199 protein-coding genes, 3 tRNA genes, 6 pseudogenes, 1 riboswitch and 1 other annotated feature (2 of these 210 cut by a window edge) are annotated in these 230,686 nt (G+C 41.0%); of the genes and pseudogenes, 41 read left to right on the forward strand and 167 right to left on the reverse strand.

What is annotated here, in order from left to right; translation table 11 throughout:
* From ACZ47Z_RS10690 to ACZ47Z_RS10700, 3 genes are all read right to left on the reverse strand, one after another.
* On the reverse strand, positions 1-2,523 hold the 5' portion of the coding sequence (locus tag ACZ47Z_RS10690) for an alpha-L-rhamnosidase (RefSeq protein ID WP_426742453.1). The gene continues 210 nt to the left of window position 1, outside the view; 2,523 of the gene's 2,733 nt are visible here — the first part of the coding sequence; its start codon is at positions 2,521-2,523; its stop codon lies off the left edge, out of view.
* Positions 2,524-2,628: 105 nt separating this feature from the next.
* A complete protein-coding gene (locus ACZ47Z_RS10695) occupies positions 2,629-4,017 on the reverse strand; it encodes an MFS transporter (protein WP_054752286.1) in 1,389 nt (462 codons plus the stop codon).
* A 79-nt stretch (positions 4,018-4,096) separates the two neighbouring features.
* The gene (locus ACZ47Z_RS10700; protein WP_412310174.1) at positions 4,097-6,391 is read right to left on the reverse strand and encodes a glycoside hydrolase family 3 C-terminal domain-containing protein; all 2,295 of its coding nucleotides are present in this window, start codon (positions 6,389-6,391) and stop codon (positions 4,097-4,099) included.
* 230 nt (positions 6,392-6,621) lie between these two features.
* On the opposite strand from ACZ47Z_RS10700, the gene ACZ47Z_RS10705 reads away from it, so the two are divergent.
* The gene (locus tag ACZ47Z_RS10705; RefSeq protein WP_054752285.1) at positions 6,622-7,830 is read left to right on the forward strand and encodes a helix-turn-helix domain-containing protein; all 1,209 of its coding nucleotides are present in this window, start codon (positions 6,622-6,624) and stop codon (positions 7,828-7,830) included.
* Between the two features lie 43 nt (positions 7,831-7,873).
* Here the strand turns inward: ACZ47Z_RS10705 and ACZ47Z_RS10710 are convergent, their stop codons facing one another.
* The 5 genes from ACZ47Z_RS10710 to ftsH all read right to left on the reverse strand — a co-directional run bounded on the left by ACZ47Z_RS10710 (position 7,874) and on the right by ftsH (position 16,570).
* Positions 7,874-11,242, reverse strand: a complete 3,369-nt coding sequence (locus ACZ47Z_RS10710) for an SbcC/MukB-like Walker B domain-containing protein (RefSeq protein ID WP_412310173.1) — start codon at positions 11,240-11,242, stop codon at positions 7,874-7,876.
* A complete protein-coding gene (locus ACZ47Z_RS10715; RefSeq protein ID WP_020436894.1) occupies positions 11,208-11,903 on the reverse strand; it encodes a DUF4194 domain-containing protein in 696 nt (231 codons plus the stop codon). Before ACZ47Z_RS10715 ends, ACZ47Z_RS10710 begins: the two co-directional genes overlap by 35 nt.
* Positions 11,896-13,308, reverse strand: coding sequence for a Wadjet anti-phage system protein JetA family protein (locus tag ACZ47Z_RS10720; protein ID WP_015529547.1), 1,413 nt, complete (start codon positions 13,306-13,308; stop codon positions 11,896-11,898). The genes ACZ47Z_RS10715 and ACZ47Z_RS10720 overlap by 8 nt, the downstream gene beginning before the upstream one ends.
* A 60-nt stretch (positions 13,309-13,368) precedes the next feature.
* Positions 13,369-14,082 (reverse strand): HAD family hydrolase, encoded by a 714-nt coding sequence (locus ACZ47Z_RS10725; RefSeq protein ID WP_167549869.1) that lies wholly within the window; start codon positions 14,080-14,082, stop codon positions 13,369-13,371.
* 301 nt (positions 14,083-14,383) lie between these two features.
* Positions 14,384-16,570: an ATP-dependent zinc metalloprotease FtsH gene (ftsH, locus tag ACZ47Z_RS10730; RefSeq protein WP_055166542.1), complete on the reverse strand. Its 2,187-nt coding sequence runs from the start codon at positions 16,568-16,570 to the stop codon at positions 14,384-14,386.
* A 246-nt stretch (positions 16,571-16,816) separates the two neighbouring features.
* On the opposite strand from ftsH, the gene ACZ47Z_RS10735 reads away from it, so the two are divergent.
* Complete coding sequence (locus ACZ47Z_RS10735; protein ID WP_015529544.1) at positions 16,817-18,292, forward strand: DUF1846 domain-containing protein; 1,476 nt, start codon at positions 16,817-16,819, stop codon at positions 18,290-18,292.
* A gap of 271 nt (positions 18,293-18,563) precedes the next feature.
* On the forward strand, positions 18,564-20,180 hold the full coding sequence (locus tag ACZ47Z_RS10740; protein ID WP_054752282.1) for a CTP synthase: 1,617 nt from the start codon (positions 18,564-18,566) through the stop codon (positions 20,178-20,180).
* A gap of 119 nt (positions 20,181-20,299) precedes the next feature.
* Here the strand turns inward: ACZ47Z_RS10740 and ACZ47Z_RS10745 are convergent, their stop codons facing one another.
* Entirely contained in the window at positions 20,300-20,875 is a 576-nt protein-coding gene (locus tag ACZ47Z_RS10745; RefSeq protein ID WP_054752280.1) for a phosphatase PAP2 family protein, read from the reverse strand.
* A 103-nt stretch (positions 20,876-20,978) separates the two neighbouring features.
* Positions 20,979-21,920, reverse strand: a complete 942-nt coding sequence (locus ACZ47Z_RS10750) for a tRNA dihydrouridine synthase (RefSeq protein WP_226900934.1) — start codon at positions 21,918-21,920, stop codon at positions 20,979-20,981.
* Between the two features lie 147 nt (positions 21,921-22,067).
* On the opposite strand from ACZ47Z_RS10750, the gene ACZ47Z_RS10755 reads away from it, so the two are divergent.
* Positions 22,068-23,792: an ABC transporter ATP-binding protein gene (locus ACZ47Z_RS10755; protein ID WP_055166538.1), complete on the forward strand. Its 1,725-nt coding sequence runs from the start codon at positions 22,068-22,070 to the stop codon at positions 23,790-23,792.
* A 235-nt stretch (positions 23,793-24,027) separates the two neighbouring features.
* Here ACZ47Z_RS10755 and thrS read toward each other — a convergent pair whose 3' ends face one another.
* The 7 genes from thrS to ACZ47Z_RS10790 all read right to left on the reverse strand — a co-directional run bounded on the left by thrS (position 24,028) and on the right by ACZ47Z_RS10790 (position 33,683).
* A complete protein-coding gene (gene thrS, locus ACZ47Z_RS10760) occupies positions 24,028-25,980 on the reverse strand; it encodes a threonine--tRNA ligase (protein WP_015529539.1) in 1,953 nt (650 codons plus the stop codon).
* A 442-nt stretch (positions 25,981-26,422) separates the two neighbouring features.
* Entirely contained in the window at positions 26,423-27,334 is a 912-nt protein-coding gene (locus ACZ47Z_RS10765) for a magnesium transporter CorA family protein (protein ID WP_195937209.1), read from the reverse strand.
* A 4-nt stretch (positions 27,335-27,338) separates the two neighbouring features.
* Positions 27,339-29,432: a polyphosphate kinase 1 gene (gene ppk1 / locus ACZ47Z_RS10770; RefSeq protein ID WP_412376812.1), complete on the reverse strand. Its 2,094-nt coding sequence runs from the start codon at positions 29,430-29,432 to the stop codon at positions 27,339-27,341.
* Between the two features lie 18 nt (positions 29,433-29,450).
* Complete coding sequence (locus tag ACZ47Z_RS10775) at positions 29,451-30,155, reverse strand: HD domain-containing protein (RefSeq protein ID WP_054752276.1); 705 nt, start codon at positions 30,153-30,155, stop codon at positions 29,451-29,453.
* Positions 30,110-31,483: a PhoH family protein gene (locus tag ACZ47Z_RS10780; protein WP_464526055.1), complete on the reverse strand. Its 1,374-nt coding sequence runs from the start codon at positions 31,481-31,483 to the stop codon at positions 30,110-30,112. Before ACZ47Z_RS10780 ends, ACZ47Z_RS10775 begins: the two co-directional genes overlap by 46 nt.
* 283 nt (positions 31,484-31,766) lie before the next feature.
* Positions 31,767-32,489 carry an HAD family hydrolase gene (locus tag ACZ47Z_RS10785; protein WP_054752274.1) on the reverse strand — a complete coding sequence of 241 codons (723 nt, stop codon included), beginning with the start codon at positions 32,487-32,489 and terminating at the stop codon, positions 31,767-31,769.
* Between the two features lie 327 nt (positions 32,490-32,816).
* Positions 32,817-33,683 carry a LysR family transcriptional regulator gene (locus ACZ47Z_RS10790; protein ID WP_054752272.1) on the reverse strand — a complete coding sequence of 289 codons (867 nt, stop codon included), beginning with the start codon at positions 33,681-33,683 and terminating at the stop codon, positions 32,817-32,819.
* A gap of 220 nt (positions 33,684-33,903) precedes the next feature.
* On the opposite strand from ACZ47Z_RS10790, the gene proB reads away from it, so the two are divergent.
* Positions 33,904-34,701 carry a glutamate 5-kinase gene (proB, locus tag ACZ47Z_RS10795; RefSeq protein WP_054752269.1) on the forward strand — a complete coding sequence of 266 codons (798 nt, stop codon included), beginning with the start codon at positions 33,904-33,906 and terminating at the stop codon, positions 34,699-34,701.
* A gap of 93 nt (positions 34,702-34,794) precedes the next feature.
* On the opposite strand, the gene ACZ47Z_RS10800 is transcribed toward proB, so the two are convergent.
* The 17 genes from ACZ47Z_RS10800 to ylxM form a co-directional block, all read right to left on the reverse strand.
* Positions 34,795-35,844, reverse strand: a complete 1,050-nt coding sequence (locus tag ACZ47Z_RS10800; protein ID WP_055157250.1) for an aromatic acid exporter family protein — start codon at positions 35,842-35,844, stop codon at positions 34,795-34,797.
* Between the two features lie 227 nt (positions 35,845-36,071).
* A complete protein-coding gene (locus tag ACZ47Z_RS10805; protein ID WP_464525557.1) occupies positions 36,072-36,815 on the reverse strand; it encodes a GntR family transcriptional regulator in 744 nt (247 codons plus the stop codon).
* A 303-nt stretch (positions 36,816-37,118) separates the two neighbouring features.
* Positions 37,119-37,191 (reverse strand) — tRNA-Thr (locus tag ACZ47Z_RS10810).
* A 110-nt stretch (positions 37,192-37,301) separates the two neighbouring features.
* Positions 37,302-38,276, reverse strand: a complete 975-nt coding sequence (locus ACZ47Z_RS10815) for a mechanosensitive ion channel family protein (RefSeq protein WP_464525558.1) — start codon at positions 38,274-38,276, stop codon at positions 37,302-37,304.
* Positions 38,277-38,289: 13 nt separating this feature from the next.
* A complete protein-coding gene (pgeF, locus tag ACZ47Z_RS10820; RefSeq protein WP_464525559.1) occupies positions 38,290-39,138 on the reverse strand; it encodes a peptidoglycan editing factor PgeF in 849 nt (282 codons plus the stop codon).
* Positions 39,139-39,155: 17 nt separating this feature from the next.
* Complete coding sequence (locus ACZ47Z_RS10825; RefSeq protein WP_015529527.1) at positions 39,156-39,521, reverse strand: YraN family protein; 366 nt, start codon at positions 39,519-39,521, stop codon at positions 39,156-39,158.
* A 91-nt stretch (positions 39,522-39,612) separates the two neighbouring features.
* A complete protein-coding gene (locus ACZ47Z_RS10830) occupies positions 39,613-40,371 on the reverse strand; it encodes a ribonuclease HII (protein ID WP_015529526.1) in 759 nt (252 codons plus the stop codon).
* Positions 40,364-40,900 (reverse strand): signal peptidase I, encoded by a 537-nt coding sequence (lepB, locus tag ACZ47Z_RS10835; RefSeq protein ID WP_020436873.1) that lies wholly within the window; start codon positions 40,898-40,900, stop codon positions 40,364-40,366. The genes ACZ47Z_RS10830 and lepB (ACZ47Z_RS10835) overlap by 8 nt, the downstream gene beginning before the upstream one ends.
* 6 nt (positions 40,901-40,906) lie before the next feature.
* Entirely contained in the window at positions 40,907-41,755 is an 849-nt protein-coding gene (ylqF, locus tag ACZ47Z_RS10840; protein WP_020436872.1) for a ribosome biogenesis GTPase YlqF, read from the reverse strand.
* A 31-nt stretch (positions 41,756-41,786) separates the two neighbouring features.
* Positions 41,787-42,446: a signal peptidase I gene (gene lepB / locus ACZ47Z_RS10845; RefSeq protein WP_020436871.1), complete on the reverse strand. Its 660-nt coding sequence runs from the start codon at positions 42,444-42,446 to the stop codon at positions 41,787-41,789.
* Positions 42,447-42,614: 168 nt separating this feature from the next.
* On the reverse strand, positions 42,615-42,962 hold the full coding sequence (gene rplS, locus ACZ47Z_RS10850; protein ID WP_020436870.1) for a 50S ribosomal protein L19: 348 nt from the start codon (positions 42,960-42,962) through the stop codon (positions 42,615-42,617).
* Positions 42,963-43,080: 118 nt separating this feature from the next.
* Positions 43,081-43,941, reverse strand: coding sequence for a tRNA (guanosine(37)-N1)-methyltransferase TrmD (gene trmD / locus ACZ47Z_RS10855; protein ID WP_054752257.1), 861 nt, complete (start codon positions 43,939-43,941; stop codon positions 43,081-43,083).
* The gene (gene rimM, locus ACZ47Z_RS10860) at positions 43,941-44,450 is read right to left on the reverse strand and encodes a ribosome maturation factor RimM (protein ID WP_015529520.1); all 510 of its coding nucleotides are present in this window, start codon (positions 44,448-44,450) and stop codon (positions 43,941-43,943) included. Before rimM ends, trmD begins: the two co-directional genes overlap by 1 nt.
* A gap of 217 nt (positions 44,451-44,667) precedes the next feature.
* Complete coding sequence (locus ACZ47Z_RS10865) at positions 44,668-44,895, reverse strand: KH domain-containing protein (RefSeq protein ID WP_020436868.1); 228 nt, start codon at positions 44,893-44,895, stop codon at positions 44,668-44,670.
* A 79-nt stretch (positions 44,896-44,974) separates the two neighbouring features.
* Entirely contained in the window at positions 44,975-45,220 is a 246-nt protein-coding gene (rpsP, locus tag ACZ47Z_RS10870) for a 30S ribosomal protein S16 (RefSeq protein WP_015529518.1), read from the reverse strand.
* Between the two features lie 52 nt (positions 45,221-45,272).
* Positions 45,273-46,628 carry a signal recognition particle protein gene (gene ffh, locus ACZ47Z_RS10875; protein ID WP_054752255.1) on the reverse strand — a complete coding sequence of 452 codons (1,356 nt, stop codon included), beginning with the start codon at positions 46,626-46,628 and terminating at the stop codon, positions 45,273-45,275.
* Position 46,629: 1 nt separating this feature from the next.
* Positions 46,630-46,980 (reverse strand): YlxM family DNA-binding protein, encoded by a 351-nt coding sequence (gene ylxM, locus ACZ47Z_RS10880; RefSeq protein WP_015529516.1) that lies wholly within the window; start codon positions 46,978-46,980, stop codon positions 46,630-46,632.
* A gap of 430 nt (positions 46,981-47,410) precedes the next feature.
* Here ylxM and ACZ47Z_RS10885 point away from each other — a divergent pair, with 430 nt between their 5' ends.
* Positions 47,411-48,355 carry a S8 family peptidase gene (locus ACZ47Z_RS10885; protein ID WP_020436866.1) on the forward strand — a complete coding sequence of 315 codons (945 nt, stop codon included), beginning with the start codon at positions 47,411-47,413 and terminating at the stop codon, positions 48,353-48,355.
* A gap of 110 nt (positions 48,356-48,465) precedes the next feature.
* Entirely contained in the window at positions 48,466-48,762 is a 297-nt protein-coding gene (locus ACZ47Z_RS10890; protein ID WP_015529512.1) for a hypothetical protein, read from the forward strand.
* A 60-nt stretch (positions 48,763-48,822) separates the two neighbouring features.
* On the opposite strand, the gene ACZ47Z_RS10895 is transcribed toward ACZ47Z_RS10890, so the two are convergent.
* Positions 48,823-48,987 (reverse strand): hypothetical protein, encoded by a 165-nt coding sequence (locus tag ACZ47Z_RS10895; RefSeq protein WP_020436864.1) that lies wholly within the window; start codon positions 48,985-48,987, stop codon positions 48,823-48,825.
* A 177-nt stretch (positions 48,988-49,164) separates the two neighbouring features.
* On the opposite strand from ACZ47Z_RS10895, the gene ACZ47Z_RS10900 reads away from it, so the two are divergent.
* The 3 genes from ACZ47Z_RS10900 to ACZ47Z_RS10910 all read left to right on the forward strand — a co-directional run bounded on the left by ACZ47Z_RS10900 (position 49,165) and on the right by ACZ47Z_RS10910 (position 50,791).
* Entirely contained in the window at positions 49,165-49,695 is a 531-nt protein-coding gene (locus ACZ47Z_RS10900; RefSeq protein WP_270840721.1) for a hypothetical protein, read from the forward strand.
* Positions 49,592-49,876 (forward strand): hypothetical protein, encoded by a 285-nt coding sequence (locus ACZ47Z_RS10905; protein WP_020436863.1) that lies wholly within the window; start codon positions 49,592-49,594, stop codon positions 49,874-49,876. Before ACZ47Z_RS10900 ends, ACZ47Z_RS10905 begins: the two co-directional genes overlap by 104 nt.
* A 132-nt stretch (positions 49,877-50,008) precedes the next feature.
* Positions 50,009-50,791, forward strand: a complete 783-nt coding sequence (locus ACZ47Z_RS10910; protein ID WP_054752246.1) for a tRNA pseudouridine synthase A — start codon at positions 50,009-50,011, stop codon at positions 50,789-50,791.
* A 51-nt stretch (positions 50,792-50,842) separates the two neighbouring features.
* Here the strand turns inward: ACZ47Z_RS10910 and ACZ47Z_RS10915 are convergent, their stop codons facing one another.
* Complete coding sequence (locus ACZ47Z_RS10915; protein WP_464525560.1) at positions 50,843-53,290, reverse strand: glycoside hydrolase family 3 protein; 2,448 nt, start codon at positions 53,288-53,290, stop codon at positions 50,843-50,845.
* Between the two features lie 296 nt (positions 53,291-53,586).
* Here ACZ47Z_RS10915 and ACZ47Z_RS10920 point away from each other — a divergent pair, with 296 nt between their 5' ends.
* Positions 53,587-55,038, forward strand: coding sequence for a sodium:solute symporter family protein (locus ACZ47Z_RS10920; RefSeq protein ID WP_020436860.1), 1,452 nt, complete (start codon positions 53,587-53,589; stop codon positions 55,036-55,038).
* A gap of 204 nt (positions 55,039-55,242) precedes the next feature.
* Here the strand turns inward: ACZ47Z_RS10920 and ACZ47Z_RS10925 are convergent, their stop codons facing one another.
* The 7 genes from ACZ47Z_RS10925 to ACZ47Z_RS10955 form a co-directional block, all read right to left on the reverse strand.
* Positions 55,243-56,595 (reverse strand): MATE family efflux transporter, encoded by a 1,353-nt coding sequence (locus ACZ47Z_RS10925; RefSeq protein WP_117569291.1) that lies wholly within the window; start codon positions 56,593-56,595, stop codon positions 55,243-55,245.
* 201 nt (positions 56,596-56,796) lie between these two features.
* Positions 56,797-58,515 (reverse strand): carbon starvation CstA family protein, encoded by a 1,719-nt coding sequence (locus ACZ47Z_RS10930; RefSeq protein ID WP_054752244.1) that lies wholly within the window; start codon positions 58,513-58,515, stop codon positions 56,797-56,799.
* A gap of 194 nt (positions 58,516-58,709) precedes the next feature.
* Entirely contained in the window at positions 58,710-59,159 is a 450-nt protein-coding gene (locus tag ACZ47Z_RS10935; RefSeq protein ID WP_054752241.1) for a DUF1648 domain-containing protein, read from the reverse strand.
* Between the two features lie 15 nt (positions 59,160-59,174).
* Positions 59,175-59,435, reverse strand: a complete 261-nt coding sequence (locus ACZ47Z_RS10940; RefSeq protein WP_015529502.1) for a hypothetical protein — start codon at positions 59,433-59,435, stop codon at positions 59,175-59,177.
* Between the two features lie 89 nt (positions 59,436-59,524).
* Positions 59,525-60,481 (reverse strand): ketopantoate reductase family protein, encoded by a 957-nt coding sequence (locus ACZ47Z_RS10945; protein ID WP_117498180.1) that lies wholly within the window; start codon positions 60,479-60,481, stop codon positions 59,525-59,527.
* Between the two features lie 173 nt (positions 60,482-60,654).
* Entirely contained in the window at positions 60,655-61,293 is a 639-nt protein-coding gene (locus tag ACZ47Z_RS10950; RefSeq protein WP_054752239.1) for a methylated-DNA--[protein]-cysteine S-methyltransferase, read from the reverse strand.
* Between the two features lie 33 nt (positions 61,294-61,326).
* Positions 61,327-62,223, reverse strand: a complete 897-nt coding sequence (locus ACZ47Z_RS10955) for a helix-turn-helix domain-containing protein (RefSeq protein WP_055147409.1) — start codon at positions 62,221-62,223, stop codon at positions 61,327-61,329.
* A gap of 137 nt (positions 62,224-62,360) precedes the next feature.
* On the opposite strand from ACZ47Z_RS10955, the gene ACZ47Z_RS10960 reads away from it, so the two are divergent.
* Together ACZ47Z_RS10960 and ACZ47Z_RS10965 are read left to right on the forward strand one after the other, a co-directional pair.
* On the forward strand, positions 62,361-63,431 hold the full coding sequence (locus ACZ47Z_RS10960; protein WP_464525561.1) for an ABC transporter substrate-binding protein: 1,071 nt from the start codon (positions 62,361-62,363) through the stop codon (positions 63,429-63,431).
* A 123-nt stretch (positions 63,432-63,554) separates the two neighbouring features.
* Entirely contained in the window at positions 63,555-63,869 is a 315-nt protein-coding gene (locus ACZ47Z_RS10965) for a hypothetical protein (RefSeq protein WP_054752236.1), read from the forward strand.
* Here ACZ47Z_RS10965 and ACZ47Z_RS10970 read toward each other — a convergent pair.
* The 11 genes and pseudogenes from ACZ47Z_RS10970 to ssnA all read right to left on the reverse strand — a co-directional run bounded on the left by ACZ47Z_RS10970 (position 63,857) and on the right by ssnA (position 77,847).
* Complete coding sequence (locus ACZ47Z_RS10970) at positions 63,857-65,224, reverse strand: MATE family efflux transporter (RefSeq protein ID WP_464525562.1); 1,368 nt, start codon at positions 65,222-65,224, stop codon at positions 63,857-63,859. The genes ACZ47Z_RS10965 and ACZ47Z_RS10970 overlap by 13 nt on opposite strands.
* 133 nt (positions 65,225-65,357) lie before the next feature.
* Positions 65,358-66,416: a sulfate/molybdate ABC transporter ATP-binding protein gene (locus ACZ47Z_RS10975; protein WP_464525563.1), complete on the reverse strand. Its 1,059-nt coding sequence runs from the start codon at positions 66,414-66,416 to the stop codon at positions 65,358-65,360.
* A gap of 3 nt (positions 66,417-66,419) precedes the next feature.
* Complete coding sequence (gene modB, locus ACZ47Z_RS10980; protein WP_020436849.1) at positions 66,420-67,124, reverse strand: molybdate ABC transporter permease subunit; 705 nt, start codon at positions 67,122-67,124, stop codon at positions 66,420-66,422.
* Between the two features lie 258 nt (positions 67,125-67,382).
* The gene (gene modA, locus ACZ47Z_RS10985) at positions 67,383-68,273 is read right to left on the reverse strand and encodes a molybdate ABC transporter substrate-binding protein (RefSeq protein WP_054752232.1); all 891 of its coding nucleotides are present in this window, start codon (positions 68,271-68,273) and stop codon (positions 67,383-67,385) included.
* Positions 68,274-68,423: 150 nt separating this feature from the next.
* Positions 68,424-69,365 (reverse strand): NTP transferase domain-containing protein, encoded by a 942-nt coding sequence (locus ACZ47Z_RS10990; protein WP_054752230.1) that lies wholly within the window; start codon positions 69,363-69,365, stop codon positions 68,424-68,426.
* 72 nt (positions 69,366-69,437) lie between these two features.
* Positions 69,438-69,611 carry a hypothetical protein gene (locus tag ACZ47Z_RS10995; protein ID WP_464525564.1) on the reverse strand — a complete coding sequence of 58 codons (174 nt, stop codon included), beginning with the start codon at positions 69,609-69,611 and terminating at the stop codon, positions 69,438-69,440.
* Positions 69,586-70,812, reverse strand: coding sequence for a selenium-dependent molybdenum cofactor biosynthesis protein YqeB (gene yqeB / locus ACZ47Z_RS11000; protein ID WP_464525565.1), 1,227 nt, complete (start codon positions 70,810-70,812; stop codon positions 69,586-69,588). The genes ACZ47Z_RS10995 and yqeB overlap by 26 nt, the downstream gene beginning before the upstream one ends.
* Positions 70,813-70,917: 105 nt before the next feature.
* Positions 70,918-71,691, reverse strand: a complete 774-nt coding sequence (yqeC, locus tag ACZ47Z_RS11005) for a selenium cofactor biosynthesis protein YqeC (protein WP_464525566.1) — start codon at positions 71,689-71,691, stop codon at positions 70,918-70,920.
* A 146-nt stretch (positions 71,692-71,837) separates the two neighbouring features.
* On the reverse strand, positions 71,838-74,831 hold the full coding sequence (gene ygfK / locus ACZ47Z_RS11010) for a putative selenate reductase subunit YgfK (protein WP_020436843.1): 2,994 nt from the start codon (positions 74,829-74,831) through the stop codon (positions 71,838-71,840).
* A 131-nt stretch (positions 74,832-74,962) separates the two neighbouring features.
* Positions 74,963-76,405: pseudogene (locus ACZ47Z_RS11015) on the reverse strand (uracil-xanthine permease family protein).
* A 107-nt stretch (positions 76,406-76,512) separates the two neighbouring features.
* A complete protein-coding gene (gene ssnA / locus ACZ47Z_RS11020; protein WP_020436841.1) occupies positions 76,513-77,847 on the reverse strand; it encodes a putative aminohydrolase SsnA in 1,335 nt (444 codons plus the stop codon).
* Between the two features lie 249 nt (positions 77,848-78,096).
* On the opposite strand from ssnA, the gene ACZ47Z_RS11025 reads away from it, so the two are divergent.
* The 5 genes from ACZ47Z_RS11025 to arcC all read left to right on the forward strand — a co-directional run bounded on the left by ACZ47Z_RS11025 (position 78,097) and on the right by arcC (position 83,756).
* Positions 78,097-78,735, forward strand: a complete 639-nt coding sequence (locus ACZ47Z_RS11025; protein ID WP_055147434.1) for a helix-turn-helix transcriptional regulator — start codon at positions 78,097-78,099, stop codon at positions 78,733-78,735.
* A gap of 28 nt (positions 78,736-78,763) precedes the next feature.
* On the forward strand, positions 78,764-79,969 hold the full coding sequence (dpaL, locus tag ACZ47Z_RS11030; protein ID WP_015529484.1) for a diaminopropionate ammonia-lyase: 1,206 nt from the start codon (positions 78,764-78,766) through the stop codon (positions 79,967-79,969).
* Between the two features lie 71 nt (positions 79,970-80,040).
* A complete protein-coding gene (locus ACZ47Z_RS11035) occupies positions 80,041-81,351 on the forward strand; it encodes a YgeY family selenium metabolism-linked hydrolase (protein WP_015529483.1) in 1,311 nt (436 codons plus the stop codon).
* 146 nt (positions 81,352-81,497) lie between these two features.
* Positions 81,498-82,694 (forward strand): knotted carbamoyltransferase YgeW, encoded by a 1,197-nt coding sequence (ygeW, locus tag ACZ47Z_RS11040; protein WP_054752218.1) that lies wholly within the window; start codon positions 81,498-81,500, stop codon positions 82,692-82,694.
* Between the two features lie 117 nt (positions 82,695-82,811).
* Positions 82,812-83,756: a carbamate kinase gene (gene arcC / locus ACZ47Z_RS11045; protein ID WP_015529481.1), complete on the forward strand. Its 945-nt coding sequence runs from the start codon at positions 82,812-82,814 to the stop codon at positions 83,754-83,756.
* Between the two features lie 111 nt (positions 83,757-83,867).
* On the opposite strand, the gene ACZ47Z_RS11050 is transcribed toward arcC, so the two are convergent.
* The 6 genes and pseudogenes from ACZ47Z_RS11050 to ACZ47Z_RS11075 form a co-directional block, all read right to left on the reverse strand.
* Positions 83,868-85,142 (reverse strand): amidohydrolase family protein, encoded by a 1,275-nt coding sequence (locus ACZ47Z_RS11050; protein ID WP_464525567.1) that lies wholly within the window; start codon positions 85,140-85,142, stop codon positions 83,868-83,870.
* A gap of 55 nt (positions 85,143-85,197) precedes the next feature.
* Positions 85,198-86,172 (reverse strand): XdhC family protein, encoded by a 975-nt coding sequence (locus ACZ47Z_RS11055; RefSeq protein ID WP_464525568.1) that lies wholly within the window; start codon positions 86,170-86,172, stop codon positions 85,198-85,200.
* A 22-nt stretch (positions 86,173-86,194) separates the two neighbouring features.
* Positions 86,195-87,211: a molybdopterin-binding protein gene (locus ACZ47Z_RS11060; protein ID WP_117825162.1), complete on the reverse strand. Its 1,017-nt coding sequence runs from the start codon at positions 87,209-87,211 to the stop codon at positions 86,195-86,197.
* A 72-nt stretch (positions 87,212-87,283) separates the two neighbouring features.
* A complete protein-coding gene (locus tag ACZ47Z_RS11065; RefSeq protein WP_015529477.1) occupies positions 87,284-89,200 on the reverse strand; it encodes an NAD(+) synthase in 1,917 nt (638 codons plus the stop codon).
* 56 nt (positions 89,201-89,256) lie between these two features.
* Positions 89,257-90,133: pseudogene (hslO, locus tag ACZ47Z_RS11070) on the reverse strand (Hsp33 family molecular chaperone HslO).
* 47 nt (positions 90,134-90,180) lie between these two features.
* Positions 90,181-90,939 carry a class I SAM-dependent DNA methyltransferase gene (locus ACZ47Z_RS11075; RefSeq protein WP_020436831.1) on the reverse strand — a complete coding sequence of 253 codons (759 nt, stop codon included), beginning with the start codon at positions 90,937-90,939 and terminating at the stop codon, positions 90,181-90,183.
* A gap of 387 nt (positions 90,940-91,326) precedes the next feature.
* On the opposite strand from ACZ47Z_RS11075, the gene ACZ47Z_RS11080 reads away from it, so the two are divergent.
* The 4 genes from ACZ47Z_RS11080 to mgtE all read left to right on the forward strand — a co-directional run bounded on the left by ACZ47Z_RS11080 (position 91,327) and on the right by mgtE (position 95,799).
* Positions 91,327-93,222 (forward strand): OPT family oligopeptide transporter, encoded by a 1,896-nt coding sequence (locus tag ACZ47Z_RS11080; protein WP_464525569.1) that lies wholly within the window; start codon positions 91,327-91,329, stop codon positions 93,220-93,222.
* 4 nt (positions 93,223-93,226) lie between these two features.
* Entirely contained in the window at positions 93,227-93,580 is a 354-nt protein-coding gene (locus ACZ47Z_RS11085; protein ID WP_015529474.1) for a PqqD family protein, read from the forward strand.
* Positions 93,577-93,939, forward strand: a complete 363-nt coding sequence (locus ACZ47Z_RS11090) for a hypothetical protein (RefSeq protein WP_015529473.1) — start codon at positions 93,577-93,579, stop codon at positions 93,937-93,939. The genes ACZ47Z_RS11085 and ACZ47Z_RS11090 overlap by 4 nt, the downstream gene beginning before the upstream one ends.
* A gap of 177 nt (positions 93,940-94,116) precedes the next feature.
* Positions 94,117-94,310: riboswitch (M-box (ykoK) riboswitch) on the forward strand.
* Between the two features lie 157 nt (positions 94,311-94,467).
* Complete coding sequence (gene mgtE / locus ACZ47Z_RS11095; RefSeq protein ID WP_464525570.1) at positions 94,468-95,799, forward strand: magnesium transporter; 1,332 nt, start codon at positions 94,468-94,470, stop codon at positions 95,797-95,799.
* A gap of 102 nt (positions 95,800-95,901) precedes the next feature.
* Here mgtE and ilvN read toward each other — a convergent pair whose 3' ends face one another.
* The 8 genes from ilvN to ACZ47Z_RS11135 form a co-directional block, all read right to left on the reverse strand.
* Positions 95,902-96,411, reverse strand: coding sequence for an acetolactate synthase small subunit (gene ilvN / locus ACZ47Z_RS11100; protein WP_015529471.1), 510 nt, complete (start codon positions 96,409-96,411; stop codon positions 95,902-95,904).
* A gap of 39 nt (positions 96,412-96,450) precedes the next feature.
* Positions 96,451-98,169, reverse strand: coding sequence for a biosynthetic-type acetolactate synthase large subunit (gene ilvB, locus ACZ47Z_RS11105; RefSeq protein ID WP_020436827.1), 1,719 nt, complete (start codon positions 98,167-98,169; stop codon positions 96,451-96,453).
* Between the two features lie 255 nt (positions 98,170-98,424).
* The gene (locus ACZ47Z_RS11110) at positions 98,425-99,249 is read right to left on the reverse strand and encodes a metal ABC transporter permease (protein ID WP_055147458.1); all 825 of its coding nucleotides are present in this window, start codon (positions 99,247-99,249) and stop codon (positions 98,425-98,427) included.
* Positions 99,242-99,952 carry a metal ABC transporter ATP-binding protein gene (locus ACZ47Z_RS11115; RefSeq protein WP_015529468.1) on the reverse strand — a complete coding sequence of 237 codons (711 nt, stop codon included), beginning with the start codon at positions 99,950-99,952 and terminating at the stop codon, positions 99,242-99,244. The genes ACZ47Z_RS11110 and ACZ47Z_RS11115 overlap by 8 nt, the downstream gene beginning before the upstream one ends.
* Positions 99,952-101,040, reverse strand: coding sequence for a metal ABC transporter substrate-binding protein (locus ACZ47Z_RS11120; RefSeq protein WP_464526056.1), 1,089 nt, complete (start codon positions 101,038-101,040; stop codon positions 99,952-99,954). Before ACZ47Z_RS11120 ends, ACZ47Z_RS11115 begins: the two co-directional genes overlap by 1 nt.
* A 40-nt stretch (positions 101,041-101,080) precedes the next feature.
* The gene (locus tag ACZ47Z_RS11125; RefSeq protein ID WP_195937232.1) at positions 101,081-101,569 is read right to left on the reverse strand and encodes a dihydrofolate reductase; all 489 of its coding nucleotides are present in this window, start codon (positions 101,567-101,569) and stop codon (positions 101,081-101,083) included.
* 12 nt (positions 101,570-101,581) lie between these two features.
* Positions 101,582-102,430, reverse strand: a complete 849-nt coding sequence (thyA, locus tag ACZ47Z_RS11130; RefSeq protein ID WP_020436824.1) for a thymidylate synthase — start codon at positions 102,428-102,430, stop codon at positions 101,582-101,584.
* Positions 102,431-102,677: 247 nt separating this feature from the next.
* The gene (locus ACZ47Z_RS11135; protein ID WP_054752210.1) at positions 102,678-103,955 is read right to left on the reverse strand and encodes a homoserine dehydrogenase; all 1,278 of its coding nucleotides are present in this window, start codon (positions 103,953-103,955) and stop codon (positions 102,678-102,680) included.
* A 248-nt stretch (positions 103,956-104,203) separates the two neighbouring features.
* Here ACZ47Z_RS11135 and ACZ47Z_RS11140 point away from each other — a divergent pair.
* From ACZ47Z_RS11140 to ACZ47Z_RS11150, 3 genes are all read left to right on the forward strand, one after another.
* A tRNA-Gly gene (locus ACZ47Z_RS11140) sits at positions 104,204-104,276 on the forward strand.
* Positions 104,277-104,323: 47 nt separating this feature from the next.
* A tRNA-Gly gene (locus tag ACZ47Z_RS11145) sits at positions 104,324-104,396 on the forward strand.
* Positions 104,397-104,526: 130 nt separating this feature from the next.
* Positions 104,527-104,805 carry a type II toxin-antitoxin system HicB family antitoxin gene (locus ACZ47Z_RS11150; RefSeq protein ID WP_015529464.1) on the forward strand — a complete coding sequence of 93 codons (279 nt, stop codon included), beginning with the start codon at positions 104,527-104,529 and terminating at the stop codon, positions 104,803-104,805.
* A gap of 70 nt (positions 104,806-104,875) precedes the next feature.
* Here ACZ47Z_RS11150 and ACZ47Z_RS11155 read toward each other — a convergent pair whose 3' ends face one another.
* The 6 genes from ACZ47Z_RS11155 to ACZ47Z_RS11180 form a co-directional block, all read right to left on the reverse strand.
* Positions 104,876-105,649, reverse strand: a complete 774-nt coding sequence (locus tag ACZ47Z_RS11155; protein ID WP_020436821.1) for an ABC transporter ATP-binding protein — start codon at positions 105,647-105,649, stop codon at positions 104,876-104,878.
* Entirely contained in the window at positions 105,636-106,523 is an 888-nt protein-coding gene (locus tag ACZ47Z_RS11160; protein ID WP_055147474.1) for an ABC transporter permease, read from the reverse strand. Before ACZ47Z_RS11160 ends, ACZ47Z_RS11155 begins: the two co-directional genes overlap by 14 nt.
* A 26-nt stretch (positions 106,524-106,549) precedes the next feature.
* Positions 106,550-107,569, reverse strand: coding sequence for an ABC transporter substrate-binding protein (locus ACZ47Z_RS11165; protein ID WP_055171864.1), 1,020 nt, complete (start codon positions 107,567-107,569; stop codon positions 106,550-106,552).
* A 135-nt stretch (positions 107,570-107,704) separates the two neighbouring features.
* Positions 107,705-107,947: a binding site (T-box leader), on the reverse strand.
* Between the two features lie 98 nt (positions 107,948-108,045).
* Complete coding sequence (gene aspS / locus ACZ47Z_RS11170) at positions 108,046-109,857, reverse strand: aspartate--tRNA ligase (RefSeq protein ID WP_464525571.1); 1,812 nt, start codon at positions 109,855-109,857, stop codon at positions 108,046-108,048.
* Positions 109,858-109,883: 26 nt separating this feature from the next.
* On the reverse strand, positions 109,884-111,149 hold the full coding sequence (hisS, locus tag ACZ47Z_RS11175) for a histidine--tRNA ligase (RefSeq protein WP_464525572.1): 1,266 nt from the start codon (positions 111,147-111,149) through the stop codon (positions 109,884-109,886).
* Positions 111,150-111,226: 77 nt separating this feature from the next.
* Complete coding sequence (locus ACZ47Z_RS11180; protein WP_020436816.1) at positions 111,227-111,397, reverse strand: hypothetical protein; 171 nt, start codon at positions 111,395-111,397, stop codon at positions 111,227-111,229.
* A 320-nt stretch (positions 111,398-111,717) separates the two neighbouring features.
* Between ACZ47Z_RS11180 and ACZ47Z_RS11185 the strand changes: the two genes are divergently transcribed.
* Positions 111,718-112,830, forward strand: a complete 1,113-nt coding sequence (locus tag ACZ47Z_RS11185) for a hypothetical protein (RefSeq protein WP_464525573.1) — start codon at positions 111,718-111,720, stop codon at positions 112,828-112,830.
* A 197-nt stretch (positions 112,831-113,027) separates the two neighbouring features.
* Here the strand turns inward: ACZ47Z_RS11185 and ACZ47Z_RS11190 are convergent, their stop codons facing one another.
* From ACZ47Z_RS11190 to ACZ47Z_RS11215, 6 genes are all read right to left on the reverse strand, one after another.
* Complete coding sequence (locus ACZ47Z_RS11190) at positions 113,028-113,183, reverse strand: AAA family ATPase (RefSeq protein WP_157050419.1); 156 nt, start codon at positions 113,181-113,183, stop codon at positions 113,028-113,030.
* Positions 113,184-113,574: 391 nt separating this feature from the next.
* The gene (locus ACZ47Z_RS11195; RefSeq protein ID WP_464525574.1) at positions 113,575-115,020 is read right to left on the reverse strand and encodes a hypothetical protein; all 1,446 of its coding nucleotides are present in this window, start codon (positions 115,018-115,020) and stop codon (positions 113,575-113,577) included.
* A 290-nt stretch (positions 115,021-115,310) separates the two neighbouring features.
* Complete coding sequence (locus tag ACZ47Z_RS11200; RefSeq protein ID WP_464525575.1) at positions 115,311-115,610, reverse strand: type II toxin-antitoxin system RelE/ParE family toxin; 300 nt, start codon at positions 115,608-115,610, stop codon at positions 115,311-115,313.
* A 1-nt stretch (position 115,611) separates the two neighbouring features.
* Positions 115,612-115,860 (reverse strand): type II toxin-antitoxin system prevent-host-death family antitoxin, encoded by a 249-nt coding sequence (locus ACZ47Z_RS11205; protein WP_005333597.1) that lies wholly within the window; start codon positions 115,858-115,860, stop codon positions 115,612-115,614.
* 1,109 nt (positions 115,861-116,969) lie between these two features.
* Positions 116,970-117,581 (reverse strand): hypothetical protein, encoded by a 612-nt coding sequence (locus ACZ47Z_RS11210; RefSeq protein WP_464525576.1) that lies wholly within the window; start codon positions 117,579-117,581, stop codon positions 116,970-116,972.
* Complete coding sequence (locus ACZ47Z_RS11215) at positions 117,578-117,805, reverse strand: hypothetical protein (RefSeq protein ID WP_464525577.1); 228 nt, start codon at positions 117,803-117,805, stop codon at positions 117,578-117,580. Before ACZ47Z_RS11215 ends, ACZ47Z_RS11210 begins: the two co-directional genes overlap by 4 nt.
* An 80-nt stretch (positions 117,806-117,885) precedes the next feature.
* Between ACZ47Z_RS11215 and tnpC the strand changes: the two are divergent.
* Positions 117,886-119,197 (forward strand): annotated as a pseudogene (gene tnpC, locus ACZ47Z_RS11220) (IS66 family transposase); the annotation flags it as partial.
* A 213-nt stretch (positions 119,198-119,410) separates the two neighbouring features.
* On the opposite strand, the gene ACZ47Z_RS11225 reads toward tnpC, so the two are convergent.
* Both ACZ47Z_RS11225 and ACZ47Z_RS11230 read right to left on the reverse strand, forming a co-directional pair.
* Positions 119,411-120,196 (reverse strand): hypothetical protein, encoded by a 786-nt coding sequence (locus tag ACZ47Z_RS11225; protein ID WP_464525578.1) that lies wholly within the window; start codon positions 120,194-120,196, stop codon positions 119,411-119,413.
* Positions 120,180-120,743 carry an RNA polymerase sigma factor gene (locus ACZ47Z_RS11230; RefSeq protein ID WP_117861307.1) on the reverse strand — a complete coding sequence of 188 codons (564 nt, stop codon included), beginning with the start codon at positions 120,741-120,743 and terminating at the stop codon, positions 120,180-120,182. Before ACZ47Z_RS11230 ends, ACZ47Z_RS11225 begins: the two co-directional genes overlap by 17 nt.
* 792 nt (positions 120,744-121,535) lie before the next feature.
* Here ACZ47Z_RS11230 and ACZ47Z_RS11235 point away from each other — a divergent pair.
* Entirely contained in the window at positions 121,536-122,816 is a 1,281-nt protein-coding gene (locus ACZ47Z_RS11235; RefSeq protein ID WP_464525579.1) for an IS4 family transposase, read from the forward strand.
* Between the two features lie 261 nt (positions 122,817-123,077).
* On the opposite strand, the gene ACZ47Z_RS11240 is transcribed toward ACZ47Z_RS11235, so the two are convergent.
* From ACZ47Z_RS11240 to ACZ47Z_RS11260, 5 genes are all read right to left on the reverse strand, one after another.
* Positions 123,078-123,695: a hypothetical protein gene (locus ACZ47Z_RS11240; RefSeq protein WP_464525580.1), complete on the reverse strand. Its 618-nt coding sequence runs from the start codon at positions 123,693-123,695 to the stop codon at positions 123,078-123,080.
* Between the two features lie 100 nt (positions 123,696-123,795).
* Positions 123,796-124,914, reverse strand: coding sequence for an RES domain-containing protein (locus tag ACZ47Z_RS11245; protein WP_464525581.1), 1,119 nt, complete (start codon positions 124,912-124,914; stop codon positions 123,796-123,798).
* 203 nt (positions 124,915-125,117) lie between these two features.
* Positions 125,118-125,525 carry a hypothetical protein gene (locus ACZ47Z_RS11250; protein ID WP_054753878.1) on the reverse strand — a complete coding sequence of 136 codons (408 nt, stop codon included), beginning with the start codon at positions 125,523-125,525 and terminating at the stop codon, positions 125,118-125,120.
* Positions 125,515-126,198 carry a hypothetical protein gene (locus tag ACZ47Z_RS11255; RefSeq protein ID WP_054753876.1) on the reverse strand — a complete coding sequence of 228 codons (684 nt, stop codon included), beginning with the start codon at positions 126,196-126,198 and terminating at the stop codon, positions 125,515-125,517. The genes ACZ47Z_RS11250 and ACZ47Z_RS11255 overlap by 11 nt, the downstream gene beginning before the upstream one ends.
* Positions 126,198-126,323 (reverse strand): hypothetical protein, encoded by a 126-nt coding sequence (locus tag ACZ47Z_RS11260; RefSeq protein ID WP_464525582.1) that lies wholly within the window; start codon positions 126,321-126,323, stop codon positions 126,198-126,200. The genes ACZ47Z_RS11255 and ACZ47Z_RS11260 overlap by 1 nt, the downstream gene beginning before the upstream one ends.
* Before the next feature lie 665 nt (positions 126,324-126,988).
* Here ACZ47Z_RS11260 and ACZ47Z_RS11265 point away from each other — a divergent pair.
* Positions 126,989-127,126, forward strand: coding sequence for a hypothetical protein (locus tag ACZ47Z_RS11265; RefSeq protein ID WP_157050561.1), 138 nt, complete (start codon positions 126,989-126,991; stop codon positions 127,124-127,126).
* Positions 127,127-127,849: 723 nt separating this feature from the next.
* On the opposite strand, the gene ACZ47Z_RS11270 is transcribed toward ACZ47Z_RS11265, so the two are convergent.
* Genes ACZ47Z_RS11270 through ACZ47Z_RS11280 form a run of 3 tightly spaced genes read right to left on the reverse strand, consistent with a single transcriptional unit; the run spans position 127,850 to position 131,067 of the window.
* Positions 127,850-129,139 (reverse strand): L-cysteine desulfidase family protein, encoded by a 1,290-nt coding sequence (locus tag ACZ47Z_RS11270; protein WP_054753872.1) that lies wholly within the window; start codon positions 129,137-129,139, stop codon positions 127,850-127,852.
* Positions 129,140-129,183: 44 nt separating this feature from the next.
* On the reverse strand, positions 129,184-130,641 hold the full coding sequence (locus ACZ47Z_RS11275; protein ID WP_054753870.1) for a Na+/H+ antiporter NhaC family protein: 1,458 nt from the start codon (positions 130,639-130,641) through the stop codon (positions 129,184-129,186).
* 51 nt (positions 130,642-130,692) lie between these two features.
* Positions 130,693-131,067: a RidA family protein gene (locus ACZ47Z_RS11280; RefSeq protein WP_055157307.1), complete on the reverse strand. Its 375-nt coding sequence runs from the start codon at positions 131,065-131,067 to the stop codon at positions 130,693-130,695.
* 174 nt (positions 131,068-131,241) lie between these two features.
* Between ACZ47Z_RS11280 and ACZ47Z_RS11285 the strand changes: the two genes are divergently transcribed.
* Positions 131,242-131,913, forward strand: coding sequence for a helix-turn-helix transcriptional regulator (locus ACZ47Z_RS11285; protein ID WP_055157309.1), 672 nt, complete (start codon positions 131,242-131,244; stop codon positions 131,911-131,913).
* Between the two features lie 70 nt (positions 131,914-131,983).
* On the opposite strand, the gene ACZ47Z_RS11290 is transcribed toward ACZ47Z_RS11285, so the two are convergent.
* The 10 genes from ACZ47Z_RS11290 to ACZ47Z_RS11335 all read right to left on the reverse strand — a co-directional run bounded on the left by ACZ47Z_RS11290 (position 131,984) and on the right by ACZ47Z_RS11335 (position 144,563).
* Positions 131,984-132,586 (reverse strand): hypothetical protein, encoded by a 603-nt coding sequence (locus tag ACZ47Z_RS11290; RefSeq protein WP_464526067.1) that lies wholly within the window; start codon positions 132,584-132,586, stop codon positions 131,984-131,986.
* A gap of 245 nt (positions 132,587-132,831) precedes the next feature.
* Complete coding sequence (gene hemZ, locus ACZ47Z_RS11295; RefSeq protein ID WP_464525583.1) at positions 132,832-134,244, reverse strand: coproporphyrinogen dehydrogenase HemZ; 1,413 nt, start codon at positions 134,242-134,244, stop codon at positions 132,832-132,834.
* On the reverse strand, positions 134,241-134,861 hold the full coding sequence (locus ACZ47Z_RS11300) for an MBL fold metallo-hydrolase (protein ID WP_015528086.1): 621 nt from the start codon (positions 134,859-134,861) through the stop codon (positions 134,241-134,243). The genes hemZ and ACZ47Z_RS11300 overlap by 4 nt, the downstream gene beginning before the upstream one ends.
* 13 nt (positions 134,862-134,874) lie before the next feature.
* Positions 134,875-137,178 (reverse strand): RelA/SpoT family protein, encoded by a 2,304-nt coding sequence (locus tag ACZ47Z_RS11305; RefSeq protein ID WP_020436921.1) that lies wholly within the window; start codon positions 137,176-137,178, stop codon positions 134,875-134,877.
* A gap of 218 nt (positions 137,179-137,396) precedes the next feature.
* The gene (gene recJ, locus ACZ47Z_RS11310; protein ID WP_464525584.1) at positions 137,397-139,121 is read right to left on the reverse strand and encodes a single-stranded-DNA-specific exonuclease RecJ; all 1,725 of its coding nucleotides are present in this window, start codon (positions 139,119-139,121) and stop codon (positions 137,397-137,399) included.
* 131 nt (positions 139,122-139,252) lie between these two features.
* The gene (secD, locus tag ACZ47Z_RS11315; RefSeq protein WP_464525585.1) at positions 139,253-141,661 is read right to left on the reverse strand and encodes a protein translocase subunit SecD; all 2,409 of its coding nucleotides are present in this window, start codon (positions 141,659-141,661) and stop codon (positions 139,253-139,255) included.
* Positions 141,662-141,697: 36 nt separating this feature from the next.
* The gene (gene scfB, locus ACZ47Z_RS11320; RefSeq protein ID WP_020436924.1) at positions 141,698-143,098 is read right to left on the reverse strand and encodes a thioether cross-link-forming SCIFF peptide maturase; all 1,401 of its coding nucleotides are present in this window, start codon (positions 143,096-143,098) and stop codon (positions 141,698-141,700) included.
* Between the two features lie 224 nt (positions 143,099-143,322).
* Entirely contained in the window at positions 143,323-143,466 is a 144-nt protein-coding gene (gene scfA / locus ACZ47Z_RS11325) for a six-cysteine ranthipeptide SCIFF (RefSeq protein ID WP_015528090.1), read from the reverse strand.
* Positions 143,467-143,563: 97 nt separating this feature from the next.
* Positions 143,564-143,944 carry a TIGR04086 family membrane protein gene (locus ACZ47Z_RS11330; protein ID WP_155512125.1) on the reverse strand — a complete coding sequence of 127 codons (381 nt, stop codon included), beginning with the start codon at positions 143,942-143,944 and terminating at the stop codon, positions 143,564-143,566.
* Positions 143,945-144,020: 76 nt separating this feature from the next.
* Positions 144,021-144,563, reverse strand: coding sequence for a stage V sporulation T C-terminal domain-containing protein (locus ACZ47Z_RS11335; protein WP_054753857.1), 543 nt, complete (start codon positions 144,561-144,563; stop codon positions 144,021-144,023).
* A gap of 261 nt (positions 144,564-144,824) precedes the next feature.
* Between ACZ47Z_RS11335 and ACZ47Z_RS11340 the strand changes: the two genes are divergently transcribed.
* Positions 144,825-145,757, forward strand: coding sequence for a D-2-hydroxyacid dehydrogenase (locus ACZ47Z_RS11340; protein WP_464525586.1), 933 nt, complete (start codon positions 144,825-144,827; stop codon positions 145,755-145,757).
* Between the two features lie 177 nt (positions 145,758-145,934).
* On the forward strand, positions 145,935-147,824 hold the full coding sequence (locus ACZ47Z_RS11345) for a Na/Pi cotransporter family protein (RefSeq protein WP_055147510.1): 1,890 nt from the start codon (positions 145,935-145,937) through the stop codon (positions 147,822-147,824).
* 69 nt (positions 147,825-147,893) lie between these two features.
* Here ACZ47Z_RS11345 and ACZ47Z_RS11350 read toward each other — a convergent pair whose 3' ends face one another.
* From ACZ47Z_RS11350 to ACZ47Z_RS11360, 3 genes are all read right to left on the reverse strand, one after another.
* Positions 147,894-149,225, reverse strand: a complete 1,332-nt coding sequence (locus tag ACZ47Z_RS11350) for a threonine/serine exporter family protein (protein WP_423248942.1) — start codon at positions 149,223-149,225, stop codon at positions 147,894-147,896.
* A 16-nt stretch (positions 149,226-149,241) separates the two neighbouring features.
* Positions 149,242-150,042 carry a DUF4866 domain-containing protein gene (locus ACZ47Z_RS11355; protein ID WP_020435845.1) on the reverse strand — a complete coding sequence of 267 codons (801 nt, stop codon included), beginning with the start codon at positions 150,040-150,042 and terminating at the stop codon, positions 149,242-149,244.
* Between the two features lie 185 nt (positions 150,043-150,227).
* A complete protein-coding gene (locus ACZ47Z_RS11360) occupies positions 150,228-151,112 on the reverse strand; it encodes a LysR family transcriptional regulator (RefSeq protein ID WP_055147516.1) in 885 nt (294 codons plus the stop codon).
* A gap of 186 nt (positions 151,113-151,298) precedes the next feature.
* On the opposite strand from ACZ47Z_RS11360, the gene ACZ47Z_RS11365 reads away from it, so the two are divergent.
* Complete coding sequence (locus ACZ47Z_RS11365) at positions 151,299-151,538, forward strand: hypothetical protein (RefSeq protein ID WP_054753851.1); 240 nt, start codon at positions 151,299-151,301, stop codon at positions 151,536-151,538.
* 48 nt (positions 151,539-151,586) lie between these two features.
* Here the strand turns inward: ACZ47Z_RS11365 and ACZ47Z_RS11370 are convergent, their stop codons facing one another.
* The 6 genes from ACZ47Z_RS11370 to ACZ47Z_RS11395 all read right to left on the reverse strand — a co-directional run bounded on the left by ACZ47Z_RS11370 (position 151,587) and on the right by ACZ47Z_RS11395 (position 159,740).
* Entirely contained in the window at positions 151,587-152,705 is a 1,119-nt protein-coding gene (locus ACZ47Z_RS11370) for a 5-methyltetrahydropteroyltriglutamate--homocysteine S-methyltransferase (protein ID WP_227155796.1), read from the reverse strand.
* Between the two features lie 146 nt (positions 152,706-152,851).
* Positions 152,852-153,388: a nitroreductase gene (locus ACZ47Z_RS11375; RefSeq protein ID WP_055147522.1), complete on the reverse strand. Its 537-nt coding sequence runs from the start codon at positions 153,386-153,388 to the stop codon at positions 152,852-152,854.
* A 174-nt stretch (positions 153,389-153,562) separates the two neighbouring features.
* The gene (locus ACZ47Z_RS11380; protein WP_054753846.1) at positions 153,563-154,732 is read right to left on the reverse strand and encodes a M24 family metallopeptidase; all 1,170 of its coding nucleotides are present in this window, start codon (positions 154,730-154,732) and stop codon (positions 153,563-153,565) included.
* A 69-nt stretch (positions 154,733-154,801) separates the two neighbouring features.
* Positions 154,802-155,371 (reverse strand): ECF transporter S component, encoded by a 570-nt coding sequence (locus ACZ47Z_RS11385; protein ID WP_020435840.1) that lies wholly within the window; start codon positions 155,369-155,371, stop codon positions 154,802-154,804.
* Positions 155,372-155,652: 281 nt separating this feature from the next.
* Positions 155,653-157,635 (reverse strand): sodium-translocating pyrophosphatase, encoded by a 1,983-nt coding sequence (locus ACZ47Z_RS11390; protein ID WP_015528101.1) that lies wholly within the window; start codon positions 157,633-157,635, stop codon positions 155,653-155,655.
* A gap of 350 nt (positions 157,636-157,985) precedes the next feature.
* The gene (locus ACZ47Z_RS11395; RefSeq protein WP_305067613.1) at positions 157,986-159,740 is read right to left on the reverse strand and encodes an ammonium transporter; all 1,755 of its coding nucleotides are present in this window, start codon (positions 159,738-159,740) and stop codon (positions 157,986-157,988) included.
* A 436-nt stretch (positions 159,741-160,176) separates the two neighbouring features.
* On the opposite strand from ACZ47Z_RS11395, the gene ACZ47Z_RS11400 reads away from it, so the two are divergent.
* Positions 160,177-160,623 (forward strand): GatB/YqeY domain-containing protein, encoded by a 447-nt coding sequence (locus ACZ47Z_RS11400; protein ID WP_015528103.1) that lies wholly within the window; start codon positions 160,177-160,179, stop codon positions 160,621-160,623.
* 97 nt (positions 160,624-160,720) lie between these two features.
* Here the strand turns inward: ACZ47Z_RS11400 and ACZ47Z_RS11405 are convergent, their stop codons facing one another.
* From ACZ47Z_RS11405 to ACZ47Z_RS11525, 25 genes are all read right to left on the reverse strand, one after another.
* The gene (locus tag ACZ47Z_RS11405) at positions 160,721-161,350 is read right to left on the reverse strand and encodes a cytidylate kinase-like family protein (RefSeq protein ID WP_226866134.1); all 630 of its coding nucleotides are present in this window, start codon (positions 161,348-161,350) and stop codon (positions 160,721-160,723) included.
* A gap of 47 nt (positions 161,351-161,397) precedes the next feature.
* Entirely contained in the window at positions 161,398-163,479 is a 2,082-nt protein-coding gene (locus ACZ47Z_RS11410; RefSeq protein WP_464525587.1) for an ABC transporter permease, read from the reverse strand.
* A complete protein-coding gene (locus ACZ47Z_RS11415; RefSeq protein WP_015528106.1) occupies positions 163,476-164,240 on the reverse strand; it encodes an ABC transporter ATP-binding protein in 765 nt (254 codons plus the stop codon). The genes ACZ47Z_RS11410 and ACZ47Z_RS11415 overlap by 4 nt, the downstream gene beginning before the upstream one ends.
* Positions 164,241-164,378: 138 nt before the next feature.
* A complete protein-coding gene (locus ACZ47Z_RS11420; RefSeq protein WP_464525588.1) occupies positions 164,379-165,362 on the reverse strand; it encodes a sensor histidine kinase in 984 nt (327 codons plus the stop codon).
* Positions 165,363-165,364: 2 nt separating this feature from the next.
* Positions 165,365-166,042 carry a response regulator transcription factor gene (locus tag ACZ47Z_RS11425; RefSeq protein ID WP_054753843.1) on the reverse strand — a complete coding sequence of 226 codons (678 nt, stop codon included), beginning with the start codon at positions 166,040-166,042 and terminating at the stop codon, positions 165,365-165,367.
* A gap of 70 nt (positions 166,043-166,112) precedes the next feature.
* Positions 166,113-166,946: a PRD domain-containing protein gene (locus ACZ47Z_RS11430; protein ID WP_054753840.1), complete on the reverse strand. Its 834-nt coding sequence runs from the start codon at positions 166,944-166,946 to the stop codon at positions 166,113-166,115.
* A gap of 26 nt (positions 166,947-166,972) precedes the next feature.
* Positions 166,973-169,177: a PTS sugar transporter subunit IIABC gene (locus ACZ47Z_RS11435; protein ID WP_464525589.1), complete on the reverse strand. Its 2,205-nt coding sequence runs from the start codon at positions 169,175-169,177 to the stop codon at positions 166,973-166,975.
* A gap of 306 nt (positions 169,178-169,483) precedes the next feature.
* On the reverse strand, positions 169,484-170,260 hold the full coding sequence (locus ACZ47Z_RS11440) for an SseB family protein (RefSeq protein WP_464525590.1): 777 nt from the start codon (positions 170,258-170,260) through the stop codon (positions 169,484-169,486).
* Between the two features lie 35 nt (positions 170,261-170,295).
* Positions 170,296-170,664 carry a diacylglycerol kinase family protein gene (locus ACZ47Z_RS11445; RefSeq protein ID WP_117916149.1) on the reverse strand — a complete coding sequence of 123 codons (369 nt, stop codon included), beginning with the start codon at positions 170,662-170,664 and terminating at the stop codon, positions 170,296-170,298.
* 143 nt (positions 170,665-170,807) lie between these two features.
* Complete coding sequence (gene trpA / locus ACZ47Z_RS11450; RefSeq protein ID WP_464525591.1) at positions 170,808-171,578, reverse strand: tryptophan synthase subunit alpha; 771 nt, start codon at positions 171,576-171,578, stop codon at positions 170,808-170,810.
* Complete coding sequence (gene trpB, locus ACZ47Z_RS11455) at positions 171,571-172,755, reverse strand: tryptophan synthase subunit beta (RefSeq protein WP_015528114.1); 1,185 nt, start codon at positions 172,753-172,755, stop codon at positions 171,571-171,573. Before trpB ends, trpA begins: the two co-directional genes overlap by 8 nt.
* Before the next feature lie 50 nt (positions 172,756-172,805).
* Positions 172,806-173,477, reverse strand: coding sequence for a phosphoribosylanthranilate isomerase (locus ACZ47Z_RS11460; protein WP_181968188.1), 672 nt, complete (start codon positions 173,475-173,477; stop codon positions 172,806-172,808).
* A gap of 13 nt (positions 173,478-173,490) precedes the next feature.
* On the reverse strand, positions 173,491-174,300 hold the full coding sequence (gene trpC / locus ACZ47Z_RS11465; protein WP_054753829.1) for an indole-3-glycerol phosphate synthase TrpC: 810 nt from the start codon (positions 174,298-174,300) through the stop codon (positions 173,491-173,493).
* A 70-nt stretch (positions 174,301-174,370) separates the two neighbouring features.
* Positions 174,371-175,381 (reverse strand): anthranilate phosphoribosyltransferase, encoded by a 1,011-nt coding sequence (trpD, locus tag ACZ47Z_RS11470; protein WP_117499132.1) that lies wholly within the window; start codon positions 175,379-175,381, stop codon positions 174,371-174,373.
* Between the two features lie 3 nt (positions 175,382-175,384).
* On the reverse strand, positions 175,385-176,011 hold the full coding sequence (locus ACZ47Z_RS11475) for an anthranilate synthase component II (RefSeq protein ID WP_117499134.1): 627 nt from the start codon (positions 176,009-176,011) through the stop codon (positions 175,385-175,387).
* Positions 176,008-177,537 carry an anthranilate synthase component I gene (gene trpE / locus ACZ47Z_RS11480; protein WP_117499136.1) on the reverse strand — a complete coding sequence of 510 codons (1,530 nt, stop codon included), beginning with the start codon at positions 177,535-177,537 and terminating at the stop codon, positions 176,008-176,010. Before trpE ends, ACZ47Z_RS11475 begins: the two co-directional genes overlap by 4 nt.
* Before the next feature lie 468 nt (positions 177,538-178,005).
* Positions 178,006-181,620 (reverse strand): penicillin-binding Tp47 domain C-containing protein, encoded by a 3,615-nt coding sequence (locus tag ACZ47Z_RS11485; RefSeq protein ID WP_464525592.1) that lies wholly within the window; start codon positions 181,618-181,620, stop codon positions 178,006-178,008.
* Positions 181,621-181,748: 128 nt separating this feature from the next.
* Positions 181,749-182,255: a Gx transporter family protein gene (locus tag ACZ47Z_RS11490; protein ID WP_015528122.1), complete on the reverse strand. Its 507-nt coding sequence runs from the start codon at positions 182,253-182,255 to the stop codon at positions 181,749-181,751.
* 29 nt (positions 182,256-182,284) lie between these two features.
* Positions 182,285-182,707, reverse strand: coding sequence for a NusG domain II-containing protein (locus ACZ47Z_RS11495; protein WP_020435823.1), 423 nt, complete (start codon positions 182,705-182,707; stop codon positions 182,285-182,287).
* 3 nt (positions 182,708-182,710) lie between these two features.
* Positions 182,711-183,583: a 4Fe-4S binding protein gene (locus ACZ47Z_RS11500; protein ID WP_226875895.1), complete on the reverse strand. Its 873-nt coding sequence runs from the start codon at positions 183,581-183,583 to the stop codon at positions 182,711-182,713.
* A gap of 1 nt (position 183,584) precedes the next feature.
* Positions 183,585-184,040 carry an FMN-binding protein gene (locus ACZ47Z_RS11505; protein WP_020435821.1) on the reverse strand — a complete coding sequence of 152 codons (456 nt, stop codon included), beginning with the start codon at positions 184,038-184,040 and terminating at the stop codon, positions 183,585-183,587.
* Between the two features lies 1 nt (position 184,041).
* Entirely contained in the window at positions 184,042-185,820 is a 1,779-nt protein-coding gene (locus ACZ47Z_RS11510) for an FMN-binding protein (RefSeq protein ID WP_464525593.1), read from the reverse strand.
* 34 nt (positions 185,821-185,854) lie between these two features.
* Positions 185,855-186,928 carry an FAD:protein FMN transferase gene (locus tag ACZ47Z_RS11515; protein ID WP_441914015.1) on the reverse strand — a complete coding sequence of 358 codons (1,074 nt, stop codon included), beginning with the start codon at positions 186,926-186,928 and terminating at the stop codon, positions 185,855-185,857.
* 381 nt (positions 186,929-187,309) lie between these two features.
* A complete protein-coding gene (locus ACZ47Z_RS11520; RefSeq protein ID WP_054753819.1) occupies positions 187,310-188,893 on the reverse strand; it encodes an AarF/UbiB family protein in 1,584 nt (527 codons plus the stop codon).
* A gap of 137 nt (positions 188,894-189,030) precedes the next feature.
* Entirely contained in the window at positions 189,031-189,432 is a 402-nt protein-coding gene (locus tag ACZ47Z_RS11525; RefSeq protein ID WP_020436683.1) for a hypothetical protein, read from the reverse strand.
* Between the two features lie 299 nt (positions 189,433-189,731).
* Here ACZ47Z_RS11525 and fucO point away from each other — a divergent pair, with 299 nt between their 5' ends.
* Positions 189,732-190,877: a lactaldehyde reductase gene (gene fucO / locus ACZ47Z_RS11530; RefSeq protein ID WP_020436684.1), complete on the forward strand. Its 1,146-nt coding sequence runs from the start codon at positions 189,732-189,734 to the stop codon at positions 190,875-190,877.
* A 374-nt stretch (positions 190,878-191,251) separates the two neighbouring features.
* On the opposite strand, the gene ACZ47Z_RS11535 is transcribed toward fucO, so the two are convergent.
* From ACZ47Z_RS11535 to ACZ47Z_RS11575, 9 genes and pseudogenes are all read right to left on the reverse strand, one after another.
* The gene (locus ACZ47Z_RS11535; protein WP_020436685.1) at positions 191,252-191,821 is read right to left on the reverse strand and encodes a TetR/AcrR family transcriptional regulator C-terminal domain-containing protein; all 570 of its coding nucleotides are present in this window, start codon (positions 191,819-191,821) and stop codon (positions 191,252-191,254) included.
* The gene (locus tag ACZ47Z_RS11540) at positions 191,788-192,453 is read right to left on the reverse strand and encodes a DUF4317 family protein (RefSeq protein WP_015528131.1); all 666 of its coding nucleotides are present in this window, start codon (positions 192,451-192,453) and stop codon (positions 191,788-191,790) included. Before ACZ47Z_RS11540 ends, ACZ47Z_RS11535 begins: the two co-directional genes overlap by 34 nt.
* Positions 192,454-192,546: 93 nt before the next feature.
* Positions 192,547-193,335, reverse strand: a complete 789-nt coding sequence (locus tag ACZ47Z_RS11545) for a GTP pyrophosphokinase (protein ID WP_015528132.1) — start codon at positions 193,333-193,335, stop codon at positions 192,547-192,549.
* Positions 193,336-193,365: 30 nt separating this feature from the next.
* Positions 193,366-194,124, reverse strand: coding sequence for a YdcF family protein (locus ACZ47Z_RS11550; protein WP_020436686.1), 759 nt, complete (start codon positions 194,122-194,124; stop codon positions 193,366-193,368).
* Entirely contained in the window at positions 194,121-194,552 is a 432-nt protein-coding gene (locus tag ACZ47Z_RS11555) for an SseB family protein (RefSeq protein WP_020436687.1), read from the reverse strand. The genes ACZ47Z_RS11550 and ACZ47Z_RS11555 overlap by 4 nt, the downstream gene beginning before the upstream one ends.
* Before the next feature lie 176 nt (positions 194,553-194,728).
* Positions 194,729-195,793, reverse strand: coding sequence for an NAD(P)H-dependent flavin oxidoreductase (locus ACZ47Z_RS11560; RefSeq protein WP_155205000.1), 1,065 nt, complete (start codon positions 195,791-195,793; stop codon positions 194,729-194,731).
* 551 nt (positions 195,794-196,344) lie between these two features.
* Complete coding sequence (locus ACZ47Z_RS11565; RefSeq protein ID WP_055158548.1) at positions 196,345-197,811, reverse strand: bifunctional metallophosphatase/5'-nucleotidase; 1,467 nt, start codon at positions 197,809-197,811, stop codon at positions 196,345-196,347.
* Between the two features lie 224 nt (positions 197,812-198,035).
* Positions 198,036-198,215, reverse strand: a pseudogene (locus tag ACZ47Z_RS11570) (beta-galactosidase small subunit-related protein); the annotation flags it as partial.
* Positions 198,215-198,628 (reverse strand): annotated as a pseudogene (locus ACZ47Z_RS11575) (glycoside hydrolase family 2 TIM barrel-domain containing protein); the annotation flags it as partial. The pseudogenes ACZ47Z_RS11570 and ACZ47Z_RS11575, both read right to left, overlap by 1 nt.
* Before the next feature lie 13 nt (positions 198,629-198,641).
* Between ACZ47Z_RS11575 and ACZ47Z_RS11580 the strand changes: the two are divergent.
* From ACZ47Z_RS11580 to ACZ47Z_RS11600, 5 genes are all read left to right on the forward strand, one after another.
* Positions 198,642-199,199, forward strand: a complete 558-nt coding sequence (locus ACZ47Z_RS11580) for an AraC family transcriptional regulator (protein ID WP_070103539.1) — start codon at positions 198,642-198,644, stop codon at positions 199,197-199,199.
* Between the two features lie 108 nt (positions 199,200-199,307).
* Positions 199,308-199,994 carry a helix-turn-helix domain-containing protein gene (locus ACZ47Z_RS11585; protein ID WP_054754427.1) on the forward strand — a complete coding sequence of 229 codons (687 nt, stop codon included), beginning with the start codon at positions 199,308-199,310 and terminating at the stop codon, positions 199,992-199,994.
* Entirely contained in the window at positions 199,994-200,887 is an 894-nt protein-coding gene (locus tag ACZ47Z_RS11590) for an IS3 family transposase (protein ID WP_464526057.1), read from the forward strand. Before ACZ47Z_RS11585 ends, ACZ47Z_RS11590 begins: the two co-directional genes overlap by 1 nt.
* A gap of 181 nt (positions 200,888-201,068) precedes the next feature.
* Complete coding sequence (locus ACZ47Z_RS11595; RefSeq protein WP_464525594.1) at positions 201,069-201,806, forward strand: helix-turn-helix domain-containing protein; 738 nt, start codon at positions 201,069-201,071, stop codon at positions 201,804-201,806.
* A gap of 32 nt (positions 201,807-201,838) precedes the next feature.
* Entirely contained in the window at positions 201,839-202,705 is an 867-nt protein-coding gene (locus ACZ47Z_RS11600; protein ID WP_055158557.1) for an IS3 family transposase, read from the forward strand.
* A 444-nt stretch (positions 202,706-203,149) separates the two neighbouring features.
* On the opposite strand, the pseudogene ACZ47Z_RS11605 reads toward ACZ47Z_RS11600, so the two are convergent.
* The 11 genes and pseudogenes from ACZ47Z_RS11605 to ACZ47Z_RS11655 form a co-directional block, all read right to left on the reverse strand.
* Positions 203,150-203,407 (reverse strand): annotated as a pseudogene (locus tag ACZ47Z_RS11605) (group II intron reverse transcriptase/maturase); the annotation flags it as partial.
* A 129-nt stretch (positions 203,408-203,536) separates the two neighbouring features.
* On the reverse strand, positions 203,537-204,445 hold the full coding sequence (locus ACZ47Z_RS11610; RefSeq protein ID WP_196021812.1) for a hypothetical protein: 909 nt from the start codon (positions 204,443-204,445) through the stop codon (positions 203,537-203,539).
* Between the two features lie 142 nt (positions 204,446-204,587).
* Entirely contained in the window at positions 204,588-205,172 is a 585-nt protein-coding gene (locus tag ACZ47Z_RS11615; RefSeq protein WP_055173634.1) for a trypsin-like serine peptidase, read from the reverse strand.
* Positions 205,173-205,200: 28 nt separating this feature from the next.
* A complete protein-coding gene (locus ACZ47Z_RS11620; RefSeq protein ID WP_196021810.1) occupies positions 205,201-205,509 on the reverse strand; it encodes a hypothetical protein in 309 nt (102 codons plus the stop codon).
* 296 nt (positions 205,510-205,805) lie between these two features.
* Positions 205,806-205,982 carry a hypothetical protein gene (locus tag ACZ47Z_RS11625; protein ID WP_233447185.1) on the reverse strand — a complete coding sequence of 59 codons (177 nt, stop codon included), beginning with the start codon at positions 205,980-205,982 and terminating at the stop codon, positions 205,806-205,808.
* Complete coding sequence (locus ACZ47Z_RS11630) at positions 205,979-206,464, reverse strand: hypothetical protein (RefSeq protein ID WP_054751789.1); 486 nt, start codon at positions 206,462-206,464, stop codon at positions 205,979-205,981. The genes ACZ47Z_RS11625 and ACZ47Z_RS11630 overlap by 4 nt, the downstream gene beginning before the upstream one ends.
* 11 nt (positions 206,465-206,475) lie before the next feature.
* Positions 206,476-207,249: a hypothetical protein gene (locus tag ACZ47Z_RS11635; protein WP_196021806.1), complete on the reverse strand. Its 774-nt coding sequence runs from the start codon at positions 207,247-207,249 to the stop codon at positions 206,476-206,478.
* Positions 207,239-208,063 (reverse strand): hypothetical protein, encoded by an 825-nt coding sequence (locus ACZ47Z_RS11640; protein ID WP_198425542.1) that lies wholly within the window; start codon positions 208,061-208,063, stop codon positions 207,239-207,241. Before ACZ47Z_RS11640 ends, ACZ47Z_RS11635 begins: the two co-directional genes overlap by 11 nt.
* A 154-nt stretch (positions 208,064-208,217) precedes the next feature.
* Positions 208,218-208,943, reverse strand: coding sequence for a hypothetical protein (locus ACZ47Z_RS11645; protein ID WP_155204059.1), 726 nt, complete (start codon positions 208,941-208,943; stop codon positions 208,218-208,220).
* Positions 208,944-208,958: 15 nt separating this feature from the next.
* Positions 208,959-210,404, reverse strand: a complete 1,446-nt coding sequence (locus ACZ47Z_RS11650; RefSeq protein ID WP_155204061.1) for a DUF4367 domain-containing protein — start codon at positions 210,402-210,404, stop codon at positions 208,959-208,961.
* The gene (locus ACZ47Z_RS11655; RefSeq protein ID WP_054751776.1) at positions 210,401-210,886 is read right to left on the reverse strand and encodes an RNA polymerase sigma factor; all 486 of its coding nucleotides are present in this window, start codon (positions 210,884-210,886) and stop codon (positions 210,401-210,403) included. Before ACZ47Z_RS11655 ends, ACZ47Z_RS11650 begins: the two co-directional genes overlap by 4 nt.
* Positions 210,887-211,248: 362 nt before the next feature.
* Here ACZ47Z_RS11655 and ACZ47Z_RS11660 point away from each other — a divergent pair, with 362 nt between their 5' ends.
* Positions 211,249-212,253: a LacI family DNA-binding transcriptional regulator gene (locus ACZ47Z_RS11660; protein WP_173021114.1), complete on the forward strand. Its 1,005-nt coding sequence runs from the start codon at positions 211,249-211,251 to the stop codon at positions 212,251-212,253.
* On the opposite strand, the gene ACZ47Z_RS11665 is transcribed toward ACZ47Z_RS11660, so the two are convergent.
* The 13 genes from ACZ47Z_RS11665 to grpE all read right to left on the reverse strand — a co-directional run.
* Positions 212,254-214,593 carry a glycoside hydrolase family 95 protein gene (locus tag ACZ47Z_RS11665; RefSeq protein WP_155204066.1) on the reverse strand — a complete coding sequence of 780 codons (2,340 nt, stop codon included), beginning with the start codon at positions 214,591-214,593 and terminating at the stop codon, positions 212,254-212,256.
* A 19-nt stretch (positions 214,594-214,612) separates the two neighbouring features.
* A complete protein-coding gene (locus ACZ47Z_RS11670) occupies positions 214,613-215,464 on the reverse strand; it encodes a carbohydrate ABC transporter permease (RefSeq protein WP_055161139.1) in 852 nt (283 codons plus the stop codon).
* Between the two features lie 9 nt (positions 215,465-215,473).
* Positions 215,474-216,370 carry a carbohydrate ABC transporter permease gene (locus ACZ47Z_RS11675; RefSeq protein ID WP_055161136.1) on the reverse strand — a complete coding sequence of 299 codons (897 nt, stop codon included), beginning with the start codon at positions 216,368-216,370 and terminating at the stop codon, positions 215,474-215,476.
* Between the two features lie 122 nt (positions 216,371-216,492).
* A complete protein-coding gene (locus tag ACZ47Z_RS11680) occupies positions 216,493-217,806 on the reverse strand; it encodes an ABC transporter substrate-binding protein (protein ID WP_054751764.1) in 1,314 nt (437 codons plus the stop codon).
* A gap of 493 nt (positions 217,807-218,299) precedes the next feature.
* On the reverse strand, positions 218,300-220,930 hold the full coding sequence (gene ppdK / locus ACZ47Z_RS11685; protein ID WP_155204070.1) for a pyruvate, phosphate dikinase: 2,631 nt from the start codon (positions 220,928-220,930) through the stop codon (positions 218,300-218,302).
* 316 nt (positions 220,931-221,246) lie between these two features.
* Complete coding sequence (locus tag ACZ47Z_RS11690) at positions 221,247-222,647, reverse strand: aminopeptidase (RefSeq protein ID WP_054751762.1); 1,401 nt, start codon at positions 222,645-222,647, stop codon at positions 221,247-221,249.
* A 265-nt stretch (positions 222,648-222,912) separates the two neighbouring features.
* The gene (locus ACZ47Z_RS11695) at positions 222,913-224,313 is read right to left on the reverse strand and encodes a glycine--tRNA ligase (RefSeq protein ID WP_020436143.1); all 1,401 of its coding nucleotides are present in this window, start codon (positions 224,311-224,313) and stop codon (positions 222,913-222,915) included.
* Positions 224,314-224,459: 146 nt separating this feature from the next.
* Entirely contained in the window at positions 224,460-225,332 is an 873-nt protein-coding gene (locus ACZ47Z_RS11700) for a sensor domain-containing diguanylate cyclase (RefSeq protein ID WP_418293905.1), read from the reverse strand.
* A 2-nt stretch (positions 225,333-225,334) separates the two neighbouring features.
* Positions 225,335-225,862 carry a V4R domain-containing protein gene (locus ACZ47Z_RS11705; RefSeq protein ID WP_070103538.1) on the reverse strand — a complete coding sequence of 176 codons (528 nt, stop codon included), beginning with the start codon at positions 225,860-225,862 and terminating at the stop codon, positions 225,335-225,337.
* A 190-nt stretch (positions 225,863-226,052) separates the two neighbouring features.
* Positions 226,053-226,769 (reverse strand): DNA repair protein RecO, encoded by a 717-nt coding sequence (gene recO, locus ACZ47Z_RS11710; protein ID WP_055158474.1) that lies wholly within the window; start codon positions 226,767-226,769, stop codon positions 226,053-226,055.
* Positions 226,770-227,178: 409 nt separating this feature from the next.
* The gene (gene dnaJ / locus ACZ47Z_RS11715; RefSeq protein ID WP_055145940.1) at positions 227,179-228,387 is read right to left on the reverse strand and encodes a molecular chaperone DnaJ; all 1,209 of its coding nucleotides are present in this window, start codon (positions 228,385-228,387) and stop codon (positions 227,179-227,181) included.
* A 149-nt stretch (positions 228,388-228,536) separates the two neighbouring features.
* Positions 228,537-230,408 carry a molecular chaperone DnaK gene (dnaK, locus tag ACZ47Z_RS11720; RefSeq protein ID WP_015528714.1) on the reverse strand — a complete coding sequence of 624 codons (1,872 nt, stop codon included), beginning with the start codon at positions 230,406-230,408 and terminating at the stop codon, positions 228,537-228,539.
* Positions 230,409-230,456: 48 nt separating this feature from the next.
* Positions 230,457-230,686, reverse strand: the 3' portion of a protein-coding gene (gene grpE, locus ACZ47Z_RS11725; RefSeq protein WP_054751834.1) for a nucleotide exchange factor GrpE. 424 nt of this gene lie beyond the right edge of the window; 230 of the gene's 654 nt are visible here — the last part of the coding sequence; its start codon lies beyond the right edge, outside the window; its stop codon occupies positions 230,457-230,459.

The following is a 230,686-nucleotide window of genomic DNA, read 5'->3' on the forward strand; positions in this document are numbered from 1 at the left end:
CTCTACAACAAGACTTGTCTCTGTATTATATTCGTAATCATATACACCGGAACCAACTTCGTGTACTTCCTCTTTTTCCGGAAGAACAATCACAGCTGTTGTATTGGCCGGAACTTCTACATGGACATGAATTTTTCCATTCTTGCAGGATGTGTTTGCCACAATCTTTCCGTAAACAGAATCAAACTCTGTGCCCCACTCTTCAATGCCTTTTACAAACATTGGTTTTACCTGGAATTTCTTATATCCCGGCTCTAACTGAGATAATCCGGCAACTTTACGATACATCCAGTCTCCTACAGAACCATACGCATAATGGTTCAGAGAATTCATTCCTGATTCATCAAATGTTCCGTCTGGTTTGATTGAATTCCAACGCTCCCAGATTGTTGTTGCTCCCATGTTTACTGCATAGAGCCATGACGGATAATCTTCTTTCATGAAGAGAGTTGCAGCCATTTCATGAGCTCCATTTTCAGAAAGTGTATGGCAGATATATGGTGTTCCAACGAATCCTGTAGCTAAATGATTTTTGTGATTTGCAATATTGCTAAGCAATGTATTTAAAATGCGTTTTCTGTCTTTTTCTCTTGCAAGATTAAAATACAGGGAAATAATTGCACCTGTCTGTGTCTCGCTTACGATACGTCCTGTCTCTGTGTAGTATTCTCTCTGGAATGCATCCAAAGTTGTTTCATAAAGATCCGCATACTTTTTCGCTTCTTCGTCTTTTCCCAGCACCTCTGCTGTTTTCTTTACAAGCTCTGTCACATACAGATAGTACGCATTTGCGATCATATATTTATCCGTTGCTCCGGTTCTGTCTGCGCTCTCTTCTTTGTCCAGTGCAAGCCAGTCTCCGTACTGGAATCCGCTCTGCCAGAGACCATTCTCTTCACAGTTGTTCTTGATGTAATCTACCCACTCATGCATACATTTCCAGTTTTCTTCCAGAATACCTTTATCGCCATAAATCTGATAAACCACCCACGGAACGATAACTGCTACATCACTCCATGCAGAAGAACTGTAGGAATCCAAAATATCCGGCACTACATGCGGAACACCCTTTTCAAGAGAAGATTCTGCTGCCACATCACGCATCCATTTTTTGTAAAATAATGCTGTATTTCTGTTAAATGCCGCTGTCCAGGAGAATACCTGCGCATCTCCGGTCCATCCAAGACGCTCGTCTCTCTGCGGACAATCTGTCGGGATATCAAGGAAATTATCTCTCTGGCTCCATATAATATTACTTTGCAGCTGATTTACTTTTTTGTTAGAACAATGGAAATCACCTGTCTTTTCCATATCAGAATGTGTCACACAGGCAATAAACTGATCTGCTGTAAATTCTTCCATTCCTTCCACACAGATATAACGGAATCCGTGGAATGTGAAATGCGGACGGAAAATCTGCTCTTCTCCGTTGCAGATAAATGTATCAATTGATTTTGCCTGACGAAGTGTCTCCGGATAGAAGTTTCCATCTTTGTCCAGTACCTCTGCATGACGGAGTACAATCTTCTGGCCCTTTTCACCTTTCACATGAACCTCAACAACACCTGTGACAATCTGTCCAAAATCAACGAGTTTTTCACCTTTTGGTGTCACAATCAACTCTTTACCCACAATTTTCTCTGTGATACGAACAGGTTCATTCTCCTGTGCTGTTAATACTCCTTTGTCAAAATCTTTAACAACAACATTTCCTTCTATGATTTTCGGTGCATCTGTGTCGATTGTCTCACCCATGTAAATTTCACTGTAACGGATCTCTCCTGTTTTTACAGACCATGTTTCATCGGTAGCGATTACATCTTTGTTTCCATCTTCATATTCAACATGAAGCTCTGCAAATACTCCTGCCTGTGTGCCATAACGATTTGGTTCACAGGTGAATCCTAGGATCCCCTTATACCAGCCGTTTCCAACTGTAATCGCAATTTCATTTTCTGCTGTAAGCTGCTCTGTCACATCATAAATCTGATACTGCAGTCTGTTGTGATAGCTTGTCCATCCCGGTGCCATACGGTAATCACCGACTGTCTGTCCATTCAGTGTCACTTCATATACACCATGTGCAGTTGCATACAGACGGGCTTTCTTTACCTTTTTATCAATTGCAAATGTTTTTCCAAATACCGGGCATGCTGTCTCTTCTTCAGGGAAATCACTTGTGATCATCTTTGCGATAAACTCTGTATTGTTAAAAATTCCTGTCTCAAATGTTCCTTCAATTGCTTCTACATTTCCATGGTTATCTGCCACAGATACCTCTACTTTATAAAGCATTTCATCTGCCAGTTTTTCTCCTTCATAAGAAATCAAAACGGACTGATCTGATGCTTTTTTTCCACTGTTCCAGACAACGTTACCCTTCTCATCTGTTACATTAATTTCATATACTGTCTGGATTGTATTCTGCTCTTCGGACTCTATTTTCCATGAAAATCTTGGTGCCTTGTCTGTCAGTCCGATTGGATTTTCTCTGTATTCTGTTCTAAGATCATATAATTTCATCTATAATTCCTCCATCTTTATATCCTCAAAAAGTCCTTTAGCCAAAAAGGGACAGAAACTTGGTGTCAGCTCCGTCCCCTCATACTACTATCTGCTATTTATTATCTATTTTGCTTCTTTTCTCTTCTGCAGTTCAGCTACGATTTCAGGATATCTCTTCTCAAGGTCATTCTTCAAAAGAAGGATAAACATGATTACGAAAAGTGCAAGTGGAATGTAGATACCGAATGTGAAGATTGCTGTATCTACTGATGCCGGCTGAGCTGCAAGTGCTGCATTGTATCCAGCTGCTGCCAGAAGCCATCCGATCAGAGATGCTCCAATACCGGATCCGATCTTCATTCCGAAAGAGTTCGCACTATTTGTCATACCTACGATACGTTTTCCGAACTTATAATCATTGTACTCAACACAGTTATTTACCATTGCTCCAAACAGACACATCAGAGGAATGTTAGCAAATGTTGCTACTGCTCCACCTACAACACATGTCATAAGGCTGTATGGTGTAAATACTCTCACCAGACAGGCTACTGCTCCCATCGCACAGGAAATCATACAAGTTTTTGTCATACCTAACTTAGATGCCATCGGTCCTGTCAGGATGAATCCGAGGAATGTAGGAATCAGTCCGACTGCTCCGAGAAGTGCTACGATGTTATCATTTCCAAGAATATATTTTGCATAATAGGTACCACCAGATGCACTTAAGCTGTAAGAAATATTCATCAAGAACTGAAGTGCAAGCATGATCACCCAGTATTTATTTTTGAAAAGAATTTTGATTCCTTCTACAAATGGTACATTCTCATCTTCACTTTTTTCTGCAATCTGCACATTTTCTTTTGATGTTTTATAAAGAATAAGCAATGACAGCAGGGAAATTAAACTAAAGACAACCGCCACTTTAATCCATGCACTCTGTGTGCCACCAAGCATATTCGTAATAGGAATTAAAAGGATTGCAATTACCATTCCGGCAATGTATCCAAATGCTGCACGAAAGATTCCCATTTTACCACGTTCTTCAGAACTTTCCGTACGGATCGCCATTAAAGCACTGTAAGGAATTGCCACTGCTGTGTATACAATTGCTGTAATCAGTACGTTCGTGATCAGTACATATGCTGCCTGTAATCCACTTCCCATATTTTTAGGTACGGTAAACAATAAAACGATAGATACGAATGCCGGAATTGCCATTCTTGCAAACCAAGGACGACATTTTCCCTTTGGTGATTTGCCATTATCCATGATTTTTCCCATTGCAAGGTCTGAAAATGCATCAAAAATCTTTGCGATCAGAAGCATCGTTGCAACCATTCCTGCTGCCAGTCCAACCTTCTCTGTATAGAAGTAAGTCAACTGTCCAACCAGACAGCTCATAATATTCAGCGGTAACTGTCCGAGACCATCACCAAGATAATCTGTAAGTCTCATTGATTTCTGAACTCCCATTGAGTCCAGGCCAAGTTCTTTTTTTGTTTTAGCCATTTTTGTCCCTCTCTTATTTTTTCCTTATCCCGTTATTCTCAGCTTACTGTGAATAACAACTCTTTGTTACAATCTCATCCTATAATTGATTCAACGCATTTACCATTTGCTCAAGCATCTCTCTCTTAATTCCCGGAACAAAGCTTAGAAGCTGACGAAGCGGCATACCTTCCATCATCGCTGCCATCATTTCCTGATTCACAACTCCTGACTGATCATTTTCATTTGCTTCTGCCATATCCATTGCCGCATCATTCTGTGCCATTCCTTGCATAAATGGTGCCATTACAGTCTGTGCTTTTGGATCACGCATCAGTTCACCAAGGCAAGTATTTAAGGAATATGTTTTTGGAAGTTCTTTTGTAGGATGTACTGTGATTTCTTCCCCTACACACATCTGATCTGCATTTTCACCGATCATCACTTTATAAGTTCCTTCCTCTGCATACCAGTCATGGATCAATGTATTCCAGTAAGCAAATGCTCTCTCATCCAGTGTAAATGTGACTGTCTTCTCTTCTCCTGCTTCTAAGAAAATCTTTTCGAATCCTCTCAGTTCTCTGACTGGACGGACAACTTCTGTCTCAGGTGCTTCTACATAAAGCTGAACGACTGTCTTACCTGCACGATCTCCGGTATTCTTTACTTTAACACTTACTTCTACAGTATCTTTGTCAGACATTTCTTTCTTGTCAACCTGAAGATCACTGTACTCAAATGTCGTATAAGACAAACCATATCCGAATGGGAACGCTGTTTCCATTTTTCTGGATGTGTAATAACGATATCCTACAAACACGCCTTCTCTGTAATCAGAATTATCATATCCCTTTCCATAAGTCAGATAGCAAGGTGTATCTTCCAGACGAAGTGGAAATGTTTCTGCCAGTCGTCCGCAAGGATTTTTTCTTCCTGCAAGCACTTCTGCAACAGCCTTTCCGACTGCTTCTCCTCCAAGATAAGCTTCTAAGATACCTTCCACCTGATCTTTCCACGGCATAATGACTGCGGAACCATTGTGAAGAACAACCACTACGTGTTTCTGTACTTCAAGCACTTTTTCTACAAGCTCATTCTGACAATCCGGAAGATTCATATGCTTTCTGTCATATCCTTCGGATTCAAAGTTATCAGGAAGTCCGAGAAAAAGAACTGCCACATCAGCTTCTGCCGCTGCCTTTACAGCTTTCATCTGGAGCTCTTCGATAACTTCATCTTTCTCATCCTGATATCCTTCTGCAAAAGTCACATTTGCAAGCTCCGGAATCTCCTTTGCCGCTTCCAGTGCTGACTCTACTTTCCAGCTGTTGATGTGAGAGCTTCCGCCGCCCTGATATCTAGGTGTCTTTGCATATTTTCCGATAAATGCAATTTTCTTATCAGAAGTCAGTGGAAGAATTTCATTTTCATTCTTTAATAATACCATGCACTCCGCTTCGATTTCAGCCGCTGCTTTATGATCTTTTTCATAATCGAATACAGCTTTCTCATCACGATTCTCTGTGTAACGGAAAATAATGTTAAGAATTCTTTCACAAGCCTGATCGACTACGCTCTCATCAAGTTTTCCTTCCTGAACTTTCTTCACGATCAGTCGGTCATCCTCATAATCTCCAGGTGGCATCTCAAGGTCAAGCCCTGCTGCAAGTGAAGATACTCTGTCATTTACTGCACCCCAGTCTGAAACAACATATCCGTCAAATCCCCATTCTTCTCTTAAGATCTCTGTCAGATACTCTTTTTTGTCTCCTACAAATTCACCATTAATACGGTTGTAGGAACTCATAACCGTCCATGGTTTTTCTTTCTTAATTGCACCCTCGAAAGATGCAAGATAGATTTCTCTCAGGGTTCTTTCATCCATATCAGATGAGTTTGTCATACGGCGTTTTTCCTGATTGTTTGCAACGAAATGCTTTGCACTTGTTCCAACATTCTTGCTCTGGACTCCTTTGATCAGTGCTGCTGCCATCTCTGTAGATACGAGTGGATCCTCTGAATAATATTCAAAGTTTCTTCCACAAAGTGGAGAACGTTTGATGTTCATTGCAGGTCCGAGGATTGTACTGACATCCATTGCCTGACATTCCTGACCGAGCAGTTCTCCCTGTTTGCGAATCAGCTCACGGTCAAAACTGGATGCTGTCGCACATCCTGCCGGGAAGCAGATTGCCTTCTCACTCTCGTTGATTCCAAGATGGTCAGCTCCCTGTGCCTGCTTTCTCAGTCCATGCGGTCCGTCTGTTACCATAACGGATGGAATTCCAAGACGTTCCACTCCTTTCAGATGCCAGAAGTCTGCTCCGGAACACATTCCGGCTTTTTCTTCCAGTGTCATCTGTGAAATCAGACTCTGAATCTTCTCTTTCTCCATGCTATTACCTCCATTTTTTATGATTTCTTACTTCTTGCTTGTTCTATCGGTTTTTCATCATGGCTTTATAATAACTGGAAAACGGTCGTATTTATTTCATTTTTAAACTTTTATTTATATATTTACACTTTTATTATCTATTTTTCTATTGACTTGGAAAATATTTTCGATTACGCTGATAGAATGTAACGTACATAGCATTTTCACACATAGAACAGAGGCAGAAACTTATGGAAAAAATATATTCCCTGATTAATTTCATAAAAGCTTATTACCCAGACTCGAATATCCCCATGTATCTTTTTTCGGATGAAAAATGTATTTTCTGCATGCCGGAGCAAAACGAACTGACTCATCCTCCATTCCAATATCTTCGGGAACTTTTTTCCGGTTCTGACCGTATCACTTACTGTACGACTGAATATGGAATCATGTTTTGCTCTCTTAGATTAAATCACTGGAAAAACAGTTACATTGTTTTTGGTCCGATCACAACTGTACCTTATTCTGATTCCGACTTGCAACATTTATACAAAGACTACATGGTATCAAACGACAGCCGCCTTGATTTCAATTCCTTTCTTCGTCAGATTCCATGTCTATCCTTGCCTTCTCTGTTGAAAAAATGTATCTTTTTAAATTATTGTCTGCACGAAGAAACCATTTCACTCGACCAGCTTACTTCTGTTGGGCAGACATTTTCTGAAAATGATGTTACGACCGATGCCTCTCTTCTTTTGGAAGAAACTTATCATAAAAAGGAAAATGAGCAACACAACCAGACATATATTCTTGAAGAACAGCTTTTGAAACTTGTCCGCACAGGTAACTGCGAAGGATTTAAGGAATTTATGTATAGCGAAAGTAACTTTCATATCGGTGTCACAGGCTCTACTGCTCTACGTCAGTTAAAAAATAATATTATCATCACAACGACCTTATGTACCCGTGCTGCAATTGAAGGAGGACTGGATTATGACACTGCATATCAGCTCTCTGATTATTTCATCCAATCTTCTGAACGACTGACAAGTGCGGACCGGTTAACTGATCTTCTCGGAAAAGTCAGTTATACTTTTGCAGAAAAGGTGGCACAATCAAAAACGCCCATCTCAACAGACGAGCGCATGCAGAAAGCAATTCGTTATATTCAGCAGAACGTGAATCAGCACCTCACCGTTGGAGATGTTGCTGATTACGTCGGATTCAGCAAATCCTACTTCTCTGCCTATTTTAAAAAAACACTTGGATTCTCTGTCAGTGCATTTATCCTACGTTGCAAACTGGAAGAAGGTAGAGAATTACTGCAGTATACAGATAAATCTATCAGTACGATCAGCGAATTTCTGTGCTTTTCCAGCCAGAGTCATTTTCATACTGCATTCAAAAAACAATTTGGGATAACACCGTCAGAATACAGAAAGCAGCAGAATGATTGATCCTGCTGCTTTCTCTGTATCATACGGTACGATAACCGTTTCCTTATTCATTTCCCTCAACCATATCGAGGTAATCCCCTTTATCAATGTGCATCATAGATACCTGATTCTGATGTCTTCGGAAACCGTATACACAGTCTACATTTCGTATCAGAGACTGTAGACGTTCATCCGGTACACATACGATCAGCTGAAGCTCCAGCTCTCTCGCATAATGAAGACACACTTCGCTTCGCTCCTTATCCATCTTGGAAAATGCTTCATCAAGAAGCACCAGACGGATCTTAGAATCACGGTTTGTCTGCTGCATATAGAGCATCGCAAATCCTGCAAGCAGCGCGACATATTTCGGGTTCTGTCCCTCTCCTCCGGAGTCACGGCCTGCCATATCATCGACTGCATTTTTGCGGATATTTCCATTCTCATCTTCCACCTTTTCATACATACTGAAAGTCAGATAATTACGATAATCCACATACTGTTCCATCTGCTGACGATACTGGCTTAAGGATCTTGCATCTTCCTCCTTCGGAGGCATGAACTTCTCAGTCAGACGCTTGATATCTTCTTCATACTTCTGATAGAACTCATCCTCACCAAGACTTAACTGACCTTCAAATCCGTAGTCATCGAACACTTTGCTGTCTAGTTCAGGTGCTGTAAGCATCTCATAAAACTGTCCATTTTCATTCTGAGCCGGTATGATATCAATCTGGTAGATACTATCTGAGAACTTGATCTTCGCAAGCAGACGGTTGATCTCTTTCTTATGTCTGTAAGCCGCCTTGATTTCACCATGAATGGAAGCAATCACATTTTCACGCAATGTATAGTAAACCAGATTATACTGCTTATCGAATTCTTCCTTGTACTTCGGTTCGAAATCTTTCCTGCACTGATTCAGCACTTTGTCATACACATCATTTTCATGTTCTATTCCTGTAAAACCATAGGCCGGATAAGCATTATTGAACTTATTTCTACTTCTTTGCAGTTCTTCTCTCTCCGTCTCTTCCAACGTTTCCAAAGCATCCTTTTCTTTTGTCTTGTCTCTCTTATAAGCTGCTTCGCTCTGTACTTTTAACGCATCTGCTACTTCATTCTGAAGCTGTTCGTTGACAACAAATCCCTCTGTCAGGAAGTTTATCTTTTCTGAAAATGATTTGATATTACTCTCGATTTGTCCCTGTATCTTCGCATACTGTACTACTTCACTTTGAATGCTATCAAGAATCTCTGCATTTTTCTTAAGCAACTCCAGTAATTCCTGCTTTTTCTTCTTCAGTTCGACGGTCCGGTCGCCTCGTTTCAATTCTTCTACTTCCAGACGTAATTTTTCCTGTTTCTCGTAATAATCCTGAAGCTGTTCCGCTGCTTTTGAAAGATGTAAGATCTGTTCTGTGCTCTGGTTCAGACACTCGAATTTCTGTGCTGCACGCAGTGCCATCTCAACACGGCAGTCCTCTTCCACTTCCTGTTTCAGCTTCGCTGCTTCTTCTTCCAACTCAAGAAGTTTCGCCTTTGACACTTTCGTTCCGATACAGGCATATTTCTCATAATCATTCTTTCTTAAATGTCTGAAAATGTAATTGCTGTAGGAATAACAGTCCTTTGTGACACCATCTCTCGTCTCATGAAGTTCTTCCACCGTCTCACATTTCTTAATGCGGCCTAAGTATCGCTTCAGACAAGTATCTACATAAGCTTCCTCTGCGCGCACACACTCGTACAGTGTATTCTCATCTGCCTTCGGCTTGTCTCTCACGATTGCCGCAGTATCCATGAGTTCGACATCCTCGATCCCCTTCATCTGCTTCATTTTGCGAAATGCTTTCGCAGCATCTAACGTATATTCAGGTGCTGTCACCAGACTGTGTTTCACACGTCCCATACGTCCTTCGATTGCATTTTTCCACTCTTCATCCGTAATATCAAACAAGTCCGCAAAGATATTTACATGGATCGTTCTTCCATACTGAGTACTAAGTATATTCTGTAATTCCTGTCTTGCACGCTTCAATTCCGCACGATATGGTTTTCTGTCATTTTTGAGGTCTTCTACCATCTCCCGCTTCTCTTGAAGTTCTTTCTGATTCTCACGGATTCTTTCGCGGACATCACCTAATTCTGTATTAATATTGTCGAGTGCATCACTTAAATATTGCTTTAGCTTTTCAATCGAATCTTCACTCACAACACCATCTCGGATATCATCAATTCTATGCAGCGCCTGATTGCTCACATAAGCACTGACTTCATCGTCTTCCTCCCAAGCGGAAAGACCTTTTACGATATCTCTCCATTGTTCTGAATTCGTTGCCAGAAGCTGGATCGTATTTTCAATCTCCTTTAGCTCCTTCTCTTTCTGTCCATAATCGCTGGCTTTGAGTTCTGCCTCGACTTCTACCTGTTCTTTCGTATAAGCATCTTTCTCTGCCAAATAAGATTTTCTCTTTTCTTCTTTTTCCTCAATCTTCTTGAGAATATCCTGCAGATCATCCTCTTTCGATTGCAAATGTGCTTTACAATTTTCTATTTCAATATATTTTAAGATCTGTTCCACATAGATCTTATCAGCTCTTGCTTTCTGCAAGGCTAGATTATGCTGACTGATCTCGTCAAGCATTTTAATTCTCTGCTCCAGATCTTCTACGCGTTCCTTGATCTCACGGTAAGCGCCAAGCTGATCACTGATTGTTGCAACTGTATCTTCCTTGCTCTTTGGGAACATATAATCTTTGATAAACTGTCCCGTTCCGTTCGTCATACGAAGTGCAATCGCGCTTTTCTCCATTGTCATCATACGGCCCGGCTCTACATAACCAAAGATTGCATCATAAACCGTTTTCAAATACGCTTCTTTCGATGGATATACACGGTTCACATCTCCGCGACCTCTGTTGTCAGCCGATTCTATCCTTGCTTCTACCAATTTTTTAAGTTTCGCGATTGTATACGGGACACCTTCTTCTGTCAAATATTCATCCTCCGGAATCTTTCCGGAATGACTGAAGAAACAATATTTCCTGATGTCTGTATCTGCCTTTCCAACCTCAAATGAAACACCAATACAAGTATGTGTATTCTTTCCTGTATCCTTAATCTCCAAGACGATCTGAGAACAGAAGTCCTGGTCTTCTCGGTTAAAGGAACCGTCTTTCTGCGCTCCTCTAAGATAACTTAGAACACTACGCCTGTTCTTCGCGTCATCTGCCGCTTTATTCAAGAATGTGGAAGATATACTTCCATATAAAACAACCTGGATCGCATCCATAACAGTAGACTTACCAGATCCACTTTTCCCACTGAAAAGATTCACATACTCATGGAACTCCATCACTTTGTGACTGATACCGCCCCAGTTATTCATTAACATTCTAGTAAATATTTTCTTCGACTGTTTCTCTTTCATCTTCCACACCTCCCTCTGCTTCTTCCTGGATTTCCTGTTCAGAAACTTCTTCTGTAATCTCTTCCTCTGCGTACTGATCTTCCTGATATTCTTTGATCAACGCAGTAATATCCATACTTCCACAATATAGATTGATCGTGCTGTAGATATAAATCGGAGTCTCATCCTCAACATTCTGGATTGCTCCCGGCACTTCAATGATCTGATGCTTACTCATCACATATAAAGCTTCTTTCCACTCACCCATCGTAAGCTTATAATTAATCAGATTCGTATTCTTTCCATATTCACGAATCTCCGCCAGATTCGTCACTGTAGCTTTCAAGCCTTCTCCTAAAATCTTATCTCTGTAAATTAATTTAACAAGTAAGATTACTTTTGTAACGGTGGCATTTATCTTTTCTATTGCGATTCCATCTCCATGTAAACGGTAAATGTGTTCCTGTGGGTCATGCACTAATTCACAGCTTAAAACAGACAGATAGTCTTCAATAAACTTTCTATGTCTTGTACAGATCTCATAATGCAGATTGTCTCTTGGGACAAGTGTTACAGGATCATATTTCATCTGTAAAATACATGTCTGTCTGAATAATGCAGCAATTGTTTTCTTCAGGTTATCAGCTTCTGTCACTGACAATTCTTCCATATAATTAACCATCTGATTCTACTCCCTCTATCGTAAGTTTTGAAAATCGGAAACCAGCCTCATTCTCCATCTCCTGCGCCACTTCAATCTGTGCCTTACTGTCCGCAGATTCTGTTGCATGCTGCCATACCATAAATAACTTCTCCAAATCTTCTATTGATTTTACAGTATCTTTTGTCACTGTGAATTTTCCATTCTGTTCATTTTTCTTTCGGAAATCTCTGATCTCTTTCTGCGTATACAGTGGTTCCAGGACAAATTCTGTCATATTCTCTTCCTGTGATTTCTCAGGTGTTACCGCCTGTGGAGTGAACTTTTCCTTCTGATTTTCACGTCTTTGATACAGACTCTTCTCTGTCATAATCTTATATGGCTCCGAAAACCTAAGTTTTGAAGACAACTTATCCAGAATCTCTTCCGACTTGCCACTTTCATTAATCAGATTAATCAGTGCGACTGTCTGATCTTCTTCCATTACACCTTCCATCATAATGTACCGGATTCTTGCTGCGGCACGGCTTGCAAATACTGTCTTTTGTTCAATCAGCTTATTATATCTGCGCTCAATCGCATCAAACTCTCTCGAAATCTTATAGAGCATATCTGTCGCCTCTTCACAGATCTCGATCATTCTTCGCAGACGATAAGATTTTCTCGTATTTTCTTCTTCACTTAAGAGTTCTGTTTCAAATGAATATTTTCTTGCTTCTGTCTTTTCCAGATTTTCTTCGATCAACTCTTTTACAGCTTCTTTGTATCGATAAAAGCTGTCTGTTGTAGTCAATATCGCATATTTTTTGCTATCACTGTTATTGATCTCTTTCACAAGTACTTCCTGGATTCCTCGGAAACTTCTCTGCTTTGACAGTTCATCGAAATAACCTCGCATTCCCTCCTGCATGTTCGCGAGCATCTGCAGAAGTGCTCTTGATGTATGAAGCGCACTTTTTAAAATCTCATTATTCTTCTCTTTGTCTAAACTATAGGTATAGAGATGACTGTATACCGTAAGCACACTCTCTCGTTCCTTACCGTCATTTTCACTGTATAATTTCTGAAATAATTCTACAAACAGCTGACTGTATTCCGGAAATGAAACGACATAACTATTCAACGTTTCATCATAATCCCTTCTAAGCCATCCCCAGTCTTCAAAATGCTTCAGACTGACTGATGCCATGTTGGCTCTGGTGATCAATTCTCCTTCTTCATCGACTCTTGCCTCACTCCAGTCCAGTGCCATCTTCGCCAGTCGTTCATTCATGATCATCTGACACTCTCGTTCCGTAAGCCCGAGAAGAGAATAAGACTGACTGCTCTCCTCATAAAGCGCTACCAGAAACTGCATATAGAATTCCATATATTTACTTCCAAATATTTTATATAGATCCTTTGGAACTTTTTCGACCAGTTTCATGTTTTTTCTTATGTCTCCTTTTTATTCCTATTAAAGTTTCTTTTACATCTTTTTCATTTCTTATAACATCTTCTCTGCTTCAAAAAACTGAGAAAAATGTGCAATGACCGGACATTTTCCCTTCTTTGTCTGAAGCCACTCGATCTCATTCACATTTTCCTTCGGCCGATACAAGATCACTGGCATTCCTATATTCTGTGCTCCTGTCACATCATGTGCGATGCTGTCTCCGATAAAGATACTTTCTTCCACCATCACTCCTGCTTTTTCAACACAGAGATCAAAAAGTTTTCGATGCGGTTTTTCCTCGCCAGCCTCTTCACTTGTCACAATTCCATCAATATACTTACCTAATCCAAGCTTTAATATCTTCCGATACTGGACGTCTGAAGTCATATTGGATCCTATACCGATATAAATGCCTCGCTGTTTCAATTCTTTCATCAACTCTTCAATTCCAGGAGATGGAATAATCTGATCGATCAATGTATCCCAGTACAGATTATACATCTCATACGCATATGGGAAAACCGGCTTTCCAAGTGTCTCCAGCATACACTGAAATCTCACCAGGCGATTATGGTTCACCGCATAATCTCTTCCGGCTCTGTCATCTGCCTTCACCCTTGCCTCGGCAACATATTTCTCCAAGTCTTCTTTTGCTATGCCTAAATTCTCATATGCCCATTCTTTCATCACCGGCATCGTATTATTATGCGCTCCAATGTAATCATAAATGGTGTCATCTATATCAAAAAATACTGCTTTTGTCATCCCAATGTCTCCTGTTTTTTTGCTACTGTCTTGATTGATGTTTTGCATCTTCTGTGCCTTGCATTCAAGAATGCCTCTGCATTCTTGCTGCGAGATGCGCGTCATGCAATGCATGACATACTTCTTCTGCGCATCTCTGCAATCCTGCCGGAGGCTATATCAGATGGGAGTCATCTCACATCTGATATACCCTGGCACATTTTGCCTCATTTCATTATAACATGTTTTCATCAAAGAAAAAGAGTTTCGCAAATGACTTTTCCTCTCCATCTGCGAAACTCTTAATATTGATAATCAGCTCTTACTCTGACTTTTCTTCTGCCACCGTTTCTTGTGACTGTATTTCTGTTGCCTGTGTTTCCGGCTCTTTTTCTGTTTCCGGTTCTTTCACTGTTTCTGGCTCTGCTGCTTGTGTCTCTGTCGGCTTCATCAGGATTCTTCCGGACTCCTGCTCTTCTTTCTTTTCTCCATCTGCTTCTTCCGGTTCAGGGATTCCCTTCACTTCACGGAAGATCTTCATGAATTCCTTCCCTGTGATCGTCTCTTTCTCGATCAGGAAGGCTGCAATCTTATCAAGAGCATCTCTGTTCGCACTCAAGAGGCGTTTTGCTTCTTCATAGGAAGCTTTGAGCATCTTCATGATCTCTTCATCGATCTCCGCTGCTGTCGCTTCTCCACAGTTACGAACTGCACGACCGTCTAAGTAACGGCTCTGAACAGATTCAAGTCCCATCAGACCAAAGCGCTCTGACATACCATACTGTGTGATCATTGCTCTGGCGATCTTCGTTGCCTGCTCGATATCGTTCGATGCACCTGTCGTAACAGTGTCAAATACAATCTCTTCTGCTGCACGTCCACCGAGTGCAACAACGATCATTGCTTCAAGTTCTTTCTTCGTATTTAAGAACTTCTCTTCCTCCGGTGTCTGCATTACATAACCGAGTGCTCCCATTGTTCTAGGAACGATTGTGATCTTCTGTACCGGTTCTGTATTCTTCTGAAGTGCTGTAACAAGCGCATGTCCAACCTCATGATAAGATACGATTCTTCGCTCTTCTGCACTCATGATACGGTCTTTCTTCTCTTTACCTACAAGTACAACTTCCACTGCCTCAAAGAGGTCTTTCTGGCTGACAACCTGTCTGCCATGCTTAACTGCAGTGATTGCAGCCTCATTGATCATATTGGCAAGATCTGATCCAACTGCTCCTGAAGTTGCAAGCGCGATCTCTTCCAGATTGACTGTCTCATCCATCTTAACATCCTTCGCATGAACCTTAAGAATCTCGACACGACCTTTCAAATCCGGCTTATCTACTATGATACGGCGATCAAAACGTCCCGGTCTCAACAGCGCCGGATCAAGTACCTCCGGACGGTTTGTTGCTGCAAGAACAAGTAGTCCCTTATTCGTATCGAATCCATCCATCTCTGCAAGAAGCTGGTTTAATGTCTGCTCACGCTCGTCATTACCGCCACCGCCAAGTGCGCTGTCACGGCTCTTACCGATTGCATCGATCTCATCGATAAATACGATACATGGAGCCATCTGCTGTGCCTGTTTGAACAGGTCACGCACACGGGAAGCACCTACACCGACATACATCTCTACGAATGCAGATCCTGACAAGGAGAAGAACGGAACCTTCGCCTCTCCTGCAACTGCTTTCGCAAGAAGTGTCTTACCTGTTCCCGGAGGTCCTACAAGAAGTGCTCCCTTCGGAAGCTTCGCTCCGATACCTGTATATTTTCCAGGATTATGCAGGAAATCAACAACTTCCTGCAAAGACTCCTTCGCTTCATCTTCACCTGCAACATCTAAGAATGTCACACCTGTCTGCTTCTCCATATACATCTTGGCATTGCTCTTGCCGATTCCCATCATGCCGCCGCCCTTAGACATCTTCTTCATAAGGAAATTAAACATGAATACAAGAAGTACGATCGGAAGGATCACTGTGATGAAGACATCCATAATCAGTGAACTTGCCGTATCCGGAATCTGGGATTTAAACTCTACCCCTGCCTTATCTAAACGCTTTACAAGTGTGTCATCTGATACATTTCCTGTGTAATAATCCGGTTCCTTGCTCTTGGAGCTACCCTGCATCTGACTGATCTGGCCAAGCAGACTGTCCATAACATTTTCCTGATCTTCGCTTTCCTTAGAATCTGAACTATCACTCTGGTCTGCAGAAGCTTTCTCATTATCCTTTACTTCTGTAAGTTTTCCCTCTGCCTTTTCCTTTCTGGCGTCATCTGTCAAAACGATATTGATCCTTGAATTGGTAAATGTGACAGACTCTACTTTTCCATTATCAACTAATTTCAGAAATTTATCATAGCTGATCTCAGAAGCGCTTCCGCCCTGCATCATAGAATATAGGCCCATAACAACAAAAGTAACCACCAAGGTAGTGAACAAAATAATTCCCCAACCCTGTCGGTTCTTGTTCGGGCCTTTGTTTTTATTGTTATTCTCCATTTTTTTCCTCCAAAACTTAAATAGTGGTTATTTTCCAGCAAATCTTTTACCTTATTTGTAAAAAAACAACTACTTCCTACCATTATAAATAGTGGTTTTCCATAAATCAATAAAAAGATTATGAAAATATTGTAAAAACGTGCCGTTTCATAGTATACTAGAAAAGTAATGCCTGTTTATAACAGATTTATCTGTTAATAATAGTAATAACAGTTCGGCAAAATTTATAGTAAGGAAGATAAAATGATGAAAATTGGATTTGACAATGACAAATATCTGAAAATGCAGTCCGAACATATCCGCGAGCGTATCGGAAAATTCGGTGGCAAACTCTATCTTGAATTCGGTGGAAAGCTTTTTGATGACTATCATGCTTCCCGTGTACTTCCGGGATTTGAACCTGACAGCAAGCTGCGTCTCTTAAAGGAGCTCAGCGACCAGGCTGAGATTGTCTTTGCAATCAGTGCAAAAGACATTGAAAAGAATAAGATTCGTGGGGATCTTGGTATCACTTATGATTCAGACGTGATCCGCCTGATCGGTACTTACCGTGAGCAGGGACTTTTCGTTGGAAGTGTAGTAATCACACAGTTCTCCGGACAGGAAAGTGCACTTCTGTTCAAGAACCGTCTTGAGAACCTTGGAATCTCTGTATACATTCATTACAACATTCCGGGATATCCGTCCAACATTCCACTGATTGTCAGTGAGAATGGTTACGGAAAGAACGATTATATCGAGACTTCACATCCGCTTGTTATTGTAACAGCTCCGGGACCTGGAAGTGGAAAGATGGCTGTCTGCCTGTCTCAGTTATATCAGGAACACCAGCGCGGAATCGAAGCCGGATATGCGAAGTTCGAGACATTCCCTATCTGGAATCTGCCGCTGAAGCACCCGGTAAACCTCGCTTATGAGGCTGCTACAGCTGACCTTAACGATGTAAATATGATCGACCCATATCATCTTGAAGCTTATGGTGTAACAACTGTAAACTACAACCGCGACGTAGAGATTTTTCCTGTTTTAAATACAATCTTCGAGAAGATCTACGGTTCCAGCCCATACAAATCACCTACAGACATGGGGGTAAATATGGCCGGAAATTGTATCTGTGATGATGAAGCCTGCCGTGAAGCTTCCCGCCAGGAGATCATCCGACGCTACTATGCAGCACTCAATGCGCTTCTGAAAGGTGATGCTTCTGAGAAGGAAGCTGAGAAGATCGAGCTTCTTATGAATATGGAAGGAATTACTGTTTCTGACCGAAAAGTTGCTGTCAAAGCACTGGAGCGTGCTCAGCAGACAGGCGGACCTGCTGCCGCACTGGAGCTTGAAGATGGACGCATCATCACCGGAAAAACTTCCAACCTGCTCGGTGCGAGCGCTGCCCTTCTTGTAAACGTACTGAAGGAACTTGCCGGCATCGACCACAATGTCCATATCATCTCTCCGGAAGCAATTGAACCGATTCAGAAATTGAAAGTGGATTACCTGAACAGCAAGAACCCTCGTCTTCACACAGACGAGATCCTGATTGCACTTTCCGCAAGTGCTGCTGTCAATCCGATTGCTGAGCTTGCACTCTCCCAGCTTCCAAAACTGAAAGGATGCCAGGCTCATACTTCCGTAATGCTTTCAAGTGTTGATATCAAGACATTTAAAAAACTTGGTGTACAGCTCACAAGTGAAGCTGTGAACGAACGTCAGATTTTAAGCTAAAGACAAATCCTTACCAATACAGAAAGATATCACAAAAACCTCTCTGCGGTTTCAGGTATAACCACCTGCTGTCTGAGAGGTTTTTTTCTGCATTTCTCCCATTTTACAAAGCTTTTTCGCCTTCCTTCTTTACATTACTTCGTCAAAATCACTTCATCCCATCTTTTTTCTATGTTTTTATCAAAAAAGTATTGTAATTTTTTTCTGAATAGGTGTATACTTGGAAAGTATTTTTTTTGATAACAACTATTCACGAAGGAGGAAAGACACTATGGCAGTAAAATATGTATTTGTTACAGGCGGAGTTGTATCCGGTCTTGGAAAAGGAATTACAGCTGCATCTTTGGGACGACTTTTGAAAGCGCGTGGTTACACTGTAACTATGCAGAAATTCGATCCTTACATCAATATTGACCCAGGTACAATGAACCCGGTACAGCACGGAGAAGTTTTTGTTACAGATGACGGTGCAGAAACTGACCTTGACCTTGGTCATTACGAAAGATTTATCGATGAAAGCCTGACAAAGAATTCCAATGTTACAACAGGAAAGATCTATTGGTCCGTTCTTCAGAAAGAACGCCGCGGAGATTTCGGTGGAGGAACTGTTCAGGTAATCCCTCATATTACAAATGAGATCAAGAGCCGTTTCTACCGTAATCCGGCTGCAACAGATACTGAGATTGCTATCATTGAGGTCGGTGGAACTGTTGGTGATATTGAAAGCCAGCCTTTCCTTGAATCCATCCGTCAGTTTCAGCATGAACGCGGAGCAGAAAATGTTATCCTGATCCATGTTACGCTGATTCCTTATTTAAGAGCATCTCAGGAAATGAAGACAAAACCAACACAGGCAAGTGTAAAAGAACTTCAGGGAATGGGAATCCAGCCGGATATCATTGTCTGCCGTTCCGAATATCCACTGGATGATGCAATGAAAAACAAAATTTCTTTGTTCTGTAATCTCCCGGCTGACCATGTACTTCAGAACCTGGACGTAGAATATCTCTACGAGGCACCACTTGCCATGGAGAAAGAACATCTGGCACAGGTTGTATGCGAGTCTCTGCATCTTGACTGCCCGGAACCGGATCTTACAGACTGGACTGAGATGGTTGAAAACCTTCGTCATCCAACACAGGAAGTGACTGTAGCACTGGTTGGAAAATATATCCAGCTTCATGACGCATACATCAGTGTTGTAGAAGCGTTAAAGCACGGCGGAATTTACACACACACAACAGTAAATATCAAATGGATCGATTCCGAAACTGTAACAGAAGAAAATGCTGAAGAACTCTTCTCTGACGTAAGCGGTATTCTTGTTCCTGGTGGATTTGGCCATCGTGGTGTAGAAGGTAAGATCACAGCGATCAAATACGCCCGTACACACAACGTTCCGTTCCTTGGTCTCTGCCTTGGTATGCAGCTGTCTATCGTTGAATTTGCAAGAAATGTCATCGGTTACAAAGACGCACACAGCATGGAACTCAATCCAGATACAACTCATCCGGTCATCCACATCATGTCCGATCAGATTGGTATTGAAGATATTGGTGGTACTTTAAGACTTGGTTCTTATCCATGTGTACTTAAAGACAACTCCCTTGCTTATAAACTGTATGGAAAGAAAGAGATTGAAGAGCGTCATCGTCATCGTTATGAAGTAAACAATGACTACCGTGAAGTTCTTGAAGAAAACGGAATGTCCCTTTGCGGACTTTCACCGGACAGCCGTATTGTAGAGATGGTTGAGATTCCTTCTCATCCATGGTTTATCGCAACTCAGGCGCATCCGGAGCTGAAATCCAGACCAAACAGACCGCATCCACTGTTCAAGGGATTCGTTGAAGCTGCACTGGAGAATCAGAAAGAGAAAAATAAATAGCAAAATTTTAAAAGTCACACTCTAAAGTGGACTCAAAAAAGGATTTGATCGTATCTGGCAAAACCCAGATGAATCAAATCCTTTTTCTATCTGACGACAGATTCTTAAATTCCTGTCCTTCACTTATTATCAGCAGATTTCTTTTTCTCTGCTCTCTTTTTCATGATCAGCTCTTCAATCTTCCATCCTGCCCAGCCCGAGAATAGTCCGACGATCAATCCGCCGAGAACGTCGGTCGGATAATGTACCCCTACATATAATCTCGATAATGCGATCAAAGTAGCCAATACCATTGCCGCAGTTCTCCATTTCTTCGGAAACACTTCCTTGCACTTGTAGATTGCAAATGCTGATGCAAAAGATGCACATGTATGACCGGAAGGGAAGGAAAAATCCTTCTGTTTCTCAATCATAAGATCTAATTCCTGTATCACTTCATACGGTCTTATTCTGGCAACCACATTCTTTATCGCCACATTTGTGATCAGTGTTCCTATAATAAGTGCAAGCGCTGATGCAAGCCCTGCCTTCCTCGTCTTCTTAGGAATCAGCAGAACGATTGTAAGAAGAATCCAAAAAATTCCAAAGTCTCCAAGATGTGTGATTCCTTTCCAGAACCAGTCCATCCAGTCATGACGGATATATTCCTGAATAAAAAGCAGAATGTTCTGATCTAATTGTAAAATAGCGTCCATTTCTTTTTGTCACCTCTTTCAAATCATTTGTAGCTTCTCAAGTTATCGCGGCAGTCGCCAAGGTCTCGTGCAAGCACGGACTTTGGCTCGTTGCTCGCGTAAATCATTTTTCCAGAATATTCTCTTTCAAAAACAATTCCTTCACTACAGATTCATATACTACACATTTCTCACATTTCTTAATCTTCTTGAAATACTTCCTTCCATCTGTAAAGATGGGATGAAAATAGAACCACATTTCTTTCATCTTATAAAGAATCGTTCGGTCTCCTGACATTTCTTCACAATATGCCGCATAGAGAACATCATGGAATTTCTTTAGCTCTTCTATCGTTGCGGCACTTCCGCCTTTTAGCTTTCTTCCAAGTGCCGGATCGGCCAGCACGCCGCGCCCCATCATCACAGTATCTGTCTGTGGAAATCTTATTTTCAACTGTTCCATGTCCTCCACAGAACAGATATCCCCATTATAGCAAAGCGGATGTTCGCTATGTTCCACTGCCCATGCATATGTATCAAGCTTTGGTGTGTTCTTATAGAACTCCTTCTGCACACGCGGATGAATGATCAGCTCCTTCAGCGGATATTTATTATAGATAGGAAGGATTGTCTCAAACTCCTCCGGATCTTCCATTCCGATTCTTGTTTTGATTGAGATTTCCAGATTACATTTCTCAAAAACCGCATCCAGAAATCGATCCAGCTTCTGTGGCTCATCCAAAAATCCCGCTCCTCTTCCCTTCGTCACAACAGTTCGAGACGGACATCCAAGATTCAGGTTCACTTCTTTATATCCGTAATCTCCAAGTTTCTGAGCTGTGCACAAGAAATCTTCCACGTTATTCGTAAGAATCTGCGGCACTGCATACATTCCCTGATTATGCTCCGGCATCACATCCTTCTTCTCTCTTGTGCTGAAATGTCCTTTCTGATTCGGACTGATAAACGGAATAAAATACTTATCGAATCCGTCAAAGCACTGATGTAATGCATTTCTATAAATATGTCCTGTGATCCCCTCCAATGGGGCAAGATATAAATTCATTGATCGTTCTCCTGACTTTTTCCACTTCTTTGCATTGTTTTTAACAGTAATAACATTTTTATCATACCCCGACTTTCTTGTCAAGAATATTTACTTATGCTAAACTAATGTATATAAGAAAAAATACGAAGGAGGATTTATTTGTTTATGAATACACTAAAAAAATTCATCCACTACTATGGCCCATACAAAACGGTCTTTTTTATTGACCTTCTCTGTGCAGCCATTATCAGTCTTGTGGATCTTGCTTATCCGCAGATTCTACGAAGTGCGACCAAGACACTTTTTACTCAGGATAAAGCAATTATCCTGCAGGCGCTTCCGTGGATTGCGATCGGACTCTTTATGATGTATGTCATCCAAAGCTTCTGCAAATATTATGTCAGCTGTCAGGGACATATCATGGGCGCTAAGATGGAGCGGGATATGCGTCAGGAACTCTTCGAACACTATGAAGAGCTGTCCTTTTCCTATTACAGTCAGAACAACTCCGGTCAGATGATGAGTAAGCTGGTCAGTGACCTGTTCGACATTTCCGAGTTTGCACACCATGGCCCGGAGAACTTATTTATCTCATTAGTTAAGATCGTCGGATCCTTTATTTTCCTTTTCTTAATTAATAAGAAGCTGGCTCTTCCGCTGATCGTACTTGTGATCTTGATGTTCCTCTTCTCTTTCCGACAGAATCAGAAGATGCAGCGCACCTTTATGGAAAACAGAAAAAAAATCGGTGATGTCAATGCGAGCCTTCAAGATACTTTATCCGGGATCCGCGTTGTCCAGTCTTTTACAAATGAAGAGATCGAAAAGGAAAAATTCCAGAAGAGCAATCACGCCTTCCTTGTCTCCAAGAAAGACAATTACAGATGCATGGGCGAATTCATGAGCTCCAATCTCTTTTTCCAGGGAATGATGTATCTAGTCACACTTGTATACGGCGGCTATCTGATTGCCAACAATGAAATGTCAGCTGCTGATCTTGCGATGTATGCTCTTTATATCGGAATCTTTATCAGCCCGATCCAGATTCTCGTAGAGCTGATGGAAATGATGCAGAAAGGGCTTTCCGGTTTCCGCCGTTTCCTTGATGTTATGGAAACCGAACCTGAGATTCAGGATGCACCGGATGCAGTAGAACTCAAAGATGTGAAAGGCCGTGTCTGCTACGAAGATGTCTCCTTCCATTACAGCGACGATGAAACGACTGTTCTCTCTCACGTATCGATCGAGATTCCTGCTGGGAAGTCAGTTGCATTGGTCGGTCCATCCGGCGGTGGAAAGACAACAATCTGTTCCCTGTTGCCTCGCTTCTACGACGTAACTGGCGGACGCGTCACAGTAGACGGACAGGATATCCGCTCTCTTACATTGAAGAGTCTTAGAAGCCAGATTGGTGTCGTTCAGCAGGATGTCTACCTCTTCTCCGGTTCCATCCGCGACAACATTGCCTATGGCAAGCCGGATGCGACAGAAGAAGAAATCATCGAAGCAGCAAAATGTGCAAACATCCATGACTTTATCATGGAACTGCCTGATCAGTACGATACATTCGTCGGCGAGCGCGGCGCAAGACTTTCCGGTGGTCAGAAACAGCGTATCTCGATTGCCCGTGTCTTCTTAAAGAATCCACCGATCCTGATCCTTGATGAAGCAACCAGTGCTCTTGATAACGAGAGTGAACGCTGGATCCAGCACAGTCTGGAAGAACTGTCCAAGAACAGAACGACCATCACAATCGCACACCGTCTGTCCACGATCAAAAATGCAGATGAGATTATTGTTATTACAGAAAATGGTATCGCAGAGCGCGGAACACATGAAACTCTGCTTGAGAAAAATGGTATTTATGCCGGATATTATAATATGACATAACTGTTCAGAGCCAAGCAAAATTTCATAAAACAGGTGTAAAATGCTTGCATTTTTAAGATTGTTTTTGAAATTTTATTTGGCGGATACGCCACACCGACGAAATGCGTAGCATTTTGGAGGTTGGCTCTGAACAGTTACAATATAGCATAAAATAAGAATCTCCCGTAGAAATCAGTATTTTCATACTTGAACTTCTTCGGGAGATTCTTATTTTTGTTGTTTCGGGTAACTATTCTTACTCTTCTACTTCAATCTTACGGATTGTTTTCTTTGCAATCTCATCCTTGATTGCTTCGATGAATTCTCCAAGATCCTTAGAACCTTCATCTCCAAGATATCTGCTTCTTACAGATACTTTCTGCTCTTCCTCTTCCTTCGCTCCAACAATTAAGAGATATGGAACTCTGTTCAGACGAGCCTCACGGATCTTGTATCCCATCTTCTCGGAACGTCCATCTACTGAGCAGCGGATATTAGCTTCTTTAAGCTGTGCTTCCACTTTCGCTGCATAATCATTGTATTTATCAGAAATCGGAATCACACGAACCTGCTCCGGACACAGCCATGTTGGGAACATTCCTGCATATTTCTCGATCAGCCATGCCAGTGTTCTCTCGTAGCATCCCACAGATGTACGGTGGATGATGTACGGACGCTGTTTGTCACCATTCTCATCGATATAGTACATATCAAACTGCTCAGCAAGAAGCGCATCCCACTGGATTGTGATCATTGTGTCTTCCTTACCATATACGTTCTTCGCATTGATATCAACCTTCGGTCCGTAGAATGCTGCTTCTCCGACATCCTCTACGAATGGAATGTTGAGTTCCTGAAGCATTGTACGGATATGACCTTCTGTCTCTTCCCATACTTCCGGTGCTCCAATATATTTCTTAGTATCTGTTGGATCCCATTTAGAAAGGTGATATGTTACATCCTCTTCTACTCCGAGAACCTGCAGACAATACTGTGCAAGTGCGATACAATCTTTGAACTCTTTTACCATCTGATCTGGTCTTACTACTAAATGTCCCTCAGAGATCGTGAACTGACGAACACGTGTCAGACCATGCATCTCTCCGGAATCCTCGTTACGGAACAGTGTAGATGTCTCACCGTAGCGAAGTGGCAGATCACGGTAGCTGTGCTGCTCTGCTTTGTATACATAATACTGGAATGGACATGTCATCGGACGAAGAGCAAATACTTCTTTATCTTTCTCCTCATCTCCTAAAACGAACATTCCTTCTTTATAGTGATCCCAGTGTCCGGAAATTTTATAAAGATCGCTCTTTGCCATAAGTGGTGTCTTTGTACGGATATATCCACGTTTTGCCTCTTCATCTTCAATCCAGCGCTGCAGTTCCTGCATGATAATAACACCGTTTGGCATGATCAGCGGAAGTCCCTGTCCGATTACATCTACCGTTGTGAAAAGCTTCATCTCACGACCAAGTTTATTATGGTCACGTTTCTTTGCTTCCTCTAACTGTGTCAGATGCTCTTTCAGTTCATCCTTTGTTGCATAAGCTGTACCGTAAATACGTGTCAGCATATGCTTGTTCTCATCACCTCTCCAGTAAGCTCCTGAAGATGATAACAGCTTGAATGCTTTGATTCCCTTTGTGCTCATCAGGTGCGGGCCTGCACATAAGTCAACCCAGTCTCCCTGAGAATAGAAGGAAATCTCTTCTCCTTCCGGAAGATCCTCGATCAGTTCAACCTTGTATGGCTCATTTTTCTCTTTGAAAAATGCAATCGCATCCTCTCTTGATTTTGTAAATCTTTCGATCTTTGCGCCTTTTTTGATAATCTTCTTCATTTCTTTTTCGATAGCGTCAAGGTCATCTCTTGAAAATGACTGACATTCGAAATCATAGTAAAATCCTGTATCAATAGAAGGTCCGATTGCAACCTTTGCCTCTGGGAAAAGTGTCTGAACTGCTTCTGCCATTACGTGGGATGCTGTGTGACGAAGTACTGCCAGTCCCTTCTCATCTCTTGCTGTAAGGATGTTCAGTTCACAGTCTTTATCAAGAACTGTACGAAGGTCTACAACCTCTCCATCTACTTCTCCTGCACAGGCTGCGCGTGCAAGTCCTTCACTGATGTCAAATGCAACGTCGATCACTGACTTTGCTTCTGAATATTCTTTTTTTGATCCATCTTTTAATGTAATAATCATTTTCGCTTCCTCCTATTTTCTTCAAGTAACTATGCATGCTTTCATTCGGGGATTCTATGGAAAAAGAAAAGACTCTATCTATCCCCTGCACTCACATGCAAGGGACGGATAAAGTCTGATTATCAATTACTTTACTATCCGCGGTTCCACCCTTTTTGTTTTCAAGATCACAGTAAATGTACTGCTTTAAAACCACTTCATTCATGATTATAACGGAATCACCGGACCGGATTGGGGCCACTCAGAGGTAGTCTTCAAATGATTCCTGCTAAGATACTTCCAGCAAATGTATCTCTCTCTGTAACATTCCACATCCTACTCGTCTCGTCATCGTGTTATCGGCTAAGAACTATGTTGCTTTATAATCCTTAACTTCTTCTGACCATCATTATAGCATTCAATCGAGGATTGTCAACGCTATTTTTACAGTTTTTTCAGTTTTTTAGATGATCTTCTTTTTCTTGAAGATCAAAATACAGATCACGATAATGACAATACTAAGTGCCATTACCGCCGGATATCCATTTTCAAGTCCAGGCATATCTTTAAAGTTCATTCCAAACCATCCCGTGATCAATGTCAGTGGGAAGAAAATCGTAGAAATCACTGTTAAAAACTGCATATTGTTATTCTGTCTATTATCAATCTGAGACTGGTAAGCCTCCTTTACCTGACGGGCATATTCCAACAGATGAGAAGTACGGCTCATCAGACGGTCTGCACGGTCAGTAAGTGTTCCGAAATATTTCAATTGATCATTCAAAAACAATCCATTCTCGTTCTCTTCAAGCTCTTTTGTCAAGTCCATCATCTCATCATAATAGCTTCTCAGATTCAGAAGTTCCCTTCGGATCGGCATCAGTCGGTTCTGGATCGTATCTGTATGATCCTGGGACACATCCTCTTCCATCCGAAGAAGTCTACGCTCATAGGCCACAAGGATCTCCAGATCCCTGCTCATGAATTCTGCTATGTAATTATAGAGGAAACGTTCTTTCGTCTCACCCTGATGCATTCGTTTCCTCTTGATCCTATTAATAAGCCGCTCAGAAAATGTTTCATCATCTACGATAACAACATTATTTTCATTTACAAACATGTACATTCGGTATCTGCTTCCTAATACATCAAGAAGCTTTGGAATGCAGAAAGTTCCTACCATACATTCCTGCTGATTCTCAATCTTACAGAATCCGATCTTCGCAATCTGGATCTCACTTTCATATATGATCCCTACTGTTGCCAATGTCTCCTCCGCATGATTGGAATCTGTGAGGAACACAGCAGGACACTTTTCTTTCTCCCATTCTTCCTGACTGATCTCTGTCAGACGTTCCCCGAATTTATAGATCATTCTATCACCTTATTTTCTGTCTGTTGTACAGCCCCTCCAGCTGATTACTACTGTTCACTGCTGCTTTCGCATAGGCTTCCTGGTAAAGAAGTTCCTGTGAGTTAATTGGCTGTCCCTTACATTCTACCACAGAATAGGCTCCTTTTGCATCCTCCTTTCGCGCTTTTTTGTTATCACTTAACATCAAATCAAAAAGATCCTGCAGACGTTTCTTTAATCGTTCGGAATAAACTGGCGCTGCAACCTCTACACGCTTCACTGTATTTCGTGTCATGAAATCAGCAGATCCGATATAATACTGTGCCTCTTCTCCATTTCCGAAGATATAGATTCTGGAATGTTCCAGGAATCTTCCGACAACACTGATCACATGAATATTCTCTGTCTCACCTTCCACACCTGGGATCAGACAGCAGATACCTCTGACGATCATGTCAATCTTCACACCAGCCTTAGACGCATCGATTAATTTATCAATGATACGCTTATCTGTCAGAGAATTCATTTTCAGGCCGATGTATGCAGTCTCTCCATTTTTCTGTTTCTGGATCTGTTCCTCGATTTTCTCGATCACTTTAGACTGAAGGCATTTTGGTGCAACGAGTAAATGTTCCATATCTTCAACTACTTCACCTTTAGCCAGTGCCTGGAAAACTCTTGCGGCATCCATTCCAATCTGCTCATTCGCTGTCATAAGAGAGAGGTCTGTATAAAGTCTTGCGGTCTTCTCGTTGTAGTTTCCTGTTCCGATCTGTGTGATGTACTGGATTCCATTTTCCCCTCTGCGTGTGATCAGGCACAGCTTGGAGTGTACTTTATAATGCTCCAGTCCGTAGATGATCTGGCATCCGGCCTCTTCGAGCATTCTGGACCAGCGGATATTATTCTCCTCATCAAAACGTGCACGAAGCTCTACGAGAACAACTACTTCTTTTCCATTCTCTGCCGCCTCGCAAAGTGCCTCGATGACCTTACTCTGTTTTGCCAGTCGGTACAATGTCATCTTAATGGAAATGACACTGTCATCCTCTGCTGCTTCTGTCAGCATTTTCAGGAAAGGTCTGATAGAATCATAAGGATAGGATAACAGCTTGTCTTCCTGTGTGATCTGCTGTAAAATGCTCTGTCCATCCTTGAATTCCGGACTCTTCTGCGGCACGCGCTTTTCATAGAAGAGCTCTGTATTTCTGCGCAGAAGATCCTGAAGCTGGAACACGAAAGAAACATCCAGTGGTGCTTCACTACGGAATACTCTATCCGGAGTTACATCCAGGTATCTGCACAATGCGTCTACAACAGTTTCATCCATCTCTCTGGAAAGATCAATACGCACCGGAGAGAGTTTCTTTCTCTGCTTCATCAGATCTTCCATAAACTCACGATAATCAAGATCCTCATCATAAGCCGCATCGGCATCGATATCCGCATTTCTTACGACCTTCAATAAAGATTTCCCCTTTACCTTGTATCCCTTAAAGACTTTGCCAATATAATGAAGAATCAGATCTTCAATGAGCATATATCTTCCTTTTCCACCGGGAAGTTCAACCATTCTTGTCAGCATATTGTTGGAGCATGGAATGATTCCGATTCTTTCCTTCTTATTTCTCGTCTCAAGAACAACGACTGCGTAAATTTCTCCATTTTTTAAGAAAGGAAATGGTTGTCTCTTACCGACGATTGTCGGTGAACTTAAAGGCATGATCTCCTTCATAAAATACTTCTCAAGAAATTTTTTCTCCTCTGATTTTGCAGAAGCATGATTAATCAATGTAATTCCGTACTCTTCAATCTTCTTCATCAGCTTCTCATAAGCCTTATCTTTTCTCTGATTCAGCTTCTTAACTTCTTTAATGATTGCACGGATCTGTTCTGCTGAAGTCATCTTTGTCTTATTCTCTCTGATCTCTGTACTGATCAGCATCTGATCCTGAAGTGATCCGACACGCACACGGAAGAATTCATCCAGATTACTCTGATAGATTGACACAAATGTCATACGCTCGCACAGCGGTACTTCCGGGTTTTCTGCTTCCTCCAATACTCTTTCATTGAACTTCAACCAGGATAATTCACGGTTCATGTATACATTACTCATTTTAATTTTCTCCATCCTTTAACACATTTTGTTGCCATTTGCAATTAGCTTAAATTTACAGTCAAGGCGTTCTGCCGCTCTTCTGCACATGATCATACGCTCCAGAAAGATTTCAAAATAATCCATAACGGTGCAGATTTCATCATCTAGCTCCAGTTCCATCTGAATTACTTTCTTCTCTTTTTGAATTGTCAACTTCGTTGACAGGGCTGCATAATTTACCCTGTCATGTATGTCAAATGTTGCCGGAACCGGATTCTGTACACGGTTTCGTCTTACATCTGTCTTATCTGCCAGTATCAGTGCAGCTGATACCGGATCCACAGCATCTCCGGTTGCCTCGTCATGGTGACCGATTGCTGTCATAATTACCAGAACATCTTTCAATGACATCTCTGTATCCTTTAATATCTGATATGCCAGCAGTGCACCGCTGTGTGCATGATCATGCCTGTTAATACTATTTCCGATGTCATGCATATAACCTGCGATTCTTGCAAGTTCAATCTTATGTTTTCCATATCCGAGCTCTGTCAGAATCTTGCCTGCAGTATCTGATACTTTTGCGGCATGTTTTTTGGAATGTTCTGTATATCCAAGCTCTTTTAAAGTAGCATTTCCCTGTTCGATCAACAGATTTATTTCTTCTATCTCCCGAATCTCTTTATATGTTGTTTTCAAAGTCTTTTTACTGCCTCCATTGCAAGTTCTGAACGTTCGCATTCTTCTGCTGTCATCGTCAGTTGCCAGCACAATGGACTTCCTTTCATATGTTCTGCCGCATAACTCAGACCATTGGTTCTCTCATCCAGGAACGGACGGTCTATCTGATTCGGATCTCCTAAAAGAATGATCTTCGTATCCTTTCCTGCTCTTGTGATAATGCCTTTGATCTGATCCGGCGTTGTATTCTGCGCTTCATCAATGATCAGATACGTCTTGACGATCGACCGGCCACGGATAAAATTCAGTGCCTCTGCCTGAATGAAACCTCTGGAATAAATTTCCTCCACTTTATCCCGCAATACCTCTTCGTCTTTATAACGCTCGTCCTCATTCGAATCAAGCAACTGCTCCAGGTTATCAAGGACCGGGCGCATCAACGGAGAAATCTTTTCCTGTTCATCTCCCGGAAGGAATCCGATTCCTTCGTCAAATTGCGCATTCGGTCTACAGACAAGAATCTTTCTGTATTCGCCTGTCGGATGATTCATCAATTTTTCCAGACCTACTGCAAGAGAATAAAATGTCTTGCTTGTTCCGGCCATTCCTTTGACAATAACAAGCGGTGCTTTCTCTGCTGGCTGCATCAAAGCTTCCTGTAAGAAATACTGTCCTGCATTTCTTGGAGAAATTCCATACGGAGAACTCTTTCTAAATTCCAGTTTCCGAAGGATTCCATGCTCCACTCTTCCAAGATGTGTCTTCTTTCTTGCCTGATCTGATTTAATGATCACAAACTGATTTTCCAAAAGATTAGGACAAAATGCTTTCTCATTCTCATCTAATTGATAAACTTCATCCACCGGTATTCCCTTTTTCTTAAAATCCTTAAACAATTCATCCGGTGCATAAACTTCACATCTTCCGGTATACTGTCTGTCATGAGCTATCACCTGCTCGGAAATAAAATCTTCTGCACACAGATCCAACACCTGTGCTTTAATTCGAAGCAGGATATCTTTCGTCACAAGAACAACCTGTTCTTTTCTTGATTTCTTTAATCCAAGGCAAACCTTTAAGATTCTGTTATCTGCGACCTCCAGAGATAAATCTACCGGAAGTTCAACATCTACAAAATTCTTTTCAACCCAACAGATTTCTCCATTCTCAAGGGATACACCCTCCAGAAGATTCCCCTTCTGACGCAGTTCTTCAAGCAGACGGATACATTTTCTTGCATTGGCTCCTGTCTCGCCATCTGCTTTTTTCAAATGATCAAGTTCTTCCAATACAACCATCGGGAGAACGACCAGATTATCCTCAAAACTAAAAAGCGCATTTGGGGACTGAATCAGAACATTGGTATCCATCACATAAATTTTAATCATATAATAATGCCCTCTCTGAGTCTTTGTTGTCATCTTAAATACAAAGCTGACAACATTCTTTTCCATTTTTCTGTTCTATTTTACAAATGCTGCTTTACATTCTGATATGATTTATGTTAAATCCATGTAAAACAAATTTCTCTATTGCGCCTTTCTTACGCTTGTTTTCAGCTTCCTATAAACACAAAACACCTTGAAGAGATTTTTTACTAATACCTCCTCAAGGTGTTTCGCAATATTAAACGATTATCTTTCATTCTTATTTTACATTCTCACCGCGCTCTTACACTTCCGGCAATTCTTTTACAAATTCCAGTAACTCTTCCATCGAGCCCTGATATTCGGAGTCGATCGGAAGGTTTTTCTTATTCTCCATCGTATCTGTGATAAGAAATACAGGAACTCCAAGCGCACGGATCGCAAGATCTTCCTCCACGTCATTTCCAACCATCAGACACTCTGACGGATCAAGCTCAAACTGTTCCAAAATTTGACGGAAATATTCCGGATTTGGCTTACAATATACATGATCTTCATATGTTGTAATAATCTTAAAATCTTCCGGATCCAGTCCCGCCCAGTCGATACGATTCATTGTTGCACATCTTGGAAAGATCGGGTTCGTTGCAAGATAAACTTCAATGCCTTTCTTCTTCGCCTCTTTTATAACCATATCTGAAAGTGGTGTCGGCTGTGTCGTGCACTTGGCCTGATTGAATTCATCCTCATAAAATGCATCTGCGATTGCCTCTGATTCTTCCACAGAAAGCGGCAGGAATTCATCAATATAACTCCAGAATGCCTCTCGATTTGTTCTGGAACCATCATTTTTCACCATCGCCTCATAGCCTTTCCATACTGCACCAATGAATCCTTTTGGATCCATTTCCACGCCTTTCTTCAAATATGCCTTTGCAAGAAGCGGCATATAAAAACGGACAAATTCGTCCTGTACCATCGGTAAAAGTGTTCCGTCTAAGTCAAATAAAATATGTTTAATCGCCATCTTTTTCTCCTTCTTTCAATCTTTGTGCTCTTCTCTGATTGCTGATGACTCTTATAATGTCGGTCATAGAATAAGCCCTTTTTATCATAATAGTAACATTATACTCTCATATATTTCCTTCTATCAAGCAAATTATCATTCAGAACATACCACTTCATAAAAGTTGTTACTGTTCACAGTACCTGTGACCAGCAACGCATCTCGCCATTTAAAATCGCCTTTGGCGATGGGCGAGATGCCATTCAAGATAAAACGTGCATCCTCCGTGCCAATCAGCGTAGTGATTGACACGGGAGTGAACAGTAACTAAAAGTTTCACATTTCTTATTATCTATACTGCAGATACTCCAGGAACCGCTTCACCGCCGGAGTTGCACCTTTTCTGTTACGCATGGCAAGTCCTATATTACGATACGCCGGGATTTCCAGTTCTCGTGTAACAATTCGATACGGAATCCGTTTCAAAATCAGTTCCGGCAAAACACTGATTCCAAGCCCACTCTCAACCATCGCCATGATCGCGTAGTCATCCCATGTTGTGAAATGTACTTTCGGCTTTAAATTACTTCTTTCAAAGATCTCAGAAACTTCTGCCTTAGCACCTTTCTCCAATAGCATAAACGGTTCCTCACAAAGCGCACTGACCGGAATCTTCTGAAGTTCTGTCAGCGGATGTCCTTCCGGAAGCACGACAAGCAGCCTATCCTGCTCCAGGAAAATTGTATCCATCTCATCCCTTACCGGCAATCTTGTGAATCCACAGTCAATTCGCCCTTCCATGATCCATTCTTCAATATCCGTATAATCACCCAAAAGCATCTCGTAATCAATGTTTGGATAATTTTTCTGAAATTCCTTGATAATATTCGGCAGCCAATGTGTTGCTACGCTGGAAAATGTACCGATACGGATCAATCCTGACTTTAACCCTTGAAGCTCATCAACTTCCAATTGAAGTTTCTCGTATTCTCTGCAGACCCGTTCCGCATAAGGAAGTAACTTCATCCCGCTGCTTGTAAGCTTTACTCCTGACTTGCTTCGTTCAAGCAGAACTACCTTCCATTCCTTTTCCAGATCATTGATCATTCGGCTGATCCCGGACTGGGAATAACTCAACTGTTCCGCTGCCTTTGTAAAACTTCCACACTCTACTGTCTTAACAAATGCCATGTATTTCTGAATACTTCCATCCATGAATTTAACACTCCTTTCGCTTTACATTTTCCCATCTGTTTTCGCTACGAAAAATCTCTTCACTTACTTTATATTTAATTTTGTCATGTAATCCATGAGAAACATTCGCTTTTGTAATTGATAACTGTATGATACTATAAAACAGTCGAGGAGACAAGGCTGGTTGTTAACTGACATCCGGAAATTATTTTAAAAGATATTCAGCAAGGAGTTATGTATTATGGGACTTTATAATAATCGAATCGTAGTAAAAGTTGGAACATCTACACTTACCAATGACGCCGGAAAGAGCGATCTTCGTACAACAGACCGTCTTGCCTGTGTACTTTCTGATATCCAGAACATGGGATATGAAGTTGTACTCGTTTCCTCCGGAGCGATCGCAGTCGGAAGAAATAAACTGAACATGACTGCTAAACCAGACAGTATGCGTATGAAACAGGCTGCTGCTGCAGTTGGACAGTGTAGTCTGATGTATCTGTATGACAAGTTCTTCGGTGACTATGACAAGACAGTTGCCCAGATCCTGCTCAATGCAGATGATATTGAAGAAGAAGAAAAAAAGGAAAATCTGATCAATACATTCAATGCGCTTCTCGAGATGGGTGTAATCCCGATTGTAAACGAAAATGACTCCGTAAGCTATAAAGAAATCGAATCCGAGGATCGTCTCTTCGGTGATAACGACATGCTCTCAGCTGTCGTTGCAGTACTCTGCCGCGCAAAGCATCTGGTCATTTTCTCCGACATTGATGGATTTTATGATCACGATCCAAGATTGTATCCAAATGCACAGCTAATCGATCAGATTGATACAATTGATGACAGCGTCTATGCTTTAGCCGGTGGCGCAGGTTCCCGACGTGGAACAGGCGGAATGCGTACAAAACTTCAGGCCGCATCCCTTGCCACTTCCCAGGGAACAAACACAATTGTTACAAACGGAAAGCATCCGGAAGTCCTTTATGATATTGTAAAAGGCGGAAGAGCCGGCACATTATTCCCGGGAAAAATCTGATTCTTTCAGTAACATATTATAATTAATAAAAACGGATTAAAATCAGAAAATGCTTTGTTTTTGTTTCTTCTGACTTTAATCCGTTTCTTTTCATCATTTCTGCAACTCGTTTGCGCTATCTTTTTGCTCCATCTCCTGTTTCCAGTAGATACGAAGCTTCTTCTCATCCAATCCATTCACAAATCGCTTCTTATATACAAGAAATTCCTCCAGATCCATCAAAATATGATACAGAAGTGCTCGTCCTTCGAACTCTTCGCGCGTCTTTGGAAGTTCTTCTTGCTTCATTTGCTCCGAAATCTCTTCCAACTTCTCAATCTGCTGATCTGGAATATTCATCTCAACAACATAATCTGCCATATACATGATATAATCTGCGATCACAAGTGCCTGCTTCGGCATCTTACGGATCTTCTTGATCTCATAATGCAGGTTATGAAGTACCTGCAGCTGCGCCAGACGCATTTCAAAGTAATCTATATAGTATCCCGGATGCGAATGAAATGTATTATCCTGGTAATCATACGCTGCCTTGATAAATTCATGCATTCTCCCCTCAAAGGCGATGATCTGATCCCAGACATTAATCTCCATATCTTTATTATGAAGATACGCTGCAAGTTCACACAAAAGAATCTGTAGCTGATTCTCTGTCTCCCTCATATAACGAATCAGATCCTGTCTCTGTCCTTCATAATCATAGAACAAATTCAGTACAATCGCGATTGTGATTCCAATCATTACTAAAAACAGCTCATTGCGAATAAACTCCGGACTAAAATCTCTTGTCATAAGAAAATGTGTGCCGATAACGGCATTTACCGAAATTGTTGCCGACCATCCAAGACTATGACTGACCGCAACGATCAGAAATACATAGATTCCATACGCAAGCCAGGAACTCGTCATATGTCCAAATGTCAACGCCGCCAGAACTACCGCCAAAACAAATGTCGCCATACGATAAAAAGATAATTTCACCGTCTCCCATTTTGTTGTTACCAACGTAAGCAGTGTGATACTTCCGGCAGATGCCTCATACTCCAATCCCAGTATATGCGCTAGATAAATTGCTACACTGCTGCCCACCGCAATCTTAATTGCCTGCAGCAGGACTCTTTTTACTTGTCGTGCTTTTTCCATCGTCCTCCCTTTCCAATTTTCTAACCCATCATCTGATTTATATTTTATCATCATATTTGCGATATAATCCAGTGTTTTTTTAACACATCTTGTACGAAATGACGAACATGAGGTGCCTTTGCTACCATAGCAATTGCTCACTAACAAATCTAGATAAAACTTTGTTTATAGAAAAAGGGGTGATTACAACCTACATACGTATGTAATCACCCCTATAACAATTCAACCTATTTTTCTGTTTTTTCTGTTTCTTCTGCCTTCTTCTCCCATCTTTCTACAAAAGCATCAGCATAAGAAAGATAGTATTCTCGAAGTCCCATTCGGATCTTCTGCTCACTATTCTCTGCAATACCTTCTGTGATACGGCGAAGCTGCTCTAACTTCTGCTGCTTATCTCCCATTTTCTCAATTGCATAAGCTACATAACCATCCATCGTCTTCCCCTGAAGCTGTGACAGATATGGATTCTCAAACAAACTGATGAGTCTCTCCTGATAAACCATCTCCCACTCTGCCTTCTTCTCTGGTCTCAACGCATTCTCCATGCCGGAAAGTATCTGGAAAAGCTGCTCGCTTGGAGTTTTCTCAATCTCTTGCTCAAGGAAAAGCTTGCTCTGTCCATCTTCTTCGAATTCTGTCTGACTCGTTTGTTCCACATTTTTCCTTCGAAGCATCTGCTCTTTCTTTGCAACTAAGATCGTATTCTCTGCTGCCATCGCTGCAATCACATGAAATACATCATGAATCTGCTGTGCGCTCAAAACTACTGCCTGGATATGGCGGTTTGGAAGACGTACCGCAAATCCCTCCTGAACAAGATTCTGTAATGCCTCACGGATCGGCATTCTTGAAACACCAAGACGCTCTGCAAGTGCTTCCTGTGCCAGCTCTTCTCCCGGTTTCATAACTCCTGAAAGAATCTCCTCTTTAATTAACTGCACAATGTAATCTTTTGTCTGTACTGATGCCATATTTTCACCCTCTGTATTTTTTCTATTTCTCTGCTTCTGTCTAATCTTGTTTTAAAAGAATTAATTTTATTTCTTTTTACTTTATTAGAGAAAATTTTTCATCTTTTTTTATAAACTCGTAACAATATTGTATCCATTTTCATTTCCTTCGTCAAGATGCTTTTTCGTATCCGTTCTAAGTTCGTTATAAGTGCGCATCCTGAGCGGAGCGTTTTTTATATATTAGGAAAGAACTTTCCTAATATATAAAAAACCGCTGCTGATTCCAGATACAACTGAAATCAACAACGGTCTTTACTCTTCAGCCGAAAATCGGACTCGAACCGACGACCCCTTCATTACGAGTGAAGTGCTCTACCAACTGAGCTATTTCGGCATATGGTCGTCAATTCTGACGACCTTTGTTATTATATCGCGTTTGGATATAAATTTCAACCTCTTTTTTAATCAACTTCTATAGACTTTTATCATTCTAATAAATAATAACTAATGATTTGCCATATGAACTGTCAACTGATTATATGGGATGTCAATGCCTTCCTCATCAAAAGACATTTTAATCTCCTCAAGGATTCTCCAGCGCGTTGCCCAGTAAGCTTCTGTCTTCACCCAGGCTCTAAGTCCGATCACAACACTGCTGTCTGCAAGTTCTGATATGAACACTTTAATCTCTTCATCCTGAATAACATCTTCATCCTTCAGTAGAAGATTCTCTACGATCTCTTTTGCTTTCTTCAGATCAGATTCATAAGAAATTCCTACTTTAAGATCCAGCTGACGTTCCGGTCTTGCTGTTACATTTGTCAGACTATTACTTGTCAGAATACTGTTTGGCACAACGATCGTCTTATTATCGATTGTTGTCATCTTTGTATAGAAGATCTGAATTACCTTTACAGTTCCTTCGATTCCCTCTGAATTCACAATAATATAATCTCCAACTGCAAATGGTCTGAGAAGAAGAATCAAGATACCTCCTGCAAAGTTCGACAGACTCCCTTGTAATGCCAGACCGATTGCCACACCGGCGGAAGCGATGATCGCTGCTACAGAAGAAGATTCCACGCCAAATTTTGTTGCGATCATAAAGATCAGAAGTGCGTATAACCCAAATTTCAACATAGAATCAACAAACTGACGAACTCCAACATCCGCATTGGATCTCTCCATTGATTTGCCTACCACTTTACGTATAACAGATATCACCTTAGATCCGATCAGGTAAAATACTATCGCGAAAATCACCTTCAACCCAAAGGCAATCAGATTCGGAATATTATCATTAAAATATTGTACAAAGCGATTCACTTCATCTGCTGTACTTGCTGTTACTTCCTGTGCAGAATCAAGCACATCATTGACGGAACTGTTATTCGTCTGCGTTGCTGTTTGGGCCAATGCAAAAGCTGTCCCCTTTGTCAGTAATGCTGTTCCAAGTTCTTTCACTGTTGTCAGATACATACTTTTAACCTCCTTATTTTAATGCAAGAAATGCACACAGATTTCCCCTGTTGTTCCCCATCGTCCGGTGAGAATATAGGATCTTACTATTGCAATGTGTACAAACATTTGTGATTGCCATATGCTCCGGCAGAATTCCACTTTCCAGGAAGATCAGCTCATTTGCCTTCCATAAATTCAACTGATATTTTCCGTTCTCTTTCTTATAGAAAAGATCCTCCCAGTATTTCTTTTCAAAAGCTTCCTTAAACTGCTCAATTACATCCTCACTGACCTCATAGCAATCCATACATACCGATGGTCCTACTGCTGCAAGCAGATCTTCCGGTTTGGATCCAAAATTCTCCTGCATCAGCTGAACAGTATTTTTTCCAATCTTTCCAACAGTTCCTCTCCAGCCGGAATGACTCAGCCCGATTGCCTTTTTCACCGGATCCACAAAGTAAAGTGGTACACAATCTGCATAGGAAGTCACAAGACAGATTCCCGGAACATTTGTGATCATCCCATCCACATCTGTATAATTGCGTTCCCGCATAACACCTTTTCCCTTATCTTCCTCTGTAACCACACGGACATTCGTTGTATGTGTCTGCTTTGACAGAACCATATCTTCGACATTAACACCCATTGATGCTCCGATTCTTTTAAAATTCTCTAATACCCTTGCCGGGTCATCTCCACGATCAAAGCTTAGATTCAGAGAAAAATAATAGCCCTCACTGACTCCTCCAAGTCGTGTAGAAAAAGCACTCGTTACAATGCCCGTCTCCTGAAACAATGGATATTCCAGATAAGGAGTTTTCTTTTCTACTTCATCAAAAATATGTGCCGCGTTCTTATAAATCAATCCTAAACTCATATTCTGTCCTTTCTTCTCTATCCGCAAAATGCATTCTTCACCAGCTGGATCCTTGTCCCTTCAATACCGATCACATCAAATCTACATGGGACATCACTAATATGATATTCCGTCAGATAATACATTGCTGCCTGAAATATCTTTCTCTGCTTTCTTGCATCTACAGCTTCCAGCGGACTCCCCTTGCCAGGACCAGTTCTGTACTTCACTTCACAGAATACCAGATTCTCCCCCTCTTTTGCAACAATATCAATCTCTCCTATGCGACAGCGATAATTGTACTGTAGTATCTGATAGCCATGCTGTTCCAGATAAAAACCTGCTGCCTGCTCATAGTTTCCACCTGTCTTGCGGTTATTCTTTTCTTTTTTCGGATCCTTCATCTACCTGATTCCCCTCTTCTAATCCGTCGAACTTTCGGATTTAAGAAGAGCTGCCATTGGCAGCTCTTTCTTTTATACAACCCTGATATCATTAAATAAACTTCTTGATAAATGTCTTTCTATGTATCGGTGTCGGTCCATATTTCTTGATTGCCTCAATATGTTCTTTGGATCCATATCCTTTATGGCCTGCAAATCCATACTCTGGCATCACTTTATCATATTCTACCATCAGCCGATCCCTTGTCACTTTTGCAAGAATACTTGCCGCTGCAATAGACACACTCTTCGCATCTCCTTTAATAATCGGAACCTGCGGAATGATCATCTCCGGAATCGTCACAGCATCATTCAAAAGAATCCCTGGTTCTACTGCCAGCTTTGAAATTGCTTCACGCATTGCCTCATAAGTTGCCTGTAGAATATTAATTTCATCGATTCTCGCCGGACTTGCCATACCTACTGCCGCTGCAACCGCTTTCTCCATAATCTCATCATACAACTCTTCTCTCTTTGCAGCAGACAGTTTTTTTGAATCATTCAGATAGAGAATCTCACAATCCTTTGGGAGAATCACTGCACCGGCTACTACCGGTCCTGCCAGAGGACCTCTTCCTGCCTCGTCAATTCCACAGATAAAACTATAATCCGCATATTTTCTCTCGAATGTTTTCATTACCTCGAGGCGTTCTCTCTCCTGAACAAGTGCCTGCTGCTTCTTCCGATATCTTGCTGTCAGATTTTTTACACCTGTTCTGGAATCCGTCTCGTATTCCTGACAAAGTGCTTCCCACTGTTGTTCTCCTGCCTGTTCAAATTCTATCTTGATCTCACTAATACTTTTACTCATGATGTATCACCCCAATTTGACTCAATGGCCACACGCGAATCCATGCCCTTCCGATCAGATCTTTTCTATGGATTAAACCAACATCGGATGCTCTGCTGTCGCTGCTGTTATTCCGATTATCTCCAAGTACAAAATATTCATCCTCACCCAGTGTTAATGGTTCTTCTGCAATGCCCGGATTCTCCATTACTTCATTCCCATAATGTTCATCCAGACGCATCCCATCAATATAAACCATTCCGGATAAAATCTGTACTGTCTCTCCCGGCAGCCCGATGATCCGCTTAATATAATAGGTATTGTCCTGGTATTGATATGGAAATACTACGATGTCATATCGTTTCGGATCTCTGAAGCGGTAAGTCATTTTATCAACAATCAGCTGATCCTTATCTGACAGTGTAGTTTCCATAGAAGAACCACTGACTTCTGTTCTCTGCCCCACAAAGGTAACCACGGTCCAGGTAAGAGCAATGATCAGTACAATATACAGAAGCCATCCAGCCAGTTCTTTTATAATTTCTTTCATACCGTATTAGTTCTCCTCTGGAAGCTCCAGTGTAAGCCTTCCAAGGCGGCCATTACGAAAATCATCCAAAAGAATTGCCGCTGCTTTTTCCACATCTAATTCGCTTCCTCTGACCAGACAGTGTCTGCTTTCTGCAATTCTTCTTAACACTTCATAATTATCTTCTGAAGATTCTATCGTGTACTTCTCTTCAAGAACTCCCGGATATGACTGATTTAAAAATTTCACAAGCTCACTTGCCAGTTCTTCTGTCTGAAGAATCTCGTCTTTAATCGAACCGATAAACGCAAGACGCAAACCTACTGTCTGGTCTTCAAACTTCGGCCAGAGAATTCCCGGTGTATCCAAAAGTTCTACATTCTTATTCAGACGGATCCACTGTTTTCCCTTTGTCACTCCAGGCTTATTTCCTGTTTTTGCACAGGCTTTTCCTGCCAGCGCATTGATAAAGGTAGATTTTCCTACGTTCGGAATTCCTACCACCATGGCACGTACCGGACGGTTCAGGATTCCACGCTTTCTGTCACGTTCCATCTTCTCCTTACATGCTTCCTGGATCACAGACTGGATCGACTTGATTCCGCCGCCTTTCTTAGAATTCACTTTCACGACAGAATATCCCTGCTTCTTGAAATATTCCATCCACTCATCATTTCTTCTGTCTTCCGCAAGATCTGCCTTATTCAAAAGAATCAGTCTCGCCTTATTCTTTCCAAGCTCATCAATGTCCGGATTACGACTGCTGAGCGGCACTCTTGCGTCAACCAACTCAATAATCAGATCGATCAGCTTAATATTCTCCTGCATCATTCTTCTGGCCTTTGTCATATGGCCAGGATACCACTGAAAATGCATTGCATTCCTCCTGTTATTTTTTCATTCTATTTTATCTTTTTACAAATCCGAAATGTTCCCCGGAGCTTACATTGAACCAGACCTTTCCATAGATCTCATCTGCCTTTACCACTCCGACCGTCTCAGATCTGCTGTCTTCGCCTGACTCCTCGTTATCTCCGAGCACAAAGTACTCGTCTTTGCCAAGCTTTATCTCATCAGAAGCTATCCCCGCATCTTTTATCTCTGATACATGAATATGTTTCTTCTGCTCTTTCCCATTAATATAAACAGTTCCATCCTTGATCTGGATAGTCTCTCCCGGAAGACCGACAATCCTTCTAATTAAAAGATGAACTTCGCGGTTTCCGTCTGGTCGAAATGCCACCACAGTTCCTCTGGAAGGTGTCTTCATATCCACGATCAGACGATCTACAAGAACAACCTCTCCATTTTCAATTGTCGGACTCATGGCATCTCCTGCATTGCTTACACGATGCCCGAAAAATGCAATCAAAAGTACTGCCACCAGACAAACACATAGTATCTCTCCTGCAAGAATCAAAGAATTCTTTGTTATATGATAATTCTTCTTTTCAAACTTTAATTTCTTACTTCGGTTTGTAAATTTCAGATGGTTTTTCTTCTTCATCTGCGGCTTCTTCTTTTTCTTTCTTCTGTTATTCTTTCGAAAACTCAGATTCTGCCCCATAGGTTCCTTATTTTCCTTCCCAACTATGAGAAACACGCTCCGCGAGTTTCTCAAATTATCGCGGCAGTCACCAAGGTCTCGTGCAAGCACGGACTTTGGCTCGTTGCTCGCGTAAGCTATAAGAAAAGGGACAATATACAAGTTCTGTAATTGTCCCTCTCATAGTTACTATTTTACTAATTCTTTTACCTTAGCAGCTTTACCAACACGCTGTCTTAAGTAGTTCAGTTTCGCTCTTCTTACTTTACCTCTGCGAACAACTTCTACTCTCTCAACATGTGGAGAATGTACCGGCCATGTCTTCTCAACACCGATTCCGTTAGATGTCTTTCTTACTGTGAAAGTCTCTCTTGCTCCGCCACCCTGTCTTTTCAGGACTGTTCCTTCGAAAACCTGGATTCTTTCGCGGTTACCCTCTTTGATCTTGGCATATACTTTTACTGTATCACCAACATGAAATTCAGGTGCGTTCTCCTTTAACTGTTCTGCTTCGATTTTTCTAATGATTTCGTTCATTTTGTGTGACCTCCTTAATATTTGACGTTCTTAACACTTCACTTTTGTGCCAGAGGACCATCGCGCTTCTTTTCACAACTTTTGTAGTTTACCATATTTCCGGGCTTTTTTCAAGTCCCTATTTCATTTTTTCTGCTTCTTTGCGTTCCCGTTTCACCTGGCGGATCCATTTCTTCTCTTTATCCGTCAGATTACTCTCCTTGAGAAGATCCGGGCGCCGCTCCATTGTACGAAGGATTGACTGCTCTCTTCTCCATTTTTCAATATTCGCATGATGTCCGGACAGAAGGATGGGCGGAACTTTCTTCCCTCTCCACTCTTCCGGTCTGGAATACTGCGGATACTCCAGAAGATTATCCTGAAATGACTCAAATTCTGCTGAGACATCATTGTGAAGCACTCCCGGAACCAGTCTTGAGATCGTATCTATCATGACCATTGCCGGAAGCTCGCCTCCGGTCAGTACATAATCTCCGATGGAAACATAATCTGTCACGATTTCTTCCAGAACGCGTTCGTCGATTCCTTCATAATGACCGCAAAGCAACACAAGGTCTTCCTCCTGAGCCATCTCCTCTGCCATCTTCTGGTTAAATACATCTCCCTGTGGAGAGAGATAGACTACACGCAGTGGACGCTTCTTCGAATTTTCATCCTGCAAATCAATGTTGCGCACTTCAGAACAATCCGCTGGTTCCGTTGACGTGACTTCTTCCGACTTGATGTTCTCCTGCTTTCTCTTGTCGATCTGCTCTTTCACAGCCTCATAAGCCAGATACACCGGTTCTGCCTGCATCAACATGCCTGCACCGCCGCCATATGGATAATCATCCACACTGTTATGCTTATTAAATGCATAATCACGGATATTTACTGCATTGATCGAAAGAAGTCCATTGTTGATCGCACGGCCTGTAATACTTGTATTCACACCTTGCTCGATCATCTCCGGAAATAAAGTCAATACATGGAAATTCATTACAGTAATCCCTCCATCAGATGCACTTTCATCTTCTTCGCTTCTACATCAATATCCAAAATACACTCGTGAATTGCAGGAAGCAGCACTTCTCCGTGATTCTCAGAAGTAATGATATACACTTCGTTTGCTCCTGTCTCCATCACGTCTTTGAGTACTCCAAAGCGTTCCTCACTGTCATCTGTATAGACCTCCATACCGATCAGATCACCGATATAATACTCGTCCTCTTCCAGTTCGACAGCATTTTCTCTTGTTACAAAGAGACTTTTTCCTTTATATTTCTCAATATCATTGATATTATCAATGCCCTTGAATTTCACAATTACAAATTGCTTGAAAAAACGAACAGACTGAATCTCAAGATCCAACTTTTCCCTTCCTGTATCAAGGACAACATTTTTCAATGTCTGAAAACGCGCAGCATCATCCGTTGTCGGGAATACCTTAACTTCACCACGCAGACCATGTGTGGAAGAAATCACTCCCACCTGAAGAAATTGTTCCATTCCTGATTCCTTTCTTATGAAACTATGAGAAACACACTTCGCGAGTTTCTCAAGTTATCGCGGCAGTCGCCAAGGTCTCGTGCAAGCACGGACTTGGGCTCGTTGCTCGCGTAAAAAGAAAGGGGCAGTCTCTTCTTTATGAAGGCTGTCCCTTTTTTAAGCCCTGCTTTACCAAGCAATGACTCTGTTACTTTTTTCTTTCGTCCTGATACTGTTCTTAAACAATATCGACAACGACTTTCTTGTCTTCCTTTGTTGCTGCTGCCTTAACAACAGAACGGATTGCTTTTGCAATACGACCCTGCTTACCGATCACTTTACCCATGTCGCCATCTGCTACATGAAGTTCCAGTACAGTAGTTCTGCCTTCCTTTTTCTCAGTAACTGAGACTTCATCCGGCTGATCTACCAGTGCCTTTGCAATAACTTCAACTAATTCTTTCATGATACTCGCCCTCCGCGGAGACATCGTTATTTATCTGCAGCTGATCACTCAGCTACAGACATTACTCATACAGATTCGATTATTTCTCGATTCCTGCTGCTTTGAAGATCTTTCCAACAACTTCTGTTGGCTGAGCACCATTGTTGAGCCATTTCTTAGCTGCTTCCTCGTCTACTTTGATTGCGCTTGGCTCAAGGTTCGGATCGTATGTTCCGATTTCCTCGATGAATCTTCCGTCTCTTGGAGATCTAGAATCTGCTACTACGATTCTGTAAAAAGGAGCCTTCTTCTGTCCCATTCTCTTTAATCTGATCTTTACTGCCATTTTTTTCACCTCATAATTTTTCTTAATTTTTTGTTATTGTTTCATTTATATGTCAAAAGGGAAGCTTGAATTTGCCCCTTTTTCCACCTTTGCCACCCATCATTCCAGGAAGTTTCTTCATCATCTTTCTGGATTCGTTGAACTGTTTTACCATACGGTTCACATCTGCGATATCCACACCTGCACCCTTGGCAATTCTGTGCTTTCTGGATGGATTCAGCAGATCCGGGTTTCTTCTCTCTTCCAAAGTCATGGAGTAGATGATTGCTTCCATCTGAGCCATCTTCTTCTCATTCTCTTCGGAATCAAGATCAGGCATCTTACCTCCGAGATTACCCATTCCAGGCAGCATTCCCATGATGCTGGACAAACCGCCCATCTTACGCATCTGTTCCATACTGTCAAGATAATCTTCAAAGTCAAACTGAGCTTTCTTCATCTTATCAGCCATCTTCTTGGCTTTCTCTTCATCAAGCTCAGCGCCTGCCTTCTCAATCAGGGAAAGGACATCTCCCATTCCCAGAATTCGGGATGCCATTCTGTCCGGATAAAACTGCTCCAGATCTGAAAGCTTCTCTCCCATGCCGACATAAAGGATCGGTTTTCCTGTCACTGCCTTGATAGACAATGCAGCACCGCCTCGTGTATCTCCGTCAAGCTTTGTGACGATCACACCGTCGATTCCAATCTTATCGTTAAAGGAACTTGCTACATTCACCGCATCCTGTCCGGTCATCGCATCGACAACCAGGATGGTCTGATGAACTTCCACAGCTTCCTTAATCTCCTGAAGCTCTGCCATCATATCTTCATCTACATGAAGACGTCCTGCAGTATCAAGGATCACAATATTGTTACCATTCTTTGCTGCATGCTCAACTGCTGCCTTCGCAATATCCGCCGGCTTATTCTTGTCTCCCATGGAGAACATCTCTACGCCCTGCTTCTCTGCGTTGATCTCCAACTGCTTAATTGCAGCCGGACGGTAAACATCACATGCTACCAGAAGTGGTTTCTTACCTTTTAACTTAAACTTTCCTGCAAGCTTTGCAGTTGTTGTTGTCTTACCTGCTCCCTGAAGACCTGCCATCATGATCACTGTGATCGCACTGCCCGGTTGAAGCTTGATCTCTGTTGTCTCAGATCCCATAAGCCTAACCAGCTCTTCATTAACGATCTTGATCACCATCTGTCCCGGATTCAGTCCGTTCATCACATCCTGACCAACAGCCCTCTCCTGAACATCCTTTATGAAGCCCTTAACAACCTTGAAGTTTACATCTGCTTCAAGAAGCGCCATCTTAACTTCCTTCAGAGCTGCCTTAACATCATCCTCTGTCAGTCTTCCCTTGCTTCGCAGGTTCTTAAATACATTCTGAAGTTTTTCACTTAAGCTGTCAAATGCCATTCTATAACTCCTCTATGATCGCATCCGCAATCTTACGGATCCGCTTCACCATCTCTTCCGGGTCATTCTTCTCGCGTTCCCACTCAGCAAGTGTATCATCAATCTTACTGACCTTCTCCTTCACGGAAAGGAACTTTTCTACAAGATGAAGCTTCATCTCATATCCTTCCAGTGTCTTCTGACACCGCTTCACAAGATCATGTACACCCTGGCGGCTGATCCCCTTCATCTCAGCAATCTCACTGAGCGAAAGATCTTCCAGCGCGAACTGCTCATAAATCTCCTTTTGATGATCTGTAAGCAATTCCCCGTAGAAATCAAACAATAATGCCTGCTCTAAAAACTTATTCATTATCTTCACCTCTGCTATCATACACGAAACGCAAGATGGTGTCAAGTGTTTTTTCTTTACAGTTTGCCATGCGATAAAAAAGTTGATGGCTCACGTTATAAGCTCGCTTATATAAGAGAGCCGGCAACTTTTTTATCATAGGGCGGACGCCCTTAAGCGAAAGAGCTTGCTCTTGAGCTTATGCTTGGCAAACGGACGCTTTGTTTGTTCCAGTGCAGACATCTTTATCACTAATTTGTAACTGTTCAGAGCCAAGCAAAATTTCATAAAACAGGTGTAAAATGCTTGCATTTTTAAGACTGTTTTTGAAATTTTATTTGGCGGATACGCCACACCGACGAAATGCGTAGCATTTTGGAGGTTGGCTCTGAACAGTTACACCAATTTAATATCAGGCATATAATAAAGAAAAAACAAAGGCTTTTCCTTCATGAAATGGGTAAAACAATCCATTCACTACTGGTGTCCGGACACAAAGGAACACAAATTTCTCGGACAAAATGTCACTGTTGCTATTCTTGATACCGGAATTTCTCCTCATCCTGATTTTAAAGGTCGTATCCTTTCTTTTCGGGATTTTTCCAGTACCACTGGTTCTTCCGAAAAAGTTCTTTTTTCTTTCTCTCATTTCTCCCCTCTCATCGACAATAGTGGACACGGAACCCATGTAGCCGGAATTCTTGCGGGAAGCGGACTTCTCTCTTCCGGAACTTATGCCGGAATCGCTCCCTTCTGCAATCTTATTATTGGGAAAGTATTGGATCAGAATGGAAACGGATCTATCAAAAATGTCATAAATGGAATTCAATGGATCCGTGATATCTACACGCAATTCCATATCCGGATCATTAACATTTCCGTAGGTACACGACCGGATCTTTCCATTCATCAAAAACTTCTTTTATTGAATGCTGTGGAATCCCTCTGGGATCTTGGACTCGTCGTAGTTGTCTCTGCCGGCAACTACGGACCTGCTCCCGGTTCCGTCACAGTTCCCGGAAGCAGCCCAAAAGTTATCACTGTTGGTGTTCCCGACACTTTTCCTCTGATCCACACCCAAAGGCATCCTCTCAATTATTCCGGCCGCGGTCCTACAGATGACTGCATTGTCAAACCTGATGTTTTTGCCCCCGGCACAGGAATTGTAAGCTGCAATGCTTTTTACTCTCAATTTCCAAATGCTCCGCCTTATCTTTCCAAAACAGGAACATCCATGGCTGCTCCTGTTGTTTCCGGTGCAATTGCCTGTCTTCTTTCAAAATACCCGTTTCTCACCAATGCAGAAGTTAAATTAAAACTTCACGCTTCCTGTGTGCAGATTCCGGGAACTGAATCCGGCTGGGGAATTTTAGATTTTTCCCGGCTGCTCGAATAATTTTTGCCACTTCACTTCTTTATCACTACAAATAATTTCTCATCTCACATTTTCTTTTTCTCCGCATACTATAACATTGTAAATCAAAAAATCTTTCGGAGGATTTAACAATGAGTGAATTAACAGCTACAAACTGCGGATGCGGTTGTGACAACGGATGTGCAAACAGCTGCGGCTGTGGCGGAAACGGAAATGGATGCGGACTGAATAACTCCTGCCTTTGGATCATCCTTCTCCTCTGCTGCTGCGGTGGCTGGGGTGGTAATGGTTGTGGCGGATGTGGTAATGGCTGCGGCAATGACAGTTGTCTGTGGATCATCCTTCTTCTTTGCTGCTGCGGCGGATGGGGCAATAATGGATTCGGATGCGGCGGTTGCGGTAATGGCTGCAACTGTGGCGGATGCTGATATCTGTTCCTTCTTCCACTTCAGAAGGGGCATGCGGAAAAACCGCATGCCCCTTCTGGCTTATCTTTTCAAACGATTCGGTTTTCCGGTAACAACACTCTGTTCCGCTCTCTTCTCGTCTGATGTTATCTTCTTTTCTTTCAGTTCTCCAAGCTTTTTCTTTAACATACACTTCTCATCAATTTCATATACTGCATTCCCATCAATAATTAACTTTCTGGACATTTTCGTTTTCCTTTCCTCTTCTTATTATTAAGATATGCCCCTGATTACAAAAGGTCTTTAATTCAGTATACGCATGATCCGATTTTTCACACATCTATATTCATGAACAGGAATATATTTTTTCTGCATTTCATATATATGTATCAGTTCAGCTGAAAGTCAGGAGGGTTTATTTTTTTGAAAACACCGACGCCTATGACCCCCTTTGACGAAGCAACTGCTTCCGGACTTCGCATGCTGAAACTTTTCCTTCCTCTTTTCCCGCCAGCTACACAGAGCATGCTTGCCGTCTTCATTAAATTCATCGAACTGCAAAATGTTCTTCACCATCAGGCTCCTGTCAGTTATGATGCACTTTCTGCCTGTGACTTTTCTTCTGGACGAGGAATAGAAAATCTTTTTCAAGACAACGCAGATTCTATTTTTGACCATCTGTCACCTTATCTCACATCAGAAGAAAAACAGCTCTTTTCTACTTTCAAAAACATAAAAGAGATGATGTCTATGGCAGATATGTTTACACAATTCTTTTCATCTGCTCCACCTTCTGATGAAGAGCCAGAAGACACTATAAACAATAACTCACCGAAAGGAGATCTTAACAATGGAAAACTGGATGAACCATCCTGCAATGAAAACGATCGATCCGCTCAAGCTGGAACTGATCAGGACAGCCGCGAAACAGACGAAAGGAAAATCCGGAAATGAACTTGCCCCGGTCATGCTCGCACTTATCACAAATGCAAACCGACAGGGACTTCGTTTCAATCCGGATGAAGTTTCATTAATTCTTGAAGTATTAAAAGAAGGTAAAAGCAAAGAAGAACAAAATCAAATTGACCGCATGATGGAAATGACCAAAAATATCTTTCGGAAACATTTTAAATAAAATCAGAATCACTCTCTTCGCCTTTGCAGTCTTATTTCTTTTCTTTTCTCTATACATTTCCATCTGCATCAGTTAAAATACAAAGGATGACTTGTCTGGAAACAGACATTATTTATAAATGGAGAACGATATATGCAGAATATTAACTTAACACTCCAATATGACGGTACACGTTATCTTGGTTGGAAACGCCCGGAAAAAGACCACAATGATCGCACAGTATCTTATAAAATTGAAAATGTATTAGAAAAAGTAACAGGAACTCCTGTTACTTTATTTTCCGGATTCCGAACAGAACCAGGAGTTCATGCTCGGAATCTCACAGTCAATTTTCTTACGGAAAGCCAACTGACTCCTGCAGAATTTAAAACTGTTCTGAACCAGTATCTTCCACAGGATATTGCCGTTTTAGATGCAGTATCAACACCCGAACGCTTTCGAGCAGACTTAAATGCACGCGAGATCACTTATGAATATGCCATGGATTTATCACCGATCTATGACCTGTTCCACAAAAACTATCGCGGTCGATTAACTGATCTGTTATCAGATTCATTATTTGATCTGCCACCTGAACAAACAGCAGAACTTCCAAATATTCTTCTTATGGAAACCGCTGCCCACTCATTACTTGGAAAGCATGATTTTAAACATTTCTCTTCGATTCGAAAAAAGAAAGGAACCGAAAAAGAAATAAAAACAATTACTTTTGTTACAGAAGAGTCTACGCTTTATATTCGTATGACAGCCAATGATTTTCTCTATCAGATGGCTCCATTTATTCTAGGAACGCTTTTGGATATCGGCATAGGGAAAAGACCCGTCGAATGTATCAATGCAATCCTGGAAGGAAAGGAAAAGCCTTCTGCATCCTGCGACACAAAAGGCTTGATCTTATACGATATTGTTTATTAATTTTTGAGTAATACGAAAAAAACTCTCATTCCCCACATTACCAAGGTGGTTTTACATTGTCTTAAGTGCAACACTTAAAATATGTTTCGCACAGCGTTGTAAATCTGCCTTGGTAATTTCTTTTCCTTCGTTCACTGCTTCTACGATATCATCCACATTCTGCTGACATCCCGGCATCTGAAGGTCATTTCCTGCTTTAATGCACTGTACACTGCTAGAATGACTATATTTTCCGGATGGTGATACCATTCCCATCTCTGTTGTATCCTGTGAAGTATACCAGTCTGTCATCACAAGACCTTCAAATCCCCACTCATCACGTGCGATGTTCTGCAGCATGTCATAGTTGTTTGCTGAATGAACTCCGTTGATCAGATTATAGGAAGTCATGATTGCATATGGTTGTGCTGTCTTTACAGCTATCTCAAATCCTTTCAGATAGATTTCTCTCAGCGCACGCTCGCTGATATGTGCATTCGTAAACATACGGTTGTCTTCCTGATTATTTCCTGCAAAATGTTTGATTGTTGTTCCCTTTCCTTTTTGAGACTGAACACCTTTCGTCTCTGTAGCAGCACAAAGACCTGTCAATACAGGATCCTCAGAATAGTATTCGAAGTTTCGTCCACAAAGCGGATTACGATGAATATTCATGCCAGGTGCGAGCCATAGATCTACATGTAACTGCTTCATCTCTTCTCCGACAAGCTCTCCCATTCTATGAATCAGATCCATATCCCAGGATTGTGCCAGTGTTGTTGCGATTGGAATGGCAGTACAAGGTGTCTCTAAACGAAGTCCTGCCGGTCCATCTGCCTGAATAAGATTCGGCACTTTTCGTGTTTCAAGTAAACTGGAAGTGGTGTCTCCTGCTGCACCCGGCACACAGGAGGATGCTGAACCAATTACATTTCCGTCGCCATTTCTTCTCTCTGTTCCAACACAAAGTTCTGCCATTTCTTCCACGGTAAGCTGCGCTGTCAGTTCATCCAGAGTCGCGTTGCCTGCTTTTACATCTTCCAGCGTCAGAACTTCATCTTTCCTCTTATCCATAAGTGTCCTGCGCATCACTTCATATTCTACAAGTTCTTTCTTAAAGTTCTCTGCCTGAAGCATAATTCTAAATGGAATCGCCGGCACACCGAAATCAAATTCAATATCGAAAATCGGAATCATATGGTGAAGCTCTCTGACTGCAATTGTATCACGCATCAGACGTTTCAGTTGGAATGTTGTCACCTGCTCATCAAGGTCGATGACTGCCACAGCCTCCGTATTACGTGAACTGTTTCCTACGCGGATCGTGTATTCCCCTTCTTCCATAACCCAGGCCGCATCATATGCATCAAAAGATGCCATGTCTGTCGTTGCAAATGTGATCGTCACGACATCTTTTTCTCCCGGCGCAAGCAATTTAGTCTTAGCAAATCCTGCAAGTTCCTGTGTTGGTTTCTCCATGATTCCATCCGGTGCGGAATAATAAACCTGAACAACTTCTTTTCCAGGATATTTGTCACCAATGTTCGTAACCTCAACTTCAACCTGTACCTGCTTTTCATCTGCTGTTACATTCATTGTTTTTATTTCAAATTCTGTATAGCTTTTTCCATATCCAAAGCAATATAGAGGCATCACACCAAATGTATCAAAATAGCGGTATCCGACATAGATTCCATCACTGTAATATTCGTCGTCAAGATTTCCATCCCTGTGGCTAAATGTTGCAGAGGATGGATAATCCTCATAAGATCTTGCCCATGTATCAGTCAGCTTTCCTGAAGGAATCGTCTTAGCAGTCAGCACATCAGCAACTGCATAACCTCCCATATTTCCTGTCTGTCCCACAAGCATAATTGCCTGTACACCTTCAATTGCCTTCAATGCAGTCAGATCAATGACTCCACCTACATTCAAAAGAACAATACAGTTCTTATAGTGTTCTGTCATAAAACGGATATTCTGAAGTTCTCTGTCGCTGAGATAATAGTCTCCCTTCTCTGCCCTGCGGTCTTTTCCCTCTCCGGAATTTCTAGAAATTACATAAATTGCCGCATCCGCTTCTTTTACATCCGCTTCTGTAATCTCCGGCTGTTCCGGTTCCTCAAAAGGGTTCTCGAAGGCATATAGCATCGATGGTTTTCCTGTTTTCTCTGTAAATTCATTTAACTTTTTCGCATACGCTTCCTGCGCATCCGCATAAAGTCTGTCATACTGATCCAGCCAGCCTTCTGTTACAAATTCAAATCCTGCACGCTCAAGCCCTTGTGCAATCGAAATGTTTTCACGTACATTTACATCACCGGATCCTGTTCCACCTTTGATCGTATGTCTTGCTCCTGTTCCGAATAATGCAATCTTCTTTGTACCAGCCTGAAGTGGAAGGACTCCGTCATTTTCCAAAATTACCATACACTCGCCTGCAAGGCGGCGCACTTCTTCCTGATGTTCTATCTCATAATTCCGTATTTCATCTGTTTTTAACGCATCTATCTGTGTCATATACAATTCCTCTTTTCTGTCGATTATTATAATTGTAATAATAGAAACGTCAAATGTCCACCCCCTAAAAAATGTTCTTTTTCACGCTGTCCTCTCGCCTTTTATTATTTTTGTTAACATCTACCATACCAATCGATTATCTTCCGGAAATATCGATAAATTTTAACAAGTTTTTTCTCTTTTCAGGTTGCGTGTGAAAGTTTTTATGGTATAATTATTCGCATGAACATAGGTGTCAGGTTTCGCTATTTCCTGATACCTTTTTCAAATTTGACTAAAGGAAAGAGGGAGATTTTATGCAGTCAAACATTATTGTAACCGCTGTCGTTGTTATTTATCTTCTTGTTATGTTATTGATCGGTTATCTGTCATCCAAGAAGATTGAATCCAACACAGACTTCGTTGTTGCCGGAAGACGACTCGGACCATTTTTGATGGCCGGAACGCTTGCTGCTACTGAGATCGGAGGAGGAAGTTCTCTCGGTGTTGTTCAGCAGGGTATGGAAAGTCACGGACTCAGTGCCGCATGGTACATTATCACAATGGGATTCGCTTTTGTGATTCTTACATTCCTTGCACCTAAATTCCGTGCAGCAATGGTTAAAACCGTTCCTGAATATTTCCGCCGTCGTTATGGAAAACCTTCAGGAATCATTACATCTTTGATCATGTTTGTTCCATTGATCGGACTAACAGCCGGACAGTTTATCGCATCTTCCGTTATTCTGTCTACTATGCTGAATCTGAATTATAAAACAGCCGTTCTGATCGTAGGTGTCGTTGTAACAATTTATGCGATCATGGGTGGTCTTTGGAGTGTTACACTTACTGACTTTGTTCAGGTATTCCTGATCGTGATCGGAATGATCATCGCACTTCCATTTGGAATGAATCTTGCCGGTGGATGGGACAATGTTGTAGCTAATGTTCCTGCTGAAACATTTGACATGTTTAAAGGTTATAATGTAATGGATGTTATCAGTTTAACAATCATGTATGTTGCTACATTTACTGTAGGACAGGAAGCTGTATCTAGATATTACGCTGCAAGAGACGGAAAAGCAGCAAGACAGGGATCTGTCCTTGCTGCGATCGTAAACTTTATCTACGCTTTTGTTCCGACACTTATGGGAATCATCGTACTTGCACTGATCAACATGGGCAAATTCAATGCTGCGGACTTCCAGGATGTTGGTGCCCGTTATGCACTTCCGGTTCTTGCTATGGAAGCAATGCCGGCAATTATCTGCGGATTGTTATTTGCAGGTATCGTATCTGCCACAATGTCAAGTGCTGACTCAGACCTTCTTGGTGCCGGATCGATCTTTGCAAATGATATTTACAAGATTGTGATTAAGCCTAGCGCATCTGATAAAGAGATCATGATCGTAACTCGTGTTACAATGGCAGCTGTAGGTGTTTTTGCTACTCTGATTGCATTATTTAATACTTCAAGTATTGTTACAATCCTGATGTTTGCCTTCACCCTTCGTGCCGCAGGTTCTTTCTTCCCATATGTTCTCGGACATTACTGGAAAGGAGCTTCCCAGGCAGGAACCATGGCTTCTCTGATCGCCGGAACTATTGTTGTAGTATACCTGGAGCATGTTTCCAAAGGAAATCTGTTCGGTCTGCACTTCAATCAGCCGATCGTACCTGGACTGGTTGCTGCGTTGATCGCATTCCTTATCTTCTCACTGATTATGCCTCCAAAGAAGCAGACAACAGAGCTTGCACCTGAAGAGTAATTTTCAGGAATCATATACCAGACATAAATCTATAAATATACTAAAACTTCTTTTTAAAAAATAGCAGATATAAGAAACAGCAAGGCTACTGCCAAAAGCATTATTATTAAAATGCTTTCCCGACAGTAACCCTGCTGTTTCTATTTTTGTTTGGATTTCTCTTTTTGTTTGGATTTCTCTTTTTGTTCAGATTTCTCTTCTTATTTAAATTACTTTATGCTCCAGCCATTTTCTGCTGTGGAATCGCCAGGTGAAAATAATACTTCTGACCGTCCAGTCCGCAAACATTCCGATCCATACTCCCATCGGGCCAAATCCCATTACACGGATCAGAAATACACACAGGCAGAATCTGCATGCCCACATTGTACAACAGGATGTGATCATAGAAAATTTTGCATCCCCTGCTGCTCTCAATCCATATGCCGGAACAAATGACATAACCCATACAAGCGGTTTTACAATCGTGATCCACATTACCATATGGAAACACATCTTCGCACTCTCCGGTTCCATACCGCCGAGAATCGTAATTGGTTTCGTCAGTGCAAAAACAATCACACAGCTCGCAGCCATAACGATCTCAGCAATCACGCAAAGCTTTTTGATGTAATAAACTGCCTCATCCTTCCGGTCAGCTCCCAGACATTGACCTACAATTGTCATCAATCCGATTCCGACTCCGATACCACCGATTCCGTTCAGATTCTCCAGAATGTTCGTCATTGCCTGCGCAGCGATTGCTGTTGTTCCAAGTGTTGATACTGTGGACTGAATCGCCAGCTTTCCTAACTGGAACATACTGTTCTCCACACCGGATGGAATTCCGATTCCAAGGATCCTGCGGATCATTCTCCAGTCCGGACGGATTTTCAGATAATCTCGTACCACAATTGGCTGACGATCCAGACGAAGCTCTGCCAATACTACGACCGCACAGAAAATACGTGAAATCAAAGTTGCCAGTGCAGCTCCCGCGACTCCCATATGGAAGCCCCAGATCATAATTGCATTTCCGACAATATTCATCACGTTTGATACCATTGAGATGAGCATCGGATCTCTCGTGTTCTCCTGTGCCCTGAAGATCGATGCCGCTGCATCATACGCCGCAATAAACGGAAATGATAATGCAGTGTAGAAGAAATAGATTTCAGATGCTCTCATAACATCTGCTTCAACTGCTCCAAAAATCAGGTGAAGTAACGGTTTCTGAAAAATAAGACAAAATGCGCTGACAGCTACTGATATAAGAGTGATGATAAATAGTACCTGTCGTGCAGACTCATTTGCCCGTTCTTTATTCCCCTGTCCAATGTACTGGGCGCAGACGATCGCACCTCCGGCTGCCAATGCGGAAAATGCCTGAATCACCAATATGTTAATGGAATCCACGAGCGATACCGCTGAGATTGCTGCTGATCCCACATTACTAACCATCATCGTATCCGCGGTACCCATGATGGAATTCAATAACTGTTCCAGTATGATTGGTACTAAAAGAGCACGGATCATCTTATTACTGAACATATGTTTTTGATTTATGTTCGCGTTCATTTATATTCCCCCTGATCTTGTTACTACTTAGATTGTCTTTTCACATTACGACTTAGTATACACCCGACAAATGTAAAATTTCTATACTTTAACCTGTTTCTATTTGAGTACAATTAAATAGAACTAGAAAAAAGATCTTCATGCCAGACATTTTAAGTCTGCATGAAGATCTTGTCTCTTACTCTTTATTAACTATTCTGCTTATTCCAGAATGGTTGTCTCCTCAACTTTATCTGCCTGAGCTTCTTTCTTCTCTGTAAGCTTTTTAATTCCCTGAATTGCTACGATTACTCCAAGGATAAGAAGCAGAACAGCAAAGATCAGCTGTAATGTATTTCCAAGGCTCAGACCTGTTGTCATAAACTGACCTCCCAGTTTACAGATTGTCATTCCAAGTGCTGTAAATGTTACTGCCATCATAAAGACCATTGGAATCCAGAGCATTGCTCCCTGGCGTTTTGTCTTCTTAAGGAATACTGCACATGCAATCAGTGCAAGTACTGACAGAAGCTGGTTTGCTGATCCAAACAGTGGCCAGATTTCTGCATATCCAACCTTTGCAAGTAAGTATGCAAGTACCAGTGTAATAACTGTTGAGAAATATTTATTGGTTGCTACTTTCTTGTACAATGGCAGATTATCCATATCTGTGTCATCATCGATAAAGAATTCCTGGAAAGAAAGTCTTCCGACACGTGCAACGGAATCAAGTGATGTCAATGCAAATGCTGATACTGCAAGGTTGATCAGTGTAAATACAAGTGAATGCGGTAAGCCGATCACTTCAAGGAAGTTTGCGATTGCTCCTGCAAAAATCTGTGGCTGTGTTGTCAGTCCCTGTGCTGCTGCCTCGCCATCAGCGAAGGAAGCAACTGCGATCAGTGCGATTACAGCAAGCATACTTTCCATGATCATTGCTCCGTAAGATACAGGGAGCATGTTCTTCTCACTCTTAATCTGCTTAGAAGCAGTTCCTGAAGATACCAGTGAATGGAATCCTGATACAGCTCCACATGCAATTGTTACAAACAGAATTGGGAACATATAACTTCCATCTACATTGAAGCTTGTAAAAGCTTTCAGGTTACAGGATGGATTTGCTACAAATACTCCGACAATTGCTGCTGCAATCATAAAGATCAGCAAGTAACTGTTCAGATAATCACGTGGCTGAAGCAGCATTGTTACCGGTGCGACACTGGCAATCAGAATGTAAATAAAGATCAGGATATGCCATGTCTCTCTTGTCAGATACATTGGAAAATAAAGTCCAAGTGCTACCGCTGCGACAAGCATAACAATTGCAATTGCTGTATTAACCCATTTATTCAGTTTTGCATATTTCAAAATGCAGCCAAGTGCTACGGCTTCTACAATGAAAAGCATGGATGTTGTTGCTACAGCACCATTTGCTGCTACTTTGCTTACAACTCCGGCATCATCGGCTACGAATCCGTTAAATGTTCCTGCAACTACATCCGCAAATGCAGCAACAACAAGAATACAGAATAACCAGCAGAATAACAGAAATAATTTCTTTCCAAGTTTACCGATATACTCTTCGATAATATAACCGATTGTACGTCCTTTGTTCTTTACAGAAGCATACATGGATGCAAAATCCTGCACTGCTCCGAAGAAAACACCTCCGATCAGAATCCACAAAAGTACCGGAAGCCATCCAAAGATTGCTGCCTGGATTGGTCCGTTGATCGGGCCTGCTCCTGCGATAGATGCGAACTGATGACCAAATACGATATTCGTATCTGCCGGCACATAATCTACGCCGTCTTCCAGTTCATAAGCAGGAGTCTTTGCATTCGGGTCAATTCCCCATTTCTTCTCAAGATATCTTCCATAGAAAAGATATCCTCCACCTAATACAACGATGGCAATGACCATCATTATAACTCCGTTCATTTTCTTTCCTTCTTTCTTAACTATAATCCAGATGCTCTCGTCAATAAATAGATCGCGCTCTGTTTTTTTATGTTAAGAGTTTAGCACTTCATCATGCTAAATTCAAGAAGGATTTTATATAAATTTTATATTTTTTTAAGATTTTGGATAAACATATTGCACAAGAGGGTTTTTATTTATTTTCTTATTCCACACTATTTCGCCCGAACCATCTGCACAGTCGATACGATAATCAATATTATCATCACTCCAAGCATCATATACATCGGCCAGATTGGATATCCTTCCACAAGACTGCTGACTCCAACATCAATCAGCAGGGCAGTAACCAGAACCTTAATCCCGCCCATCATTATCATGGCAATCTTATACAATCTTTCTCTGTTCTCGTCTGTAACAGCCACCGGGAAATTCCAGATTGCCGGAATTCTTTCCATCAATGAGAGGAATAACAACAGAAACGCGGCAAGAACTGGTTCAAATGCAAGGTTTCTTTTGCTTCCATAACTATCTGCCACTCCTGCTGCATTAAAATGTGTCGGTACTGTATCAGTAATCCTGCTCCAGATGCTGATAAGAACAATAATATAAGTAAGTAGCATGATTGCGCTAATTATAGTTGAAACTCTGCTGATTTTCTTCATAACATATTCATCCTTTTATTCCGCATCAAAATCTGTCTCAAACACGCCTTCCGGTGTTCGCATTGTCAAAATCCCCAGGTTGAAATCTTCATCCTGAATCGTGATATGATATTCAAAGATCACATCATCTTCGAACTTGGATAACAATACATAACTTCCATTCTCTTTTCCGTCAATCTGGTCACAGATGTCGTTGTATACATCTTCTCCGGAGATTGCTCTCGGATAACCGCTTGCTTTAATTTTTGCTTCGATTGCTTCGTATAATTCTTTCATCTTAATTTACCTCACCTTTTTATGTTGTTTCAACATCACTGTTTCAATATTTTTTCATAACCTGCCTCTGCCACAAATTGTTCCCTGTTTTATTTTGACCAGGTCGGTTCTTCATCTCCTGTATAATTAAACCGTCCGTCATTTTTCTCTTCTAGTGCTTTAATCATATGATATGTATACTCATTATACGGTGTCGGAATTCCAAGTTCCTTTCCCATACGGATCAGTGTACCTGAAAACATATCAATCTCTGTGTGTCTTCCTGCATCCAAATCCTGCAAAGTAGAATAACGCGCAGATGGCGGTACTGCACTTCCACGCCCGGAAGACGCCTCAGTCTTACTCAGATCGATTCCTTTCGCCTGCGCAATTGCTTCCAGTTCTCCTTTCAGTCCATCACTGATTGCCTTCATATGCACACTGTCACGGTAACATCCAACTCCCGCGCCGAGAATTGCCTGTGGCAGATTGTTACAGACATTCAGCCGAAACTTGCTCCACATCTCTTCTCTTGCATACTCTGTCGCCCGGAAATGGATTCCGGTATCCTTGAACAGTTCTTCAATTGCCCTGATGCGATCACTATCGTAAGGTGCAGTAAGTTCGCCAAAAATAATTCCGATTGTTGTCTCAGGATCAAAGTGATAGCCATCTTCTTCCTTATGTGAAGCGACCTTGATCACTGCCGGAAGAAGATGCTCCACTCCTACTTTTTCTGCAATAATCTCTTCACTGTCTACCCCGTTCATCAGACTCATAATTACAGTATTCTCCGTGGTTGCTTTCTGAATACTTTCCAATGCCGCCGAAAGTGAGCCATACTTCAATGCAACAATCAGTAAATCGACAGCGTCTGTTTCTCCGGGGTTCCATACTTCGGGATGGTATATTTTTCCGTTAATTGTGCATCCATTCTGTTTCAGTCTCTCTGCTCGTTCTCCTTCTGCGATCACTCCAAGCTCTATGTCATTTCTGCTCGATAATCCCCAGATTACATAAGAGCCTACTGCTCCGGCGCCGAGGACTGCCACTTTCTTAATTTTCATTCATTTCTCCATTTCTTATCCGATCAACACTTTTTTCCCTTCAAAAGCAAAACCATAATGATGTATTCTTTCCTGCTCTTTGCACTATACAAAGATGCTGTTCGCAGTACTTTGCGAACAGCAATCACTCGTAAGTATTATACACTATCTTTCCCAAAAGAAACAGTACTATCTTACTCTTCCATCTGATCATCCATCTGATACTTTGTCAGATCAACCTTTCCATCTACTACTTCCACACCGTCTTCTCTCAAAAGCTCTGCCTGTACATCTGCTCCGCCAAATGCAAATGCTCCGGCAAGCTCGCCTTTCGCATTCACAACACGGAAACATGGAATGTGATCCGGATCCGGATTCTTATGAAGCGCATTTCCAACTGCTCTTGACATCTTTTCATTTCCTGCCATTTTCGCAACCTGTCTATAGGTTGCCACATGCCCTTTTGGAATCCGTTTTACAGCTTCATAAATTCTTTTTGTAGGACTGTCTGTCACAAGATCATAGCTCTCACCGATCATCCGTTCAATATCCTTGTCCGGAATAGATCCATCCAGAATAATTGTGTTCCAATGCTCTTTATTCTGATGATATCCAGGAATTACCGATGGATACGCTGCACGCCAGAAATCCCTCCATCTCGGATCCGTCTTTACATTCAAATGGATCAATTCGTCTTTTTCATAGATCCACAAAAATATCTTTTTCCCTGGCTTTACACGGATCACCTGCCATCGTTGGTCTTTAAAAGGCCTGTCTTCATAGCTGTCCGGGAAAGTTAATCCATAGGCAGCAGCTTCTTCTCTTGTTTTCATCTCATCTTACCTCTCATATTTTCATTTACGTAATTATTTTCCAAACCGGAAGGACAGATAATAGACATAATCATTCTTTTCCCTAAAATTTCCCTGCTCCATTTCTTTTACCGGAATTGCTTCCAATCCATCTTCTCCGTAAATCAATGCCATCAGACCCTGTTCTGTATCCCGCTGAATCGGAACTTCACCTTCCACTTGTGTCGCACTTCTTCCATAATATTCTCTGTTTTCTACATTTTCCAGAATCGGAAAATCTGTAGAACATTTAGAATAATCGTCTGCTATGATCAATTTCACTCGAAACAATTCAAAATCCGGTATCACAGCAATCACACCTCTTTTAGCCGATTCGATCCCATCATAGTCCAAATCTGCCACTTTACTTTTATTAATCAATTCTCCCGCCTGATACTCTGACAAATAAATTGTCAATGTCTTATACTCTTCTTTTGCATAAAAATTAAAAAGATATGCCCCATCTGCTCCCGACAATAATTCTGCGGTTTTCATTTCTGCACTTGTCCGGTCAACTGCTGTAATATAATTCTTCGGCTGCATCACCTTATGAACGAAAACTGCTCCTAAAACCAGAACCATGATTACTGCAAATGTCGTTACCACTGCTAAAATGCTCTTTAAATTTTTCTGTTTCTTTTTACTGTCTTTCGTAACTTGTATAATGTTGTCTTCTGACTTTTTTTCTACATTTTCTGCGTCAATATCCTCCCCTGCAAGAAATTCATTTATGCTGATTCCCAATATCTCACATAGTTCCATATAAACCGACACATCAGGTAAGCAAATGCCTCGTTCCCATTTTGATACTGATTTGTCACTCATATTTAATTTTTCTGCAAGCTGTTTCTGCGTCATTCCCAGGGCTTTCCTTTTCCCTGCAATATATTTTCCGATTTTAACAAGATCCATACATTTCACCTACTTTCTGTTTACACTAAGCATAAAGGATATTTTCCAAAATGAACACCCCTTTGGAGTAGAATTTGACACATCTTCTCTTTTCTTGCATATTTTAAACGAGAATCTTATATCACTCTGGAGGATTTATGAAAAAGAAATTGATTTCCGTAATACTCGCTTCTGCTCTGACTGTTGGACTGTTATCAGCCTGCGGTTCTGATTCTTCCAAAGATAATGATGCAAATTCCAAAATCGACACAACAGAAACCGGATCCAACACAACCAAATCAGATATCAGTTCTGCTCCTGTCTCTGTGACATTGAACGAGGTAGCCCATTCTATCTTCTATGCCCCTATGTATGTTGCCATTGAAAATGGATATTTTGAAGATGAGGGAATTGAACTTACTCTCGTAACTGGTTTTGGAGCCGACAAGACAATGACTGCTGTCATCTCCGGTGAAGCTGATATTGGATTCATGGGATCAGAAGCATCCATCTACACATATAACGAAGGTGCTAACGATTCTGTCGTCAACTTTGCCCAACTGACTCAGCGCGCCGGTAATTTTCTTGTTGCCAGAGAAGAGATGAAAGATTTTAAGTGGACTGATTTAAAGGGGAAAGATGTTCTTGGTGGTAGAAAAGGTGGTATGCCGGAAATGGTATTTGAATATATTTTAAAGAAAAATGGAATTGATCCACAAACAGACCTCAACATCAACCAGGGAATTGATTTTGGTTCCACTGCTGCCGCCTTTTCAGAGGGAAGTGGAGACTTTACTGTTGAATTCGAGCCAAGTGCAACCGCTTTGGAAATGGAAGGAAAAGGATATGTTGTAGCCTCACTTGGTACTGACAGCGGCTATGTTCCTTACACTGCCTACAGCGCAAAGAAGAGCTATCTTGACAAACATCCTGAGATTATCCAATCCTTTACAAATGCGCTTCAAAAAGGTATGGATTTTGTTCAGATTCACACGCCAGAGGAGATTGCTTCCGTGATTGCCCCTCAATTTCCTGAAACAGATCTTAAAACCATCACAGCGATTGTAAACCGTTATTATACACAGGATACCTGGAAAGCAGATCTTATATTTGAAAAAGAGAGTTTCGAGCTGCTTCAGGATATTCTGGAAAGTGCCGGAGAACTGGATTCACGCGCTCCTTATGAAAAACTTGTTACAACTGAATTTGCCAAAAAAGCGATGGAATAAATCATTTCTTGCAGAAGAAAACGCATTCCACTATAATAAAAAGGAAGCCAGACTTCTGGCTTCCTTTTTTCAAAAACGCAATAACAAAACAAATTACTTTTTTCGAAAGGACATTGTATTACTATGATTGATAAAAAACTGATTCCTTACGGAGGACTTAAGAAAGAACCATTTTCAGGTACACATCATGGAATGCGCTATTTCTTTCGCGGAGATGACGGAAAAAGCAGCACAACCTTCACCGTATTCATTTATCCAGAACCGTGGTGCTTTGAAGATACACCGGAAGAAAAGAAAGAACAGAAGACATTTCCGCTCTCCGATGAAGGAATGGATGAAGCCATTGCCTGGCTTTTCGAACGCTTTGAAACTGAGAAATCCAAATGGTTGAATGCGAGCCGCGATGCAATGCACATTGTAAATAATCAGACCTTCTGATTATAATCCCCAAATATCTTCTTCATATGAACATTCATAATATAATAATACATCGCGATCAGGAGGCCTCCTGCCAGCACCCATGCTGCCGGGCTTGCCAGACATACTCCAAGGTAACTTCTTTCCTTCGCTGCGATCAATGCTACCACACCTCTTCCGATCAGTTCAGCAACACCGGCCATCATCGGCAGCAGGCCGTAACCGAGTCCCTGAATTCCATTTCTGTAGATATTCACAATTGCAAGCGGAATAAAGAAAAGTCCGATACATTTCAGATAGATATCCACAGAACTCATGATAATATCCACATCCTCTGAGACAAACAGATAGGTCATGTATTTTCCTACTGTCATGATAAATGTTGCTGCTACAAGAGAGTAACCGATACCAAGAATTGTACACGCCTTGAAACCTTGACGGATTCTCGGTACATTTCCGGCTCCGATATTCTGGGCTCCGTAAGTTGCCATTGTTGTTCCCATCGCTACATATGCCTGTGTCACAACCTGCTCAATCTTACTTGCCGCAGTAAATGCCGCCACAAGCGTAGATCCCAAAATATTCAGGGCAGACTGAACCATCATAGTTCCAATTGCCGTGATAGAATATTGCAATGCCATCGGAAGTCCGATCTTTAACTGGATCGCATAAATCTGTCCGCCAACATGCCAGTCTTCCTTTTTCAGATGAAGAATCGGAATCTTCCACATAATATAAATAAGACAGAGTACACCTGATATGCCCTGTGCTACTACCGTCGCGATTGCCGCACCCGGTGCGCCCATCTGAAACACAATGATTAAAAACAGATCCAACACGATATTCAGCAACGCACTGATAATCAGAAAGTACAATGGAATCTTACTGTTTCCCAGTGCTCTTAAAATACTGGATAACAAGTTATAAAGCATCTGCGCCAGGATTCCTCCGCTGACGATCATAATATACTTATATGCATCTGCAAAGATATCAGACGGCGTATGCATCAGATGTAACAGCGGTTTCATAAATAACATAAAGGTAACCGTAAGAAACAGTCCGATCAAGAATGAGAGGATTCCTGCCCCCGCAACGGTGCGCCGCATCCCCTGCATGTCTCCTGCGCCAAACTTCTGCGCTGTGAGAACAGTAAATCCGGCTGTCATTCCAACTACAAATCCATAGATCAGAAACATGATTGTTCCTGTGCTTCCAACTGCTGCAAGCGCTTTCGTTCCAACGAACTTACCTACGATCACAGCATCCGCCATATTATAAAACTGCTGGAAAACATTTCCCAGAAAGATTGGAAATGTAAAACTTAAGATCATCTTCATTGGGCTTCCAACAGTCATATCATTCTGTACTGATTTCATGATGTCCTCCTTTTTTCGAAAAACGTGCTTATTATATACTAGTTTTTCCCTGATGTAAATATCCTGAAAAGGAGTTTTTACATTTCTTTCAAAACGTAACGGTTCACTCAAAAATCGTCTATATGGGAAGATGCTATTCCAGGAACAACACATCTTCTTCCACCAGCTCCAGCGCATCCGGCATTCCTTTTTCCCGGATTTTCTCCTGATTCTCTCTCTGCACAAACCAGGAGATCACAGGCGGATCTGCCTCTTCATTTGCAGGCTTCAGATAATAGTTATCTTCGAACGGAAGCACTGCTTTACTCTCCAATCTAAATGGAATTTGATTCTTTCCACCTTCTCCCCAGATCGGGACAAAATCATGCGCACGATAACCGATATAGTTGATATTTTCTGGGATATTTCTTTGCTCTGTACACAACGTAATCCCCCAGTCTGTCAGTTCTGCGGTATGCTCATCCACATAAACTGCTCTTGTGAAATTCTTGCATCCAGTCAGCCGTGCCGCTTCTTTTCTCTGCGGATTCTGGAACAATTCTTTCGTCTTCCCTGCTGCCACAATCTGCCCCTGGTCGATGATCAGCAGTTCTTCACTGAACCGGTACACTTCATCTCTGCTGTGAGACACCATGATCACAGTACCCTCATAATCTTCGAGAAGTTCCTGTAATTCCTGCTGCAGACGGTCCTTCAGATACATATCAAGTGCTGAAAATGGTTCATCTAAGAGAATCACATCTGGTTTATAAGCCATGATTCTCGCAAGGGCTACCCTCTGCTGCTGACCTCCGGAAAGCTCTGCCGGGAATCGTTTTTCCAGTCCTGTTAGCTGAAATTTCTCAATCATCTCACGCACACGCTTTGCATTCTCCTGCTTTTTCCCTTTTAATCCGGCGGCGATATTCTTTTCCACCGTCATTGTAGGGAAAAGTGCATAATTCTGAAACAGATAGCCAATGTTACGCTTCTGCGGTTTTAAATTCACTTTATTTTCGCTGTCGTAAACTGTCTTTCCTTCAATTTTGATCAATCCGCTCTCCGGCGGCTCGATTCCTGCAATACTCTTTAGTGTCATGCTCTTTCCACATCCGGATGCGCCGAGGATTCCGATTCGTTTAGAATCACTTTTAAAATCTATGTTCAGCTCAAATGTATTCAGTTTTCTCTGAATCTTTACTTCTATCGCCATCTCTTACCACCTCTTGACATTCTTCATTTTCTTGCCCGAGATCAGATTCATCAGGAAGATCACCAGGAATGCAATCACCATGACAATCGCAACCCACACGCCCGCTGTCATATAGTCTCCGTCCTGAATGACCATTGCAATCTTCTGCGAGATTGTTCCTGTCTTTCCCGGAATATTTCCGGCAAGCATAGATGTCGCTCCATATTCTCCGAGTGCTCTGGCAAATGTAAGAATCGTTCCGGATGCGATTCCAGGTCCTGCGGTCGGGATCACTACTTTCCAGAAGATTTCTGTATCTGACATGCCGAGTGTCCTTCCTGCATAGATCAGATTCACATCGATCTGTTCCATCGCTGCACGGGCATTTCTGTACATCAGTGGAAATGAAATTACTGTGGCAGCAATGATACATCCAAGCCATGTCTGTACTACTTTGATTCCAAAATTTTCAAATAAAAAGATTCCAAACGGTCTTCTCCTGCTGAAGATCAGTAACAGAAAGAAGCCGGCCACTGTCGGCGGAAGTACCATTGGCAAGGTCAGTATTCCATCTATAATAGCCTTTTTCCCCGGAGTTGTCTTCACAACCTTACGTGCCGCATAGATTCCCAGAAAAAAGGAAAATATCGTAGCTACGATTCCTGTTTTTATTGAAATAAATAATGGGCTCCAATCCAGATTCTTCAGGATTTCCATCATTTCATCCATTCTATCATTCACTCTCCTTTACAACTATAAGAAAAGGGCTGTCCGAAACTTTTCATTTCTGGCAGCCTCTACTGTTACTGTTCACACGATGTGCGACCAGCAACGCATCTCGCCATTTTAAATCGCCTTTGGCGATGGGGCGAGATGCATTCAAGTCAAAACACGCATCCTCCGTGTCAATCAGCAAAGTGATTGACACGGGAGTGAACAGTAACCCTCTGCTTCTATAGTAACACATCCGTTACTATCACACTATCTTTATTCTACATTTGTATCGAAGTAATAAGACTCAAATACTTTCTTTGCATTGTCTGACAGAACAAACTTGATGAAATCATCTGCTGCTGCGTTCTGTGCATCATCAGCCTCATCATTTACTACACGTGCGATCGGATAGATTACATTTCCTGTCAGATCATACCCTACTGTCTGAAGAATATCGAGTTCGTCCTCGAATCCATATGTATCAGAGTAGTAAGTTGTTCCAACTTCACAAGATCCTTCCACTACTGCGGAAAGAACCTTGCTTACGTTGTCCTGCTCGCTGATCTCAAGTCCGCCAAGTGCTTCTGATACTTCTTCTGTTGTGATTGCTGAAGGATCATCCACCTTCGGAAGAACACCCATATTCATAAGTGCGGTTCTTGTATACTTACCTACCGGTACGCTTCCACCGGCAAGTGCAAAGCTTTCTGCTTCGCTTAAGTTATCAAGTCCTGTTACCTTTGTTCCGCTGTCTTTTCTTGTCACAACTACTACCTGGTTATTTACAACATTCGCTCTTGTTCCGTCTACTACAAGACCGTCGGACTCAAGCTGGTCCATCTGCTTCTGTGCTGCTGAGAAGAAGATATCACACTCATATCCTTCTTCAATCTGTGTCAGAAGTGTACCTGAACTGTCTGCATTGTATGTGATCTTTACGTTCGGATGCTCTTCGTTATACTGTGTTACGAGCTCATCCATTACATTCTTTAAGCTGGCTGCAATAAATACCTGGATCTCTGTTTCTTCTTCATCACTGACTTTGTTGTCAGTTGCTTCTGTTTTTGCTGTGTCGTCTGTCTTTTCGTCGGCTTTGGATCCACATCCAGCCATAGAAAACACCATTACGGCTGCCATCACTACTGCTAAAATTCTCTTTTTCATCCTACCTCCTCCTGACAGGCGCCTTGTTCATAAGATTGTTCCTGTCTTTTCTTTCTAAATGATGTTCTAATTATAACCGATTTGTTTTATTTCAACAATCGCTTTTCTAAAAAAAGTTGTGATTTACACAACTTTTTTTCATTGACTGAATTATGATTCAAAGATATCCTTATATCTCTTCTCTGCATATTTCACCACATCTTTTTCCAGCAGTTCATATTTTCTGAGTATGTCTTTCCCTGCTTCGCTTACACTGGCTACACCGCCATGCTTGCCTCCCGGACTTCGCTCTACGACGGTATATCCGAGTTCTTTCTCTGCACTTCTGATCAGGCTCCAGCCCTTGCTGTAAGACATTCCTGTCTTTGCACAGGCGTCTCTTACCGAACCAAGTGTATCAATCTGACGCAGAAGGAATACAATTCCCGGACCGAAGAAGTTCTCATTCTTCTCCAACTGAAGCTTCACTCTCGGACGGATTCTTCTCTCCTTTTCCTTCTCTTTGAAAATCTCACGGAAAGGTTCTCCCTGTCCGGAGTAAATCGCTACACCGTTGTCTTCCACCGGAACGAAAATGCGTTCTACATTCAGCACATCCATAGCGCCTTTAAGTCCACCTTCACCTTCATAAGAAGCAAACTGATCGATCATACTGCGATCCATCAGGATCGGATGTCCTTTTCGTTCTTCCCAGACAGGTACATAGACTTTCTCATGATCGTTTTCATTTTCTTTCGCTTTTTGCATCAACACACGTACGGTATCTTCTGTGAAAAGAGAAACTCCTGCCGGACAGAAGAAGAATTTCTCACAGCGCGGTTTCAGGTAGTTCATCCCTCGAACTGCTGACGTGATCATCTCTTCCTTCTCATAATCTTCACTGCGAAGGAATACTGCACCAAGCTTCGCCAGTTTCTTCTCCACCTGCTCCGCCTGGTATCCTGTGATCAGCACGATCTCATCCACGTCTGCTCTCTTGAAATTTAAAATCATCTGACGCAGAACCTGGATTCCATCCACCGACTTCATCTTATCATAACTCTTATATCCACCAGATTTTCCTGCTGCCGCAATCACTGCTCCTACCCGCATTTGCATTCTCCTTTCAGCTCACGCTGCTATTTTTATTACTGTTCACACTATATGCAACCAGCAATTCTATCATTATGCCGTTCCGAGATCTTCTTTGCGATCAATATCCTGAAGTTCTCCTGCCTGTACCGGCACAATTTTCAGCGAATCTAAGTTTTCTTTCAATATCTTCTTTCCACCGATATCTCCATCTAACTCCAAAAGTTTATCAAAGAATCTCTTATCCCACAAGAACCGGATTGCCATTTCTTGTTCCTTCTCCTGCACAAACGATCTTTCCCGGATTATGAAATGCTGTATTTATGATTCTCTGAATCGTGGATTTTTTTAATCTTGGCTGATCGCAGACACTGAACAGGACTCCTCGAAGCGGTGTTCCATTTTCTTCCGCATCCTCGATTGCCTTTGTCAGACCGAGCTTTACAGAAAGAGAGATTCCCTTCTCCGGTTCTTTGTTGCATACCACCGTGCAGCCTGCTGACTCTGCTGAAAGTGTAATCTCTTCTTTTCCTGTCACTACATAAGACTTGAATCCCTGAAATGCTTCAAACCGGCTGATCGCACTTTCATACATTGCTTCACCTTCTACAACAGCTTTGAGTTTATCTGAACCGAACCGAACACTCTGACCTGCCGCCAGCAAGATCAATGCGTATTTTCCTCTGCTCTTTTCATAACTGCAGACTGCATCGAGCACACCTCCGCCGATCGCCCTTGCTTTGTCTGAGATTGTCCGGCAATGCTCCTGCTTTGCACGAGCATCAATATCTCCAATCTTCAGTCCCTTCGTCACCTGAACACCTGGCTGAAGCATTCCGCGAACGATACCGTCCATCAACGCATAAACCGGCTCTCCGCCTGTAATTGCAACAATCTGTCCTTTTCGTACCAGATCGCCGATCACAGCCTTCGGTTCGATCACTCCATCTGCGGATGCTTTAATCAGACGCTCAATGGAATATCCTCCGACATTTCCCGGAACTCCGGTATTCGGGATTGCACTTCCATCCCAGATCACATTGCCCAGTGTATGTCCTCTCTTTGTCTCTACAACGCAGTTGCAGTCTTCTCCGGCAGTAAATCCAGGTCCGACTCCGACCACAAATGGTGCATCTGTGATCTTTGTTCCGAGATTTCTCTTTGCAAGGATGGCATCCACGATTACATCCGGCTGAAACCACTGTATGCATTCTGCCTTTGGATCAACGATCACAGGGATATCTCCCTGTTCCATGATCTTCTCTGCTTCTTCCTGATTCTTTGCCAGGCGTGCTGTCATATCTTCTACAACTGCCTCGCCTTCATAAACTGCTCTGGAAAATGCAACCAGTCTGCGGACCGTCAATGGCACAGCAATATCTGTCATCATAATCTGATGCCCTGCGCCATATAATCTGGATGCGATTCCTGTTGCCAGATCTCCCGCACCTTTAATCAATATCTTCATCTCAATACTTCCCATCTATTTTCCTGAGAATCTTCTATGATTCTCCGTTATTTTCTAATTTATTTACGTTCAAGAATAATCTCTGCACTTTTTCTACAATATTTATTACAGCTTATAAGATGTCACAAATATATTTTTAATTCCATTTTCATGTAAACACTTTGCAATCTTACATGCTCTTTCCTGCAGTTCTTTTGTATCTGCCTTATTCAACACAACAATATACTCTGCCTGCTTTGGACAGCCTTTTCGACCGCCCTGTTCATGACAGGCAATCTTTATTATGTCCTCTTCTGTCACCTGATCTTCCGGCTGTTTTCCAAGAAGCTCTGCCGCCTTTTCACTTCGAAAGCAGATTTCTTCCAGCTTTTGATCCAAAGCGTCCATTCCATAAACAGAAAATACATGTGTTGTCTGTGGCAGGAGCACAGGTTCTTGTTCTCCCGGTACTTTTAACGGCAGCACCCTTGCTCCGTCCGCTTCAACAAGTAATGGCACATTCCAGCTTTCTATCTCTGCCAGAATCAACTCCGGAACGCAACTCATTTTCCCTTTTTTCGCTCTTGCCCCAATCCAGACCTGTCCATATTGTTCAAGGCATTCCTTCACTCGTTCAAGCAGCTCGTTCCCTTTACAAATCCACTCTTCCTCTTCAGCCACACAACTCCATGGAGTCGTCTCTTCTCTCATATGAGTTGTTGTAAGAACAATTGCCTTTTTCCCCATCAGCGCATACTCTTCTGCAAGCCTTCTCAATGTAGAGGTCTTTCCTCCCGCACCGACAGCAGCTATCATCGGACATTCTGTATCGTCAGGCTTTACTACCGATAAGAAAGAGTCTGCTTCACAAAGTCTGTCATCTCTGAAATAGCTTATCATTTTACAGATCCCTTCTTTCTATATTTCTGCGTCTTTTGAAAAGAAGATAGCCCACAGGCAGATGCCTGTGAGCTATCTATCTCACATATTATCACTCTGGTCTCACTCAATTTCCACCGGAGCAATCTCACATAAACCTTCTGCTATTATCTTAACAGATATGTGTAGTCCTTGCAAACAGTCTCCATTACTTTCTGAAGTGCTTCCGGAATCTTTGTCTCTTCTCCAAGTGTCCAGTCGAGGATCTCTCCACAGAAACGAACCTTGCAGTGTACTGCATCTTTATCCAGTACTGTGAATCCCTGATTCTTGCTGTCTGCCATATCGTTCTCGTCCATGAATAATGTGAATTTATCCAGGTACGGAGCACTGTCGTATGGACAGAAGCTCTTACAGTTACCACACTCATTACACATGTAATCTACGTGTATGATCTGATGTTTCTCCAGTCCCGGAACCTTGATTGCTACATTTGCTCTGTTCGGGCAAACTTCCTTACAATTCTCACAGATTCCTGCACAGTTAAGACATCTCTTAGCCTCTGTGCTGTCTTCGCGTACGTCTTCGAGGTTACCCTTTCTCTCGTATACAACAGCTTCATCTGTCTCTGCATCGAAATCTCTTACAAGAGTCTCTCCGATCACTGCCTGAGCAGCTTTGAGACCATCACGGATACCTTCTACTACTGTAGCCGGTCCGCCAAGTCCGTCACCAACAACGTAAACGTTCTCTACGTTTGTCTCTAATGTCTCTTCATTTACAAGAGCACGTCCTCTGTCATTTACGTTGATTCCATTTGCCTCGTAAAGAGCAGTCGGAACTTTTTCACCAACAGCTGCGATCACTGTATCAGCCGGGATCTCTTTGAGTTCTCCTGTCTTAACAACGCCTCTTCTTCCAGAAGCATCCATATCGCCAAGAACCATAACTTCGCAGATCAGTTTTCCATTCTCAAGTTTAACAGGAGAAAGGAGTTCCATGAATTCTACGCCGTCCTCTACTGCCATTACCAGCTCTTCTTCGTCTGCCGGCATATAGCGTTTTGTTCTTCTGTATACAAGATATACATGTTCAACGCCTGTTGTACGTTTTGCTGCTCTTGCTGTATCCATTGCTGTGTTACCACCACCGATAACTACAACGTTCTTACCGATATCAAGTTTTCCGTCATTTGCCTTGAAGTCAGCCAGGAACTCGAGTGCATTCTTAGCTTCACCCTGCTCAAGTCTTAATACTCCAGGCTCAGAAGCTCCTACTGCAAGGATCACTGTTGTAAATCCTTCTGCTTTCAGTGCTGCTGTATCTTTTACTTCTGTGTTCAGACGAACTTCAACGCCCATCTTCTCAAGAAGTGCTGCATCTTTATCAATAGATGTTCCCGGAATTCTGAATTCTGGGATCACGTGGCGAACAACACCGCCGAGAGCGTCGTTCTTCTCAAATACTGTAACTGCCATTCCGGCTCTGCGCAGGAAGTAAGCAGCTGCCATACCAGCCGGTCCTCCACCGATCACTGCTGCCTTACCTTCTTTTGTGATTGCAGGTGCTGTCAGCTTGTTCATCAGTGCTTCGTATCCGTTCTGAGCTGCCTCAAGCTTCATCTCACGGATATGTACCGGTGACTCATAGAAGTTACGTGTACATTTGCCCATACAAGCATGTGCACAGATTGTTCCTGTAATGAATGGAAGTGGATTCTTCTCTGTGATAACATCCATAGCTTCTTCATATTTACCAGCTTCTACAAGCTGCAGATATGTTGTGATATCCTGGTGGATCGGGCATCCTTCTTTACAAGGAGCGATGAAGCAGTCGATCAGCGGAACCTGTTTGTTGATCTTTCTGGACGGAAGCGGTTTTACAGCCTTTACATGATATGGGCTTGTCTTTGCTTCTTCAACCAGTTTCTCTGTCTTGGCAGCGTCGATACCTGTGAATACAACGCCTTCTTTCTCAAGAAGTCCTGCAATCTGGCAAAGTCTGTCATATCCGCCTGGTTTCAGGATTGTTGTAGCCATTGTTACCGGCCAGATTCCTGCATCGATGATTCCTTCGATGTTATGGAAATCAGCACCACCTGAATAGGAGATTCTCAGTTTTCCACCGAAATCTCTTGCCAGCATATTTGCTACGGAGATGGAAAGTGGATACAGAGATTTTCCTGACATATACATCTCTTCACTTGGAAGTTCGTTCTGTTTTACATCAACCGGGAATGTGTTAGTGATCTTCACACCAAACTCCAGGTTTCTTTCCTGACAGACAGCGATCAGTCTGTTCAGCATCGGAACAGCATCCTCGTACTGCAGGTCGTCTTTGAAGTGGAAGTCACCGAATGCGATATAATCGTATCCCATGTCATCCATTGTCTTTCTTGCATACTCGTATCCAAGAAGTGTCGGGTTACATTTGATAAATGTATGGAATCCCTTTTCTGTGATCAGATACATTGCGATCTTCTCAATTTCTTCCGGAGGGCATCCGTGAAGTGTAGAGATTGTAACAGAATTACAGATATCACCGGAAATGCTTTCGATATCTTCTGCTGTCACTTTCTCGAACAGGTCAACATGCTCAAGAAGATAAGCCTTGCAGTGCTTGAAAATCTCTGAATCCTGTGCATGCTGCATTGTGTTCAGGAATGTGTCAACCTTCTCTGATTTAATTCCGGCAAGATCATATCCAACACTGATGTTGAACTGGAATCCGTCCATGCTTCCAAGTCCGAATTCTTTTGATATCACTTTCAGAAGGAACCATGCTTTGATGTACTCCTCCATTGCCTGTGGAACAAACAGCTCTGTAGACCACTCACAGTTGTAGCACTCGTCATCAGCCTTGATACATGGTCTGTTGATGCATGCTGCAAGCTCGTCTCCGTCCATTACCTGAACTGTCTTCAGCTCAAAGAAACGGCTTCCTGTGTAGTAAGCTGCGATAATATTCTGTGTCAGCTGAGTGTTTGGACCTGCTGCCGGTCCGATTGGTGTCTCAAGATCGCGTCCGAAGATTGTGCGGTTGAACTTGCTGTCCGCATGATATGGATGACGCTCTCCAAATACTGTTCCATTCTCTTTGTACTCTGTCAATGTCCAGTTTAAAAGCTGTTCAAATGACATAGGTCTCATAATTTCACTCATACTTTTTACCTCTCTTTTTTTTTATCACGGAAAACCTGCCATCGGCAGGTTCTTCCGTAATGATTAAATCTTTGAAATCACTGACAGATTATTCCCCAAGAACCTGTCTTTTCTCAAAGATCTGTTTCCTTTTATTTTGCCTCCGGCTTTGGATCTTTCGGAAGAACCAGATTCAAAATAACTGCAAAAATTGTCGCCAGTACAACCGGTGATGATGCAAATGTGTTATTGATGATGGACTGGAAGTTCTCAAGTCCCATTGTCATTCCTAATCCATCGTAAATTGTTGATGTCATCTGATTTAAGCATCCGTTACTTAAGGATACACCCATACCGATTGCAATAGATAATCCTGCAACTGTTGTATTTCTTGTAGACATACCTTCACTTACAAGAAGCTTGATACCTGTCATTGCGATACCTGCGAATACAGATGCTACTGCTCCACCAAGTACACACTGAGGAATTGTTCTCAGAAGTGCTGAGAATTTCGGAATCAGTCCTGCAATCAGAAGGATAAATGCTGAAAGTGAAAATACCTTTCTTGCTACAACTTTTGTAGAACCAACAATACCTACGTTCTGGCTGTAAGTTGCTGTCGGAGGACATCCGAAACATGCACTTACGATATTACTGATACCATAACCGATGATACCACCGTTGAGCTCCTGGTCAGTAGGAAGACGATCCATACCACCACTTGTTGTAGCGGAGAAATCTCCCATTGCCTGAATGGAATTGACAAGGAACAAAATCGCCAGCGGGATAATCGCTGAGATATCGAATTTTACACCGAAAGCGAACGGTTGTGGAAGCTGGAACCAACCTGCGTTTGAAAGTGCTGAAAAATCAACCATTCCAAAGCACAATGCAAGTACATATCCACAGATCAGACCGATCAGGATAGATGCAAGTTTGAAAAGTCCTTTTCCGTAATGGTTCAGACCGATTACGATTGCCAGTGTTACAAGAGATACAAGCCAGTTCTGCCAGGAACCATAAACAAGTGCTGCTGTCTAACCTCTCTGCTCTACGATCACTTCATATGTGTTCGCGGAGTTTCCTGCCATGTAGTTAATAGCTGTCTTATAAAGAGACAGACCGATTGCAAAGATAACAGTTCCGATTACCAGTGGTGGGAACACCTTTCTGATCTGCTTAATAGTAAGTCCAACGATAATTGCTACAATACCACCTACGATCATCGCGCCAAAAATCGTGTTAACGTCCTGAGCCTGTGCTGCAATTGCTGTCATTGTCGGAACATAAGCAAAACTTACACCGATGATGACCGGAAGTCCGGATCCAAGATGGATCTTATTTCCATACAGCTGAAGGAATGTTGATAATGCTGCAAATACAAGTGACATCTGGATCAAGAGACCCATGTTTACATTTCCGCCTGCATTATTCGCTGCATTTGCAACCAGAATTGCCGGTGTAACACATCCTACAACTGCTGCAAGTACATGCTGGGCAGCAAGCGGAAGTATCTGACCAAATGTCGGGTTACCATCCCACTTAAACAGTTCTTCGTTTCCTCTGCGAGGTGCTTCTGATTTCTTTTCTTTCATTATTTTATTGTCCTTTCCGGTTAGTTTTGACGAAATGTGCGATCAAAGATACTGTCCACATCTGTTATATATGTTAACATTAATGAACAGTATCCGTCAATCTAAGCCTAACGACTATTGATACGTTTTCCAAGTTCGGCTGCTGCCTGTCTGCAGTCTGCCATAACTTTCGCTTCGTCAATCTCTGTCAGTCTTCTGTCTTTCATCAATACTTTACCGTTTGCAACAGTTGTCACAACATCGTGTCCAGTTACTCCGAATACAAGGTGACCATTGATGTTATTCTCATTCATTGGTGTCAGCGGATTGTAATTAACAATGATCACATCTGCTGCTGCACCTTCTTCAAGAACTCCGAGCTTCTGGTCGAAATAACGTCCTGCAATCTTTGCATTGTTCTCAAACAGCATTTTCGGAACTTCTCCCCATGCTGCATTTGGATCGCAAAGGTGATGTTTATGAAGAATATTTGCCACTTTGAAGGATTCCATCATATCATGTGTATATCCATCTGTTCCAAGTCCTGTAAGGATTCCTCTGTGTACAAGTTCCATTGTCGGAGGGCATCCGCAGGCATTTCCCATATTGGATTCCGGATTATGAACAACCATTGTGTTTGTATCTTTGATCAGATCCATCTCATGTGGGTTGATGTAGATACAATGTCCAAGCAGTGTCTTCTCCCCAAGAATATTGAAGTCCATCAGACGGTCAACAATTCTCTTTCCATAATGTTTCAGGCAGTGATGCAGATCTTCAATTCCTTCTGCAACATGAATATGATAACCAACTTCATCCGGTTTGTTTGCTGCTGCAAGTTCCATTGTCTCATCTGAGATTGTGAACTGTGCATGCATACCCATCATTCCGGCGATCATTCCGCTGTCATCCTTCAGTGCATGACGAATAAATTCTGCATTCTCCATTACAGACTCTCTGGCCTTGTCTTTTCCATCTCTGTCGGAAACTTCATAACAGAGACAGGAACGAATTCCTGTTTCCTTCGCTGCTCTCTCAATTTCAAATAAGGAACCTTTGATAGCTCCAAAGCTTGCATGATGGTCAAATACTGTTGTTACACCGTTCTTGATAGAATCAATATAAGTAGCCATAGCACTTAAATAAGTATCATTCAGTGTCAGGTTTCTATCCAGTGTCCACCACATTCCTTCAAGAATGCTGAGCAATCCTGTTGGATTGTATCCATTAATAGCAAGTCCTCTTGCAAAAGAACTATAGATATGTTCATGAGTATTAATGAATGCCGGCATAATCACTCCGCCTTTTGCATCAATAAACTCTGCATCTGGATAAGCCTTCTTCAACTCATCTGTTGGTCCAACCTTACAGATTACTTTACCATCAATTGCTACTGCGCCCTCTTCCATATAAGGACATTCAGGGTTTCTTGTCACAACTCTACCATTACCTAAGATCAACATAATTGTAACCTCTCCTTTTTATGAATTTCTACACTTTGATGTTAAAATGCCATCTGCCTGTTATGTGCATTTCGTACATCAACGTCTCTGATACACATAGAATAACATCTAAATTGTCTAAATGCAACAAGAAATCTAAAAAAGTTTTTTGTTACCTAAAAAATTTTTAGGAAAGGTATTGACTATCGTGATTTTTATGATATTATGGGATTATGAAGACAGAAAGCATGTAGAAAGGCAGGTGGACATATGCGCCATACCTTAGATTTTCTTAAGCAGCTTGCACACGGACTTGCAATTCAATTTGGAAGTTCCTGTGAGATTGCAATTCATGATTTGAAGACAAAAGATCTAGAGAAATCGATCGTGTACATCGAGAACGGACATGTATCGAACCGACAGACCGGAGATGGTCCTTCAGGAATTGTTCTTGAGACACTTCAGTCGGATCCGTCAACGATTCATGATAAGCTTTCCTATCTTACTAAAACAGAAGATGGACGGATCCTGAAATCGAGTACCTTCTATATAAGAGACGATGACGGATCAATCTCATACATCTTCTCATTAAACTATGACATCACAGCTTTTACAGCTGCGAGTACAGCAATTCAGTCTTTGATCGCTACGAAAGACAATCTTCCGGATCTTACAGGTGATTCGCCACGGCAGATCACACATAATGTAAATGAACTTCTGGATTTGTTAATCGAGCAGGCCGTTGCAAAGGTCGGAAAGCCAGTTGCAATGATGAACAAAGATGACAAAGTTGCTGTTGTCCAGTATCTGGATCATGCCGGTGCTTTCCTTATTACAAAGTCCGGCGATAAAGTTTCTTCGTATTTGGGGATATCGAAATTCACACTTTACAGTTACATGGGCAAATGACACGTATTAATTTAAGGAGGTCACTATAATGGAAACTATCAAATGGGCAGTAAACGAAATGCCAAAAACAGATGACTCTCAGCTTCAGGTAATGTCACTTGAGAATGTAGCGAAAGCTCGCGCATTCCATGAGAGCTTCCCGCAGTACAGTGTTACACCACTTGTAAAACTGGATCACATGGCTGCATACCTTGGACTGAAAGAGGTCTATGTAAAAGATGAGTCTTATCGTTTCGGACTGAACGCATTTAAAGTACTCGGCGGATCTTTCGCAATGGCTCGCTACATTGCAAAGCAGACAGGAAAGGATGTTTCAGAACTTCCTTACAACGTTCTTACATCTGACGAACTGCGTAAAGAATTCGGACAGGCTACTTTCTTCACTGCAACAGATGGTAACCACGGACGTGGTGTTGCATGGGCAGCGAACAAGCTTGGACAGAAAGCTGTAGTACTTATGCCGAAGGGATCAACTCAGACAAGACTGAACAACATCCTGAAAGAAGGAGCGAAAGCTACAATCGAAGAGGAAAACTACGACGAATGTGTTCGTATGGCTAACGCTATGGCAGAGAAGACAGAGAACGGCGTAATGGTTCAGGATACAGCCTGGGACGGATATGAAGAGATTCCGGCATGGATCATGCAGGGATACGGAACAATGGCTAACGAGGCTGATGATCAGCTTCATGAAGCTGGATGTGAGCGTCCGACACATGTATTTATTCAGGCTGGTGTTGGTTCACTTGCCGGAGCAGTTCAGGGATTCTTCGCTAACCGCTATCCGGAAAATCCACCGAAAGTTGTTGTTGTTGAAGCTGCGCCTGCTGCATGCCTTTACAAAGGAGCATGTGCTAAGGACGGAGCTATCCGCATCGTAGACGGAGACATGGTTACAATCATGGCTGGTCTTGCCTGTGGAGAGCCGAACACAATTTCATGGGATATCCTGAAAAACCACGTTGATACATTTATCGCAACACCTGACTGGGTTGCTGCCAAAGGTATGCGTATGCTTGCTGCACCTTTCAAAGGTGATCAGCCTGTTACTTCCGGAGAATCCGGAGCCGCACCGTTTGGAACACTTGCGTGCATCATGACAATGGATGAGTACAAACCGCTCAGAGAGCACCTCGGATTGGATGAGAACTCAAAAGTACTTCTCTTCTCTACTGAGGGAGACACTGATCCGGATAGATACAAATCAATTGTCTGGGACGGAAATGAGAGATAATCATTTCTCGCAATACAATAAGAAGAAACTGTAACACCAAAACAAGATTTTATTTCAAAAGGAGAAGAACAATGGATCTTAACAAAATCAAAGAGTATGCAAAAGGCTATGAGAAAGACATGACTGCTTTCCTTCGTGCTATCGTAAAAAATCCGGGAGAAAGCTGTGATGAGAAAGCTCACGTAGAGACAATCGCTGCTGAGATGAAGAAAGTTGGATTTGACGAAGTTGTCATCGACCCACAGGGAAATGTTATGGGATTCATGGGAACTGGCGACAAGATCATCGCATTTGACGCACATATCGATACAGTAGGTATCGGTAACATCGATAACTGGAAATTCGATCCATACGATGGATACGAGACAGAGACAGAGATCGGTGGACGTGGAGTATCTGACCAGTGTGGCGGTATCGTATCTGGTGTATACGGAGCAAAGATCATGAAAGATCTCGGACTCATTCCAGAAGGATACAAAGTAATGGTTGTTGGTACAGTTCAGGAAGAAGACTGTGACGGACTTTGCTGGCAGTACATCATCAACGAAGACAAGATTCGTCCGGAGTTCGTAGTTTCTACAGAGCCTACAGACGGTGGTATCTACCGTGGACAGAGAGGACGTATGGAAATCCGTATCGATGTTAAGGGAGTTTCCTGTCACGGTTCTGCTCCGGAGCGTGGAGACAACGCGATCTACAAGATGGCTGACATTCTTCAGGATGTTCGTGCTCTTAACGAGAACGATGACGCTGACGAGACAGAGATCAAAGGTCTTGTTAAAATGCTTAACCCGAAATTCAACCCTGACTACGAAGAGGCTCGTTTCCTTGGACGTGGAACAGTTACAACATCTCAGATCTTCTACACATCACCAAGCCGTTGTGCAGTAGCAGATTCCTGTGCTGTATCTCTTGACCGTCGTATGACATTCGGAGAGACATGGGAGAGCTGCTTAGATGAGATCCGTAACCTGCCAAGCGTTAAGAAATACGGTGATGACGTTGTTGTTTCTATGTACAACTATGATCGTCCGTCCTACACAGGATGTGTATACGAGATCGAGTGCTACTTCCCAACATGGGCTATTCCGAAGGATCACAAAGTAACTAAGGCTCTTGAGAAAGCTTACACAGGACTTTACGGAGATCAGAGAATCGGTGCTGCTGACACACTTGAGATGCGTCAGGCTCGTCCTCTGACAGATAAGTGGACATTCTCTACAAACGGTGTTTCTATCATGGGTAGAAACGGAATCCCATGTATCGGATTCGGACCTGGAGCTGAGGCTCAGGCTCACGCACCAAACGAGATGACATGGAAACAGGATCTCGTAACATGTGCTGCAGTATACGCTGCACTTCCACTGTCTTACGCTGAGTAATTCAGTATTTGCTAACGCACTTGCGTGTGATCACGCAACCAATTCATTGAACCTATGGCGTTCTGACCGGATAATTTCCGGCCGGAACCGCCTTGGCTAATAAACCTAAAAACAAATAATTCATTTTAATCAGGAGGATTTTAAAGATGGACGCAAAATTACAGGGATATATTGACAAACTGAACGCACTCAACTTCAAAGAGATGTACAATGGTAACTTCTTCCTTACATGGGAGAAAACAGACGACGAGATCGAAGCTGTATTTACAGTAGCTGATGCTCTTCGTTACATGAGAGAGAACAACATTTCCACAAAGGTATTCGAGAGCGGACTTGGAATTTCTCTGTTCCGTGACAATTCCACACGTACACGTTTCTCTTTCGCTTCTGCTTGTAACCTTCTTGGTCTTGAGGTTCAGGATCTTGACGAAGGAAAATCTCAGGTTGCTCATGGTGAGACAGTTCGTGAGACAGCTAACATGATCTCCTTCATGGCTGATGTTATCGGTATCCGTGATGATATGTACATCGGAAAAGGTAACAAATACATGCACGAAGTTGTTGACGCTGTAACAGAAGGAAACAAGGACGGAATTCTTGAGCAGAAACCTACACTTGTAAACCTTCAGTGTGACATTGACCACCCAACACAGTGTATGGCTGATATGCTTCACATCATCCATGAGTTCGGCGGAGTTGAGAACCTGAAAGGCAAAAAACTTGCTATGACATGGGCTTACTCACCATCTTACGGAAAACCACTTTCTGTTCCACAGGGAGTCATCGGTCTGATGACACGTTTCGGAATGGACGTTGTTCTTGCTCATCCAGAAGGATACGAAGTATTCGAGGATGTTGAGAAAATTGCTGAAGAGAACGCTAAGAAATCAGGCGGATCCTTCAAGAAGACTAACAACATGGCTGAAGCATTCAAAGATGCTGATATCGTATATCCAAAGAGCTGGGCTCCATTTGCAGCTATGGAAAAACGTACAGAGCTTTATGGAAACGGAGATACAGAAGGTATCAAAGCTCTTGAGAAAGAACTTCTTGCTCAGAATGCAGAGCACAAAGACTGGGCTTGTACAGAAGAGCTCATGGCTACAACAAAAGACGGAAAAGCTCTTTACATGCACTGTCTGCCAGCTGACATCTCAGGCGTAAGCTGTGAAGAAGGTGAAGTTGACGCTTCCGTATTCGATCGTTACAGAGATCCACTTTACAAAGAAGCTAGCTTCAAACCATACATCATCGCAGCTATGATCTTCCTTGCTAAATTCGAGAACCCACAGGAAATCCTGAAGAAGCTCGAAGAAAGAGGAATGTCCAGAATTTTTGAGTAAATTTAAATTTCTCAGACAAAAATAGTTTCACAGTTACCTTAATTAGTAACTTATTGTACAGGCCTGAATCTTTCAGACCTGTACAATACCTTTACAGTAAATACGGAGGATCCTAAAATGGAAAAGAAAAAACGTATTGTCATTGCCCTCGGCGGAAATGCCCTTGGCAATACTCTTCCTGAGCAGATGGCTGCTGTTAAGATTACAGCACGCGCGATCGTAGACCTGATTCAGGAAGGCTGCGAAGTAGTCGTAGCACACGGCAATGGTCCTCAGGTTGGTATGATCAACAACGCTATGATCGCATTAACACATGAGGATGAGAAACAGCCAAACACACCACTTTCTGTATGTGTTGCAATGAGCCAGGCTTACATCGGATATGACCTGCAGAATGCTCTGAGAGAAGAATTGTTCAACAGAGGAATCCATGATATCCCGGTTGCTACAATGATCACTCAGGTTCGCGTGGATGCTGATGATCCGGCTTTCGAGACACCATCCAAGCCAATCGGTAAATTCCTTTCTAAGGAAGAAGCTGATGTCATGGCTGAAAAATATGATTATATCATGAAAGAAGATGCAGGACGCGGATACCGTCGTGTTGTAGCTTCTCCAAAGCCGCAGGAGATCGTTGAGATCGGTACAATCCGTACAATGGTTGACTCCGGTGACCTTGTAATTGCCTGTGGCGGCGGTGGAATCCCGGTTATGCGCCAGGGCAACCACCTGAAAGGTGCAAGTGCAGTTATTGATAAAGACTTTGCCAGTGCTCTCCTTGCCAAAGAGCTCGACGCAGACTTCCTTATCATTCTGACTGCTGTAGAGAAAGTTGCACTGAACTACGGAAAGCCGGATGAGAAATGGCTTGACGATGTGACAGTTGATGAAGCGAAACAGTATGTAGAAGAAGGACATTTCGCTCCTGGTTCTATGCTTCCTAAGGTACAGGCAGCTCTTGACTTTGCTGAATCCAAACCTGGAAGACAGTCACTGATCACACTGCTTGAGAAAGCAAAAGACGGAATTCTTGGTGAGACTGGAACAAGAATCCACCTTTAATATTGAAAAATCGATTGAATAAGTCAATTACTTAAAACTCCTAAAATAGAAAATGAAAAAACCTCAGAGAACGGTGCTGCAACACCCGGACCTGAGGTTTTTTCATGTGTTTTATATGATTTTATTTCCTCTGACGTATTTTGCCTTTACTTCTCTCTCATCAGCAAGATAAATCATTCTTTCCAAACGATCTTTCACACTCATCTGACGGGAGGATTCAAGTCTGCTGTCATCTAATACAACAGCATCGAATTCATATCCTTCTTCAAAACTTCCGACTTTTCCGAAGAAGGATCCGCCACCCTTAGTTGCCATATAGAATACTTCTTCTGACTTCAATGCCGGATATTTCTGATCGACAAGTCTCCAGCGCATCTTTGACATCTGAATTGCATGTGCCATTGCCCGGAAAAGATTCTCTGTCGATCCCCCTGCGACATCACTTCCAAGTCCTACAGAAAGTCCCTCTTCCAGATAACGTTTTACCGGTGCAATTCCGGAAGAAAGATTCTCATTTGATTCCGGACAATGTGCTACATACACACCGTTCTCTTTCATTCTCTGGATCTCTTCTTCCGTACTGTATACGCAATGCGCCATAACCGTCGGTGCATCTGCTCCAAACAGACCAAAATGATCATATGCATCTCCATAAAACTCTGCATACGGACAAAGTTCTTTTACCCATTCGATCTCTGATAAATTCTCTGATAAATGTGACTGCACCGGAATCTGGTAACGCATCTGAACCATCTTCAGCATATCTAGAAGCTCATCCGTACAGCTCGGAATAAAACGAGGTGTCAGGATCGGCAGCGTATTTTTATACTTTTTATGCTGCACATCCTTCATCCATTCCAATGTCTCTTCCGCAGACTCTTGTGTACCTTCACGAAGTTCATCCGGTGAATTTCTGTCCATATTCACTTTTCCGACCATCGTGACCAAACCGCTTCTTTCCAGATGATCCATCAGAACAAGTGTCGATCTTCTATGAATTGTCCCAAAGACGCATGCTCTTGTTGTTGAACTATGTTTCAAGTTCTTGGCAAACTTCGCATACGCCTCATTCGCATATAATACATCCTTGTATTTTGCTTCCTCTGGAAATGTATTCGTCTCCAGCCACTCCAGAAGTTCCAGATCCATCCCTGTACCGCGGAATGTATACTGCGGTGCATGTATATGCAGATCTGTCATTCCCGGAATAATCAGACAATCTCCATGATCCTCAATTGGTTCCCCTCCAAGTCGGAACGGAAGTGTCTGATAGATTCCTTCTACTTTTCCATCTTTACACACAAGATAACCGTGTTCGCATATCTCAAATTCATCTTTCGTCTTTGTATAGATAATATTTCCTTTTAAAATTTTGATATCATCCATCTTTCTTATTCTCCAATCTCAATTACTACTATCATTCTTACTTTTTCCAGAGCGCTTATTTTACCCTTTCGAGCATAACCTCAACAACGCCGCCACAGACCATACCTTCATCCTCGGCTGCCTCTGCTGTCATGTCTACCTTGCATACCTGGAATCCTTCCTGTTCCGTACGGATCATGAGGAGTGCTTTCTGAATAATCTCACTTTCCACACATCCTCCACCAATTGTATCGATGATCCTTCCATCTCCGCATACAAGCATCTTTGTTCCTACGCCACGTGGTGCAGAACCTTTTCTGGAAATAATTGTCGCAAGCACTTTTCCACACTCATCTTCTTTCAGAATTTCTTCAAGAAGTTCACTGGAATATCCGCCGCTCTTTGCACGGCTGTTTTTAATCTGAATGATTTCTGCCATAATAGACACCGCGATCTCTTCCGGCGTCTCAGCAGCGATCTTCAACCCAATCGGCGTATGGACTGCTTCAAGCACATCTCTCTCAAACCCTTCTGCCTCCAGCTGATCTTTTACGATCGCAGTTCTTCTCTTACTTCCCATCATTCCAACATAAGCTCTTTGCTTTCCAAGGATTGTTCTGAGACAATCTGTGTCATATCTGTGACCTCTTGTAACAATAACAAACCATGTATCTGTATCTCCTTTGATCTTTGCAAGACCATCTTCAAATGGTTCGCAATAGACCTGGTCAGCCTCTGCTCTTCTCGCATCATCTGCAAATTTCGGACGATCTTCTACCACCGTAACATGGAATCCAAGCATCTTTCCCATGCGAATGATTGGCATAGATACATGACCTGCCCCACAGATCACCAGCTTCGCCGGACGGCTGATACGCTCCTGAAAAATACGTTCACCTTTTTCATCTACAAAAACACTGTCTGTATCCTTCGGTTCACCTTTCAGCAGAGTTTTCTTTCCAGCTTCTGCACCGTCAATCTGCGTCTGTGCCCAAAGCTCTTCTTTTGCTTCTGCAAGCTCAGCCTTCAGATTTACATAAAATGAATTCATTCCCCAATTCTCCTTCATCTTATTATTTTCCAAATCCACAGTTTGGATAAGTACATACTTCACAGTTCAGGCAAAGTCCGCCTTCTCCAAGCACTGTGAAATCTTCCACACTTAATCTCTCGCCTGCTGCAATTCTCGGAAGCACCAGATCAAAGATTGTTCTTCTTGCATACATTACGCATCCCGGAAGACCTGCAACCGGAATCTCTCCTTTATAAGCCAGCATGAACATTGCACCCGGAAGTACCGGCGCACCGTAAGTGATCACCTCATCCGTTGCATTTCTGATAGATAACGGTGTTCTGTCATCTGGATCAACGCTCATCCCGCCTGTACAGACTACAAATTCCGCGCCCTTAGCGATCCATTCATTGATCGCATCTGTTACCATCTGAGAGTCATCGTCACAGAGTACATTTCCAAGTACTTCCATGCCTGCCTCTTCTAATTTTGCTTTTACGACCGGAGTAAATTTATCTGTGATCCTTCCATGATAAACTTCACTTCCTGTTGTCACAATTCCGACTTTCATCTGATGGAACGGAAGAATTGTGAAAATCGGCTCTTCCCCACAGAGCTCTTTCACATGATTCATCTTCTCTTCCTCGATCACTAGCGGAACAACACGCATGCCTACGATCTTATCTCCCTTTTTCACCGGGAAATTGCCATGTCTGGATGCAAGCACGATCTGACCGAGCGCATTTACTTCATTCAATTTCTCGCGATTGATCTTCAGAAGGCCGTCGCACTGTGCAGTCAGTTCGATCTTTCCTTCTTTCGCCTCAGATGCATTCATATGCTCTCCCTGGCAGACCTGGCGCAGCACCTCTGCCGCATCATTTTCATGAAGCATGCCTTCCTGCTTCTCCCATACATAAAGATGTTCTTTTCCTACAGAAAGCAGTACCGGAACGTCCTCTTCTGTCACTACATGTCCTTTACGGAAAACCGCATCCTTCACAACTCCCGGAATAATCTGGGTAATGTCGTGGCAAAGCACACTGCCGACCGCATCCTCTGTTCTGATTAGTTGCATCTTATCCTCTCCTTTTCTTTCCCCAAGTTTGTGCGGAATGCATGTTTCCTGCATCCCGCAATTTTTATTTTCTTATACTCTGCAAGCCTCAAGATCTTTCATCCATACTGCCACGCAGGCATCACTTGGCATTCTCCAGTCCCCTCTAGGAGAAAGTGCCACAGTACCAACCTTCGGTCCATCCGGCAGACAGGAACGCTTGAACTGCTGAGAGAAAAATCTTCTACAGAATGTTTCCAGCCATTTAAAAATGGTCTCTTTGTCATATTCACCATCAAATGTCATACATGCAATACGGAAGATCTTGCTCGGCTCATATCCAAAACGAAGCATAAAGTACAGGAAGAAATCATGCAGTTCGTAAGGTCCTACAAGATCTTCTGTCTTCTGCGCGATATCTCCGTCCTTCGGCGGTAGAAGCTCAGGACTTACCGGTGTATCAAGTACATCGTAAAGTACATTCTTAAGAGCTTCGTCTTTTGTATCATCCGCAGCATATTTTACAAGATGGCGAACCAGTGTCTTCGGTACAGAAGCATTCACTCCGTACATAGACATATGATCTCCATTGTAAGTTGCCCATCCAAGCGCAAGCTCTGACAGATCGCCTGTTCCAATAACCATTCCCCAAGTCTTGTTTGCGATATCCATCAGCACCTGTGTACGCTCTCTCGCCTGGCAGTTTTCATAAGTTACACTGTGATCTTCCGGATCATGTCCGATGTCACGGAAATGAACATTCACGGCATCTGCAATCGGAACCTCGATCAAAGTTGCTCCGACTTTCTTCGACATCTCACAGGCATTCTGATAAGTTCTGTCTGTTGTACCAAAGCAAGGCATTGTCACAGCAATGATATCCTTCTTATCTCTTCCAAGCATGTCAAATGCGCGTGCCGTTACAAGCAGTGCAAGTGTGGAATCCAGACCTCCGGAAATGCCGACAACAGCAGTTCTTGCATTCGTATGAGCCAGACGTTTCTTCAGTCCCATTGCCTGGATCGTCAGGATCTCCTCACAGCGCTGTGCACGGGTCTGTTCATCAGAAGGAACGAACGGCTTCTTCGGAAATGTTCTTGTCAAAAATGTCTTTGTCTCTTCCACGGTAAATGGAACACGTACCAGAGTCTCTTCATCCAATGGCTGGAATGTCGTATTCTTTCTTCTCTCACCTGTAATTCTCTGAAGATCCAGCTCTGAGTAAATAATTTCATTTACATATCTACTGCTTTCTTTCAGAACGGTTCCGTTTTCAGCAATAATATTGTGTCCGCCAAAAACAAGATCCGTAGTTGACTCCCCTTCTCCGGCATTTGCATAAATGTATCCAGAGATCAGTCTTGCAGACTGTCCGGAGATCAGTGCACGACGGTAAGTATCTTTTCCGATCGTCTCATCACTTGCGGAACAGTTGACGATCACTGTTGCACCTTCAAGTGCCGCCTGAATACTCGGCGGAACCGGTGACCAGACATCCTCGCAGATCTCGGCTGCCACTACCAGTTCTTCCATTCCTTCTGCCTGGAAGAGAATCTGCGGACCGAATGGAATTTTCTTTCCTTCAAATGTAATCTCTCTCACTGTCTGTGGTCCCGGAGTAAACTGGCGCATCTCATAAAATTCACCATAGTTTGGCAGGAACGTCTTTGTCGTAAATCCGATGATCTCGCCCTGATTCATTGCCGCAGCTACATTATAAAGCTTTCCATTCACTTCAAGCGGTGCTCCGACAAATACAAGCATATCTTTGTCATTTGTATTTTCTGCAATCTCAAGCAATGCTTTTCTGGAAGCTTTCAGAAGTACGCTGTGGTCGAACAGATCACTACAGGTGTATCCTGTCACACAAAGCTCCGGAAATACAAGAATCTTCGCGCCATTTTTCTGTGCTTCTTCCATAGCATTGATGATATTCTGTGTATTAAATTCCACATCCGCAACGCGGATATCCGGTGTCGCTGCCGCAACCTTCACAAATCCATTTTTCATCTCATCTTCACCCCATCTTCTATTATATGATGTCAGGGCAAAAGCCCCGGCAATACTTATCGAGCCTGTTTTAACAATTCTTTCAATTCATCTACTGTATACTTATATGCTGTATTACAGAAATGACACTTCACTTCAATCTCTTTACCTTCATCGATCATTTCCTGAATCTCTTTCTTTCCGATACTGATGATTGCTTTCTCGATTCTCTTCTTAGAACAGTTGCAATAGAACTGTGCCGGCATTGTATCTGTAATTTCCAGATCAAGTTCTTCAAGAACCTGCTCAAGCATCTGCTCCGGTGTATGTCCGTTATCCAGCATGGATGTTACAGACTGGATCTTCTGAATGTTTGCCTCCAGCTTATTAAGCACTTCATCCTCGATAAAAGGCATTACCTGAACGATAAATCCACCTGCACATTTCACTGTATTATCTTTGTTCATCAGAACTCCAAGTCCGACAGAAGACGGTACCTGTTCAGATGTTGCAAAATAATAAGTAAGATCCTCTGCGATCTCTCCTGTCTGCAGAATTGTTCTGGCCTGAATATGGCTCCTTGAGTCCCATATCTTTGATGATCGTCATGACACCCTGTCCAAGTGCTCCACCGACATCAAGCTTTCCGTTCTTCGCCGGAAGCATCACATCCGGATTAAATGCATATCCTTTTACATTTCCCTTGCTGTCCGCTGTCACAGTCAGACCTTCGATCTGACCGGAACACTGAATCTGGATTGTCAGCATGTCTGTATCATTCTTCATCATGCTTCCCATCATCACTCCACCTGTAAGGAGTCTTCCCAGCGCTGCTGTCGCAACCGGACTTGTTCCGTGATGCTCTCTTGCCTCCTCAACCAGGTTTGTTGTCACTGCCGCAAATGCACGGATCTGTGCATTTCCTGCTGTTGCTCTTACAATATAATCATTCATGTCTTATTCTCCTCGTCTTTCTTATCTATTCAAGAATTGTATCCAATTCATTTCCCGGATTCTCTGGCAACGATATAGATTCTCTCGCTCTTCTCTGTCGGTTCCTCGTGTGTAACTGCGTCATATGCCGCCTCAAAAACAAGCCCCGAACGTTCTACCAACTCTTTCATCTCTTCTAAGGTATACCCTCTCTGGTAATGTGTCTCCTGATATCTCCGATACAAATCTTCACTTGCGTCTTCCTGAATGAACAGAGTCAGATCATACTCATTGATCCGCTCTTCTTCATAATAGAAATTATCCCAGATAAAACTACATTCCCCTCTGTCTTCCGCGATCACAGTATCTCCCATGACCTCTTTATACTTATATACAGTATTAAAATCAAACAAAAAGACTCCCTTTGGATCCAGGTAGTTGTTCACCAGACGGAATACTTCTTCTAGTTCCTCCGGTTCTGTAATATAGTTGACCGAATCACAGACACTGACAATCGCCCTTACTGTTCCATATAATTCGAACTCACGCATATCCTGAAGCAGATAAAGAATGTCCTTCCCTGACTCCATACGTTTCTCCATCGCAAGCTCCAACATATCTTCTGAATTATCCACACCGATCATGTCATATCCATAATCCGCAAGCTTCTCTGTCATTGTTCCTGTGCCACAGCCCAGATCCAAAAGAATGCCATCCTCTATTCCACGGTCTTTTAAAAGACTGTGAATGTATTCGCCCCACTCTTCGTAAGGTACATTATCCATGAAAATGTCGTAGACCGCCGCAAACCCTGTATAAGCTTCCAACTGTTGACCTCCGTTCTTTTCTGTTTCTACATAATCCATTATATTTTACCACATTTTTTTCTTCTTGGCATCATACATTTCTATATTCGTGTGTGTTTCTCCATTTCTTGTTATTATTAGTAAAACCCTTTTTTATATCAAGAATTCTGAAATTTCTTCTCATTTTTCAGTTTTATTATGTCCTAAAATCTACCATTTTTTATGAAAATTTTATATTTGTAACATATTTCCATAACATTTTTACGTTTTATTCTTTCTTTTAGCACTTTAATATGCTATAATCATAAAGCTATGTTAATAAAAAATTTTTTATATTAACAAAAGGCGTTGCTATCTGTTGTGGGGACAGCAGGATAGTAGAAAAACAAAAGAAAGGACATTGAAAAAATGGACAACAACAAGAAAGAATTCAAGCCGTATATTCCAGCAGACAAAGTCGTTCCTGAGTTTACGGTGACAGCACTCTTGATTGGTATCCTTCTGGCAATCGTATTTGGAGCTGCTAACGCATACCTCGGACTTCTCGTTGGTATGACAGTTTCCGCTTCCATCCCGGCAGCCGTAATTTCTATGGGAATCATTCGTGTGATTCTCCGTAAGGATTCTATTCTCGAGAACAACATGGTACAGACAATCGGTTCTGCCGGAGAGTCTGTTGCTGCAGGAGCTATCTTCACACTTCCTGCATTATTCCTTTGGGCTGAAGAGGGAAAGATCGCTTTCCCAAGCATCCTTTCCATCGCTCTGATCGCCCTGTTCGGAGGAACACTCGGAGTATGCTTCATGGTACCGCTTCGTCAGGCTCTTATCGTTGAAGAGCACGGAACACTTCCTTTCCCAGAGGGAACTGCTTGTGCAGAAGTTCTTCTGGCCGGAGAAGAAGGTGGATCTAAGGCTGGTACAGTATTCGCAGGACTTGGTATCGCAGCCGTTTACAAATTCCTTGCAGACGGAATGCAGCTTTTCCCAAGTGAGATCGGACACGCATTCAAGAATTACAGTGGAGCACAGGTTGGTATGCAGGTTCTTCCGGCACTTGGCGGTGTAGGATATATCTGTGGACCGAAGATCTCCAGCTACATGTTCGCCGGTGGTACACTCAGCTGGTTCGTACTTATGCCAATGATCGCACTGTTCGGTGGAGATGCTACAATCTTCCCTGCTTCAGTTACTGTAAATGAATTACTTGTGGATGGTCCTTCTGCTCTTTGGGCTAATTACATCAAATACATCGGAGCCGGAGCTGTTGCAACTGGTGGTATCATCAGTCTGATTAAGAGCCTTCCTCTGATCGTAAGAACATTTAAGCAGGCCATTGGAAGTATGAAAAAGAATGCCGGATCCAGCAAACAGCTTCGTACAGAGCAGGATCTCCCATTCCCATTACTGATCGGAGTTAGCCTTGTGATCGCTGTTCTGATCTGGATTCTTCCAATCTTCCCGGTTAACCTGATTGGTGCCCTGATCATCGTTGTATTCGGATTCTTCTTTGCAACTGTATCTTCTCGTATGGTTGGACTGATCGGATCTTCTAACAACCCGGTATCAGGTATGACAATCGCTACACTGCTCTTTGCTACAGTAATCCTGAAAGTTACAGGTACTACAGGACTTACAGGTATGGTTGGAGCCATCTCTATCGGTGGTATCATCTGTATCGTTGCAGCAATCGCAGGAGATGCTTCTCAGGACTTAAAGACAGGATTCATCGTAGGTGCTACACCTTCCAAACAGCAGATTGGAGAGATCATCGGTGTTGTTGCTTCTTCTGCAGCAATCGGATTCGTTCTTTACCTTCTGAATGAGGCTTGGGGATACGGAACAGAAAAGATTCCGGCAGCTCAGGCTACAATGATGAAGATGCTCGTTGAAGGTATCATGAATGAGGAACTTCCATGGGCTATGATCCTGATCGGTGTATTTGTTGCAATCGTTGTTGAGATCCTTAAGATGCCGGTTATGCCATTCGCAGTTGGTATGTACCTTCCATTCTCTCTGAGCGCAGGTATCATGGCTGGTGGTATTGTACGTATCTTCGTTGAGAAGAAAAAAGGTACAGAGGCAGAGAAAAAAGCACGTACAGACAGAGGTCTTCTCTTTACATCCGGTATGATCGCCGGAGAAGGTATCATCGGTATCCTTCTTGCTGTATTTGCAGTAGTTAAGATTGATTCTAAGATCATTCTGCCATTCCACTTACCACAGGTTGGCAGTCTGGTGCTTTACATTGCATTACTCGTACTTCTGTACGTTGTATGTATGAAAGCTGATAAGGAAAAATAATTCAATGAAAAAGAAAGACAGTAAAAACTATCTTGACTTTATCCCGGAGAAGAATCCGGAAATTGAATATGAAACAGGTGAGGACGGTATTATTACCGTCCTTATCGAATGGAAGGGATTTTATCACAAGTTGGCTCAGCGCTTCTTCCGTCGTCCCCGTGTAAGTGAAATCAAGTTAGACAAGCTTGGAACTTTTGTGTGGAACTCCATCGATGATAAAAAGGATGTACATGCAATCTCCAAAGAGCTTGAAGCAGAGTTTCCTTCTATGGAACAGCCGCTGACAAGACTGATCAAATACCTTGAGATCCTTCATGATAATCACCTGATCTACTGGAAAGGAGAGAAACGGAAATGATGCATACGATTCTGAAATATCTTCCTTATGTACTTCTCTTTGCAGTTGCTACAATGATCGTCTACGGATGGGGATTGTGGCGTACGATGAGACAGGGAAGCGATCTTGCTAATATGCTCAGTTCCAAAGGAATCTCCAAAGTCAAAAAGACATTGAAGAAAAATGGTCCTATGACCCGCACAGCTCTTGAACCATATGTGAAAGATCTGACGGCAAAACAACCATTTATGCAGGAACAAATCAATGTGACTAATCCAAGACAATTTCTTGATTCAATTCTTCCCTATATGGTAAAGCAAAAAATGATCACTGAGGAAAAAGTGAATGGGAAAATTGTATATCAGATCCGCAAGGATTGAAAACAAAAAGGATATCTGCCAGAAGTAATGATTACTCTGACAGATATCCTTTTTGTCTTTTCATCTTTTTCCACTTTTTTCTTTCTTTTTACACCAATTTACACAGATTTATCGCATTTTTCCTTGACACGCCCCGCTGCGTGGGATACAATAATCTATGGTAAAAACAACACAACTACATCATTTCGGTAGGTGAGGTTACCACAGGGATTGGGATATTTGACATGCTTCAAGCATTCGATAGGACCCGGAGATTGCTGCCGCGAGATTGTGGAGACACGATTAGTTGGTCAGCAGGCTGTGTCGAGAAGGCACAACCTAATGCAATTGATATGCCCTGTGATACTAAAGCTTGAACGATGCATTTTATAAGAAGTCAATACGACTCCGTCATTGTTCAGGCAATGATGGAGTTTTTTGTTTCTCATAAAAATACGAACAAGGGAGGTGAGGTTATGGACTCTGGTGCCAGTAGTTACCACATATGTGGCTCAATAGACAAAAATAAAATAATGCGAGGTAATTATCATGGACAAAGATATTTTTATAAAGCTTCTGGCGCAGCGCGAATTCAAAGCTGTCAGAAGTATTCTCGATGTAATGAACGAAGTGGACATAGCCTCTCTTCTCTCAACTTTAAGTGATAAAGAACTGGCTCTTGCTTTTCGTCTTATTCCAAAAGATAAAGCTGCTGAAGTATTTTCCAATATGGACACTTCCATGCAGACTTATCTGGTAACAATGTTTACTGAGAAAGAGCTGAAAGAGCTCTTAGACGACCTCTATATGGACGATACGGTCGATATGCTGGAAGAACTCCCGGCAAACCTTGTAAAGCGAATTCTGGCTACCGTCAGCGCGTCAGACCGTAGCATGATCAACCAGCTGCTGAACTATCCGGAAGACAGTGCCGGAAGTATCATGACAACGGAATATGTAGACCTGCGTGAGGAAATGACTGTCGGACAGGCGATGGCACATATCAAGAAGACCGGAATCCATAAAGAGACCATTTACACCTGCTATATCACAGAACGCAGAAAACTGGTCGGTATCGTAAGTGCAAAAGATTTGATGACAACAGATGACGATGTTCCGATCAAAGACCTGATGGAGACAGAGATCATCTCCGTGTATACACACTCTGATCAGGAACAGGTTGCACAGCTGTTCACAAAGTATAACCTGCTTGCGCTCCCTGTTATTGACCAGGACGGCCGCATGGTTGGTATTGTTACATTCGACGATGCTATGGATGTTATGGTAGATGAGGCCACAGAGGATATCACAAAGATGGCTGCCATCAACCCTAGTGAGAAGACATATTTTGAAACATCCGTTCTTCAGCATGCAAAGAACCGTATCCCATGGCTTTTGATCTTGATGTTCACTTCCATCATCACAGGAACGATCATTACAAGATATGAAAATGCATTCGCAGCCATCCCTCTTCTCGTATCCTTCATCCCAATGCTGATGGATACCGGTGGAAACTGTGGTTCCCAGAGTGCAACACTGATCATCCGTGGAATCGCACTGGATGAGATTCGTTTTACAGATCTTTTCAAAGTCATGTTCAAAGAATTCCGTATCTCTTTGATCGTCGGTGCTTTTCTTGCTGTTGCCAACGGTGTACGTATCTTTATACAGTATCACAATCCAGGACTTGCAGTTGTGATTGCCTGCTCCCTGATGGGAACCGTGATCATGGCAAAGCTGGTTGGATGTACCCTCCCACTTCTTGCCAAGAAAGTAAATCTCGACCCTGCGATCATGGCTTCTCCACTGATCACAACACTGGTGGATACCTTCTCAATCCTGATCTACTTTAATATTGCAACAGTATTATTCCGTTTGTAATAGCAAATCACAAATGGATACAAAATCAAAAAAACATATAAATAAAAAAGTATCAGAAACTTTTAAATTTGCTTCTGATACTTTTTTATTTCTTTTTATTAATTATCTTTCCATCATACTGATCGACTCGATTCCAACGCTTCCGCCTCGGACAACTTCAATGCTCTTAAATTCTTCCTTCATCAACTTCACAACTGCATCATTCTTTGTCGCAGTCTGTACAAACTCAACCAGAAGACTGTCTTTTCCGTAATCGATTACTTTCGCCTTAAATGTCTCTGCGATCTGAAAGATCTCAACCTTATCTTCCGGTGTACATTTTAAGACTTTTACATAAAGGATCTCTTTCATTCTTACAAATACGTCTGTAAAATCAATTACTTTAATTACTTCAATCATACGGTTAAGCTGCTTCTTGATCTGCTCAAATGTCTCATCATCGCTGACTGTTGCAATTGTCATTCTGGAAACGGTCGGGTCTTCTGTTGTTCCAACTGTCAGACTGTCCAGGTTATAACATTTCCCGGAAAATAAACCGGAAATCTTCGAAAGTACACCAACCTGGTTTTCTACATAGAGAGAAATCCATCTCTTTTTCATATTATTATCCATATCTCTTCCTCGCTAACCTATATTTTCTGTTCTAATCGATTAACAATCCATGATCAAATCTTCAAGTGTTCCGCCCGGCTGAACCATCGGATATACAAGTTCTTCCGGATTGATAACGAACTCGATCAGTGTCGGTGTCTTTGTATTCTTCTTCGCCTCTTCAAATGCAGCTGCGATATCTTCTTTCTTCATAACACGGATTCCTTTGGCTCCGTAGCTCTCTGCAAGCTTCACAAAATCCGGTGTGTACTCCGGCATCTCCTGCCCGTTTGTTCTGCGGAAAAGTGCTCCTGATTTCAGGTTCGTCATACTGTAACGTTTTCCATAGAACAGCTTCTGCCACTGACGTACCATACCAAGATATTCATTGTTAAATACACAGAGAATCAATGGAAGTTCTTCCAATACTGCTGTAGCAAATTCCTGAATGTTCATCTGCATACCACCGTCTCCGGAGATTGCAATAACATCCTTATCCGGATTACCAAGCTTCGCTCCGATCGCAGCCGGGAAACCATATCCCATCGTTCCAAGTCCACCGGAAGTGATCAGCTGCTTGTTCTTTGTAATCTCAATATACTGTGTTGTGAACATCTGATGCTGGCCTACATCTGTTGCAATGATCGCATTGTCAAACTGACGGTTGATCTCTTCAATAATATCCTGCGGTCCCATATCCACGCGGTTCTTCATCGTCAAAGGATGTTCTTCCTTCCACTCGGCAATCTGTTTTCTCCACTTCTTTGTCTCACAATGCTCTACATATTCATTCATCTTCGTAACTGCCTCAAGCGCATCCGCAACGATCGGCACGTCAACATGAATATTTCTTGAAATAGATGCTGTATCGATATCAATATGAACGATCTGTGCATTCGGTGCAAATTCATGCAGCTTACCTGTAATACGGTCATTAAAACGTGTTCCGATCGAGAATAAAAGATCGCATTCGCTGACTGCCATGTTCGAAGCATATGCTCCGTGCATTCCAAGGTTTCCTATATAAAGTGGATGATCTGTCGGAACTGCTCCACGTCCCATGATCGTTGTGACAACCGGAACTTCTGTCTTCTCTACAACTTCTGTAAACACCTCATTCGCACGTGCAATATTCACACCGCCTCCTGCAAGGAATAACGGCTTCTTTGCCTTTTTCAGCATCTTAAGCGCACGTTTTAACTGTCCCATATGCACATTCGTATTTGGCTTATAGCCACGGATATTGACTGTATCCGGATAATCCGCACTTCCAAGTTCTGCCATCACATCTTTTGGAAGATCGATCAGTACCGGTCCCGGTCTTCCTGTTCTTGCAATATAAAAGGCTTCTTTAATAATTCTTCCAAGATCCTCTCTGTTTCGTACAATAACACCGTATTTCGTAATACTGCGTGTAATTCCTACAATATCAACCTCCTGGAATGCATCATTTCCGATCAATGGTCTTGCTACCTGACCTGTAAAACATACGAGAGGTACACTGTCATAATTCGCTGTTGCAAGACCTGTAACAAGGTTTGTAGCTCCCGGTCCGCTTGTAACAAGACAGACACCTACCTTCCCCGTTGTTCTGGCATAAGCATCTGCCTCATGAACCAGTGCCTGCTCATGTCTTGGCAGAATGATCCGAATATCATCCTGCTTGTACAATTCATCACTGATATCAATCGTACATGCTCCCGGATAGCCGAAAATGGTATCCACGCCTTCTTCCTTCAGCGCTCTTACAAGTAATTTGTTTCCTGAAATCTGTTTCAATCTATATACCTCCCTTTTCAAAAAAGAAAGCCCCAAGCATGACCTTCATGCCCAGGGCGAATATCCAGTATTTACCGTTCACAGTACCTGTGTCAACAGCCAGATCTATCCATGTCATCACCTGAATTCAGAGATAAGCCTCTGTACATCCACAAGCTGTGTACTACTCCCTGTCTTCGTATTTGCGTAAAGCGTAAATTAATTATAAGTGTTAAAAAATATCTTGTCAACGTCGAGTTCTTGATCTTATTTAATCTATCGCATATGATTTTTCACAGCTCCAACTACTGTATACAGAACCATCATTACAAGATTGGCAAGAACAACACTGGCTCCCGCCGGGGTTGCCGCAACATATGAAAGAGTTACTCCTGCAATCAGACACACCACAGAGATTACTGCTGCGTTTATTATAACACTTTTAAATGTCCTGCACACTCTCATTGATGTCAATGCCGGGAAAATGATCAGGCTCGAGATCAATAATGCTCCCATCATACGCATTCCAAGCACGATCGTCACTGCTGTAAGTACAGCGATCAATGTATTGTAAACTCCTGCTTTTACACCTGTTGCACGGGCAAATGTCTCATCAAATGTAATCGCAAATATCTTGTGATAAAAAACAATAAACAGGATGAGTACAAAAACGGAAAGTACAAGACTTAATTTCACATCCTCCGCACTCATCGCAAGAATGCTTCCAAACATATAATTATATACATCCGTATTCATTCCTGTTGTCAATGAGATCACCATAACGCCAACTGCTAGTGACGTTGTAGAAATCAGTGCAATTGCCGCATCTCCTTTGATCTTTGCATTCCCGCTGATTCGAAGAAGCAGAATTGCTGCTACAATAACAACCGGGATTGCTACTGTAAGCGGAGCGGCATTCATCGCAGCCGCAATCGCCATGGCACCAAATCCCACATGAGAAAGTCCATCCCCAATCATCGAATACCGTTTCAATACAAGGCTGACACCCAGTAATGCAGAACATAATGCAACCAGTGATCCAACAAGGAACGCTCTTGTCATAAAAGGATAAGACAACATCTCAATCACTGCATCAAACATGTGTCTCACCTCCTAAGAATGTTTTGCCGGCACGACTCTTCTCGTATCCATCTGCTTTTCCAAAGTACAGCACTGTTTCCTGTAAATGAAGGATATGACTTGCATATTCTACAGCACTCTCGATATCGTGTGAAACCATAACAACTGCAATCCCGGATTCCTTATTGATTCGACTGATCAATTGATAGAATTCTGCTGTCACAATTGGATCCAATCCTGTGACCGGTTCATCAAGAAGCAAGAGTTTCTTGGTCGCACACAATGCTCTTGCAAGCAGAACACGCTGTCTTTGTCCACCTGACAGATCTCGGAAACATTGTTTTGCGAGGTCACGGATTCCAAGCATGTCCATCTTCTCCCACGCCTGCTTCTTATCTTCTGCTGTATAAAACGGTTTCATCCCTCTGCTGTTCAACCGGCCGGAAAGAACCACTTCATAAACACTGGCCGGAAAATCTTTCTTCACATCTGTCTGCTGTGGAAGATATCCGATCTCTGTCTGTTTTAATCCATCATCAAAAACAATCTTGCCTTTGTCCACATTCTTCAGCCCCAAAAGACTCTTTACAAGTGTACTTTTTCCGGAACCATTTTCTCCGACAATACAGAGGTAGTCTCCCTGATTAATCTCAAAATTCAAGTCATGTACGACCATCTGTCCTTCGTATCCAATGGATACATTTTCACATTTGATCAACGCCATCAGTTCAGCACCTCCCTTAATGTTTCAACATTTTTCTCCATAAGACTCAGATATGTCTCTCCATCTGCAAACTGCTTTGCTGTCAGATTATGACAGCTATAAAATTCTTTTACATCAGCATTTGTTGCTTCTGCAATAGCTTTCGCAATATTTTCGTTGCTAAGTTCCATTTTTAATACTGTTTTAATATTCTCATCCTGTACTTTATTGATTAAAAACGCCATTGTAGCTGCGCTTGGCTCTGTGTCCGAAGCACATCCTGAAAATGCTGCATAATAATCCAGACCATACGCTTCTGCAAAATAACGGAACGGAAATCTGTCTCCGAAAATCATCAGCTTTCGTTTTGAATGATCCACCACATCCTGAAATTCCTGATCCAATTCTTTCAATTGTGCTACATAAGCTTCTGCATTTTCTTCATAATCAGATGCATTTTCCGAATCAATCTCGCAGAGCTCTTCTTTGATCTGCTCGACGATCTTCACCGCATTTAACGGAGATGTCCACACATGTTCATCAATTTCATGTACAGAATGTGTTTCTTCCTGTCCATGCTCTTCATGATCTGCTTCATCCTCTTCATGCTCCACTTCGTGCTCTTCATGCTCCGCATCATCCTCGTCATGATCATGACCACGCTCTTCTTTCATTCCTTCCACATGTTCCTCTTCCACTGTGTCAACACAATCCACCAGCTTCAGAGTCTTTCTTCCGTTGTCCGGCATTGATTCAAGAATGTCTTCTACCCAGGCATCATTCTCGCCGCCCACATAGATAAACAGATCACTATTCTGGATCGCAATAATATCCTGTGGCGTCGGCTCATAAGAATGTGTCTCCTCACCCGGTTTTAAAAGCATCTTAAGTTCCACATTCTCTCCCGCGATCTGACGCACAAAATCATACTGCGGAAAGATTGTCGCTACAACACTAATCTTTTCATTTTCTACTTTATTCTGTTCTTTTCCCCCGTTTTGCTCTGTCTGCTGCCCGGACATTCCACACCCGGTCAGCATCATTCCAAGAATAAGACTTCCTGCAAGCAGAAAGTCTCTTACTCTTCTCTTCTTCATCTTCAAATTCATCTTCTCACTTTTACGCTTTTCCACTTTCACAGCATCTGCTTTAGCAGCGCTCATATTTTGTAAAAGCAAATTCCAGATCAAAACAAGTCTGTTCTTCTCCTTCTTCCGTCATCTTCCAATCTTCCATCTGATCCAGATTCGGGAAATAAGTGTCTGCCTGGAATGCACGGTCTATCTTTGTTACATATACAATATCACAATATGGAAGCATCATCTTGTAAATGCTCTCGCCACCGATCACATAAATCTTCTCACTCGGATACTTCTTCAATTCTTCTAAAAGTTCTTCCTCTGAGTGAACGATCACTGCATCTTTCACCTGATAATTTTTATTCTTCGTAAGAACAATATTCACTCTATTCTTCAAAGGAAGTCCGTTCGGGAAACTTTCCAGTGTCTTTCGTCCCATAACTACAACATTTCCTGTTGTTTTCTGACGAAAGAACTTCATATCTGATGGAATGCTCACCAGCAGTCTGTTCTGGTAACCGATTCCCCAATTATTATCTGCTGCTACGATTGCCTGCATACTTCTTCTCCTTTACACAGCGATTGGTATATTCTTAATCTGCGGATGTGTCTCATATCCTTCCAGTTTCACATCATCCGGTGTGAAATCATAGAAGTCTTTCACTTCCGGGTTCAGCCAGAACTTCGGTGCCGGAAGCGGTTCTCTTGAGATCAGTTCCTCAATCATCGGAACATGTCGGTCATAAATATGTGCATCTGCGATCACATGAACAAACTCTCCGACCTTCATGTCACATACCTGCGCCAACATATGAAGCAATACTGCATACTGACACACATTCCAGTTATTTGCCGCAAGGACATCCTGAGAACGCTGGTTAAGAATTCCATTTAGTGTAAGCTTGTCACTATCTTTTTCCTTTGTCACATTAAATGTCATACTATATGCACATGGATACAGATTCATCTCATGAAGATCCTGATGCACGTAAATATTTGTCATAATACGACGGCTATACGGATTATTCTTCAAATCATAAATCACGCGGTCTACCTGATCCATCATGCCTTCTTTATACTGATGCTTCACCTGCATCTGATAACCATAAGCTTTTCCGATCGAACCATCCTCATCAGCCCAACTGTCCCAGATATGACTGTTCAGATCATTAATATTATTCGACTTCTTCTGCCAGATCCAGAGCATCTCATCCACACAGCTCTTGATCCCGGTTCTTCTAAGAGTCAGTGCCGGAAATTCCTTAGACAAGTCATAGCGGTTGACCACTCCAAATTTCTTAATGGTATATGCCGGTGTTCCGTCCTCCCATCTTGGGCGTACCTTCTCACCCTCTGTGCTTGTTCCATTCTCTATAATGTCTCTGCACATATCAATAAATACTTTATCTGCGTAACTCAACTATTTTTCTCCTTCTTGACCAATGATTCTTCTTTCATATAGAAACATCACATCGTTACTGTTCACTCCCGTGTCAATCACTCCGCTGATTGACACGGAGGATGCGTGTTTTGACTTGAATGCATCTCGCCCCATCGCCAAAGGCGATTTAAAATGGCGAGATGCGTTGCTGGTCGCACATCGTGTGAACAGTAAACATCACATCTGATAAACCTGTAAGCTTCTGTCTGATTTCTACTTCTTCTGATTAATACTCGCGGATAATGCTGCTCACTTCCAGAATGCTAGGCAGTGCCAGAAGCTCCTCTAACGCCTGCTTCATGTATTTCTCTTTCACACTCTCAGTTACAATAACAAGCTCCGCCTGATGTGGCTGTGTATGTTCCTGAACAACTCTTGTGATACTAACCTTATGATTACCAAATACTTCTGCAACTGCAGCAAGAACACCTGGTTCATTCGTTACCTGCATACGGATAAAGAACTTATTCTTCACATCCCCAATGTCTTTTACCGGAAGGTTCTTATAACATGTACAGCTGATTCTTCCATTGCAGCCATATGCCATATTTCTCGCAACATCGATCACATCTCCCATAACTGCACTGGCTGTTGGGAACTCTCCTGCACCGCGTCCATAGAACATTGCATCATCTGCTGCATCTCCATGAACAAAAACTGCATTAAAGGAATCTCTTACAGATGCAAGCGGGTGTTCCTTATGGATCATCATTGGGTAAACACCTACTTCAATTCCACTCTCTGTGTTATGTGCTACGCCAAGCAGCTTGATCACACTGTCAAATTCTTTCGCATACTCGATATCTTTCGCTGTGATCTTTGTGATTCCTTCTGTAAATACGTTAGGAAATACGACTCTGGAATGGAACGCGATAGAAGCCATGATCGCCACCTTACGTCCTGCATCAAGACCTTCTACATCCGATGTCGGGTCAGCCTCAGCAAATCCAAGCTCCTGTGCTTTCTCAAGTGCGTCTGAGAAATCCATTCCTTCTTCTGTCATCTTTGTCAAGATGTAGTTTGTAGTACCATTCACGATACCGACAACTTCAGAGATGTCATTTACTGCCAGGCACTGCTTCATCGGACGAATGATCGGAATTGCTCCGGCAACTGCTGCCTCAAACAGGAAATCCACATGATTCTCTTCAGCTGTTGCAAGAAGTACATGTCCCTCCTCTGCGATCAGGTCCTTATTCGCAGAAACTACGTTCTTACCGGCTCTGAGCGCCTCAAGGATCATCGTCTTCGCCGGCTCTATACCGCCCATAACTTCAATTACGATCTGAATCTCCTCATCTTCAATAATATCGTTCCAATTATCTGTTAAAAGAGAAGCGTCTACACCCTCTCTCTTCTTATTCATATTACGAACAAGGATCCTCTTCACTTCCATCTGAGCGCCGATTGTCTTCTCCATCACATCTGCACGCTTCTGAATCAGTTTATAGACACCGGATCCTACTGTTCCAAGTCCGAGAATTGCTACCTTTACTGTTTTCATTATGGACACCTCTTTCATCTTTTATTTCTGTGTAATTTGTTCTTTTATTATAGAACAAAGATTTACAACATCCTTCTTTTCACATCTGTTGTGTTAAGTCACAGTAACCACAGTATAGCATGATTTTCTTTCACTAGGAAGTCTTAGACTTAATTTTTTTCATTTCCTCTAATTTTTTTTATTTTTTCTGTTGACATTTTAACGATCTTGTAGTAACATATTTATTGTTCGTCGGAACAATAAGTTATGCGACAGTGGCTCAGTTGGTAGAGTACAACCTTGCCAAGGTTGGGGTCGCGGGTTCGAGCCCCGTCTGTCGCTCTCAACATCTTAATTTCATATTGATTGTTCATTGGGAACAATCCTATGCGACAGTGGCTCAGTTGGTAGAGTACAACCTTGCCAAGGTTGGGGTCGCGGGTTCGAACCCCGTCTGTCGCTCTGAAGCACTTAGATCTTTAAAGATTTAAGTGCTTTTTTCATATCTAAAACGTTCCCCTCTTGCCATTTTATTTTTTATCAACTATACTAAGTAACAGATTATGTTTTAGAAACCAGGAGGAATTATGAAATGAAATTTATATATCCAGCCGTATTCCGTAAGAAGGAAGATGGAGGCTATGACGCACATTTCCCGGATCTCGAATGCTGCGAGGCATCCGGAGAAACTTTGGACGACGCGATTGACAATGCAAACGAAGCTGCAAGAACATGGATCACTGTTGAATTAGAAGAAGAGGATCCAATCTTCCCACATGTATCTGATCTGGAAGATATTGAACTTGCTGAAGATGAGATTGTAAGAAATATTTCCGTAAATATCCGATTCTACGAAGGATGGGACGAATAAAAAGCTTTAAAAAAGGATTGACAGTTGTCTGAGTGACAGCTATCAATCCTTTCTTTGTATTTTTGAGTATTTAATTTCCACACTCTATACTGATCTCATTGAACTTGCTCAAGATATCTTCTACCTGAAGTTCTTCTTTTTCTTTTCCTTTGAGATCCATCACAACTCCACCCTGGTGCATCATCAGCAGGCGGTTTCCGTATTCCACTGCATAACGAAGATTATGTGTGACCATGATCGTTGTAAGCTTTTTCTCTTCTACGATCTTTCCTGTCAATTCCATGATCAGCTCTGCTGTTTTCGGATCCAGAGCCGCTGTATGCTCATCAAGGATCAGGAAATCAATCGGCGTCATCGTAGACATTAGAAGGGCGATTGCCTGACGCTGTCCGCCGGAAAGAGATCCTACTTTCACATCCATTTTATTCTCAAGTCCAAGTCCAAGCTGGCTTAAAATCTCACGATAATATTCTTTACGCGCCTTATTGATTCCGGAACTGAGGCCAAAGAATTTTCCTTTATTGTCTGCAAGAGACATATTTTCAAGAATCGTCATTGTCGGGCATGTTCCCATTGCCGGATTCTGATAAACACGTCCAATCTTCTGATTTCTCTTGAATTCTTTCTTGGTTGTAATATCTTCCCCGTTCATCAGGATCTGTCCACCGTCTACCGGAATACTTCCACAGAGTATGTTCAGCATAGAAGTCTTACCCGAACCATTACTTCCGACTACGGAGACGAATTCTCCTTTGTCTACGGTCAAATTGAATTTGTCAAACAGGCACATCTCATTGATGGTCCCCGGATTGTAGTATTTTTCAATATTTCTAAGCTCGAGCATTCTTCTTCACCTTCTTTCTGCGTTCTCCACCGATCACCAGGATCACAAGGAATAATACTGCTGTGATCAGTTTCATGTCCTGTGGTTCAAAGAACTTCAACGCTGCTGCAACACAGGCTTTATAGATCACAGATCCGATCAGCACTGCTGTTGTTGCTTTCATAAAGGATACATTTTTAAATAAGCTTGTTCCTATAATAACACTTGCAAGACCGATTACGATTGCACCTGTTCCACTCGAAATTTCAAATACGCGCTGTTCCTGACAGAAAATACTTCCCGAAAGAGCAACAAGTCCGTTTGCAATTGCAAGTCCTAAGATTTTCACATTGCCCTGATCTTTTGCAAGAGATGTGACCAATACGTCATTATCTCCTACTGCGCGGAGCAGAAAACCTGATTTTGTCTTCATGTAAAGGTCTAATAATACTTTACTGATCACTGCGATCACAAGCACGATCACAAGTACTTTGTAATTTGAAAGGCCATCATGGAAGATTCCATTTACGGATGCATTATCAAAGATACTGTCATCTCCAAAGATTGGAACATTTGCTGTTCCTGCCAGTCTTAAGTTGATCGTCCACAGTGCTGTCATCATGATAATTCCGGATAAGAGATCTCTTACCTTGAATTTTACATGAATCAGACCTGTGCAGACTCCGGCAAGCACACCGATCAGGAATGATGCCGGCAGTGTCAGGATTGGATGAACGCCTCTTGTGATCATCGTCGCTGTCAGTGCGGCTCCAAGTGGAAAGCTTCCATCTACTGTCAGATCCGGGAAATCCAGGATCTTATAAGTGATGTATACCCCAAGCGCCAGGATTCCATAGATCAGTCCCTGTTCTAAAATCGTAATATAAATCCCCATAATGTGTTAACCTCTCTGTTTCAATACTATTTTGTAATCTCTGTAAAGCTCTCTACCGCTTCATCTGCAAGATCCTGCGGAACTGTAACCCCAAGGTTTTCAGCAACTTTTTCATTTACATAGAAACCTGGTTCTGTAATCGTCTCAAAGTTCATCTCAGATGCTTTCTTCTCACCTTTCAGAATCTCTGCTGCCATCTTACCTGTCTGTTTTCCAAGTGCTACATAGTCAAGTCCTTCTGCTGCCAGACATCCGATTTTCACCTGCTCGATCTCACTTCCGAACACCGGAATGTTCTGTTTGTTTGCTTTATCAAGGATTGTTGCAAGGGAAGCAACTACTGTGTTATCTGTAAGATTTGTCAGGCAGTCAACCTCTGTCAGAAGTTCATCTGTTGCAAGAGAGATATCGGCTGTCTGTGCGATTCCTTTGTCAACGATCGTGAATCCATAGTCTCCGGCAAGCTCTTTATATTTTGCAAGAGCGGATACAGAGTTTGCTTCGCTTGTTGTGTAAAGGATTCCGATATTCTTTGCATCCGGAAGCATCTCACGGATCATCTCAAGCTGCGCTTTGATCGGAAGTTCATCACTTGTTCCTGTTACATTTCCTGCAGGTGTTCCATCCTCTTTCGCAAGCTTTGCTGCAACCGGGTCTGTAACTGCTGTGTATACAACCGGAATGTCGGAGTTCATTGCTGAATTGTAAGCTGCCTGTGCACTTGGTGTTGCGATTGCACATACAAGATCCACTTTGTCTGAAACAAATCCATCACTGATCTGTTTTGCTGTTCCCTGATCTGCTGCTGCATTCTTCACTTCTACTGTCAGGTTCTTGCCTTCCTCGATTCCTTCTTCTTTCAGTCCTTCTAAAAATCCCTCACGGCAATTATCAAGAGAACCATGCTCTGCAAACTGTGAAATACCGATTGTGTAACTCTTCTCTCCATCATCAGAAGATGTCTTTCCTGCATCAGATGATCCACATGCTGCAAGGCTCATTGTCATTACTGCTCCTAAAATAACTGCTAATACTCTCTTTTTCATAATTGTTGTCTCCTTTTTTCTTTTTAATATTTCTGCAAAAGCAAAGGAGCCGATTTGGGATTCTTGTCAATAAACTGTGGATTTCTTTTTATAAATCAACTTTCCTGATATACAAAAAACCGCCTCAAGCTTATTGCTTGAGACGGTAATAAAATTCATTATTATCGCGGTACCACTCAAATTGACGTTCGTCCACTTTCTCACGTACTAACATACGCTCCTGATTGATAACGGGTTCGGTTCCCGGCGGTTCCTACTCTTTTCATTTCAGGCCGCCCTCGAAAGTCCATTCAGAATCAGAATCCATACAGCAATCCCACCACCTGCTGCTCTCTGTGATCTCTTCTAAAACCTACTTCTCTTTCTCATCGGTTTTTGCTTTTGATGTGTTTTATTGTAGTCGTTCACTTTCTATTTGTCAAGAGAAATTTTATTATATTTTAAATTTCTTTTGATATTGTCAGAAAAATCACCATTTATTCTTCTGTTGTCTCTTCCTCATTCTCCTCTACAGCAACAGCAAGGCTAAGCTCTTCCAGCTGCTTCTCGGAAGCCGGTGTCGGTGCTTCTGTCATCAGACAGGATGCATCTTTGATCTTCGGGAATGCGATTACGTCACGGATGCTGTCCTGTTTTGCCATAAGCATAACAAGACGGTCAAGACCGTAAGCAAGTCCTGCGTGCGGCGGAACTCCGTATTTAAACGCATCCAGAAGGAATCCAAACTGGCTGTAAGCCTGCTCTTTTGTAAAGCCAAGTGCCTTGAACATCATTTCCTGGATATCATCCTGAAAGATTCTGACACTACCGCCACCAATCTCATTTCCGTTCAGAACAATATCGTATGCTTTCGCACGAACTCTTCCCGGATCAGACTCGATATACTGGATATCTTCTTCCATCGGCATTGTAAATGGGTGGTGCATTGCAACGAAACGATTCTGCTCCTCGCTCCACTCAAGCAGTGGGAACTCTGTGATCCATACAAAACGATACTCATTTTTATCAAGAAGTTCAAGCTGTTTTGCAAGCTCAACACGGAGTGCTCCAAGAGAATCCCATACTACTTTATTCTTGTCAGCAGCAAAAAGAAGCAGGTCTCCCGGCTCTCCATCCATTGCCTTTACAAGTGCGTTCATCTGCTCGTCTGTCATGAATTTTGCGAAAGAAGATTTTACTGTTCCATCTTCCTGAAGCGCAATATAAGCCAAGCCCTTAGCACCGTAATCTTTAACAAATGCTGTCAGCTTATCAATCTTCTTTCTCGGCATGCTTCCCTGTCCTTTGGCATTGATACCACGAACGCTTCCGCCATTCTCAAGTGCGCTTGTAAATACTGCAAATCCACAGTCTTTCACTACATCAGATACATCTTTGAGTTCCATTCCGAAACGAAGATCCGGTTTATCAGAGCCATAACGGTTCATTGCTTCCTGCCATGTCATTCTCTGGATTGGGAGCTGCACATCTACATCAAGTACTTCTTTAAAAAGTTTTTTAAGATACTTTTCATTTACTTCGATAACATCATCTACGTCAACAAAAGAAAGCTCCATATCGATCTGTGTGAATTCCGGCTGTCTGTCTGCACGAAGGTCCTCATCGCGGAAACATCTTGCAATCTGGATGTAACGGTCTACGCCTGAACACATCAGAAGCTGTTTGTAAAGCTGCGGAGACTGTGGAAGTCCGTAGAAAGATCCCGGATGAATACGGCTTGGCACAAGATAATCTCTCGCGCCTTCCGGAGTTGTCTTTCCAAGCATCGGAGTCTCTACTTCAAGGAATCCTTCATCTGAGAAGAACTGACGTGTCAGTGTCATAACCTGACTCTTCATACGAAGATTTCTCTGCAGATCCGGTCTTCTAAGGTCAAGGTAACGATATTTCAGACGGATGTCTTCCTTTGTCTTTGAGTTTTCTTCAATCGGGAACGGAGGTGTCTGTGACTCAGAAAGTACACGAAGTTCACTAGGGATCACCTCGATCTCACCTGTTGTGATCTTATCATTCACTGCGCCGGAACGTCTCTCAACTTTTCCGACAACAGCAACTACATACTCTGCACGTAAAGACGCTGCTTTTTCAATGATTGCTGCATCTGTAGTGCCTTCTTCACATACAACCTGTATAATTCCAGAACGGTCTCTTACGTCTGTAAATACAAGTCCTCCTTTATTTCTGTTCTTCTGTACCCATCCCATGATAGTTACAGTTTCCCCAACATTGGCTGCTGAGAGTTCACCACAACGGTGTGTTCTCTTAAGCCCCTGCATTGATTCAGCCATGGTTATTTACTTCCTTTCCCTTTTTTCTATAAGTTATCAACAGAATCTCTGTAGCACTCTGTAATATCTGTGTATCCCTGTTCTGCAAGCTGCTCCTTCTGGAACTTCTTGTTCTTCTTCATGTTCATGATCATTACCTGGCGGCCTGCTGCACGCTCCTTCTTCGCAAGATCAAGAACCTTGAGCATACCTTCCTTCGGCATATTCTTCTCGATCAAAAATGCCTTTTTCTCTTTGCTTGTCGGAACTTTGTATCCACGCTCCATCAGAAGCATAACGATACGCTCAAATCCGATAGAGAATCCAACTGCCGGTGTATCCTGTCCTGTGAACTTACCGATCATCTTGTCATAGCGTCCGCCGCCACCTACAGATCCGCCGAACTCATCCATAGAAATCTCAAAAATAGTTCCTGTATAATAAGACATTCCACGTACCAGTGTCGGATCAAACAGCATACGGAAATCTGCTTCCTTCGCACTTTCAACGCTTGTGATGATCATTTCAAGAGAGTCTGCCGCATCTTCCGGAAGGAATCCCTGAAGTTTCTCCTTACATGCGCGCACACCTTCTACATCTCCTGTAATCTCCTTGAAGAGCTGAAGATATTTCTCAACAGATTCCTCTGCATATCCATTTTCCTTCATCTCTGCTGCAACACCATCAAGACCGATCTTGTCCATCTTATCCAGTGTAATGAATACGCTGTCATAATCTTTCTCTTCAAATCCACTGTAAGCTGCCATTGCCTTCAGGAAACGGCGGTCATTGATACGGATCGTAAAGTTATTGAAATCCAGTTTTCCAAGCAGAGATGTTGTAGCAAGGATCAGCTCGATCTCAGCAAGGTTAGACGGCTCGCCAAGAATATCGATATCACACTGCATAAACTGACGGTAACGTCCTCTCTGCGGACGGTCGGCACGCCATACACTTCCCATCTGAAGTGCTTTGAACGGTGCCGGAAGTTCATTTGAATGATTTGCATAATATCTGGACAGCGGAAGTGTCAGGTCATAGCGGAGTCCTCCGTCTACAAGATCAGCTTCTTCCTTCGCCTCTGCAAGTCTCAGCTTCTCTCCACGCTTTAAGATCTTGAAGATCAGCTTCTCATTATCTCCCCCCTGCTTACTGCACAGGTTCTCGATATGCTCTACACATGGAGTCTCAATGGATGAGAATCCAAAGCTTCTATATGTATCTTTGATCAGACCGATCACATAATCTCTGATCTCCATCTCTGCAGGAAGAATATCTTTCATTCCTGTTACCGGTTTTTTCTTTAATGCCATAGCACTTCTCCTTTTCGTTCTATCATTTCACTACTATAATCTCTTGATTTCGTAATGTTTTTCATAAAAAATACACCTTAATCACGAGTCTTATATAATAAGTCAACTCCTTCTTTAAGGGTTTCCGTTATCGTCTGTTGATGCTTCTCAGAATAGTCCCTAAGTTTCTGATGTTCCTCCGCAGACATTCGGATTGTCACAATTTTATCTTTGATCACGTCTGACTTCGGACGTCCCATCTTAGCCATAGGTAATCTCCTTTCTCTCACCTATACTATTATACTTTCGTAATACGAAATGTCAACTACTTTTGATTCTGTTTATTTTTGTTCTAATTGAAATGCCTTTTTCATAATGTTCCTGGTATCTTAAAGAATTTGATCGATCGACAACTTCCTATGAGTCTTCCTTTTATGAGTACAGGGCAGGATGGATATGGAAGCGGCAGTCATGAAGCCAGATATGACATGGAAGGCAAAAGGCATGTGCTAATGACAGTGTGTTGCGAATGTTTGATCATATCCTCGGCAAAGGGAATTATACGACTGTTTTTTGTGGTCAAGGAGAATTGTTTCGTGTAAAAGAATTGTCAGCAAGAACAGATGAATATCTCACTGCGGTAAAATGTGCCGGATCCGAATATGCAAGAACTGGAGCCATCTCTAAAGAAACTGATGAAATACTCCATACGCCTTTATATCCCAAGGATGTATTCGAAAAAATGGCGGATGCCAGTTGGGGAATCAACAAAACGACCGGAAAGAAAGAACCTGATGATCTTGTGTTTATCCGACAAATGGCTGCTCTTTATAACAAAGACGCCTACGATGGAAAAGAACGCGTACTAGAGATGCATTTTACCGATTTGGAGCATACATATCAGATCCGACTTAACAAGGCCGGAAGCGAGGTTTTTACAGATGGAAGCCTTTCTCCAACTACACGCATTGACACGCCTTTTGCTGTATGGTCAGCTATTTCCCGTGGGGAAATCGGAGGCGCAGAAGCTTTGGGGCGACAGATGTATACGGTATCCGGTGATTTCTCCTTAATGATTGATTGGGATAAATTCTTTGGAAACTCATCTGCAGTCAAAAAAACAGAAGAAAACTCTCTGAATACTATGGAATTGAAAAAGCCTTCTATGGCAACAATGCTTCTTCCTTGGATTGCCTTTTGGATTGCTGTTTCCATCAATCCCGAAACAGGCGCTTTGATCACGCTTATTATCACGGCAGCTGTACCGCTTATTATGAGAGATCATAGATTTGTAATCTGGGATCAACTCTCTATCGTAACCGTTGCTGTACTTTCTGCAACAGCAAATATAACCGAAAATGGAGCTATTTCCACGAATGTAGGATATCTTGTGTTCGGACTGTTCTGGCTGCTTTCGTGTCTGACAAAAGAACCTTTATGCGCTACGTATGTAAAATATAATTATGGCGGTGAAAGTGCACATCAAAATCCGCTCTTCATGAAGACAAATTATATTCTCGCAGCAGCATGGGGCACGTTATATGTACTGACAGTAATCTGGACCTTTCTGCTTAGGAAGGCCGGGGTAGAAAATCTGCTTATCATTGTGAATAATTTAATCCCGATATTGATGGGGATTTTCACAGCATGGTTTCAAAAATGGTATCCCGCAAGGATGGCAAGAGGTCGGCGCACGAAATAGTGAATTTCCAGAAATTTTAAACCTAAAAGTCTCCGGTTTCAGCACCAATCACTGAAATCGGAGACTTTCTGTAGATTCATTTCATATCTTCTCCCCCGGGAAATCAGAACTCTCGCTTTTACTACTCCTTCTGAATATCCATTGGATTTTTCATCTAATATGTCAGCTAACGCTTCTGCTTCATCAAATCTAATTCATCAATCAAAACCACTCCTGTCCCTTCCAACGGGTTTTCTCTTTCTGGATTTTCCAACACCATTTATTCCAAAAATCACTGTCGTTTTTCCATCTAATTCAATATTTAAATTTTCTATGCCTTTAAAATTTTGCAATGTAATTGATTTAAGATTCATATTTCACCTCGCTAAATTAACATGTCCCTAACTCTATTGTCCGATTACTAAAACGGTATCCCTTTTGTTAATAAGAATTATACAATAAATGTTTATCACCCTCAAGATTCACCATTATTTTTAGTAAGACCTGATTTCAAAAATCAAGAACCGTCGTGACTGGCAGTCAAAAAAACAGAAAATTTTTCGCTATTTTCTGTTCTATACTTTCTTTACTGATATTCCTTGCTTTTGTTTGATGATATGAATATCTATCTACTCACAAGTTCTTGTATTGTATCAGATACACTTGTTCTTAGTAATAATAAACTGTCCACTTTTGCCTGTTGGATTTCATTAACTGCTGTCTGCTTTATTGGATTTCTCCCCTTTTTAAACCGTCTATTTTGTATTAGAAAATATATCTTATAAATTCAATCACCCAATATAGTTGCCCGTACAAAACACCTAATATAACAGCAATAATTAAGCAGAGTAATAATACTCCTATCAATCTACAAATCAGTCTTTCACAGAATCCAATTACTTTTATTTTAATATGCTTCCACAAATTATTTATATCATAGCCGCCCAAATATACAGTCAACAAATTATTTATATAACGCCACACCTTCTGAACAATCTCATTTTTTAACCATGTTATTTCATATGGCAATATTCTTATTTCACCCAACCTTAAATAATTGAATTGGTCAAAATTATATATTCTAAAAGATTTAATAACTGTGCCCGACCAAACACACGCTCTACTATCTTTAGAAACTATATTATCGATATGCAATTCCACCTCATCCCAATAAGTTTTATCACTATACTCACGATCTGTATCATAAGCTATCTCATCTATTTTTACTTCCCGACCACTATCAATATCTATAGTTTTAAATGCAATATGGTTTTTTTCTGTATTTCCAGAGAAAAATTTTATTACTCCCTCTATCTTATCAATTCTTTCTGCCAATAAATTTTCTATATACACTTTCTGCTTGTGTGACATACCATCTTTATTAATATTCACAGCAATACTTTTACATTCGGAATCATATTTTCGAGAACAAAACCACTCATTATCATCCCCCAAATTCTTCCAAAAATGAATGTCGCTATACTTCAAAAGTCCCCATATAACTGCAACCATTACATCCGAGAAGACAACGCATAACATTGGAATAAGAGAACCCTTTGACACATATATTGAAATATAAAACACTGCAACACAAACAATGCTGAATATAACTCGCTTAATCGCATGCCACATCTTCTTTTGAATTGTATTAGATGTCATATTTCTATCGATTGTATTGATTAAATCACTTTTTGAAAACCAATTCTCATTCGTGCTAATTTTCATGAGTTTTGCAAAAATTTTATTTGCTATGTCATCTATTTGATTTACCGAAATACTGCACTTAGAATTATAACATTCTAAAAATTCCAAAACATAATTCTTGGTAAGTTTCTCTATCCCCCGTTCGCCTCCCTCGATAATTTCAATATAAACATGATTGTTTTTATCATTGTTATTTTTTTGAATAAATTCTCTCGCAGGTTTCGTTAAATTATCTCCTACTAAGACCACTTCATAATCCATAGCCTTTATGTCTTTTTTTATTTCATCTATCCATTTTTCAATATCGGGTTTTTCAAATTTATTAACACTAGATTTCACTTGAATAGCTTTTATCAGCACCTCATCTTTTTTCAATAAAATATCAACCTTATCATTATTAGTTAACGGCTCAACCTTTATTTGATTCCATGAGTCATACTGAAAACACTTGAGCACTGCCACAAGTGCTTGATATGCATATCCACGTGCCCCATCTCTCCCTGCCATATTTCCAACGCACCTTTATTCTTATGCAATTTATGGCAAGGCATCTTGCCTCGCCATAATTCATTTATAATTTATAATTTGTAATTTGTAATTCTTCATTGTTTCAACTAATTTCAATGGTCTACCTGACGTTCTACAAACCATATCTCATCTTGTCTTAAAAGTTCTAAATCCAACAGGTTTGAATCATGCGTAGTTGCAACCAATTGACATTCTCTATCTTCAACAATTTCAAAAATAGTTCAAGAAATTTTCTAGTTAAATTTGTATGAAGACTTCTATCTATCTCATCAATCAAAAATTCTTGTAATATCCTGATAGCGGTTCACCACACGATAAATCTCTACATATTCGCTACCGACCTTGTAAATAATCACATAATCTTCCCATATCGCATATTTATAGTCTGTCCGAAAGCTGACCCGTTTAGAGAGATCCGACCCCATTCCCGGAAACATCTGAAGATTTTCAAATTTACCATAAATCTCTTTTATCGTCTTTGCAGCATATTCTTCATTATCCTCAGCAATATAATCCCGAATATTCTTCAAATCCTTTGCAACAATCGGATTGATCCGCAGTTTTAACATCTTATTCCCCCACAAGAGCTTTCAACTCATCCAGATCCAGCCAACCTTCTCCATCTTTCACTGCTTCTTCGGCTTCCTGCAACTTCATCAGAAGCTTTTTCTCTGCACGATCACGCTCATAGTCTTCAATATCCATAACAACAAAACGTCCTCTGCCATTCTTAGTCAGATATACCGGTTCTCCTTTATGACAGTTTTTCAAGACTTCATTATAATTTCTCAAATCCGATACCGGTAAAATATTTGCCATATTCTTTCAGCTCCTTCCTTTGATTTTAAATTGTTTTTGCTACTTCTATTATACATAAAAAGCTGTAAAATTCAACGTGGATTTTTACAGCTATACAATCGTTTTTTATTATTCCTTGATTTTCAGTCTGAAATAGCCCTAGAAGCATCTTAAACTGAAAATTTACATGCACTAACAAATATCAATATGAAGTCGATTTTTCTTCTGCACTTAAGATTTCCAGAAAATATTTTATTCGTGGACGATCATCGGAAAATCGAATTATAGAACTCATAGCTAAATATATTCATGCTGTCAAAAGTGAATTTCAATAATTTTCACGTCCTTTACGCGGAATTGGTGCTATTCATTTTGGATATCGATAGTTTCTTTTAATCAAATATTATTTTTTTGACAGATTTCTTATCTGTCTTTTTGGCATGCCTTTTTTACTGATTTTCTCTCAATTTTCTATACCCATTTTCAGATTTTGACATTTATTATCTACCAAACACTTTATCGAACAATTAGCTTAATGGCATTGCCAGATGTTTCTTATAGCACTTTCGCTTTATCCAAACTCAAAAGAAATTTGACAACTTCCTCTATCTCTGATAGAATGAAAATAGAAAAAGGCACTACCGATAAGCGGTTAGTCCAAAGATATATGTATACTTTTTAAAAAGTAACCGTTTCCTTGGCCGGGGCGGTTACTTTTTTGTATGATCTATGTATGCAATCAAAATCGATACTACGATACCAAGTATCATCAGTACGATGGAGAGCAGTTCAAAATCAGTCATAAAGTTTGCCCTCCTTTCCCAGATTTCCCATAAAGGATTTCTATGTAATCAGAGGATCCAGTCCCTCTGTTGAAGGACTAACCGCCTACCGTTTTCAAGTAGTGCCCACAATGATTTTACCAGAGTTGTTTTGTTTTGACAAGATATAGCCTTTTTTATCTTGCAATCCTTATACAGTAAAATGTCATACTCGAAAACTTTGGATAAATTTTAATGTTAGGAATAAGCTTTACTGAACCCGCAAATTATCCGTTATTTGACATTGTATCTAAAGCCCCAAGCAATGCATAAGCATACTTTTCATCCAGAACAGTATATATCTTTTTATTAACTCCCAAAACCCAAAATAACAAAAAGGATATATCTATTATAAGTACCCCCATATTTAATGAAGAATAAAAAAAAATCTTTCATATTTATAAGTAACGAAATTGTTATAAGAATAATTATGGCAATAATAGAAAAAATGATCCCAATTATTTTTAAATTTAATAAGTTTTTATAAAATCCCCATAACATATTTTCTTCTTGAACAAGTCTATTCTCTCGTGTATTGTTACGCAACCATTGAATGGCACTGGCACATGCTTCCTTAAACTCAATACTATTTGTTGGCGTGTCAAAAATACTAAATTCTTCATCCATTAAGCTAAGTTTTCTATAATAACGCTTTTTAGTGCAAGCATTTATATGCCCATCTTCCAAATAAAGATATTTAGCAGTCGTATTTCCATATATCTTATCTTTTTGTATATATCGTTGGAGTGCAAAAAGATAATTAGAAAATGCACATAAAATAGCGATAAATACAACTGAAAAACTAAAACTACGAACCGGCTCATACATTGCGTACAATGTCAAAATAACAGGTGCTATAATAATAATATATACAGACAGTCTCGCTCGTATATTATAAACATCAAATATTTTTATATTCATAGTCCTCCCCTCATAAGTGTTGAAAAACATTTTTCTATTCTTTCCATAACTTCCAACTTGGAACAATTATAGAAATCAATTTCTGATTCTGTTATGTCAAATTCAAAACCATAGTCCTTTCCTCTATAACAATATGACAACCCATTTTCTGCAGTAGAGACAAACCATACTTTATCATTTTTCTTAAATCTTTTTAATTTACTTGCATAACAAGTAATCAACACTATAGTTCCTTCCTCGATATTTCTAATATTACTCTTTAAATATTTTCTAACCTGATCATAATGTCCCTCAATAAATATTAATGGAAGTATTGATCGAGCAAATCACACTTGCAAATAAAAATAGATTTGGAAGATCTTCTGAGAAGATGACGGATACTTCACAAATCTGTTTCATGGAAGTTGATGGAACCATTGTTTTCTTCAATGAAGCTGTATCTGATTTAGATGCGGAGGAACCAGATACTTTGGAAAATAAACCAGCTCGAAAGGCAAAGGCTGTTGGTAAAAAAGAAGCTGATATCAAAGATCTTCCAGTAAATATAATCAATCACTATCTGACAGATGAAGAATTGGTGGCAGAGTTTGGCAAAAATGGATGGAAAGTATGTAAATGCCGTTCCGCTTTATCGCTTAGAACAAGAATTCTCTCGTTATGGTCTTACCATCACACGTCAAAACATGGCAAATTGGATGATACGATTGGGCGAAAGTTATCTTGCTGTGTTGTATGATTACCTTCATCAAGAGCTTTACAATTATCATGTGATACAAGCAGATGAAACACCGGTTTTAGTGAATCGTGATGGACGTTCAGCCGGATCCAAGAGTTATATGTGGGTCTATCGTTCAGGACATTTATATACCGATAAACAGATCGTCCTGTATGATTATCACAAAACACGAAACTGCTCACATCCACGAGAGTTTCTCTGCAATTATTCTGGTATCTGTGTAACTGATGGATATCAAGTCTATCACACGATAGAAAAAGAACGTGAGGATTTACAGATTGCAGGATGTTGGGTTCATGCCAGAAGGAAGTTTGATGAGACGCTCACTGTTATTCCAAAAGCCCATTGAAACAAATCCGATGCCTTTCTGGTAATCAAGCAGATCCAAGCGATTTATCGCGAAGAAGGTAAACTTAATGAGTTATCTTCGAAAGAAAGACTTATGCAGCGACAACTGGTTATAAAACCATTAGTTGATGCCTTATTTGCGTACCTTAAAAAGATGGAACCAACTGTTCCGACAAGTGGACAGCTCCGTAAAGCGTACACATACATCTTAAATCAAGAAAAGTATTTACGTGTGTTTCTGGAAGATGGAGAAGTTCCTATTGATAATAATGCCAGTGAACGAGCAATACGAGGATTTTGTATCGGCAAGAAAAATTGGCAGATGATTGACACGATCAATGGTGCCCATTCTTCAGCAATCATTTATAGTATTGCCGAAACTGCAAAGGCAAACAACTTAAAGCCATATGATTATTTTGTATATCTCCTGGAGGAGATTCCAAAACATATGGAACAAAAAGATCGAACCTTTCTTGAGGACCTGTTACCATGGTCTAAAAAACTTCCAGAAGGGATTCGAAAACAACAGTAGCCAGGAACCGCCAATTACGGCGGTTCTCAATTTTTCAATGTACTCGCTGTTGAGCGTTTACTTTCCCACACTTCCTGTTACCTATATATACAATGGAACATTAAAAAAAGTTGCATAATTTTAAAAGAAATTGAAGTTTCCTATAATAAAAAAATGAGAAAGAGTGCGATCACCTAACCTGGTAATCGCACTCTCTCTCATAACCGTTTTTTACTATTTAATAACTATTTTTCCTTCCTTTAAAGATATAGGATCTGAGCTTACACCTAAAAGACAGATATAATATTCTCCGGATTTTTCTGCAGTTAATTCAAAGGTTTGATTTAATTCTTTACGAGGCTCTGATTTTCCATCTAATATTTCACCGTCACAGATATAAAAATACATGATTTCCTGACCATTTCCACCGTTTGTTTCCGCTTCATATTCCGTTGCCTGAATCATTAAGGTTTCTCCCTCATTTAATTCCCAGCCTGATCCGTCTTCCTGCTCAAAAATGACTAAATCATTGTTGCCAAATATAATTTCCGGAGTAATATATTGTCCGGCGTCACCGGATACAGCAAATTCTGTTATACTGTTTGGACTAATGCTTACGTTTTTGTATGATTTAATACGAGCTGTTGTTTCCCAAATTCCATCTGAAGGTTCATCCGGAACCTCTATCTCTTCATCAGCTCCTATTATCTGTCCTTCTCCATGAAGTCCTTTTCCAACTAAATGCCGGTTGCTGTCATCAATTAATGCTGCACCGTAGTTGTGAGCAATAGCAAGAATAGACGACATTGCAGCAAGAGCTGCAACCAGTAAAACACTCTTGATAGCAAAATGCCTTTTTCTCACGATTTTCTGATCATGGATCATATCTGTTACATCTTTACAAGTTCTATCTGAAGAAAACATATCATCGGTTTCATCATTAAACATATCATTTTCTTCTAATATTTCATAAGCAACATCTGAAATGTTAGTAAACATATCGTTATACGAAATTTTCATACTGATTTCCTCCTTCTTCCAAAAATTTTTTCATCTTCTCTTTGCAGCGTTTGAGTTTGCTTTTTACTGTGGATGCCGGAATACCTGTAATGCGGGAAATATCGGCTATTTTCTCATTTTGAAAATAAAACAGAACTAATATTAACTGCTCATCCTTATTCAGTTTCCTCAGAGCATTCGCCAGCAGTAATCTCAATTCAACCTGGTTAAAATCATCGGAAATATCTGCTATGACCTCATCATTTATCTGGTAATCTGGTATGCATTTTTTCTTTTCATTTATAGCTGTATTTCTGGCCAATGTGCCTAAATAACCTTTTATTGTAACGCTTTTCGATGGATCAATTTTATTAGCTTTATGCCACAAGGTAAAAAAGATCTGATTAACCACACCCTGAAGATCAATTTTATGAGAGTAACTGCCTAAGATACTGTATACAATTTTTCCGACATAAGCATGATATTCCGAAATTATTATTGCTAACGCTGATTCATCTCCTTTTTGGATTCGTCTAATTAGTTCATTCTCATCATAATAATTACTCAATACGTTCCACCTCCCACCTTCTTTTCATCTCTTTACCTTATATACAAAAGTCATATGAAAAAAGTTGCAGCCATCCATTATATTTTTACAAGTTTCCCTGTATACGGCTCGAGCCTTGATGACTACTAATCCTTTTATACATAAGTAGGATTAGCAGCGACAACTCGATTCTTTGCTATTTTTCTTTTTCTCCTGATGAATTCTTTTCGTTTCTCAAAATATTCTATGTTCCTATAGGGATTCATTCCTTGTTTTAGCTTAGGATACCGGTTGATGAATCATTCCTTGTGTTATTATACACAAAGGAGCTGAGTACATACAATTGTAACCAGCTCCTTTGTCTTTTCCATTTTCTAAGCATATTTTTTCATATAATTACATCATTAAGAGAAAGTTTCCATAAATATTTTGACAAGAACCGATGAACTTCCTCATCTGTAGCAATCCAAGATTCATCATATGATCCATCTGTTTTCGCTTCATGAATATATAAATTACCATTAGTAATTTTATATTCTCTTTCATGAGCGCCGCCTTTTCTGCTATTATATGATAATTGAAAACTATAGAAATTTAATAGTGCCTGACACCACTGTGGTCAACTTAAGAATTTTAGAAAAATTTTAGAATTCCTTCAGCCCTGATTTCATGGGCATTTGAAGGAATTCTTTTCTTTTTTTACAAAAAAGTACTTGACAAAACCTCCTAAAAGTGAGGTCGCTTCGCGACCTATTAATTAAGGAATTGTTCGTCTCGCCACGAACCTTAATTACACTTTAGGAGGTATATCATATGAATCGAATTGACATCTGCAAAAATATCATCCAATCCATTAAGGATTATATCACAACCCCAGAAAAACTGGAACCACATCGTGTAAAAAATCATTTTGTTCGCAAACGAAAACTTTCTCTTTTTCAGGTAATTATGTATCTGCTTTATACTTCAAAAGCCTCCATGTTTCAAAATCTTTCCCGTATTCGGGAAGATCTTGAATGCCTTGATTTCCCTGACATTTCAAAGCAGGCTCTGTCAAAGGCTCGCCAATTTATTAACCCTGCCTTATTCAAAGAGCTCTACTATTTATCGGTTGATTTATTCTATAAGCAGCTCCCATCTCGTAAACTTTGGAACGGATATCATTTATTTGCCATTGATGGTTCCAAAATAGAATTGCCTAATTCCAAATCGAATTTCGAATTCTTCGGTGAAATGTTTGGATATCCTGATCCAAGCCGCCGTTTTACTATGGGACTTGGTTCCATTGTTTATGATGTTCTTGATGATTATATCGTCCATGCTTCTTTTCAGCGATATCTTGCATCTGAACGTTCTGCTGCTTTAGAGCATTTGCATAATTTAGAAGATTTAAATATCTATCAAAACAGCGTTATAATCTTTGATCGTGGCTATTATTCTGAAGATATGTTTCGTTACTGTGTCGAGCATCAGCACCTTTGCCTTATGCGCTTGAAGCAGAATTATAACATTGCCAAGAAATGCTTTGGCGACATAATCACTGTTCTTCCTGGCAACACAAAAGACGGAACTGAGAATATCAAGATAAGAGTCATCGAAGTTACTCTCGGTGATGGAACAAAAGAGTATCTTGCCACCAATCTTTTTGATTCACATATTTCTCAGAAGATGTTCCGCGAGCTTTACTTCTATCGCTGGCCGGTCGAAACAAAATATAAGGAATTGAAAAGTCGTCTTGCTATTGAAGAATTTTCCGGGGCAACAACCACTTCGGTACTTCAAGAATTTTATATCAACGTACTTCTTTCAAATCTGTCATCTCTTATTAAAAATCAAGTTGATGAAGAAATTCAGATTACCGCTAAAAGTACGAATAAATATCGATACCAAGCAAACCGGGCATTTATCATCGGACGTATCAAAACAATAGTTCCCAAAATCCTGTGTAATCTTTTCGATTTATCTGCAATTGATAGACTATATAAGGAATCTCTCCGATGCAGATCTCAGATTATGCCTGGAAGAACATTCCGACGAAAAAAGAACAAAGCAATAGGCAGGACACATTTTAACAACAAAAAAGTCGCATTCTAATAATCAATAGCTTTTCATATGGCTTTTCCGTGAAGCCCTATTAAAGTGCGTCTTCTTTTCAAATCTGCCTTCCTCTTTTCTCATTTTCACACTGTCAGCCATTAACTTGAACAGGCACTTGTCTTAAGTTGACACTAGGTTGATCACATTGGTGCCTGACACCTTTTATGGCAATGCATCCTCCGTTGGACTGGCTCAGTTTGACCGTGCAAGTGGTTCACTCGGAACGGAATATACATGCTCGCCCTTACATTCGACAAATCAGTTCCCAGAGCTTTTCCCTATAGCATCGAACCACAAAATAATCAGAATCAGTTGTATCACAGGAATTCCAATATAATTTATCCAAGGTATAACAATTACTGGGATTAATGCAAAAAATGTTCCCACACCCATCGTAATGATTAACATTAATATGAGCGTTAAGATTTTTTCAGAAATTTTAATGGATGAAAATAAAATTCCTATATCAAGCACAATACACCACAATGCCCCAGTAATGAACTTAATTATACTATTTCCCAGATTAGATTTCACAGGTGGCAATGCTATTTTTTCGATATATGAAAAAAATCTGTTCCATATGGAATTCACTGTATATTCTTTCTGCTGTCCGATCTCTTGTAATATACTTTGATACTCTTCCTTGTATAATAAATTCTTGTTTATCTTTGCTTCATCCAGTTCCATGACACTTTCTAATACATCAATTCTATTTTGAATTCTCGAGTAATAAAAGATGTTAGAATCGACATATGGAAACAACAGAACCAGACAGAAAAATACACTCAATAATCCGATCCATACTCTTGGTCTCTTATAATTCTTTTTGAAAGATGTTAATAGTTCATCTAAAATTCGTGCAATAACATGTCCCATTTTCTTTATCTCCTTTTCAATTGTTTTTGATACCTCTAGGGATATTATTAACCCTGGCTGAAGCTTTTAAATAATAATTCTCTGTAAGCCATATCAATCATTAAGCAACTGGTACTCCCCATGGAATTTGATCTTTTCCTTTCCCATTAGGCTTATCTCTCCACGAAGTAAACATGTATTTGTCAAAATCAAAAAATTTTGTTTCAGTGTATGGATTTTGTCTATCATAGTTACCTATGTTTGTGATAAATCCAGATCTCATCGAACGTAATTCATAATTTTTATATGTAAGAGATGCACAAAGTTGCTTATACAAACCAAAATTAAATGCATCATCCATTTTCATATGTTCAACAATTTTTGAATAATTACCTTCATAATCCACAAAAAGTGCTAGATTAATTGCACACAATGCAAAAATCTCATCATTAACTCTTTTGGAATAGTATGCCACACCATCATATCCTAATCTTTTACATGCCATCATTATTGACTGAGAAATTATGTACTCGGATTTAAATGTTCTATCTGCTTCTTTTATCCTATAGGATGTTGCAATTGTAAGCATATATAATTTCAACCAACAGTGAACTCTCCTATCTTCAAAACCATTCAAAGCATGAAAATCTCTTATAGAAATCACCAAATTTAGAATCTTCTGTGTTCCATCCATAAGAACCGGTGACACATTAAATTCATTTTCAGAAGGAAATCCTGTTTCTATCCAGCATCCATACGATGAATTTGCCAAGTAAAGACTTGGATTTCCAGGAATACTAAAACGATAGTTGCCTGATTTCTCCCTTAGTTTCTGAGGCAAATGTAACATATCTTTTGCCTGATATGCATTAGAAGGGTTTCCCTTTCGACATCTAAAAAGTTGTAGTTCTGTTCCTAAACCACCTGGAAAAGCATAACTTTTATCCAATGTGTTAACCGCAAACGAATCTTTTCCTACATCCTTAATAAGATTTCTTATGATTTTATTACATTTCTCGATATCTGCTTTATAATAACACTTTAATGCTTTTAAAATTTTGCTTTTGAATTCGCTAAGTATCTTAAGGCTATCATCATCGGCGCCTGCGCCTTCTGCCTGTTGAATCACAAGCTTATACTTCTTTTTTAAATCATCAAAATAATCAAAATCTTTTTCCAGAATGAACGGCGCATATAAATCTTTGCAAATAAATCCGTTTTCCATCCATGTCAAACTCATATACTATCCTCTTCTTAATAATAAGTGTTTCGTTATTGTTCTTATCACATCTCAGCCGACTATATAATTATAGTTTAAATAGCTTCTTAAATCGTTGCCCGCTACTCACCACGTATAACTTTCATGGATCGAGTAGATACATCCGTTACCAGCTATATCCCTCACAGAATTCCGGACGTGCGGCTTTCCCGCATCCGGATTAATTAAATCATAGTATATATTTTTTCGCTCATATAACTTGATATATCATTCGCAGAAATTGAAACAATCAATGCCATGATAGAGATAATATCATTCCACGTTGCGGATCTTATTTTCCATATATACCCAACACTCATCCCAATAAAAATGAAGCAATAAAATAATCTAATAAGATATTGTACTTTCTTTACATATTTATCTTTTTGTTCAAAACATAAAGAACTTTTATTTAACTTCTCTTTTATCAATTCTAACGTATCAGTTCCTATCAATAAAATCACATAATTAAATGCAATGACATTAATTACAGCCATAACAAAAATCAGTTCTTCTTCCGGTTTATACTGCATGTATATTCTAAATAATGACACTGCAATTCCCACGCTGAAAATAAATATACTATTTTTCACCCTTTTTAATTTCCTTTATTTCTTCATGTGTATAAATAATAGCAATCAAAACATTATCTAAAATATCTTTTATATCTTGCTCCTTAATATCCTCTATATCTTTAAAACGCTTTATGCATCTATATATGACAACATTATCGTTCAAAGTTACACTTCCACTTGATATCCTTTGATTTGCATTATTCAATGCATTTAAAATACTAAGTGTACTATCCTGCTCTCTTATTTTGTAAATATTAGGACAAATTACTACTAATTCACTATTTTCGCCAGAGTAAAAAGCTAAGAATTCAATAGATCCAAGACTGTCTTTCAGTTTCCTCGGTGTGAATGATACTATATAGTTTATATCATCATCATCCAAATTTATCTGCTCATATTCAATATTAATTTTTGAAAACACCTTTTCCAAATGATTTCTAGTTTGTTGCTTTAAATTGTTCATATTTTTCACCATAAAAAAAATTTTTATATCAATTTCTAATTTTGAATCCTCATCATCATATAATAATACATGATAAGTTTTATTTGTAACGCTTGTCAACATTATTTCATTTTCAAATATTTCTTTTGATCTACTATTATAACTACATGTCAATTGATACTTTTCTATAAATTTTTTCAATTTCTTATTCGGAGATCTTTTCCTTGTAAAAACCAATTGTTTACTCATTATTCTCCTCCTAATTCACTTTCAGCTCTATTTCCGTTTAAAAGTTCATTATCTTTCGGCTGCTTCATTCTATCTTTATGAATATCAAAAATATCAAGATATACTTTGATATCCTTTACACTCAAATGATTCTCTTCATAACTTACTTTAAACTCTTCTATAGCTTCTGAGTGTTTTGGTGCTCCACTGGTTATAACAAAATCAATCCATATATTTCCGGCTTCGTGTGCTGTTTCAAAAATCTATCTACTATTTTTTCACTTTTCTCATCAAGTTGTGCTTGTTTTTTCAAATGATTATCAACCTCTTTTGATAATTTAGTATTGTATATTCTTGTCTCAAGAAACCCAAATTCCGGTAATATGGAAACCGGTATTCCGGAGCGGAAACCACCATTGATTGGCTTGATTAATACTCATAAGTAATCGAACGAATGTCAAGCCCAGAGCCGCTTTGCGGGGCATAAGCAGGCTTTACATTTGTGAGATTTCTTGTATTCTTCATAATTGCCAATCGGTTTCCTTATCACCGGACTGTATGGACACCGAGACTGGAATATTCATATGGTCTAAAGAAACCATCTGCTCTTCTTATTAATAATTTTCCAATTACAACTCGCAGTATATTTCTTTATCAACATCTTTACATATGTACTTATAATCACTGCCCAAATCCCTATTAGTATTTTTCTTCTGACAAAAGCAACACTCTCTGTCAAATTTTTATACACACCTCTATCATAATTATGTCACAATGGCTATCTAATATTAACGTGAGGTGACGTAATAATATGAAAGATCAAAATACTACAAAAACTGAATTGGAATTATCCGGACTGGATCCTACTGAATTAGAATTTATGGATCCTGAAGAACGAAAGAAACTGCTTATAGCTTCTGGACTAGATCCTAAAAAATATGATTTCTGATAGGTGAAAATGGATACTTTTGATAAACTTAGATTAATTAAATTGACAAAAAACAACTGTCAAATACTTCTTGACTCGAATGATGGATTTATTATAAACACCACCTATAATAGTAACAAAGATGGGGCTTACAAAAGAGAATATAAGATTTTCAATGGCAAATTACATATCCATGAAAGGAAGAACACTGATAGTTCCCATGATAATACTTGGCTTACTACAGATAAGGAAGTTCACCAGTTCTTGGAGAAATATTTATGGAAGTTATCTCTTGATGGTATAACTGTCCGACACGCTGCTATACTACTTATTACATTTTCTGCTTTGATTATGCTATATATAATAAGTCTGCTAAAAAACATGTGTACAGCTGTTATTTTAGTATTGCACATTCCAAATTTTTACCGGAACATGCAACACTTTATTGCATTTTCTTTAAAATCTTGCTTTGTAATTTGAAGTTAAGTATAGTAGAGTCATATCTATTCAATGTCTGTATGTACAATGATTACAAGAATCATCGTATAGATAAAAGGGGAACTTTATGACTAACTTAGAAATGATGAAAGGTGATCTTATTAATCAAATAAAAAAATGACTTCGAAGCAATATATGATATTATTGTAAAAAATAATGTGATGTTATAATATTTCCAAAGAGGCGAATATCTCTGGGTTGTTCCATTGATATCCGCCTCTTTTTGGGATTAAAAATTAAAAAATATTACTTTTTCAGCTTGTCTTCAAAAATCTCAACAATTGTTTTCTCTGTGCCAACCATTCCAGGTGAAGCAATCAGTCCCATATTTCGCATAGTCTCTTCCGGTGTATTTCCATTAATTCCATGCACTTCTGAAATATAAATACCATTCATTGCAAATTCAACTGATTTATACGCTACATCTACCGCTGCAACTCCCTTCATTGTACATCCCTGGTTTCCGCCATCACAAATCATACCTGTAATACTACTTGCCATGTTATTCAATGTATGAGCCATCATTTCGACTGTTCCACCGCGTAAATAAACCAGTGCACATGCCATACCAGAACCTGCAGCGATAGCACAGCCACAGAATGCTGATAATCGTCCTGAATACTCTTTTATGTACATACATACAAGATAACTCAAGGCTGTTGCACGAAGCAACTGTTCTTCTGTGTATCCATTTACTTTATACGCTGCATATAATGGCATTGTAGCGATAATTCCATGTGCTCCAGAACCTGTAATACTCATAGCAGGTTTATCCAAACCAATAACTCGTGCCTCAATTGCTGCATTACACATCAAAGATGCTGTTTTCTGCTCATCGTCAGAAACTTCTTTTCCTTTATTAATAGCTAACAACTGTCTTGCAAATGTTGTTCTTGGATTTTCCAAACCTTCATGGAACAATTCCAGGTTTACTTTGTATGCTTCGTTAATAAAACGAATTTCTTCAATATCTACTGTTGTTACATAATCGTATAATTGTTGTAAAGTATATTTATGAATAGAATGAGATTCTTCTTCACCGCCATCTTCTTCTGTCTTTTTCTCATCCTCTGTTTCCAATTCGACTTTATCGTTCACTATAATTTTTGTGATATTAGTATGAGAATCACGAATTGTTACGATTGCCTTATCTTCTTCTGTCTCCACTGTAGCTTCAATAAAAATACGACTTGTAATGCCACTCAGTTCAACTGTAATCTTGCCCTGATCAATCATTTCCTGCGCTTTTACATTATCTTCAGGTGTAACATCTGCAAGAGACTCCAATCCCTTGTCTGCATTTCCTGCTACTACACCTAATGCAGCTGCAAATACATTACCTACTTCATTACTGTTTGGGATTCCACAAGTAAATGCATTTTTGTACATTCCACTATTCATTGCAACATTAACTTTCTTAATATCACCCTTCGTGAAACTTCTTGCCTTTGCTACTGCAAATGCAATTGCGCCCGGTTCCGTTACGCCTAATGCTGGCTTCATATCGTCTTTAATCATCTGTGACAATTCATGCATAGTAAAAACCTCCTTATTTACTTGCTTCTTATTTAGTATGTCTATTACTTATTCTTTTTCATTTCTTTTGCAGGGATATATTCTCCATTCTCGCCTTCAAAAGCTCGTCCCCATCCTGTCAAACATGCAATAAGCATTACAATCCAAATTGCCCAACTATAAAATGTTGTAAACATCATATCAGCTCCACCTAATTTAGGAAGGAATGGGTATGTATCCATCATGGAAGAAATTCCACCTAACAATAACAGTACACATCCTCCGAATGGAAGGAAGAATGGGAAGGAACAAATTGTTGTTGCAAGAATATCTGTACGTCTATATGGATGAAGATTATTCTTCTTACCTACTGCATTAACAAATGGTGCCACACAAATATTTGCAATTGTGTTAATCGCTGCAATCAAAATACCAAAAATTGTTGCTAATACCCAAATAGCTACTTCTGCGCCTCTAGGAGTCTTGATTATCGTATTATTCATCCAATCAACGATTGCTTCCATACAACCACTTTTAACAAGCATATTTCCCATAGCAACAACCAAAATCAATACGATACTTACTGTTGTCATTCCTGCAACACCTTCAGGAATTGCTCCTGAAATCGCACCGTCTTTCATTGAGAATAACGCTGAAGCTGGGAATAATCCTGCTGCAAGACCAATTACGGATGCTGTAATGATTCCTGTTCCTAATGCTGCAAAAATATTAATGCCTTTGATTGCTAACGCAATAACCAGAATTGTCGGAATTAAAAGTAACAGTCCTTTCGGATTCTGATACTGAGCTAATAGCATTTCTGCCTGTTTTGCATCTGTTGCTTCACCTGCACCACCAAAAATAAAGAATAAAATAATGGAAATAACACCTGCAATAACAACAAATTTTGCTCTTGTTTTTACTGTACTTCCGATATCAGCAACTCCTTCTCTATTCTGATATTCCTGACTGGAAGAAGCGATAATTGCTGTATCTGAAACTGGAGCAATATTATCTCCAACTGCTGCTCCTGAAAGAATTGCACCTGCCAATACTGCCGGATTTGATCCTAACAAAATACCTGCTGGATAAAGAATAAAACTCATTGTAGAAATTGTTCCGAAACCAGAACCTGTTGCCATTGCAAATACTGCCGCAAAGATAAATGCTGCAACTGTAAATGCTGCTCCACTAACATGAATTTTTACACTTAACCAAACCAAACCTTCTACAATCTGTCCACGGTTCAAAATATTTCCATAAATTCCTACAACTAACCACAACATTACTGCTGTCATTGCAACTTTTGAACCTAAACCTTCCAATATAATGTCCCAATAATCATTAAGATTCTTTGCGAAAAACATTCCGACTAACAAACCGATAACACCTGCGCCGATCATCATGTTTGTATCAGCCGCATTAAAGAATGATAATGCAATTGTAATAACAATAAAGATTGCAAATGGAACTAATGCCATAAAACTACTACCACGAAACTCTAATTTTTTGTTTTCATCCATAAGATGCACCTCTTCTCATCTTTCCTTTAGTTTACTCGTTTTCGTAAACACTCACATTGCAACTGCTTCAATCTCTACCTTTGCACCTTTCGGAAGCTTTGCAACTTGAAATGCTGCTCGAGCAGGATATGGGGCTGTAAAATATGTCTCATAAACCTGATTCATTGCCGAAAAATCGTTCATATCTTGAAGGTATACAGTTGTTTTTAAAATCCGATCCATATCGTATCCAACTTCGGCTAAAATTGACTTAATATTCTCGAGCGATTGACGTGTCTGATCTGATACGTCATCAGATACAAATTCACCAGTTTCACAATCGATTGGTAACTGTCCTGATACAAATACCAATCCACCGTTATTCACTGCCTGTGAATATGGTCCAATTGCTGCTGGAGCTTTCATTGATTCAATTTTTTCCTTCATATTAGGTTCACCTCCCTTATTTTTTTCTGTTAATCACATCTTACACCCCTACGTTTTTGTTTACAATAATTTCTTATTAAAAAAATAGTTTTTTACTATTATTACAATTTTATTGACTTATTTTTGTATAACATGTATATTAAAATTATAAAAACAGTAAAGGAAGTATTCATAATGACTAACAAAGAGATTCTTTCCATTTTCGTCCCTATTGTCAATTTTTTTAGTGAAATATTAGGTGAAAACACCGAAATTGTGCTACATGATGTGTCTAATCCAGAACATTCTGTTATTGCAATTCAAAACGGATTCCACTCTGGACGAACCATTGGAAGTTCGCTTACAGACTTTGCATTCCAAGTCACAAACAATCAAGCGTATACGACACAAGACTATTTGGTAAATTACACTGCAAAAGCGAGAGGAAAGGATTTTATCGCTTCTACTTTTTATATAAAAAATAATGGTGAACTAATTGGCATGCTTTGTTTAAATACAGATACTACCATTATCACAAATTTCATGAAAGCGGCTCAGCAATTTGTCGGTTGTTTACCAATGGGAGTTTCCATGACAATGGGAGAAACTATTACTGGATCTACCACTATGGTAGAAGAAAATCTAGATGTTCCAATTGTTTCTTTTGCAGAATCTATTATTTCTAAAACGATTGCTGATTCTAATATTCCGCCTGAACGCATGACCAGACAGGAAAAAATGGAAATCGTTTGGGAACTTACAAACCAAGGAATTCCGCGTATGAAAGGTGCTATCTCAGAAATTGCCAAACAATTAGAACTTTCTGAATCCACTGTGTACCGTTACATTAGTTTAAAAGAAGATTAATAATAAAAGCGATTCACTAATAGATCTAAAGCGGAAAGAATTGACAAACTCCTTTCCGCTTTAGATTCTTTTATTCTTTCTCTAGCTGTTCTCTTCGATACTGCTTCATTTGATCTGCTGGCAACTTAAAATAAGACTTCACCTGCTCATCAGTCAGTCCTTCTTCCAACCCCAACAAGATTTCATTCATCTGATCTCCATCTAATTTTGATGCATATCGAATAATACACTGTTCAATCGTTCCGGACAAATCCCACTCCTCTTTCACTTGGAACTTTGATTTATTTAAGATGGTTCGATAGGTCATTGTTTTTGGATTATATACGACACGCACCGGATGTTTATATCCTTCTTTTCCTGCAAGTCTTTCGGATTCTTTCCAGACTGCTGTATTAAACGGAAGATTCTTCCAATCCATGATAGGATACTTTGCTTTGATCGGTGGAACTGGTGCCTTTATTTGCTTTTTCCGATTGCTTTTTCCATTCTCTGTTGGGCGGCCTGCGTTGCCATCTTTTCTTTCTACTTCTGCATATGATCTATAATATCTATCTGTTCCTTTATTCGGATAGATATCTGATAATTCTAATACCTCTATGTCAGAATCAATCTGCAAAAAATTTTGAAACCATCTAATATCACTTTTCGTTCCCATTAATCGTATCTTTAACATCTGCTGTTTCCTCCTAACGCTGTACATGTCATTTTTCCTCCTCCTTTCGCAAGTTTTAAACAATAACAGAAAAAAAGACGAACTCATTTAGCATAATGAATTCGTCTTTTAAGGTAAGGTTATTAGGTTTTCTTGTACGTCATATAGTAAATTTGGTATTATTTAGCACTGATTTTCACAGATTTTTGAACTAATTTAATGTACAAATAATGTACCAGCCCTTTTTAGGGAGGTATTTTTCATTTTCAATCCTTCTCAAAAAGTGCTTTTTTTCGTTCAATCATCTCATCAATTCTAGCGATATATTGCTTGATATCCTTGACATTCTCGCATCTTTCGATGTGATAACCGTCTGGTAGATTCCATACACGTTTGGTGGATGCTCCGGCTCCGCAAGCAAGGATGGCCTGTTTCTCTTCCATGATCAAAATGTTATACACCCCAGCCTTGTCCTGCTCTGCATATCCAACATTCTCGAAGTTTCCGGCAATGTTCTTCTGGCGATACAGGTAATATGGCACAAGTCCCATGCGTTCTGCTGACACTGCTGCCGCCTCGACCATCTGTGTGATCTCAGTCCCCGGGTCCATTGTTCTTCCTTCCTGGCCGAACTTCGCCGCACGTTTGATTGCGAGTGCATGTACTGTCAGGCTGTCTGGATGAAGCTTCTCGATCTTCTCAAGTGTATCCTGCATATCTGCTGCATCTTCTCCCGGAAGTCCGGCGATCAGATCCATATTGATATTATCGAATCCAAGCTCACGTGCGAGGTGGAAGATTTGTTCTACATCTTCTACCGTATGTTTTCTTCCGACAAGATCCAGTGTCTTCTGCTGCATTGTCTGTGGGTTGACAGAGATGCGGGTTACAGGATATTTGCGGATCACTTCGAGCTTTTCTCGTGTGATGCTGTCCGGTCTTCCGGCTTCAACTGTAAACTCAAGCACATGCTCCAGGTCAAAATTCTCCCGGATCGTTCCAAGCAGACGGTCAAGCTGATCTGCCTCGAGTGTTGTCGGTGTTCCGCCGCCGATATATACGGTATCCAGCGTCTTTCCCTGCATCAGCTTTGCTGTAGCTTTCAATTCTTTGATCATCGCATCAAGGTAACATTCGACCTGATCTTTCCACTCAGTGATTGGTGAAGAGCTGAATGAGCAGTAGGAGCAGATGCTTGGACAGAATGGAATTCCTGCATACAGGCTATAGCCATTTTTACAGTCCAACTGATCAAGAAGTGCCTTTTCACGGCATGCAATCTCATACGCAATCTGTGCTTTTTTATTACCAACACAATATTGTTCTTTTAGAAATCCAAAAATTTCTTCTTTTGTCATTCCCTGCTCGATTTTCTGCATTACAAGCTTTGTCGGACGGACTCCGGTCAGCATTCCCCAGGCAAGTTCCTGTCCTGTCTGCTTTGAGAGAAACTGATAGACTTTCTTCGTTACATCGCGTTTCTCTTCCTGCACATCTTCTGTCTGCACGCATTCTTCCGGTGCAAGGGAAAAGCAAGTCCCTTCCGGCAAATGTATCTTCACCAGTGGTTCTTGCTTCTCATCTACTGTCTGCACGATATCCTCTTTTGGATAAAATGCTTTCGTGACATGGTATACGTTATAAGTAAATTTGTTCTTCTTACTTTCTATCTTTATCATATGAATGGATTATGCTCCTTCTCAAACTGAACTGATGTCTCTTCCATATGTCCCGGATAGATCTTTGTATCATCCGGAAGTGTCATGATCTTCTCCTGTACAGAGCGGACCAGCTGGCTGCTGCTTCCTGTCGGTAGGTCTGTTCTTCCGATGGAAGCACAGAACAGCGTATCTCCACTGAACAATCTATGTTCTTTTGGTAGGTAATAGCAGCATCCTCCTACTGTATGTCCCGGTGTATGAAGTACATCAACTTCAATTCCTGCGCACTCGATCACCTGACCGTCTCTTACAGGCTGTGCTCCGTGGAATGCGTATTTCGGTCCGTACATACAAGAAACATTCAGGCGGTCATCCTCGATCACCGGAAGTTCATCTTCGCCTGCGTAAACCGGCACAGGAAAGGCTTTAAGGAAATCATCGATTCCCATGATGTGGTCAAAATGTCCATGTGTCAGAAACAATGCTTTCATTTCTAGTCCATTGTTCTTGATATAATTGACATATTCCTGCGGACATTCTGCCATATCCACTGCAAAACATTCCTTTGTCTCTTCATTAGTTACAATATAGCAATTCGTTCCAATTGACCCCAGTACAATACTTTCAACCTTCATTCGTTTTCCTCCATCAGCCTGTTGTTCTCTCAATATCAATTACATTTTCAATCTGTCTGAGCTTTCCGATCACACGATTCAATTCTTCTCTTCCGTGTACAACAAATCCCATCTCCATTGTCGCCGTACCCTTCTTGCTCGTCCGAGTATTCATGGACTTCACGTCAATCTTCTCTTCAGTAAATACCTTTGATACATCCAGCAGAAGTCCTCTTCTGTCGTCTGCAAATATCTTCAGTTCTGCAAGATACTGACCGCCTTCTTCGAGATCATTATCCTCCCATTCTGCTGTGATCAGACGGGATCTCTCCACATCAGAAAGATTGATGATATTGATACAATCTGTTCTGTGGATCGACATTCCGCGCCCTCTTGTTACAAAACCGACAATCTCATCTCCCGGCACCGGATTACAGCACTTTGAGAAGCGTACTGCCATATCATTGATTCCCTTAACTACGATTCCGCTCTTTGATTTGGCAATGTGTACTCTCTGTTTATTCGCTTCTGAGATCTTCTCCAAAATATTCTCATCCGTGATCTCTTTCTTATGCTCTTTCTCGTACTCTTCCAGCAGGCGGTTCACAACCTGACCTTCTTTGAGTCCGCCGTGTCCGATTGCTGCAAGTACTGCATCCCAGTCACGGAATCCGTATTTCTTCTGAACGATCTGCTGATATTTCGGCTTGATGATATCCGGCAGATTGATGCCCTTGCTCTTACAGTAGGCACTGATCAGATCCTTTCCGCGGATAATATTATCTTCTTTGTATTCCTTCTTAAACCATGAATTAATCTTGCTCTTTGCCTGTGTGCTCTTGACGATATTCAGCCAGTCACGGCTCGGTCCCTTGGAATTCTGAGATGTAAGGATCTCGATTCGGTCTCCGTTCTGAATCTTATAATCAATGTTCACAAGCTTGCCATTCACTCTGGCGCCAACCATCTTATTGCCGACTGCACTGTGGATCGCATAGGCGAAGTCAACCGGTGTGGAGCCATTCGGAAGGTTCTTCACATCCCCGTTCGGTGTGAAGCAGTATACATCTTCCTGGAACAGATCCAGGTCACCTTTCAGCAGGCTTAAGAACTCACGGTTATCAGACATGTCTCTCTGCCATTCCAGGATCTGACGCAGCCAGTTCAGCTTCTCTTCCTGTGTGTTCAGTCCTTTCGTGTTGCTTCCGCCTGTCTCTTTATATTTCCAGTGTGCTGCGATACCATATTCCGCTGTCTTATGCATCTCTTCTGTACGGATCTGGATCTCGAACGGCTGTCCGGAAGGTCCGATCAGCGTTGTATGCAGAGACTGGTACATATTCGCCTTCGGCATAGCAATATAATCCTTGAAACGTCCCGGAATCGGCGTATACATCTCATGGATCACACCAAGTGCTGCATAACAGTCTTTCACTGAATCTACGATAATGCGGACAGCGAACAGGTCATACACCTGGTCAAGTGTCTTGTTCTGATTCACCATCTTCTTATAAATACTGAAGAAATGTTTTACACGTCCGTATACTTTCGCTTCAATATCCGCATTCTTCATATGCTTTGATACTTCAGCAACGATCTGTTGCACAAATTCTTCACGTTCCGTCTTACGTGCATTCAGATCATGAACCAGCTGATTATAAACTTCCGGCTGATAATATTTCAGAGAAAGGTCATCGAGTTCTGTCTTGATCTTTGAAATACCGAGACGCTGGGCGATCGGAGCGTAGATATCCATCGTCTCTCTTGATTTCTCTTTCTGCTTCGCCGGTGTCATAAACTCCATCGTACGCATGTTGTGCAGACGGTCTGCCAGTTTCACGATAATAACACGGATATCCTTCGCCATCGCAAGGAACATCTTTCTTAAGTTCTCTGCCTGGGCCTCCAGCTTGTCCTGGGAATAGTTCAACTGTCCCAGCTTGGTAACGCCGTCTACAAGAAGTGCCACCTCTTCACCAAACTCTGCTGAGATCTCATCGAGTGTCATTGTCGTATCTTCTACCACGTCATGAAGCATTCCAGCCACGATTGTTTCTTTGTCCATCTCGAGATCTGCAAGTATGATTGCCACCCAGAGTGGATGGATGATATAAGGTTCTCCGGATTTACGGAACTGATTCTTATGCGCTTCTTTGCCTATCTGATAGGCCTTCTCGATCATCGTAATATCTGCAGATGGATGATACTTACGCACACGAGCTATTAAGGCCTGATATAACTCCTCCGGATCCTGATAATCCTCCGGCGCTTTTACTGCATGCCCGTCCACTATCTCCAGATTTTTATTCAGATCTTCATATTCCCGAGTGCCTGCCATATCATCTTCCCCCTTCATTCATCCTGTGTTCTGTTCAGATCCAACTTCCAAAATGCTTCGTATTTCGTCAGTATGGCATATCCGACAATTTTAGACACAAAACGCCTTAGTTCTGAACAATTAATATGATTTAGTATATCACTATTTTTCCCTTTTTCAAATAAGAACTTCCCATTCTTCTTCATTTTAAGCAATTTGTACGGTTTTTTCGATATTATCTACTGATAATTGACAATTGTAAGCTGAATTGTTCTTCGTCCCATGTACTCATTGATGGATGGATAGTATGTAAAAGACATGATCTGCTTCTTTTCCATCTGCCGCAGACAGTCTTCCACTTCTCCGAAATAAACCGCTTCCATCTGATTTCCCTGCTGGTCCTCCAGTCTGCATTTCAGCACATTCCGGTTCTTTCCGAAGATTCTTGGCTGGATCACACGCAGTTTACTTTCTGCAAATAACGGTTTCCCATTGCCTTTTCCAAAAGGCTCCAATATCTTAAGCTCATGGATCAGCTCTTCATTAATATATGGAAATGGAAGCCGCATATCGATCGACACCTTCATCTGCAGATCCTCTTCTGTCAGATCTGCCAGTTCATTGATCCGTTTCCGGAAAACTTCGACATTTTCCTCTTCCAGAGAAAGTCCTGCTGCCAACTTATGTCCACCGTACTTCGTAAATAATTCCCTGCAGCGGCTCATTTCCGCAAACATATCATAGGCTTCGATCGACCGTCCGGAACCTTTCACTCCTGTCTCTCCCTTTGTCAGTACAAAGGTCGGACGATAATAACGTTCCTTGATCCTCCCCGCAATAATTCCAGCGATACTTTCGTGACACTCTGGAAGATACACGACCAGCACCTGGTCGTCCTTCCAGGAACTTGATTCAATCTGCCGGACAGCTTCTTCTACACCTTCTTCGGTCATTTCTTTCCTGCTGTCATTTAATTCTTTCAGATCTGCTGCCAGTGTCACTGCCTCTCTCCGGTTCGATGCATTAAGGAGTTCCAGTGCACGCTTGGCTGTATCCAGTCTTCCGCCGGCATTGATGCACGGTCCGATCACAAATCCGATATGATAAGTATTCAGGTTCGCTGTATCTACCCCTGTACATTGCATCAATGCGTGAAGCCCTTCATTCTTCGTTGTCTTCAGAAGCTCAAGTCCCTTTTTCACAAAGACACGATTCTCTCCAACCAGATCCATCACATCACCGATCGTGGCAATCGCAACATTTTCCATCAGGCTTTCCTGCAGATGCTCTACCGCCTGCTCTGACTTTCCAGACACTCTGTACAAAACCTCAACCAGCTTATACGCTACAGCTGCGCCGCACAGCCCTTTAAATGGATACTCACAGTCTGCTCTGTGCGGATCGACCACTGCATCCGCCGGTGGCAGGAGATATTTTTTCTCCCCATTTTCTTCCAGATACGGAACTTCATGGTGATCTGTCACAACGATCGTCATCCCATTTTCTTTTCCGTAAGCGATCTCGTTCAGTGCCGCAATTCCATTATCACAGGTGATGATCGTGTCTACATCATCCTCCAGTGCACGGTCGATCAGCATCTGATTCAATCCATATCCGTCTTTGATCCTGTCTGGAATATCCGTATCGACATCTGCCCCAAGTCCTGCAAGCCCCTGTTGCAAAATATACGTTGCATTGACTCCATCAATATCATAATCACCGATCACACGGATTTTCTTTCCTTCTTCTATTTTCTCCTTAAGAATATCTACTGCACGATCCATATCTTTCATCAGTAAACCGTCATACAGATCCTCCACTGTTCCATTCAGATAAAAATCAATTGCTTCATCTCCGATCACATCACGGTTCCTCATCAGTCGTGCAATGATTGGGGAGATCTGATATTTCTCTGCTATTCCATTAAAATCCGCCTTTTTCATTGCGACGAACCATTTCTCCATCCAAATACCCTCCCAGTCTGTCAGTATCATATTTTCTTATTATAGCAAAAATCTGCCGTATCGAAAATCATTTTTCATTTTCGATACGGCAGATTCTATTTCGTTACTGTTTCCAGGCTGCTATTTATTTCTTAGCGTTTTTTACTCTTTTTGTTCTTGAAAGAAGTCTTCTTTCCTTTTTTCTTCTTGGAGCTGTCGTCTGCAGATGTATCTGCTGCGTTACTCTCTGTGGAAGTAGTTCCTTCTTTCTTGTCTGCTGCTTTTACAGAAACTGTCTTTGTGCCGGAAGCTGCTCTCGCAGCCTTCGCTTCCTCACCAAGTCTTGTCTTCATCACATACCACAGTGCACCTGTGATACATACGGATGTATATCCACCGCAGATGATACCTACCATCAGAGGTGCAGCAAATTCCTTAATGGAGCTTACACCAAGGATATACAGAGCAACGACCATGACAAATGTTGTAAAGTTTGTATAGATCGTTCTTGTCAGTGTCTGAGTAATACAGCGGTTTACAAGATCCTTCAGATCTTCTGTACGGCTCTTTGTTGCCAGCGCCTCACGGATACGGTCAAAGATAACGATCGTACCGTTGATAGAATATCCGACAATTGTCAGCATACATGCGATAAATGTATTTCCGACAGATACTCTTGCGATCACATAGAATCCAAGAACTACAAGTACGTCATGCATCAGTGCGACAACAGCACTTGTTGCGAAACGGATATCTTTGAAACGGAACCAGATGTAAAGCAGCATACAGATTGTAGCAATGATCACAGCTATAACAGCATCTCTTCTCATCTCGGAACTTACTGTTGAGCTGATATTCTCTGTAGCGATATCAGATGCCTCTACCCCGTAGTTCTCATTCAGATAAGAAGCAAGTGCTTCACGTTTCTCAAGATCAAGTGTCTGTGTCTTGAAGACTGCCTGATTGCTGTCTTTTACTGTCTGAACCTGAATATTCTTATCTCCTGTGATCTCTTCCAGGCTTGGGATCATCTGGCTGTCGATCTCTTCGAGAGTATATTCTTTATCAAATGTTACATTTGTTGAAGTACCGCCTACGAAATCAAGGCTGTAGTTCATCGCACCGATTCCTCTTGCATGGTTCACGCCCATCATGACCGGTCCGGCCAGGCAAAGGATGATGGAAACAATGAAGAAAATCTTTTTCTTTCCAAGGAAATCAACTGGTTTACGTTCTTTCAGATGTCTTCCGTATACTTTCTCATTGCGGATGCCTGCTCCATAGAATGCAAAGATGATCAGTCTTGTGATCACGAGTGCTGTAAACATGGATACGACAATACCAAGTGCAAGTGTCTGGGCGAATCCCTTTACAGTACCACTTCCGCGAAGCCACAGCACACCGGCTGCGATCAGTGTTGTGATATTTCCGTCAACGATTGCGGACATTGCTTTCTGGAATCCTGATTTCAGTGAAGCGTGTACGCTCTTTCCTGCTGTCAGCTCTTCTTTCACACGGGCGAAAATGATAACGTTCGCATCTACCGCCATACCGATACCAAGGATGATACCTGCAATACCCGGAAGTGTCAGTGTGATGTCAAATGCATTTAAAAGGATTAAGATCAGTTCTGTGTAAAGGATCAGTGCAAGACTGGATGCAAGTCCCGGAAGGAGGTATACCCAGCACATGAATACACATACGATTGCCAGACCGATGATACCTGCGATCAGACTTCCTTTCAGAGCGTCCTGTCCAAGCTGTGCTCCTACAACTTCTGAGCTAAGCTCTTCAAGTTCCAGATTCAGTCCACCGATACGGATTGTAGAAGCGATGTTATCAGCCTCGTCATAATCCATGTTTCCTGAAATCTGAGCTTTTCCATTCTCAATCACTGCATTTACGCTTGGCACGCTGATCAGAGAACCATCATAGTAAATAGCGATTGTGTCATGGTTATTGTTATAAGCTTCTTCTGTTGCTGTCTTGAACTTCTCTGCACCCTCATCTGTCAACTCAAGATCAACACCATACTTTTTATTTCCTGTTGTTGAGTCGTTGAGCACTCCGGCTGAAGCTGTCTTTACTTCTGTACCTGTCAGTACGATGGAGTCTGTATCTTTCAGTTCGTCGATTGACTTATTCAGTGTATATCCGGAAGCTGTCAGGGAATAGTTTTCATTTCCCTCACTGTCTTTATGCTTGATAAAGTACAGTGAACCCGGCTGTCCAAGTTCTTCCAGGATCTTGTTTGCGTCGCTCACACCCGGAATCTCGATACTGATACGGTTGTCTCCAACCTGATAAGCCTGTGCCTCTGTGCTGTACTGCTCCACACGTTTTTGAAGCTTGTACACGGTGTCATCCATGTCTGCCTGAGATGGCTTGTCACCTTTTACCTGATATGTAATGCTGACTCCGCCTTCCAGGTCAAGACCGAGATTGATGTTCTTCGCAGCTCCCATTCCCTTTAAATCAAGTCCAAGCACACAGGTCATACCGAAGAGTGCTGTAACTGCGATTACGAGAATGAGGCTGAGAATACTCTTACCTTTCTTCATCTCTTTCTTTCCTTTCTTGACTACTGCTCTCTAACTTTATTGTTCTTCATCCGCCAGAGCAGCCTTTATCATGATCGCACATTCCACACGTTTTCTCTCCATCTCACAGCTCACTTCGTAAGTATCATGGATCGTATTGTGGAACTTGTAAGAATTCGCCATACAGCCGCCACTGCAGTAAAATCTGGCAAAGCAGGTTCTGCAGCTTTCCTTGGAATATACGCTGCATCCACGGAATTCTTCCGCAATCTCCGGTTTTGTAATTCCCTCATCGACATTTCCCATGAGGAATTCTTCCTGTCCTACAAACTGATGACATGGGTAGAAATCTCCCCAAGGTGTCACTGCCAGATACTCTGTACCTGAACCACAGCCGGACAGACGCTTAGACACACACGGTCCACCTTCGAGATCGATCATGAAGTGGAAGAAATTGAATCCTCTTCCGCTCTTCTCGCGCTCGATCAGGAATTTTGCGAGTTTATCATATTCTTCAAAGATCTGTGGAAGATCTTCTTTCTGGATTGCATATGGTTCTGTGTCATCACCTACTACAGGCTCGATTGACATCTGCTTGAATCCAAGATCTGCGAAATGTTCTACATCCTTGGAAAAATCCAGGTTATTTCTTGTAAATGTACCTCTAATGTAGTACTTCTCCTGATTACGGCTCTCTGCCAGCTTCTGGAACTTCGGAACAATCAGATCATAGCTTCCTTTTCCGTTACGGAACGGGCGCATCTGGTCATTCACTTCTTTTCTTCCATCAAGACTGATGACAACGTTGTCCATCTCTTTGTTCACGAACTCCTGAACTTCATCGTTCAAAAGAACTCCGTTTGTTGTAAGTGTGAAACGGAAATGCTTGTCATGAAGTTTTTCCTGCTCTCTTCCGTAAGCAACCAGGTCTTTGACAACCTGCCAGTTCATCAGCGGCTCACCACCGAAGAAGTCAACCTCAAGGTTTCTTCTTGTTCCTGAATTCGCGATCAGGAAATCAAGTGCTTTCTTACCAACCTCGTAAGACATCAAAGCTCTGCGGCCGTGGTATTCTCCCTCTTCCGCAAAGCAGTACTTACAGGCAAGGTTACAGTCATGTGCAATATGAAGACATAAAGCCTTAACAACTGTCTTACGCTGCTTTACAACGTCGATAAAGCTCTCATAAATGTCTTTTGTAAACAGACGTCCCTGTTCCGTCAGTTCTGTTACTGCCTCTAAAATATCCAGCAGATCTTTCTCAGAATATTTCTCTCCAAGCTCTTTTTTCAATGCTTCTGCTGTTTCCGGAGATTTCAATGTCTCCACTGTATGATCTTCATTCATGCGATTAAGCACTTCGATGACATCATACGCTTCCTGATCCACAACATGTACAGCTCCGCTGTTCACGTCGAGGACGATATTATATCCATTGTTCTGGTACTGATGTATCACGTGGATACCTCGCTTTCTATATGTATTTGTAAATCTATTTGTAACTGTTCAAAGCCCGGCATTTTCACAATGCAGCTCTAAGCAGATACGTCTAAAACATGCTTAAGGCAGCGATTTGCACCGCTGCCTCACCTGTAATCCTGTTGCTGTTTTTCGCATAATTGCAGGCAGTATCACCGCTCAAAGCAACTCTGCAGCAACATTATCTTCACTTTCAGGTTTTCTTATTTTGCGTTTTCGCAAGTCTGGTTTCCTACTGTACAGGATGTCTTACATGCAGACTGGCAAGATGTCTGGCACTCTCCGCATCCACCTTTTTTAACTGTGTTGTTCAGTGTCTGTGTATTCAGTGTTTTAATGTGTTTCATTTTTACTCCTCCTAACTTCGCACATATTGCTTTCGTTATTATAGCACACACAGCCAGGTTTTTAAAGTATTTTTTCACACATCCGTCTGGTTTTTCTTCATGAGACCATCCCTCCGAGCATTCCGCCTCCGGTACAAAGTACAAATGTCAGAAACAAATCGCCTGTCCCTGACGAAACCTCACGGTACATTCCAAATGAGATGAGCAGTAATAGAACAAAATAGAGCACTCCGGTTCCAAGCCCCCAGAGGAACTTCTTTTGGCCTTCCAGTTTTCCCATCACAAAGCCTCCCGAGAAAGTTCCTATTACATAAATGAGAATAATTCCCAGATTCACATTTTCTTCACTCAATCCTGCTTTATAAAGGAGAAGTGCAAGAATTAACAGAAACATTCCTGTGACCAGATAGGCGCAAAGTAATGCCTTCACTAAATTTTCTGCGTATATTATCCCTTTTTTCCCATGATTTTCTCTCATTTTCTTTTCCTTTCGATGCATGTCCGGTTTTCCACTGATACTATTCTATGCATCCTCCCGGAAAAATATGACACTTTTAACTTAACTGCCTCCCAAGCAGATCTGCTGCGCCTGCCGCAAACTTCTTTTCCATCTCTCCGAAATGCTTTTTCTCATTTTTCTGCAGAAAGATCACTCCACCTGCAATATCACCTTCACTGAGAATCACACTGATTATTTCCTCGCTGTATTCACTCCTGTCTTTTGTAATTGCTACAAACTCAGCGTCACTGCTCTTTTTCAACACGGTCTTTCTTTCTTGAAACACTTCTGCCAGCTCTGCACTCAACAGCATTTCCTGAAGTTCTTTCTTCCCGTTTCCTGCTGCCGCGATCACCTGATCTGTATCAGTGATACAGACTGTACAATCAAGTGTCTTCGAAAGACTATCTGCATAAATCCCTGCCAGTGTTCCTAATTCACCGATTGGAGAATATTTCTTTAAAATCACCTTCCCTTCTCTGTCTGTAAAAATTTCCAGTGGATCACCTTCACGGATCCGCAATGTCCTTCTTATTTCTTTTGGAACTACGATTCTTCCAAGATCATCTATCCTCCGGACTATCCCTGTGGCTTTCATGGCACATTTCCTCCATAATTATATTTTAATTAGTATGTGGTAAAATATAGGAAATTATGTTCTTTTTATGATAAAATGTAACTGTTCAGAGCCAAGCAAAATTTCATAAAACAGGTGTAAAATGCTTGCATTTTTAAGACTGTTTTTGAAATTTTATTTGGCGGATACGCCACACCGACGAAATGCGTAGCATTTTGGAGGTTGGCTCTGAACAGTTACGATAAAATAATTAATACTGATTATGAAACAAGGAGATTTTAAATGAAAATTGTATTTTTAGATGTCAAAACAATTGGAGAGGATATTGATCTTTCCGCATATGATGAACTCGGTGAAGTTGTAAAGTACAGCTTTTCTTCACCTGAAGAAGTCCCGGCGCGTGTCACGGATGCCGATGTGATCATATTAAATAAAGTTCCGGTCAATGAGCAGACTATTGGAACTGCAAAGAATCTGAAACTCGTCTGTGTCACAGCCACAGGCACGAACAACCTGGATAAGGAATATCTTGATTCAAAAGGAATTGCCTGGAGAAATGTTGCCGGCTACTCTACAGAGACTGTCGCACAACACACATTTGCAATGCTTCTCTTTCTATTAGAAAAGCTGCGCTATTATGATGATTATGTGAAAGAAGAGCACTATGTAAATGATGTCTCTTTCACTCATTTTGCAGAACATTTCACAGAAATCCATGGAAAAACCTGGGGGATCATCGGTCTTGGGGCAATCGGCAGACGTGTTGCTGAGATTGCACGTGCATTTGGAGCGAAAGTCATTTACTACTCCGCCTCCGGTGCTCCGGCGCAGGAAGGTTATGAACAGGTTGACTTTGAGACATTGCTTACGCAGTCTGATATTATTTCCGTCCACGCTCCACTCAACGAGCATACAGAAGGACTGATCAACAGCAAAACGTTTGAAAAAATGAAATCTTCCTGTATTTTTCTGAATCTCGGAAGAGGACCGATCGTCGATGAGCAGGCATTATATAATGCACTGGTCAGAAATCAGATTGCCGCAGCAGGATTAGATGTCCTTTGTGAGGAACCAATGTCCGCATATAATCCATTGCTCAAGCTCAAAGACAGTAAACGCCTGCTGATCACACCACACATTGCCTGGGCGAGCGTGGAAGCGAGAACTCATCTGATGGAAATTATCCATGAACAAGTCAAGGACTTTTTTGCTTAAGATCAATATTTTGTTTATCCCTACAATTTTTCTGTAATTTGCAATCAATATTTTTCTGTAAAGTTTAAAGAAAATAATTGTAAACTCTGGGTAAAGTGTTTTATAATAGCCATGTACGTAATTTTTTGCAAGACGTAACATGTCAACTTAATAACTTAAGAAAAAGGAAAAAAGAAAATGGGAATTACAATGGTTTTGTCCTTGCTCAGCGGAGTTGCCCTCTTCCTGTACGGAATGGCACTCATGGGAGACAGTCTTAAGAAGGTTGCCGGTAACAAACTGGAACTTATCTTATACAAGCTCACAAACTCCCCAATCAAAGGATTGCTGCTGGGTACAGTCGTAACAGCGATCATTCAGTCGTCATCAGCTACAACTGTTATGGTCGTAGGATTCGTAAACTCCGGTATGATGAAAGTTGCTCAGGCAATCGGAATCATTATGGGTGCCAACATTGGAACAAGTATCACAGGCTGGATTTTATGTCTTTCTTACATTGATGGCTCCAGTGGCATTGCGCAGCTTCTGTCCACCGCAACAATCTCTGCGATCGTTGCGATCATCGGTATCATCTTCCGTACATTCGTAAAGAAGAAACCTTATTCCGATATCGGTGACATTATGCTTGGTTTTGCGATCCTGATGTTCGGAATGCAGACAATGAGTGGTGCAGTTTCACCTCTGAAAGAGAACCCACATTTTGTCAGCCTTCTGACAATGTTTAAGAATCCATTTATGGGTATTCTTGTTGGTATCGCATTTACTGCAGTGCTTCAGAGTGCATCTGCTTCTGTCGGTATCCTTCAGGCATTATCAATCACAGGCTCTATTACATTTGCTGCCGCACTGCCTATTACAATGGGTATCGGTGTCGGAGCTGCCTGTCCTGTACTGCTTTCTTCTATCGGTACGAACAAGAACGGAAAGCGTACAGCACTTATTTACCTGCTGAATGACTTATTCGGAATGATCTTTTGGTCTATCGTATTTTACTCAGTAAATGCCGCTGTCCACTTTACATTTATGGACATGGTCATGAGTCCTGTCAACATTGCTTTATTGAACTCGGTATTCCGTATCGCTACGATCTTGATCCTTGCTCCATTTATCAGCAAGATTGAGAAGCTTGTCTTCTTCCTGATCAAGGATACAGACGAAGACAACGAAGAGCAGGCTGATTTTGATCTGCTTGAGGAACGTTTTCTGGATTACCCACCGCTGGCGATCAGTCAGAGCCAGATGGCTGTTAACGGTATGGCAAAGAATGCCCGCAAGAATCTCATGCGCGCTTTCGAACTTCTGACAGACTTTAGCGACAGCAAGTTCAATAAGATCCAGGAAAAGGAAAACATGATCGACAAGTACGAGGATAAACTTGGTACTTATCTGATGCAGTTAAGTATGCATGATATGACACCTGAGCAGGCGAAACAGACCTCCAAGTTCCTTCATACGATCAGTGACTTCGAGCGACTTGGTGACCACGCAGTCAACATTTCCAGAGTTGCCCAGGAACTTCATGAAAAGTCCCGCACCTTCTCTGAATCTGCTACTTATGAGCTGAATGTGCTTGAGAAGGCATTGGTTGAGATTGTTGATCTTACAGTAAATTCTTTTGTAGATGAAGATCTTGAGACTGCTGCAAAGGTTGAACCTCTGCGCGAACTGATTGGTATTCTCTGTAATGATCTGAAACTTCGTCACATTAAGAGACTTAGAAATGGTCAGTGTGATCTGAATACCGGATTTGCTTTTAATGACCTGCTTACAAACTACGAGCGTATCGCAGCGCACTGTTCTAACGTTGCTGTAGCGATTCTCGAGCTTGATTCTTCTAACTTTGATATTCATGAATATACAAAGAGTGTCCGCAAGCTGAAGGATGAAACTTATCTTACAGCCTTTGAGGAATATGAGAAGAAATATGATATCAACGGATATCAGCCGGAAGCTGAAGCAGATAAGAAATTCTCTGCAAAAGCGAAGGATAGCGAGAAGAATAAGGACAACGAGAAATCTTCCGGAAAGAAGAAAGACAAAGACAAGAAAAAAGATAAAAAGAAATAAATTCTTTTCTATTTTATTTAAAAAAGGAACAGCTCTTTGTGAGCTGTTCCTTTTTTGTATATATTCTTCTTACGTGCAATACCGAAATGTCTTATCCGTAAGAATTCTTGCAAAGATCAACCCTAACGGAAGAGCTGCAACAATCAGTATTGCCGCCGCAAACCAGGAAGCTGATACAGAAAGATTCATTGTTCCCAGATTATAAAATCCACGGTACAGATACAATCCAGGAACCATGATTACAATCGACGGAACCGTGACAGAGATTCTCGGATATCCGACCTGATTTTTAATCATAGTTGCCAGAAGTCCGGCTGTTAATGCTCCGACAAATGCTGCTGCCGCCGGAGGCAATGCCGTCAGATCAACCAGTTCCAATCGCAATGTATTGGCAATAGCACCGATTCCTGCCGCCACTGCCGCAAGGCGTGTAGGACTGTTGAACATAATCGAGAATCCAAACACACCACAAAAGCTTGCAAGTAACCGGAAAATAATCCATTCTTCCTGCGTCAGATCAAGTTTCAGGAAATCCACAGGTTGTAAATTTAAGACTAGTGCCATGATCCATGCAGACATTGTAGCTACCAAAACAATAATCAGTGCATACATGAGTCGTTCCATGCCAGAACGCATGTCCAATTTTGCAAGGTCAATTCCACTTGTGATAAAAGGGAAACCTGGAATAATAAATAGCATTGCACAAATATATCCCGCCTCATGCTGGATTGGAATCGCCCACAAAATCTCAGCTGCTTTCAAGAGTCCCGCATAAACCAGACAGGCTGCCGAAACAGATGAGGCTATACACAAAAATAATGTGAAATGATGTTTACTCAATTTGCACCTGATAAAATTTCCAATCCCTGCACCGACAAATGCACAGAACATTTCAATCAATCCACCGCCAAGCAGAAATGTAAATCCACCGCATGCCAATGCTGCTGCCATTCCCAATGCAATTGGAGAATATAGTCCGTGAATCTCTTCAATCTGATCCAGCAGCTTATGCAGTTGTTCACCAGACATATCCTGTCCGCCCTGTTCGAACTCACGGATAAAGTGTTCCAGTCTGTTTAACTTAGATGTATTCACGCCTGTATTCGTCAGACACAAAGACTGCGTGAATCCATCATCACCATCAAAACAGGTATACTCAATCGACATCAAACCAATATCCGCTGTACACGTTATCCCCATCTCTTCTGCTAGTGCGTTCATAGAACTTCTCACTCTCCAAGCTCCGGTTCCACAGGAGAGAAGCATAATCCCCACTCTTCCGACAATTGATGCTTTCTCCGTCAAACTTGCTTGTGTTACCGGTATTTCTTCTCCACCTTTATCTGTGTATTCATGCCAGAGAATATCCATATGATTTTTTCTTATTTTCTGTGTCTGCATCTCATTCACTTCCTCTTTATTCCAGGTCAAGGCTTTCCGCTCCGGCCTTTTTCATCATCTTCTCTCTGCATGAAAGAACAATCCCATCAATCTCATCCAGATGATGAAGCATTCGTTTCTCAAATCCATGAATTGGAAGTAAAACTCCTATCTCGTCAAATCCTTTCTGACGCTTCTCACCGGTATCCTGCCCATAATAAACTTCCACTCTCGGAGCCTGTTTCTGAATCTTCTGGAAAGTATCCCAGACAACTGCATAGGCCTGTGCTTCTGTCAGTCCAAGCTTTCTGGTATCCGGTAATGCATATAACGCCATCACGCCACGCTTCTTGTTCTCTTTTTTCTCCTGAATCTGCATGCCCTCTGTATAGGAACGAACTATGTCATATCCGTCAGCAAGATACAGTTTTGATCTAGGTGCACATTGATGTTGCCTGTACGTCTCATGGAACTTTTCATATTCATGAGCTGTTACTTCCCTTTTCTTACTCTCCAGAAGCTTTCCCTCTACATCAGTCAGGAGAACCGGATTCTCTCCTGATTTTCCATGAAATTTCTTTGGAATCAGATATGCGTCCCGAAGCAGATCAAACATACTTCCTCCGCACAATTCAAGTAGCAACGCGCTGACATCTCCATTTTTATACGCCTGGAGCAAGACCTCTGCAAAATGTCTGTCGCCATCGTCATTTATCTCCTGATAGTTTTCCAAATGCTCATAAAACACTTCATTTAACCGGTCACAAGCCTCCTGTGAACCGAGAACCTTAGATATAACCGCTTCTACAGCTTCTTCACGTGGTAATACTGTCTGCATACTTACACTTCCTTTATTATTTCTTTGTTTGTCTTTTGCTTGTTAAACAGAACAAAGTCCCACTTATTAATATAGAAAGCGCCGGTTTCAAAGTCAAACCGGCGCATACTGTTTTATTCACATACCTGATATATATTTTCTACATAGGAATAGATTGGATCCGCAATATCTTCTTAAACAATACCTTATTTCAGAACTAACATTTTTTTGAACATATCCGCCGCAATGCTTGGTGGAAATGTATGATTCTCAACCAGACAGATTTCTCTCTCCGGAATATTCTCCTTTAGTGGAATCTGACAGACCTTTCCTTCCTCGATCACTGGTCTTACGAACAGCTCCGGAAGGAATCCAATGCCCAGTCCATTCATAATAAGCGGCAACACCTGATCGATCGTCTCAACTTCCGTATCCGGAGATAGAACCAGATCATTCTCCAGGAAAAATTTGGAATAGAACTCATAGGTTGTGCTTCCCTGCCCAAGAGAAATCAACGGATTCTCAATTAAGTCTTTCAGCCTCATTGGTTTTTCTTTCCCCTGAAAAGAATGATCTCCCACTGCAATTTCCTTAAAAGACATTAAAGAAGTACTTTTCAACGGTTTCTTTGCCTGAAGCGGCGTAGTCACAACTGCAAAGTCCGCCAGTCCGTTCTTGACGGACTCAACTGCCTCCGGCGTGGAATGATTCAGAAGTCTCAGCCGAACACCCGGATATTGCTTATGAAAGCGCCCCAGTATAGGAAGAAGTAAAAGATGAAGTGCAATCTCACTCGCACTGATCGTGATACTTCCGCTCTCCATGCTTCGCTCCATTGCAAGTTCCGCTTCAGCCGCATGAAGATGCTGATATGCAACAGAAACATGCTGATACAGCTTCTCTCCTTCCGCTGTAAGCGTAACTCCTCGATTAGATCTGACAAACAATTTACACCCAAGCTGATTCTCCAGATTATTCATAAAATGAGTAATATTCGGCTGGTTGCTCATCAATACTTTCGCCGCTTTAGAAAAGCTCTTATACATTGCTACATAATAAAAAATCCGGTAATAATCATAAGTAATTTCCATAAGTCCCCCCTAAACTGACACTAATCTGTTACTCTCCACCTGCAGAGGTGGGAGTCAAACCACATCTGATAAATCATATAAAAAATGTATATCTGTCATAACAAATATGTATTTTTATTTCTTTGTTATTTATTATATACTGAATGACGAAAAAATCAAACACATTCATTTACGAGGGGCGATATCATGATCAAGCAAAATATTAAATTTCTCACAACCGGACAATTTCTCACTTTTTCACACACTTGTAAAAATCTTTCTTCGGATGTGCGCATCCAGGATCTTGAGAACCACAATCGCGTAGATATCAACGGAAAAGATCTTTCTGAACTCGCCACGATCCAGCTTGGTCTTCCGTTTCTCCTCGTTATTCATGGAGAAGATGAAAAAATAGCCAGAAGAATGTTGAAGAAGTATTGTGCATAAAAATTGAGTTGCCGTTTACACTCTGTATAAGCAGCAACTCAACTCTTATTACTCTCCCCAGACTTCTTCTGCAATTTCTTTCACAAGCTTTAACTTTGCCCATTGTTCCTCTTCTGTCAGTTTGTTTCCGATTTCACAGGAAGCGAACCCACACTGTGGACTGAGATAAAGTCTGTCTAATGGGATATATTTTGTAGCTTCATGAATTCTCTTGATTACAACTTCTTTCTCCTCGAGCTGAGGTGTCTTCGTTGTAATTAACCCTAATACCACTTTTTTATCCGGAGACACCTTTGCAAGCGGAGCGAATCCGCCGGATCTTGCATCATCATATTCAAGGAATAATGCATCCACATTTTCTTTTGCAAAGACATAATCTGCTACAGAATCATACGGTCCGCTTGTAAAAAATGTTGAATGATAATTTCCTCTACAGATGTGGGAAGTGATTACCATATCCTCCGGTTTTCCTTCCAGTGCAAGGTTATTCACTTCAAGAAGCTCTTTTTTCACATCTTCAATATCCGTTCCAAGAAGTTTGTATCTCTGCTTTGCCGCATCCCCGACAATTGCTCCCCAAGTACAGTCGTCAAGCTGAAGATTTCTGCATCCTGCTTCATAGAACTGACGGATCACTTCCTGATAAGCTGTTCCAATGTCGTGGATCAGTTCTTTGTTTGTCTCATAATATTTTCTCGTATTTTTATAGTTGACCGGAATAATCATCTGCTGGAACATCTGCGCCGGCGCCGGAATTGTATATTTTGCAACTGTGTTCTCATCCTCAAACTGTTTCAGGAATTTGAAATGTTCTACAAACGGATGCGCCTTTGCCTTTATCTTTCCTGTCAGATAAGTATCTTCCAGTGATGCCAGCTCTCCATCAAACTGTACCCCGCTGCCGGTCTGTTCATGACCGACACCTTCAAATCCCCACATAAAATCCAGATGCCAGTAAGTTCTTCTGAACTCTCCGTCTGTGATCACATGAAATCCAAGCTCTTTCTGCTTTGCTACAACTTCTGTAACCGCTTTATCAATGATCTGATTCTTTTCTGCTTCGCTGATCTTTCCTTCCTGATAATCTGCATTCGCTTTCTTAACCTCTTCCGGTCTCAAAAAACTTCCCACAAAATCATATCTGCATGGTGTCTGATATTTGCTCATAAATTAATTCTCCTTTTATTTTTGTAAGTGATGTTTTATCTGCAATTATCTTATCATTCCATGCTTATTTTGAAAAATATATAAATTTATGCATTTGTCATAGTTTGAAGCTATGGTGAGTAACCCTCTATTATATTTATGGGCTATCACTCCACCCAGAAAACATAATCATCTTTTCTGGGTTTCGCCTCTTCTATTTCTTCATCCGGATATCCAAGTATACAGTGTCCGATACCTTCATACTCTCCTGTCACTCCAAGATCAGACAAAATCTGTTTTCCTTCTTCACTTTCAAACTCTTCCTTTGCACGATGAATCCAACAACTTCCAATTCCTTCTGTATGTGCTGCCAGCATCAGATTACCCATTACAAGACTTCCATCATACACATGTGTTGGCCAGTCTTTCTCTGCCAGTACAACCAATACCACAGGTGCTCCATAAAACGGATCAAATCCTTCATCCCATCCACCAATCTTACGATTCATCTCTGAAAGTCTGTCTCGTAATTCTTTATTTGTCACTGCCAGAATAATAGATGCCTGGTGTCCTCTTCCATTTGCTGCATAAGTCCCCGCCTCTACAATTCGCTCGATTATGTCTCTTGGAATCATATCAGTTTTATACTTGCGAACACTTCGTCTGTTGATTATTGCTTCTCTTGTTGTCTCTACTTGTTTCATTTTGAATAACCTCCTGTTTATTTCTTTTACTGATGTATTATTTCTAATAAGAATACTACACCTATTATACATTATCAAGAATTGTATTTAACAAAAAGGACGAAGCTTACACCTTACTGGTACAAATCTTCGCCATTTCTTTCACTTTTTCAACTATATTTCTTTCACCCTTGATCAAATCACAAGAATCTCATCCTGCACCGGTCCATACACTTTCGTTTCTCCCTCCGAAGTAATATGCACATCATATTCCAGTCTCACACCATACTTATCTGTATACAGTCCCGGTTCTATGGAAAACATCGTACCAGGGAGCAGACAGCGGTCATCATGTGTTTCATAATCATCCAGATTGGCACCAATTCCATGACATCTGTGACCGATATTATGTCCTGTCCGGTGCATCAGATACTGTGCACATCCAAGCTGTTCGAATCTTTCTTTCAGCCTTCGATCCACTTCATATCCTCTGACTTTTTCTCCTGCATCTAATCTCGCCTGAATAAACTGTCTTGCATCTTCCCGCGCATCATATACGATCTGAAACCATTTCTCATACTCCGGATCAATCTTTTCTCCGACATTCATGCACCAGGATACATCATAATATACCGCATCCTCTTCCGGAAGACGTCCGGCAATATCTATGATCAATCTGCTGCCTTCACGAATCTGCTTCGAACCATTTTCTTTCGGTTCATATCCCGGATCACAGGCATGCTCATCAACTCCGAAAAACGGCGGAGAATCCATATAGATATTCTCCTGCCCTATCAGTTCCTGCATCTGCTGAAGCATCGCATACTCATCAATATAATTACCTGCATCTATATTCTCTCTGATCCAAGAAAATGTATCAGTAAGAATCTTATGTATGATAACTCCAGCCTGTCGGTGTGTCTCGATCTGATGTTCCGTTAGTACCGCACCGAAATGCTGCATCATATCTGCACTTGTAACCGGTTCGATTCCGTAAGTTCTAAGATACTCGATCAGGCCGGCATCCATAGAGCTGATTGTCGGGACATTTCCACCCGGAGAGTACTGGCAGGCAATCTTCATACCCGGCTTCAATAATTCTGACAGCACTTTCTTCTGTCCTTCAATTCCATGATATAACATTTTCTCTCCCAGAAGATGATCAAGGAGATGCGGCTCAATTGCTGAAAGCACCTTGACTGGTTCACCCTGCGTCGGAATCAGATAGAACATCCTTCTTGTGCAGAAACGATTTCCAAGCTCAAGAAACTCTTTTGTGATAAAATCATGTCCCTGGAAATCTGTAAACAACCAACCGTCTAATTCTGCTTCCTGTAATAAGATCTGTATCTTTGCAATATCCAACTTAATAATTCTCCTTTTTGATTATCAGACATATGTGCTATGACATTGACTTCCTGGCTTATTAATTTCCTATGCTCCAAGGATTCTCTGGTAAGCCTTCTTCACCGGAACATACAGAATCGCAATTCCTACTACTGTAAATCCTGCATTGATGATCGTAGCCGGGATAGATGTGATCTCTGCCGCCAACGCTGCACTCCAGGAACTTCCAAGAACAACCAGTTCAACTGTTGACCAGATAAAGTCTACGATAATGTTCGTAATGCCGTAGATAGCCGCACAGAGGACTGCATAACCATATTCCTTCTTCGCATCTCCCTGAGCTTTTTTCTTCAGAGACTGAAAGATCATGCCCACAAGCAGACATTTGATAATTGTGCTGACGAATACATTCGGGATTGCCTGAATATAACCGTTCAATACATCAAAGACGAGAAGTCCGAGAACTCCTGCCACAGTTGAAAGCTTAGGTCCAAGCATTAATACTGCAAGCATTACGAAAATGTGTCCGAAATGCAGAAATGGTGTTCCGACAGCCGCCGGAAGCGGAATACGGAAAGACTGGATTCCCAGATAAATAATAGCTGCAAAAAATGCAGTCATTACGATTTTCTTTGTGCTGATACTTTCGTTTTTCATATTTTGTAAATCTCCTGTTTGTTATCTCTTATGTTGAGTATTCAAGTCGAACATCCGTGAGACTTGTAAGTGAATTTTCCCAACATACCGCCTTATTATATCAGCGCCCTGGTCTGTTAGATATATCCAGTTTTAAAATATTTATACAAGCCAGTTTTATAGTTATATAACAAAACAAGTAAAAGCAACACAGAAAAAAAACGTCCCCCGGGGAAATCCCCGGAGAACGTTTTCTTTCAACTTATATTCTTAATGTCATCCATATATGAATGACAAAAGTATTACAGAAGTCCTCCGATAGAAAGGAACAGTGGAGCGAATACAAGTGATACAACTGTCATAAGTTTGATCAGAATGTTGATAGACGGACCTGATGTATCCTTGAACGGATCTCCTACAGTATCTCCAACAACGGCTGCCTTATGAGCCTCACTACCTTTTCCGCCGTGGTTTCCTTCTTCGATATACTTCTTAGCGTTATCCCATGCACCACCTGCATTTGACATGAAGATCGCCATAAGAACTCCTGTTACGAGGGATCCTGAAAGAAGTCCGCCAAGAGCGTCAACTCCAAGAAGAACACCTACTACTACAGGAACGATAACCGCCATCAAACCTGGAAGAAGCATCTCGTGAAGTGCTGCTGTTGTAGAAATAGCAACGCATGACTTGTAGTCAGGTTTCTCTTCACCTTTCATGATGCCTGGTTTCTCACGGAACTGACGTCTAACTTCCTCGATCATTGAATATGCAGCCTTAGATACAGACTCCATAGTGAATGCTGAGAAGAGGAATGTAAGCATACCACCGATAAAGATACCGATGATTACTTTGTAGTCAAGAAGGTTGATGGATTTCAGACCTACTGTCTCTGCATAAGATACGAACAGCGCAAGAGCTGTAAGTGCTGCAGAACCGATAGCAAATCCTTTACCCATAGCTGCTGTTGTATTACCTACAGAGTCAAGCTTGTCTGTAATGTCACGAACGGACTCATCAAGACCGGACATCTCTGCGATACCACCAGCGTTGTCTGCGATCGGACCATATGCATCAACTGCAACAGTGATTCCTGTTGTAGAAAGCATACCAACTGCTGCAAGAGCAATTCCATACAGACCAAATACATTATAAGAAACAAAAATACCTACACAGATCAGAAGCAGCGGGATAGCTGTTGATTTCATACCAACTGCAAGACCACTGATGATTGTTGTAGCTGCACCTGTCTCAGACTGCTCTCCGATTCCTTTAACCGGTTTGTAATCTGCTGATGTGTAGTACTCTGTGATGTTACCAATGATAACACCAACAATCAGACCAGCGATAACTGCGATTGCTGCGTTCATGTTTCCGAAAAGCACCCAGCTAAGTGCTAAAGAAGCAATGATTACGATTGCTGAAGAAGCATAGCTTCCTTTTGTAAGAGCTTTCTGAGGATTTGTGTTCTCTCCGCCTCTTACGAAGAATGTTCCAAGGATAGAAGCGATCAGACCACATCCTGCGATTGCAAGTGGGAATAATACTCCTGAAACTTCGCTTACTGCAACACCAAGTGTCAGTGCTGAGATCAGAGATCCACAGTAAGACTCGAAAAGGTCAGCTCCCATACCTGCTACGTCACCTACGTTATCTCCAACGTTGTCAGCAATAACAGCCGGGTTACGCGGATCATCTTCCGGGATACCTGCTTCTACTTTACCTACAAGGTCAGCTCCAACGTCTGCTGCCTTTGTATAGATACCACCACCAACACGTGCAAACAATGCGATGGAAGAAGCACCAAGGCTGAATCCGAATAATACATCTACATTCTTAGTTACGATGTACACAAGGCTGACACCAAGTGCACCAAGTCCAGCAACACACATACCCATAACGGCACCACCTGAAAATGCGATGGAAAGAGCTTTGTTCATTCCGCTCTCTTTAGCTGCGTTAGCTGTTCTGACATTTGCCTTAGTAGCAACTGTCATTCCGCAGTAACCTGCGATTGTTGAGAACAGAGCACCTACTACGAAGCAAACTGCTGTTACCCAGTTACCTACTCCTAATCCGATCAGTACGAAAAGTACTACTACGAATACAATAAGGATCTTGTACTCTGCTGTCAGGAAAGCACGTGCACCATCTGCGATTGCACCGGCAATTTCCTTCATTCTTTCTGTTCCGGCATCCTGTCTGCTAACCTTTGCTGCAAGATATGCTGCAAAAAGAAGAGCAATGACAGCTGCAACTGGAACCAGATACATATAATTGTTCATTCTTAATTTTCCCTCCTGAATTTCAATATCATATGTTTGTATTACACTATATCACATTTTTTTAGCTTTTTAAAGAAAAATTTTATATTTATTTAACTCTCTTTACATAAAATAGTATTTTTTTCACATTTTTCTTTTCAAATTATATGATAATCTAAAAAATTTTTAGGTAATTTTTACCATCCTGTGTTGTTTTTTACGCTGTTACTTCTTATTAAATATAGTAGTATATAAGATTTCAATCTTATTTATAAAAAAAATTATTCAAAAAATCGTTCAATAATCATAAAAAATAATCTCCGGAAAAACAGTCTTTACTGCTTTTGGGAGATTATTTTTTTTATCAAGTATTATTCTACATCTTTCAATGCTTCGAGATCTTCTTCTCCTGTACGTACTTTTACTACTTTCTGCACGTTGTATACAAAGATCTTACCATCACCGACATGTCCTGTATACAGTGTCTTGGATGCTGTTTCGATGACTTTCTCAACCGGAATATTTCCAACGATAACTTCTACTTTTACCTTTGGAAGAACGGTTACGTCCATCTCAACTCCACGATATTTCTCGCCGGCACCTTTCTGGATACCGCATCCCATAACCTGGGTAACTGTCATTCCTGTAACACCAAGATTGTTCAACGCTGATTTCAGCCTGTCATACTTAGAAAGCTTTGCGATAATAACTACTTTATGCATTCCTGTATCTGCATCTACCGGTCCGGCTACAGGTACAGCTGCTGCTCTCTGGATTGGAGATGCTGCGTCATAATCTGCTACACCAAGATCTGTGTTTTCATTTTCATTCATTGCACCTTCCGTAATATCCATGATGCTGAATCCTGCATATGCTGATGCAAGACCATGCTCCTTGGAATCCAGACCAACAATCTCTTCTTCCTCTGAAACACGAAGTCCAATTGTCATATCGATTACTTTGAAGATAATTGTCATTGTTACAACTGTCCAAGCAAGAACTGTTACTACACCAAGAAGCTGTGTTCCGAGAAGTCCGAATCCACCGCCGTAGAACAGACCTTTCAGTGTGCTTTCCGGCGCATTTGTTGTTGCAAAAAGACCAACTGCGATTGTTCCCCAAATACCATTACAACAATGAACTGCTACGGCACCAACCGGGTCATCTACATGCACTACATTATCACAGAACCAAACGCCAAATACTACGAGAACTCCTGCAACTGCTCCAATGATCAGTGCTCCTAATCCATCTGTCACATCACAAGGTGCTGTGATTGCTACCAGACCTGCGAGGGATGCATTCAGACACATAGACACATCTGGTTTTCCATAACGAAGCCATGTGAAGATCATACATACAACGGTTGCTGTTGCCGGTGCGATTGTTGTTGTCATAAAGATAGATGCAAGCTGTGGGCCTGTTGTTGCTGCCGCACCGTTGAATCCATACCATCCAAACCAGAGGATGAAACATCCAAGAGCACCTATTACGAGGTTATGTCCTGGAAATGCGTGGACTTTTGTTACTTTTCCATTCTTATCTCTTGAGAATTTACCAATTCTGGCTCCTTCCATTGCAGCTCCGATAAATGCTGTTACTCCACCTACCATGTGGATTGCACAAGATCCTGCAAAATCATGGAAGCCAAGCTGTGAAAGCCATCCGCCTCCCCAGATCCAGTGTGCTTCGATCGGATACACAACTGCGGAGATCATTGCGGAATAAATACAATAGGAAAGAAACTTTGTTCTTTCTGCCATAGCTCCTGATACGATTGTTGCTGCTGTCGCACAGAAAACCAAGTTGAATACAAAATTAGACCAGTCAAAGTTTGCATAATCCGTAAAGATTCCAAGTGTTGGAACTCCTACCAGTCCGCCAAGTGCATCTTCCCCGAGTAACAATCCAAATCCAAGGAAAATAAACACGATTGTTCCAATACAAAAATCCATCAGATTCTTCATGATAATGTTACCGGCATTCTTTGCTCTGGTGAATCCTGTCTCTACCATAGCGAATCCTGCCTGCATAAAGAATACAAATGCAGCTCCGATCAGGAACCAGATGCCGAACACTTCTGTTCCGACTGTGTCTGTAATCTGAGTAATAATTTCTTGTGTCATACTACTTCCTCCTCATACCTAGAAACTAAAAAGACATATCTCACAGCTTCGTTGAACCATCCCCCTGAATCAGTTCTTGCTGTAAGACACGCCTTTGTGTCATTGAGACTTGCTGCTGTTCGCGGCAAATCTATAGGTACCATATTTTATTAAAAGAAAAAGGCACTCTGAGATCTGTTTCTCAAAGCGCCTTTGCTTTTATGTCACGTAGTTTACTCCTCGAGCCCAATATTGTCAACCTATATTTTTACTTTTCGTAAATTTTCTGATTTTTTATGCTTTTCATGCATTTTTTTATATATTTTCACAAAACAGAGTGCACTCTTGCAATATAAACCACCATCTGCTAAAATTTATCTTATGAATCAAGAGCAATCCGCTCTTTTCAATAATTGTAACTATTTCAAGCATATTAAATTATAAGGAGGACTCTAAAATGAGCAAAATTGATGAAATCAGAAGCGCTATGGTCGCTGCAATGAAGGCAGGAGACAAAGAACGAAAAGCCGCACTTTCCTTTCTGCTCTCCTCTCTGAAGAATAAAGCTATCGACAAACGTGCCGACCTGACAGAAGAGGAAGAAGGACAGGTAATCTTAAAAGAAATCAAACAGTTAAAAGAAACAATTGATATGACACCTGAAGATCGTACAGATCTGATTGAAGAGGCTCAGAAGCGTCTTGCTGTTCTTGAAGAATATGCACCAAAGATGATGAGCGAAGATGAGATCAAAGCAGTGATCACATCCGTTCTTGCAGATCTTGGTATCGATGCTCCTACAGCAAAGGATAAAGGTAAGATCATGAAAGAACTCATGCCGAAGGTAAAAGGCAAAGCTGATGGTAAAGAAGTCAATCAGATTCTTGCCGGCATGATGAAATAAATACAGATTCCAGAATAAAGACGTAGCAAAGAGGGTGTCGCACTAAACGACACCCTCTTAATTTTTGTTAATTATTTCATTTTTTCTGCTTATTTTGTTATCTGTTTTCCCACTTATGATAAATCGCCTCAAGTGCATCTACCGCACCATCGATTCCAAGAAGACTTGAATTCAGCAGAATTGCATTCGCTTCAATACTGCCCCACTTACGGTCTGTTCTACCTTCATAATACAGGCGTCTCTCTCTGTCAATCTTCTTAATCTTATCTACAGCCTCTTTCTCGGAAAGCTTATAGATATCCATGATTCGATTGATTCTATCATCCTTATAAGCATAGATAAATGTATTCACAACATTTGAATAATCCCCAAGAACATAATCTGCGCAGCGTCCCACGAAGATTCCAGGTCCACGTTCTGCCAGCTTGCGGATGATTGCTGACTGCGTCTCAAAAACTTTGTCACTCAATGGCTTCTCGGCCTCAGGACTAAGCATAAATGTTGTGTAATCACCCATTCCAATATAATAGCTTGATAACACATTTCCCAGTCTCATCTCATCTACTCTTCCAGCATCTTCGTTCGAAATTCCAAGATCTCTTGCTGCCATTCGAATCAGATTGTGATCGTAAAGAGGAATGTTCAGTCTCTCTGCCAGTCTGTTTCCTACTTCATGACCGCCACTTCCGAACTGTCTTCCAATTGTAATAATTGTGTGATTCATCATAAGCAAGTCCTCCTTTTTCTGATAATTCTATTCTATCACTCTTTGAATTAAGAAAAAAGACTTTCTTCCTGTTTTCCGCTAACAATTTTGTAATACTGTTTCGAAGTCACCATGTAGACAATGATATAGAATAATGCAAATACTAAATAGGAGCACACTGTCACCAGAATCAGGAATTTTCTGTCAGAAAAAGCAAGCAGATGCACCATTTTTTCTATCATTGGAAATGCAAATGCCGTATGAATTCCGGCAGCCACAAGAGGCAGGAAGAATACTGTCATTACCTGAGAATTGATCGTCTGACGCACTTCTTTCTGTGTCATCCCCACTTTCATCAGAATCTGGAATCTGTCCTGATCCTCATAGCCTTCTGTAATCTGTTTATAATAAATGATCAGCACCATTCCAAGAATGAATACGACTCCAAGAAGGATTCCAAGGAAGAACAGACCGCCGTACAAAGCCTGGTAATCAGCTCTTGATGCGGCTCTGCTGTCTGTAGAAGCTCCAAAAAATAGGGTATCTGATTCCTCTGATTCCTGTTCAGCCAATGCATTGATTTTCTTGTCAATCTCGTTTTGAATCTGGATCTGCTCTTCATCTCCACAGGACAGATCAAAATTGTAGTACCATTTCTCATAAGAACCATTGACACCGTAAACGGAAACATTTCCTTCTTCCAAAGCTTTTATATCTTCCAGTCCGGAAACCACCAGATAGAAGCTGCTGTTCATATTTGCCATATTATTTCCATTTGAAATCATTTTATCCAAATGTCCTTTAATCCTCCATGTCCCGGAATTCTCCACCGTGATCTGATCATAGGGGAAATCGGAATCTTTCGCATACAGATACGCTTCCCCGGGAGCAAGCTCCAGATTCGTCCCCATGATCCGATTATACGCTTCCAACGGCAGAGCATAGAACATTTTTAAATGATCAAATGTATTCACTTCATTGACTCCCGGAGCATTCTCCGGATTAAAATAGATTTCATTTTTTGAAACAATTCCACTGACTGTAAGCATCCGGTAATTCTCCGGATTCTCCGCGGTCTGGTTATTTTCTTTCAAAACCTTCTGTACAAGCTCTATAATCTGTCCATTCTGATTCTCTTTCATTTCTTCCGTCTGCTCCGGTTTCGTGTACATCTCAATCTGGACAGATTTCGGATATCGAAGATTCAAGCCATGTTCCATACTCAGATACAGGCTGGTTGTAGAAGATACCATAACCAGAACCATTGTGGACAGAATACAAATAGACGCTAATCCTGCCCCATTTCGTTTCATACGGTAAATCATGGATGAAAGTGAAATAAAATGATTTGTTTTATAATAATATCCTTTCTTTTTCTGCATTATTTTACAAAATGTGACCGAGCCGGCAATAAATAACAGATACGTTGCAAGGATTACCAGCACGACGGCAACCATAAACCAGATCATCGCTACAAGCGGATCTTTGATTGTCAGGGATAAATAATAAGCCACACCAAGCAGAAGCAACCCGAGTACTGCAAAGATCCAGTTTGCCTTCGGAGGTTTCTCTCCTGTCTTTTCACTTTTTAAAAGTTCTACAGGTTTTAACCGATAGACGGACACGATCATCCGAAGCATGATTAATGCAAAAATGACCAGGAATAACAGTGCCGTAGCCACAAGTGCCGGAACACTGATTTTCATAGAAAGTCCGGCATTACTTCCAAGTATCTTCGCTGCCAGAAGTTCCCCTAATTTAGAGAACAGGATTCCTCCCACGATTCCTCCTGCAATCGTCAGAACACTGATGATCAGATTCTCAAGAACCATGATTTTTACAAGGTCAATTTTTCCCATTCCAAGGATGTGATACAACCCAAACTCTCTCTGTCGTCTGCGGATCAGAAATGAATTTGTGTAATACAGAAGGATCAGAGAAAAGATTGAGATCACACCAGAACCAAATCCAAGGATCATCTGCATAGTATCCCCACCTTTGATCTTGGCAAACTGCGGACTCACTGCAAGATAATCGATCAGATAGAACATCATAACCATACAGATACAAGTGATCAGATAAGGAAGATACAGCTTCTTATTTTTCTTAATTCCATTGACGGAAAGTTTCAGATAAAGTCCACTTTTCATTGTCTCTCACCACCTGTCGCAAGCATTGTAAGTGTCGCTGAGATATTCTGATAGAACTGTTCATCTGTCTGTTCGCCTTTATATACCTGGTGGAAAACTTCTCCGTCTTTAATAAATAACACTCTCCCGGCCTTGCTCGCTGCTTTGACAGAATGTGTTACCATAAGGATCGTCTGTCCCGATTGATTGATCCGCTCAAATACCCCGAGCAATTCATCCGTTGATTTCGAATCGAGTGCCCCGGTCGGCTCATCCGCCAGGATCAGTCTCGGATCTGTGATCAGCGCTCTCGCCACTGCTGCACGCTGCTTCTGTCCTCCTGATACTTCATACGGATACTTCTCTAGAAGTCCTGCAATTCCAAGTTCTTTCACGATTGGCATCATCCTGACATTCATTTTCCTGTAATCAACTCCCTGCAGTACCAATGGCAGTAAGATATTGTCCTTTAGATTAAATGTATCCAAAAGATTGAAATCCTGAAATACAAACCCAAGATGATCTCTCCTGAACTTGGACAGATCCTTCTCACGGATTGCTGATAACGGTTTTCCATCCAGATAAACTTCCCCTTCGGTTGGTTTATCCAATGCTGCCAGCATGTTCAGTAATGTCGTCTTCCCCGAACCACTCTCTCCCATGATTGCTACATATTCGCCCTCTTCTACTGAGAATGTCACCTTAGAGAGTGCCTGTACCTGATTACCGCCAAAACGGGGACGGTATATTTTTTTCAAATTTTCTACTTCCAAAACTGTCATTTCTTACGACCTCCTCTTCTTTCTTTCAACATCCTCAGTATAGCAATACAGCCAGAATGCCGACATTGATTTCTGTGACATTCCAGCTGTCTGATGTGACAAATTTGTCACTTGTTTCTCTCTGTGTGATTTAGTGTTTTACTCTGATCTCAATGGATACTCTGCCAAATCAATCGTAAAACTGCTGCCTTCCCCCAACTTTGACTCAACTGTAATCTGATGCCCAAGTTTCTTTGCCGCCATCTGACTCAGATACAGACCGATTCCCGTTGATTTCCGTTCCATTCTTCCATTATATCCCGTATATCCTTTTTCAAAGATTCTCGGCAGATCCTCCGGTGCAATCCCCATTCCGGTATCTGTAACTGTCAATTTCTTTTCTTCACTGACAATAATCGTCACAGTTCCTTTCAGTGTATATTTCACCACATTGGACAACAACTGTTCAATGATAAACGAAAGCCATTTCTCATCCGTCAAAACAATCTGATCTGTCCCTTCATAGATCAGACGGATTCTCCTTCGAATAAACTGTCCTGCATATTTACGGATCGATTTTCTTACAATTTCATCCAAAGGATACTGTGCGATTACCAGATCCTTCGTGCCACTGTCAAGACGCACATACCCAAGTGCCATCTCCACATACTGCTCCACCCGGAACAGTTCAGCTTTCAGATTCTGATTCGTCTCAGTATCTTCCTGCTGGAGTAATACATTCATCACAGCGATCGGTGCCTTGATCTGATGCACCCAGGTTGCATAATAGTCCTCCATGTCCTGACCGGACTTCTCCCATCTGGCATGTTCTTTTCTTTGCTGTTGCTCTTCTTTTCTGATCAGCTCCTGATATCCTGACTCAATTCCATCTTGTGCCACCGGAAGTGAATCCTCATAAGGTCCTTCTCCTTGCAGCAAATGTTCCAGCTTCTGCCCGGTTTTCTTATACCGCAAATATCCACAGAGAAGAAAAAGTAATCCAAATGCCAGACACAACACTGTCGGATAAACCGCTGCCTTCAGATTAATCTCTTCCAGCACAAAAATCAGAAAAAAGATTCCCACACACAGCAAACTCCACAGAAGCACAAAGCGGATTCTTTTCAAATATTGTAAAAACATTTTTACTCCTTCTCGATGATATATCCACCGCCGACTTTCGTCTTGATAAAGCCTTCCAGTCCCGCTTTTTCCAGCTTTTTCCGAAGTCTTCCGACATTGACTGTCAATGTATTCTCTTCGATATAATTGTCTGTCTCCCACAGCTTTGTCATCAGCGTGTCTCTGCTGACCACGCGTCCTTTATTCTCCATCAATGTCTGTAAGATACGAAATTCATTCTTTGTCAACTCAATCTTTTCTCCATTATAGGTCATTGTTGTATCATAGAGGTTCAGGATTGCTCCTCTATGTTCCAGCATCGGCACTTTTCCTGACAAATCATACGTTCTTCTCAGCAGAGCCTGAATCTTCGCTGTCAGTACACTTAAGTCAAACGGTTTTGCCACAAAGTCATCTCCGCCCATATTCATCGCCATGATAATATTCATATTATCCGCTGCTGAAGAGATAAAGATCACTGGAACGCTCGATATCTTACGGATCTCGCTGCACCAGTGATATCCATTATAAAAAGGAAGCGTGATATCCAAAAGCACCAGATGTGGACCATACTCTGCAAATGTCTCAAGAACCTTTGCAAAATCTTCCACATAACGTGCTTCATTTCCCCACGCTTCCATCTCTTTTTTAATTGCCCCTGCCATCACAAGGTCATCTTCTATGATTAGAATCTTATACATTCTGCGGATTCCCCTTTCGCTCTTATCCACTACTATATATCATAGTATACAGTATTTCAAGAGCACACGGTCATACCGTATCCGGCGAGATAACCCGCTGGATATGGATTGCAAGAAATCCGATTTCTTCTTTTGCGACCGGTTGTTTCAGCTGTCTGGACATATAGTCACACACTCTCTTCGCCGCCTCTCCGGTCCTTGGGTAATTCTGAAAAATGAACTCATTAAAGTCTGCATTCGTCCCTTCACCCTTACGTGTTCTCAGAATCATATAATACATATGACTCATCAGACGTGTACATCCAAGTGAGCCGCTCTCCAGCTTCTGATCGAATTCCTGTTCAATCATGGCAATCCCTTCATTTACAATCCTGGTCGCATCCAGAGTCTGGGATACTGCCTCATCAGAAAGGCCTGCATGGATATGTAGCGTAATGAATCCGACTTCATCCTCTGAGATTTCATATCCTGTCAGCTGCTGTATAATTTCCCGCCCTTTCAGGGCCACTTGATACTCCTCTCCAAACAACACACGGATATCCGGTGTAAATGGATTCGGAAGCTGGCGGTTCTCCTTCGCTCTCTTCGCTGCAAGCGCAATATGATCTGCCAACGGAAGTAGCATCTCATGATTGATCTTCTGAAACACGTTCTCTGCTTCTTCAATGATCTTTCCTGTTGCCTCAATAAACTCCGGGCGGATTCCATTGACTGTTTTCAGAACAGACTCTTGCTTTCTTCTTGTGACAAGGGAATATACTTTGGCTCCGGGAAGTTTCTCGATCTGTTCTGTAGGTTTCTTTCCAAATCCCACACCGTTTCCGAGAAGGATCATCTCCTTCCCTGTCTCAACATGATATACAAGAATCCCATTATTATTCAGAACTTTAATGACTCGATACATCCCCCCGGAGCCTCTCTTTCTTTCTCTTAATTCAAGCTTACGATTTCTGCTGTCTTCTCAAGCTTCTCTACTTTTCCGCTCTTAGACATTCTTATCTCTTCACCTTCCTGAAGACTTGTAAATACAACCATACATTCATCGGATTTTGCATGCTCTTGGATATATTTTATATCAAAACCTATCAGTTTGTCACCCTTTTTTACTCGGTCTCCGTCATTTACAAAAGTTTCGAATCCTTTTCCATCCAGATTTACAGTATCCACGCCAATGTGAAGCAGATATTCGGTTCCGTCATCACTAGTCAGACCAACTGCATGTTTTGATGGGAAGATAAAAGATACAGTTGCATCTTCCGGCGCATAAGCCATTCCCTCTTCCGGGCGAACCAGATAACCGTCTCCCATCATTTTCCCTGCAAATGCTTCGTCACACGCTTCTTCGATCGGTGCTGCCACTCCTGTGAATGGATAGCAAAGCTCTTTCTTTACAGTTCCGGCTGCAACAGTTTTGTTCTCATCTTTCTTCGCTTCATCTTTTGTTTCTGCACATTTATTCGTTTCTTCTGCGCTGTTTTCGTTTTCTTCCGGAAGATATTCCACATCCGGAGCTTTCTCCAGATAATCTTCCAGATTGGATTTAATCACAGAAACAGCCGGTCCGTAGATTACCTGGATTCCCTGTCCTTTTCTTACGATTCCGGATGGGGATGTCATTCTTAAGACATCTTCATTTACCAGTTCCGGCTTTACTACCGTACAACGAAGTCTTGTCGCACAGCAGTCTACATCAGAAATGTTTTTCTTTCCACCAAGTCCTCTTGTGATCAGTGCGCTCTTCTGATCTTCCGGTGTCATTTCATTTTCAGAATCTGCATCATTTCCATCTACTTTTGCTTTATAATCAGCTTTTGTATACAGCTTCGTTTCCGCATCATCATCTTCTCTTCCCGGTGTCTTCAGATTCAGCTTCAGAATCAAAGTACGGAAGATGATATAATATAAGAAGAAATAAATAATTCCAACCGGGATGATTCTGATCCAGCTTGTCTTAGCATTTCCCTGAAGGATACCGAAAAGGAACAGATCAATAAATCCACCGGAAAATGTAAGTCCTACTGCAATATTTAACATATGTGCGATCATATAAGCTGATCCGGCAAGGATCACCTGTACCGCAAAAAGGATCGGTGCTACAAACAGGAATGAGAATTCCAGTGGCTCTGTGATTCCGGTCATCATACATGCAAGTGCTGCAGAAAGCAGAAGTCCGCCTGCCTGTTTCTTCTTCTCCGGTTTTGCACACTGATACATTGCAAGTGCCGCACCCGGAAGACCAAAGATCATGAAAATAAATTCACCGGAAAAATATCTTGTCGCATCCGCACTGAAATGTACTGTGGATGGATCTGCAAGCTGCGCAAAGAAGATGTTCTGACCGCCCTGTACAAGCTGTCCCGCAACTTCCATTGTTCCTCCAACCGCTGTCTGCCAGAATGGAAGATAGAATACATGGTGAAGTCCAAATGGAATCAACGCTCTCTTAATAATACCAAAGATCAATGTTCCAATATAGCCTGTTCCTGTTACAAGTCCGCCGAGTGCATAGATTCCATTCTGAACGGTTGGCCATACAAAATAGAGTACGATTCCGACAGCCACATAAGTCAATGTTGAAATAATCGGAACAAATCTTGATCCACTGAAGAATGACAGTGCATTCGGAAGCTGGATTTTGTAAAACTTATTATGAAGTGCTGCTACTCCAAGTCCAACGATAATACCGCCAAATACACCCATCTGTAATGTCTGGATTCCGCAGACACTTGTCACAGTTCCTTCCAGAACTCCGGCTCCAAGTGTTCCGTCTGCAAGAAGATCTCCACGGATCAGAAGCATGGCATTCATTGTTGCATTCATTACAAAGAAAGAGATCATTGCCGCAAGTGCCGCAACTTCCTTCTCTTTCTTCGCCATACCGATTGCTACACCGACAGCAAAAATGATCGGCAGGTTATCAAAAATAATACTTCCCGCTTTGCTCATAATTGTGAGCAGGGAATTCAGAATTGTCCCCTCGCCTAAAATTGCCTGAAGATGATATGTCTCAATCATCGTTGCATTTGTAAATGAACTTCCTACTCCAAGCAGAAGTCCTGCTACCGGAAGAATTGCGATTGGAAGCATAAAACTTCTTCCGATTCTCTGCAATACTCCAAAAATCTTGTCTTTCATCTGTAATCCTCCTCGTATAAAATTTCTCATAGAGTTAGCGCAACAAAAAAAGCATAAACTAATCCTCAATAACTAAATCCACCTTATCTGGTGAACTTATTAAGGATAGTTTATGCCTGCTTTACCAGTAACACTCTATCGTGCGCTTTTCTCTTTTAACCACGTATAGTATAACCATACTCACTTCCAACAGTCAATCTGTAATATTCAACAATATTTATCCTGTTTTTTTGTTGAATATGTTACTTAGTGATTATTTTAGTAAATTAAAGTTTTTCTTTTGATTTAAATTAACTTCTCTTCATTTTACGCTTCTGGCTTTTGCTTATTTGCTTTTGTAATATCCAGACGTACATTCACACCAAATGGATTGATTGCAACTCCCTTTGCATCCGGAATCAGTATCTCCGGAATCTTATCCGCCGGGATTGCTGCTGTCTTCATCTTCTTGCCCTGTGCAAATCTGGTAAATTCTATCATATCTGTAAAGATCGGCTGATACAGACTTCCGTCCGGCTGTCTCAGAAGTGGAACCTGATTATCTTCCTGAACTCCTACGATAAAGGTTCCTTTCTTATAATGCGCCATCATCTCTTCCTGAAGTTCCTTCACATTCTCCGGCATCTCCGATCCGATATTGCGGTGCATCTCCTGCATCAGATACATTGCTGTCAGATGAAGCTCCGGATTCTCGATCAGTTTCTTTCCGTCAGGCAGTTCTTCCTTATTCTTACGAACTACAAGCTGTTCCAGCTGAACCCTGATCTCCTCCTCTGTACCAACATTCACTGCCAGTGCATTCACGCCCATTGTATACAGGTTTGTAAAAAATCCAAGTCTGACATTCTTTTCAATCTTGGCAATTCCTACATGATAACGATCTTCTGCAAGCGTCTTTGCCTTTTCCTTTGCAGACTCTTCCTGATAATATACCAGAACCTCGTCATCAAATGTCTCTTCATCACAGAGGACAAACGGCATCTTCGTCACACCTGACATGATCACATAAATCTCTTCGAGATTTCGCAGATTCACCAATACCTGCTTCATCTCTGTACTGACAATTACTTTATTCTCATCCATCTCTTTGTTTTCCTTTCTGGTTGCTTTTCTTTACATTACAGTAGTGCAATGAAATGAGGTATAAATATAATACCCCCTATGATCACAGCCATGATTGCCGTAAAAAGCACTGCACCAGCTGCCGTATCCTTCGCGATCTTAGCAAGTGGCTTTCTCTCCTCTGTCACAAGATCGACAACAGCTTCCACTGCCGTATTCACAAGTTCCAGTGAGATCACCATTCCAAAAAGGAGAAGACAGATACACCATTCCATCGGTGTTAATCCTACAAAGGTTCCAACTGCTGTTACAAGAATCACTGCAAGGCAATGAATCTTCATATTCCTCTCTTTTGAAATCCCTGTCCAGATTCCTTCAAAGGCATAGCCAAAGCTTTTGAATAAAGGCTGTTTTCGATTCTTCATTCGTATTCTCCTTTCGGATTCGTATCATAGATCAAGCAACAAATCTAATTTCTATGATACCACATCTGACTCCTTATCAAAAGAGGTATTTTCCTATTATTATCAAAAGAATACTCGGATTTCGAATCGCATATCCTTTTCACTTATTTACAAGCTTCAACCATACTCTTTACATATTCTGCAACATACGGCACGCAGTCTTTTCCGTATTTCTCACACAACTTAACGATTGCACTTCCAACGATCGCACCGTCTGCGTTCTGACACATCTTCGCCGCCTGCTCTGGAGTGGAGATTCCGAATCCAACCGCACATGGAATATCATTTTCCTCTTTTACAAGCTTCACCATTGCTCCGATATCCGTCGTGATCGAGGATCTTGTTCCTGTTACACCAAGTGAAGAAACACAATATACGAATCCCGATGCTTCTTTTGCAATCATCCGGATTCGGTCATGAGAAGTCGGTGCAATCAATGAGATCAGATCGATTCCGTACTTTTTGCACACGATGTCAAATTCTTCTTTCTCTTCAAATGGAACATCCGGAAGAATCAGACCATCCATTCCGACATTTTTCGCTTTCTCAAGAAATCTTTCTGTTCCGTAAGAGAACACAACATTTGCATATGTCATAAAAACAAGTGGAATCTGTGTATTCTGACGGATTTCTTTTACCATATCGAAGATCTTATCTGTAGTCACGCCTCCTGTCAGCGCACGCAGGTTTGCGCCCTGAATGACCGGTCCTTCTGCTGTCGGATCGGAAAATGGGATTCCAAGCTCGATCAACGCCGCCCCTGCTTTCTCCATCTCATAGACAATCTGTTTCGTTGTCTCAAGATCCGGGTCACCACATGTGACAAATGGTATAAATGCTTTCTTCCCTTTAAATGCTTCCTGTATTCTACTCATGAAGATCCTCCCCTCTGTAACGTGCGATTGCTGCACAGTCCTTATCTCCGCGTCCTGAAATATTAATTACAATAATCTGGTCTTTTCCCATTGTCGGCGCAAGCTTTCTTGCATATGCAACTGCATGCGCACTCTCGATCGCCGGAATGATTCCTTCTAATTTAGAAAGGTACTCAAATGCATCGACTGCCTCATCATCAGTGATTGCTACATATTCTGCTCTTCCCTTATCATAAAGATCTGCATGCTCTGGTCCGATTCCCGGATAATCCAGTCCGGCTGAGATTGAGTAAACCGGTGCGATCTGTCCGTACTCATCCTGACAGAAATAAGATTTCATTCCGTGGAAGATTCCAAGCTTACCAGTCGCGATCGTTGCAGCTGTCTCTGCTGTATTCACGCCGCGTCCTGCCGCCTCGCATCCGATCAGGCGCACGCCTTCATCTTCAATGAAATTATAAAATGCACCGATCGCATTGGATCCTCCGCCGACACAGGCAAGCACTGCATCCGGGAGTTTTCCTTCTTTTTCAAGGATCTGCTCCTTGATCTCTTTAGATATAACTGCCTGAAAATCACGCACGATCTGCGGAAATGGATGCGGTCCCATACAGGATCCGAGTACATAATGTGTGTCATCAATTCTTCTTGTCCACTCACGCATCGTCTCCGAAACAGCATCTTTCAAAGTACCAGTTCCACTTGTAACCGCGTGTACCTGTGCTCCGAGAAGACGCATTCTGTATACATTCAGTGCCTGACGCTCTGTATCTTCTTTTCCCATGAAGACTTCACATTCCATTCCCATCAGAGCCGCTGCTGTCGCTGTTGCAACTCCATGCTGTCCTGCACCGGTCTCAGCGATCACTCTTGTCTTTCCCATCTTCTTCGCAAGAAGAACCTGACCTAACACGTTGTTGATCTTATGGGCACCTGTGTGATTGAGGTCTTCTCGTTTCAGATAAATTTTCGCCCCGCCAAGATCTTCTGTCATACGTGCTGCATAGTATAAAAGAGACGGTCTGCCTGCATATTCATTTAATAATGTATTCAGTTCGTCATTAAATTCTTTGTCATTTTTATAGTAGTTGTACGCCTTTTCCAATTCGATCACTGCATTCATCAGTGTCTCCGGAATGTACTGTCCACCATGGATTCCGTATCTTCCTTTTGTCATGGTTGTCTCTCCTTCTTTCTTGTTTCTATTGTTTTGGTAAATTTATTCATTTACTTGTATACTCTTTTGTTTTTCAAAAAATGTTTACTGCTTTCAAAATTTCTCACAGTTTTCACAGCTTGAAGAATTTTCTCACGATCTTTCTTTCCATCTGTCTCCACTGCACTGCTCAGGTCAATTCCCCAAGGATGTATTCGCTGTATTGCCTCCGGTATGTTCTCCGGATTCAGTCCTCCTGCGAGGAAATACGGCCGCTTTGTCCAGCCTTCCAAAAGACTCCAATCAAATGTCTCGCCAGTTCCGCCTTTTCCGTGATCGAGAAGAATCAGATCTGCACTGCTCGCTGCCGCCGCATCAAGATCTTTTTTCTCCTGAATCGAAAATGCTTTCATCACCGGATGGTCTGTCAGACTTTTCAACTTCTTTATATATGCCTCATCTTCCTGCCCGTGAAGCTGAGCGATCTGAATGGTTCCTTCATTTAATAATTGTGCGACCTCGCCACAGTCTTTATCGACAAATACTCCGACCGGGCAAATCTGCGATTCAAGATTTTGAACCAGTTCACGAACTTTCGAAATGGATACATTTCTCCGGCTCTTTGGCACATCGATGATAAATCCGCAATAATCCGGTTTTGCCTCATTTATATAGGTAATATCTTCCGGGCGGCTTAATCCGCAGATCTTAATCTTGGGCATGTTCATTTTTTCTTGTCTCATACTATATCTTCCGCTAATTCATATCTAGCTGCCTTCCTGTCTGCTGCTTCAACTCCATCAGTGCTGCTTTCCGATCAGATTTTCTCATCAGAAGTTCTCCGATCAGTACCGCATCGGTTCCATTTTCATAAAGTGCTTTCATATCTTCCACTCCGCGGATACCGCTCTCAGATACGAAAACTGTTTCCGAACTGACCATTTCTCTTAGCCGAATGCTATTCTTGATATCCACTGTGAAATCTTTCAGATTCCGGTTATTTACACCGATAATCTTTGCACCGATCTTCTGTGCTCTTAAGATTTCTTCTTCGTTATGTGTTTCTACCAAAGCAGATAGTCCGAGTTCGTCTGCCAACTGATGATACGCTTTTAACCTGCCATCTTCTAATACCGAACAGATCAGAAGTACTGCCGAGGCTCCCATTGCTTTCGCCTGATAAATCATGTATTCATCACAGGTGAAATCTTTTCTGAGTATCGGAATGGATACATTTTGCACAATTTCTTTCAGATACGCATCACTGCCCCGGAACCAAAACGGTTCTGTCAGACAGGAGATTGCTGCCGCGCCGCCTGCTTCATAGTCTCTGGCGATCTCTACATATGGAAAATCCGGTGCGATCAATCCTTTGGAAGGTGACGCTTTCTTTGCCTCGCAGATAAAGGATAATCCGTCTGCCCGAAGTGCCTGTTCGAATACTGGGATTTGATCTTTAATTCCTTTTTCTTCCGCCTGCCTTCGAACCTCTTCTAATGGAACTATTTTCTTTTCTTCTTCGATCCGCTCTTTCGTGCGCTCGGTAATTTTCTCGAGTATATTCATACTATTTGTTCCTCTTTTTCTTTCAAGTTGCTTCTTCCATTCTCCCCTGCATAGCCGGGGATCAGACTTTTTATTTATTACTTTCTTCTTTAAACTGCTCCAGCTTCTTCAGTGCAAGTCCTTCGTCAATGATCTGTTCTGCTTTTCTTACACCTGCTTCGATCGAATCTGCTTTTCCTGCAAGATAGATTGCTGCTCCTGCATTCAGGCAAACAGCATTTCTCTTTGCTCCCAGCTCTTTTCCAGAAATGATATCCAATGTGATCTGTGCGTTTTCCTGAGGTGTTCCTCCTGTTAGTGCACCTTTTTCGCATCTCTCATAACCAAACTGCTCCGGTGTGATCTCATAGCTTGTAAATGTTCCGTCTTTAATCTCACAGACTGTAGTCGGTGCACACATGGAAATCTCATCTAACTTATCCTGTCCGTAAACGACCATTCCGCGGACGACTCCGAGATTCGCCATGACTCTTGCAAGTGGCTCTACAAGGCTTTCATCATAAACTCCCATCAGTTCCATGTTCGCTCCTGCCGGATTAGACAGTGGCCCAAGAATATTGAATACGGTACAGATACCAAGTTCTTTACGGATCGGTCCGACATATTTCATCGCAATATGATAATTCTGTGCAAATAAGAAACAGATCTGAATGTCTTTGAGAAGCTGAGTGCTGCGCTCCGGTGCGACATCGATCTTCACTCCAAGTGCTTCAAGTACATCTGCCGCACCGGACTTAGAAGATGCTGCACGGTTACCATGCTTTGCGACCGGGATTCCTGCTGCCGCAATCACAAAGGAGGATGTTGTTGAAATGTTAAATGAATTTGCTCCGTCTCCCCCTGTTCCTACGATTTCCAGCACATCCATGTCATGCAAAAGCTTGATGCAGTGTGCACGCATTCCCGCTGCTGATGCTGTGATCTCATCGATTGTCTCACCTTTCATGGAAAGTGCTGTCAGATATGCTGACTTCTGAACATCCGATGCCTTTCCTTCCATAATCTCATTCATTACTTCTTCTGCTTCTGTATAGATGAGATTTTCTTTCTTTGATAATTTTATAATTGCTTCTTTTATCATTTCTTAATTCTCCTTCAATGCTTTTGCATAGTTAATAAAATTCTCTATCATCTGAAGTCCCTGCGGTGTCATCACAGATTCCGGATGAAACTGTAACCCAAAGATTGGATATTCTCTGTGTTCCATCGCCATGATCTCGTTGTCCTCGCTTCGCGCTGTCACAATCAGTTCTTCCGGTAGTGTCTCTTCCTTAACTGCGAGTGAATGATATCTTGCCACCTGGATTGGAAGTGTCAGATTCTGAAACAGAACACTGTCTGTCTTTACATCTTTCAGCTGTGATGTCTTCCCGTGCATCAGCTGTCCGGCGTGACCTACCGTTGCTCCGAATGCTTCCGCCATCGCCTGATGTCCGAGACAAACGCCGAGCATCGGGATTTTTCCTTTCAGCTTCTGAATTGCTTCGATACAGATTCCGGCATCAGAAGGTTTGCCCGGCCCCGGTGAGATCACCAGTGCCTCCGGTGCAAGTTCCAGAATCTCTTCCGGTGTGATCTGGTCATTTCGAACAACCTTTACTTCTGAATTCGTCTGATCTTTTTGTATGCCGCTTATTTCTGATTCTACTCCTGCGATAAACTGATATAGGTTATAGGTAAAGCTGTCATAATTGTCAAGTAATAGTATCATTCCAATCCTCCTTTCGCAGTTTCCACTGCCTGAAGTACTGCCCCTGCCTTATTTAAACACTCCTGGAATTCATTTTCCGGGATACTGTCTGCTACGATTCCGGCTCCTGACTGTACACGAATGTATCCATTTTTCTTATAAGCAAGACGGATGGAAATGCATGTATCTACATTTCCTGCAAAATCGAGATAGCCGACTGCTCCTCCGTAGATACCTCTCTTCTCCTGTTCAAGTTCTGCGATAATCTCACATGCGCGGATCTTCGGTGCTCCGGAAAGCGTTCCTGCCGGGAGAATCGCATCTACTACGTCCAGCGCATCCTTATCTTTCCGAATCTTGCCTGTTACTGTGGAACCAATATGCATTACATGGGAATATCTCTGGATTTCCATATATTTATCAACTTTAACTGTTCCCGGCTGGCTGATCTTGCCGACATCATTTCGCCCAAGATCTACAAGCATGTTGTGCTCTGCAAGCTCTTTCTCGTCTGCAAGTAGCTCTTTCTCCAATTCCTGATCTTCCTCTTCGGTCACTCCTCGCTTCCTTGTACCAGCAAGAGGAAAAGTGCACACCTGTCCGTTTTCTAACTTCGCCAGCGTTTCCGGTGAAGCCCCTGCCACTTCAATATCATCACTTGAAAAGTAGAACATATACGGAGATGGATTCGAGGTTCGAAGCACCCGGTAGGTATCAAAAAGACTTCCTTTTGCCTTCGCTGTCAGCGGATTGGATAACACGACCTGGAAAATATCACCTTCATAAATGTATTCCTTAGCTTTCTCAACCATCTTGCAATAATCTTCTTTATCCACTCCCGGATGGAACGCTTCTTCTAAAACCAGTGGTCGGAAATCTGCCTGCGCCCCGCTTCGGATCAATCGTTCCATCTCTTCTAATTCCTGCTTCGCGTTCGCATAATTTTCTTCCAGATCACCTTCCAGCTTCACGCCTGTAATCAGGATCAGCTTCTGTCTGTAATTGTCAAATACGATGACACGGTCAAATAACATCAAGTCCGCATCCCGGAAATCTCTTACTGCCGTTTTTGCTGCTGTCTTTCCTGTAGTCTCATTCTTCTCTTCCAGAACCGGCTTCAATGTCGGTTCTGCATATTTGATGTAGTCATAAGAAAAATATCCAACAAGCCCTCCTGTAAATGGCGGAAGTCCCGGAACAACCGGACTTTTATATGCTTCGAGAATTTCTCTTAGAACCTTTCCCGGATGGTCGGTTAAAACTTCCCGGATGGTCTTATCCTCATCTTCATGCCCTTCGCTGATGATCACACGCCCATCGGTACAAGTGATCTCCATCGTTGGTGCATATCCAAGGAAGGAATATCTTCCCCACTGCTGTCTGTCCTCCGCACTTTCCAGCAGATAGCAATGCTTGCTTGCCGCCCGCAGCGTCCGCATCACACTAATCGGCGTAAATGCATCTGCATACAGCTCTTTGCTGATCGGAACTCGCTTGTATCTGCCTTGTTCAGCGTAGGATCTGATTTGTTCTAATGTCTTGTCCATGTGTATTCCTCCTTGAAGTTATGCTGCAAAATAAATTTCTCTTTTATCCCGATAGGAAATATATGTTTATGGTAGAAAAAAAGTCCCTGACAGAATATTCCTATTCTGTCAAGGACGGTAAATCTAAATCTTTTCCGCGGTGCCACCTTGATTCACGGGTACACTCCCCTGCGCTCTGTAAGATACTAACATATCTCCGGCAACTGACGTATGCCCACACGTCACAGAGTACTCGGATTCTCAAATCCTTTGACTGTGCCCTCAGCGGTCCATTTGGCAACCTGCATCTCGATCCGGCTCTCAGCTTCCCGGACTCTCTGTGCGCGCATAATTACTTTGATCTCCGCTTCATCGGTTTAAAGCGTTATTCCATTTGCTAGGAGTTTATCACTTTAAAGCGATAGTGTCAATGCACTATTTTAATCTTTTTCGCGAAATTGTTGAAAAATTTTCTCAATTTTCTTGTCTTTATTTTCTTTTTCTCTTCCATGCAAATCCGCCAACTCCTGCTCCGAGTGAGGAGAATGCAAGTCCTAATAAGCCAAGAACATTTGCCGGATCACCTGTCTTTGCGGCTTTTGATCCACTTGTTCCTTTGGAAGCTGATCCATCCGTAGTTGTTCCTGCCTTCTTTGTAACAGTCGGAGTTGCACTTCCATTCTGACTTCCCGCCTGATTTCCATTCTTTACAAGTGCTTTGATTGCTGCATTCAACTCATCTGTTGCTTTATCAACTTTTTCCTGGCTTTCTTTTGCATTTAATGCGCTCTTAGCGTCTGTCAGTGCACTCTGCAATGCCTTCCAGCTGTCAACTGTGTAATCAGCTTCTTTAAGAGCTGCCGCATCACTGATTACTTTCTCAAGGGAAGAAGTATCAACTGCTGCCGGCTCTTCTTTCTTATCGTCGTCTTTCTTATCCTCTTCTGTCTTATCTCCCTCTGCCTTAACAAGTGCTTCAACAGCTGCGTTGAGGTGGCTTACTGCCTCGTCTACAGTTGCCTGAGTTTTTGGATTTTTCAATTCATCTTTTGCTTCCTGAAGTTCCATCTGCATAGATGCCCAGCTTTCCGCTGTATAATCAGCTTCTTTCAGGGCTTCTGCTTTTGCAATAGCTGCCTCAAGCTCTGTTGTTGTGATTGTTTTATCCTCAGATGCTTTTACAATGTTCTCCTCTGTTGCCTGGAATTTGTATGTCACGTCATTATATCCAAGTGCTGTCAGTGTAATGGTCCAATATCCTGTTCCATCCGTTCCTTTCGGAAGTGTACAACGAAGAGAATCTGTCAGTCCAAGCTGGATTCCCATTGCTTTGTGCATCCAGTTATCTGCTGCAAATTTTGTTCCATAAGTAGCTTTTGCATTTGTATATGTGCTGTCATCTCCATAGTAAGTCCATGTAACAGTCTGGAGATTTGATCCAAGATCACCATAATTTCCTGTCAGATCAACTCTTAAGAATTCTCCATAAGATCCGCTTGCTTCTTTTACTGTCAGCCCTGCTTCCTCTGCTGATGGTGCTGTCTTGAGTGCCTGATCTTTGATTCCGGACTCTGATCCATTATTCACTCTTGCAGAGAAACTGAAAGATCCATCCTCATTCTTTGTTGCTGTTTTCAGACCGTTTGTATTCTCTGTTACATTGGCAACCAGTCCTGTATAGCTTACCAAATTCTTTTCTGAATATCCTCCCGCAAGTTCACTTCCGTTTTCGATCACACGATAGCTTGCTTTCAGTGCATCCAGATCAGATGTTTTTACTTTCACCGGCACATATTTCAGTCCGAGTACATCATACTCTGTCATCTTTGTTGTTGCACCGGATTCTTCTGTAATCTCTCCTCTGTTAAATGTAATCTTGCTTCCGTCTGTCAGAACTGCAGTAGTTCCATCTGTCCAGTACTCTACTGCATACTCTTTTCCATTTTCCGCCTTGATTACTGCGTTGCACTGGAAAGAACCTCTGTGAAGTCCATGATTTACTGTAGCTCTTGTTACAGTATCGAATGCACCCTTGTCAGACTCTCCTTTTGAATCCTTTGCATCTGAAGAAGATGTATCTCCTGCTGCCTGCACATTTTCAGCAGCCCAGTACTCTGCCCAGCTAAGTCCTACATATGCGTAAGTATACTCACTCTCCTGTGATAAAGTATAAGTGAATTCACAATCCTTTGCATAGCCTGTTGCTTTCACTGTAATCTTAAATTCCTGTCCATTTTCTGCATTCTTAAACGGAGCTGCAGTTGTATCAATTGTTCCATCTTCTTTGATGATCTTCACTGCACGTTTTCCTGTTGCCGCATACTCTGTTCCGTCAACTGTTACGGATTCGATATTCTTTACATAAGAAGTTACATCCTCTGCTGCATATCCTTCTGCCGCTACAAGTGCTGCACTTTCACTGTTAAATACAACCGGTACAGCTTCTGTTGTCAATTCAAAATCTGTCGTAAGATCTGCATATTTTCCGGATTTATCAGATACTTTCAGAGTATATTTGCCTATCTCAGCGCCTTTTGTCTTATAGGTAAGTACTCCGTCTTTTACCTGAACATCCTCAAGACCTTCAACTGTATATTCTGCCTGATAATCGTCAGGAAGGCCTTCTACAGTTACATTTACTTTTCCACTTTCAACATCTGCATTCTCTGCTGCGATAGTTCCATTGAATTTAACCGGCACATACTGATCTGCATCAATCTCATAGATTCCATTATCTGTGTAATATGTGATTTTATTGATTGTCTGACCCATCATCTTTTCATAATTTTTTGAGTCCAGTGTGTTTCCATGAGATGTTGTCACAAATCCTGTACTCCATGCCAGTTCTTTCTTTTTCCAGATATTTTCAAGATGACGAAGTCCGTAGTTGTCTCCTTCTTTTGTGCTGATCACAACTCCATATACTGTATTAACTGTTTCTGGGAGTCCATTTACATCTAATTCATAATCTCCATACTTTGTATCTGTTGTGAAATCAATTGATGCATCACTCAACTTCTGTGCAGTTGCACCTTTCACTTCACTAAAGCTGAGGGAACCATCTGCATTTACTGTTGCTTCCTTATAATAGGAAGGAGTCTCACTTAAAATATAGTAAGAATAGCTTGCGCTCTCGAATAACGCATCTTTTCCATTATATTCTGTTGTTGTCTCTTTTCCTTTCATATTCACTGTAATAGAAAGCTTGCTGTCATCTGTGATCTGTGTATAGTTTTTCAATACAGATGCATCACTAATCTTAACCGGATATGTAATACCTGTAATATCTGTTCCATCACTGTTTACATGATAAGATCCAGCTACAAGTGTTGATCTTGTTTTCGCTTTTGTAGCGGAGGATACACTGTCTGCTCCTGCTACCTGATCAGCTGCATAAAATTCAGAATATGGAATATTCATCAACACATACATTTCTTTCGCAACTTCTGCCTTTTTCAATGCCTTCACTGCTGCATTCAACTCATCTTCCGCTGTGTCCACTGCACTCTGGGATTCCTTTGCTTTCAGAGCTGCCTTCGCTACAGTTAATTTTGTCTGCATTGCACTCCAGCTGTCTGCTGTATAATCAGATTCTGTCAGTTTCTCAGCCGCTGCGATTGCTGACTCCAGCTTTGCTGTGTCAATGGTAACTGTCTCCCCTGCTACCGGAGCTGACTGGATTGCTTCAAGTGCAGCTTTTTTAATTGCATCAGAAGTACGTGTTGCACCGGAAACTGTATCCCAGCTGTTAATTGTATCTTCTGTAGCGGCCTGGCCTTCAAGCTTTGTTTTAAATCCTTTTGTTTTGGAATATGCTTTATTAAAGTAGGATGCATTTCCTTCGTCATATCCTTCTTTCGGTGTAACTGTGATCTCAGAGAATTTTCCATCCTCTACTTTCAAGCTTACTTCTACATCATATTCTTCCCACTCATCGTCACTGTCATCTTCTGTTCTGGTTACATGAGCCGTCTTTGTATAAGTTCCATCCTTTGCAGTCTGACTTCCTGTTGCCGCAAAGATCGTTGACGGGCAAAGTCCTACTACCATAGACATTGCCACTGCCATGGACATTGCCTTTACTTTCATTTCTTTGTTTTTCATAGAAACCTCCTTTTTAACTAAAATAGTTACATACAGATCCTGCCTGTCGCAGTTCTGCTTTCCTGCTTCCGCATGGAATATATTATCAAGTTAGTTTTTGCTAACCCGTAATCAAAAAGTATTATTATCTATACTGTCCTTACAGCTTCTTTCTTCACAACCGGTAAAATCTTTCCTGCGACAATTCCAATCACGAACCCTGTCACTGTTCCTGCCACAAGAAGAACTGGCAGATAATAAATCAGTTTCAGATTCTCCACCACTGCCATCGCAACAAGAATCTGTCCTATGTTATGAAAGACGCCGCCAGTGATACTGACTCCTACAATGGAAATTCCATCCATCTTCTTTACAAGTACCATGGCAAGAAGGCTGACAACCGCCCCTGCCAGACTGTAAATGATCGACATTCCATTTCCAAAAAGAAATCCTGTCAGAAGTACACGCAGTACCGATACCGCCAGTACCTCCGGAATTTCCAGAAAATAAAGACCTGTAACAGTGACCAGATTAGCCACTCCAAGCTTCATCCCCGGCACTCCAAAATTAATTGGGATCAGGCTTTCCACATAACTAAAAATCATTGCCAGCGCAACAAGCATTGCCATATTCGCAAGTTTTTTATTTCTATTCATACATTCTCCTTTACAGTCGAACAATTGATTTATTTAGAAATTGTATCCGGTAAATGTTCCTTTTCATTTTGAGAATCATCAGAATTCTCAACTTCTTCTATTTCTACAACCAGCTTATGAGGCAGGCAGACAATGGTCTGTGTCCGGTTATTGATCTTCCCCTGCTCTTCGCAATATCCATCCGGACAGTCAGCCTCTTCCATGTAAGCTTTTCCATCCTCAATCCGGATACGGTTGTAAAAATCTCCTTCCTGCACTTCGATCACCTGGTCTTCATCCAAAGCATATCTTCCGTAAACTTCTCCGTCCACCTTGATCACAACCTGTTTTTCCTGATTTTCTTTTTGTCCGTTTTCCTTTGCCTGTACATACTGCATCAGATTCATCACAAGAAACAGTACACATGCCGCAAAGAGGATTCCGCCTCCTAAAAACAGATCTTTTTTCTTCATCTATTACACTCCTGCCCAGATCATAATTACAAGTAACAGAATTGCCCGAAGAATCGTAAACCAGAATTCATTTCCCTTCAGACCTTTGATTCCTGTATGGATATGCTTCTTTGGACAGGTATCAATACATTTCTGGCATTGGAAACAATCTCCCTCGACTTTGAGTGATCCGTCTTCCGGGAGTCCGATCCCGGATGGACATTTCTTCGTGCATCCGCTGCAGCCTTTGATGCAATTTTCTCTGTCGCGGTGCAATGCAAAGAACGGAAGCACCGGAAGCAATGAGAATACTGCTCCCATCGGACACAGATTCCGACAGAAAAATCTTTCTTCCAGACACATCCCCACAATAATAAGAAGTAGTAATATCACTCCCGGCAAATATCCCTGCAAATGGAAATTTCCTGCATGCAGCATAGAAAAAACATCCCACGGGCTTGTCCCTTTTGCCTTTCCATATATTCCTGCAAAACAAAGTACTGCGATTACGGTCAACACCAGATATTTCAAATAGCTTAACTTCTCTGTGATCTTTTCTGAAAGCAGCACCGGCTTTTTCTTTTTCTTCTTAAAACACCAGATATAAAATGCATGAATTCCATCTCCAAGACTTCCGAATGCACATGCGAATCCACAGAAGAATCTTCCGAAAAGAATCGTATACGCGCAGAGAACTATAAGCACCGTTACAAAAGAGGTCAGCCCGATTACCTCGCCTGCTCCTATCTGTGTAAAAATGTATTTCACGCCGGCAAATGCCGCTGTATACACAGATGGCAGAAACAGAAAATAAAGGATCTGAATCAAGGCACGAAGCCAAGTATGCAATTTTTTAATTTCTTTTGCTTTCAAATTATGTATATTCAACTTCTTCAAACTACTTTACCGCCTGTTCTAATGCCTGTTCTGCTGCATTTTTAATTCCTGTCGAACTGAACGTTGCGCCGCTGATCGTATCAACTTCTGCACTCTGCGCCTCTATGATCTTTGGAATGATATCTTCCGCCATTGCAAGATATGCACTGTCTTCCTTCTCGGCGGAAGTCACTTCTACCGCTTCAATCTTTCCATCTTTTACAGTAACTTCTACCGCAACCGTTCCGCCAAATCCATCCGCTTCTCCGGTATAGGTTCCATCCTTGTATCCTGCTCCATCTCCTGAATCACTCCCTGACTCAGAATCACTGCTGGCACCAGATGACTGTACCTCCAACTGTGCATTCAGTTTTGCGATTTCCTCATCCTTTGCACGGACATCCAACACTTCGTTATATCCGAAAAGGACACCGACGATTGCCAGCAGACTAAACAGTCTTACGATAAACTCTTTCATCCTACTGCGCCTCCGTCTCTTCTGGTCTTAAAGCCATTTCCAGTGCCTTTTTGCATCCGTCAATAATCGCATTCGAAGAACAGGTTGCTCTGGATACCGTATCAATTTCTTCCGGCATTCCTTTGGTAATAATCTGGGAAACGACACCTTTTTTGCTTGAAGTTCCATTTGCCGCCTTCTTGATATAGCTGTCATTTGCTGCATCCCCATCTCCTGACACGTCAGTAATGGATACAATTTTGTCATTTCGTATTGTCACCTTCATAGAAAGCTGATACTCTGTAAAATCTTCATCCTCATCCGGTTTACACGGTATACTCACCTCATAAGTTCCATCGATGTATTTTGTCTTCACTTCTTCCTCTTGATCTGACTTCTTTTTCTCAAGCTGTGCAACTGCAAGGTTCAGATTCTCCACCGCTTTGTCAACAGCCTGCTGTTCCACTGTTTCATTCGCAGCTGTTTCCAACAGCTCTTTTGCATCATTCAGTCGGAGACTCAGAACCGCCCAGCTACTCTGCGTATACTCCTCCATCACAAGTGCTTCTGCTGACTTGACTGCATTTTCCAGTTCCGTTGTATCTGCTTTCTCTTCAATGGATTCTCCATTCGTTACTTTCTCCGCCTGTTTCAAAGCATTCTTGATTGCTCCGATAAGTCCCTTAGAACTGTAAGTTGCACCAGATACAGTATCTACATCTGTATTCTGATTTTTAAGCACATTTTTCACTACATCCATTGCGCGGTTGAAAAATGCTTCATCATCTGATGTCTCTGTGACTAAAATCGCTTTGATCGTATGCTCCTGGATCACCACAGCTACCGATACATCTCCACTGTATCCTTCCGCTGTTCCATAATAGATTCCTTCTTTGTATGGAACTGTTCCGGTTGTGGATGTACTCTGATCCTGACTGTAAGAACTGTTCGAGCCATTCGTCTCTGAAGAATCCGAAGTCGCTCCATTTCCACTCACTGCCGCCTGACTTAATGCATCTCTTACTGCCTGGATGATTCCAACCGAACTGTACGTTGCTCCAGACACGGTATCTACATTGGTGCTCTGACTACTGATGATCGCATTGATCAGTGCAGAGGCTTTGGAAATGTATTCGCTTCCATCTTGATTCTCCATAATCTGGATGTCTATGATCTTTCCGCCACTGATCTCAACCTTTACTTTCAGTGTTCCGCCAAATCCAGTCCCTGTTCCGTAATAAGTTCCGTCCTTATATGCTGCCGGGTCTTCCACTGTTGCGACAGAAGTAGAACTTCCTGCTGCCGCTCCGCCACCAGACTGTGACTGTCCTGTTGTTCCGCTGTCTTTTTCTCCTGTCAGTGCATTCTTCACCGCACTGATGATTCCCCGGGAACTATAGGTTGCCCCTGAAACAGTATCAACTTCCAATGTCTGTCCTTCGATGATCTTATCGATCACCGCCTGTGCGCGTTTAAAAAATGCCGCATCATCCGAAGAACTCAGAATATCGATTGCAACGATCTGTTTGTCTTTGATTTGAACCGCAACCGTGATCTCTCCTACATAACCTGTTCCAGTTCCCTTATAAACACCATCCGTCAGATCAAAAGAACCTTTTACCGCCTGCTCCTGCTCTTCTGACTTTGTAGTCTCTTCTTTTACAGAATTCGTTTGCTCCTGCGCTGCATAAACCGGTGGCTGATATCCACTCAGAGTGCCTGCTACACAGGATGCCACAACTGCTACCGAAAGTACCGGTGCAAATGGTTTCAGCTTCTTTCCTGTTTCTTTTAAATCCATTTTTCCTCCAAAATCTACTCTGTCTTACACTTTTCTATCGAATGATCTCAACTGTTCTCTCCGTTGAAAAATCATTTTCCAGCCCTTCTGTTACATATAGCGTCCCATCATCACTCATAAGGATTGCATCAAAATCATCCTTATGTTCTCTCCAGAAATCTGCCGCTTTCTCTTTTCCCATAATAAAAAGTGAAGTAGACAGTCCATCTGCCAGTGTTCCATCCTCACTTACAATTGTTACAGAGACAAGTCCACTTTCTGCCGGGTATCCGGTCTTTGGGTCAATGATGTGATGATACGTCACACCATCCTGTTCAAAATACCGTTCGTATCCCCCTGAAGTGATAACAGCCTTATCCTGAACACTCAGAATTCCCAGATAATCTTCTGTGTCATCGGGACTCTGCACTGCAATCTTCCATTTCGTTCCATCCGTCTTTGTTCCGAGTGCCTGCACATTTCCGCCAAGATTCACTAATCCACTTGTGATTCCATTGTCTTTGTAAATGTCCATAATTCTGGATGAGGTATATCCTTTTGCAATTCCTCCGAGATCGATTTTCATTCCTTCTACACCGAAAGATATCTTTTTCGTTTCTTTGTCATAAGAAATATTTCCCGCATCAGTGAGTGGAAGAAGCTGATCCAATGTGTCCTGTGACGGAACCTGAAAGTTCTGTGTTGGGAATCCCCATGCTTCCATCACCGGATAAATCGCAATATCAAACGCCCCATCTGTCTTCTGATAAAGTTCCAATGCGCGTTCCGTCAGATAACCTGCATCTTCGGAAAGCTCTGCACTTCCATCTGCGTTCAGTTTTGCGATCTCGCTGTCTGCATCTCCTGTCGATAAAAGTGCGTCCAGACGCTCAATCTCTGCCTGTGCCGCATCAACAGCTACCTCTGCATTTTCTCCATACGCAGTCACTGTCATATAGGTATCCATTGCAAAAACATCTCTGGATGCTTCTTGAATATCCTTCGACTGATTCTGTGCACTTTCTGACGATGTTTCGGATTTATCTGCTGTCTTCTGTCCGCATCCGACCAACAGGGCCGATGCACAAAGACAGACTGCAAGTAAACATTTTATATTTTTTAATTTCATGTAATCGCTCCTGGTTATACTTTTCTAACTCATGTTAGTCTAACTAACTCCGTAAGTATACAGGATGTCTATTATACAGTCAATTGGATTTTTATTATTTGAGAACTTTTCTCATTTATCTGTTTTAAACTTATATATTTTTCTCATGAACAAAGAATGTGCCTCGGCACATTCTTGCGCCTGCGGCGTTGCTAAGCGCCAGTGGCGCTTGTTTAGCAAGGACCGAAGTGGAAACGTAGACCGCTTGCGACACCTACCTTGTACGCCGCAGTGCGCATCCTGAGCGGAGCGTTTTTTATATATTAGGAAAGGACTTTCCTAATATATAAAAAAGAGAGACGAAAATTTCATCTCTCTTTTCCTTTGCTTTCTATTCTTTTTTTACTTCCTCGAGAAAATATGTTTCACAAATACATAGATCATAATCACCACTGCCATCAGATATCCGAACGCACCAAGTGCCGGGATTCCCATAAACTTCGGTGTCATATCCGTTGTACAGATAATACTTGAACTGATCAGAAGTGCCATGACCCACAGACCCATAACAATATTCCTTACAAGTCGTCTTAAAAGAAATGCCAGATCCTTTGACACACGCAGATCCAGGTTTACTTTTGACTGACCTTTCATGAATTCATCCATTAAGTCCGTTGTCATGGATGGAAGGTCAATCATCTTCCGCACAGATTTCAAAAGGCTTCTTCCTGTGTTCTTCAATTCCTTCTTAAAGTTAAAATTGTGAAGAAAATCCGCAGCAAGTCTTGCTCTGGCAATCTCCACCATATTGATATCCGGTGCGATATTGGAAAGTACACCTTCCATATGCGTAAGTCCTCTGGCAAGCATCGTCAGTCCATGTGGCATCATGATCTTATTTTCTTTCATGACTTCCATCAGATCCGTCATGACCTCTGCCACATTAATCTTGCCCATATCGGTACTTCCGTATTTCAAAAGCAATCCTTCAATGTCTTCATAAAGTTTTCTCTGCTCCGGTCGTTCTTTGAATTCACCCAGTCCAAGAACCGCCTTTAGGATCAGACCAACATCATTCAGTGCAACGCCTTCGATCGCAAGCGTGATCATCTCACGGTCATGCTCTGTCAGTCGTCCCATCATACCCATATCAATCCAGACAATCTTTCCATCACGGATCTTAACATTTCCGGAATGCGGATCAGCGTGGAAGAACCCATCATCCATTACTTGCTTAATATAGTTATCTACAAGTTTGCTTCCAATTTCTTTCAGGTCATAGCCATCTTCGAGCAGCTTATCCTTCTCATCAATACCGCAACCATCAATATATTCCATCACCAGCACATGAACGGTCGTATACTGCTGATACAGAACCGGTGTCTGAACAAAATTGACATCTTTATTTCTTCTGGCAAATTCTTCGATATTCGATGCTTCGGTCAGGAAATTCATCTCATCTCTTGTCACTGACCAGAGTTCGTCAAGCACAAGATCAAAATCAGCCATTCCTTTCAGACTGATCGGCGGCATCAGCTTGATTGCTTTACGGATAAACTCAATGTCCCGCGCCATCATCTCATAAATGCCTTTTCTCTGAATCTTAACGACAACCTCTTCTCCTGACTTTAAGACTGCTCTATGTACCTGCGCAATTGATGCAGAACCGATTGGCGTCTCTTCGATTGATGAAAAAACTTTCTTCCAGGAGCGTCCGTAAGACTCGTCGATTACAGACACTGCCTCCTCGAAGGGCATCGGTCTTGCATCCGTACATAATTCCATCAATTCATCACAATAGGCCTTTGGAAGAATGTCAGAATGGAGTGCCATGATCTGTCCGATCTTCACAAAAGTCGGACCAAGATCCTCCATGATCAAACGAAGTTTCTTCGGACTAAGTCCACGTGTAATATTATGTTTTCGAAGTACAGAAATAATCTCTCTAAATCTTGAATTATTTGTTCCCTTTTCTTTCTCACTCATATCTGTATTCTCCTGCTGTCTCGGTGACGAGTTCCTCTTTTCTTCAGTATCCCTTGCTGATAGTTCAAAAGTAATAGTCACTTTTTTCTTTCTTGAGAAAGCAGAGAAGCCGCTTTTCGGCAGCTTCTCTAATATTTTTACTCTTCTTTTGTCTCTTCCTCAACAACTTCTGCATCATCTACATTTTCAACATCTTCCGCTGTATCTTCTGCATCTACCTCTTCTGCTTCCGAATCTACGGTTGACTCTTTCGCCTTGATCTGAGCCTTCAGTGCTTCTAACTGCTCCGGTGTCATCTTGTCGAGAAGTTCGCTCAACTCTTCCGGTGTAGTGACTTTGACTTTCACATTCACATTGTTCTTTACTGTCTGCTTCAGATTATGCTTGAGTTCCTCATTCAGAACCTTGCCCTGCTCCACTGTAAGCTCGCCTTTTTTTACCATATCATCAAGAACGTCCTTTGACTTCTCTGCAGTTGTAGCAACCGCTCCGATTCCAGCCAGTATTACCTTCTTTAAGTTGTCTGTTAATTTTTCCATAATGCCTGTCTCCTTCCGTAAATGATCTGTTTCCAGATTCAAAACTATAATTAGATTTTACAACTTTCTCTTCATCTCGTCTAGTATTCGATTTTATTTTCTGTGCTTGTTTCACAATAATTTAATAAACCCTTTATAATTTTCAAAACTTTTCCACAAAAAAAAGCTTAAAATGTTACATTTTCAACCTTTTGTAACTTTTCTTTTTTATTTACGCTTGTTAAAATAAAGACATAGTACATCGGGAATATCTCTAAAGCTTCCCGAAAATCTGTTTTTAAAAAAGGAGATCGAAAATCATGGCAAACAGAATTATGTTAAATGAAACATCTTATCATGGAGCAGGCGCAATCAAAGAGATCGCTACAGAAGCAAAAGCAAGAGCATTTAAGAAAGCTTTTGTATGTTCTGACCCTGATCTGATCAAATTCGGAGTTACAAAGAAAGTAACAGATATTCTTGATGAAAATGGACTTGCTTACGAAATTTATTCTGATATCAAAGCAAACCCAACAATCGAAAATGTACAGCACGGAGTAGAAGCATTCAAGAAAGCTGATGCAGATTACATCGTTGCAATCGGTGGTGGTTCTTCTATGGATACTTCCAAAGCAATCGGTATCATCATCGCAAACCCGGAATTTGAAGATGTAAGAAGCCTTGAAGGTGTTGCACCGACAACAAAACCTTGTGTTCCGATCATCGCAGTTCCAACAACAGCCGGAACAGCTGCTGAGGTTACAATCAACTACGTTATCACAGATGTTGAAAGAAAGAGAAAATTCGTTTGTGTTGACCCACATGACATGCCGGTTATCGCAGTTGTTGACCCGGATATGATGTCCTCTATGCCAAAGGGACTTACAGCTTCCACAGGTATGGATGCCCTGACACATGCAATTGAAGGATATACAACAAAAGCTGCTTGGGAAATGACAGATATGTTCCATATCAAAGCAATTGAGATCATTGGAAAATCTTTAAGAAGCGCTGTTGCAAATGAAAAAGAAGGCCGTGAAGGAATGGCTCTTGGACAGTATATCGCAGGAATGGGATTCTCTAATGTAGGTCTTGGAATCGCTCATTCTATGGCTCATACACTTGGTGCTGTATACGATACTCCACACGGTGTTGCATGTGCTATGATGCTTCCAATCGTTATGGAATACAATGCAGATTGTACAGGTGAGAAATACCGTGAAATCGCAAGAGCACTGGGCGTTAAAGGTGTTGACGACATGTCTGTTGAAGAATACAGAAAAGCTGCTGTTGATGCTGTTCAGAAACTTTCTGTTGACGTTGGAATCCCGACAAAACTGGAAGCTCTGAAAGAAGAAGACCTGCAGTTCCTCGCTGAGTCTGCTCACGCTGATGCTTGTGCACCGGGTAATCCGAAAGATGCAAGTGTAGAGGATCTGAAAGAGCTCTTTAGAAAGCTTATGTAAATTGATTTCTGATACACGGACGAAAATTCTGAAATGTGATAAGCTGTGATTCCTTCAAAGGATGACGCATCGAATCTGGCTCAGGGTTACGTGTACTGATAATTCTAGGAAAAACTTAAGATTACTAAATACAAAGAAAGGTTTGGAAAACTCACTGCCGCTCAGACAGTTTCCAAACCTTTCTTTAACGTAACCTTAAGTTTTTCAAGTATTATCAAGCACACTCCACATTCACCATCTTCGATGCGTCATCCTTCTTCGGAGATTCACTTTATCCCACATTTCCGAATTTTCTGTGTATAGAAATAGATTTACGGAATATACGAAGGGGTGAAATGATTCGCACATTTTTTTGTGTGTAGAAATAAATCTATCTACAACAATCCACGTTCTTTAAAGACGTCTCTTAGTTCTGCGGGCATGGATTCGGAGAGGAATCTAGCCAGGGTTTCGGGGGTGGCTTTGTGATTGCCGAGAACCCATTGGACCGTCATGTAAATGGAGCCTTGGCAGTACATTTCTAACTGAAAGCGAATCTTGTCGGACATCTTTTTCCCGGTGTTTCCTTCGATACGATCGGTATAAAATTGTGTGATCAGTTCAAAGTCGTGATCACGCAAACAGTTCTGGTCGTCATTTTTAAATGCCGCACGAAAGAAAAGTGTTTCTTTCTGAATGTATTGAAATTTATTTACAAGACTTTCATAGACTGTTTGTCCCTCTCCCATATGTTCAAAGGATTCAATCAGTATCTTGTCAAAATACCAGTTGATCAAATCGTATTTATCCTGAAAATTCCGGTAAAAGGTCTGACGTGTCACTCCGCATTCTTCTGTGATCTCTTTCACAGTGATCTTTTCGACCGGAGCTTTTTTCATGCATTCTTTCATTGCCTCTGCCAACCGGTATTTTACTTTTTCTCCTGACTTGTATGTTTCTGCCATAACTTTTTCCTTTCCACTCCAAGCAGTTCAAGCAGTTCTTCATGCGGGTATTCTTCGTCTTCCTGGTAAATATCCACGTAATTCATTGCAGCGCCTCCATCTACGAATGCAGGAAACAGGAAACCGCATTCCGGTTCGCCCGGTTCATATTCTCCGCTTAATGGACAGATCACGCATAAAATGTATTCATACATTCGTTCTGATTCTCCCTGACGTATATGATCCAGCCCCTTCGCCGGAATGTCATATCTGTCATGAAAAACATAGATTGCATAATCTTCATCTGCCTGGTAATGTTCCCCGATAATCTCATAAAATGTCTCCATCAGAGCATCATTTTTCAAGCCACAGGCACGCATCCCCATCAGAAGCTTCCACATACTGTCCGGATTTCTTTGATCATCAGAAAACTTATATTCCTTCAGATTTTTATTTGTTTTTGCAAACGGCACTTTCTTCGCAAGTGCCAGATTCTTCTCCTGTTCTGCCGGGCTTAATTTCAGGAAACTGGTGTTAAATGTTCCATCTATAAATCCGTCTATATCCATATATCCCCCGGCGATCCGAGTGATCGATGTCCGTTTCACTGTCATTCGTCTGGTCAGCGCCAGCATATCTTCTCGATTGATCATAATCTTTTCCCTCCGGCTCTCTGTTTATCCCTACAAATCTCTGCATATCTCGACAGCTTTCTGTTCGTCTCAAACATCTTCCGCCTGTCTACATCAGAGATTCTTCTGTCTTATCCGCTCTGTCAATCCTCGAAGCATTAACGGTTCCACGCCGCTACTTTTTTCTTCCTCTTTTTCCTCCGCCTGCATGATCACATCACGCACCTTCTGCATTCTCTCATCAAGAGCTGAGCTGATCTGTGCACAGTCCATCATCTCTTCTGCCAGATACTTACTCTGATCTTCCGGAATACTCTTTTTATAGCGAAGCTTATGCTCCAGGCTCGCCCAGAAATCCATCGCGATCGTACGAAGCTGCACTTCAACTGTGATCATCTTTTTTCCTTCTTTTAAGAAAATCGGAGTCTTCACGATCAGATGAAGACTTCTGTAACCACTTGGCTTTGGATTTGCAATGTAGTCTTTTTTTTGAATTAAAATTACATCGTCCTGATCAAGGAAGCATTTCGCAAGTTTATAAATGTCATCCTGAAAAGCGCAGATCACACGCACACCGGCAATATCCTGAATATTTTCTTCGATTGCATCAATCGTCAATGGAATATTTTTACGACGAATCTTCTTCAGCAGACTCTCCATAGATTTTACACGCGTCTTAATACTCTCAATCGGGTTGCGGTCATACTCCAGCGAATACTGTTCGCTCAGCACCTTAAATTTCGTCTCAACTTCCATGATCGCACACTGATAATAAGCCATCATCGTATTGACCGGCTTTAAATTCTCCTGTACAAAGTCAATAAATTCATCTGAAAGAAGACTGTTTCTTACAAAGTCCTCTCTTCTTTTCTCGATTCGTTCTTCTAATTCTCGTCTACCCATTTGTTTCTTTCATCTCTCTTTTCTTGCTTTTTATAAGATTGACCTGATCAGATACTTCCATTCTGCCAGATATTCTCTAAGCATATTGTTTGGCAGATACAATGGATTCGAGCCTGCAGCAATTGCTTTCGCTGACTTTAATCCCTCACCTTTTGTAATCTGCATTGCCCGAAACATATGGAAATCATTTGTGATAATTCCCACACTTGCTCCGTTTTTCATATATTTTTTACTATATTTTATATTCTGCTCTGTTGTCTTCGATTTGTCTTCCAGAATCAAACGGTCTTTCTCAATTCCGGCCGCTTCCACATAATCAGCCATCGCCTGCGCTTCCGTACATGGCTCGTTATACCCCTGTCCACCTGACACAATACAGATTGTCTCCGGATTTTTCTCCAGATAATCGATTGCTGTGTTCAAACGATGCTTCAGCACTTTGCTCGGTCCATCTGCTCTCACCTGTGCACCAAGCACTATGATGTAGTCCAGATTTTCATCTGCCTTCGCATGCATCTGACTGATAATGCATCCTTCGATAATCACAAAGGAAACTACAAATACAAGCAGTATTCCCCTTAATATCCACATCATCCACATCGGAAGTCTTGCCCATCCATCCAGAAATGTAATTGCTGCGCATCCTCCAAGCAATGCAGCCAATACAAACCAGATCAGGAAGAATCCCGTCCCAGATCCATTTCCGCTCATCCAGAATCCATACCAGGCAAATAACACTGCAAATAAAATACATATTATAGTTACTGTCATTTTTCGCTTTGTTCTCACTTTCCACTTTCTCCAAGAATCAGTCGAAGCAGTGTCTTGTCAAGCATGATTGTCCGGTTCCATGGATTCAGAATGATACCTTCAATCTCATTCTCCTGTACAGCAGACTGGAATAATGGTTCGATTGCTGTCAAAAATGTAGACATCACACTATTAGAACCTTTTAATTCTTCCTCAAAACTTGTAAATGCACTCCACCACTTCTTTCCATCAGCTGTCTTCACTGCCTGTATCTTCAGTTGTTCTGCAACAGAAGGCTCTACCGCAAGAATCAATTGTCCTTCTTCTTTCATTCGTCTACGGATCATTGTCAACGCATGTGCTAAAAGTTCCTGAGATGGTTCCTGCTGGAGTGCAAAAATTGCTTCCTCAATCTTCTCGTTTCCTTTCAGTCCTTCATCTTTTGTATCGTTATTCTGCATCTTCATCCTTGCTACTCCTTGTAAGTTACTTCTATTTTTAATAAATCATCTCATTATTTCATATCTGATATCATCTAAGTATATCATAAAAAGAGAGAATAATGTGATATTTTAAATTTGTTTCACACTATTCTCTCTTTTTTTAATTTTCCTCAATATGACTTTGGATTCTTCCCATTTATCTAAGACACAAGTTCCTGCATCAGCTCATGTACACTCATCATCTGATTGATCCGTCCGACATTACTTCCGCAGAACACAAGTCCATTTTCCACGTCACCTTTGACCGCATCAATCAACGCCTTCGTGATACAGTACGGAACTTTTCCCGGATTACATTTTGCTAAGCAATTATAACATTTCTTAATAGGCTCTTTTTCTTTCTCGACACGCTCGATCAATGCATTGCGAAGAGCACGCCCCGGCATTCCAACCGGACTTTGGATAATCTGGACATCCTCTTCTTTTGCATTGATATAGGCCTGCTTATACGCCTCTGACGCATCACATTCTTCTGTTGCCACGAACCTGCTCGCAATCTGGACTCCGTCTGCTCCAAGTTCCAATGCGTGATCAATATCTGCTCTGTCGAAGATTCCCCCAGCAACGATCACAGGAATCTTCTTCTCGTATCGCTTTTCATACTCTTCCTTACAGGCAATGATCTGACGGATCTCCTCATCATAATCCATCGTATCAATCTCATCTAACTGCTCTCTTGAAAAACCAAGATGTCCTCCGGCTTTCGGACCTTCTACAACAAGAAAATCTGCTGTTCTGTCATACTTATGCGCCCACATTTTCAAGATCAGCTGCGCAGCTCTTTTAGAAGAAACGATTGGCGCGATCTTCGTTCTGCAAGTCTCACTGACCAGCTCCGGCAGGTTCATCGGAAGCCCTGCGCCACTGATGATCACATCTGCACCTGCTGCCACGGCCTCTTTCACATGCTCCGCATAATGCTTCAGTGCAACCATAATATTTACACCGACAAGACCATTTCCCTGCGCGAGTTCCTTTGCTCGCTTGATGTGCTTGTGGATTGCTCTGTTGTTACATGCAGCCTGATCCTTCTCAAACCCTTCTTCATCATAACCAATCTGCGCTGTCGAAATAATTCCAACTCCGCCTTCTTTCGCCACTGCACCTGCAAGGGAACTTCTGCTGACACCTACTCCCATGCCGCCCTGGATAATCGGGAGCTTCGCAGTCAGATCACCTATTTTTAATTGTTTGTTTATACTCATTTTCAATTCTCCTGTATTTTATTTTGAATTTCAAACTATTTTAAGTATAAACTATTTTATTAAAATGTCAAGGAATATTGATTTTACGGATTAATCCGCAGATAAAAAACCCCGTTTTGATAGGCTCTTGCGATAACATATGATGATTCATAAAATGCACTAGTGACTCCCAGGCGGATTCCCGATTCCATTTGCTCCGGTTCTAACAGGCAATGATCCATTCGTTGACTTTGCTTCTCAATTTTTCAATTCTTGGGTAACGGTATGCCTCTCTTCTTTGACTTGCTTTGCAGTTTTGCGCTTCTCGGGTAACGATACGCTAGGAACTAACTGTAAAAACAAAAAGCAAGTCAACAAATGCAACCAAAACAGTTCTCTTGGAATTGCAAAATCATAAAAATAGAATCTCCCCTCATATCTGCCGGAACCAATTAGATTCCATTAGGTATGAGGGGAGATTCTATTTTTTAATCAAGTGCCAATGTTTTGGGTTTTATTGTTACAAATTGGCAATTCTTGATTCATGCGAAAAACTTAATTCAAATAATGGATCAATCTACAACAATCAGGCGTCCTTCAACTTCACGGCAAAGATGCGGTGTAACCATCATATATTCTTCTACAATATCTCGACTTGATGTGGCCAGTACACGAGGAAGTGCATTTTTTTTCGTTTCTTCCAGTGAAATATCCATAAAATCAGAGATATTCATAAAGTGATATTTTGAAAGAGCAATAGAATATAACTGATGCTCTTCAATAGGCTGGTCATTGAGACTAAGTTTCCGGAAAACCTGTTCTTTACGCGACCATATAATCTGCATACCGTGGGAGAACTGATAGAACTCCGTATGTTCTCCAAGAAAGGCTTCTTCGCGCAGGATAAAACGTAGCATATGTTCTAACTGTGCTCCGGTTACTTTCAGCATATAGACAGCTTCATCATATGGCAGGCATTCTACCAGGCTGTGATAATGTACGACAGGTCCCAATTCATAACTTCTGACTTCACCGGAACCGAGAAGCATCAGATCAATTCCAAGGCTGTCTTTCAGAATATCTGCGATCAGGTTACCAAGAGCTGTTTCCTGATTGCGGAGTGGATGCGTCAGACATTTGGTGAATCTTGTTACAATACGATCATACTTCTTGTCAGTTTCCCGCTTATACTGTGTTATAAATTGTTCCATAGCTTCGTCTTTTAGCGCAGTATCGTTGTTGATCGGAATCAACTGCCAGGTAAATGTATCGATTGCATTAAGATCAGTATCTACCATAATATCAAAGCGTCCGATCTGATCTGTGCCTGTACCGGCTTGCACGATATAGATATTATTAACAAGTGCAGGTTCTTCCAGAAACGTGTGTGAATGCCCACCGATGATTACATCCACACCCCAGGCTGGATCCAGTAAAGCTGCAAGCTTTTTATCTTCCTCGAATCCGATGTGTGTCAGAAGTACTGTGAAATCAATATCAATGGCATTGTAAGCATTGCATATATTGCCTACTTCCTGTGCTGCTTCGCTGATATCCACAAAGGAACCAATCAGTTCTTCTGCTTTTGTCTGTGCAAGTACATCCTCTGTTATTATTCCAATAAAAAGTATCTTCATGCCATCTATTTCAGCAATATAGTGAGGCTGAAACAGTCGCTTATGATTAGAGCGGATATGGAAGTTGGCATTGATAATCGGGAAGTTTGCACATTTCTCCAGAAACAGCAAATGCGCCAGACCATAATCAACCTCGTGGTTACCAATCGTTGCCACATCAGGCCCAAGTAGATTCATAATACCGATGGTTGATACGCCCTTGTACTCGGAATCGATAACAGAACCACGGAACATATCACCGGCAATAGCATAAAGCACATTCTTTTCCTGATTACGCACCATGTTCACATATCCTGAGAGAAGAGATACACCACCTACCAGCTTTTCATCAATCTGTTCTGCCAGAAAATCTCCGTGCATGTCGTTTGAATGAAGAATTATTAATTCCTTCAAGTTTTTCATAAATACCACCTCACTTAAAACAGTTCGTTCTTCGTGATGGTAAATTCTTGTAAAGTGTGTCCCCACGCACCCTACAAATAATATTGTAGTATTTTATTGTATTTTAACATGCTTATGTGACAAAGGCAATGGATGGTGTAGCGGGTTACAAATTTGTTGACTTTTCTCAGGTAACAGTTCCCCTATCTTCATTGACCTACATAGAATTATTGCCAATCTAGTCATCAAACATCACCAACTATCTTCCAAATACTCCCCCAGCTGTCGATACCTCCGACTCCTCTGACTGCTCCGTATACGCATAAAACTGTTCTTCTTGCTGGTGGTAATTCCTCATGATGCAAAGCATTTTCAATTTCAGATGCTGTATAAGGAAGGCATGAAAAAGCAAATTCCCGGTCTGAATTCCTGCATTGTCGCACATATAATACCACGGTATCTGATCCGGATAGTGACAGGTGCGTACCGAATTAATATTATTTCTGAGCATACATGCGATATCTGCTCGCATATCTTCTAATCCAATGCATCTTCCTGTTTTTGGATTCCACTCATGACGGTTTACTCCTGTAATAACCAGGCGTTTTCCATTTAAATAAATAATCTTATCAATAATCTCAATTCTTCCGAAACCAATATCGTAAGGAATTACTTCTACTAAACTTCCATCTTCTGCTTTAAGTTCTACATACGCATGATATAAATAAGGATCATGATTATCCCACAGTCTAACAGTTTCTAAATCAATACAGATTGTACCCTCTAAGTGGTCATTTTCTTTCTTTAACTGCACGGATTTTTCTGCTAACAGATTTTGCGGCACATATCGTCTGAAAACCGTCGAAAAGTTACCAACACACCGTCCTCGGGGAAGATTAGATTTCCAACTTATTTATATTGCCTCAGGAAAAGGAGAATTTTATTTTCATGGTAAGAAAGAAATTGTAAATGCCGGAAATATGGTGATCTACCGCCCCAAAGAAGAGCAACGCTACTACTATTATGGTGTAGACCAAACTGAAGTTTACTGGGTTCATTTTACTGGGAATAATATAACGAATATTTTGAGACAGCATGGTATTTCTGATGATATGCATATAATTTATACCGGTACTTCTCTTGAATATAAACGAATTTTTACATCTATTATAAATGAATTACGTTTTTGCAAAAGTGAGTACGAAGAACTTTGTGTTTATTATTTAATGGAACTCTTAATTCTGACGCACCGGCTTTCCAGTGAAAAGCCACGAAATACTTCTTTTAATATATCGGAAATTTCTCGAGCGATCGGATATGAAAACCCACTATATTTTAGCCGTATTTTCAAGAAACAAAGCGGGCTTTCCCCGTCTGAATATAGAAAAAAATATCAAATAATAATGTGAAACTAAATCGCTTTCTAAAAAAAGAACCCAGAATTGTTATTCAAAACAATGATATGCTACCCTCATATAGGACAATGAAATATAAAAGTCCTATATGGGGGTATTTTCATGTTCAGAAAGAGTAAGATAGAACCAGTAGAAAAAGTAAAAATAGTCGAACGCTACCTTGCAGGAGAAATTAGCATACGGCAAGCAGGAAAAGAATTGGGAGTTGATCATCATAGTATTCGAAATTGGATTTCTATTTATCAGTATGATGGACCAACTGGATTACTCAATCAACCGAAAAACAAATCTTATTCAAAAGATTTAAAAATATCTGCTATAAATGATTATCTTAACGGAGAAGGATCTCTTCAGGATATTTGCACAAAATACGGAATTCGTTCACACAAACAGCTTTCCGATTGGATTAAGGTGTATAATTCTGGTGGAATATTAAAAACATCCACTGGAGGTGCTTACATGAAAAAAGCAAAGAACACTACACTTGATGAGAGATTAAAAATAGTAACAGATTGTCTTGCAAATGATAAGAATTATGGTGCAATGGCACTCAAATATGATTGTTCCTATCAACAAGTACGCAATTGGGTAATACGATACGAAAAGATGGGTCAAGCGGGTCTGGAAGACAGACGTGGACGTCGTATAGCTTCTCTTCCAAGCAGAACACCTGAAGAAGAGCTACGTGACAAGATAGCTGAACTGGAAAGAAGAAATCTAGACTTACAAATGGAGAATGATCTGTTAAAAAAAGTCAGAGAACTGGAAAGGAGGGGTCGCTATCTTTAATCCATCGGTTAGCCGAATATGAAGCCATCCAAAAACTATCGTCTACTAAGCATTATCCCATAGATAGACTTTGTAAATATCTTAATGTTACACGTTCTGCGTATTACCGCTGGGTAAAATATCCGAAAAGTAATAATGAACTTCGAAACGAAAGACTATCCACTGAAATCCAAAGGATTCATAACCAGCATCCAGATATGGGATACCGAAGGATTCGTGATGAATTAGATGGACATAAAGGAATTCATGTGAATGATAAACGAGTACTTCGTATTTGTAGGAAATACGATATAAAATCAAATATTAAATGGAAACCTAAGAGTTGTACCAGAGGAGACAGAAATCCTGATCACATAGCAAAAAACTATTTACACCGTGAATTTCACGCCGAAAAACCGAATGAAAAGTGGCTTACAGATGTTTCTGAATTTAAATACTACAACGGAATAGAAGTTCATAAAGTTTATCTGAGTGCTATTTTAGATTTATATGATAGAAGGATTGTTTCCTTTAAAATCAGCGATCATAATGATAATCCATTAGTTATGGACACGTTTGATGAGGCTGTCCGTCAGGAGCCAGATGCACACCCATTAGTTCATTCTGATCGAGGCTTTCAATATACAAGCGCACAGTTTTATACTAGATTAAAAAAACATCATATGAAGCAGAGTATGTCTAGAGTTGCCCACTGTATTGACAATGGACCAATGGAAGGGTTTTGGGGAATTCTAAAACGAGAAATGTATTATAAACAGCGTTTTAATGGCAGAAGCTCTTTGATTACTGCGATAGCTAATTACATAGATTACTACAACAACCAACGACTTCAAAGGAAACTGCATGTAATGACACCAATGAAATATCATGAGCAATATACAAAAGCAGCATAAAATATCGCCAGCCATAGCATGGCTGACGATACAAAAATTTATTATTTTTTATTGTCCTCTTGACGGGGAGCATACCACAATTGTCGGTTCTTTTTTCTGTATAGATTTCCTGTTTTTGCAGTTCTCGGGCAACAATATCCTCTCTCTTCGTTGACTTGAACACTCTCACCATGCTTTAACAATGGAATATAATTCCCTTTCTGCTTTAAAATCAAAGAATCCTTTCGATTCTGCATATTTTATGTCTAAAAGAAAAGTATCTGTTGAGGATAAGACATATGCTGTAAATCTATATCTGGATGGAAAAGAAAGCCAACGGCGAATTGCCGATATGTTTGATGTAAGTCTTGCATCTGTCCAACAATGGATTCGAAACTATGAATCTATGGGAGTAAATGCATTCACATTGAAAGGAAATAAAAAATATTCCAAAGAATTGAAACAACAAGCAGTCTTAGATTATTTAGCAGGCCATGGTTCTCAAAATGATATTTGCAAAAAATGCGAGATCCGTTCAAAAGGTAAGTTACAAACTTGGATAAAGAAGTATAATGGTCATGTAGAATTAAAATCTTCTGGAACAGGAGGAAGCATTGTCATGACCAAAGGAAGAAAAACCACTTTTGAAGAACGGGTTGAAATAGTACAGTATTGTATCGCACATGATCGTAATTATGCCCAAACAGCAGAACAATACCAGGTGTCCTATCAACAGGCTCGCAATTATATAGTCAAATATGAAGCTGGTGGAGTGGAAGCTTTAAGAGATAACCGTGGCAAACGAAAACGTCCCGATGAAATGAGTGAATTAGAAAAGCTGCGTGCTGAAGTTAAAATTTTAAAAGCAGAGAAAGAACGTGCTGAAATGGAGGCATCTTTTTTAAAAAAACTCGAAGAAATAGAGAGGAGGCGGGGCTAAGCCTGGTCCGTCATGAACATATATATCAGGCAATCAAAGAAGAACATGAAGATCATAATTATTCAGTTGCTGCACTTTGTAAACTTGGTAATGTTTCTAGAGCAGCTTATTATAAATGGCTACACAGAGAAATTCCTAAAAGTGAGCAAAAGAATAGGCTTATTGCTGACGAGATAGAAAAGATTCATACAGACTCACCGGATAAAGGCTATCGAAGAATCAGAGATGATTTGGAACGATATCATGGTATTGATGTAAACGATAAACGTGTACTACGCATTTGCCGTAAACTTAATATAAAATCAACTGTCAAGTATTCTAACAACGGAGGCACAAGACAGGCTGCAAACCCTCAGTATATAGCGGAAAACATACTTAATCGGGAGTTCACTGCCAAAGCACCAAATGAAAAATGGCTCACTGATGTGACAGAATTCCATTATTATATTGGATTGGAAAAGCATAAAGTTTATCTAAGTGCAATACTGGATCTATATGATAGACGGATTGTTTCGTATGTTATTCGTGATAAGAACAACAATGCTTTGGTGTTTGATACGATAGACAATGCTTTACTTAGAAATCCTGGTGCGCAGCCACTGTTTCACAGTGACAGGGGGTTCCAATATACGAACAGGACATTTCATACAAAACTTGTAAATGCTGGAATAATACAAAGCATGTCGCGAGTTGCTAAATGTATCGACAATGGACCAATGGAAGGGTTTTGGGGAATTCTGAAGAGAGAGCGATACTATGGAAAACGATTCACTGATAGAAGTACTCTCGTAAAAATGATCGAAGATTATATAGATTACTACAACAACAAACGTTTGCAAAGGAATCTTGGAATTTTAACACCAATGGAAAAACATGAAATTTACTTGCAAGCTGCATAAAAACTGCCAGCAGATAAATTTCTGCTGGTAGGAAAAATTTATATTTTTTCAATTGTCTACTTGACGGGGAGCAGTTCAATAGCCGCTTCAACTATAGACAGAACTATTTCTATAACTTAATTTTTCCAAAATATAAACCTTAAAAAAAGCAGTATTATTAAAAAAGTAAAAACAAATTTTTCTGTTTTACAGTATGTTTGCATAGAAAAGTATTTCTTTCTACAGAAAGAGTAAATCATGGTACAAGCAAGTGAAATAGAAAAAAATATTTTAAAATTCATAGTATCTATGTGCTCAGGAAAGAACATCATAATAGACCAAAGAATCACGAGCAAAAGAACTATTATATAGTGGAAAATTTTTTGAATCTTATTATTATTCATATCACTCCTTTATAACCTCCTCTCTTTTTTCTTTATTCTGCTCTTCTTCCGTTTTTGTATTTGTATATTCCTGTTCTGCGTATTCTTTTATCTTCTGAACCGCGTCTTTTGGACTCCGTCCAGGACGGTATTCAAAACTTCCATTCGTGAACTTCAGCTCATAAATCGGCATCGACTGTTGTAATATTGCCTATTGGATGATGCAATCTATGACGGTAGGAATTCCTAACTTTCGCATTTCTCCGTCTGGTTTTGGAATTTCCACTCTTCTGACTGGGAATGGGGTATCATGCCCCTTTCGTATCCTCTCTGGCAGTTCATGGCAATCGAGTAGGAGGCTAAGCATTAGTTGATTAGCCAACCTCTCAATCAAGTAGGTAAGAAAATTTTCACCTCAAACTTCTTACGGAACCGTACGTGAAAGTCTTTCATGTTGACATGATATTGATCATTTAAATATTTCATATTGCTCTTGTTTAACTAACTCTGATTGAACTTCTTCAATATAACGATTATAATTTTCTATTGTTTCTTCTGCCTCTTGATTATTTGATTGTGTAGAAATACTATTCTTCAAATATTCTTGTTTTAATGATTCTAAATATTTTTCAATTGGTAAATTTATCTTATAAACTTCAAATTCATGCTGCCAATATCCTTCTTCCGAACCAAATTGACTTATAAGAGCCTGAGCCTCCTCACTATTAATCGAATCATTTATTGTAACTTTTAAATCATCTAAATAATCATTGATTTCATCATCAGACACAGAATATCCCGCTGCAATAGCTCTTTGATAAGTCGCATCGCGTCGTAACATATATTCTACTGCCTTATCTTCAGCGTCTGACTGTTCATACCCTGCTAAAATGTAGAATTCAGTAGCTTGTTCAATATCCTTTGTAGTAATAACGCCACCAGATTTACCTCTTGCATAAATAGACTCATCTGTTTTATCTCGATAGGAATTAAATAATTGTCCGGCTTTCTCCGTCAAATCAATATTAGATTCTTTTTCATTTATCACATAGATATTTTCGACTTTAAGTGGTCGAACGTCCGCATTATATGGGAAATAGTAAAATATAATTTTTGTACCTTCCTTTAAATTTTCTAATTCATAACTACAATTTCTACAATCTAATTGCAATGTATTGACATTTTTAAAATCCTCATCTTGTTCATTCAATTTATCCAAATGAACAACTATAATATTCTTATCTATAGATTCTACTATCCCGCTTCTGTTAAGATGGTATACCCCCGAAGAATACATTGTGTCATTTCTTTTTTTTAGTCCTAATAACGCCAAAAGCACACCCAAAATGCATAAGACATATATTATTTTTTTCTTCATTACGTTTCACCACACGTTTATTTTTAAAATGGAATGAACTCTGGCAGATGCCCCATTGATGATATGTATATATCTTTTGTATCATATTTTTTGTCAATAGAAACATCTTCCCATGAAGTTGGCTTACTCGACCTTTCACTCTTTATATTTGATACTTCAACAGATAATTATAATTTAAAGATAAAAAAGCATAATCTTTCGTCTCATCACGTTCGCTTTGATACGTTGCCGGTAGCACCGCAATTGTTGCCTTATAAGATGCCCCTACTATTGATCCACTGTTATTAACCCCGGGATAAAAAATAATAGAAGAAGGATATCCACCATTCTCTTGACTATATACAACATGCGCAGCTGTTGCCACATCGTTCGGACCAAAAAGCCATCCTGTTCCAAATGAACTTGCTCCATTGGGCCAAGTACAACTCACAACACCATAAGAGCAATATGGGAAAGTAGTACTTGATAAATTAGCAGGAATTCTATACCTATCATCACCATCAATAATCGCTCCATATGTTTGAATTCCAGTACTGATTCCCTCTGGAATGTATGAGTCAACTGAATCACTATTTTGTTCCTCAATTTCTACTGTCTTCATCTCATTAGTCTTTAAATCAAACTCAATCATTTCACTTGATTCGGCTGCAAATACAGGTATTCCATGTAACAAAAAGCATATTCCTATAATAGTAGCACTCAATTTAAATTTTTGTTTAGCTCTCATTTAGTTGCCTCCTTCATAAATAGCAACATCATCTACTGAATACAATAGAATGGGATAATGTATTTTCATTGGAGCCATCTTCTGAATTCGGATAATAATATACTTTTACCTCCTCCCCTATCTCATATTTATCCTCAAAATCTCCAAATGGCTTTATCCAATATACATTCTCAAATTCGTCTTTTATAGCAATATTATTGGGATAATTAATTTGTACAACATATCCTGATATACTTTGTATTTCTGACAAATATAAAATAGTCAATAATCCTAGTAGTAAAATTAAAATTGAGGTTACTTTTATAATATCTTTTTTCACATATTTTTGTATTTTCATATTGCTCCTTCAATATTTATATCTTGATCTTAAACTTACGAAATCGAATCTACTAATTGAACATGCTAAAAAGACATACTATTCCCTAAATCACTCTGTTCCTCAAAAATAATATGTCTTATATTCACCACATTTTTGATTTTATCATTTTTCCATTTTATGCACAATATTTTCAACGATTCATTTATATTTTCAGCAAGACTTACAATTCTCACTTGGTTATTTTATATATATCACACAATTCTTTTTCGAAAAAGGGCAATGAGATTTCTCCCACACCCTTTGTCATTTCTTACCTATTTACGATTCCGCTCCATCTCCATCCCCTGATACCGCCTCGGCATTGGCTTTCCCTGTTTCTTTGCAACCTCACAGCGGTGTTTATACAAACGCAAAAGGACAGATTTCCTCTTCTTTGGTACTTCTGGATTCTCCTTTTTCGGTAGCAGATTGTTGATTCTTCCATCGATCATATTGTAATTCTGTTCCTCTGCCATTTCTGCAGATCGAAGGTATTCCCCATTGATAAAGTATTTCTGCCATACCGAAAGCCGTTCTTTGGTAGCTCCCTTTCGCTATACTCTATGTACTGAATATTTAATTGTTGTAAATTATCATGATTTAAAACATGGCTCAAGAGCATTTGCTGTTCGTATTTTTTTGAGAGCTGTCCTGTCAGTTTTCCGATCAGTAAAACAAAATAAATCAAATACAAGGACCAGTACGGTGGAATATTAAAAGTCTCTTTTCCTTCCGATTGTGTATAAGGAACTGTCCCCTGAAAAAAGCAGATTACATAATCCCAAAAGTGAAGTTTCCACTCCTGTCCATTCACAGTATTATATTGTTGGATCAGATTACGAAAACCTACACACTGCACGAGAACCATCAAAAATACAAAGCCATACTTTTTCCAACTTTCTTTAAAAAATATTTTCAGGTTAACTTTCCACATGGCCTCATCTCCTATCTCCAGATATCTCTCCGCTCAATCATCTTTTCCCCTATCAGTTTCTCGATGAATAAAACGACAATTCCAATCAGAATAATTCCCAGCCACTTACCAGGCGTATTCCATGATGTCTGCCAGACTGCGAACAGGCTAAAATAGATCTTTCCATGGTGAAATGCCTCTATTCCGAGTGGAACCAAAAGAACAATCCAAATAAAAAACAGAGTCTTTGGATACCACAAAAAAATATCTACCATTACAAAAAGTAAGATCAGTTTTAAAACATACATCAACCAGATAACGACGGCCACGGATAAAAAATGGGACTTTACAACGTTTCCTGTCTGACCAAAATAAACACTTTCCATAGTATCCCAATTGATCAGATTTCTGCTAAAGATCCAGCCAGTAAATGTAGCCATTAGGATAATTATAAAAGAAATCCCCGCAGCATATACCAGACTCTCCTTCAGTTGTTGCTGAAACATTCTTTTTCTCGATTGATACCGTAAGATATATTGAATGTTCAGACTGTCCTGTTTGCATCTGATTACGAAAAAAAGTACAAGCGGAAATATGGTCAATCCACTATAAATTGCTCCCTGCTGTGCAATAACATAGTCTATCGTACTGGCCGAAAGATTATAAAACTGATACATCTTCTCCTGCTCGGACACTGTCCAAAAAGAACAAACTATCATCCAGATCAGTTCAGCTGTCAGAAGCCATCTATGTTTTATCAAAGAATCTCTCACATGATAAAATGTCTGTTTTGATTTAGAATACATCTTCCTTCGCCCCTTTTTTCATAAATACAAAGAACGTTACTGGAATTCCAATCCCCATTGAAACCACTGGAATCCACCATGCGACGATTCCATGTCCCGGCTGAACCCAATATACACTGGAATAAGCAATATTATTTGTAATTGTACAGATAACATGCAGAATCAGTTGTACAAAAAACGGAAAGATCAATACAACAATTTTATAATCTGACAAAAAATTTACAGATAAACAAACACAAGCCCAAATTCCTGACATCAAAAATTGAACTACCAGAAAAAACGTTGTATATATCATAGGATGCGTAAAGAAAATCTTATAAAACAGCATCAACGGTGTAAGTATATTATCTCCCATTGTTGAAAGCGGTGCTAAGTTTGGCAGAAGAACCAGACTGCACATTAAATTGAAAATCAATGGAACAAGAACTGCAATTCCCCCGCTCAGAAAAGCAGCAGCATATTTTGCTTTGAGATAATCTTCTCTCTTTGTTCTCATATAAATATTTTTTATTACTCCTTCTTTGCAGTCCTCAAAATAAGAAGTTCCAAATGGAAGGCTTGCAAGGATAGGTAGAATTAAGAAGAATATAAATCCTTCCAAATTCGACGGACTTCCAGCCATCCATGTTTCCACAGCACTATGTGGCGACAGAATTGGAAATTCGTTATAGAAATTCGTTAGATTAGCTCGATAGGCGGGAATGATTTCCTGAATTACATGCGCAGTTCCAATAAGGATTCCTATTAGTATGGATAATGCCATCCCGTTTCCTCTCATTGCCCGTTTCATCTCTGTCTTAAAAATCTGTTTCATGCTTTTCCCTCTTTCTTGAGTTATATTTTCAAATAGAAAATAAAGGTGACGCTATCGGTGGGAAAGACTTATATAAAATATAAGCTGCGAGAAAATTCTTCGCATTCTTTCACAGCTTACATTTTATAATTTACTTCAGTTTCACTTTGTATCATCAATTCAATATAATATAACGACGGATATCATACTCCGGATTATCAATAACAGCTCCCGTTGGATTGATCTCCAAATAAATTGCTTCAGATTTCAATAATTCATCGTTTGCAACAAAAATCAATGCCATTTGTTTTTCTTCTCCTGGTTCAAAAGTCTCAGCATAGTAATTATGATTTAGAACCCTTGGTGTCTCTTCACCTAGATAAGACACTTCTCCCACATAGTCCTCATATTCTGATGGTGGAAAGAGGAATCTCAGTCGAATATAACCCCAGATAAGATCGTTCTCTATCTTTTTATCGCTCTGATTTTTCACGGAAAGATTAACTACAATATAAGAGAAATCATTCGTGATATTTCCCTGCTCATCTAATTCAGCTCCCGGATAATTGGAAAGATCTTTTCCTTTTGGAAGTACATAACCAGGATACTCTTTTCCTCTTGTCCAAGATAAAACTGTAAAACTATACTTCGTACTTGCTATTTGCTTTCCTGTAGAAACAACATTTTTTGCATCAACTCCTAGTTTGTTTGCAAATTCTTTAGATACTTCATCTGGCTCCTCTTCTTGGGCTACCACATCAAGACTTTTTTTTAATTCATTTTCTTTTTCTATATTCTCTTTACTTATGCTACCTGTTCCGCTTTGTAAGAAATTAACAGATAGTAACACGAATATAATGACAAAAGAAACACCCGCACAAGTTATTATTTTCTTCTTCACAACTATTTCCTTCCGTCATTCCTTCCCAACATAAACGACTCCTGTATGACACATGTTTTCAGTTATTTCATAACATCCTCCTGTTCCATTCAGATTCAAATATAAATTCTTAATATCTTTTTCATTAACAATCCATGCCATATTGACTTGAACACTCTCACCAGGCTTTAACGATGGAATATAATTCTTCCCTTGACCATAGTCATCTTGTACGCTGGAATAAGTCATTTCAGCTGTTTTGGCAACACTGTCACTTATATAATAATCATAATCCTCACCAGCTTCTGTACCAGGCATGTAAATAGTATACGTGCCATCATTCTGTTTCGAAAGAGCAATCAGCGTGCCTAGATAGAGCATATGATTGAGTTCTTCCTCTGATATATTTGTGTATGTGACAGTCAAAAACAGTAATTTCTGATCCATGTTTTCTTCTCTTACAACTGAATCCAGATTATTTACACCATCACCTTTTTTTATATATGATAAATGATTCTGTACCAGTTTTCCGTTTGCATCAACTGCCGTCTTCCAGACTTTCGGAATTTTATCACTGTCTAAAAGCTGTAAATTATCTGCGATCTGTACTTTATCTACACAAGCTGTCACCTTATCTGTAGTAATGTTATTTCCGTTATTATCTTCAGCATAAGAATCTAAATTAAAAGCTTCTCCAATTTGACGAACCGACAGCTGACCATTTGTTACATCTATTTTATCTGCATAGACTGTCGGTTCAATAATATCACTCCAGGTAATCATGTCAGCAGTTTTGATCATTTCATCCTCTTCCGTAATCACAAGATTTTCAGCAAATTTATATGCTTCTTCTTTTGAAATTGTATTTCCAATATAGAGTGTCAAAACACGATATTCTTTCGGACAGAGAAGATAAATTCTTTGATCAAATGAGTTTTCTCCATTTATTGTATTGTATTTGAGATAAATTCCATCATAGGATCCGAAAACATGATTTTCACTTTCTATAACATTTCTATCCAACAATGATTTATCCAGACTCTTCTCATCCATCAAAACAGTATCAACGGTTATCCCTGCTGTATCAAGTGTATCTTTATAGCCTAACTTATACCCTTCGGCGATCCATTCCATCCCTTCCGGAATATAGTTTGATGTGACAGAGATTTCATGAATCTCTTCTGGAAGTTTTACGTCTTCAGAATTCTCATCTGATTTTATAGTAGTTAAAGTACCGTAGTTTCCCTGTTTTTCAAGGTACATATGATAAAGCTTTGTTCCTGCATAAGCAACGGTTGATGTTGCAATAATGCACACAGCTGCCGCAGCCGCTACCCTACTTATACTTCGGTTTAACTTGCTTTTTCTCTGCATTGGTGTAAGGTTTGATGAATTTACTTGTTTTTCTACTTCTTCCTGAATCATATCGTGAACAAAATCCGGAATATCTGGAAAGTCGTTTTTTAATTCGTCTAATCTCATATAAAAATCTCCTCCAATTGAATCTTCTTTTTCAGCGTTTTCCTCGCCCTTACAAGTCTCTTTTGTACAGCGCCTTCGGATATCTCAAGGATCTGAGCAATCTCTCTTATATTGAACTCCTCCATATAATAAAGGATCACCGGAATCCGCAGTTCTTCTTTCAGTTCGTTTACAGCTCTATACAATTCACTGTAATCCCGATTCTCTTTAGGTTGCTTCATATTTTCTGCATATCCTTCATCCAAAGGTTCATTGACGTTGATGCGCCTTGCAATGTTATAGCATTCATTGATTAATATCCGCATCAACCAGGTCTTTGCATAGCGATCTTTTTTTAATGTATCTATTTTAGAAAATGCTTTCACAATCGATTCTTGTATTGCATCAGCACAATCCTGGTCATCTGACAAAATTGTTTTTGCTGTTGCATACAATTGTCGCTCTGATGAAAGAATCAATTCTCCAAGTGCCTCCTTCGTCAATTTGGTACCCCCTTTTTGCCAGCCAGCTTTTATTTACATAGATTAGACGGATTCAAAACGAAAATATCCCCTTAATTTTCAAAAATAATTGTTTTTTGTTTCAAGCGAGCTCTAACATTTTTGCAGTTTTCTTATATTATCTCATAGATTAACTCATTCATATAAAGAAACATCAGCAAATCATTCATTGATCTACTGATTATTGGGACATTTACTTTTGCTTATATCATTAATTCTACTTTAAACCTATTGAATTCGATATGTTTAAAATTCAGAAAGCATTTTTTATAACATTTGATTTCTTTTATTAATTATGCTAAAATTTTTATATAATTATCATATTTATGAAGGGAGGCATTATATTGGCTTCAACAATTCGAGATGTTGCCGCTCGTGCCGGACTTTCTGTCGGTACAGTTTCTAAATACATTAATGGCAAAACTGTAAAAGAAAATACTCGTTTAGCTATAGAAGAAGCAATCAAAGAACTTGATTTTCATCCAAACAATATCGCAAAAGGACTACGCAATGCAAAATCTTTCTCTGTTGCTATTTTGTTGCCAATGTTAGATTCTACATTTTGTACTTCTATGATTTCATCAATCGAATCAACATTATTACCTTTAGGATATAGTGTTATTGTGTGCGAATGCCACAACAATGCAGAAATGGAATTGCGAAAAACTCAGTATCTAATTGATCGTATGGTTGATGGAATCGTTCTGATTCCGTACGCCTCCGATGGTAAACAAATTGAAATGATTCAGAAAAGTAATATTCCATTGATTCTACTTGACCAGGAAATCCAAGATCATGCAACAGATTGCATCGTTCTTGATAATGAACTGGCGGGATATGAATCTACTCAACGTTTAATTGATTTGGGACATAAAGATATTGCTATTATCACCGGAAGTCCGAATCATTATACTAGTAATGGACGTCTAAATGGATATAAAAAAGCGATGACAAACGCTGGTTTAACAATTACAGATGATTATATTCAATGCGGAGATTACTGTATAGACGGTGGTTATGAAGCTATGATGCGTTTGTGCAAACTCCAAAAAAGACCAACAGCCATATTCATCAGTAACTATGATATGACTATTGGTGCTTATCTTGCAATTAACTATTTACGATTAAAAATACCAGATGATATCTCGGTTATTGGATTTGACAACTTTCCACTTGCAAATGTAGTAAATCCACCACTGTCTTTTGCTGAACAGCCTACTAATGTCATGGGCACAGAGGCTGGAAAACTTCTTTACAGACGTATTTGTGGTGACTACTCTGATTATCCAAAAACGATAATGCACAAACCAACCATGCATTATAAGGAAAGCATCCGTCAATTAACATGATTAAATCCATTCACAGGAGTGCAGATCTATGATTTGCTGCTCCTGTTTTTTTAATTCTATTTTTTCCGTTAACTTCTTATTTCCATAAAAAATATTTATAGACTGATCTACAGAAGAACAAAGTGAAATCGAAATTGGTTTTTTATTTTTCCATGCGATATCCACCTCAACTCCACCTACAGCCAGAAGACCTTTTACTTTTCCGCTTTCCCAACTCTCTGGTAATGCTGGAAGAATAGTAATTTTTCCATCTTCACTACTCAAAAGCATTTCAGCAACAGCACTTGCACTTCCAAAATTACCGTCGATCTGGAATACTTCCCTTTCTCCTTCCGTTTCACCTAATGGCGGATGAAGGTCAAAAAGGTTGTTATAAACTGATTGCCGTAACAACTCTTCATAGTAGTAATTAGCTTTCGTTCCATCACCTAATCTTGCCCACAAGTTAATGAGCCATGCACAACTCCATCCTATTTGCTGTTTATAGTTTGCAACCTTTTCTTCAATGAACTTCTGACATGCTTTTACTAATTCAGTATCTGTTTTCTTTATTGAGTGTCCCGGATGGAATCCAAATACCGGAGAGAAATGTCGATGTCCAACATCAAATTCTTCGAAATCTTTAATCCATTCCTGAATCTTTCCTGTTCTTCCAATCTGATAATTTGGTAATAACTTACTGCGCTCATTCACTTGTTCGATCAAATCCTCTTTGATTCCAAGAACATTACATGCTTCCAAATAGTTAGCAAATAATTCTTTTATAATTGCTAAATCCATTGTTGTCATGTAACTCACGCCACAAGCATGTCCTTCCCCATCTTTAAATGTATTTTCTGGTGAGGTAGAAGGTGCTGTATAATAAAGGCCATCTTCTCTTTGTTGTAACCAATCAAGACAAAACAAAACAGATCCTCTCAATGATGGATATATTTTATTTTTCAAGTACTCCAAATCTCTTGAATATCTATAGTATTCATAACTTTGTGAGCACAACCATACACCGCCCATCGGCCAGTACGCATATTTAGGTTCGCCATCTACTGGACCAGTCTGTCTCCATATATCAACATTATGATTTGCTGTCCAACCTGAACAATGACACTGTTTCTTTGCTGTTTCTTCTCCGGCATGACTTAATTCTTCGACGAAATCTACAAATGCTGTAAAGCTTTCAATTAGATTACATGGCCCGTTAAGCCAATAGTTCATTTCGGTATTAATATTGATTGTCCAGTTACTGCTCCATACAGGTCTTATACTTTCACTCCAAATACCTTGTAAATTTGCCGGTTGGGTTCCTTTTCGTGAACATGCTATCATCAGATAACGATTATAATGGAAAAACAGACATGACAACCCCAAATCCTGTTTTCCATTCTGAACACGTTTCAAACGTTCATCTGTTGGTAAATCATTTTCTATTTCTTCTAATTCAAGTGATACATTTTTATAAACAGATTGATAATCTGCTATATGTTCTTCCTCAAGTTCTTTATATGTTTTTGAATTCAACTTCTGAATCTGATTACCGCAGCTCTTTTCACACACTTCTGGATTCGTTTCAATCCTTTGATTGTATTTCTTATATCCATCCGCTGCTGTCAAGTAAAACACTACTTCTTCAGCTTCTTGAATTTTCAAACCGTCTAAATCTGCACTAACCGTTCCACCTTTATGAGTAACCTGCAAATAACAACAAAATGCCATTCCTGGATTCTTCTCATCATATACAATCGGATTTTCGCAAGCAACATAATTAGGTTGTACATTAGACGGTGCATTTCCGCTTACATACAAACAGCAATCCTTTTCTGTCTTGATTGTATGCTGCACTTCGCTATCAAGCTTCACTTTCAAATCCAATTTGTCCATTCCGTTGGCTGTAATCTTAATTACAAGTGCTTTTGCCGGATTTGATATAAACATCTTAGAGATATATTCTGTTTCATGATTTTTGAATTTTGAAGTAAATATAGCATTTTCTAGGTCAAGGAATCGCACATATTCTTTTGGTTCATCGACCTTTTCAAACACATAACTGAGAATTCCTAAAGGCATATAAGATTCATTATAAAATCCGAGCATATTCTTCTTCATATACTCTTCTGCTTCCCAAAATTTTTCTTCAAAGATTAATTTTCTTGCCTGCTCAAGTGTACTTGAATCAATCTCTTTTTCTTCTCTATGTCCTGTTCCTGACCAAAATGTGTCATAATTTAAAGTGATTTTTTCCTCCGGAACGCCTCCATAAACCATTGCTCCAAGAGATCCATTTCCTAGTGGTAGTGCTTCTGTAAATGATTTTGCCGGTGAAATATATTTTAATGTTTTATTCATAGCATTAAACCTTTCATGTCTATTCTTTTACCGCACCTGAAGTAATTCCATTTACAATAAATTTCTGTGCGAAAGTAAATATCAAGATACTTGGAATAGATATCAATACAAGAGCTGCATTATATCGTCCCAAATTTTGCGGAGTCATTCCATAAGCTCCCTTAAATGCATTCACTGCAACCGTTGTTGTATATGCCTTGTCTTTCGTAAGGAACATCAATGGGAAAAGGAAATCCTGGAAAGACCACATAATCTGCAATACAGCAAGGTTAATGATCGCTGGTTTTGCCAATGGTAAATAAATACTGAAAAAGCAACGCTGGATAGACGCACCATCAACATTTGCTGATTCCATCAACTCAGTCGGAAGTCCATCGAAGAAGTTTTTCATCATGAGTACTCCAAACGGAATTGTAATCAAACACTCCGAAAGAATAATTGCTAAATGTGTATTATACAAATGTGCAGTCTTATAAATATAGAAGAACGGTATAATCAAAATCGGTCCTGAAATTGCAAGACACATTAAAACCAGATTATAAATCACTTTTCTTCCCGCAAATTCAATTTTAGAAAATGCAAATCCTGAAAATGAACAGATCAGAACCAGTAATGCAGATGCAAATACAGCATTGATAATGGAATTCACAAAGTACTGGTAAAATGGAACACCATTTACTTCATTTGTAAGAACATACCAGTAGTTCTCTATTCCATGTACCTTTAAAGAGTCTTTCAACAAAGAATAAATAGGCACACACCACAAAGCTAACATTATGATAAGGAAGACGATCATTACTCTTCTGTTCGCTTTTGAAATTGCAAATAAATCTTGTTCGAGTTCATAGTCTTTTTCTTTTTTCTTTCTCATATCCAACACCTACCCATTCTTTGATGTCATCTTTAACTGAATAAATGAAATAATAAATGCAACAATTAATACAATAATCGCAGCTGCACAAACGAGCCCTATATTTGATCCCGCTGATCGTGTAGCACGATAAATATAGGTTCCGATAATCTCAGTGCTTCCGCCTGGACCTCCATCTGTCATCAAATAAACACGTTCCATTTCTCTAAATCCACCAAGAAGCATGGAAAGAATAATTGTTTTATGTGTATTTTTCAAAACAGGGAAAATAATCAATAATAACTGATCTTTCATACCTGCACCATCAATTGTAGCTGCTTCCAAAATACTTCTGCTGATTGTTGTCAAATCAGCTGTGTAATACATAATCGGAATACCTATCATAAAAATAGATACGGAACATACAGCTCCCATTGCTAGTTTTGGATCTGCAAGCCATCTCTGCGCAAGTGCACCAAGTCCAACTCCTCTTAAAATCTGATTCACAATACCATTCTTATACTCGAGCATTGATCCAAAAACTGTTGCCATCAATGCAATCGGAAGCATTGACGGAATAAAAAACAATGCATGGAAAAATCTTTTTCCTTTAATTTTGAAATTCAGTATGATTGATATAATAAATCCAAAAGTTAAACCACAAAAAATGTTAGCCGTTGATAAAATAAAAGTATTTAAAAGTGATATCCAAAAACTTTTATCTTTGAATATTGTTTGATAATTCGCTAAGCCGACAAATTCGGATCTGCGAAATGTTATCGTTACATCTCTAAAACTATTTAAAATTAGAAAATAAAAACTATATCCTAATAATCCTATGAAAATAACAATCAATGGAAGAAGAAATAAAAATCCCGCCTTGTTATTTCTTTTCGTCACCTTCAATTTTGTTTTTTTACTTGTCATGTTTATATCCTCAATTCCTGTAGAAAAAGGGACGATCAACTGCTTTACTTGTTTTTCATAACAGTCATGCAGCTGAAAGTCCCCTTTTTATATTAGCATCAGATTCTCAATTGTCTTACTGATTAATATTTTCCACTTGTCCATTCTTTCTGAAGATCTTTCAATGCACTCTCTGTAGTTGCAGATCCGTTAAGTACACTCTGTACTGCAGCACCTTCGATATCAGAATATCCTGAAACGTTATTTCTGTCAGCTGTAGCTGTATTAATCAAATCAACAACTGTATCCCATCCAGCCTTGGATTCATCTGTATCAAATAAAGAAGCATCTACTGTAAAATCCTTTTTAGCGGAAGTTCCTGTAAGCTGTTTTCCAAAGATGTCAGCTCCATCTCCTAATGTAAGGTAAGCAACAAACTTAGCTGCAGCTTCTTTCTTCTCTGAATAATCAACTACACCGATTCCGGAGTCGATATAGGAACGTACTGTAAGCTGTCCATTATCCTCTGCTGTCGGAAGAGCCATTGCTCCAACATTTTCAAGTTTGATTCCATTTCCTTCTCTTAATGTCTTAGATAATAATGGTGCTTCCCATGAACCCATATAGTAAACAAGAGCATCACCATTTGTAAATTCCTCTGTTGCACTTGCATAATCCAGGTCAAGAACGTCTGCTGAGAAGATTCCTTCATCAAAATATTTCTTTAATCCGTTGATTGCCTGTTTATATTCTTCACTGTCAACAGGAGCACCTTCATATCTCCACTTATTATAATAATCTCCCTGCTGGCCAAGAACTGTCAGCATCATCTCGTCTACAACCCAAGAGTCTTTTCCGGCAAATACACTTACATATTTGTCAGGATATTTAGCTTTAAATGCTTCTGCCACTGCTTTGTACTCTGCAAATGTCTTTGGAACTTCTGCTCCGATATCCTTTAACAGAGCTGCATTATAAAATCCTACCATCGAACCAGAATTTGTAAGCACAAGCATCTTTGTGTCTCCACTTGTCAGCTGATTTCCCTGCTCAAGACATTTTTCTGAATAAGCATCTTTCCAATCTGCACCAACAACATCTGGCATTAATTCATCCAGATTTGCTAGATAATCCTGAACTTCTTCTGCAAATGCTGATGGCTGAACTCCAATAACATCAATATCTTCCTCTGTACTTAATGCAAGCGGGACTTTCTCCTGGAAAGCTTTGCTTTCCATTACTGTCATATTTATCTTAATATTAGGATTCTCTTTTTCAAACGCATCAACTGTTTCTTGAATCTGATCTTTACTTGGGAACCATGTCCAATAATTTAATGTGATCTGCTCACTATCTGAACCACTTTCTTTCTTCTCTCCTGTAGATCCACATCCTGCAAGCATACCAACTGTCATTGCTGTAGCTACCGTCATAGCTAATATTTTTTTTGCTTTCATATACATCCTCCTGTTATTAAATGGTTTCTGTTTTCCAAAAGTGAACCGGTTCATTTTTTTGTTAAATAACAACTGTTAAATTAATAATATATTTATATATTTGTTTTGTCAATCACTTTTTGTTTATTTTGTCGTGTTATACAATTTTCATTTCCTTTTTTAGTGCAATTTGCACAGTTTTAACCGTAAAGAATTCTTAAAAAACGCACTAATAACATTTATCTTTCTTGTCATAAATGCCTCCTTCCTAATAAATAAACCGGTTTATTTATTTCAAATATAACAAATAGAATTTCTGCTAATCAAATCATTGAACCGCTTCCAAATCCTCCCCTAAATAACACTTTCTCAATATAAAGTCAAAAAAATCTCCCCTCACACCGAATGAAATCTAATTGATTCCATCAGATATGAGGGGAGATTCTATTTTTCTAATTCACTTGTCAGTGTACTTCCAAAGAAGCTTCTATGTATAATCTACTAACAACTATAATTAAGCGTTCTTCTTGGCAATTGCTGCCTGTGCTGCTGCAAGACGAGCAATCGGTACACGGAATGGTGAGCAGGATACATAGTCAAGTCCGATGCTGTCGCAGAACTCTACAGAGCTTGGATCTCCACCGTGCTCTCCACAGATACCTACATGCAGGTTTGGATTAACCGGTTTTCCGAGTTCGATAGCCATCTTCATGAGCTTGCCAACACCAACCTGATCCAGTTTTGCAAATGGATCGTTCTCGAAGATCTTAGCATCATAGTAAGCATCGAGGAACTTACCAGCGTCATCACGGGAGAATCCGTATGTCATCTGTGTAAGGTCGTTTGTTCCGAAGCAGAAGAAGTCAGCTTCTTTTGCGATATCGTCAGCTGTAAGAGCAGCTCTTGGGATCTCGATCATTGTACCAACCTCGTACTCAAGGTCGCTTCCAGCTGCTGCGATCTCAGCGTCAGCTGTCTCTACAACGAATTTCTTAACGTATTTGAGCTCTTTGATATCTCCAACGAGTGGGATCATAATCTCAGGTTTTACGTTCCAATCCGGATGAGCTTTCTTTACATTGATTGCTGCACGGATAACAGCGCTTGTCTGCATCTTAGCAATCTCTGGGTATGTAACTGCAAGACGGCATCCACGGTGTCCCATCATTGGGTTGAACTCGTGCAGGCTGTCGATAATAGCTTTGATCTGGTCAACTGTTTTGCCCTGAGCATCAGCCAGTTTCTTGATGTCCTCTTCCTCTGTAGGAACGAACTCATGAAGCGGTGGATCAAGGAAACGAATTGTAACCGGGTTACCTTCAAGAGCTTCGTAAAGTTTCTCGAAGTCTCCCTGCTGCTCTGGAAGAATCTTAGCAAGTGCTGCTTCTCTTTCTTCTACTGTCTCTGCACAGATCATCTCACGGAATGCGTCGATTCTGTTGCCTTCGAAGAACATATGCTCTGTACGGCAAAGTCCGATACCTTCTGCACCAAGCTCACGAGCTTTCTTAGCGTCAGCCGGTGTATCAGCGTTTGTACGAACCTTCATAGTTCTGTACTTGTCAGCCCATCCCATGATTCTTCCGAACTCACCAGCGATTGTAGCGTCTACAGTCGGGATGATTCCGTCATAGATAGCACCTGTGGATCCATCAAGTGAGATTGCATCTCCCTCGTGGAATTCTTTTCCACCAAGTGTAAATTTCTTATTAGCTTCGTCCATTGTGATGTCACCACAACCAGATACGCAGCATGTTCCCATTCCACGAGCAACTACAGCTGCGTGAGATGTCATACCACCACGAACTGTCAGGATACCCTGAGCAGACTTCATACCTGTGATATCTTCTGGTGATGTCTCAAGACGAACAAGGATAACTTTCTCTCCTCTTGCAGCCCACTCTACAGCGTCATCAGCTGTGAATACGATCTTACCACAAGCAGCTCCTGGTGATGCTCCAAGTGCTTTTGCCATTGGTGTAGCAGCTTTCAGAGCTTTCGCATCGAACTGTGGGTGAAGCAGGGAATCAAGGTTACGAGGGTCGATCATTGCAACAGCCTCTTCCTCTGTTCTCATTCCTTCATCTACAAGGTCGCAGGCAATCTTAAGAGCTGCCTGAGCTGTTCTCTTACCATTACGTGTCTGAAGCATGTACAGTTTACCGTGCTCTACAGTGAATTCCATGTCCTGCATATCTCTGTAGTGAGTCTCCAGAGTCTTGCATACATCTTTGAACTGTGCGAATGCTTCTGGGAACTTCTGCTCCATCTCGGAAATGTGCATAGGTGTACGAACACCGGCAACAACGTCCTCTCCCTGAGCGTTTGTCAGGAACTCTCCGAACAGACCATTCTCTCCTGTAGCAGGGTCACGTGTGAAAGCAACACCTGTACCACAGTCATCTCCCATATTACCAAATGCCATCATCTGTACGTTGACAGCTGTTCCCCATGAATAAGGGATGTCATTGTCACGGCGGTATACGTTAGCTCTTGGGTTATCCCATGAACGGAATACAGCCTTAACAGCTTCCATAAGCTGTACCTTAGGATCTGTAGGGAAGTCCTCACCGATCTTCTCTTTGTACTCAGCCTTGAACTGCTCTGCAAGTTTCTTAAGATCATCAGCGTCAAGATCTACATCCTGTTTAACACCTTTCTCTTCTTTCATCTTGTCGATCAGTTCCTCGAAGTATTTCTTACCAACTTCCATAACTACATCGGAGAACATCTGGATGAATCTTCTGTAGCAGTCCCAAGCCCAACGTGGGTTGCCTGAAGCTTTTGCCAGTGTCTCAACAACCTCTTCGTTAAGTCCAAGGTTAAGAATTGTATCCATCATACCAGGCATAGAAGCTCTAGCTCCTGAACGTACGGAAACGAGAAGCGGGTTCTCTTTATCTCCGAATTTCTTACCTGTAATTCCTTCCATCTTATCGATAGCTTCCATGATCTGAGCCATAATCTCATCGTTGATCTGTCTGCCATCCTCATAGTACTGCGTACAAGCCTCTGTTGTTACTGTGAATCCCTGTGGTACAGGAAGACCCAGATTTGTCATCTCTGCCAGGTTTGCGCCTTTTCCACCGAGAAGGTTTCTCATATCTGCGTTACCTTCAGTGAACATATAAACCCATTTTGCCATGATCAATGACCTCCTAAAATAATTTTTACAAATAAAATAATTTTATTTCGCATATAATATTTTAATGGTTTTATACTTATGAGTCAAGTCTTTTGTTCGTAATTATATACAATTTTTACAAATGCTTTTTGTATACTTTTCATATTGGTTAACCTATCTTTCACAAATTGTAAACACATCGTCCATCAGGCTGTCATTTTGCATATTTGCATTAATCTCCATGTAATGTACAACATGCACAAAAAAATAGTTGTCCATGCTTTATAAGAACTTGGAAACAACTATTTTTTTGTGATTAATATACAATTTTCTGCCCTTATCTCATTTCTTCAATAAATGCCTTATATCCCTTATAAGCTTCATACACATCTGCCTTGCTTGTCACTTCCCACGGCGCATGCATACTCAACACTGCGACACCGCTGTCGATGACTTCCATGCCATAATTTGCCATAATGTAAGCAATTGTTCCACCACCGCCGGCATCTACTTTTCCAAGTTCTGCGAACTGGTATGCAACACTCTGCGCATCCATTGCATTTCTGATCTTTGCAAGATATTCTGCATTTGCGTCATTAGAACCGCTCTTTCCGCGAGCACCTGTAAACTTGTTGAATACAAGTCCTTTTCCAAAGAATGCAGAACTGCGTTTTTCGAATACTTCAGCATACATCGGATCATAAGCTGCGCTCACATCAGAAGAAAGCATTCTGGAATTCATCAGCGCTCTTCTGACTTTCAGGTCAGACTCCCCTTCTGTCAGTGCCACAAGTTCTGCAACTGTATTTTCAAAGAAACGAGAATGCATTCCGGTCGCGCCAACACTTCCGATTTCCTCTTTATCTACAAGAATACAGCATGCTGTGTGCTCTACTTCTTCCACATCGAGCATTGCAAAGAGGGATGTGAATGCACACACACGATCATCTTGTCCGTAAGCAAGCACCATACTGCGATCCAATCCACAGTCACGAGCCTTTCCTGCCGGAACAATTTCAAGCTCTGCGGAGAGGAAATCCTCTTCCTCCATGTCATAATATTGTTTCAGAAGATTGATTACATTTGCTTTTACAGCCTCTTTTTCCTTTTCTTCTAATGTTTCATCCTGCTCAATCGGGCGGCTTCCGATCAGAAGATCAAGCTTCTCTCCTTCTACAACCGTTGCAGCCTTTTTCTCCATCTGTTTCGACGCGAGATGGATCAGCAGATCCGTGATAACAAAGACCGGATCATCTTCTTTTTCACCGATACTTACCTGAACTGTTGTGCCATCTTTCTTTGCAATCACTCCATGAAGGGCAAGTGGAAGTGTCACCCACTGATATTTCTTGATTCCACCATAATAATGTGTATCAAGATAAGCAAACTCTTCATTTTCATACAAAGGATTCTGCTTTACGTCAATGCGCGGGGAATCGATATGAGCTCCAAGAATATTCATACCTTCTGTCAGCGGTTTTGTACCCATATGAAACAGCGCAATTGTTTTGTTCATACACACGGCATACAGTTTATCTCCGGCTTTCACTTCTTCTCCATTTTTAATGATATCTCTGATATCCTTATATCCCTCTGCTTTTGCCTTTTCAACTGCCAGTGCAACACACTCGCGCTCTGTCTTGCCGGCATCAAGGCAGTTCTTGTATTCTGTATTCACCTGTTCTAATCTGTCCAGCTCTTCCTTACTGTAAGTTGTCCATGCATTTTTTCTGTCCATGTCATTCTCCTCCTGTTCTATCGTTACTATTCACACGATGTGCGACCAGCAACGCATCTCGCCATTTTAAATCGCCTTTGGCGATGGGGCGAGATGCATTCAAGTCAAGACACGCATCCTCCGTGTCAATCAGCGGAGTGATTGACACGGGAGTGAACAGTAACATTCTATCTTCCATGCTATTTCAAAAAATCTATAAAGAAACAGCCCAAACTGAATCCACAAGCTTACCTGTGAACTACAGTCCGGGCTTTTCTTATTTATCTTACCACTCGAATTTCTTCTCGAAGTATGCTTTCAGATCTTCAATCTTAACTCTTTCCTGTTCCATTGTATCACGGTCACGTACTGTAACAGCTCCGTCTTCCTCAGAATCGAAGTCATATGTTACACAGAATGGAGTACCGATCTCGTCCTGACGACGGTAACGTTTTCCGATATTTCCACGATCATCGAACTCACAGTTGTAGTACTTGGATAACTCTGCAAATACTTTCTCTGCGCCTTCGTTCAGTTTCTTGGAAAGTGGGAGCACACCGATCTTAACCGGAGCCAGTGCCGGATGGAAATGAAGTACAGTTCTCATATCCGGTTTCTCTTCTGTTCCGATATTCTCCTCATCATATGCACTGCAAAGGAATGCAAGTACAACACGGTCAGCACCAAGTGATGGCTCGATAACGTATGGAATGTATTTCTCCTTTGTCTCATCATCAAAGTATGTCATATCCTGTCCGGATACATTCTGATGCTGAGTCAGGTCATAATCCGTACGGTCAGCGATTCCCCACAGCTCACCCCATCCGAATGGGAAAAGGAACTCAACGTCTGTAGTAGCCTTACTGTAGAAGGAAAGCTCTTCCTGATCATGGTCACGGTAACGTACTTCCTCATCTTTCAGTCCAAGAGATGACAGCCAGTTCAGGCAGAAGCTCTTCCAGTAATCAAACCACTCAAGGTCTGTGTCTGGTTTGCAGAAGAACTCAAGCTCCATCTGCTCGAACTCTCTTGTACGGAATGTAAAGTTACCCGGTGTGATCTCGTTACGGAAAGACTTACCGATCTGTCCGATACCGAATGGAAGTTTCTTTCTGGATGTACGCTGTACATTCTTGAAGTTTACAAAGATACCCTGTGCTGTCTCAGGACGAAGGTATACTGTGTTCTTCGCATCCTCTGTAACACCCTGGAATGTCTTGAACATCAGGTTGAACTGACGGATATCTGTAAAATCATGCTTTCCACAAGTCGGACATGGAATGTTATTATCCTCGATAAATGCTGCCATCTGCTCCTGTGTCCATCCGTCTACAGAGCTCTCAAGCTCGATTCCATTCTCTGCTGCATAATCTTCAATAATCTTATCTGCACGGAAACGCTCATGACACTGTTTACAGTCCATCAGCGGATCACTGAATCCTCCAAGATGTCCGGAAGCAACCCATGTCTGTGGGTTCATAAGGATTGCACAGTCAACTCCAACGTTGTATGGATTCTCCTGAATGAACTTCTTCCACCATGCTCTCTTCACATTATTCTTAAGTTCAACACCAAGATTACCATAATCCCATGTGTTGGCAAGTCCGCCGTAGATCTCAGAACCCGGATATACGAATCCTCTTGACTTTGCGAGTGCTACGATCTTGTCCATTGTCTTTTCAACCATTGTATGTTCCTCACATTCTTTTTTATCATTTACATTATTTATATACCTTATGCACTTTGGTCAGTATTTTCAGAGAAGTTATCCACATTTTCTTAAGAAAATATTCACCTTGCACATCAATGTTACTTATTATAACTACTAATGCCTTATTTTTCAAGCTGTTTTAAGTACTTCTCTTTATGTTTCCGCTTATATTCATACATAACTTCATCCGCTCTTTGCAGAATCTCTTCGGTAGAAACTATATCATGTCTTTCAGGGAGTTCTGTAATACCGTAACTGAAGCTCTTCGGATAGTCATTGTCTTCCTCCTTACAGAATACTTCATACACATGCTCAAATTTCTTCTTCATAATTTCTTTCGAACAATTCAGGAGCACAATACAGAATTCATCACCGCCAAGACGCACAAAGAGATCTCCCGGCCGAATGTTTGCTTTCACTATATCGACAAAATGTTTCAGATACTGATCTCCTTCCTGATGTCCAAAATAGTCATTCACATATTTCAAATGATCAAGATCACAATAACAAAAGACAATCTTCTTTCCTGTAGCAAGCATCGTCTCCGCCCGTTCATGGAACAGATGACGATTTCCAATCCCTGTAAGTTTGTCTCTGTAAGCCTCTTCTTCAAGTTCCTCTTCTCGTTCTTTCAACTGCTTTGTCATTGTATTAAATGCTTCTGAAAATTCTCCCAGATAAGAAACACTCTGAGAATAATCCCCTTTCGCCACCTGCTTTGCCTGCCAGGTGAGATGGTTCAGATTCGCATGGATATTCTTCAGATTCTCACAGAGGAAATTATCTCGCCCCGGTGCTTCAATTGACAGATTTCCCTTTGAAATCTCCGCCGAATAATGCTTCATTTCTTTCACTGCTTTATCCAAATATTGAAGTCCCATTCCAAGTTTCAAAAAAGGTTCGTCCAGCTGTTCAAGATCCAACTTTGCATTCTCGGAATCATATATAATATCCCTCAGATATTCAAATAATATCTCACAGTTTTTCTCTTCCATAACTAACTGTCACCTTCTCTTACATCTGCCTGGAAACGGCAGACACGGCCTCCTGTAGCCCAGCAGTCCGTTTCCACTGCTACATATTCCTTTCCAGAGTATAAAGATAAAATTCCGGAAATAAATCCTTCATCATAATTGCAGACAGTCTCACCAAGCACCGGAAGCCCCGAACAGTCCGCATCTTCCGAGACGGTCAGAATGATCTGCCCGCTCTCCTCGTCTACTGATTCAATACGGAGTACTCCAATCTTCATTTCTGCCATCTTCTTCTGGAGTTCACCCACAAACTGATCCAGCGGCTGATTCAGATTCAGCATCTTACGTGCAAAAAATTCTCCCGCTTTCCTTCCCGCATTCCGGAAAATCTCAACCTGTTCTGCTCTTCCGTAACGTACCGCAAGCTCGTCTTTTATAGAATATTCCAATAGCCGATATACAATCACAGGGAGTTCTCCTCCAAGATTCCCCCTGCTGTTCTCATCATATTCAAGGTAGTCTTCGAAAGAAATCGGTTTCTTCTCCTTCATAAAAATGTTCTCGTCCATCATTTTTCTCTTTTCTTTCCTCTGCTACTATTACATTTACAACAAAATGCACTCGTTTCACACTGTCATGTAACAGGTGATATAACCGTAGTATAGCATGATTTTTTTCATGATTCAACAATTGCATAATGTCTTAAATGTTGTTGAGAATTTTTAAATAATACCCCAAATATCACAGCAATGTCTGCAGTATCTCCAGAGACTTGAACTCCTTATCTACATACATCTTCATCAACCGTCCCATCACACGTCCAAACTTCTCCAACACTTCCGGCTTCACGTTAAATGTATATAATTTCTCAATTGTACTGGATTCAATATACTGCATCGTATACAGCGTAGAACCGTCAAGAAACATTCCGTCTCTCACTTCTCCGTCACATTCATTACACACAAGTCCGCCCTTCGCCGCGCTGAACACTGCCGGCCTCGTCCGGTCGCCACACTGTACACACTGGAACACCTGCGGTCCCTGTCCGTTGATTGTCAGCACTTTCAACTCGAAAATGTAACGGATCAACTGATTCGGAAGATGTGGATTTGTCAGCGCACGCATCGTCTGATAAAGTAATTTTAAAAGTTCCCGCTCATCATTTCGTTCCCTCGCATAGTAATTCGCAACCTCAAGGAAATAAAAGCCATAATATGCACCTACCACATCTGCTCTCAATTCTGAAAAATAATTTGATACATTTACAGACTGAATTGTGTAAGAAGAACGACCTTCATACATCATGAATTCACCGAAAGTAAATGGATTCACCGCTCCCACTAGAGGACTGTTTGGTCTTCTTGATCCCTTTGCAAAGGCTGAGATCTTCCCCTGTTCTTTTGTAAGTATGACAACTCTGCGGTCGTACTCGCCCACCGGTGCGACAGAAAGCACCATTCCTGTCAAAACGATCTGATTCACGATGAAAGTCACCTTCTTTCTGCTATATTTGTAAAGATGTTGGAGACAAAACCCACAACTACGATGCCTGCGGATGCTTCGTGCAACGCATTTCCAATATCTTCTAATATATCCGATTTCGCGTGTAAATACAAGGAGATGTTCTAGGAGGGATTTTTTTGGATATGAGTTTTGCTGGATGTTTGACACATGTTAAGATTTTGGAAAACCAGACCAAGAGAAACTTGCTATAAATCATCTATTTAACCTTGATTCCCTGAATCTGCTTTTCAATTATTCCCATATCATATTCTTCAGCGTATTAGCGACTTACATCGCTAGATATGCTAAAAAGCGGCAGCCACCAACCTCTCAGTCAGCAGCTGCCGCTCTCATCATTCTCTTTTTATTCTTTATCTTCAAAGGCTTCTTTCATCTTATCCATGAATCCTTTTTTCTTGCCTTTTTTCTCTGATTTCTCAGATTTTGTAGCAAGATTGTCATGCTGATGAAGTGTATTTCCACTGAGCTCATCGAATTTTCTCAGAGCCTCTTTCGCCTCTGCACTTAATCTCTCCGGTGTCTGGATCACTAATGTTACATAATGATCTCCTCTTACCTGAGTATTTCTAAGGGATGGAACTCCCTTTCCTTTCAGACGTACTTTTGTATCTGTCTTTGTTCCCGGTTTTACTGTGTAGAGAACGTCTCCGTCTACAGTTGGAATCTTCACATCGCCACCGAGTGTAGCCACTGCGAAGGAAATCGCAACGGTTGAGAAGATATGCATATCCTGTCTCTGGAAGATTGGATGTCTGGATACGTTAACCTCAACGAGGAGATCTCCTCTCGGTCCTCCATTAACTCCCGGTTCTCCTTTTTCACGGATGCGTACGCTCTGTCCGTTATCAATACCTGCCGGAATCGTAACTTTGATCTTCTTTCTGCTGGATGTATATCCTGTACCTGCACATTTCGGACATTTCTCTTTCACGATCTTACCGGAACCACCGCAGTTCGGACATGTTTGTACATTCTGTACGGTTCCAAAGAAGGACTGGGATGTATATACGACCTGACCTTTACCACCGCACTTTGGACATGTCTCCGGTGATGTTCCAGGCTTTGCACCTGTGCCGTGACAGTCTTCGCAAGGATCTTTCAGTACAAGATCCAGTTCTTTCTCGCATCCGAAGACAGCTTCCTCGAATGTGATGCGGATGCTCTTTCTGATATTAGCCCCTTTCATAGGACCATTGCTTGCGCCGCCTCTTCTGGAGCCACCGAACATATCTCCGAAGATATCTCCGAAAATGTCGCTGAAATCTGCTCCATTGAAGTTAAATCCGCCACCGAATCCACCTGCTCCGCCGCCGGCACCGCCATCAAATGCAGCGTGGCCGAACTGATCATACTGACGACGTTTGTCAGCGTCACTCAGAACGGCATAGGCTTCGGAAGCCTCTTTGAACTTTATTTCTGCTTCTTTATCCCCTGGATTCATATCTGGATGGTACTTCTTCGCAAGCTGGCGGTATGCTTTCTTGATTGTAGCATCATCTGCATCTTTGCTTACGCCGAGCACCTCATAATAATCTCTCTTTGCCTCTGCCATAACACAAATACTAACCTTTCTGTATCTCTTTCTTAACCTCAAGAAATTCTACGAAGCTACAAAGCTCCGTAGAATTTCTCTTCATGCTTCATTTATCTGATGCCCTGCTGCCTGTTTCTCTTCTGTCTTACCGGCATCTTTTCTATATTTTAGACTTCTTTGTAATCTCCGTCTACAACATCATCACCCTGGAAACCATCCGGAGCCGGACCAGCTTCTGGTGTAGGACCAGCCTGTGCACCTGCACCTGCTGCAGCACCTGCCTGCTCATACATCTTTGTGAACAGTTTCTGTGCGCTCTCCATCAGTTTTTCCTTCGCAGCTTTGATCTCTGCTACCTGCTCTTCTGTTGTGTTCTCCGGAGCAGATTTTGCAAGGATATCTTTCAGTGCCTGAACGTCAGCCTCTACAGCTGCCTTCTCTGTAGCATCGACTTTGTCGCCAACCTCTTTGATTGCCTTCTCTGTCTGGAATACCATAGCGTCTGCTTCGTTTCTTGTATCGATTGCTTCTTTACGTTTCTTATCCTGAGCCTCGAATTCAGCTGCTTCTTTTACAGCTTTATCGATATCGTCATCAGACATATTAGAACCTGCTGTGATTGTAATATGCTGCTCTTTACCTGTTCCAAGATCCTTAGCAGATACATTTACGATACCATTTGCATCGATATCGAATGTAACTTCGATCTGCGGGATTCCACGTGGAGCCGGCGGGATTCCATCAAGTCTGAACTGTCCGAGGGACTTGTTGTCTCTTGCGAACTGTCTCTCACCCTGTACAACGTTGATATCTACAGCTGTCTGGTTATCTGCTGCTGTTGAGAAGATCTGGCTCTTCTTTGTCGGGATTGTTGTATTTCTCTCGATCAGTCTTGTAGCTACACCACCCATTGTCTCGATAGACAGTGACAGTGGAGTTACATCAAGAAGAAGGATGTCTCCTGCGCCTGCATCTCCTGCAAGTTTACCACCCTGTACGGAAGCACCAAGTGCTACACACTCATCTGGGTTAAGGGATTTGCTAGGCTCTTTGCCTGTCAGTCTCTTAACTTCTTCCTGAACAGCCGGAATACGTGTTGATCCACCAACGAGAAGTACCTGTCCAAGCTCGGAAGCTGTGATTCCTGCGTCAGAAAGTGCACGTCTTACCGGTTCCTGAGTTTTTTCTACGAGGTCTCTTGTCAGCTCGTCGAATTTAGCTCTTGTAAGGTTCATATCGAAATGCTTCGGTCCTTCAGCTGTTGCTGTGATGAACGGAAGGTTAATATTTGTTGTTGTTGCACTTGAAAGCTCTTTCTTTGCTTTCTCTGCAGCTTCTCTTAATCTCTGAAGAGCCATCTTATCTGCAGAAAGATCTACGCCTTCTTTTGCCTTGAAGTCTGCAAGCATGTAATCTGTGATCTTCTGGTCGAAGTCATCTCCACCAAGTCTGTTGTTACCGGCTGTTGAAAGTACTTCGATAACTCCATCACCAATCTCGATAACAGATACGTCGAATGTACCACCACCAAGGTCGTAAACCATAATCTTCTGCTCTTTCTCGTTGTCAAGACCATAAGCAAGTGCAGCTGCTGTAGGCTCGTTGATGATACGTTTTACATCAAGTCCTGCGATCTTACCTGCATCTTTTGTAGCCTGACGCTGAGCATCGTTGAAGTAAGCCGGAACTGTGATAACAGCTTCTGTTACTTTCTCACCAAGGTATCCTTCTGCGTCTGCTTTCAGTTTCTGAAGGATCATTGCAGAAATCTCCTGTGGAGAATATTTCTTATCGTCAATATCTACTTTATAATCTGTTCCCATCTCTCTTTTGATGGATGAGATTGTTCTTGCTGCGTTTGTTACAGCCTGACGTTTTGCAGGCTCACCTACAAGACGCTCTCCTGTCTTTGTAAATGCTACAACAGACGGTGTTGTTCTTGCGCCTTCTGTATTCGCGATAACTGTTGGCTGTCCACCTTCCATAACGGCTACACAGCTGTTTGTTGTACCAAGGTCAATACCAATAATTTTTCCCATGATAAATTTCCTCCTCTATCTAATCTCTGAATCTTGTTAAAAATCAAATTAGTTTGCTACTTTTACCATGCTGTGTCTTACAACACTCTCACGGTACATGTAACCTTTCTGGAATTCTTCTGCGATGATGTTCTCACCGAGCCCCTCATCTTCCACATGCATCACTGCGTTGTGGAAATCCGGATTGAATTCCTGACCAACTGCCTCGATTGGTTTTACTCCAACGGATTCCAGTGTAGTCATAAGCTGTTTGTAGATCTTCTCCATTCCTTCTACGA

Source organism: Mediterraneibacter faecis (genome assembly GCF_055383675.1).

Bases quoted from the DNA above. Each gene is read 5' to 3' on its own strand.
- ACZ47Z_RS10695 (WP_054752286.1), bottom strand. From the start codon at position 4,017: ATGGCTAAAACAAAAAAAGAACTTGGCCTGGACTCAATGGGAGTTCAG.
- ACZ47Z_RS10700 (WP_412310174.1), bottom strand. From the start codon at position 6,391: ATGGAGAAAGAGAAGATTCAGAGTCTGATTTCACAGATGACACTGGAA.
- ACZ47Z_RS10705 (WP_054752285.1), top strand. From the start codon at position 6,622: ATGGAAAAAATATATTCCCTGATTAATTTCATAAAAGCTTATTACCCA.
- ACZ47Z_RS10710 (WP_412310173.1), bottom strand. From the start codon at position 11,242: ATGAAAGAGAAACAGTCGAAGAAAATATTTACTAGAATGTTAATGAAT.
- ACZ47Z_RS10715 (WP_020436894.1), bottom strand. From the start codon at position 11,903: ATGGTTAATTATATGGAAGAATTGTCAGTGACAGAAGCTGATAACCTG.
- ACZ47Z_RS10720 (WP_015529547.1), bottom strand. From the start codon at position 13,308: ATGAAACTGGTCGAAAAAGTTCCAAAGGATCTATATAAAATATTTGGA.
- ACZ47Z_RS10725 (WP_167549869.1), bottom strand. From the start codon at position 14,082: ATGACAAAAGCAGTATTTTTTGATATAGATGACACCATTTATGATTAC.
- ftsH (WP_055166542.1), bottom strand. From the start codon at position 16,570: ATGGAGAATAACAATAAAAACAAAGGCCCGAACAAGAACCGACAGGGT.
- ACZ47Z_RS10735 (WP_015529544.1), top strand. From the start codon at position 16,817: ATGAAAATTGGATTTGACAATGACAAATATCTGAAAATGCAGTCCGAA.
- ACZ47Z_RS10740 (WP_054752282.1), top strand. From the start codon at position 18,564: ATGGCAGTAAAATATGTATTTGTTACAGGCGGAGTTGTATCCGGTCTT.
- ACZ47Z_RS10745 (WP_054752280.1), bottom strand. From the start codon at position 20,875: ATGGACGCTATTTTACAATTAGATCAGAACATTCTGCTTTTTATTCAG.
- ACZ47Z_RS10750 (WP_226900934.1), bottom strand. From the start codon at position 21,920: ATGAATTTATATCTTGCCCCATTGGAGGGGATCACAGGACATATTTAT.
- ACZ47Z_RS10755 (WP_055166538.1), top strand. From the start codon at position 22,068: ATGAATACACTAAAAAAATTCATCCACTACTATGGCCCATACAAAACG.
- thrS (WP_015529539.1), bottom strand. From the start codon at position 25,980: ATGATTATTACATTAAAAGATGGATCAAAAAAAGAATATTCAGAAGCA.
- ACZ47Z_RS10765 (WP_195937209.1), bottom strand. From the start codon at position 27,334: ATGATCTATAAATTCGGGGAACGTCTGACAGAGATCAGTCAGGAAGAA.
- ppk1 (WP_412376812.1), bottom strand. From the start codon at position 29,432: ATGAGTAATGTATACATGAACCGTGAATTATCCTGGTTGAAGTTCAAT.
- ACZ47Z_RS10775 (WP_054752276.1), bottom strand. From the start codon at position 30,155: ATGCGAACGTTCAGAACTTGCAATGGAGGCAGTAAAAAGACTTTGAAA.
- ACZ47Z_RS10780 (WP_464526055.1), bottom strand. From the start codon at position 31,483: ATGATTAAAATTTATGTGATGGATACCAATGTTCTGATTCAGTCCCCA.
- ACZ47Z_RS10785 (WP_054752274.1), bottom strand. From the start codon at position 32,489: ATGGCGATTAAACATATTTTATTTGACTTAGACGGAACACTTTTACCG.
- ACZ47Z_RS10790 (WP_054752272.1), bottom strand. From the start codon at position 33,683: ATGGATGGAAGTATTCAGAAATACATGGCATTTGTTAAGACAGTAGAG.
- proB (WP_054752269.1), top strand. From the start codon at position 33,904: ATGGGACTTTATAATAATCGAATCGTAGTAAAAGTTGGAACATCTACA.
- ACZ47Z_RS10800 (WP_055157250.1), bottom strand. From the start codon at position 35,844: ATGGAAAAAGCACGACAAGTAAAAAGAGTCCTGCTGCAGGCAATTAAG.
- ACZ47Z_RS10805 (WP_464525557.1), bottom strand. From the start codon at position 36,815: ATGGCATCAGTACAGACAAAAGATTACATTGTGCAGTTAATTAAAGAG.
- ACZ47Z_RS10815 (WP_464525558.1), bottom strand. From the start codon at position 38,276: ATGTATCTGACAACAGTGAAAGAACTTGGAACAGCATTACTGACAAAG.
- pgeF (WP_464525559.1), bottom strand. From the start codon at position 39,138: ATGAGTTTAGGATTGATTTATAAGAACGCGGCACATATTTTTGATGAA.
- ACZ47Z_RS10825 (WP_015529527.1), bottom strand. From the start codon at position 39,521: ATGAAGGATCCGAAAAAAGAAAAGAATAACCGCAAGACAGGTGGAAAC.
- ACZ47Z_RS10830 (WP_015529526.1), bottom strand. From the start codon at position 40,371: ATGAGTAAAAGTATTAGTGAGATCAAGATAGAATTTGAACAGGCAGGA.
- lepB (WP_020436873.1), bottom strand. From the start codon at position 40,900: ATGAAAGAAATTATAAAAGAACTGGCTGGATGGCTTCTGTATATTGTA.
- ylqF (WP_020436872.1), bottom strand. From the start codon at position 41,755: ATGCATTTTCAGTGGTATCCTGGCCATATGACAAAGGCCAGAAGAATG.
- lepB (WP_020436871.1), bottom strand. From the start codon at position 42,446: ATGGGGCAGAATCTGAGTTTTCGAAAGAATAACAGAAGAAAGAAAAAG.
- rplS (WP_020436870.1), bottom strand. From the start codon at position 42,962: ATGAACGAAATCATTAGAAAAATCGAAGCAGAACAGTTAAAGGAGAAC.
- trmD (WP_054752257.1), bottom strand. From the start codon at position 43,941: ATGAATTTCCATGTATTGACTTTATTTCCGGAGATGATCGAGCAAGGT.
- rimM (WP_015529520.1), bottom strand. From the start codon at position 44,450: ATGGAACAATTTCTTCAGGTGGGAGTGATTTCTTCCACACATGGTCTG.
- ACZ47Z_RS10865 (WP_020436868.1), bottom strand. From the start codon at position 44,895: ATGAAAGAATTAGTTGAAGTTATTGCAAAGGCACTGGTAGATCAGCCG.
- rpsP (WP_015529518.1), bottom strand. From the start codon at position 45,220: ATGGCAGTAAAGATCAGATTAAAGAGAATGGGACAGAAGAAGGCTCCT.
- ffh (WP_054752255.1), bottom strand. From the start codon at position 46,628: ATGGCATTTGACAGCTTAAGTGAAAAACTTCAGAATGTATTTAAGAAC.
- ylxM (WP_015529516.1), bottom strand. From the start codon at position 46,980: ATGAATAAGTTTTTAGAGCAGGCATTATTGTTTGATTTCTACGGGGAA.
- ACZ47Z_RS10885 (WP_020436866.1), top strand. From the start codon at position 47,411: ATGAAATGGGTAAAACAATCCATTCACTACTGGTGTCCGGACACAAAG.
- ACZ47Z_RS10890 (WP_015529512.1), top strand. From the start codon at position 48,466: ATGAGTGAATTAACAGCTACAAACTGCGGATGCGGTTGTGACAACGGA.
- ACZ47Z_RS10895 (WP_020436864.1), bottom strand. From the start codon at position 48,987: ATGTCCAGAAAGTTAATTATTGATGGGAATGCAGTATATGAAATTGAT.
- ACZ47Z_RS10905 (WP_020436863.1), top strand. From the start codon at position 49,592: ATGGAAAACTGGATGAACCATCCTGCAATGAAAACGATCGATCCGCTC.
- ACZ47Z_RS10910 (WP_054752246.1), top strand. From the start codon at position 50,009: ATGCAGAATATTAACTTAACACTCCAATATGACGGTACACGTTATCTT.
- ACZ47Z_RS10915 (WP_464525560.1), bottom strand. From the start codon at position 53,290: ATGACACAGATAGATGCGTTAAAAACAGATGAAATACGGAATTATGAG.
- ACZ47Z_RS10920 (WP_020436860.1), top strand. From the start codon at position 53,587: ATGCAGTCAAACATTATTGTAACCGCTGTCGTTGTTATTTATCTTCTT.
- ACZ47Z_RS10925 (WP_117569291.1), bottom strand. From the start codon at position 56,595: ATGAACGCGAACATAAATCAAAAACATATGTTCAGTAATAAGATGATC.
- ACZ47Z_RS10930 (WP_054752244.1), bottom strand. From the start codon at position 58,515: ATGAACGGAGTTATAATGATGGTCATTGCCATCGTTGTATTAGGTGGA.
- ACZ47Z_RS10935 (WP_054752241.1), bottom strand. From the start codon at position 59,159: ATGAAGAAAATCAGCAGAGTTTCAACTATAATTAGCGCAATCATGCTA.
- ACZ47Z_RS10940 (WP_015529502.1), bottom strand. From the start codon at position 59,435: ATGAAAGAATTATACGAAGCAATCGAAGCAAAAATTAAAGCAAGCGGT.
- ACZ47Z_RS10945 (WP_117498180.1), bottom strand. From the start codon at position 60,481: ATGAAAATTAAGAAAGTGGCAGTCCTCGGCGCCGGAGCAGTAGGCTCT.
- ACZ47Z_RS10950 (WP_054752239.1), bottom strand. From the start codon at position 61,293: ATGAAAACAAGAGAAGAAGCTGCTGCCTATGGATTAACTTTCCCGGAC.
- ACZ47Z_RS10955 (WP_055147409.1), bottom strand. From the start codon at position 62,223: ATGGATCTTGTTAAAATCGGAAAATATATTGCAGGGAAAAGGAAAGCC.
- ACZ47Z_RS10960 (WP_464525561.1), top strand. From the start codon at position 62,361: ATGAAAAAGAAATTGATTTCCGTAATACTCGCTTCTGCTCTGACTGTT.
- ACZ47Z_RS10965 (WP_054752236.1), top strand. From the start codon at position 63,555: ATGATTGATAAAAAACTGATTCCTTACGGAGGACTTAAGAAAGAACCA.
- ACZ47Z_RS10970 (WP_464525562.1), bottom strand. From the start codon at position 65,224: ATGAAATCAGTACAGAATGATATGACTGTTGGAAGCCCAATGAAGATG.
- ACZ47Z_RS10975 (WP_464525563.1), bottom strand. From the start codon at position 66,416: ATGGCGATAGAAGTAAAGATTCAGAGAAAACTGAATACATTTGAGCTG.
- modB (WP_020436849.1), bottom strand. From the start codon at position 67,124: ATGGATGAAATGATGGAAATCCTGAAGAATCTGGATTGGAGCCCATTA.
- modA (WP_054752232.1), bottom strand. From the start codon at position 68,273: ATGAAAAAGAGAATTTTAGCAGTAGTGATGGCAGCCGTAATGGTGTTT.
- ACZ47Z_RS10990 (WP_054752230.1), bottom strand. From the start codon at position 69,365: ATGCGGGTAGGAGCAGTGATTGCGGCAGCAGGAAAATCTGGTGGATAT.
- ACZ47Z_RS10995 (WP_464525564.1), bottom strand. From the start codon at position 69,611: ATGGCAATCCGGTTCTTGTGGGATAAGAGATTCTTTGATAAACTTTTG.
- yqeB (WP_464525565.1), bottom strand. From the start codon at position 70,812: ATGAAGATATTGATTAAAGGTGCGGGAGATCTGGCAACAGGAATCGCA.
- yqeC (WP_464525566.1), bottom strand. From the start codon at position 71,691: ATGATAAGCTATTTCAGAGATGACAGACTTTGTGAAGCAGACTCTTTC.
- ygfK (WP_020436843.1), bottom strand. From the start codon at position 74,831: ATGAGTGAAATTATGAGACCTATGTCATTTGAACAGCTTTTAAACTGG.
- ssnA (WP_020436841.1), bottom strand. From the start codon at position 77,847: ATGTTGATCTTAGGTAATGGTAGAGTTGTGACAAGAAACCCTGAATGT.
- ACZ47Z_RS11025 (WP_055147434.1), top strand. From the start codon at position 78,097: ATGCGCCATACCTTAGATTTTCTTAAGCAGCTTGCACACGGACTTGCA.
- dpaL (WP_015529484.1), top strand. From the start codon at position 78,764: ATGGAAACTATCAAATGGGCAGTAAACGAAATGCCAAAAACAGATGAC.
- ACZ47Z_RS11035 (WP_015529483.1), top strand. From the start codon at position 80,041: ATGGATCTTAACAAAATCAAAGAGTATGCAAAAGGCTATGAGAAAGAC.
- ygeW (WP_054752218.1), top strand. From the start codon at position 81,498: ATGGACGCAAAATTACAGGGATATATTGACAAACTGAACGCACTCAAC.
- arcC (WP_015529481.1), top strand. From the start codon at position 82,812: ATGGAAAAGAAAAAACGTATTGTCATTGCCCTCGGCGGAAATGCCCTT.
- ACZ47Z_RS11050 (WP_464525567.1), bottom strand. From the start codon at position 85,142: ATGGATGATATCAAAATTTTAAAAGGAAATATTATCTATACAAAGACG.
- ACZ47Z_RS11055 (WP_464525568.1), bottom strand. From the start codon at position 86,172: ATGAATTCATTTTATGTAAATCTGAAGGCTGAGCTTGCAGAAGCAAAA.
- ACZ47Z_RS11060 (WP_117825162.1), bottom strand. From the start codon at position 87,211: ATGCAACTAATCAGAACAGAGGATGCGGTCGGCAGTGTGCTTTGCCAC.
- ACZ47Z_RS11065 (WP_015529477.1), bottom strand. From the start codon at position 89,200: ATGAAAAATGGATTTGTGAAGGTTGCGGCAGCGACACCGGATATCCGC.
- ACZ47Z_RS11080 (WP_464525569.1), top strand. From the start codon at position 91,327: ATGGACAACAACAAGAAAGAATTCAAGCCGTATATTCCAGCAGACAAA.
- ACZ47Z_RS11085 (WP_015529474.1), top strand. From the start codon at position 93,227: ATGAAAAAGAAAGACAGTAAAAACTATCTTGACTTTATCCCGGAGAAG.
- ACZ47Z_RS11090 (WP_015529473.1), top strand. From the start codon at position 93,577: ATGATGCATACGATTCTGAAATATCTTCCTTATGTACTTCTCTTTGCA.
- mgtE (WP_464525570.1), top strand. From the start codon at position 94,468: ATGGACAAAGATATTTTTATAAAGCTTCTGGCGCAGCGCGAATTCAAA.
- ilvN (WP_015529471.1), bottom strand. From the start codon at position 96,411: ATGGATAATAATATGAAAAAGAGATGGATTTCTCTCTATGTAGAAAAC.
- ACZ47Z_RS11110 (WP_055147458.1), bottom strand. From the start codon at position 99,249: ATGTTTGATGCAGTGATTGAGATGTTGTCTTATCCTTTTATGACAAGA.
- ACZ47Z_RS11115 (WP_015529468.1), bottom strand. From the start codon at position 99,952: ATGGCGTTGATCAAATGTGAAAATGTATCCATTGGATACGAAGGACAG.
- ACZ47Z_RS11120 (WP_464526056.1), bottom strand. From the start codon at position 101,040: ATGAATTTGAAGATGAAGAAGAGAAGAGTAAGAGACTTTCTGCTTGCA.
- ACZ47Z_RS11125 (WP_195937232.1), bottom strand. From the start codon at position 101,569: ATGCAGGCAATCGTAGCAGCAGATAATAATTGGGGAATCGGTTACCAG.
- ACZ47Z_RS11135 (WP_054752210.1), bottom strand. From the start codon at position 103,955: ATGAAAACAGTAAAGGTAGCAATTCTCGGACTTGGAACAGTAGGATCC.
- ACZ47Z_RS11150 (WP_015529464.1), top strand. From the start codon at position 104,527: ATGAAATTTATATATCCAGCCGTATTCCGTAAGAAGGAAGATGGAGGC.
- ACZ47Z_RS11155 (WP_020436821.1), bottom strand. From the start codon at position 105,649: ATGCTCGAGCTTAGAAATATTGAAAAATACTACAATCCGGGGACCATC.
- ACZ47Z_RS11160 (WP_055147474.1), bottom strand. From the start codon at position 106,523: ATGGGGATTTATATTACGATTTTAGAACAGGGACTGATCTATGGAATC.
- ACZ47Z_RS11165 (WP_055171864.1), bottom strand. From the start codon at position 107,569: ATGAAAAAGAGAGTATTAGCAGTTATTTTAGGAGCAGTAATGACAATG.
- aspS (WP_464525571.1), bottom strand. From the start codon at position 109,857: ATGGCTGAATCAATGCAGGGGCTTAAGAGAACACACCGTTGTGGTGAA.
- hisS (WP_464525572.1), bottom strand. From the start codon at position 111,149: ATGGCATTAAAGAAAAAACCGGTAACAGGAATGAAAGATATTCTTCCT.
- ACZ47Z_RS11180 (WP_020436816.1), bottom strand. From the start codon at position 111,397: ATGGCTAAGATGGGACGTCCGAAGTCAGACGTGATCAAAGATAAAATT.
- ACZ47Z_RS11190 (WP_157050419.1), bottom strand. From the start codon at position 113,183: ATGAATCTTAAATCAATTACATTGCAAAATTTTAAAGGCATAGAAAAT.
- ACZ47Z_RS11195 (WP_464525574.1), bottom strand. From the start codon at position 115,020: ATGGCAGGGAGAGATGGGGCACGTGGATATGCATATCAAGCACTTGTG.
- ACZ47Z_RS11200 (WP_464525575.1), bottom strand. From the start codon at position 115,610: ATGTTAAAACTGCGGATCAATCCGATTGTTGCAAAGGATTTGAAGAAT.
- ACZ47Z_RS11205 (WP_005333597.1), bottom strand. From the start codon at position 115,860: ATGGCAAATATTTTACCGGTATCGGATTTGAGAAATTATAATGAAGTC.
- ACZ47Z_RS11210 (WP_464525576.1), bottom strand. From the start codon at position 117,581: ATGAATATAAAAATATTTGATGTTTATAATATACGAGCGAGACTGTCT.
- ACZ47Z_RS11225 (WP_464525578.1), bottom strand. From the start codon at position 120,196: ATGAAAATTTCGTATAACGATATGTTTACTAACATTTCAGATGTTGCT.
- ACZ47Z_RS11235 (WP_464525579.1), top strand. From the start codon at position 121,536: ATGAATCGAATTGACATCTGCAAAAATATCATCCAATCCATTAAGGAT.
- ACZ47Z_RS11240 (WP_464525580.1), bottom strand. From the start codon at position 123,695: ATGGGACATGTTATTGCACGAATTTTAGATGAACTATTAACATCTTTC.
- ACZ47Z_RS11245 (WP_464525581.1), bottom strand. From the start codon at position 124,914: ATGAGTTTGACATGGATGGAAAACGGATTTATTTGCAAAGATTTATAT.
- ACZ47Z_RS11255 (WP_054753876.1), bottom strand. From the start codon at position 126,198: ATGAGTAAACAATTGGTTTTTACAAGGAAAAGATCTCCGAATAAGAAA.
- ACZ47Z_RS11265 (WP_157050561.1), top strand. From the start codon at position 126,989: ATGAAAGATCAAAATACTACAAAAACTGAATTGGAATTATCCGGACTG.
- ACZ47Z_RS11270 (WP_054753872.1), bottom strand. From the start codon at position 129,139: ATGCATGAATTGTCACAGATGATTAAAGACGATATGAAGCCAGCATTA.
- ACZ47Z_RS11275 (WP_054753870.1), bottom strand. From the start codon at position 130,641: ATGGATGAAAACAAAAAATTAGAGTTTCGTGGTAGTAGTTTTATGGCA.
- ACZ47Z_RS11280 (WP_055157307.1), bottom strand. From the start codon at position 131,067: ATGAAGGAAAAAATTGAATCAATGAAAGCTCCAGCAGCAATTGGACCA.
- ACZ47Z_RS11285 (WP_055157309.1), top strand. From the start codon at position 131,242: ATGACTAACAAAGAGATTCTTTCCATTTTCGTCCCTATTGTCAATTTT.
- ACZ47Z_RS11290 (WP_464526067.1), bottom strand. From the start codon at position 132,586: ATGTTAAAGATACGATTAATGGGAACGAAAAGTGATATTAGATGGTTT.
- hemZ (WP_464525583.1), bottom strand. From the start codon at position 134,244: ATGATAAAGATAGAAAGTAAGAAGAACAAATTTACTTATAACGTATAC.
- ACZ47Z_RS11300 (WP_015528086.1), bottom strand. From the start codon at position 134,861: ATGAAGGTTGAAAGTATTGTACTGGGGTCAATTGGAACGAATTGCTAT.
- ACZ47Z_RS11305 (WP_020436921.1), bottom strand. From the start codon at position 137,178: ATGGCAGGCACTCGGGAATATGAAGATCTGAATAAAAATCTGGAGATA.
- recJ (WP_464525584.1), bottom strand. From the start codon at position 139,121: ATGGAGAAATGGTTCGTCGCAATGAAAAAGGCGGATTTTAATGGAATA.
- secD (WP_464525585.1), bottom strand. From the start codon at position 141,661: ATGAAGAAAGGTAAGAGTATTCTCAGCCTCATTCTCGTAATCGCAGTT.
- scfA (WP_015528090.1), bottom strand. From the start codon at position 143,466: ATGAAACACATTAAAACACTGAATACACAGACACTGAACAACACAGTT.
- ACZ47Z_RS11330 (WP_155512125.1), bottom strand. From the start codon at position 143,944: ATGAGAGAAAATCATGGGAAAAAAGGGATAATATACGCAGAAAATTTA.
- ACZ47Z_RS11335 (WP_054753857.1), bottom strand. From the start codon at position 144,563: ATGAAAGCCACAGGGATAGTCCGGAGGATAGATGATCTTGGAAGAATC.
- ACZ47Z_RS11340 (WP_464525586.1), top strand. From the start codon at position 144,825: ATGAAAATTGTATTTTTAGATGTCAAAACAATTGGAGAGGATATTGAT.
- ACZ47Z_RS11345 (WP_055147510.1), top strand. From the start codon at position 145,935: ATGGGAATTACAATGGTTTTGTCCTTGCTCAGCGGAGTTGCCCTCTTC.
- ACZ47Z_RS11350 (WP_423248942.1), bottom strand. From the start codon at position 149,225: ATGCAGACACAGAAAATAAGAAAAAATCATATGGATATTCTCTGGCAT.
- ACZ47Z_RS11355 (WP_020435845.1), bottom strand. From the start codon at position 150,042: ATGCAGACAGTATTACCACGTGAAGAAGCTGTAGAAGCGGTTATATCT.
- ACZ47Z_RS11360 (WP_055147516.1), bottom strand. From the start codon at position 151,112: ATGGAAATTACTTATGATTATTACCGGATTTTTTATTATGTAGCAATG.
- ACZ47Z_RS11365 (WP_054753851.1), top strand. From the start codon at position 151,299: ATGATCAAGCAAAATATTAAATTTCTCACAACCGGACAATTTCTCACT.
- ACZ47Z_RS11370 (WP_227155796.1), bottom strand. From the start codon at position 152,705: ATGAGCAAATATCAGACACCATGCAGATATGATTTTGTGGGAAGTTTT.
- ACZ47Z_RS11375 (WP_055147522.1), bottom strand. From the start codon at position 153,388: ATGAAACAAGTAGAGACAACAAGAGAAGCAATAATCAACAGACGAAGT.
- ACZ47Z_RS11385 (WP_020435840.1), bottom strand. From the start codon at position 155,371: ATGAAAAACGAAAGTATCAGCACAAAGAAAATCGTAATGACTGCATTT.
- ACZ47Z_RS11390 (WP_015528101.1), bottom strand. From the start codon at position 157,635: ATGAACAATTATATGTATCTGGTTCCAGTTGCAGCTGTCATTGCTCTT.
- ACZ47Z_RS11395 (WP_305067613.1), bottom strand. From the start codon at position 159,740: ATGACACAAGAAATTATTACTCAGATTACAGACACAGTCGGAACAGAA.
- ACZ47Z_RS11400 (WP_015528103.1), top strand. From the start codon at position 160,177: ATGAGCAAAATTGATGAAATCAGAAGCGCTATGGTCGCTGCAATGAAG.
- ACZ47Z_RS11405 (WP_226866134.1), bottom strand. From the start codon at position 161,350: ATGATGAATCACACAATTATTACAATTGGAAGACAGTTCGGAAGTGGC.
- ACZ47Z_RS11410 (WP_464525587.1), bottom strand. From the start codon at position 163,479: ATGAAAAGTGGACTTTATCTGAAACTTTCCGTCAATGGAATTAAGAAA.
- ACZ47Z_RS11415 (WP_015528106.1), bottom strand. From the start codon at position 164,240: ATGACAGTTTTGGAAGTAGAAAATTTGAAAAAAATATACCGTCCCCGT.
- ACZ47Z_RS11420 (WP_464525588.1), bottom strand. From the start codon at position 165,362: ATGTTTTTACAATATTTGAAAAGAATCCGCTTTGTGCTTCTGTGGAGT.
- ACZ47Z_RS11425 (WP_054753843.1), bottom strand. From the start codon at position 166,042: ATGTATAAGATTCTAATCATAGAAGATGACCTTGTGATGGCAGGGGCA.
- ACZ47Z_RS11430 (WP_054753840.1), bottom strand. From the start codon at position 166,946: ATGTATCGAGTCATTAAAGTTCTGAATAATAATGGGATTCTTGTATAT.
- ACZ47Z_RS11435 (WP_464525589.1), bottom strand. From the start codon at position 169,177: ATGAAAGACAAGATTTTTGGAGTATTGCAGAGAATCGGAAGAAGTTTT.
- ACZ47Z_RS11440 (WP_464525590.1), bottom strand. From the start codon at position 170,260: ATGGATGAGAATAAAGTAATTGTCAGTACAGAGATGAAGCAGGTATTG.
- ACZ47Z_RS11445 (WP_117916149.1), bottom strand. From the start codon at position 170,664: ATGAAGAATCGAAAACAGCCTTTATTCAAAAGCTTTGGCTATGCCTTT.
- trpA (WP_464525591.1), bottom strand. From the start codon at position 171,578: ATGAGTAGAATACAGGAAGCATTTAAAGGGAAGAAAGCATTTATACCA.
- trpB (WP_015528114.1), bottom strand. From the start codon at position 172,755: ATGACAAAAGGAAGATACGGAATCCATGGTGGACAGTACATTCCGGAG.
- ACZ47Z_RS11460 (WP_181968188.1), bottom strand. From the start codon at position 173,477: ATGAGACAAGAAAAAATGAACATGCCCAAGATTAAGATCTGCGGATTA.
- trpC (WP_054753829.1), bottom strand. From the start codon at position 174,300: ATGAATATACTCGAGAAAATTACCGAGCGCACGAAAGAGCGGATCGAA.
- trpD (WP_117499132.1), bottom strand. From the start codon at position 175,381: ATGATAAAAGAAGCAATTATAAAATTATCAAAGAAAGAAAATCTCATC.
- ACZ47Z_RS11475 (WP_117499134.1), bottom strand. From the start codon at position 176,011: ATGATACTATTACTTGACAATTATGACAGCTTTACCTATAACCTATAT.
- trpE (WP_117499136.1), bottom strand. From the start codon at position 177,537: ATGGACAAGACATTAGAACAAATCAGATCCTACGCTGAACAAGGCAGA.
- ACZ47Z_RS11485 (WP_464525592.1), bottom strand. From the start codon at position 181,620: ATGAAAAACAAAGAAATGAAAGTAAAGGCAATGTCCATGGCAGTGGCA.
- ACZ47Z_RS11490 (WP_015528122.1), bottom strand. From the start codon at position 182,255: ATGAATAGAAATAAAAAACTTGCGAATATGGCAATGCTTGTTGCGCTG.
- ACZ47Z_RS11495 (WP_020435823.1), bottom strand. From the start codon at position 182,707: ATGAAGAAAAAAGATCTGTTTTTAGGAGGCGGAATCCTCTTTGCGGCA.
- ACZ47Z_RS11505 (WP_020435821.1), bottom strand. From the start codon at position 184,040: ATGAAAGAGTTTATCGTAAGACTGTTTAGTCTGCTGGCAATCGTCGGT.
- ACZ47Z_RS11510 (WP_464525593.1), bottom strand. From the start codon at position 185,820: ATGGATTTAAAAGAAACAGGAAAGAAGCTGAAACCATTTGCACCGGTA.
- ACZ47Z_RS11515 (WP_441914015.1), bottom strand. From the start codon at position 186,928: ATGAAATTAAAAAATATAAAATGTTTACTTGCAGTCTGTCTTTGTGCA.
- ACZ47Z_RS11520 (WP_054753819.1), bottom strand. From the start codon at position 188,893: ATGAGTGAGAAAGAAAAGGGAACAAATAATTCAAGATTTAGAGAGATT.
- ACZ47Z_RS11525 (WP_020436683.1), bottom strand. From the start codon at position 189,432: ATGGAAAAATTAACAGACAACTTAAAGAAGGTAATACTGGCTGGAATC.
- fucO (WP_020436684.1), top strand. From the start codon at position 189,732: ATGGCAAACAGAATTATGTTAAATGAAACATCTTATCATGGAGCAGGC.
- ACZ47Z_RS11535 (WP_020436685.1), bottom strand. From the start codon at position 191,821: ATGGCAGAAACATACAAGTCAGGAGAAAAAGTAAAATACCGGTTGGCA.
- ACZ47Z_RS11540 (WP_015528131.1), bottom strand. From the start codon at position 192,453: ATGATCAATCGAGAAGATATGCTGGCGCTGACCAGACGAATGACAGTG.
- ACZ47Z_RS11545 (WP_015528132.1), bottom strand. From the start codon at position 193,335: ATGGGTAGACGAGAATTAGAAGAACGAATCGAGAAAAGAAGAGAGGAC.
- ACZ47Z_RS11555 (WP_020436687.1), bottom strand. From the start codon at position 194,552: ATGAAGATGCAGAATAACGATACAAAAGATGAAGGACTGAAAGGAAAC.
- ACZ47Z_RS11560 (WP_155205000.1), bottom strand. From the start codon at position 195,793: ATGAGTATAAACAAACAATTAAAAATAGGTGATCTGACTGCGAAGCTC.
- ACZ47Z_RS11565 (WP_055158548.1), bottom strand. From the start codon at position 197,811: ATGAAAAACTTGAAGGAATTAATAATTCTTCATTCAAACGACATGCAC.
- ACZ47Z_RS11585 (WP_054754427.1), top strand. From the start codon at position 199,308: ATGTTCAGAAAGAGTAAGATAGAACCAGTAGAAAAAGTAAAAATAGTC.
- ACZ47Z_RS11595 (WP_464525594.1), top strand. From the start codon at position 201,069: ATGGAATATAATTCCCTTTCTGCTTTAAAATCAAAGAATCCTTTCGAT.
- ACZ47Z_RS11610 (WP_196021812.1), bottom strand. From the start codon at position 204,445: ATGAAGAAAAAAATAATATATGTCTTATGCATTTTGGGTGTGCTTTTG.
- ACZ47Z_RS11615 (WP_055173634.1), bottom strand. From the start codon at position 205,172: ATGAGAGCTAAACAAAAATTTAAATTGAGTGCTACTATTATAGGAATA.
- ACZ47Z_RS11620 (WP_196021810.1), bottom strand. From the start codon at position 205,509: ATGAAAATACAAAAATATGTGAAAAAAGATATTATAAAAGTAACCTCA.
- ACZ47Z_RS11625 (WP_233447185.1), bottom strand. From the start codon at position 205,982: ATGATCGATGGAAGAATCAACAATCTGCTACCGAAAAAGGAGAATCCA.
- ACZ47Z_RS11630 (WP_054751789.1), bottom strand. From the start codon at position 206,464: ATGTGGAAAGTTAACCTGAAAATATTTTTTAAAGAAAGTTGGAAAAAG.
- ACZ47Z_RS11635 (WP_196021806.1), bottom strand. From the start codon at position 207,249: ATGTATTCTAAATCAAAACAGACATTTTATCATGTGAGAGATTCTTTG.
- ACZ47Z_RS11640 (WP_198425542.1), bottom strand. From the start codon at position 208,063: ATGAAACAGATTTTTAAGACAGAGATGAAACGGGCAATGAGAGGAAAC.
- ACZ47Z_RS11650 (WP_155204061.1), bottom strand. From the start codon at position 210,404: ATGAGATTAGACGAATTAAAAAACGACTTTCCAGATATTCCGGATTTT.
- ACZ47Z_RS11665 (WP_155204066.1), bottom strand. From the start codon at position 214,593: ATGAATAAAACATTAAAATATATTTCACCGGCAAAATCATTTACAGAA.
- ACZ47Z_RS11670 (WP_055161139.1), bottom strand. From the start codon at position 215,464: ATGAGAAAGAAAAAAGAAAAAGACTATGAACTCGAACAAGATTTATTT.
- ACZ47Z_RS11675 (WP_055161136.1), bottom strand. From the start codon at position 216,370: ATGACAAGTAAAAAAACAAAATTGAAGGTGACGAAAAGAAATAACAAG.
- ACZ47Z_RS11680 (WP_054751764.1), bottom strand. From the start codon at position 217,806: ATGAAAGCAAAAAAAATATTAGCTATGACGGTAGCTACAGCAATGACA.
- ppdK (WP_155204070.1), bottom strand. From the start codon at position 220,930: ATGGCAAAATGGGTTTATATGTTCACTGAAGGTAACGCAGATATGAGA.
- ACZ47Z_RS11690 (WP_054751762.1), bottom strand. From the start codon at position 222,647: ATGGACAGAAAAAATGCATGGACAACTTACAGTAAGGAAGAGCTGGAC.
- ACZ47Z_RS11695 (WP_020436143.1), bottom strand. From the start codon at position 224,313: ATGGTTGAAAAGACAATGGACAAGATCGTAGCACTCGCAAAGTCAAGA.
- ACZ47Z_RS11700 (WP_418293905.1), bottom strand. From the start codon at position 225,332: ATGGAAGAGAAAAACTGTGAGATATTATTTGAATATCTGAGGGATATT.
- ACZ47Z_RS11705 (WP_070103538.1), bottom strand. From the start codon at position 225,862: ATGAAGGAGAAGAAACCGATTTCTTTCGAAGACTACCTTGAATATGAT.
- recO (WP_055158474.1), bottom strand. From the start codon at position 226,769: ATGGTGCTTTCTGTCGCACCGGTGGGCGAGTACGACCGCAGAGTTGTC.
- dnaJ (WP_055145940.1), bottom strand. From the start codon at position 228,387: ATGGCAGAGGCAAAGAGAGATTATTATGAGGTGCTCGGCGTAAGCAAA.
- dnaK (WP_015528714.1), bottom strand. From the start codon at position 230,408: ATGGGAAAAATTATTGGTATTGACCTTGGTACAACAAACAGCTGTGTA.